At 63.7% G+C, this 228,271-nt stretch carries 204 protein-coding genes, 3 tRNA genes, 8 pseudogenes and 1 riboswitch (1 of these 216 only partly in view); of the genes and pseudogenes, 105 read left to right on the top strand and 110 right to left on the bottom strand.

Going from position 1 to position 228,271, the window contains the following annotated elements; translation table 11 throughout:
* Positions 1-1,446, bottom strand: the 5' portion of a protein-coding gene (locus tag EAG14_RS23640) for a methyl-accepting chemotaxis protein (RefSeq protein WP_305781926.1). The gene continues 159 nt to the left of window position 1, outside the view; only the first 1,446 of its 1,605 coding nucleotides appear in the window; its start codon is at positions 1,444-1,446; its stop codon lies off the left edge, out of view.
* A gap of 249 nt (positions 1,447-1,695) precedes the next feature.
* Entirely contained in the window at positions 1,696-2,670 is a 975-nt protein-coding gene (locus EAG14_RS12475) for a LysR family transcriptional regulator (protein WP_121729039.1), read from the bottom strand.
* A 285-nt stretch (positions 2,671-2,955) separates the two neighbouring features.
* On the opposite strand from EAG14_RS12475, the gene EAG14_RS12465 reads away from it, so the two are divergent.
* From EAG14_RS12465 to EAG14_RS12455, 3 genes are all read left to right on the top strand, one after another.
* Positions 2,956-3,972: an alpha/beta hydrolase gene (locus EAG14_RS12465; protein WP_233195200.1), complete on the top strand. Its 1,017-nt coding sequence runs from the start codon at positions 2,956-2,958 to the stop codon at positions 3,970-3,972.
* A gap of 10 nt (positions 3,973-3,982) precedes the next feature.
* Positions 3,983-4,999 carry an aldo/keto reductase gene (locus EAG14_RS12460; RefSeq protein ID WP_240456766.1) on the top strand — a complete coding sequence of 339 codons (1,017 nt, stop codon included), beginning with the start codon at positions 3,983-3,985 and terminating at the stop codon, positions 4,997-4,999.
* A gap of 84 nt (positions 5,000-5,083) precedes the next feature.
* Positions 5,084-5,905 carry a carboxymuconolactone decarboxylase family protein gene (locus EAG14_RS12455; protein WP_121729037.1) on the top strand — a complete coding sequence of 274 codons (822 nt, stop codon included), beginning with the start codon at positions 5,084-5,086 and terminating at the stop codon, positions 5,903-5,905.
* Between the two features lie 783 nt (positions 5,906-6,688).
* On the opposite strand, the gene EAG14_RS12450 is transcribed toward EAG14_RS12455, so the two are convergent.
* Positions 6,689-7,744 carry a sodium-dependent bicarbonate transport family permease gene (locus tag EAG14_RS12450; RefSeq protein WP_121729036.1) on the bottom strand — a complete coding sequence of 352 codons (1,056 nt, stop codon included), beginning with the start codon at positions 7,742-7,744 and terminating at the stop codon, positions 6,689-6,691.
* 96 nt (positions 7,745-7,840) lie between these two features.
* Here EAG14_RS12450 and EAG14_RS12445 point away from each other — a divergent pair, with 96 nt between their 5' ends.
* Positions 7,841-8,740 carry a LysR family transcriptional regulator gene (locus EAG14_RS12445; protein WP_121729035.1) on the top strand — a complete coding sequence of 300 codons (900 nt, stop codon included), beginning with the start codon at positions 7,841-7,843 and terminating at the stop codon, positions 8,738-8,740.
* A gap of 226 nt (positions 8,741-8,966) precedes the next feature.
* On the opposite strand, the gene EAG14_RS12440 is transcribed toward EAG14_RS12445, so the two are convergent.
* The 3 genes from EAG14_RS12440 to EAG14_RS12430 form a co-directional block, all read right to left on the bottom strand.
* Positions 8,967-10,046 carry a porin gene (locus EAG14_RS12440; protein WP_121729034.1) on the bottom strand — a complete coding sequence of 360 codons (1,080 nt, stop codon included), beginning with the start codon at positions 10,044-10,046 and terminating at the stop codon, positions 8,967-8,969.
* Between the two features lie 202 nt (positions 10,047-10,248).
* A complete protein-coding gene (locus EAG14_RS12435) occupies positions 10,249-11,082 on the bottom strand; it encodes a substrate-binding domain-containing protein (protein ID WP_121729033.1) in 834 nt (277 codons plus the stop codon).
* A gap of 68 nt (positions 11,083-11,150) precedes the next feature.
* A complete protein-coding gene (locus EAG14_RS12430) occupies positions 11,151-12,125 on the bottom strand; it encodes a tripartite tricarboxylate transporter substrate binding protein (protein WP_121730449.1) in 975 nt (324 codons plus the stop codon).
* Positions 12,126-12,228: 103 nt separating this feature from the next.
* Between EAG14_RS12430 and EAG14_RS12425 the strand changes: the two are divergent.
* Both EAG14_RS12425 and EAG14_RS12420 read left to right on the top strand, forming a co-directional pair.
* Positions 12,229-13,127, top strand: a pseudogene (locus EAG14_RS12425) (LysR family transcriptional regulator).
* Positions 13,128-13,338: 211 nt separating this feature from the next.
* A complete protein-coding gene (locus EAG14_RS12420) occupies positions 13,339-14,238 on the top strand; it encodes a hypothetical protein (RefSeq protein ID WP_162995989.1) in 900 nt (299 codons plus the stop codon).
* A gap of 145 nt (positions 14,239-14,383) precedes the next feature.
* Here the strand turns inward: EAG14_RS12420 and EAG14_RS12415 are convergent, their stop codons facing one another.
* The 7 genes from EAG14_RS12415 to EAG14_RS12385 form a co-directional block, all read right to left on the bottom strand.
* Positions 14,384-15,568 (bottom strand): FAD-binding oxidoreductase, encoded by a 1,185-nt coding sequence (locus tag EAG14_RS12415; protein WP_121729032.1) that lies wholly within the window; start codon positions 15,566-15,568, stop codon positions 14,384-14,386.
* Positions 15,565-16,953 carry an NAD(P)/FAD-dependent oxidoreductase gene (locus tag EAG14_RS12410; RefSeq protein WP_121729031.1) on the bottom strand — a complete coding sequence of 463 codons (1,389 nt, stop codon included), beginning with the start codon at positions 16,951-16,953 and terminating at the stop codon, positions 15,565-15,567. Before EAG14_RS12410 ends, EAG14_RS12415 begins: the two co-directional genes overlap by 4 nt.
* Positions 16,950-17,345: a (2Fe-2S)-binding protein gene (locus tag EAG14_RS12405; protein WP_099655144.1), complete on the bottom strand. Its 396-nt coding sequence runs from the start codon at positions 17,343-17,345 to the stop codon at positions 16,950-16,952. Before EAG14_RS12405 ends, EAG14_RS12410 begins: the two co-directional genes overlap by 4 nt.
* A gap of 124 nt (positions 17,346-17,469) precedes the next feature.
* Positions 17,470-17,964, bottom strand: coding sequence for an Lrp/AsnC family transcriptional regulator (locus EAG14_RS12400; RefSeq protein WP_099658574.1), 495 nt, complete (start codon positions 17,962-17,964; stop codon positions 17,470-17,472).
* Positions 17,965-18,060: 96 nt separating this feature from the next.
* Positions 18,061-19,464 (bottom strand): aspartate aminotransferase family protein, encoded by a 1,404-nt coding sequence (locus EAG14_RS12395; protein WP_099655145.1) that lies wholly within the window; start codon positions 19,462-19,464, stop codon positions 18,061-18,063.
* A 276-nt stretch (positions 19,465-19,740) separates the two neighbouring features.
* Positions 19,741-20,694, bottom strand: coding sequence for a glyoxylate/hydroxypyruvate reductase A (locus tag EAG14_RS12390; RefSeq protein WP_121729030.1), 954 nt, complete (start codon positions 20,692-20,694; stop codon positions 19,741-19,743).
* 36 nt (positions 20,695-20,730) lie between these two features.
* Positions 20,731-21,627 (bottom strand): GNAT family N-acetyltransferase, encoded by an 897-nt coding sequence (locus EAG14_RS12385; protein WP_121729029.1) that lies wholly within the window; start codon positions 21,625-21,627, stop codon positions 20,731-20,733.
* 300 nt (positions 21,628-21,927) lie between these two features.
* Here EAG14_RS12385 and EAG14_RS12380 point away from each other — a divergent pair, with 300 nt between their 5' ends.
* From EAG14_RS12380 to EAG14_RS12340, 9 genes are all read left to right on the top strand, one after another.
* Positions 21,928-23,409: an aldehyde dehydrogenase gene (locus EAG14_RS12380; protein ID WP_121730448.1), complete on the top strand. Its 1,482-nt coding sequence runs from the start codon at positions 21,928-21,930 to the stop codon at positions 23,407-23,409.
* 210 nt (positions 23,410-23,619) lie between these two features.
* A complete protein-coding gene (locus EAG14_RS12375) occupies positions 23,620-24,285 on the top strand; it encodes a haloacid dehalogenase type II (RefSeq protein ID WP_099655149.1) in 666 nt (221 codons plus the stop codon).
* A 50-nt stretch (positions 24,286-24,335) separates the two neighbouring features.
* Positions 24,336-25,637 carry an FAD-binding oxidoreductase gene (locus EAG14_RS12370; RefSeq protein WP_121729028.1) on the top strand — a complete coding sequence of 434 codons (1,302 nt, stop codon included), beginning with the start codon at positions 24,336-24,338 and terminating at the stop codon, positions 25,635-25,637.
* Between the two features lie 91 nt (positions 25,638-25,728).
* Positions 25,729-27,348: an ABC transporter substrate-binding protein gene (locus tag EAG14_RS12365; protein ID WP_121729027.1), complete on the top strand. Its 1,620-nt coding sequence runs from the start codon at positions 25,729-25,731 to the stop codon at positions 27,346-27,348.
* A gap of 37 nt (positions 27,349-27,385) precedes the next feature.
* A complete protein-coding gene (locus EAG14_RS12360) occupies positions 27,386-28,342 on the top strand; it encodes an ABC transporter permease (RefSeq protein WP_099655152.1) in 957 nt (318 codons plus the stop codon).
* Between the two features lie 80 nt (positions 28,343-28,422).
* Complete coding sequence (locus EAG14_RS12355; RefSeq protein WP_099655153.1) at positions 28,423-29,298, top strand: ABC transporter permease; 876 nt, start codon at positions 28,423-28,425, stop codon at positions 29,296-29,298.
* A 10-nt stretch (positions 29,299-29,308) separates the two neighbouring features.
* On the top strand, positions 29,309-30,955 hold the full coding sequence (locus EAG14_RS12350) for an ABC transporter ATP-binding protein (protein WP_121729026.1): 1,647 nt from the start codon (positions 29,309-29,311) through the stop codon (positions 30,953-30,955).
* 32 nt (positions 30,956-30,987) lie between these two features.
* Positions 30,988-32,076 (top strand): tartrate dehydrogenase, encoded by a 1,089-nt coding sequence (locus EAG14_RS12345; protein ID WP_121729025.1) that lies wholly within the window; start codon positions 30,988-30,990, stop codon positions 32,074-32,076.
* Between the two features lie 75 nt (positions 32,077-32,151).
* Positions 32,152-33,627, top strand: a complete 1,476-nt coding sequence (locus EAG14_RS12340; protein WP_121729024.1) for an NAD-dependent succinate-semialdehyde dehydrogenase — start codon at positions 32,152-32,154, stop codon at positions 33,625-33,627.
* 77 nt (positions 33,628-33,704) lie between these two features.
* Here the strand turns inward: EAG14_RS12340 and EAG14_RS12335 are convergent, their stop codons facing one another.
* Together EAG14_RS12335 and EAG14_RS12330 are read right to left on the bottom strand one after the other, a co-directional pair.
* Positions 33,705-34,040 (bottom strand): hypothetical protein, encoded by a 336-nt coding sequence (locus EAG14_RS12335; protein ID WP_162995988.1) that lies wholly within the window; start codon positions 34,038-34,040, stop codon positions 33,705-33,707.
* A 293-nt stretch (positions 34,041-34,333) separates the two neighbouring features.
* Entirely contained in the window at positions 34,334-36,091 is a 1,758-nt protein-coding gene (locus EAG14_RS12330) for a phosphoethanolamine transferase (RefSeq protein WP_121730447.1), read from the bottom strand.
* Positions 36,092-36,689: 598 nt separating this feature from the next.
* Between EAG14_RS12330 and EAG14_RS12325 the strand changes: the two genes are divergently transcribed.
* Complete coding sequence (locus tag EAG14_RS12325) at positions 36,690-38,618, top strand: PhoX family phosphatase (protein ID WP_121729022.1); 1,929 nt, start codon at positions 36,690-36,692, stop codon at positions 38,616-38,618.
* An 89-nt stretch (positions 38,619-38,707) separates the two neighbouring features.
* On the opposite strand, the pseudogene fghA reads toward EAG14_RS12325, so the two are convergent.
* The 10 genes and pseudogenes from fghA to EAG14_RS12275 form a co-directional block, all read right to left on the bottom strand.
* A pseudogene (gene fghA / locus EAG14_RS12320) lies at positions 38,708-39,569 on the bottom strand (S-formylglutathione hydrolase).
* A gap of 114 nt (positions 39,570-39,683) precedes the next feature.
* Positions 39,684-40,798, bottom strand: a pseudogene (locus EAG14_RS12315) (S-(hydroxymethyl)glutathione dehydrogenase/class III alcohol dehydrogenase).
* A 150-nt stretch (positions 40,799-40,948) separates the two neighbouring features.
* Positions 40,949-41,215 carry a metal/formaldehyde-sensitive transcriptional repressor gene (locus EAG14_RS12310; protein WP_099655160.1) on the bottom strand — a complete coding sequence of 89 codons (267 nt, stop codon included), beginning with the start codon at positions 41,213-41,215 and terminating at the stop codon, positions 40,949-40,951.
* A 249-nt stretch (positions 41,216-41,464) separates the two neighbouring features.
* Positions 41,465-42,775, bottom strand: coding sequence for a citrate synthase (locus tag EAG14_RS12305; RefSeq protein WP_121455252.1), 1,311 nt, complete (start codon positions 42,773-42,775; stop codon positions 41,465-41,467).
* Positions 42,776-42,831: 56 nt separating this feature from the next.
* Positions 42,832-43,152, bottom strand: coding sequence for a succinate dehydrogenase assembly factor 2 (locus EAG14_RS12300; protein ID WP_099655162.1), 321 nt, complete (start codon positions 43,150-43,152; stop codon positions 42,832-42,834).
* A 19-nt stretch (positions 43,153-43,171) separates the two neighbouring features.
* Complete coding sequence (locus EAG14_RS12295) at positions 43,172-43,876, bottom strand: succinate dehydrogenase iron-sulfur subunit (protein ID WP_099655163.1); 705 nt, start codon at positions 43,874-43,876, stop codon at positions 43,172-43,174.
* A gap of 25 nt (positions 43,877-43,901) precedes the next feature.
* Positions 43,902-45,709 (bottom strand): annotated as a pseudogene (gene sdhA / locus EAG14_RS12290) (succinate dehydrogenase flavoprotein subunit).
* 22 nt (positions 45,710-45,731) lie between these two features.
* A complete protein-coding gene (sdhD, locus tag EAG14_RS12285) occupies positions 45,732-46,097 on the bottom strand; it encodes a succinate dehydrogenase, hydrophobic membrane anchor protein (RefSeq protein ID WP_121729021.1) in 366 nt (121 codons plus the stop codon).
* Positions 46,098-46,160: 63 nt separating this feature from the next.
* Positions 46,161-46,595, bottom strand: coding sequence for a succinate dehydrogenase, cytochrome b556 subunit (sdhC, locus tag EAG14_RS12280; protein WP_099655166.1), 435 nt, complete (start codon positions 46,593-46,595; stop codon positions 46,161-46,163).
* A gap of 134 nt (positions 46,596-46,729) precedes the next feature.
* Entirely contained in the window at positions 46,730-47,518 is a 789-nt protein-coding gene (locus EAG14_RS12275; protein WP_099655167.1) for a GntR family transcriptional regulator, read from the bottom strand.
* A 203-nt stretch (positions 47,519-47,721) separates the two neighbouring features.
* Between EAG14_RS12275 and EAG14_RS12270 the strand changes: the two genes are divergently transcribed.
* The 5 genes from EAG14_RS12270 (at position 47,722) to EAG14_RS12250 (ending at position 55,884) form a co-directional block, all read left to right on the top strand.
* Complete coding sequence (locus EAG14_RS12270) at positions 47,722-48,708, top strand: malate dehydrogenase (RefSeq protein WP_099655168.1); 987 nt, start codon at positions 47,722-47,724, stop codon at positions 48,706-48,708.
* A 176-nt stretch (positions 48,709-48,884) separates the two neighbouring features.
* On the top strand, positions 48,885-49,796 hold the full coding sequence (locus EAG14_RS12265) for a CoA ester lyase (RefSeq protein ID WP_233194815.1): 912 nt from the start codon (positions 48,885-48,887) through the stop codon (positions 49,794-49,796).
* A gap of 28 nt (positions 49,797-49,824) precedes the next feature.
* On the top strand, positions 49,825-50,460 hold the full coding sequence (locus EAG14_RS12260) for a hypothetical protein (protein ID WP_121729020.1): 636 nt from the start codon (positions 49,825-49,827) through the stop codon (positions 50,458-50,460).
* A 128-nt stretch (positions 50,461-50,588) separates the two neighbouring features.
* Positions 50,589-53,180: a bifunctional aconitate hydratase 2/2-methylisocitrate dehydratase gene (gene acnB, locus EAG14_RS12255; protein WP_099655170.1), complete on the top strand. Its 2,592-nt coding sequence runs from the start codon at positions 50,589-50,591 to the stop codon at positions 53,178-53,180.
* A gap of 145 nt (positions 53,181-53,325) precedes the next feature.
* Positions 53,326-55,884: an ankyrin repeat domain-containing protein gene (locus EAG14_RS12250; protein WP_121729019.1), complete on the top strand. Its 2,559-nt coding sequence runs from the start codon at positions 53,326-53,328 to the stop codon at positions 55,882-55,884.
* 102 nt (positions 55,885-55,986) lie between these two features.
* Here EAG14_RS12250 and EAG14_RS12245 read toward each other — a convergent pair whose 3' ends face one another.
* Complete coding sequence (locus EAG14_RS12245) at positions 55,987-56,838, bottom strand: helix-turn-helix transcriptional regulator (RefSeq protein WP_205603386.1); 852 nt, start codon at positions 56,836-56,838, stop codon at positions 55,987-55,989.
* A 135-nt stretch (positions 56,839-56,973) separates the two neighbouring features.
* Between EAG14_RS12245 and EAG14_RS12240 the strand changes: the two genes are divergently transcribed.
* Positions 56,974-57,375, top strand: a complete 402-nt coding sequence (locus EAG14_RS12240; RefSeq protein WP_121729017.1) for a hypothetical protein — start codon at positions 56,974-56,976, stop codon at positions 57,373-57,375.
* Between the two features lie 95 nt (positions 57,376-57,470).
* Here EAG14_RS12240 and tolA read toward each other — a convergent pair whose 3' ends face one another.
* The 10 genes from tolA to EAG14_RS12190 form a co-directional block, all read right to left on the bottom strand.
* Positions 57,471-58,517 (bottom strand): cell envelope integrity protein TolA, encoded by a 1,047-nt coding sequence (tolA, locus tag EAG14_RS12235; RefSeq protein WP_121729016.1) that lies wholly within the window; start codon positions 58,515-58,517, stop codon positions 57,471-57,473.
* A gap of 23 nt (positions 58,518-58,540) precedes the next feature.
* Entirely contained in the window at positions 58,541-58,963 is a 423-nt protein-coding gene (locus EAG14_RS12230) for a biopolymer transporter ExbD (RefSeq protein WP_099655176.1), read from the bottom strand.
* Positions 58,964-58,972: 9 nt separating this feature from the next.
* On the bottom strand, positions 58,973-59,677 hold the full coding sequence (gene tolQ, locus EAG14_RS12225; protein WP_099655177.1) for a protein TolQ: 705 nt from the start codon (positions 59,675-59,677) through the stop codon (positions 58,973-58,975).
* The gene (ybgC, locus tag EAG14_RS12220; protein WP_099655178.1) at positions 59,674-60,090 is read right to left on the bottom strand and encodes a tol-pal system-associated acyl-CoA thioesterase; all 417 of its coding nucleotides are present in this window, start codon (positions 60,088-60,090) and stop codon (positions 59,674-59,676) included. Before ybgC ends, tolQ begins: the two co-directional genes overlap by 4 nt.
* A 20-nt stretch (positions 60,091-60,110) precedes the next feature.
* Positions 60,111-61,295 (bottom strand): pyridoxal phosphate-dependent aminotransferase, encoded by a 1,185-nt coding sequence (locus tag EAG14_RS12215; protein WP_121729015.1) that lies wholly within the window; start codon positions 61,293-61,295, stop codon positions 60,111-60,113.
* A 159-nt stretch (positions 61,296-61,454) separates the two neighbouring features.
* A complete protein-coding gene (gene nusB / locus EAG14_RS12210; protein ID WP_099655180.1) occupies positions 61,455-62,036 on the bottom strand; it encodes a transcription antitermination factor NusB in 582 nt (193 codons plus the stop codon).
* Positions 62,033-62,497 (bottom strand): 6,7-dimethyl-8-ribityllumazine synthase, encoded by a 465-nt coding sequence (gene ribH, locus EAG14_RS12205; protein ID WP_099655181.1) that lies wholly within the window; start codon positions 62,495-62,497, stop codon positions 62,033-62,035. The genes nusB and ribH overlap by 4 nt, the downstream gene beginning before the upstream one ends.
* 2 nt (positions 62,498-62,499) lie before the next feature.
* Entirely contained in the window at positions 62,500-63,621 is a 1,122-nt protein-coding gene (gene ribBA / locus EAG14_RS12200) for a bifunctional 3,4-dihydroxy-2-butanone-4-phosphate synthase/GTP cyclohydrolase II (protein ID WP_099655182.1), read from the bottom strand.
* A gap of 287 nt (positions 63,622-63,908) precedes the next feature.
* Positions 63,909-64,199 (bottom strand): 2Fe-2S iron-sulfur cluster binding domain-containing protein, encoded by a 291-nt coding sequence (locus EAG14_RS12195; RefSeq protein ID WP_099655183.1) that lies wholly within the window; start codon positions 64,197-64,199, stop codon positions 63,909-63,911.
* Between the two features lie 72 nt (positions 64,200-64,271).
* Positions 64,272-64,898 carry a DUF938 domain-containing protein gene (locus EAG14_RS12190; protein WP_121729014.1) on the bottom strand — a complete coding sequence of 209 codons (627 nt, stop codon included), beginning with the start codon at positions 64,896-64,898 and terminating at the stop codon, positions 64,272-64,274.
* Between the two features lie 638 nt (positions 64,899-65,536).
* Between EAG14_RS12190 and EAG14_RS12185 the strand changes: the two genes are divergently transcribed.
* On the top strand, positions 65,537-66,445 hold the full coding sequence (locus tag EAG14_RS12185) for an SDR family NAD(P)-dependent oxidoreductase (protein WP_121730446.1): 909 nt from the start codon (positions 65,537-65,539) through the stop codon (positions 66,443-66,445).
* A gap of 177 nt (positions 66,446-66,622) precedes the next feature.
* Positions 66,623-68,146, top strand: coding sequence for a glutamate--cysteine ligase (gene gshA, locus EAG14_RS12180; RefSeq protein ID WP_121729013.1), 1,524 nt, complete (start codon positions 66,623-66,625; stop codon positions 68,144-68,146).
* 86 nt (positions 68,147-68,232) lie between these two features.
* On the opposite strand, the gene EAG14_RS12175 is transcribed toward gshA, so the two are convergent.
* Together EAG14_RS12175 and EAG14_RS12170 are read right to left on the bottom strand one after the other, a co-directional pair.
* Positions 68,233-68,478: an oxidoreductase-like domain-containing protein gene (locus tag EAG14_RS12175; protein ID WP_371414348.1), complete on the bottom strand. Its 246-nt coding sequence runs from the start codon at positions 68,476-68,478 to the stop codon at positions 68,233-68,235.
* Positions 68,475-68,729: a hypothetical protein gene (locus tag EAG14_RS12170; RefSeq protein ID WP_099655187.1), complete on the bottom strand. Its 255-nt coding sequence runs from the start codon at positions 68,727-68,729 to the stop codon at positions 68,475-68,477. Before EAG14_RS12170 ends, EAG14_RS12175 begins: the two co-directional genes overlap by 4 nt.
* Positions 68,730-68,908: 179 nt before the next feature.
* Between EAG14_RS12170 and ylqF the strand changes: the two genes are divergently transcribed.
* The 3 genes from ylqF to EAG14_RS23360 all read left to right on the top strand — a co-directional run bounded on the left by ylqF (position 68,909) and on the right by EAG14_RS23360 (position 72,290).
* Positions 68,909-69,883, top strand: coding sequence for a ribosome biogenesis GTPase YlqF (ylqF, locus tag EAG14_RS12165; protein ID WP_121729012.1), 975 nt, complete (start codon positions 68,909-68,911; stop codon positions 69,881-69,883).
* 125 nt (positions 69,884-70,008) lie between these two features.
* Positions 70,009-71,718: a GGDEF domain-containing protein gene (locus tag EAG14_RS12160; protein WP_240456765.1), complete on the top strand. Its 1,710-nt coding sequence runs from the start codon at positions 70,009-70,011 to the stop codon at positions 71,716-71,718.
* The gene (locus EAG14_RS23360) at positions 71,643-72,290 is read left to right on the top strand and encodes an EAL domain-containing protein (RefSeq protein ID WP_240456764.1); all 648 of its coding nucleotides are present in this window, start codon (positions 71,643-71,645) and stop codon (positions 72,288-72,290) included. The genes EAG14_RS12160 and EAG14_RS23360 overlap by 76 nt, the downstream gene beginning before the upstream one ends.
* Positions 72,291-72,454: 164 nt before the next feature.
* Here EAG14_RS23360 and EAG14_RS22830 read toward each other — a convergent pair whose 3' ends face one another.
* From EAG14_RS22830 to EAG14_RS12150, 3 genes are all read right to left on the bottom strand, one after another.
* Entirely contained in the window at positions 72,455-72,598 is a 144-nt protein-coding gene (locus EAG14_RS22830; RefSeq protein ID WP_162995987.1) for a hypothetical protein, read from the bottom strand.
* Between the two features lie 108 nt (positions 72,599-72,706).
* The gene (locus tag EAG14_RS12155; RefSeq protein ID WP_121729011.1) at positions 72,707-76,000 is read right to left on the bottom strand and encodes a WD40 repeat domain-containing protein; all 3,294 of its coding nucleotides are present in this window, start codon (positions 75,998-76,000) and stop codon (positions 72,707-72,709) included.
* 62 nt (positions 76,001-76,062) lie between these two features.
* Positions 76,063-76,866: a pseudouridine synthase gene (locus EAG14_RS12150; RefSeq protein ID WP_121729010.1), complete on the bottom strand. Its 804-nt coding sequence runs from the start codon at positions 76,864-76,866 to the stop codon at positions 76,063-76,065.
* Positions 76,867-76,980: 114 nt separating this feature from the next.
* Between EAG14_RS12150 and EAG14_RS12145 the strand changes: the two genes are divergently transcribed.
* Both EAG14_RS12145 and EAG14_RS12140 read left to right on the top strand, forming a co-directional pair.
* Positions 76,981-77,316: an ankyrin repeat domain-containing protein gene (locus EAG14_RS12145; protein WP_121729009.1), complete on the top strand. Its 336-nt coding sequence runs from the start codon at positions 76,981-76,983 to the stop codon at positions 77,314-77,316.
* Positions 77,317-77,413: 97 nt separating this feature from the next.
* Complete coding sequence (locus tag EAG14_RS12140; protein WP_121729008.1) at positions 77,414-78,331, top strand: DHH family phosphoesterase; 918 nt, start codon at positions 77,414-77,416, stop codon at positions 78,329-78,331.
* Positions 78,332-78,448: 117 nt separating this feature from the next.
* Here the strand turns inward: EAG14_RS12140 and EAG14_RS12135 are convergent, their stop codons facing one another.
* The 6 genes from EAG14_RS12135 to EAG14_RS12115 all read right to left on the bottom strand — a co-directional run bounded on the left by EAG14_RS12135 (position 78,449) and on the right by EAG14_RS12115 (position 84,735).
* Positions 78,449-79,660 (bottom strand): DUF1501 domain-containing protein, encoded by a 1,212-nt coding sequence (locus EAG14_RS12135; protein WP_121729007.1) that lies wholly within the window; start codon positions 79,658-79,660, stop codon positions 78,449-78,451.
* A gap of 109 nt (positions 79,661-79,769) precedes the next feature.
* A complete protein-coding gene (locus EAG14_RS12130; protein ID WP_121729006.1) occupies positions 79,770-81,467 on the bottom strand; it encodes a DUF1800 domain-containing protein in 1,698 nt (565 codons plus the stop codon).
* Between the two features lie 229 nt (positions 81,468-81,696).
* Positions 81,697-82,998: an MFS transporter gene (locus EAG14_RS12125; RefSeq protein WP_240456763.1), complete on the bottom strand. Its 1,302-nt coding sequence runs from the start codon at positions 82,996-82,998 to the stop codon at positions 81,697-81,699.
* Positions 82,999-83,688: 690 nt separating this feature from the next.
* Complete coding sequence (locus EAG14_RS22825) at positions 83,689-83,955, bottom strand: hypothetical protein (RefSeq protein ID WP_162995986.1); 267 nt, start codon at positions 83,953-83,955, stop codon at positions 83,689-83,691.
* Positions 83,956-83,987: 32 nt separating this feature from the next.
* Positions 83,988-84,332 carry a hypothetical protein gene (locus EAG14_RS12120; RefSeq protein WP_121729004.1) on the bottom strand — a complete coding sequence of 115 codons (345 nt, stop codon included), beginning with the start codon at positions 84,330-84,332 and terminating at the stop codon, positions 83,988-83,990.
* 82 nt (positions 84,333-84,414) lie between these two features.
* On the bottom strand, positions 84,415-84,735 hold the full coding sequence (locus EAG14_RS12115; RefSeq protein WP_121729003.1) for a hypothetical protein: 321 nt from the start codon (positions 84,733-84,735) through the stop codon (positions 84,415-84,417).
* 710 nt (positions 84,736-85,445) lie between these two features.
* On the opposite strand from EAG14_RS12115, the gene EAG14_RS12110 reads away from it, so the two are divergent.
* A complete protein-coding gene (locus tag EAG14_RS12110) occupies positions 85,446-87,146 on the top strand; it encodes a flagellinolysin (RefSeq protein WP_121729002.1) in 1,701 nt (566 codons plus the stop codon).
* Between the two features lie 29 nt (positions 87,147-87,175).
* Here EAG14_RS12110 and EAG14_RS12105 read toward each other — a convergent pair whose 3' ends face one another.
* Positions 87,176-87,613 carry a thermonuclease family protein gene (locus tag EAG14_RS12105; protein ID WP_121730444.1) on the bottom strand — a complete coding sequence of 146 codons (438 nt, stop codon included), beginning with the start codon at positions 87,611-87,613 and terminating at the stop codon, positions 87,176-87,178.
* Positions 87,614-88,020: 407 nt separating this feature from the next.
* On the opposite strand from EAG14_RS12105, the gene EAG14_RS12100 reads away from it, so the two are divergent.
* From EAG14_RS12100 to EAG14_RS12085, 4 genes are all read left to right on the top strand, one after another.
* Positions 88,021-90,072: a DUF3857 and transglutaminase domain-containing protein gene (locus EAG14_RS12100; protein WP_162995985.1), complete on the top strand. Its 2,052-nt coding sequence runs from the start codon at positions 88,021-88,023 to the stop codon at positions 90,070-90,072.
* Positions 90,073-90,437: 365 nt separating this feature from the next.
* Complete coding sequence (locus EAG14_RS12095; RefSeq protein ID WP_371414347.1) at positions 90,438-91,010, top strand: DUF2242 domain-containing protein; 573 nt, start codon at positions 90,438-90,440, stop codon at positions 91,008-91,010.
* A 128-nt stretch (positions 91,011-91,138) separates the two neighbouring features.
* Complete coding sequence (locus EAG14_RS12090) at positions 91,139-91,546, top strand: hypothetical protein (protein WP_162995984.1); 408 nt, start codon at positions 91,139-91,141, stop codon at positions 91,544-91,546.
* A gap of 52 nt (positions 91,547-91,598) precedes the next feature.
* Positions 91,599-91,976, top strand: a complete 378-nt coding sequence (locus EAG14_RS12085) for a hypothetical protein (RefSeq protein ID WP_099655201.1) — start codon at positions 91,599-91,601, stop codon at positions 91,974-91,976.
* A 226-nt stretch (positions 91,977-92,202) separates the two neighbouring features.
* Here EAG14_RS12085 and EAG14_RS12080 read toward each other — a convergent pair whose 3' ends face one another.
* The 7 genes from EAG14_RS12080 to katG form a co-directional block, all read right to left on the bottom strand.
* Positions 92,203-92,889, bottom strand: a complete 687-nt coding sequence (locus EAG14_RS12080) for a pseudouridine synthase (RefSeq protein ID WP_121728998.1) — start codon at positions 92,887-92,889, stop codon at positions 92,203-92,205.
* A gap of 74 nt (positions 92,890-92,963) precedes the next feature.
* Entirely contained in the window at positions 92,964-93,329 is a 366-nt protein-coding gene (locus EAG14_RS23355) for a hypothetical protein (protein ID WP_240456762.1), read from the bottom strand.
* Positions 93,326-94,213 (bottom strand): M23 family metallopeptidase, encoded by an 888-nt coding sequence (locus tag EAG14_RS12070; RefSeq protein ID WP_121730443.1) that lies wholly within the window; start codon positions 94,211-94,213, stop codon positions 93,326-93,328. The genes EAG14_RS23355 and EAG14_RS12070 overlap by 4 nt, the downstream gene beginning before the upstream one ends.
* A gap of 169 nt (positions 94,214-94,382) precedes the next feature.
* A complete protein-coding gene (locus EAG14_RS12065; RefSeq protein ID WP_099655203.1) occupies positions 94,383-94,631 on the bottom strand; it encodes a hypothetical protein in 249 nt (82 codons plus the stop codon).
* Between the two features lie 158 nt (positions 94,632-94,789).
* Positions 94,790-95,257 (bottom strand): SRPBCC family protein, encoded by a 468-nt coding sequence (locus EAG14_RS12060; RefSeq protein WP_121728997.1) that lies wholly within the window; start codon positions 95,255-95,257, stop codon positions 94,790-94,792.
* 135 nt (positions 95,258-95,392) lie between these two features.
* A complete protein-coding gene (locus EAG14_RS12055; RefSeq protein ID WP_099655205.1) occupies positions 95,393-95,713 on the bottom strand; it encodes a DUF2322 family protein in 321 nt (106 codons plus the stop codon).
* A gap of 163 nt (positions 95,714-95,876) precedes the next feature.
* Positions 95,877-98,102: a catalase/peroxidase HPI gene (gene katG / locus EAG14_RS12050; protein WP_121728996.1), complete on the bottom strand. Its 2,226-nt coding sequence runs from the start codon at positions 98,100-98,102 to the stop codon at positions 95,877-95,879.
* Between the two features lie 229 nt (positions 98,103-98,331).
* On the opposite strand from katG, the gene EAG14_RS12045 reads away from it, so the two are divergent.
* From EAG14_RS12045 to EAG14_RS12035, 3 genes are all read left to right on the top strand, one after another.
* Positions 98,332-99,114, top strand: coding sequence for a transporter substrate-binding domain-containing protein (locus EAG14_RS12045; protein WP_121728995.1), 783 nt, complete (start codon positions 98,332-98,334; stop codon positions 99,112-99,114).
* Between the two features lie 113 nt (positions 99,115-99,227).
* The gene (locus EAG14_RS12040; protein ID WP_121728994.1) at positions 99,228-100,202 is read left to right on the top strand and encodes a M14 family metallocarboxypeptidase; all 975 of its coding nucleotides are present in this window, start codon (positions 99,228-99,230) and stop codon (positions 100,200-100,202) included.
* A 7-nt stretch (positions 100,203-100,209) separates the two neighbouring features.
* Complete coding sequence (locus EAG14_RS12035; protein ID WP_121728993.1) at positions 100,210-100,611, top strand: DUF6678 family protein; 402 nt, start codon at positions 100,210-100,212, stop codon at positions 100,609-100,611.
* Between the two features lie 82 nt (positions 100,612-100,693).
* Here EAG14_RS12035 and EAG14_RS12030 read toward each other — a convergent pair whose 3' ends face one another.
* Together EAG14_RS12030 and EAG14_RS12025 are read right to left on the bottom strand one after the other, a co-directional pair.
* Entirely contained in the window at positions 100,694-101,215 is a 522-nt protein-coding gene (locus EAG14_RS12030; protein ID WP_121728992.1) for a nucleoside deaminase, read from the bottom strand.
* Positions 101,212-102,231 (bottom strand): ABC transporter substrate-binding protein, encoded by a 1,020-nt coding sequence (locus EAG14_RS12025; protein WP_121728991.1) that lies wholly within the window; start codon positions 102,229-102,231, stop codon positions 101,212-101,214. Before EAG14_RS12025 ends, EAG14_RS12030 begins: the two co-directional genes overlap by 4 nt.
* Before the next feature lie 282 nt (positions 102,232-102,513).
* Here EAG14_RS12025 and EAG14_RS12020 point away from each other — a divergent pair, with 282 nt between their 5' ends.
* A complete protein-coding gene (locus tag EAG14_RS12020) occupies positions 102,514-102,750 on the top strand; it encodes a hypothetical protein (RefSeq protein ID WP_121728990.1) in 237 nt (78 codons plus the stop codon).
* 362 nt (positions 102,751-103,112) lie between these two features.
* Positions 103,113-104,054 carry an isopenicillin N synthase family oxygenase gene (locus tag EAG14_RS12015; protein ID WP_240457056.1) on the top strand — a complete coding sequence of 314 codons (942 nt, stop codon included), beginning with the start codon at positions 103,113-103,115 and terminating at the stop codon, positions 104,052-104,054.
* Positions 104,055-104,090: 36 nt separating this feature from the next.
* On the opposite strand, the gene EAG14_RS12010 is transcribed toward EAG14_RS12015, so the two are convergent.
* From EAG14_RS12010 to EAG14_RS11965, 11 genes are all read right to left on the bottom strand, one after another.
* Positions 104,091-105,812 carry a diguanylate cyclase gene (locus EAG14_RS12010; RefSeq protein WP_121728988.1) on the bottom strand — a complete coding sequence of 574 codons (1,722 nt, stop codon included), beginning with the start codon at positions 105,810-105,812 and terminating at the stop codon, positions 104,091-104,093.
* 298 nt (positions 105,813-106,110) lie between these two features.
* Complete coding sequence (locus EAG14_RS12005) at positions 106,111-106,437, bottom strand: hypothetical protein (RefSeq protein ID WP_121728987.1); 327 nt, start codon at positions 106,435-106,437, stop codon at positions 106,111-106,113.
* Between the two features lie 46 nt (positions 106,438-106,483).
* Complete coding sequence (locus EAG14_RS12000) at positions 106,484-107,197, bottom strand: nucleotidyl transferase AbiEii/AbiGii toxin family protein (protein WP_121728986.1); 714 nt, start codon at positions 107,195-107,197, stop codon at positions 106,484-106,486.
* A complete protein-coding gene (locus EAG14_RS11995; protein ID WP_121728985.1) occupies positions 107,187-107,690 on the bottom strand; it encodes a helix-turn-helix domain-containing protein in 504 nt (167 codons plus the stop codon). The genes EAG14_RS12000 and EAG14_RS11995 overlap by 11 nt, the downstream gene beginning before the upstream one ends.
* Positions 107,691-107,888: 198 nt before the next feature.
* Entirely contained in the window at positions 107,889-108,215 is a 327-nt protein-coding gene (locus EAG14_RS11990) for a hypothetical protein (protein ID WP_121728984.1), read from the bottom strand.
* 275 nt (positions 108,216-108,490) lie between these two features.
* Positions 108,491-109,291: a CPBP family intramembrane glutamic endopeptidase gene (locus EAG14_RS11985; RefSeq protein ID WP_121728983.1), complete on the bottom strand. Its 801-nt coding sequence runs from the start codon at positions 109,289-109,291 to the stop codon at positions 108,491-108,493.
* Between the two features lie 141 nt (positions 109,292-109,432).
* Positions 109,433-109,972, bottom strand: a complete 540-nt coding sequence (locus EAG14_RS11980; protein WP_121728982.1) for a DUF924 family protein — start codon at positions 109,970-109,972, stop codon at positions 109,433-109,435.
* Positions 109,973-109,974: 2 nt separating this feature from the next.
* A complete protein-coding gene (locus EAG14_RS11975; protein WP_121728981.1) occupies positions 109,975-110,688 on the bottom strand; it encodes a phospholipase D family protein in 714 nt (237 codons plus the stop codon).
* A 343-nt stretch (positions 110,689-111,031) separates the two neighbouring features.
* Positions 111,032-112,627: an NACHT domain-containing NTPase gene (locus EAG14_RS11970; protein WP_121728980.1), complete on the bottom strand. Its 1,596-nt coding sequence runs from the start codon at positions 112,625-112,627 to the stop codon at positions 111,032-111,034.
* A gap of 21 nt (positions 112,628-112,648) precedes the next feature.
* The gene (locus tag EAG14_RS22820; protein WP_162995982.1) at positions 112,649-113,134 is read right to left on the bottom strand and encodes a hypothetical protein; all 486 of its coding nucleotides are present in this window, start codon (positions 113,132-113,134) and stop codon (positions 112,649-112,651) included.
* A gap of 103 nt (positions 113,135-113,237) precedes the next feature.
* Positions 113,238-115,100, bottom strand: a complete 1,863-nt coding sequence (locus EAG14_RS11965; protein WP_121728979.1) for a glutamine--tRNA ligase/YqeY domain fusion protein — start codon at positions 115,098-115,100, stop codon at positions 113,238-113,240.
* A 208-nt stretch (positions 115,101-115,308) separates the two neighbouring features.
* On the opposite strand from EAG14_RS11965, the pseudogene EAG14_RS11960 reads away from it, so the two are divergent.
* The 5 genes and pseudogenes from EAG14_RS11960 (at position 115,309) to EAG14_RS11940 (ending at position 119,110) form a co-directional block, all read left to right on the top strand.
* A pseudogene (locus EAG14_RS11960) lies at positions 115,309-115,658 on the top strand (hypothetical protein).
* Between the two features lie 224 nt (positions 115,659-115,882).
* Positions 115,883-116,305: an alternative ribosome rescue aminoacyl-tRNA hydrolase ArfB gene (arfB, locus tag EAG14_RS11955; RefSeq protein WP_233195205.1), complete on the top strand. Its 423-nt coding sequence runs from the start codon at positions 115,883-115,885 to the stop codon at positions 116,303-116,305.
* Positions 116,306-116,442: 137 nt separating this feature from the next.
* On the top strand, positions 116,443-117,297 hold the full coding sequence (locus EAG14_RS11950) for a class III extradiol ring-cleavage dioxygenase (protein ID WP_121728978.1): 855 nt from the start codon (positions 116,443-116,445) through the stop codon (positions 117,295-117,297).
* Positions 117,298-117,359: 62 nt separating this feature from the next.
* Positions 117,360-118,034: an alpha/beta hydrolase gene (locus tag EAG14_RS11945; RefSeq protein WP_099740942.1), complete on the top strand. Its 675-nt coding sequence runs from the start codon at positions 117,360-117,362 to the stop codon at positions 118,032-118,034.
* 173 nt (positions 118,035-118,207) lie between these two features.
* Positions 118,208-119,110 (top strand): DUF3014 domain-containing protein, encoded by a 903-nt coding sequence (locus EAG14_RS11940; RefSeq protein WP_121730442.1) that lies wholly within the window; start codon positions 118,208-118,210, stop codon positions 119,108-119,110.
* 62 nt (positions 119,111-119,172) lie between these two features.
* On the opposite strand, the pseudogene EAG14_RS11935 reads toward EAG14_RS11940, so the two are convergent.
* A pseudogene (locus EAG14_RS11935) lies at positions 119,173-120,437 on the bottom strand (MFS transporter).
* 75 nt (positions 120,438-120,512) lie between these two features.
* On the opposite strand from EAG14_RS11935, the gene EAG14_RS11930 reads away from it, so the two are divergent.
* Positions 120,513-121,544: an AraC family transcriptional regulator gene (locus EAG14_RS11930; protein ID WP_121728977.1), complete on the top strand. Its 1,032-nt coding sequence runs from the start codon at positions 120,513-120,515 to the stop codon at positions 121,542-121,544.
* 26 nt (positions 121,545-121,570) lie between these two features.
* Here the strand turns inward: EAG14_RS11930 and EAG14_RS11925 are convergent, their stop codons facing one another.
* A complete protein-coding gene (locus EAG14_RS11925) occupies positions 121,571-122,041 on the bottom strand; it encodes an Lrp/AsnC family transcriptional regulator (protein ID WP_099740944.1) in 471 nt (156 codons plus the stop codon).
* A gap of 102 nt (positions 122,042-122,143) precedes the next feature.
* Here EAG14_RS11925 and mdeB point away from each other — a divergent pair, with 102 nt between their 5' ends.
* Positions 122,144-124,828 (top strand): alpha-ketoglutarate dehydrogenase, encoded by a 2,685-nt coding sequence (mdeB, locus tag EAG14_RS11920; protein WP_205603380.1) that lies wholly within the window; start codon positions 122,144-122,146, stop codon positions 124,826-124,828.
* 120 nt (positions 124,829-124,948) lie between these two features.
* Here mdeB and EAG14_RS11915 read toward each other — a convergent pair whose 3' ends face one another.
* The 6 genes from EAG14_RS11915 to EAG14_RS11890 all read right to left on the bottom strand — a co-directional run bounded on the left by EAG14_RS11915 (position 124,949) and on the right by EAG14_RS11890 (position 130,282).
* Positions 124,949-125,779 (bottom strand): zinc-dependent peptidase, encoded by an 831-nt coding sequence (locus EAG14_RS11915; RefSeq protein ID WP_121728976.1) that lies wholly within the window; start codon positions 125,777-125,779, stop codon positions 124,949-124,951.
* Positions 125,780-125,817: 38 nt separating this feature from the next.
* On the bottom strand, positions 125,818-126,609 hold the full coding sequence (locus EAG14_RS11910) for a UDP-2,3-diacylglucosamine diphosphatase (RefSeq protein ID WP_121728975.1): 792 nt from the start codon (positions 126,607-126,609) through the stop codon (positions 125,818-125,820).
* A 20-nt stretch (positions 126,610-126,629) separates the two neighbouring features.
* Positions 126,630-127,136 carry a peptidylprolyl isomerase gene (locus tag EAG14_RS11905; RefSeq protein ID WP_099655231.1) on the bottom strand — a complete coding sequence of 169 codons (507 nt, stop codon included), beginning with the start codon at positions 127,134-127,136 and terminating at the stop codon, positions 126,630-126,632.
* Between the two features lie 45 nt (positions 127,137-127,181).
* Positions 127,182-127,763 carry a peptidylprolyl isomerase gene (locus tag EAG14_RS11900; protein WP_121728974.1) on the bottom strand — a complete coding sequence of 194 codons (582 nt, stop codon included), beginning with the start codon at positions 127,761-127,763 and terminating at the stop codon, positions 127,182-127,184.
* Entirely contained in the window at positions 127,760-129,085 is a 1,326-nt protein-coding gene (locus tag EAG14_RS11895) for a L,D-transpeptidase family protein (RefSeq protein ID WP_371414346.1), read from the bottom strand. The genes EAG14_RS11900 and EAG14_RS11895 overlap by 4 nt, the downstream gene beginning before the upstream one ends.
* A 111-nt stretch (positions 129,086-129,196) precedes the next feature.
* Complete coding sequence (locus tag EAG14_RS11890; RefSeq protein WP_121728973.1) at positions 129,197-130,282, bottom strand: tetratricopeptide repeat protein; 1,086 nt, start codon at positions 130,280-130,282, stop codon at positions 129,197-129,199.
* Between the two features lie 214 nt (positions 130,283-130,496).
* Between EAG14_RS11890 and cysS the strand changes: the two genes are divergently transcribed.
* The 21 genes from cysS (at position 130,497) to EAG14_RS11785 (ending at position 151,744) form a co-directional block, all read left to right on the top strand.
* Positions 130,497-131,873 (top strand): cysteine--tRNA ligase, encoded by a 1,377-nt coding sequence (gene cysS / locus EAG14_RS11885; RefSeq protein WP_121728972.1) that lies wholly within the window; start codon positions 130,497-130,499, stop codon positions 131,871-131,873.
* Between the two features lie 45 nt (positions 131,874-131,918).
* Entirely contained in the window at positions 131,919-132,593 is a 675-nt protein-coding gene (locus tag EAG14_RS11880; protein ID WP_369803809.1) for a DNA-3-methyladenine glycosylase, read from the top strand.
* 87 nt (positions 132,594-132,680) lie between these two features.
* Positions 132,681-133,658, top strand: coding sequence for an acetyl-CoA carboxylase carboxyltransferase subunit alpha (locus EAG14_RS11875; RefSeq protein WP_099655235.1), 978 nt, complete (start codon positions 132,681-132,683; stop codon positions 133,656-133,658).
* Positions 133,659-133,794: 136 nt separating this feature from the next.
* Positions 133,795-134,745 (top strand): tRNA lysidine(34) synthetase TilS, encoded by a 951-nt coding sequence (gene tilS, locus EAG14_RS11870; protein ID WP_121728971.1) that lies wholly within the window; start codon positions 133,795-133,797, stop codon positions 134,743-134,745.
* Between the two features lie 227 nt (positions 134,746-134,972).
* Positions 134,973-135,065 (top strand) — tRNA-Ser (locus tag EAG14_RS11865).
* 276 nt (positions 135,066-135,341) lie between these two features.
* Entirely contained in the window at positions 135,342-136,541 is a 1,200-nt protein-coding gene (locus EAG14_RS11860; RefSeq protein ID WP_121728970.1) for an HD-GYP domain-containing protein, read from the top strand.
* A 174-nt stretch (positions 136,542-136,715) separates the two neighbouring features.
* Positions 136,716-137,186 carry a Spy/CpxP family protein refolding chaperone gene (locus tag EAG14_RS11855; RefSeq protein ID WP_121728969.1) on the top strand — a complete coding sequence of 157 codons (471 nt, stop codon included), beginning with the start codon at positions 136,716-136,718 and terminating at the stop codon, positions 137,184-137,186.
* A gap of 29 nt (positions 137,187-137,215) precedes the next feature.
* Positions 137,216-137,524: a hypothetical protein gene (locus tag EAG14_RS11850; RefSeq protein ID WP_099655239.1), complete on the top strand. Its 309-nt coding sequence runs from the start codon at positions 137,216-137,218 to the stop codon at positions 137,522-137,524.
* A 9-nt stretch (positions 137,525-137,533) separates the two neighbouring features.
* Positions 137,534-138,220 (top strand): response regulator transcription factor, encoded by a 687-nt coding sequence (locus EAG14_RS11845; protein WP_099655240.1) that lies wholly within the window; start codon positions 137,534-137,536, stop codon positions 138,218-138,220.
* Positions 138,217-139,713: a cell wall metabolism sensor histidine kinase WalK gene (locus EAG14_RS11840; protein WP_121728968.1), complete on the top strand. Its 1,497-nt coding sequence runs from the start codon at positions 138,217-138,219 to the stop codon at positions 139,711-139,713. Before EAG14_RS11845 ends, EAG14_RS11840 begins: the two co-directional genes overlap by 4 nt.
* 372 nt (positions 139,714-140,085) lie before the next feature.
* Entirely contained in the window at positions 140,086-141,051 is a 966-nt protein-coding gene (locus EAG14_RS11835; protein WP_121730439.1) for an ABC transporter substrate-binding protein, read from the top strand.
* Positions 141,052-141,072: 21 nt separating this feature from the next.
* Positions 141,073-141,909 (top strand): ABC transporter permease, encoded by an 837-nt coding sequence (locus tag EAG14_RS11830; RefSeq protein ID WP_099740971.1) that lies wholly within the window; start codon positions 141,073-141,075, stop codon positions 141,907-141,909.
* Positions 141,906-142,685, top strand: a complete 780-nt coding sequence (locus EAG14_RS11825; RefSeq protein ID WP_121728967.1) for an ABC transporter ATP-binding protein — start codon at positions 141,906-141,908, stop codon at positions 142,683-142,685. The genes EAG14_RS11830 and EAG14_RS11825 overlap by 4 nt, the downstream gene beginning before the upstream one ends.
* A 14-nt stretch (positions 142,686-142,699) precedes the next feature.
* Positions 142,700-143,581 (top strand): histidine utilization repressor, encoded by an 882-nt coding sequence (gene hutC, locus EAG14_RS11820; protein WP_121728966.1) that lies wholly within the window; start codon positions 142,700-142,702, stop codon positions 143,579-143,581.
* A gap of 89 nt (positions 143,582-143,670) precedes the next feature.
* Positions 143,671-145,233 (top strand): histidine ammonia-lyase, encoded by a 1,563-nt coding sequence (gene hutH, locus EAG14_RS11815; protein ID WP_121728965.1) that lies wholly within the window; start codon positions 143,671-143,673, stop codon positions 145,231-145,233.
* 49 nt (positions 145,234-145,282) lie between these two features.
* On the top strand, positions 145,283-147,037 hold the full coding sequence (gene hutU / locus EAG14_RS11810; protein WP_121728964.1) for a urocanate hydratase: 1,755 nt from the start codon (positions 145,283-145,285) through the stop codon (positions 147,035-147,037).
* A gap of 80 nt (positions 147,038-147,117) precedes the next feature.
* Positions 147,118-147,744, top strand: coding sequence for a HutD family protein (locus EAG14_RS11805; RefSeq protein WP_121730438.1), 627 nt, complete (start codon positions 147,118-147,120; stop codon positions 147,742-147,744).
* Positions 147,745-147,814: 70 nt separating this feature from the next.
* Positions 147,815-149,074 (top strand): imidazolonepropionase, encoded by a 1,260-nt coding sequence (gene hutI, locus EAG14_RS11800; RefSeq protein WP_121728963.1) that lies wholly within the window; start codon positions 147,815-147,817, stop codon positions 149,072-149,074.
* Complete coding sequence (locus tag EAG14_RS11795) at positions 149,071-150,465, top strand: formimidoylglutamate deiminase (RefSeq protein WP_121728962.1); 1,395 nt, start codon at positions 149,071-149,073, stop codon at positions 150,463-150,465. The genes hutI and EAG14_RS11795 overlap by 4 nt, the downstream gene beginning before the upstream one ends.
* A gap of 26 nt (positions 150,466-150,491) precedes the next feature.
* On the top strand, positions 150,492-151,295 hold the full coding sequence (hutG, locus tag EAG14_RS11790; RefSeq protein WP_121728961.1) for an N-formylglutamate deformylase: 804 nt from the start codon (positions 150,492-150,494) through the stop codon (positions 151,293-151,295).
* A 239-nt stretch (positions 151,296-151,534) separates the two neighbouring features.
* Complete coding sequence (locus tag EAG14_RS11785; protein ID WP_121730437.1) at positions 151,535-151,744, top strand: hypothetical protein; 210 nt, start codon at positions 151,535-151,537, stop codon at positions 151,742-151,744.
* Positions 151,745-151,823: 79 nt separating this feature from the next.
* Here EAG14_RS11785 and asd read toward each other — a convergent pair whose 3' ends face one another.
* Positions 151,824-152,669, bottom strand: coding sequence for an archaetidylserine decarboxylase (gene asd / locus EAG14_RS11780; RefSeq protein WP_121730436.1), 846 nt, complete (start codon positions 152,667-152,669; stop codon positions 151,824-151,826).
* Positions 152,670-152,806: 137 nt separating this feature from the next.
* A riboswitch (cyclic di-GMP riboswitch) is annotated at positions 152,807-152,894 on the top strand.
* 140 nt (positions 152,895-153,034) lie between these two features.
* Here asd and EAG14_RS11775 point away from each other — a divergent pair.
* From EAG14_RS11775 to EAG14_RS11760, 4 genes are all read left to right on the top strand, one after another.
* Positions 153,035-155,383: a S53 family peptidase gene (locus EAG14_RS11775; RefSeq protein WP_240456761.1), complete on the top strand. Its 2,349-nt coding sequence runs from the start codon at positions 153,035-153,037 to the stop codon at positions 155,381-155,383.
* Positions 155,384-155,764: 381 nt separating this feature from the next.
* A complete protein-coding gene (gene infA / locus EAG14_RS11770) occupies positions 155,765-156,019 on the top strand; it encodes a translation initiation factor IF-1 (protein ID WP_099655250.1) in 255 nt (84 codons plus the stop codon).
* A 179-nt stretch (positions 156,020-156,198) separates the two neighbouring features.
* A tRNA-Pro gene (locus tag EAG14_RS11765) sits at positions 156,199-156,275 on the top strand.
* A 155-nt stretch (positions 156,276-156,430) separates the two neighbouring features.
* A complete protein-coding gene (locus EAG14_RS11760; RefSeq protein ID WP_162995981.1) occupies positions 156,431-157,204 on the top strand; it encodes a heparan-alpha-glucosaminide N-acetyltransferase in 774 nt (257 codons plus the stop codon).
* 174 nt (positions 157,205-157,378) lie between these two features.
* Here EAG14_RS11760 and EAG14_RS11755 read toward each other — a convergent pair whose 3' ends face one another.
* The 5 genes from EAG14_RS11755 to EAG14_RS11735 form a co-directional block, all read right to left on the bottom strand.
* The gene (locus EAG14_RS11755) at positions 157,379-158,164 is read right to left on the bottom strand and encodes a peptidylprolyl isomerase (protein ID WP_121728958.1); all 786 of its coding nucleotides are present in this window, start codon (positions 158,162-158,164) and stop codon (positions 157,379-157,381) included.
* Positions 158,165-158,231: 67 nt separating this feature from the next.
* Complete coding sequence (locus tag EAG14_RS11750; RefSeq protein WP_121730435.1) at positions 158,232-158,489, bottom strand: BolA family transcriptional regulator; 258 nt, start codon at positions 158,487-158,489, stop codon at positions 158,232-158,234.
* A 43-nt stretch (positions 158,490-158,532) separates the two neighbouring features.
* Positions 158,533-159,072 carry a septation protein A gene (locus EAG14_RS11745; RefSeq protein ID WP_121728957.1) on the bottom strand — a complete coding sequence of 180 codons (540 nt, stop codon included), beginning with the start codon at positions 159,070-159,072 and terminating at the stop codon, positions 158,533-158,535.
* A 58-nt stretch (positions 159,073-159,130) separates the two neighbouring features.
* Positions 159,131-159,544 carry a peptide-methionine (R)-S-oxide reductase MsrB gene (gene msrB, locus EAG14_RS11740; RefSeq protein ID WP_099655255.1) on the bottom strand — a complete coding sequence of 138 codons (414 nt, stop codon included), beginning with the start codon at positions 159,542-159,544 and terminating at the stop codon, positions 159,131-159,133.
* Complete coding sequence (locus EAG14_RS11735; RefSeq protein ID WP_121728956.1) at positions 159,541-161,031, bottom strand: YdiU family protein; 1,491 nt, start codon at positions 161,029-161,031, stop codon at positions 159,541-159,543. The genes msrB and EAG14_RS11735 overlap by 4 nt, the downstream gene beginning before the upstream one ends.
* Positions 161,032-161,198: 167 nt before the next feature.
* On the opposite strand from EAG14_RS11735, the gene EAG14_RS11730 reads away from it, so the two are divergent.
* From EAG14_RS11730 to EAG14_RS11640, 18 genes and pseudogenes are all read left to right on the top strand, one after another.
* Positions 161,199-162,842: a 3-(methylthio)propionyl-CoA ligase gene (locus EAG14_RS11730; protein ID WP_099740986.1), complete on the top strand. Its 1,644-nt coding sequence runs from the start codon at positions 161,199-161,201 to the stop codon at positions 162,840-162,842.
* Between the two features lie 133 nt (positions 162,843-162,975).
* Positions 162,976-164,208 carry a branched-chain amino acid ABC transporter substrate-binding protein gene (locus EAG14_RS11725; protein WP_099740987.1) on the top strand — a complete coding sequence of 411 codons (1,233 nt, stop codon included), beginning with the start codon at positions 162,976-162,978 and terminating at the stop codon, positions 164,206-164,208.
* A 68-nt stretch (positions 164,209-164,276) separates the two neighbouring features.
* Positions 164,277-165,229, top strand: a pseudogene (locus tag EAG14_RS11720) (branched-chain amino acid ABC transporter permease).
* Positions 165,230-165,233: 4 nt separating this feature from the next.
* Positions 165,234-166,562, top strand: coding sequence for a branched-chain amino acid ABC transporter permease (locus tag EAG14_RS11715; RefSeq protein ID WP_121728955.1), 1,329 nt, complete (start codon positions 165,234-165,236; stop codon positions 166,560-166,562).
* A 2-nt stretch (positions 166,563-166,564) separates the two neighbouring features.
* Positions 166,565-167,350 carry an ABC transporter ATP-binding protein gene (locus tag EAG14_RS11710; protein WP_099655261.1) on the top strand — a complete coding sequence of 262 codons (786 nt, stop codon included), beginning with the start codon at positions 166,565-166,567 and terminating at the stop codon, positions 167,348-167,350.
* Positions 167,351-167,353: 3 nt separating this feature from the next.
* Positions 167,354-168,049: an ABC transporter ATP-binding protein gene (locus tag EAG14_RS11705; RefSeq protein WP_121728954.1), complete on the top strand. Its 696-nt coding sequence runs from the start codon at positions 167,354-167,356 to the stop codon at positions 168,047-168,049.
* A 304-nt stretch (positions 168,050-168,353) separates the two neighbouring features.
* Complete coding sequence (locus EAG14_RS11700) at positions 168,354-170,003, top strand: oleate hydratase (RefSeq protein WP_099655263.1); 1,650 nt, start codon at positions 168,354-168,356, stop codon at positions 170,001-170,003.
* Positions 170,004-170,201: 198 nt separating this feature from the next.
* The gene (locus tag EAG14_RS11695) at positions 170,202-172,301 is read left to right on the top strand and encodes a 3-hydroxyacyl-CoA dehydrogenase NAD-binding domain-containing protein (RefSeq protein ID WP_121728953.1); all 2,100 of its coding nucleotides are present in this window, start codon (positions 170,202-170,204) and stop codon (positions 172,299-172,301) included.
* A 39-nt stretch (positions 172,302-172,340) separates the two neighbouring features.
* The gene (locus EAG14_RS11690) at positions 172,341-173,516 is read left to right on the top strand and encodes an acetyl-CoA C-acyltransferase (RefSeq protein WP_099655265.1); all 1,176 of its coding nucleotides are present in this window, start codon (positions 172,341-172,343) and stop codon (positions 173,514-173,516) included.
* Positions 173,517-173,660: 144 nt separating this feature from the next.
* The gene (locus EAG14_RS11685) at positions 173,661-175,532 is read left to right on the top strand and encodes an acyl-CoA dehydrogenase (RefSeq protein WP_121728952.1); all 1,872 of its coding nucleotides are present in this window, start codon (positions 173,661-173,663) and stop codon (positions 175,530-175,532) included.
* 184 nt (positions 175,533-175,716) lie between these two features.
* Entirely contained in the window at positions 175,717-176,514 is a 798-nt protein-coding gene (locus EAG14_RS11680) for an SDR family oxidoreductase (protein WP_121728951.1), read from the top strand.
* 156 nt (positions 176,515-176,670) lie between these two features.
* Complete coding sequence (locus tag EAG14_RS11670) at positions 176,671-177,102, top strand: PaaI family thioesterase (RefSeq protein ID WP_099740993.1); 432 nt, start codon at positions 176,671-176,673, stop codon at positions 177,100-177,102.
* A gap of 82 nt (positions 177,103-177,184) precedes the next feature.
* Positions 177,185-178,201, top strand: a complete 1,017-nt coding sequence (locus tag EAG14_RS11665) for an NADP-dependent oxidoreductase (protein ID WP_121728949.1) — start codon at positions 177,185-177,187, stop codon at positions 178,199-178,201.
* Positions 178,202-178,343: 142 nt separating this feature from the next.
* On the top strand, positions 178,344-178,814 hold the full coding sequence (locus tag EAG14_RS11660; protein ID WP_121728948.1) for a GNAT family N-acetyltransferase: 471 nt from the start codon (positions 178,344-178,346) through the stop codon (positions 178,812-178,814).
* 60 nt (positions 178,815-178,874) lie between these two features.
* Positions 178,875-179,807, top strand: a complete 933-nt coding sequence (locus EAG14_RS11655; protein WP_121728947.1) for a glutathione S-transferase family protein — start codon at positions 178,875-178,877, stop codon at positions 179,805-179,807.
* Between the two features lie 173 nt (positions 179,808-179,980).
* Complete coding sequence (locus EAG14_RS11650; protein ID WP_121728946.1) at positions 179,981-180,889, top strand: SDR family oxidoreductase; 909 nt, start codon at positions 179,981-179,983, stop codon at positions 180,887-180,889.
* Positions 180,890-180,990: 101 nt separating this feature from the next.
* Positions 180,991-181,539, top strand: coding sequence for a methylated-DNA--[protein]-cysteine S-methyltransferase (locus EAG14_RS11645; RefSeq protein WP_240456760.1), 549 nt, complete (start codon positions 180,991-180,993; stop codon positions 181,537-181,539).
* A gap of 94 nt (positions 181,540-181,633) precedes the next feature.
* Complete coding sequence (locus EAG14_RS11640) at positions 181,634-181,828, top strand: hypothetical protein (protein ID WP_121728944.1); 195 nt, start codon at positions 181,634-181,636, stop codon at positions 181,826-181,828.
* A gap of 359 nt (positions 181,829-182,187) precedes the next feature.
* Here the strand turns inward: EAG14_RS11640 and EAG14_RS11635 are convergent.
* Positions 182,188-182,261, bottom strand: a tRNA-Gly gene (locus tag EAG14_RS11635).
* Positions 182,262-183,038: 777 nt separating this feature from the next.
* Here EAG14_RS11635 and EAG14_RS22815 point away from each other — a divergent pair.
* Together EAG14_RS22815 and EAG14_RS11625 are read left to right on the top strand one after the other, a co-directional pair.
* A complete protein-coding gene (locus EAG14_RS22815; protein WP_162995980.1) occupies positions 183,039-183,347 on the top strand; it encodes a hypothetical protein in 309 nt (102 codons plus the stop codon).
* Positions 183,348-183,530: 183 nt separating this feature from the next.
* Positions 183,531-183,821: a hypothetical protein gene (locus EAG14_RS11625; RefSeq protein WP_121728943.1), complete on the top strand. Its 291-nt coding sequence runs from the start codon at positions 183,531-183,533 to the stop codon at positions 183,819-183,821.
* Positions 183,822-183,823: 2 nt separating this feature from the next.
* Here the strand turns inward: EAG14_RS11625 and EAG14_RS11620 are convergent, their stop codons facing one another.
* Together EAG14_RS11620 and EAG14_RS11615 are read right to left on the bottom strand one after the other, a co-directional pair.
* On the bottom strand, positions 183,824-184,078 hold the full coding sequence (locus EAG14_RS11620) for a hypothetical protein (RefSeq protein WP_162995979.1): 255 nt from the start codon (positions 184,076-184,078) through the stop codon (positions 183,824-183,826).
* A 41-nt stretch (positions 184,079-184,119) separates the two neighbouring features.
* Positions 184,120-184,329, bottom strand: a complete 210-nt coding sequence (locus EAG14_RS11615; RefSeq protein WP_121728941.1) for a hypothetical protein — start codon at positions 184,327-184,329, stop codon at positions 184,120-184,122.
* A 258-nt stretch (positions 184,330-184,587) separates the two neighbouring features.
* Between EAG14_RS11615 and EAG14_RS22810 the strand changes: the two genes are divergently transcribed.
* Complete coding sequence (locus EAG14_RS22810) at positions 184,588-185,613, top strand: hypothetical protein (protein ID WP_162995978.1); 1,026 nt, start codon at positions 184,588-184,590, stop codon at positions 185,611-185,613.
* A 58-nt stretch (positions 185,614-185,671) separates the two neighbouring features.
* Here the strand turns inward: EAG14_RS22810 and EAG14_RS11610 are convergent, their stop codons facing one another.
* The 3 genes from EAG14_RS11610 to EAG14_RS11605 form a co-directional block, all read right to left on the bottom strand.
* On the bottom strand, positions 185,672-186,391 hold the full coding sequence (locus tag EAG14_RS11610; RefSeq protein WP_371414419.1) for a DNA/RNA non-specific endonuclease: 720 nt from the start codon (positions 186,389-186,391) through the stop codon (positions 185,672-185,674).
* A 179-nt stretch (positions 186,392-186,570) separates the two neighbouring features.
* Positions 186,571-187,191, bottom strand: coding sequence for a hypothetical protein (locus tag EAG14_RS22805; protein WP_162995977.1), 621 nt, complete (start codon positions 187,189-187,191; stop codon positions 186,571-186,573).
* 151 nt (positions 187,192-187,342) lie between these two features.
* Positions 187,343-187,546 carry a hypothetical protein gene (locus tag EAG14_RS11605; RefSeq protein WP_121728940.1) on the bottom strand — a complete coding sequence of 68 codons (204 nt, stop codon included), beginning with the start codon at positions 187,544-187,546 and terminating at the stop codon, positions 187,343-187,345.
* 381 nt (positions 187,547-187,927) lie between these two features.
* Between EAG14_RS11605 and EAG14_RS11595 the strand changes: the two genes are divergently transcribed.
* A complete protein-coding gene (locus EAG14_RS11595; RefSeq protein ID WP_121728938.1) occupies positions 187,928-188,593 on the top strand; it encodes an SOS response-associated peptidase in 666 nt (221 codons plus the stop codon).
* 156 nt (positions 188,594-188,749) lie between these two features.
* Here EAG14_RS11595 and EAG14_RS22800 read toward each other — a convergent pair whose 3' ends face one another.
* Positions 188,750-189,154 carry a hypothetical protein gene (locus tag EAG14_RS22800; protein ID WP_162995976.1) on the bottom strand — a complete coding sequence of 135 codons (405 nt, stop codon included), beginning with the start codon at positions 189,152-189,154 and terminating at the stop codon, positions 188,750-188,752.
* A 527-nt stretch (positions 189,155-189,681) separates the two neighbouring features.
* Between EAG14_RS22800 and EAG14_RS11590 the strand changes: the two genes are divergently transcribed.
* A complete protein-coding gene (locus EAG14_RS11590) occupies positions 189,682-190,137 on the top strand; it encodes a hypothetical protein (RefSeq protein WP_121728937.1) in 456 nt (151 codons plus the stop codon).
* Between the two features lie 375 nt (positions 190,138-190,512).
* On the opposite strand, the gene EAG14_RS11585 is transcribed toward EAG14_RS11590, so the two are convergent.
* The 6 genes and pseudogenes from EAG14_RS11585 to gabT form a co-directional block, all read right to left on the bottom strand.
* Positions 190,513-192,003: an NAD-dependent succinate-semialdehyde dehydrogenase gene (locus tag EAG14_RS11585; RefSeq protein WP_121728936.1), complete on the bottom strand. Its 1,491-nt coding sequence runs from the start codon at positions 192,001-192,003 to the stop codon at positions 190,513-190,515.
* A gap of 269 nt (positions 192,004-192,272) precedes the next feature.
* Positions 192,273-193,091: an ABC transporter permease gene (locus EAG14_RS11580; RefSeq protein WP_121728935.1), complete on the bottom strand. Its 819-nt coding sequence runs from the start codon at positions 193,089-193,091 to the stop codon at positions 192,273-192,275.
* A 42-nt stretch (positions 193,092-193,133) separates the two neighbouring features.
* On the bottom strand, positions 193,134-194,396 hold the full coding sequence (locus tag EAG14_RS11575; RefSeq protein ID WP_121728934.1) for an ABC transporter permease: 1,263 nt from the start codon (positions 194,394-194,396) through the stop codon (positions 193,134-193,136).
* Positions 194,397-194,502: 106 nt separating this feature from the next.
* Complete coding sequence (locus EAG14_RS11570; protein WP_121728933.1) at positions 194,503-195,534, bottom strand: ABC transporter substrate-binding protein; 1,032 nt, start codon at positions 195,532-195,534, stop codon at positions 194,503-194,505.
* 67 nt (positions 195,535-195,601) lie between these two features.
* Positions 195,602-196,699: an ABC transporter ATP-binding protein gene (locus tag EAG14_RS11565; protein WP_121728932.1), complete on the bottom strand. Its 1,098-nt coding sequence runs from the start codon at positions 196,697-196,699 to the stop codon at positions 195,602-195,604.
* Between the two features lie 32 nt (positions 196,700-196,731).
* Positions 196,732-198,023, bottom strand: a pseudogene (gene gabT, locus EAG14_RS11560) (4-aminobutyrate--2-oxoglutarate transaminase).
* 208 nt (positions 198,024-198,231) lie between these two features.
* On the opposite strand from gabT, the gene EAG14_RS11555 reads away from it, so the two are divergent.
* Positions 198,232-199,650 carry a PLP-dependent aminotransferase family protein gene (locus EAG14_RS11555; RefSeq protein ID WP_099655281.1) on the top strand — a complete coding sequence of 473 codons (1,419 nt, stop codon included), beginning with the start codon at positions 198,232-198,234 and terminating at the stop codon, positions 199,648-199,650.
* An 80-nt stretch (positions 199,651-199,730) separates the two neighbouring features.
* Here the strand turns inward: EAG14_RS11555 and EAG14_RS11550 are convergent, their stop codons facing one another.
* The gene (locus EAG14_RS11550; RefSeq protein WP_099655282.1) at positions 199,731-201,095 is read right to left on the bottom strand and encodes a CitMHS family transporter; all 1,365 of its coding nucleotides are present in this window, start codon (positions 201,093-201,095) and stop codon (positions 199,731-199,733) included.
* 324 nt (positions 201,096-201,419) lie between these two features.
* Here EAG14_RS11550 and EAG14_RS11545 point away from each other — a divergent pair, with 324 nt between their 5' ends.
* From EAG14_RS11545 to EAG14_RS11520, 6 genes are all read left to right on the top strand, one after another.
* On the top strand, positions 201,420-202,196 hold the full coding sequence (locus tag EAG14_RS11545) for a response regulator transcription factor (RefSeq protein ID WP_121728931.1): 777 nt from the start codon (positions 201,420-201,422) through the stop codon (positions 202,194-202,196).
* Positions 202,129-203,790, top strand: a complete 1,662-nt coding sequence (locus EAG14_RS11540; protein WP_205603376.1) for a sensor histidine kinase — start codon at positions 202,129-202,131, stop codon at positions 203,788-203,790. The genes EAG14_RS11545 and EAG14_RS11540 overlap by 68 nt, the downstream gene beginning before the upstream one ends.
* Before the next feature lie 373 nt (positions 203,791-204,163).
* On the top strand, positions 204,164-205,051 hold the full coding sequence (locus tag EAG14_RS11535; RefSeq protein ID WP_162995975.1) for an ABC transporter substrate-binding protein: 888 nt from the start codon (positions 204,164-204,166) through the stop codon (positions 205,049-205,051).
* 79 nt (positions 205,052-205,130) lie between these two features.
* On the top strand, positions 205,131-207,740 hold the full coding sequence (gene alaS, locus EAG14_RS11530) for an alanine--tRNA ligase (protein WP_099655285.1): 2,610 nt from the start codon (positions 205,131-205,133) through the stop codon (positions 207,738-207,740).
* A gap of 157 nt (positions 207,741-207,897) precedes the next feature.
* Positions 207,898-208,668, top strand: coding sequence for a 2OG-Fe dioxygenase family protein (locus EAG14_RS11525; RefSeq protein WP_121728928.1), 771 nt, complete (start codon positions 207,898-207,900; stop codon positions 208,666-208,668).
* Positions 208,669-208,797: 129 nt separating this feature from the next.
* Positions 208,798-209,235 carry a universal stress protein gene (locus EAG14_RS11520; protein WP_099655287.1) on the top strand — a complete coding sequence of 146 codons (438 nt, stop codon included), beginning with the start codon at positions 208,798-208,800 and terminating at the stop codon, positions 209,233-209,235.
* 207 nt (positions 209,236-209,442) lie between these two features.
* Here EAG14_RS11520 and EAG14_RS11515 read toward each other — a convergent pair whose 3' ends face one another.
* The 4 genes from EAG14_RS11515 to EAG14_RS11500 form a co-directional block, all read right to left on the bottom strand.
* Positions 209,443-210,432: a tripartite tricarboxylate transporter substrate binding protein gene (locus tag EAG14_RS11515; protein ID WP_121728927.1), complete on the bottom strand. Its 990-nt coding sequence runs from the start codon at positions 210,430-210,432 to the stop codon at positions 209,443-209,445.
* A 70-nt stretch (positions 210,433-210,502) separates the two neighbouring features.
* A complete protein-coding gene (bktB, locus tag EAG14_RS11510) occupies positions 210,503-211,687 on the bottom strand; it encodes a beta-ketothiolase BktB (protein ID WP_121730433.1) in 1,185 nt (394 codons plus the stop codon).
* A gap of 89 nt (positions 211,688-211,776) precedes the next feature.
* Positions 211,777-212,538 carry an SDR family NAD(P)-dependent oxidoreductase gene (locus EAG14_RS11505; RefSeq protein ID WP_121728926.1) on the bottom strand — a complete coding sequence of 254 codons (762 nt, stop codon included), beginning with the start codon at positions 212,536-212,538 and terminating at the stop codon, positions 211,777-211,779.
* A 94-nt stretch (positions 212,539-212,632) separates the two neighbouring features.
* Complete coding sequence (locus EAG14_RS11500) at positions 212,633-213,208, bottom strand: MarR family winged helix-turn-helix transcriptional regulator (protein ID WP_121728925.1); 576 nt, start codon at positions 213,206-213,208, stop codon at positions 212,633-212,635.
* Between the two features lie 102 nt (positions 213,209-213,310).
* On the opposite strand from EAG14_RS11500, the gene EAG14_RS11495 reads away from it, so the two are divergent.
* Positions 213,311-214,276: an EamA family transporter gene (locus EAG14_RS11495; RefSeq protein WP_121728924.1), complete on the top strand. Its 966-nt coding sequence runs from the start codon at positions 213,311-213,313 to the stop codon at positions 214,274-214,276.
* Between the two features lie 158 nt (positions 214,277-214,434).
* On the opposite strand, the gene EAG14_RS11490 is transcribed toward EAG14_RS11495, so the two are convergent.
* The 5 genes from EAG14_RS11490 to EAG14_RS11470 are packed head-to-tail and all read right to left on the bottom strand — an operon-like array spanning position 214,435 to position 219,503.
* A complete protein-coding gene (locus EAG14_RS11490; protein ID WP_121728923.1) occupies positions 214,435-216,087 on the bottom strand; it encodes a methyl-accepting chemotaxis protein in 1,653 nt (550 codons plus the stop codon).
* Between the two features lie 54 nt (positions 216,088-216,141).
* Entirely contained in the window at positions 216,142-217,221 is a 1,080-nt protein-coding gene (locus tag EAG14_RS11485; protein ID WP_121728922.1) for a sulfotransferase, read from the bottom strand.
* Entirely contained in the window at positions 217,218-218,249 is a 1,032-nt protein-coding gene (locus EAG14_RS11480) for a hypothetical protein (RefSeq protein WP_240456759.1), read from the bottom strand. Before EAG14_RS11480 ends, EAG14_RS11485 begins: the two co-directional genes overlap by 4 nt.
* Positions 218,246-218,920, bottom strand: a complete 675-nt coding sequence (gene cysC, locus EAG14_RS11475) for an adenylyl-sulfate kinase (RefSeq protein ID WP_121728921.1) — start codon at positions 218,918-218,920, stop codon at positions 218,246-218,248. Before cysC ends, EAG14_RS11480 begins: the two co-directional genes overlap by 4 nt.
* 28 nt (positions 218,921-218,948) lie before the next feature.
* On the bottom strand, positions 218,949-219,503 hold the full coding sequence (locus EAG14_RS11470; protein WP_099655296.1) for an acyl-homoserine-lactone synthase: 555 nt from the start codon (positions 219,501-219,503) through the stop codon (positions 218,949-218,951).
* Positions 219,504-219,735: 232 nt separating this feature from the next.
* Here EAG14_RS11470 and EAG14_RS11465 point away from each other — a divergent pair, with 232 nt between their 5' ends.
* Both EAG14_RS11465 and EAG14_RS11460 read left to right on the top strand, forming a co-directional pair.
* A complete protein-coding gene (locus tag EAG14_RS11465) occupies positions 219,736-220,449 on the top strand; it encodes an autoinducer binding domain-containing protein (RefSeq protein ID WP_099741011.1) in 714 nt (237 codons plus the stop codon).
* An 87-nt stretch (positions 220,450-220,536) separates the two neighbouring features.
* Positions 220,537-220,980, top strand: a complete 444-nt coding sequence (locus EAG14_RS11460) for a DUF4902 domain-containing protein (protein WP_162995974.1) — start codon at positions 220,537-220,539, stop codon at positions 220,978-220,980.
* A gap of 162 nt (positions 220,981-221,142) precedes the next feature.
* Here the strand turns inward: EAG14_RS11460 and EAG14_RS11455 are convergent, their stop codons facing one another.
* Positions 221,143-221,895 carry an RluA family pseudouridine synthase gene (locus tag EAG14_RS11455; protein WP_121728919.1) on the bottom strand — a complete coding sequence of 251 codons (753 nt, stop codon included), beginning with the start codon at positions 221,893-221,895 and terminating at the stop codon, positions 221,143-221,145.
* On the bottom strand, positions 221,879-224,098 hold the full coding sequence (locus tag EAG14_RS11450; RefSeq protein WP_121728918.1) for an ATP-binding protein: 2,220 nt from the start codon (positions 224,096-224,098) through the stop codon (positions 221,879-221,881). The genes EAG14_RS11455 and EAG14_RS11450 overlap by 17 nt, the downstream gene beginning before the upstream one ends.
* Positions 224,099-224,511: 413 nt before the next feature.
* Here EAG14_RS11450 and EAG14_RS11445 point away from each other — a divergent pair, with 413 nt between their 5' ends.
* The gene (locus EAG14_RS11445; RefSeq protein ID WP_099655300.1) at positions 224,512-225,171 is read left to right on the top strand and encodes an NAD(P)H-dependent oxidoreductase; all 660 of its coding nucleotides are present in this window, start codon (positions 224,512-224,514) and stop codon (positions 225,169-225,171) included.
* A gap of 106 nt (positions 225,172-225,277) precedes the next feature.
* Here the strand turns inward: EAG14_RS11445 and EAG14_RS11440 are convergent, their stop codons facing one another.
* From EAG14_RS11440 to EAG14_RS11430, 3 genes are all read right to left on the bottom strand, one after another.
* A complete protein-coding gene (locus EAG14_RS11440) occupies positions 225,278-226,624 on the bottom strand; it encodes an MFS transporter (RefSeq protein ID WP_371414345.1) in 1,347 nt (448 codons plus the stop codon).
* 72 nt (positions 226,625-226,696) lie between these two features.
* A complete protein-coding gene (locus tag EAG14_RS11435; RefSeq protein ID WP_121728917.1) occupies positions 226,697-227,743 on the bottom strand; it encodes a MerR family transcriptional regulator in 1,047 nt (348 codons plus the stop codon).
* An 8-nt stretch (positions 227,744-227,751) separates the two neighbouring features.
* Positions 227,752-228,153, bottom strand: coding sequence for an FKBP-type peptidyl-prolyl cis-trans isomerase (locus EAG14_RS11430; protein WP_121728916.1), 402 nt, complete (start codon positions 228,151-228,153; stop codon positions 227,752-227,754).
* Positions 228,154-228,271 lie beyond the last annotated feature (118 nt).

Raw genomic sequence — 228,271 nt, 5'->3', positions numbered from 1 at the left:
TTGCTGCGTTGTCAGGTCGAGTTGGTTGACTGCCTTACCGATTTGCGACACACCCGTGCTCTGCTCGCTACTGGCCGCGCTGATTTCGCCGACCACCTCCGACACGCGTTGAATTGCGCCCACCACCGCCGCCATGGTTTGGCCTGCCTGGTCCACCAGACTGGTCCCCGTGGCCACTTTTTCTACGCTTTCATGGATCAGTGATTTGATCTCCTTGGCTGCGCTGGCACTGCGCTGTGCCAAGTTGCGAACCTCAGAGGCCACCACCGCAAAACCCCGCCCTTGTTCGCCAGCACGCGCCGCCTCTACGGCCGCATTCAGCGCCAGGATGTTGGTCTGGAAGGCAATGCCATCGATCACGCCAATGATGTCGGAGATCTTGCGCGAGCTTTCGTTGATGCCTTTCATCGTTTCGACCACCTTGGTCACGGCCTCGCCCCCTTGGGTCGCTACCTTGGAGGCATCCAGTGCAAGGTGGTCTGCCATCTTGGAGTTCTCGGCATTGTTGCGAATGGTGGCCGTGAACTGCTCCATGGTGGCTGCTGTTTGCTGCAAGGCGCTGGCTTGTTCTTCCGTGCGCTGGCTCAGGTCTGAATTGCCTATCGAAATTTCGGTGGCTCCGGTGGATATGGAGTCAGATGCCCCACGCACCTTGACCACGATGTTGGACAGGTTCTTTTGCATCGTGCCCAAAGACTCCAGCACGCTGCCAGGGGAGGCGGTGTTGGCGCCAGGGATGTTGGTCAAATCACCTTCAGCCACTTTGTGCGCTGCATCGCTCAGGGCGCTGGGCTCTGCACCCAGCGCGCGCATCACGCTGCGAGTGATTGCCAGGCCGCACACCAAGGCCAGTGCCATAGCGATCAGGGCAAACCCGATCAATACGTTGCGATGGGCCTCGAAGTCTGTCTCTGACTCCGCAATCATCTGCTTGGTGGTGGCGTCCACCATGGCCTGGTAGCGACGGACGTCAGTGACCAGGGCTGCAAGCAAAGGGCGGCATTCGTCGTTGATCTTGGTGATCGCCTCGTCCCGTTGGTCACGCAACGCCAAGTCCACGATGCGCAAGGCCACGGGGCCATAGACCTTTTCTGTCTTTTCGATGGCCTCGAATTGCGCTTTCTCGTTGGATGGCACATTCGGTTTGCCCAACGCCGCCCGGAGCTGGTCCAGCCGCGACTGCACGTCTTCATGGGCCTTCGTTACCGCCAGTTTCTCCACATCGCGCTCGGCGGGCTTGGTTGCCAGCACCAGGTTGCGCGCGGCGATCGCCCGGCGGTCTACCGCAGTTTGAACCCCCCGCACCAACTCGGCGCGAGCACTGATGCCCGTGACAAAGTCGTGGAACTCCTGCTTCTCGTCACTCAAGTCTTTGATGGACAGACCCGATACGAACAGGATCAGCAGCACCATCAGGCCGAAGGCAAGGCCCAGTTTTGCCTTCATGGTCATGGATTGGAGGTTCATTTTTGCACCTGATTAAATTGATACAAACGATATTTTTTGCTTCTTTGCCCAGATGTGTCAAATTTTTTTGCAATATTTAGGCTGAAAACTCCATCTTTTTAAGATTCCCTTCAGATTGGAGGGTACGGCGTTGTGGTGATTTTTGCTAGATGGGCGCTAGGGCGGGTCGACATCTCCGTTGGGCTTTCGAAGGTGCTTGGCCGCGCACCAAGCTCGGCGTGTTGCTCGTTATCCCCTGCGTTGTGGCTTCCGTTTGGCGGTCAGCGCGGCTGTGGCGAGTTCTTTCGGGGACAGCACATAGTCCGGGCATTCAAGCAGCCGGGCGATGGCCAGGTCGATGAATGCCCGCACGCGCTTGGGCTGCGCCGTGCGGTTGCCGTAGTAGATGTGCATGCCAAGGTGCGCACTCAGGTGGGGAAGCAGCACGGGCACCAACCGACCAGCGCGGATGTGCTGGGCCGCATAGAAGTTCGCAAGCTGTCCGATGACCTGGCCGCTCAGCACGGCCAGCAGCTCCAATTCGGAATCGTTGGAGGCAAACGCCGGTGACATCTGCCGGTGCTCCACCTTCCCGTCGACGTTCAAATACCACGGCGAAACCCTTCCCGTCGTTGGGTGGCGATACACGCTGCACCGATGGGCAACCAGCTCATCCAGCGAGCCTGGGACCCCATGCGCCGCGAGGTAGCTGGGCGCCGCACAGACGATCATCTGGATGGGAAACAGGGAGCGTCCAATGACGCCCTCGTTGGGCGACACACCAATTCTGAAGCCCACGTCCACGCGGTCCTGCACCCAGTTTCCAATGCCATCGTCGAGCTGGATTTCAGGCTGGATGCCCGGATAGGCCGTGCAGAACTCGTCCAGCAGCGGCATCAACAGGGGCGCAAATGAAGACTTGGGGCCGACGATGCGCAAAGGCCCTGCAATGCTCTCCTGGCCTTGCCGGGCCGATGCGAGCGCCCTGTCCAGTGCTGCCAATGCGGGCTGCGTGTTTTCAAGCAGGTTCTTGCCTTCTTCCGTCAGGGCCAGGTTGCGTGTGGTGCGGTGCAGCAGTCGCACCCCAAGGTGCTGCTCCAGCTGTGCAATCGTCTGGCTGGCGGCCTGCGGCGTCACACCCTGGGCAAGGGCCGCCTGCCGAATGCTCCCCAGCTCTACCGCTTTGGCAAAGGTGGAGATGGCTTTGAATTCATTGATGGGCATGGTGCGTTGGACGGGGGTATTTTTTGGGGAGGATGGCTCGTATCAGTATCAACTTTTCATTGCGACTGGTGCAAGCTTTGTGTAGCTAGTAGCTTGCTGGTGATTTGCCTAAAGTGCGGGCCAAGGGCGATGGCCTGCGCCGCTAAAGCGCCGCAGCAGCGGCCTCTTTGAGCAGGTTCTTCGCCGCCGTGCCGCATCGCCCGGATCTCCATCACCTTCAGGACAATCTGGACACAAACCATGCCCATGAAACACAAGGCTTTGGCGACCACCTTGGTCGCCGCGATGGTCGGCATTGCGGGGGCGGATGCCGCTGCCGCCGACTACAAAAAGAACCCATTCACTTTGGTTTACGAGGGCGCGATTGCCCGCAATGAGCCCGGCAAGGTGCAGATCCACCCCGTGCGCTACCAGCTCAATGGCCTGGACATTGCCGCCAACGTCTACACGCCCGCGAACTACGACCCCACCAAGGCTTACCCCGCCTTGGTGGTTGCGCACCCCAATGGCGGTGTGAAAGAGCAGGTGGCCGGGCTGTATGCGCAGCGCATGGCAGAGCAGGGCTACATCACCATCGCCGCAGATGCCGCCTACCAAGGCGCCAGCGGCGGGATGCCGCGCAGCGTGGACAAACCGTCCAACCGCATCGAGGACATTCACGGTATGGCGGATTTCATCGGTCGCTACGCTGGCGTGGACGCGGCGCGCCTGGGCTTGCTGGGTTTGTGCGGTGGCGGTGGCTACTCACTGGCAGCGGCGCAGACCGACAAGCGATTCAAGTCGCTGGCGACGGTGAGCATGTTCAACAGCGGTCGGGTCCGCCGCAACGGCTATGTGGATTCGCAGCTCCACACGATAGGGGCGCGGCTGCAACAGGCCTCTGCGGCGCGGGCCCAAGAGGCCGCAGGAGGCGAGGTCTTGTACTCCGGCGATGCGAATCTGACGGACGAGCAGATCGCCCAGCTGCCGTTTGATCTTTACCGCCAAGGCTATGCGTATTACTGGAAGACGCACGCCCATCCCAACTCGACCTTTAAATACACCACCAGCAGCCTGATAGACCTGGTGCGCTTCGACGCCACGGACCACATCGAGCTGATCGAGCAGCCCCTGCTGATGATTGCCGGCAGCAAGGCCGACAGCCTGTACATGAGCCAGGACGCCATCGTCAAAGCCAAGGGCACCCGGGACAAAGAGCTGTTCACCATCGAGGGGGCCACCCACATCGAGACGTACTGGGTCCCCCGGTATGTGGACGCCGCCATTGGCAAGCTGGCCGCGTTCTACGCCCGCACACTTTAGGAGGATGCCCATGCACGAGAGCCACACGCGCCACATGCTCCACCAGCGCGAACTGGGCCGGTCTCGCCTGCAGGTCTCGGCCCTGGGCCTGGGCTGCATGGGGTTGAGCCACGGTTATGGCCCGCCCACGGACCGCAGCGAGGCCATTGCACTCATTCGTGCAGCGGTGGAGCGCGGGGTGACCTTCTTTGACACCGCTGAGGTCTATGGCCCATTCCTCAACGAGGACCTGCTCGGCGAGGCCTTGGCCCCCGTGCGCGACGAGGTCGTCATCGCGACCAAGTTCGGTTTCACCTTTGGCGACGACGGCAAGCAGCAAATCCTCAACAGCCGGCCGCAGCACATCCGCGAGGCGGTCGAGGGCTCGCTCCAACGCCTGCGCACCGATGTGATTGATCTGCTGTACCAGCACCGTGTGGACCCCGAGGTGCCCATCGAGGATGTGGCAGGCACCGTGAAGGACCTGATCGCTGAGGGCAAGGTGCTGCATTTCGGCCTGTCCGAGGCGGGTGCGCAGACCATCCGGCGGGCCCATGCCGTTCAGCCTGTGGCCGCATTGCAAAGCGAATACTCCCTGTGGTGGCGCGAACCTGAAGAGGCCATCCTGCCCACCCTGGAGGAGCTGGGCATCGGCTTTGTGCCGTTCAGCCCTTTGGGCAAGGGCTTTCTCACGGGAGCCATCGACCACAGCACGCACTTCGGCCAGGACGACTTCCGCAGTGTGGTTCCGCGTTTCAGCGCCCAGGCTCGGCAGGCGAACCAGGCGCTGGTAGATGCTTTGGGCGCCATCGCAAAGACCAAGGGGGCGACGCCCGCCCAGGTGGTCCTGGCGTGGTTGCTGGCGCAAAAGCCGTGGATCGTTCCGATTCCCGGCACCACCAAGCTGCACCGCCTGGACGAAAACCTGGGTGCGGTTGATATGGCATTGAGCGCTGCAGAGCGGGCCTCGATTGACCAAGTGTTGAACCAGGTGCCCATCCAGGGGGACCGCTACCCCGCTGCACTGCAGGCGCGCGTGGGACGCTGATGCGCTTTGGTTCATTCCCCACAAGCCATCCCGCGCGACCTTGGAACACGGCCATTCCACCCACCCCCAACAAGGAACTTCACAATGAAACCATTCACGGTCGCTGCGCTCGCACTTTCGATGCTGGACGTTGCTGGTGCAGCAGAGTCCGAGTTGCTCATCTCCCGCGCCGCATCGCGTCAGGTGCAGGTGGCGTCGGCGCAGAACTTCACCGGCAGCGTCCAAGTCGAGATGCTTCTCACGCCCACCGATGCCTCGCATCGCACGTCCGCTGGCAGCGTGACCTTTGCGCCGGGCGCACGCACCGCGTGGCACACCCATCCACTGGGGCAGACGCTGATCGTTACCTCGGGTGTGGGGCGGGTGCAGCGCCTGGATGGCCCGGTGCAGGAAATCCGGGTGGGTGATGTGGTGCACATTCCCGCGCACACGCGCCACTGGCATGGCGCAGCACCGGACAGCGCCATGGCGCACGTCGCCATTCAAGAGGCACTGGATGGCAAGACCGCAGACTGGTTTGAACAGGTCAGCGAAGCGGTCTATCAAGCTGCGCCCGCAGTGGCCGCGGCACCCCAAGCCGGTGCCGCTCAGCCATCGCGTGCCCAGCAACTACTGGGGGACATAGCGCCCAAGCTGGCCCAGTTGACCGATGACGTGCTCTTTGGGGACGTCTGGGCCCGGCCAGGCCTTTCGCCGCGAGACCGAAGCCTGGTCACCGTCAGCGCGCTCATTGCGATGAATCGCCCCGACCAGCTTCGCTCGCACATGGCCTTGGCGCGCCGCAACGGGGTGACCGAAGCAGAACTGGTCGAGGCCGTGACGCAGCTGGCGTTTTATGCCGGATGGCCCAACGCGGTGACGGCGGTGGGCGTGGCGCGGGACGTTTTCAAAAGCGATCCCCAATGATGGGAATGCGCTGTGCCTGTACGAAACCAATCTCCAGACCTGGCGTCACGATGCCCCGCGTTGGCAGCGGCTTTGATCAGGGTCTCAGCCCCAAGCCGCGATAGCGATGTGCTTTGGCTGCGGGCCAGGCGGCATACCGATGGCGCGATCGGCCCATTGAAGCGTGAAGCACCAGAGGAAAGCGCATGAACGAAACGAGTCAGCCTGGACGGCGCGGCTTTTTGTGGACAACCGGCTGTTTGGCCGCATTGCCGATAGCGGCGGGTACCAGTCAACCAGTGGCCGCCCACCCCTCCAACCTGATCTCGGCAGCAATGCCAGGACGGAGAAAGCTGGGCACACTTGATTGTTCAGAACATGAGCCGTAGATACCAAACGACCCTCAGGCGTTAGCGCGCCAGATGGTGCGCGTGGAGACTACGCTGGCGGTTTCTTGGCGCGTGACGCACATCGCTGCGCTGATTTGCACAGCCGCTGGGGTGCATGTCCGCAAGGCCCAGTGCATGCTGTTCTGCGTCGCAGGGGTGTGGACGGTACTCTAGGGAAAATATGCCTGATTGGCGACCTACCTCAGACGCCTTCTCGTCCCCACCCGTTCGGGCTGAGCCTGTCGAAGCCTTGCACGCACGCGGCACGCCCTGGCTTCGACGGGCTCAGCCCGAACGGATGGAGTGATATCTGAGGCAAGTAGCTAATCAGGAAAATATGCCGCTATCGCCTATGGATAAAGCGCTAGATGCTACGGAAGTAATAGCGTTTTGACTGCGCGCCATACCGCCTGTGCTATCCACCCCAGAGCCTCTGCACCGCCTGGGTATACGCCGGTATGCCCACCACGATGTTGAGCGGAAACGTCACCCCCAGTGAGAGGCTGACGTACAGCGAAGGGTCGGCCTCCGGGATCGCATAGCGCACCACGGCTGGCACGGCGATGTACGACGCGCTGGCCCCCAACACCATCAGCAGCACCGCATCGCCCGCCGGTACTGCGGCCAGCCATGCCAGTCCCAGGGCCAAGGTAGCGTGGGTGATGGGCGCCAGCACCGCGTACGCCAGCAGCCAGGGCGACTGTTTGCGCACCGCAGGCAAGTTGCGCGCGGTAGACAGTCCCATGTCCAGCAAGAACAGGCACAGCATGCCCTTGAACAAATCGCCCGAAAACGGTTGCATGGCCGCCTTGCCCGCATCGCCCGTCACCAGGCCAATCACCATGGCACCGAGCAGCAGCAGTTGCGTGCCGTCGGTGAACGACTCGTGCAGGATCTTGCCGACAGACAGGTTGTGGGGCCCCTTGTTGCCCAGATGAGCGCCACCGCTGCCCATGCCCGCAACGCCCAGGGTGGCCGCGCCGCTGGCGGTCATGCCCACCACTTGCGTGGTGGCCACTGCCTGCTGTTGCCGCAGCGCATTGGCCAGCAGCACCGCCAGGATGATGGCGGGTGATTCCATCAACGCCATCGCGGCGGCCATGTAGCCGCCGTAGGCGATGTGTTGTGCCTCCAGGTACTGCGTGGCGGTCACAAAAGTCACCGCGCTCACCGATCCATATGTCGCCGCCACGGCTGCGGCGTTAAAGCCCGACAACACGCGCCGCAGCAGTGCATAGCCCACCAGGGGCACAACCACCGCGAGCAGCACGGCCAGCCCCAGGCTGCTGGCCACGCTGGGTGTAAAGCCCGATGCCGCCAGCGCAAAGCCGCCTTTCAAACCCAGTGCCATGAGCAGGTAAATCGACAGAAATTTGGAAATGGCTGCGGGCATTTCCAGGTTGGATCGCACCAGGCCCGCAAACACCCCCAGGGCAAAGAACAAGATCGCGGGGTCCAGCAGGCTTTGCATTTTTCTTCTCCGAAACGATGGCAGAAACCCGATGCTAGGGACGTCTCAGTGCAAAGTAAAATCGATTTAAATGCAGTTATGTATAGATAAAAATCTATGAACATCACTTTTCGCCAACTGCGACTTTTCCTGGCTCTGGCTGAGACCGGCAGCGTCAGTGCCGCCGCCAAGGTCATGCATGTCACGCAGCCCACGGCGTCCATGCAGCTGCGCGAGGTGACGCAGGCCGTGGGCCTGCCCTTGTACGAGGTGGTGTCGCGCCGCGTGCACCTCACAGAGGCGGGGCAAGCCCTGGCGCGCACAGCGCGCGCCATTGCGGGCGAGTGGGATGCGTTTGAGCAGCGCGTTTCAGGCGCCAAGGGGTTGACCAGCGGGCGCCTGAAGGTGGCCGTGGTCAGCACCGCCAAATACTTTGTGCCGCGCTTGCTGGGCAGCTTTTGCAAGCTGCATCCGCACATCGACATCTCGCTTGAAGTGCTCAACCGCGACCACGTCATCACCCGTCTGCGTGCCAACCAGGACGATCTCTACGTGATGTCGATGCCGCCGGGCGATCTGCCGCTGGAAGACCATATCCTCATGCCCAACCCGCTGGTCCTCATCGCCCCCGCAGGCCATCGGCTGGCCGCCAAAAAGCGCGTCCACATTGATCAGTTGCAGGCCGAGCGCTTCATCTTGCGGGAGAAAGGCTCGGGCACGCGCATGGCCACCGATGCGCACTTGCGCCAGCTTGGCTTTGCGCCCAGCGCCGTGCTGGAGCTGGGCAGCAACGAGGCCATCAAAGAATCTGTGGAGGGCCAATTGGGCGTTTCCATCGTCTCGCGCCACGCCCTGGGGGCCCATCACGAGGGCCTGGCGGTGCTCAATGTGCAGGGCTTTCCCATCCAGTCGCAATGGCATCTGGTCTGGCCCAAGGGCAAGCAGTTGTCGCCGATTGCGCAGGTGTTCAAGGGCCACTTGATGGAGGAAGCTGCGGGGTGGATGGAGGGCCGCTGAATGTGTGGGCCTGAACTGGGGGCTGTCTCCGGTCGTGCGCTGCTTGGGCTCCATTTGGATCGCAGTTGCTGCGTGCGCCATCTGCACTTACGCGGGTGCCCCGGATCACAGAAATATATGAATGATTTTGGCTGCTAGCGCTTATTCTTTAAGCGCTAGTAGCTATTCTTTTGATAGTGATTCAGGGGCATCAGCCACCGTGGCCAGGATGCCCCTGAGCCCGAAGTCAAAACGTGTGCAGCACCCCGGCCGTGATGCCCGTGGCGCGGTCTGGGTTGGCCGCCCCTTGGTAGCCCGCGCGCCACTGGGTGCGGTCCAGTTCGGCATACAACTTGGTGCGGCGCGACAGCTTGTACTCGGCAAACACCATGGCGCGGGTGTAGCCGTCGGCTTGCAGGCCGGTGCGCTGGCGGTTCATTCGGTACACAGCGGCGGTGAGGTCCACCGCATCGGTCACCGACCAGGTGGCGCCAGCGGAGTGCACACGCTGCACCGTGCGGGCGGTGGCAGAGGTGTCGCCCTGGTGGCGTGCAGTGTTGACGGCCAGGCGCACGCTGCCCCACTGGTACGCCGCGCCCAGCGTGCTGGCTTGCAGCGGCAGCTCGCTGGCCGTCTTGAAGCGCTGGTGCGCCCCGGAGACGACCCAGCCTGCGTTGGTGTAGGAGAGGCCTGCACCGACGGAGGACTGGGCCGAAGCACGGCCGGTGTTTTCGCCAAAGCTGTACATCGCCCGGGCGGTGAGTGGGCCGAAGCGGCCGGTGTACTTGAGTGCGTTGTCCAGGCGGTAGGAGCCGCTGGTGGAGCCTGCCGCACCGTACTCCACGCCCAGGCCGTGGCTGCTCAAGGCGGCCGTGGCGATGTTGGGGTTGAACGAGGCGAAGCGCATGCCCACCGGGTCCACCGGGCTGATGGCATCGGCCAGCAGGTTGGTTTGGCGCCCAGCGGTGACTTGCCCCCAGCCGCCGCCCAGCCCCACGGTGGACGCGCGGTCGAAGAACTTGTTGGCATTGGCGGGGCTGCCTGTGTCCAGGTTCAGCCCAGTCTCCAGGTTGAAGAGCGCATGCAGGCCGCCCCCCAGGTCTTCTCGGCCGCGCAGGCCAAAGCGGCTGGTGTTGTTGACACCGCTGGCCACGCTGCTGACCGATGCGCTGCTGGGTGCGTTGGCTGCCGTCATGCCCGTGCTGTGGCGCACGCCGACATCGGCAATGCCATAAATGGTGAGACTGCTTTGGGCTAGCGCGACAACAGGTGTGGCGAGTGCGGGTGTGGCCAGGGCGGCGGCCAGGGCCAGGTGCTTGGGGGTCATAGGTCTCCTTGTTTTTGAATGTGGCTGCGGTCTGGGCGCAGCGCAGCGCCGCACCAGGCTTTGCTGGTGCGCTGTGGCTGATCGGCTTGGCAATGGGTGGCGCCAACAGCGCGCGCCGGGTGCGGCCGGTGCGCAGGACGTTGGCGCTGGGGATTGGGGGCCGGGCGCTTGGCGCAGGGCGCAATGGGGTCGCGCCCCAAGGTCAGCGGGCTGCCGCTGGCTCCATGCCGGTGCTGCGCACGATGGCGGCTGCTGCAGGCGCGGCCAGGAAGCGGATCAGGTGCCGGGCCGCCTCGGGGTTTTGCGCGCCCACGGCCACCCCGGCCGAGAAGAACACCCGTTGCTGGACTTCATCGGGCAAGGCACCCACGTAGTCCAGCTCCTTGAACGGCAGCAACTCGCTGACCTGCTGGAAGCCGATCTCTGCATCACCGCGCGCCACCACGGTGCCCACGCGCTCGCTGTAAATCTTGGTGGCCTTGTCCTTGATCTGCTCGGCCACACCCAGGCGCTGGAACAGCTCGGTCGAGAGGTAGGTGCCGCTGGCGCTGGCCGAGTAGGCGATGGACTTGGCGTTCAGCAGGGTTTGCTTGAGGGCTTCCACCGTGCTGATGTCGGGCTTGGGTGTGCCCTTGCGCACGCTCATGCCAATCATCGAGCGGGCCAGGTCCACACGGCTGCCGGGTTGCACCTTGCCCTGGGTGATGAGCGCTTCCAGCCCCGAGTCGGCCAGGATGACGATGTCGAACGCCTCGCCCCGGGCAAAGCGGCTAGGGATGGAATCGGGGGCGGTGCCCATGGAGGCGCCCCGCGCCGTGACCACCTTGTGGCCGGTGGCCTGCTCGTACAGCGGAATGAGCTGGTCGTAAGCGGCTGAGAAGCCGCCCGAGGTGATGACGCGGATCTCTGCTGCTTGCGCGCTGGAGGGGGTGGCCGCGCCCAGGGCCAGGCCCAGGCTCAAAGCAGCGCCCAGCAGGGCTCCGATGACCCGACGGCGGGGCTGGGTGTGTGCGGTGGTGGTTGGAAGGGTTTGCATGGTTTGTCTCCGGGTCGTTGTTGTTGTCTGCGGGTTGGAATGGGCGGCGGGCAGTCGCCGCTGGGGAATCAGTCGGCGGTGATCTTGCGCTCGCGGATGATGCGGCTCCACTTGGTGTTCTCTGCCGCGATGAACTGCCCCAGCTCCTCACGCGTGCCTGGGGCGGCCGTCTGGCCGTGCTTGAGCAGGTTCTCGCGCACATCCGGGCTGTTGAGCACTTTCACCAGCTCGGTGTTCCAGCGGTCCAGCAAAGGCTTGGGCGTCTTGGCGGAGGCCACGAACGCGTACCAGTTGGTGGCGTTGAAGCCCGGGAAGGTCTCTGCCACGGTGGGCACGTTAGGCAGGTAGGCCGGGCGGGTCAGCCCGGTGGTGGCCAGCGGGATGAGCTTGCCCGATTCGATATGGGGCAAAGCCGTGGGGGGCGCCGCGTAGAACGAGGCCAGACGGCCGCCCAGCACGTCCTGCAGTGCGGGGGCGCCGCCCTTGTAGGGCACATGCACGGTATCGATCTTGGCCACGTCATTGAGCAGCTCGCCCGCCAGGTGGGCGGCGGAGCCGGGGCCGGTGGAGGCAAAGTCCAGCTTGCCGGGCTCGCGCCGGGCCTTGGCCACAAACTCGCCCAGGGTCTTGATGCCCGTGCTGGCGGGCACCACCAGCACGTTGGGGAAGGTCACGCCCATGGTGATGGGGGCGAGGTCTTTGAGCGGGTCGTAGCGAACGCTCATGAAATGGGGGGCAATGCTCAGGGGACCGATGGAGCCAAACAGCAGCACCGTGCCATCTGCCGGGCCTGCTGCCACCTGGGCGTGGGCCAGGTTGCCCCCGGCGCCGGGCTTGTTGTCCACGATCACACTTTGGCCGATGTTCTCGCCCAGCTTCTTGGCGATCACGCGGGCAGCGATGTCTGCCGAGCCACCTGCCGCAAAGCCCACCACCAAGGTGATGGGCTTCTTGGGCGGAAAGTCTTGGGCTTGGGCGGCGGTGTGGGCCAGTGGGAGGCAGGCCGCAAGGGCAGCTGCCGCGATCAAGGGGCGTCGTTGCATGGTCAATTCCAGAAGGGGCCGAAACACGGTCGGCCGTGCGAAAGGCGCCAGTCTAGGTAGCGCGCAATAATCTGTGAATTGCAATTTATGAAGCGACTATTGCATGCAGCGCATTAAATTTGATCTGGGAGAACTGCAGGCCTTTGTGGTGACGGCAGAAAAAGAGAGCTTTCGGTTGGCGGCCGAGGCCTTGTGCCTGTCTGCCCCGGCCCTGAGCCGGCGTGTGGAGCGGCTGGAGCTGGCCCTGGGGGTGCGTTTGCTGGAGCGCACCACCCGCAGCGTGGCGCTGACGGCCGTGGGGCAAGAGTTCTTGCTGGAAGCGCGTGCGGCCCTGGTGGGGCTGGACGAGGCGGTGCAGCGCGTGAGCGACCAGGTGCAACTGCGCCGGGGGCGCGTGGCGGTGGCTTGCATTCCCTCGGTGGCCACCCATGTATTGCCCCGCGTGCTGCGCGCCTTTGCGGTAGCCCAGCCCGAAGTGCAGGTGCATGTCATCGACGAAAGCGCCAGCCAGGTGCTGGACGCGGTGCTGCGGGGGGGGCGGATTTTGGGCTGAGCTTTACCGGCAGCCAGGAGTCTGCGCTGCGCTTTGAAGCGCTGACCCGCGAACGCTATGTGCTCGCCATGCCGCGCAACCACCGCTGGGCTGGGCGCGAAGATGTGGCCTGGTCAGAGCTGGCAGGGCAACGCCTGGTGTCGGTATCGCGTGACAGTGCCAACCGGCTGCTGCTGGAGCAGGCCACCGCCGACTTGCCTGAGCGACCTGTGGCCTGGTACGAGTGCAACCATGTTGCCGGGGCCCTGGCGTTGGTGGAGGCGGGGTTGGGCCTGGCCGTGCTGCCGCAGCTGGCGTTGTCGTCCGATTCGCCACGGGTCTGCGGTGTGCCCATGACGGCACCTGACCTGTGGCGCACCTTGGGGCTGCTGCAGCGGCGCGACCGTGTGCTGGCCCCGGCGGCTGAAGCGCTGCGACAGCGGCTGCTTCAACTGCGTGCGGTGGATTGAGGGATGGGCACAGGGCGCCATGGGGAGGCAGGCCTGGCGTGCATCGGTTGACCCTGCGTTAACGCATTCTTTACAAAATAGCCAGCGAATTTCCTGCCGAAATGCTTTTTGGTAGCCTCCGCGATACGCCGGTGTAACGGAGTGCAATGGCATGAGAATTTTGCGGCGCCTCGCATAGGCTACGCCCCTCTTTACACACAGAGGGCTTTCCGTGAATCTTCCAGAAACCAAAAATCCATCCAACATCTCTGGTCTCTTCATGTTCTCCAAAACCACCACTGCAGCGCTCTGCGCTGCCGCACTGTGCGTGCTGTCGGCATGCGGTGGTGGAGGCGGGGGCGGCGATACCAGCCCGACCACACCGGTCACGCCTGGCAATCCAGCCACCCCAGGGGACACCACCCCCGTGACCCCGACCCCAGTGGCGGATACCGGCTGTAGCGAAGACGGCCATGTGATGACGGTGGCTGGCAACACCGCCCAGATCGATGCCAACGTGTACCACACGGACGGCACTACGGTCATTGCCACCCAGCAGCGCAAGTTCGCAACCTCCAATGGCGCGAGCTTTCGCGGCAGGACGGGGCTCTTCCTGGTGAACCAGGTCAATACCACCACCTACAGCAATGTGGCCATCAACGGATCGTTTGGCGGCGCCGTCATGACGACGACCGAGAACAATTATTCGAGCGTGGTTGGCGATGTGCGGCAGACCTATGGATTGACCGTATCGAATCTGTTCCAGGGCGCCACCACCACAGCCAGCAGCTATTTCACGCCGTATGCGTACACCGGCGGCCCGGTGAGCCCGGCCCTGAATACGCCTTATGTGGCCAGCTTCTCCACCACCACAGAAGTCGGCGGCACCGCACAGCCTGCGCTCGCACAGACCAGCACCACCACCTACTCGGTCGAGTCGGTGACGGTGTTGGCTGGCACCTTCCCTGCGTGCAAGATCAAGGTCGAAGTCACGGGCGGTGCGACCACCGGCAACGTCAGCTACGCGTGGCTGGTGGCCTCGGGCCGATACAAGGGCTTGTTCTTGCGCTCGGCCAATGCCAACGGCGTGAAGACCTCAGAAGCCACGCGTCTGCTGCTGAACGGCCAGTAAGCCGATCAGCCCCCGGCGTTGACCGGGCTTGCAGTGGTGCCTTGTTGGGGGCTGCTGTGCCCGCAATCCAAAGCAAAAAGCCCCGCATGCACAGGCATGCGGGGCTTTTTTTATGGAGGCTCTGATCTGTCACATCTAGCCGTACTCAGGCGGCTTTGGCGGCCTCTGCCCTTTGCGCCCCAGGTCGACCAATGAAGTAGGGCTCCAGCGGAATGTCGGTACGTCCCGTTGCCATCAGCTCTGCCATGGTCTCGCCCACACCGGGGCTGATGGCAAAGCCCTCGCCATTGAAGCCAAACGCGTAGTGCAACCCAGGCACCTTGGCGCTGGGACCCATGATGGGCTGCCAGTCGGGGGTGTAACCTTCAATGCCGCTCCATACGCGAATGAGTTGCACATGCTCAAAAGCAGGCACAAAGCGGCGCAGTTCGCGCAGCTGGCGCAGGATGTTGTCAGGCTTGGAGTAGGCGCGAATGTGGTCTGCATAGGCCGGGCCTTTGAGGCCGCCGCCAAACACAATGTTGCCGCGCGATATCTGGCGGAAGTACAGCCCCTCGTGCTCGATGGGCGACGACAGCCCGATGGACGGCCCGATGGCGTAGGGCAGGGGTTCGGTCACGCCCATCTGGGGGCCGCGCGGGTCCAGGGATACGCCTTCGCCAAACTGCTCGGCCATGCGGTTGGACCAGGCACCACAGGCCACCAGCATCTGCTGCGCACGGTAGCGGCGGCCGTCGGCCGTGTGGGCGGTGAACCCGTGGCCATCGTGCTCCACCTTCAGCACTTCGGCGTGCTCCACGATGTTCGCGCCTGCGCGCCGCGCAGCGCGGGCAAAGGCAGGGCCCGCCAGGCGGGGGTTGGCGTGGCCATCTTCGGGTGAGTACGAGCCCGCCACCACCCCCGGCGCAAAAATGCCCCAGCGCTTGCGCAGCTGCTCGGCCGTCTGCATCTCCAGCCGCAGCCCATAGGGCTTCACGTCGTGCGTGTGCTTTTCGATGATGGCGGCCTGCTTTTCGGTGTAGCACACGCGCAGGTGGCCGTAGGGCACAAACTCCGCGTCTTCGCCCAGCAGGTCCTTGATGCGGCCCCACACAGCGCGGGCGCGGTTGGCCAGGGGCAGCTGGTGCAGCTCGCGGCCCTGGCGGCGCACGTTGCCAAAGTTGGTTCCACTGGCCTGGCGGCCCACCAGCTCGCGCTCCAGCAGCGTGACGGACTTGCCATGCTGGCGCAGAAAGAACGCGGTGGTGGTGCCCATCAGGCCACCGCCCAGCACCAGCACGTCGCTCTCCTGCGTGGTGGATGGGGTCGTGTGAGGGTGTGCGCTGCTCATGGCTGCACCTCGCGGGTGTTCATCATCAGGGGTTTGACGGGGGCTTGCGAGCGCAGGCGGCCCACCTGTTCGATGGGGACGCTGCAGGTGTGTGCGATGACCTCGGCGGCTGCATGGCCGCAAAAGCGCCCCTGGCAGCGACCCATGCCGACGCGGCTGAAGGCCTTGGCTCGGTTGACTTCCTGGCTGTCCTGCTCGGTCGCGCAGCGGCGCAGCTCGCCCGCCGTCACGGCTTCGCAGCGGCAGACGATGGCGTCATCGGGCAACGCGGCGGCTTGCGCATGCGGCCAAGGAAAGGCATGCACCAGCCCTTGGCGGAAACGGTCCATGGTGGCCAGCGTGCCGCGCAGGCCAGGGGCCTGGTCGCGGTAGGCCGCTTGCCCTGTCGCGTGGCCTGCGTCACTCAGGGCGGCCAGTGCAGCCAGGCGGCCCGCCGCCTCGGCCCCATCGGCGCCCAGGATGCGCGTGCCGTCGCCCGCCAAGTAGACGCCTCTGGTGGTGCTACGGCCATCTTCGTCGATGCGCGGCAGCCACTGGCGGCTCAGGGGCTCGAACGCAAATTCGCACTGGACCAGATCGGCCAGTTGGGTTTCGGACCGCAGGTGCCAGCCCAGGCCCACAGCGTCGCATTCAAAGCGCTGAATGGCACCCTGCGCGGTGCGCACCGCCACGGCCTGTACGCCCAGGGCATCGTCACCGTCAATCTGCACGGGAGTGATCCCTTGCAGCACCGGCACGCCTGCAGCCCGCAGCCCACGTATCAGCCCCACACCACGCAAAGCCAGCGTGGGGCGGGCGAGCAGACCGGTGATGGCCTTCCAGGGTTTGCTGGCGGGCGCGGTGTCCAGCACGGCGACCACTTTGGCTCCGGCTTGCACGTACTGCGATGCCACCAGGTAAAGCAACGGCCCACTGCCCATGAAAATCACTTGCGAGCCAATGGCACAGGCTTGGGCCTTGAGGGCGATTTGTGAGGCGCCCAGGCTGTAGCAGCCCGCGCGGTGCCAGCCGGGCACAGGCATGAGCCGGTCGGTGGCGCCAGCGCACAGGATGAGTGCGTCATACGCCAGCGTAGCGGGCTCACCCTGGCTCACCACATGCAACTCGCCTGCTGTGTGGTTCCAGGCCAGGGTGTCAGGCCGGTAATCGATGTGCGGGCGCAGGGCTTCAAAGCTGCTGTGCAGGGCCTGGGCTTTGGCCGCTTCGGTGCCGTAGAGCTTGCTGTAGGGGCGTTTGAACCCTTCAGGCTGGCGGCGGTAAATCTGGCCACCGTCGCGGCGGCTTTCGTCTACCACGGAGGGGCGCAGGCCTGCCTCGACCACCGCTTGCGCGGCGCGCACGCCGGCGGGGCCGGTGCCTACGATGACGATGCGGGGGGCTGTCATGCGGTGCCCTCGCTTGCCGGTGTTGCCCGCACGGGCAGGGGTTGCCCATGGCGTTGCAGCGATTCGGCCAGGTCTTGCGTCACCGGCCAGTGCTGGGCCGGGGGCTGTGTCAGTACCGCCATGTTGGCGGCCACGGGGGTGGAGCAGGCACGCAACCGTTCGCCCTGCGGTGTCCACACCCAGCAGTCCTGGCACGCGCCCATGAGGCAAAAGCCCGCACGGGGGCCATCGCCAAATTCGCTGTCGCGGGCGCGGCGGCCGTTGCACATCAGGGCCACCAGCAAGGTGTCGCCCTCCAGTGCAGTGCAGGGCTTTGCATCGATGGTGAGAGGGACGGCGGGCCGGTTGGCCTCGGCCAGCCGCACAAAGCGCGGCGGTGGGGTGTATTCCATTTCTAAATCATCCGTGTCGTTGTTGCTTCGCCTTGCCGTGCTGCAGCACTGTCTGCGGCTTCGCGCCTAGACACAAATGATTTGGAAGTGGAATAGGCGGGTGCAGGCATGGGATATGGGCAAGTTAGCGCTGGTGCGGAAACAGGCGCTCGATAGGACAGTGCGTCTTGATGAAGGGTGACTTGATGACGATGTAGCTGAAGTACTTGGCAATGCCCAGGTTGCGCTCCAGCAGGTCTTCGATCACTTCCTGGTAGTGGTTGACGCCACGAGTCAGAAAACGCAGCAGGTAGTCATATCCACCGCTGACCAGGTGGCATTCCAGCACCTCGTCCACCTCGCGCAGCGCGGCCTCAAAGCGGGCAAAGTCTTCGCGGCGGTGGTCAGACAGGGTGACTTCGGTGAATACCGTGAGCGTGTCGCCCAGCTTTTCGAGCCGCAGGTGGGCACCGTAGCCTGCGATGTAGCCCGCCTGCTCCAGCCGCTTGACGCGGATGAGGCAGGGACTGGGCGACAGTCCTACTGCGTCGGCCAAATCCACATTGGTCATCCGGCCGTTCTTTTGCAACTGGCCCAGAATGCGCAGGTCCAGGCGGTCGATCTTGAAGGCTTCGTTCATCATGGTGTGCAGGGGCTTGAAGAAAAGAGTGCATCCATTCTGCGGCTGCGCAGGGGGCTGTAGCGATGTGGTTTACACGTGTTCTTTCGGTACGCTTCAGTCTTTCAAGGCGGCCCGCACATCGGGTGCGGCCAGCACATCGTCCAGGGTCTTCTTCAGGCGCTCAAACATCAGGCCGAAGTCCGACTCGGTGAACGTGAGCGCGGGCGCAAAGCCCAGGATGTTGTCGCCAAACGCACGGAACACAATGCCATTGCGGTAGGCCGTGGCGGCCATGCGGGTGGGAAGGTCCAGCGCGGCATCAAACCCCGTCTTGGTGGTTTTGCTGCTGACCAGCTCCAGTGCGCCCAGCAGGCCACGGTGGCGCGAATCGCCCACCAGCGGGTGGGCCAGCAAGTCGTCCAGCCCCTGGCCAAACGCGCGGGCCACGCGCTGGCCATTGGCCAGAACGCCGCCTTCTTCGTACAGGCGCAGCACCTCCAGTGCCACAGCGGCACTCACCGGGTGGGCGGAGTAGGTGGCGCCATGGCCAATGGGTGCACCCTTGGGGGCGCCATCGGCAATGGCTGCGTACACCTTGTCGCTCATCAGCGTGGCGCCCATGGGAACGTAGCCGGAGGTGAGGCCTTTGGCCACCGTCATCAGATCGGGTTCCACGCCTTCGGCATCGCAGGCAAACATGGGGCCTGTGCGGCCAAAGCCAGTGATGACTTCGTCCACCACAAACAAGATGTCGAGCGCACGCGCGGCCTCGCGCATGGCCTTGAGCCAGCCCTTGGGCGGCACGATGACGCCGCCTGAGCCCTGGATGGGCTCGCAAAAGAACGCGGCAACGTTCTCGGCACCCAGCTCGGCCACCTTGGCCTTCAGGGCTGCGACGGACGCATCGATGATGGCTTGCCCATCGGCCGGATTGGCGGCGCGGTAAGGGTTGGGCGAGGGGATGTAGTGCTGCGTGGGCAAGGGCAGGTCAAACCCACGGTGGAACACTGGCAGCGCCGTGAGGCCTGCGCCGGTAGACGACGAGCCGTGGTAGCCGCGCTCCAGCGCGATGAAATGCTTCTTGCCAGGCTTACCCAAGGCGTTGTAGTACTGCACGATGAAGCGCACGGCCGCATCCACCGATTCAGAGCCGCCCAGCGTGAGGTACACGTGCTGCAGCGACGCAGGCGATATCTGCACCAGCTTGTCGGCCAGGCGAATGGCGGGCTCGCTGCTGAAGTGGAAGTACCCTGTGGCATAGGGCAGCTTGCGCATCTGGTCGGCAGCAGCCTGCACCACGCTCTCTTGCCCGTAGCCCACGTTCACGCACCACAGGCCTGCGAACGCGTCCAGCAGTTGCTGGCCTTTGCCATCGGTCAGCCAAATGCCTTGTGCGGCGGTGAGGATGTTGGGGCCGCGCTCTTCGTGCGTGCGCCAGGGCGCCACCGGGTGGATCAGGTGGGCACGGTCCAGCGCGTCCAGCGCAGCGAGTTGGGGCAGGGCTTCAGAGTGGGTCATGGCATTGAAGGGTGGTGGGCAAGAGGCTTGCAAAGGTCTGAAATCAAGGGGCGCCGGGTGTTGCCAACGCGGCTTCATGAAGACAAAGGTTAGGCCGATTGCCCCTCAACTTGGTGCTGCAATGGGGGGCTTTGGCACAGCAGCCTGCGGTTGTTGCGGGCTCTACAGCAGATCGTTTGGTACGCCCAGGTGTGGTGCGCAGGCGCGTTGCATCGCCCCGAAATGCAGCAGCAGTGCACAAGGTTGAACGCCGATGGCTGCATGCCGTGGCCGCCTTCAGTAGCCGCGTGCGCGGTCCACCAGCCCTGTCATGGGCTGGCCTGCGTGAAAGCGGTGCAGGTTGTCGATCACCACCGCCGCTGCACTCAGTGGCTGGGTCATGCTCGCAATGTGAGGGGTGATTTGCACCTGGGGGTGGCGCCACAGTGGGTGCGCGGTGGGCAGGGGTTCGGGGTCGGTCACGTCGAGCACGGCTTCGCTGAGCTGCCCCGTGGCCAGGGCGGCCAGCAGGTCGGCGGTGACCAGCTGCGGCCCACGGCCCACATGCACCAGCGCAGCCCCCACAGGCAGACGGCTGAACAGGTCGGCGTTCAGAAAGCCGCGCGTGGCATCGGTCAGCGGCAGCAGGCACACCAGTACGTCGAGTTTTTCGAGAAACGCAGGCAATTCGTCGCTGCCTGCGTAGCAGCAAATACCATCCATCTGGTGTTGTGACCGGCTCCAGCCTGCGCAGGCAAAGCCCAGGCCTTGCAGTGCCTGCAGCACGGCTTGCCCCAGCGAGCCCAGGCCCAGCACGCCCACGCGGCGCTGGCTGGCAGGGCGCACGGGCAGGGCCTTCCATTCGCCGCGCTGTTGTTGGCGGCGGTACTGGGGCATGTCGCGGTGCAGGTCCAGCACGGCGCGGGTCACGTACTCGACCATGCCTTGCACGATGCCGGGCTCCACCATGCGCACCACGGGCAGTGCGGGCGGCAGGGCGGCAAAGTTGAACTGATCGACGCCCGCACCCGAAGAGAACAACACCTGGAGGTTGGGAAAGCACTCTGAAATGTTCTCTGGTGGCTCCCACGCAGCCAAAAAGCGCACCTTGGCCGGATCGCCCATGTCGGGCCAGATGCGAAAGTCGATCTCGGGCGCCTGGGCGCGGAAGACCTCGGCCCACTGCCGGCCTCGCACCGGGTCAGATTTGTAGACAAAGGTGGCGGCGGGCAGGGGGGCTTGGGGGCTCATGCGATGGTGTGCGGTAGCAAAGACAAAAAGGAGAAATCAGCCCACGGCCTGGGTGACGATGGCGAACAGCTTGGGTGCGTCTGTCGGGTGTCGCAAAGGCGTGCCACGCACCATGGTGGTAGGGGCGTCTACCCGCAGCAAGCCAATGCTTTCCAGCCATTCGGCCAGACCCGAATCAAAGTCGATGTCAATGCGGGTGAAGTGACCTGCATTCATGCCCGCCAGGTGGGCAATGAGGGCCTTGGCGCTCTCGGCATCGGGGGCCACCACCGGGCCAATGGCATGCCCTCGGCCAAAGCGGCGCAGCATGGCAAAGCCTTGTTGGGTGCCGTCATGGTCCAGCACCACGCAGGCATCGGCCTGGGCCAGCAGGTCTTCCATCAAGGCATGCCGGGGCATGCCGCGCGCGTCCATGTCCAGTTGCTGCAAGGCGGCGGCTTCGTTCTGGCCTGCAGGGCGCAGGCGCCAGCCTGCGGGCAGGGCAATCAGCGGGGTGGGCTGCGCCACGCCCTGGTGTTGGCGCACTTCGCCCGTGCGCACAAAGCCCAGCCGTTCATACAAGCCCCGGCCTTCGGCCGTGGCGTGCAGCAGCACCGTGCAGTCGTCCAGGCCACCCAACAGCGTGGTCATCAGCCGGTGGCCAATGCGGCGTCCCTGGCATGCGGGGGTGACGATCACGAGGCCAATGGTGGCGTGCGCGGGGCCCCAGCGCCAGCGCTGCGCGGTGGCCAGGATCTGGCCGTCGCGCTCGGCGACCAGCCCCTCGGAGTGGGCAAACACCTGCTCCCAGTCGGTGGGGCGGTGGGGCCAGCGCAGCTCCGCCGACAGGGCGTGGGCGCTGGGCAGATCGGCCTCGGTCATGGGGCGCAGCAGCACGCCGTCGTCGGCTGGAGCGGCGTTTTCCAGTGCCGAAAAAGGGGACTTCAAGTGCATGTACGGCAACCTCTTGTCAGTGAAATTGCTGCCTATCTTGGCCGACAACGCGCCAGCACACCAGCGCGAATAAGGGTTTGCCAGCAACTTGCAAGCTTCGTCTGTCCGGCCTGTGGCTTTTGCAATTCGCTGCGGCAGCAGGGTCGCTTACGGCGACAAATGCTGGGGCTTACTGCCTAGCATCAATGACGGATTCGGCCAGGGCTGAGGGGTGCGTTGCTGCAGCTCTTTTTGCCCCTGGCCTTGTGGTTGCCTTTCCTGCTATTTCGCTTTCTTTGCCTTCTCATTTTGGGTGCCCGTATGTCGTTATTTGATCCCCGCTCCATCGCTGTCAGTAGCGGCCACTTCATTGGTGGCCGCCTGGTGCAAGACACCCCGCGCCTTGGGGTGCTGCGCCCCTCTGACGGGCAAATGCATGCCGACTTGCCACTGGCTGATGCCAGCACTGTGGATGCGGCGGTGCAAAACGCCTGGCAGACCTGGCGCAGCAGCGACTGGGCGCGCCGCGCGCCGCGTGACCGTGCCCGCGTGTTGCGCCGCTGGGCTGATCTGATCGACGCCGATGTGGCCCTTTTGGCACCGTTGGAGGCCGTGTGCTCTACCCGCCCGGTGCGTGACGCCACGGTTTGGGACGTGCCTTTTACGGCGGAGGGGTTGCGCTTTTTTGCCGAGTACGCCGACAAGCTGGGCGGCGATGTGGCTGCCACGCGGCACGACCACCTGGGGATGGTGGTGGCCGAGCCCTATGGCGTGGTGGGTGCCATCACGCCTTGGAATTTTCCGCTGGTGATGATGTCCTGGAAGGTGGGCGCTGCGCTGGCTGCAGGCAATGCAGTGGTGCTCAAGCCTTCAGAGATGACGCCATTTTCTGCTGTGCGCCTGGCTGAGTTGGCGGTGCAGGCCGGCGTGCCTGCAGGCTTGTTCAACGTGGTGCAGGGCGATGGGCGCACCACGGGCGACGCACTCACGCGCCACCCGCTCATTGCCAAGATGACGTTCACTGGCTCTACGCGCACGGGTGCGGCCATCATGGCCAGCTGCGCGCTGCAAGGCCCCAAGCCTGTGACGCTGGAGCTGGGTGGCAAGAGCCCGCAACTGGTGTTTGACGATGCCCCGAACCTGGACCGCTTGGCGGGGATCATTGCCGGGGCCATCACTGGCAATGCCGGGCAGGTGTGCGTGGCGGGCTCGCGCCTGATCGTGCAGCGCGGCATTGCAGAGGCCTTGGTGGATCGCATTGCGGCCAGGTTTGCCGCATTGCGCCCCGGGGCTACCTGGGATGCCGATGCCACGTTGCCCCCCATCATCTCTGCGCCCCAGGCGGCGCGCATCCTGGACATTGTGGAGCGCGCACGCGATGCAGGCGCGCAAGTGCGCTGCGGTGGTGGCCTGTTTGATGGTGGGCCGGGCGGTGCGTACTTCCAGCCCACATTGATGGAAGGCGTGACGGCCTCCAACCCAGCGGTGCAAGAGGAAATCTTTGGCCCGGTGCTCACGGTTCAGACCTTTGACGCCGAAGAAGAGGGCCTGGCCCTGGCCGCGCACGAGCACTATGGCCTGGCCGCCGGGGTGCACACCGCAGACATCGGCCGGGCCCTGCGGGCCATGCGGGGCATCTCTGCGGGCACGGTGTGGATCAACCGCTATGGGCGCAGCGCCGACTTCGTCATCCCTACCGGGGGCTACCACCAGTCGGGCATTGGCAAGGACCTGGGGCGCCAGGCGGTCGAGGCCAATTTGCGCTTCAAAAGCGTGCTCATCGACTTTGCTGCAGCGCACTAATGGTGCGGGTCTGCACGCATGCAGTGCACACCGCACGGCATGCCGCAGCCCCCCACTCAAAGCGCAACTTTCTGGCGTGGACAGGGCCCATTTCCCAACATGTTCTGCGCCCTTGCATGCTCCAATGAATTTGTAATAACTCTGTCGCAAACGGTAATTAAGGGATGCGACCCGCTGCGGTCGGTGACCGTTCAAACTGGAATCGAGACCATGACTTTTCGCCCCAAGTACGTGACTTTTGACTGCTACGGAACGCTCACCCGCTTTCGCATGGGTGAGATGACACGTGAGTTGTTTGCAGACCGCATTCCTGCGCAGCACATGGAGCAATTCATCGCCGACTTCACGGCCTATCGCTTCGATGAAGTGCTGGGCGACTGGCAGCCCTATGAGGTGGTGTTGAAGAACGCCGTGCGCCGCCTGTGTAAGAAGTGGAAGATCCAGTACTTCGACGCGGACGGCCAAAAATACTACGACGCCGTGCCCACCTGGGACCCTCACGCGGACGTGCCTGCAGGCCTGGCCAAGGTGGCCAAGGAGATTCCCCTGGTGATCCTGTCCAACGCGGCAGACGACCAGATCCAGAAGAACGTGGCCATGTTGGGTGCCCCATTCCACCGGGTGTACACCGCGCAGCAGGCCCAGGCCTACAAGCCGCGCCTCAAGGCCTTTGAGTACATGCTCGACTCGCTGGGTTGCAACCCGGAAGATGTGCTGCACGTGTCCTCCAGCCTGCGCTACGACCTCATGTCGGCCGACGACATCGGCATCAAGAACAAGGTGTTTGTGAACCGTGGCCACGGCCCTGGTAACCCGGCCTACGGCTACACCGAGATCCAGGACATTGGCGGCCTGCCCGGTGTGGTGGGCCTCTGACGCCCGCGATGGCCCAGCCCCCTTCTTTGTATCGCTGACCTGCCCACACCATGAAGCTCGACTCGTACTGGAATGATGCCTTGCCCCTGTGGCCAGCAGGCGCTACGGGAGGCGCACGCAGCCTACCTGACAAGGTCGATGTGGCCATTGTGGGCGGTGGCTTTACCGGCCTGTCTGCCGCACTGGCCCTGGCCCGCAAGGGCGCCCGTGTGGTGGTGCTGGAGGCTGGCCCCACCGTAGCGCCCGAGGCATCGGGCCGCAATGGCGGGCATGTCAACAATGGCCTGGCGGTGGACTACGCCGATGTCGCTGCCAAGGTGGGGGTGGAGAAGGCCCGCGCCTGGTACCACGCTTACGACGATGCAGTGAACACCGTGGCGCGCCTGGTGCAGCAGGAGTCCATCGAATGCGACTTTCTGCGCCACGGCAAGCTCAAGCTGGCCACGCGCCCCTACCAGATGGACGCACTGCAACGCAGTGTGGAACGCCTGGTGGCGGACGGTGTGGACACCGATGTGGAAGTGCTGAGCGCTGAGCGTGTGCGCGCCGAGGTGCAAAGCGAGCGTTTTCACGGTGGTCTGCTGTACAAGCGCAGCGCGCAGATGCACATGGGCCGTTTTGCCCATGGGCTGGCCCAGGCGGCCGAGCGCCAAGGCGCCACCATTTGCACCAACACCTGTGTCAACCGACTGGAGCGCGTGCAAGGGCAGGTGCACCGCTTGCACACGGCGCAAGGTGTCGTCACGGCCCAGCAGGTGCTGCTGGCCACGGGTGCGTCGCGCCATGGCAGCTACGGCAGCTTTGGCTGGCTGCGCCGGCGCATCGTGCCCATTGGCAGTTTCATCGTGGTCACAGAGCCTTTGGGGGCGGAGCGTGCCCAGGCCTTGCTGCGCGAGCGCCGCACCTACACCACCATTGCCAACATCCACCATTACTTCCGCCTCACGGCAGACCACCGGCTGGTGTTTGGCGGGCGTGCACGCTTTGCCATCTCCAGCCCGCAGTCAGACGCCGCCAGCGGCGAGATCCTGCGCGCAGGCTTGGCCGAGACCTTCCCGCAACTGGGCCCCTTGCGGCTCGATTATTGCTGGGGTGGTCTGGTGGACATGACCCAGGACCGCTTGCCGCAAGCGGGTGAGCGCGATGGCCTGTTTTATTCGATGGGCTACAGCGGCCACGGCACGCAGATGTCGGTGCACATGGGCGAGCGCATGGCCGAAGTGATGGCAGGCAACGTGGCGGCCAACCCCTGGCAGGGGCGCCACTGGCCCGCCATTCCGGGCCACTTCGGCCCCCCTTGGTTTTTGCCTGCTGTGGGCCTGTACTTCAGGCTCAAAGACCGTCTGGCGTGATGCCGCGTTCGCTGACAACCGTATTTGCCCCGCGTGATTTTTCAATAACCACAACCCTGACCCCCACCCCTTTTCAACCAGGAGAGCGACCATGAGCGATAGCCACAAACAGTTCGAGAACCTTGTCGGTCCCAGCGAGAGCATGCGAGTGATGGAGTCGCTCAAACGCGGTGCGTCCCGCCGCGATGTGCTCACCATGCTCATGGCCTGCGGTATGCAGGCGGGCGCGGCGGGTGGCCTGGCAAGTTTGGCCACCTCTGCCCATGCGCAGACGCCCAAGCGTGGCGGGCGCATTCGCGTGGCCGGAGCCACGGCAGCCGCCACCGACACGCTGGACCCTGCCAAGCAGTCCAACCAGACCGATTACTCGCGCGGCAGCATGATCTACAACGGGTTGACTTCGCTGGACGGATCGCTCACTCCCCAGCCAGCGTTGGCTGAATCGTTCACCACGCAAGATGCCAAGACCTGGGTGTTCACCCTGCGCAAGGGCGTGGTGTTTCACGACGGCAAAGCCTTGTCACCGGCCGACGTGGTGTTCTCCATCCTGCGGCACAAAGACCCTGCCACGGCCTCCAAGGCCAAGGTTCTGGCCGACCAGATCGAGACGGTGCGTGCCAGCGGCCCCAATGAGGTCACCATGGTGCTGTCCGCCCCCAATGCCGACCTGCCCGTGATCCTGGGTACCTTCCACTTTTGCATCGTTAAGGACGGCACCACCGACTTCAATGCAGGCATTGGCACGGGTCCTTACAAACTCAAGGAGTTCAAGCCCGGCGTGCGTTCATTGATGGTGCGCAATGAAGCCTACTGGAAGCCCGGCAAACCTTACCTGGACGAGATTGAGTTCGTCGGCATCGGGGATGAGACTGCCCGTGTGAATGCGCTGCTGTCCGGTGGCATGGACCTGGTTGCCTCGGTCAACCCCCGCTCGGTGGCCCGCGTCAAGAGCACGCCCGGCTACGCCATCTTCACCACGCAGTCGGGCCAGTACTCTGACCTCATCATGCGCAAGGACATGGGCCCCGGCATGAGCCCCGATTTCGCCCAGGCCATGAAGTACCTGTTCGACCGCGAACAGATGAAAAAGACCATTGCGCTGGATTACGCCGTGCTGGGCAATGATCAGCCCATCGACCCGACCAACCGCTTTCACTTCAAGGACCTGCCACAACGCAGCTTTGACCTGGACAAGGCCAAGTTCCACCTGCAAAAGTCCGGCGTCACGGGCAAGATTCCCATGGTGGTCTCGCCAGCGGCCATGTATTCGGTGGAGATCGCACTGCTGCTGCAGCAAGCAGGCCAGCGCATCGGGCTCGACATTGACGTCAAGCGCATGCCTGCCGACGGCTACTGGTCCAACCACTGGCTCAACAGCCCCGTGGGCTTTGGCAACGTCAACCCCCGCCCCAGCGCCGACACCATCCTCACGCAGTTCTTCAAGTCCGATGCGGCCTGGAACGAATCGCGCTGGAAGAGTGCACAGTTCGACCAGTTGCTGCTGGCATCGCGTGCCGAGACCGATTTGCCCAAGCGCAAGCAGATGTATGCCGACATGCAGACGATGATCCACAACGAGGCAGGCATCGGTATCCCGCTGTTCCTGGCCAGCATCGACGGGCATTCGACCAAGCTCAAGGGTTTGTCGCCCATTCCGCTGGGCGGCCTGATGGGCTACTCGTTCGCCGAGCACGTCTGGCTGGACGCCTGACGCGCGGGCTCCGGCACACTGCAATGGAAGGCTTTGCATGAACCGCGTGATTCTCTCGCTGCTGGCCAAGCGCCTGCTCATTGCGCTGCTGTCGCTGCTGGCGGTGTCGGTGATCGTTTTTTCGATCACCGCCGTGCTGCCCGGCGATGCTGCGCAGGAACAGCTGGGCCAAGATGCGACCCCTGAAGCCTTGGCTGCCTTGCGCACCCAGATGGGGCTGAATGTGCCCGCCCCTGAGCGCTACCTGAAGTGGCTGGGGGGCGTGGTGCGCGGTGACCTGGGGCAGTCCGTAACCACGCAGATGCCGGTGGCCGAACTGGTCGGCAGCCGCCTGCCCAACTCATTGCTGTTGGCCGCAGTGACGGCGCTGTTCTCCGTGCCCATCGCCCTGGTGTTTGGCATTGCCTCGGCGGTGTGGCGCGGTTCGTGGCTGGACCGCATAGCGTCGAGTCTGTCGGTGGCCGTGGTCTCGGTGCCCGAGTTTCTGGTGGCCACGCTGGCGGTGCTGGTGTTTGCGGTGCAGCTGCGCTGGCTGCCTGCGCTGTCTTACGTGAGCGACATTGAATCGCTGGGCCAGATGCTGCGTGCGTTTGCCATGCCGGTGCTCAGCCTGTGCTGTGTGATCGTTGCGCAGATGATGCGCATGACCCGTGCTGCAGTGATCGACCAGCTGGAGGCCCCCTACATCGAGATGGTGCGGCTCAAGGGCGCATCGCCCATGCGCATGGTGCTGGCCCACGCACTGCCCAACGCGGTGGGGCCGATTGCCAATGCCGTGGCGCTGTCGCTGTCGTACCTGTTGGGCGGGGTGATTGTGATCGAAACCATCTTCAACTACCCCGGCATTGCCAAGCTGATGGTGGATGGCGTCACCCAGCGCGACATGCCGCTGGTGCAAACCTGCGCCATGATTTTCTGCACGGGCTACCTGCTGCTGGTCACGCTGGCCGATGTGTGTGGCATTGTGGCGAACCCCCGTTTGCGCCACCGCTGATGAGCCCAGGAGCGAACCATGCGCACACAGAAACACCGGCACATGCCGCGCAATACAGTTGAAACAACGGGGACCTTTTGATGGACACACTTCCTTCTTTGCCCACCCAGGCTGCCCCCGCTTCACGCCGCAGCGGGGTGGGGCGTTGGCTGGCAGGCTTTGGCTTTTCCGGGTTGGTCGGGCTGGCCATTCTGGTGTTCTGGCTCGCCACGGCGCTGGTGGGGCCCGCGCTGCTGCCCAGGTCGCTGGTGGACTTGCAGGCGTCTGTGGTCTATGCCCCCATCGACGCAACCCATTGGCTGGGCACTGACTACCTGGGGCGCGACATGCTGGTGCGCGTGGTGCAGGGTGCCCGCTACACCGTGGGCCTGGCGCTGGTGGCCACGATGTTGGCCAGTGGCACGGGCACGGTGCTGGCGCTGCTGGCCGCGTCCAGCGGGCCGGTGCTGGATGCGGTGCTCAGCCGCTTGCTCGACACCCTGACCTCCATCCCCAGCAAGATGTTTGCGCTCGTGCTGGTGGCAGGCTTTGGGTCTTCGGTGGGCATGCTGGTGTTTACGGCCGCGCTCATCTACGTGCCTGGGGCCTTTCGCATTGCCCGCTCGCTGGCCGTCAACATCAATGCGCTGGACTACGTGACGGTGGCCCGCACACGCGGTGAAGGCAAGCTCTACATCATGCTGCGCGAGATACTGCCCAACATCATTGGCCCCATGCTGGCCGACCTGGGGCTGCGCTTTGTGTACGTGGTGCTGCTGCTGGCCAGCCTGAGCTTTCTGGGCCTGGGCATTCAGCCCCCCGAGGCTGACTGGGGCTCTCTGGTGCGCGAGAACATCGGCTCGCTGTCTGACGCAGGCGCTTCGGTGATTGCCCCCGCGCTGGCCATTGCCAGCCTGACGATTGCCGTCAATCTGGTGATCGACAACCTGCCGGGCCGTGCAGCCCGCGAACGCTAAGGAGCTAAGAATGGGTGCTTCCGTCATCGTCGAAGGCCTGCACATCACCGCAGGCGACCAGACCCTGGTCGATCATTTGAGCTTTGCCATCCAGCCCGGCGAGGTGCTGGCACTGATTGGCGAGTCGGGCTCGGGCAAGACCACCACGGCCCTGGCCTTGATGGGCTATGCGCGCCGCGGCTGCGCTATCTCAGGGGGCAGCGTGCGCATTGGCGATACCGATGTGCTGAAGCTCTCGCCCGCAGGGCAGCGGGCCATGCGCGGGCGCACCGTGTCGTACATCGCGCAGAGTGCAGCGGCGTCGTTCAACCCCTCGCGCACCATCATGGACCAGGTGGTGGAGCCTGCGGGCATCCACGGCGCGCTGACGCGGCAAGAGGCCGAGCGCAAGGCCGTGGAACTGTTCCGCGAGCTGGCCTTGCCCAACCCCGACACCATTGGCCAGCGCTACCCGCACCAGGTATCGGGCGGGCAATTGCAGCGGCTGATGGCGGCCATGGCGCTCATCACCGACCCCGATGTGGTGATCCTGGACGAACCTACCACTGCGCTGGACGTGACCACGCAGATCGAGGTGCTGCGTGCCTTTCGGCGCGTGGTGCGCGAGCGGCAGGCCACGGCGGTGTATGTGAGCCATGACCTGGCCGTGGTGGCGCAGATGGCCGACCACATTCTGGTGCTGCGCGGCGGCAAGACGCAGGAGGTGAACACCACCGCCCGCATCCTGGCCGAGCCCGCGCACGACTACACCAAGAGCCTGCTGGCCGCAGCCCGCCCCGTGCCGCGTGCCACAGAGCATTGCAAAGGCGAGGGGGAGCTGCTGCTCGATGTGCGCGAGCTGTCTGCAGGCTACGGCGCTTTGGACGCCAAGGGCCAGCCCGCCACGCTCATTTTGGAAGACATCAACTTCAAGCTGTACCGGGGCCAGGCCATTGGGGTGATTGGCGAATCGGGCTCGGGCAAGACCACGCTGGCGCGGGCGATTGCGGGACTGATCGCGCCATGCAAGGGCTCCATGCTTTTCAACAACCGCGAGCTCAAACCTGACCTGGGGCAGCGCAGCAAGGAAGAGCTGCGGCAGATCCAGATCGTGTTCCAGATGGCCGACACGGCGCTGAACCCCTCGCAGACCATCGAGCGCATCCTGGCGCGCCCACTGCAGTTCTACAAAGGCCTGCAGGGGCCCGCTTTGCAGCGCCGTATCCATGAGCTGCTGGACCTGGTGCGCTTGCCACACAGCGTGGCCCAGCGACTGCCGGGCGGGCTCTCGGGCGGGCAAAAGCAGCGGGTGAACCTGGCGCGGGCCCTGGCGGCCGAGCCCGATTTGATCCTGTGCGACGAAGTCACATCGGCCCTGGACACCGTGGTGGGTGCTGCCGTGCTGGATTTGATGGCCGACCTGCGCCGCGAGCTGGGCGTGTCCTACCTCTTCATCAGCCACGACCTGCACACGGTGCGTGCGGTGTGCGATGAAATCATTGTCATGCAGCATGGCCGCAAGCTCGACCAGGTGGCGCGTGCCGACTTTGACAAGGGCCCGCACCACCCGTACTACGAGCTGCTGGCTGCCTCGGTGCCCGAGCTGCGCCAGGGCTGGCTGGAAGAGCGTGACCCGCAGCGCCTGGCTGCCGCGCCTGCGCTTGCAATGGCTGCCTGATCCGTTCACAGGTCTTCAAAGAGGAGTACTCCATGATTCCCGCATTCCGCATCGCCGTACTGCCCGGAGACGGCATCGGCAAAGAAGTGATGCCCGAAGGCCTGCGCGCTGTTCAGGCCGCCGCCGCCCGCTTTGGCTTTGAGCTGCAACTGCACACCTTCGAGTGGGCCAGCTGCGATTACTACGCCGCCCACGGAAAAATGATGCCCGACGACTGGAAGGCGCAACTGTCAGGCATGGACGCCATCTTCTTTGGCGCCGTCGGCTGGCCCGCCACCGTGCCCGACCATGTCTCGCTGTGGGGGTCCCTCCTCAAGTTCCGCCGCGAGTTCGACCAGTACATCAACCTGCGCCCCGTGCGTTTGTTTGAAGGCGTACCTTGCCCCCTGGCAGGCCGCAAGCCCGGAGACATCGACTACTACGTGGTGCGCGAGAACACCGAGGGCGAATACACGTCCCTGGGCGGCATCATGTACGAAGGCACCGACCGCGAAATCGTCATCCAGGAATCGGTCTACTCCCGCCACGGCGCCAACCGCCTCTTGAAGTTCGCCTTCGACCTGGCCCAAAGCCGCCCCAAAAAGCACGTCACCCTGGCCACCAAGAGCAACGGCATCGCCATCAGCATGCCCTGGTGGGATAAGAGGGCGGACGACGTCGCCAAAGACTACCCCGAGATCACGCTGGACAAGCAGCACATCGACATCCTCACCGCCCGCTTTGTGCTGCAGCCCGGGCGCTTTGACGTGGTGGCCGCCACCAACCTGTTCGGTGACATCCTCAGTGACCTAGGCCCGGCCACCACCGGCACCATCGGCCTGGCCCCTTCGGCCAACCTCAACCCCGAGCGCAACTTCCCCAGCCTGTTCGAGCCCGTGCACGGCTCCGCGCCTGACATCTACGGCAAGAACATTGCCAACCCGATTGCGATGATCTGGTCGGGGGCGCTGATGCTGGACTTCCTCACGCAAGGCCAGGGTGCGGGGCGCCAGGCGCACGATGCGATCGTGGGTGCGATTGAAGAGACGCTCAAGGGTGGGCCGCGCACGCCGGACCTGGGGGGCACGGCCAACACCACGCAGGTCGGTGAGGCCATTGCCGCTTTGATTGCCCAAGGTTGATAGTTAATTGCTCCTAAAACAATAGCTTCTAGCGCTTATTAGATAAGCGCCAGAGCCCCATTTCATTCAAACCCCATGTCTGCCACTCTTTCGCTCACCCGCCCCGACCTGATCCGCAGCGCCAACTTCATCGCCGGCCAATGGACAGCCTTCACTGGCCCCCGCCTGGATGTCACCAACCCCGCCACCGGCGCCGTCATCACCTCGGTGCCTGACTCGGGGGCTACCGAAGCCCTGGCCGCCCTGGATGCCGCCCATGCTGCTTTCGCCACTTGGCGCAAAGTCCCCGCCAAGCAGCGCGCAGCCATCATCAAGCGCTGGAACGATCTGGTGCTGGCCCACCAGGATGATCTGGGGGCGTTGATTTCGCTGGAGCAAGGTAAGCCTTTGGCCGAAGGCAAGGGCGAGGTGGCTTACGCCGCCAGCTACATCGAGTGGTTTGGTGAAGAGGCCACGCGCATGAATGGCGAGGTCATTCCCGCCCCGGTGCCCGGTCGCCGCATGTTTGCCTTGAAGGAGCCTGTGGGCGTGGTGGCTGCCATCACCCCCTGGAACTTCCCCGCTGCCATGATCGCCCGCAAGATCGCCCCGGCCCTGGCAGCAGGGTGCACGGTGGTGTGCAAGCCTGCCGAGGACACACCGCTGACGTCTTTGGCTTTGGTGCTGCTGGCCCATGAGGCAGGCGTGCCTGCGGGGGTGCTCAATATCGTCACTGCCTCACGCCAGAACACCCCTGCGGTGGTGGATGTGTGGCTGGATGACAGCCGGGTGCGCAAGATCACCTTCACCGGCTCCACCCCTGTGGGCAAGCACCTGGCCCGGCGCAGTGCCGACACGCTCAAGAAGCTGTCTCTGGAGTTGGGGGGCAATGCACCTTTCATCGTGTTTGACGATGCCGACCTGGATGCCGCGGTGGACGGCCTGATGGCCGCCAAGTTCAGAAACGGTGGCCAGACCTGTGTGTGCCCCAACCGGGTGTTTGTGCACCGCAGCGTGTTTGACACCTTTGCCGCCAAGCTGGCAGCCAAGGTGGCCGCCCTCAAGGTTGGCCCGGCCAGCGATCCGGCCTCGCAGATCGGCCCCATGATCAATGACCGGGCGGTGGAGAAGATCGAGCGGCATGTCAACGACGCTGTGGCCAAGGGGGCCAAGGTGCTCACCGGGGGCCAACGCCTGGCCCACCTGGGCCCCAACTACTACGCCCCCACGGTGCTCAGCGGGGCCGATGCCCGCATGGCCTGTGCGTGCGAGGAGACCTTTGGGCCGGTGGCGCCGCTCACGGTGTTTGACGATGAGGCCGAAGTGGTGGCCCAGGCCAATGACACACCGTTTGGGCTGGCGGGGTACTTCTACAGCCAGAACGTCAAGCGCATCTGGCGGGTGGCCGAAGCCCTGGAGACGGGCATTGTCGGCATCAACGAAGGGGCGATTGCGGCGGAGGCTGCGCCGTTTGGGGGGGTGAAGGAGTCCGGCTACGGCCGCGAGGGCTCGACCCATGGGCTCGACGATTACCTGCACACCAAGTATGTTTGCCAGGGGCTGCTGGACTGAGACAAAGAGGCTGAAAAAAGGGGCCTCGCTGGCCCTTTTTTTGTGGCTGCTGCGATCAAGTGATGAGCCAGCTTTGGCTAGTTTGCATAGCTGATCTTGACTTCGCCGACCCAGGACTCCTGCTTGAAAACTTTTGCGGAACCGGAGCCCTCAATCAAGAGGCTCGAATCCGATATCCAACGCATTTGCAGTGGGGCTGATCCCTCAATCACAAGAGCATTGCCTCCTTCATCGGGCAATTGCGCTGCCATAGGCAATACAGAAACCTGTGTGTTGAAGCCCGTTGTCGCTCCGCAGTTTCTGTGAAATTCCACGGCCTTGGTCCTGCCAGATGGGGATGCGGTGTTCCCTGCGATCTCGTTTTTGCAGGCCGATTCACAGCCAGCGACCAACATCGCCAATGCGGCGCTCAAGAATATGACTTGGAAGACCCGCATGTGTACGAGCTACTGAATTGTGTTGGTTGCGAAATGCGCTTGAGTTTGGTGGCTGAGCGCCACCTTGGCGAGCGCATCGTCACTAGGAAGAGACTCCCACCATCATAGAACTGGCGCTGGGATACGCGGCTTTGCCGATACGGATTTGGGGCCTAGGTGTGATGCAGCGGGTTTCATATCGCCCAACCATGGTGGTTGGCGATGTAATGGGTGCAAGCCGTCCTGGTAGGCCGCGTGTTATGAGTGCGCTTTTTCGAGCAGCCTGCTTGCTAGCTCCGATGCGATCCCACGCTCTTGTTTGATGCCCCTGCCAGCGCCGCGTTCTTCTTGCAGCCCGCAAACATGTCCAGCTCAGGCTTGTACGCGCCGGTTTGCACGTCCATCAGCCCCAGCACCGAGTGGAAGTAGTTGTCGTGCGTGATGCGTTGCTCTGCCAGTTCTTTTTGCAGGCAAGGCGTGGTGGTGCCGTTGCGGGACTGCATGGCGGGCGAGAGCCAGGTGATCCAGGGGACGTGCTTTTGCACGTCTGGGGCGATGGAGTAGGGCAGGCCGTGCAGGTAGATGTTGTTCTCGCCCAGCGATTCACCGTGGTCTGCTACATAAATCATAGCTGGTTGCGCTTTATTTTCATGCCCAGCAAGCCAATTCAATACTGAATTCAGAAAGTGGTCGGTCTCCACGATGCTGTTGTCGTAGGCATTGATGACGGCTTGCTGTCCGCACTCTTGCAGCGCGGTGGAGTTGCATTCGGGCTGGAAGGGCTTGCGCTCGGGGGCTGAGCGTTTGGAGTATGCGGGGCCGTGGCTGCCCATCTGGTGCAGCACCACCACCGTACCGCGCTGGCGTTGGTCGGCGGGCAAGTTGGCCAGGCGCTGGTCCAGGTCTTTGAGCATGATGCTGTCCAGGCAGTCGCTGCCGGTGGGGCACAGTTCGGGGTCTTTTTGGGCCGATGTGTCGGCGCTGGGAATGCGGTCGCAGGTGCCCTTGCAGCCCGATTGGTTGTCTACCCACAGCACCGCCAGGCCTGCGTGTTGCAGCACATCCATCAGGCCTTCAAAGTTGGCGCTGCGCGATTCGTAGCCGCTGCGCCCCAGGTGCGAAAACATGCAGGGCACCGAAGCCGCCGTGCTGGTGCCGCACGACCAGGCGTTGGGGGCGTTGACCAAGTCGTTGCGTGCCGACAGGTGGGGGGTGGTGGGGCGGGCGTAGCCGTTGATGGCGAAGTTGCCCGCGCGCCCGGTTTCGCCCAGCACCAGTACCAGCAGCGGTGGCTTGTCTTGTTGGGCATAGCTGGCGCCCAGGCGGGCATCGCGGCCCAGGGGCAGGATGGTGCGGGTGTCCATGCGCAGCGGGCGGGTGGCAATGTTGCCAAGCGCGTACACGCTGTTGAGCGGGTTCATCAGGTAGCGCAATTGGGTGTGGTTGCGCATGGTGGAGGCAAAGTCCTGGAACACCACCAGCACGCTGCACACCGCCACCAGCACGGCGGCCAGCAGCAGGACTGCGTTGTGCAGCACCTGGCGCAAAGGGGGCATGGCGCGCACAGGTTGGCGGGCCAGCCACACCAGCGGTGGCAGGGCCAAGGCGCCTACGGTCATTGGAAGGCGCCAGTTCAGCAGGTCGCCCGCTTCCTTCACATCGGTTTGCAGCACGTTGGTGAGCATGCTGGCGTCAATGGCAATGCCGTAGGCCAGCATGAAATAGGCGCCAAAGGCGGCCATCAGCACCAGCAGGGCCGCTGCGGGCTTGAGTGTCCAGCGCCAGGCCAGCAGGCTGAGCAGCGCAGCATTGCCCGCCGTGACCAGCACCATGAAGGCCAGCATGAAAGCCCAGGAGCGCAGGCTGCCGTGCCCAGGCAGGTTCGCCAATTCGCGCCACAGGGGCACGTTGCACACCGCAGACATCCACACACTGATCCACAGCACGACCCAACCCGGGTGCAATGCCTGTTGTGAAGCCTCTTGGGGGGGGCGCAGAAAACTAAAACGAGGGGCGTAGGGCAGCAGCCGTTGCAGGATCAGGGGCATGACGGGCATTGTTTTGCGTGTCACTTAAAGCAACATTAAGGTGCTTGACTTGCTTTGGCTGCGATGGGGAAGCCTGCGGGAATGGGCCCTAAATCCATTTGCGGAGCTTGGTCGGAGGTGTTTCCGTGGGTTCGCCGTGGCGCGGCCGCCAACAGGTGAGTCGATCCGTTCCCTTGTTTTGTGTCTGAATTTATCAAAATGTAAAGATTCTTGGCATGCCTGGATACCCGCATACGCAAGAACGCTTTACGTGAAGCGCCGCACCTTGGGCCTTGGCGATCTGGGGTGATCCGCCGCTTCGCCACAGTGCGCACGGGGGCTTCTGTGCCCCCTCGCAAGTACTGGGCTTTTTGGGGGCCTTCGGGCCACCGAATTCGTGCGCTGAGGCCATTCGCCTGATGACCTTTTAGTCCGTGCTGGTGCTTCGTTGGCTGGGGTGCTCGTCAAAGTCCGCTTTTTTGAGGCCTGAGCACCTGCGTGGAGGGCGCCGCCATGGCGCTGGTGCCGGGAGCTGTCACCGTGCCGTCACACGAAAAATCTACAAATGCGGCGCAGCTCTGCCATCCCTGGCAGCGCAGTTACAACCGAGAACAGCACGATGGCAAAAGACTTTTCCCTGATGGAAGACAGCAACACGTCTTCCAACCCCAGCATCCATGACGTGTCCGACCCCGCACGGCGTACCTTGTTGCGCGGTGGCCTGGGGGCCTTGGCTGGCAGCTTTTTGGCACCCTTGGGGGCCGTCGGTGGTGTTGCTGCGCTGGCAGGCTGCGCTACGGCGGGCGGCGCAGCGGGCGCGGCCCTGGGCTTCAAGAGCGTGGCCATTTCTACCGCAGACACGGTGACGGTGCCCGAGGGCTACACCGTGCAGGTGATTGCGCCCTGGGGCGACCCAGTGGGCATGTCGGGCGAGACGACGGCCTTCAAGGACGACGGCAGCAACACCACTGCACACCAGGAAACCCAGTTTGGCATGCACCACGATGGCATGCACTACTTTGCGCAAGAGGGCTCGAAGACCGGGCTGCTGGTGATGAACCACGAGTATGTGGACCATGGCCTGCTGTTCCCCGACGGCACGGCGAACTGGAGCCTGGAGAAAGTGCGCAAGTCGCAGGCGGCCCATGGCGTGTCGGTGTGCGAGGTGCAGGAAACCAATGGCAAGTGGGAAGTGGTCAAGCCATCGCCCTGGGCGCGCCGCATCACGGCCAACACGCCCATGCAGCTCAGCGGCCCTGCCGCTGGCCATGCCCTGCTGAAGACCGCTGCCGACCCGCAAGGCACCAAGGTGCTGGGTACCTTCAACAACTGCGCCAGCGGCATCACGCCTTGGGGCACTTACCTGACGTCGGAAGAGAACTTCATCAACTACTTCAGCGGTGGCGACACGCTGAGCGCCCACGAAAAGCGCTGGGGCCTGAAGAAGGGCGGCGCGGGCTACCGTTGGCACGAGTTCGATGCGCGCTTTGACGCCACCAAGAACCCCAACGAACCCAACCGCTTTGGCTGGATTGTGGAGATCGACCCCAACAACCCCAGCTCCACCCCCATCAAGCGCACCGCCATGGGCCGGGCCGCGCACGAAGGCGCCACCGTGGCCGTCACGCGCGACAACCGCGCGGTGGTGTACATGGGCGAGGACTCGCGCTTTGAGTACATCTACAAGTTTGTGAGCCGTGATGCCATCAAGCCCGGTGGCGCTGCCGCCAATGCCACGCTGCTGGACCACGGCACGCTGTACGTGGCCCAGTTCAATGCCGATGGCAAGGGCCGCTGGATTGCGCTGACCCACGGCCAGGGCCCGCTGACAGCCGCCAATGGCTTTGCCGACCAGGGCGAGGTGCTGATCAAGGCCCGTCAGGCCAGCGACCTGCTGGGTGCCACCAAGATGGACCGCCCCGAGTGGATTGCCGTGGACAAGCAGGGCTGGGTCTACACCACGCTGACCAACAACAGCAACCGTGGCGCCGCCAACCAGCCGGGTGTGGATGCCGCCAACCCCCGCGTCAACAACACGCAAGGCAACATCATCCGCTGGAAGGAAGATGGCGACTTCAGCGGCCAGACCTTTGGCTGGAACCATTTCGTCATGGCGGGCGACCCATCGCTGGCGCGCGCAGAGGCCAAGGGCAACATCAAGGGCGATATGTTCTCGTGCCCCGATGGCCTGTGGGTGGACGGCCGTGGCGTGCTCTGGATCCAGTGCGACATGTCCACCTCGGCCATGGGTAAGGGCGACTTGAAGAACTTCGGCAACAACATGATGCTGGCCGCCGATGTGCACACCGGCGAGGTACGCCGGTTTCTGGTGGGCCCTTCGGGTTGCGAAATCACGGGCCTTACGGCCACGCCGGATGGGCGCACCATGTTCCTCAACATCCAGCATCCTGGTGAGCCTGCCGACGAGATCAGCGACCCCAAGAATCCCCGTGCCGTGTCGAACTGGCCAGAGAAGAAGGCCAATGGCCGCCCACGCTCTGCCACGGTGGTGGTGCGCAAGGCCGATGGCGGTGTGATCGGCACCTGAGCCTGCGCCACTGGTTGATTGCGCAAGAAAAAAGGGCTGCCCTGTAGGGGGCAGCCCTTTTTCATGCCAAGGTCTTGCGGCGATGTCGATCAGGCAGCAATGCCCAAACGCCGTGCGTGGTGCCGCAGGTGGTCGTCCATGAAGGTCTGGATGAAGTAGTAGCCGTGGTCGTAGCCCGCGTGGCGGCGCAGCGTGAGCGGCTGGCCGATGTGCGCGCAGGCGGCTTCAAACAGGTGGGGGTGGAGTTGCTCGGCCAGAAACTTGTCGGCCAGCCCCTGGTCGATGAGGATGCCGCCGGCATAGGGCGCCATGGGCTGGTTTTCCATCAGCACAGTGGCGTCGTGCTCGCCCCAGCTGGTGCGGTCTGCACCCAGGTAGCCTGTGAAGGCCTTCTCGCCCCAGGGGCAGCGGGTGGGCGCGCAGATGGGCGCGAAGGCGGACAGTGACTGGAAGCGGCCCGGATGGCGCAAGGCCAGCGTGAGCGCACCGTGCCCCCCATCGAGTGGCCGAAGATGCCCAGGCGCTGGGCGTCGATGGGCAAGGCCGCTGTGCACAGGGGCAGCAGCTCGTCCATCAGGTAGCTCTCCATGCGCCAGTGGGTGGCCCAGGGGGCGGCCGTGGCGTCCAGGTAAAAGCCCGCGCCCACGCCAAAGTCCCAGCTGTCGGCCTCGCCCGGCACGTTGGCCCCGCGCGGGCTGGTGTCCGGGGCGATCAAGGCCAGGCCCAGCTCTGCGGCGCGGCGTTGGGCACCGGCCTTGATGATGAAAGTTTCTTCGGTGCAGGTCAGCCCGGCCAGGTACAGCACGGCGGGCACGGGGCCTTGGCTGGCCTGGGGGGCAGGTACACCGCAAACTTCATCGGCAGGCCGATGGTGCTGGACGCATGCTGGTAAAAGCGCTGCTCTCCGCCAAAACTGGCGTGGCTGCTGAGCAGTTCGATGGATGTGGACATGAGTGCGCTCACAAAGTGATAGCTGGTCGCGCTTGTTTTAAGAGGGTTTTGAGATGTTTTGCTTCTCAAGTGCCGCCAAACAAGCGCAAGGCGCTTCTGTTTTGATAGTGGATGTCAGGCCGCGTACTTGACAACGGACCGGATCGACTTGCCTTCGTGCATCAGGTCGAAGGCTTCGTTGATGTCCTTGAGGCCCATGGTGTGGGTCACAAAGGGCTCGAGCTGGATCTTGCCTGCCATGGCGTCTTCGACCATGCCGGGCAGCTCGCTGCGGCCCTTGACGCCGCCAAACGCGGTGCCCAGCCACTTGCGGCCGGTGACGAGCTGGAAGGGGCGGGTGCTGATCTCTTGGCCCGCACCGGCCACGCCGATGATCACGCTCTGGCCCCAGCCACGGTGTGCGCATTCCAGCGCGGCGCGCATCACGTTCACGTTGCCAATGCACTCAAAGCTGTGGTCCACGCCCCAGGTCGTCATCTCGACGATGACCTGCTGGATCGGCTTGTCGAAGTCCTTGGGGTTCACGCAGTCGGTAGCGCCGAAGGTGCGTGCCAGATCGAACTTGGAGGGGTTGGTGTCCACGGCGATGATGCGGCCCGCCTTGGCTAGCTTGGCGCCTTGAATGACTGCCAGACCAATGCCGCCCAGGCCGAACACGGCCACGGTGTCGCCCTCTTGCACCTTGGCGGTGTTCTTCACGGCGCCCAGGCCGGTGGTCACGCCGCAGCCCAGCAGGCAGACCTGCTCGGGGTTGGCGTTGGGGTTGACCTTGGCGAGCGACACCTCGGCCACCACGGTGTATTCGCTGAAGGTGCTGCAGCCCATGTAGTGGTAGATGGGCTGGCCGTTGTAGCTGAAGCGCGTGGTGCCGTCGGGCATGACGCCCTTGCCCTGTGTGGCGCGCACGGCGACGCACAGGTTGGTCTTGCCGCTCTTGCAGAACAGGCATTCGCCGCATTCGGCGGTGTACAGCGGGATGACGTGGTCGCCAGGCTTCACGCTGGTCACGCCTTCGCCCACTTCCACCACGATGCCTGCGCCTTCATGGCCCAGCACCACGGGGAACAGGCCCTCGGGGTCGTCACCGCTCAGGGTGAAGGCGTCGGTGTGGCACACACCGGTGTCGGTGATCTTGATGAGCACCTCGCCCTTTTTAGGGGGGCCACATCGATTTCGACGATCTGCAGGGGTTCTCCGGCTTTGAAGGCTACGGCGGCGCGGGATTTCATGGGGTGGCTCCTTGGCAAAAGGTGGGGTGGAAATAAAAAGGGCGTTGATCGGGGGGCTGGGCTTGCCTACTGCGGTGCTTCACCCCTGGCGCGGGTCAATGCAGTGACGCGGAGTGAGGGGCTCCCTGCACCCGAGGCGATGCACAGGGGTCATTTCAAATACGAACGCAGCAGGGCGAGGGTTTCGTCCACCGCTGGTTGGGAGGGGGCGGGCTTTTCAGACAGCACCTCGCGCACATGCCCGTCGAGCAGGTCGGCCATCAGGCCGTGCACCGCACCGCGCATGGCGGCCAGTTGCTGCAGGATGGGCGCGCAATCGCTGCCCGCCTCCACGGCACGCTCCAGCGCTTCGGCCTGGCCTTTGATGCGGCGCAGGCGGGTAATGGCGCGCTGTTTGTCTTCTGCGGAATGGGGCATGTGGGGCGGGGCTGTAAAGCCCTGCTGACGTTGTACTGGAGGGTAGTATAAAACGCTAGCGCAATGCTGGTAAGCGCTAGGGGTTTAAAAAATAGGCTACTAGGGGGGAGTATTGCTTGTCATGCGACTCCGGTGCGCGCTATGCGCAGGTTGCATGCGTTGTCCGTCCACAAAGCAAAAAAGCCCACAGGCTGGGCCTGTGGGCTTTGTGTGCTGCCTGCGGGCGGGGCCGCGCAGGGGATGTTCCGATCAACGCTTGCCGATAGGCTGCACGTCGCGGCGCTCGGAGCCGGTGAACAGCTGGCGTGGGCGGCCGATCTTGTACTCGGGGTCACCGATCATTTCGTTCAGTTGGGCAATCCAACCCACGGTGCGGGCCAGCGCGAAGATGGCGGTGAACAGCGAGACGGGGATGCCAATGGCGCGTTGCACGATGCCCGAGTAGAAGTCCACGTTGGGGTACAGCTTGCGCGAGACGAAGTAATCGTCTTCCAGGGCGATCTTTTCGAGTTCCTTGGCCAGCTTGAACAGGGGGTCGTTTTCCAGGCCCAGTTCCTGCAGCACTTCGTTGCAGGTTTCCTGCATCAGCTTGGCGCGGGGGTCGTAGTTCTTGTAGACGCGGTGGCCAAAACCCATCAGCTTCACGCCGGAGTTCTTGTCCTTGACCTTCTCCATGAACTCACCGACCTTGGCCACGCCACCGTTGCGCTGGATGTCTTCCAGCATGTTCAGGCAGGCTTCGTTGGCGCCACCGTGGGCAGGGCCCCACAGGCAGGCCACGCCCGCAGCGATGGCGGCGAAGGGGTTGGTGCCCGACGAGCCGCACAGGCGCACGGTGGAGGTCGATGCGTTTTGCTCGTGGTCAGCGTGCAGGATGAAGATGCGGTCCAGTGCGCGTTCGAGCACGGGGTTGACCTTGTACTCTTCGCAAGGCGTGGCAAACATCATGCGCATGAAGTTGCCAGCGTAGCTCAGGTCGTTGCGAGGGTAGATGTAAGGCTGGCCGACGCTGTACTTGTACGCCATGGACACCAGTGTGGGCATCTTGGCGATCAGGCGGATCGCGGCGATTTCGCGGTGCTCTGGGTTGTTGATGTCGGTGCTGTCGTGGTAGAAGGCCGACAGACCGCCCACCAGACCGGTCAACACAGCCATGGGGTGCGCGTCACGGCGGAAGCCACGCAGGAAAAACTGCATTTGCTCGTTGACCATGGTGTGGTTGGTCACGCGGCTGGTGAAGTCCTTCTTCTGGGCTTCGTTGGGCAGGTTTCCGTACAACAGCAGGTGGCAAGTTTCCAGAAAGTCGCAGTTCACGGCCAGCTGCTCAATGGGGTAGCCGCGGTACAGCAGTTCGCCCTTGTCGCCGTCGATGTACGTGATGGCGGATTGCGTGGCGGCTGTGGACAGGAAGCCCGGGTCATACGTGAACATGCCCGTTTGCGCATACAGCTTACGGATGTCGATGACGTCCGGACCGATGTTGCCCTGATAGACCGGCAGGTCCACGCTGGGGCTGCCGTTACTGAACGACAGGGTGGCTTTGTTGTCAGCTAGCTTCATTGTTACTTTCCTTAGGTTTGCCGATGTCAATCCGGTCTAGGGGCGCCCTGCGTTTGTCAGGCCCGCAGGGCAGGGGTGCCGCCGCTGGAGCGCAGCATGCTGAGTACTTCGTTCACTTCTGCGCTGGCCAGTGTCTCGTCTGGTTCGCGTCGGCAGAGCACCAGGTCCAGCAGATCGTTGTCTGCCAGCTCCATGAGTGCCGTCAGCCCTTGCGCGTGCCGCTGTGTCAGCTCGGGCTCAAAGCGTTTGAAGAACTGCTGAATGAACAGATCGTTCTCCAGCAAACCGCGCCGGCAGCGCCAGTGCAGCTTGCTCAGTTCGCGTTCGCTCAGCCGCTCGGAGGCAGCGGTGGGCGCAGTGATGACGGTGTCGCTCATGGTGTGTGCTCTGAAAAGATCAGACAGCGCGGCGCACCATCAGTTCCTTGATCTTGCCAATCGCCTTGGTAGGGTTCAGTCCCTTGGGGCAAACGTCCACGCAATTCATGATGGTGTGGCAACGGAACAGACGGTAGGGGTCTTCCAGGTTGTCCAGGCGCTGGCCCGTGGCTTCGTCACGGCTGTCGGCAATGAAGCGATAGGCTTGCAGCAGGCCTGCTGGGCCCACGAACTTGTCGGGGTTCCACCAGAAGCTGGGGCAGCTGGTGGAGCAGCTGGCACACAGAATGCACTCGTACAGGCCATTGAGCTCTTCGCGCTCTTCAGGGCTTTGCAGGCGCTCGCGGTCTGGTGCCGTCAGGCTGTCATTGATCAAGTAAGGCTTGATCGAGTTGTACTGCTTGAAGAACTGCGTCATGTCCACGATCAGGTCGCGGATCACTGGCAGGCCGGGCAGGGGCTTCAGAACAATCGTGCCCTTGAGGGTATTCATGTTCGTGAGGCAAGCCAAGCCGTTCTTGCCGTTGATGTTCATGGCGTCGGAGCCGCAAACACCTTCGCGGCAGGAGCGGCGGAACGACATCGTGGGGTCTTGCTCCTTGAGCTTGACCAGGGCATCCAGCAGCATGCGTTCGTGGCCGTCGAGTTCGATCTCGATGGTCTGCATGTAGGGCTTGGCGTCCTTGTCCGGATCGTAGCGATAGATTTGGAATGTGCGCTTCATGATTCTGCTCTCGTGGGGCTACTGTTTAGAACGTCCGGACCTTGGGTGGAATGCTGTCCACTGTCAGGGGCTTGAGGTTGACCGGCTTGTAATCCAGACGGTTGCCTTCGCTGTACCACAGGGTGTGCTTCATCCACTCCTTGTCGTTACGGCCCAGAGGGAACTCTGCGTGGTCGGCAGGGTGCTCATAGTCGTACACGGTGTGGGCGCCACGGCATTCCTTGCGGGCTGCGGCAGACACCATGGTGGCCTGGGCCACTTCGATCAGGTTGTCCACTTCGAGGGCTTCGATGCGGGCCGTGTTGAACACCTTGGACTTGTCTTGCAGCGTGACGCTGGACACGCGGGCACGCAGTTCGGCGATTTTTTGAACGCCTTCGTCCATGCTGGCCTGGGTGCGGAACACGCCAGCGTGCTGCTGCATCGTGGCGCGGATGTCGCCTGCCAGGGCTTGCGAGTAGGTGCCGCCCTTGGAGTCTTCGAGCTGGTTCAGGCGCTGCAGCGTGCGGTCGGCCGCATTGGCTGGCAGGGTCTTGTGCTCTTTGTTCTTGTTGTTGAACTCGACGATGTGGCGGCCTGCGGCCTTGCCAAACACCAGCAGATCCAGCAGCGAGTTGGTGCCCAGGCGGTTGGCGCCGTGCACGCTCACGCAAGCGCATTCACCCACCGCGTACAGGCCGTTGATCACGGAGTTGTTGATGCCGTCCTTTTGTTCCACGACCTGGCCATGGATGTTGGTGGGCACGCCACCCATCTGGTAGTGGATGGTGGGAACCACGGGGATGGGTTCCTTGGTGATGTCCACGTTGGCGAAGTTGACGCCGATTTCGTACACTGAAGGCAGGCGCTTGTGGATGGTTTCTGCACCCAGGTGATCCAGCTTGAGCAGGATGTAGTCCTTGTTGGGGCCACAGCCACGGCCTTCCTTGATTTCCTGGTCCATGCAGCGCGACACGAAGTCGCGGGGGCCAAGTCCTTCAGGGTGGGGGCGTAGCGCTCCATAAAGCGTTCACCGTTGCTGTTGAGCAAGATGGCGCCTTCGCCGCGGCAGCCTTCGGTCAGCAGCACGCCAGCACCGGCCACGCCGGTGGGGTGGAACTGCCAGAACTCCATGTCTTGCAAGGCGATGCCTGCGCGTGCCGCCATACCCAGGCCGTCACCGGTGTTGATGAAGGCGTTGGTGGAAGCGCCGAAGATGCGGCCCGCACCGCCGGTGGCCAGCAGCACCGTCTTGGCTTGCAGGATGTGCAGGTCGCCGGTTTCCATTTCCAGGGCAGTCACGCCGACCACGTCGCCGGACTCGTCGCGGATCAGGTCCAGGGCCATCCATTCCACGAAGAAGTTGGTCTTGGCCTTGACGTTTTGCTGGTACAGCGTGTGCAGCATGGCGTGGCCAGTGCGGTCGGCTGCAGCGCAGGCGCGTTGCACAGGCTTTTCGCCGTAGTTGGCGGTGTGGCCGCCGAAGGGGCGCTGGTAGATGGTGCCGTCGGGGTTGCGGTCGAACGGCATGCCGAAGTGTTCCAGCTCGTACACCACCTTGGGGGCTTCGCGGCACATGAACTCGATGGCATCCTGGTCGCCCAGCCAGTCAGAACCCTTGATGGTGTCGTAGAAGTGATAGTGCCAGTTGTCTTCACTCATGTTGCCCAGCGAGGCGGACACGCCGCCTTGGGCTGCCACGGTGTGCGAGCGGGTGGGGAAGACCTTGGACAGCGAGGCCACGTTCAGGCCTGCGCGAGACAGTTCCAGTGCGGCGCGCATGCCCGAGCCGCCTGCGCCGACGATGACTACGTCAAACTTGCGCGTGGTGATGTTGGCTTTTGTATAGCTCATTTTGTACCTTCAATCGCGGGAATCAGAGACGCCACAGAACCTGGATGCCCCAGCCAGCGCAGCTGACGAGCCAGACAATGGTGAAAACTTGCAGGGCCAGGCGCAGGCCCACGGGCTGGATGTAGTCCATGAAAATGTCGCGGACACCCACCCACACGTGCCATGCCATGGCCACGATCACGGAGAAGGTTAGAACCTTCATCCATTGGGCGGAAAAAATGCCAGCCCACAGGTCGTAGCCAATCGGGCCCTTGGAGGTCACGAGTTGAACCAGAACCACAATGGTGAACAAAGCCATGAGGGCGGCGGTGACGCGCTGGCTCAGCCAGTCGCGCAGGCCGTAGTGGGCACCGACGACGGTGCGCTTGGAGCCGTAATTGACGGACATATCAGTTTCCTCTTTGGGGGTGGGGCGGTGCTGCCAGGTGCTGCACTTGCCTTATTGTTTGAATCAGTACAGACCGAACAGCTTGGCGCCAAGCACCAACGCCAAACCAATGCTCACGGCCAAGGTGAAGACGGCGGATGACTTGCCGAATTCCTTGGTGACTGCTGCGTGGTTCACATCCATCAGCAAATGGCGCAGGCCTGCGATGAAGTGGTGCAGATAGGCCCAGATCAATGCCAAGGCCACCAGCTTGACGAACCAGCCGGGAACAAAATACAAACCGACATTGAAAGCCGCCTTGAATTTGGCGAAAGAGATTTCAGATGACAGAGACGTGTCAAACATCCAGAGGATGAAAGGCAGTAAAAGGAACATGATCACCCCGCTGGCGCGGTGCAGAATGGAAACCCATGCTGCTGGCGCCATGCGGTAGGTTGTCAGGTCCTTGAAGGCATTGATGTTGCGGAATTCAGGCCGTTTTTTGGCTAGTTCGGTCATGTCTGGTGCTTTCGTGGATGTAACTGCTCTGTAATTGGAAGATGCAAACAACACAAAATTCTATTGCAATGCAACAACCGGGGATTTGTGTTGGGTTGAATTTTTGACCTTTGCGCTCAGGTGCCAGCCTGCTGTCAGCTCAGTTCGTTACGGTAATGGTGTGTGTCTGTGAGGTACAAACCGCGGCGTAACTCCATCGGAACATCGTTGTAGGTGTAAGCGATGCGCTCTACGCTGAGCAAGGGGGTGCCGGTGGTGACTCGCAGCAAAGCGGCTTGGTCTGCGTCGGGCAAAACGGCCCGAATTTTCTCTTCGGCGCGCACCATGCGCACGCCAAAATCAATTTCAAACATAGCGTAAGTAGGGCCTTGGTAGTTCGCCATCTGTTCGCCCGTCAGGCCCTTGAAGGCATGGCCTGGCAGCCAGATGTCTTCCAAAATGGTAGGAACCCCGGCAAACGACAAAATGCGCTTGGCCTGTATCACGGCATCGCCGCTGCGCAGCGCCAAGGTCCGCGCAATTTCGGCAGAGGCGCGCACCCTGCGGCAGTCGATGATGTTGCGCTGGGCGGGGCCCTCCACGCTGGCATCGCCGGTGTCGGGCAGTAGCTTTAGAAATCGGTACTGCACATGCTGCTCGGCATGCGTTGCCACAAAAGTGCCTTTGCCTTGGCGGCGCATGACCAGATTTTCAGCGGCCAGCTCATCAATGGCCTTGCGGACGGTGCCTTGGCTTACGCGAAAGCGCGCCGCCAGTTCCATCTCGCTGGGGATGGCTTCGCCGGGCTTCCACTCGCCTTGCTGCAGGCTTTGCAGGATGAGCCCTTTGATTTGCTGGTACAGCGGGCTGAACGCAGGCGTGGACAGTCCGGTGGCGCTTTGCGGCGTGGCGGGATTGTCGGCGGCGAACGGGAGCGAAGACATGGCGCTGGTCGTGGGTGCTGTGGGGCAGGATGGCAATTTGAAGCTGCGCAATCATATCTTATATAAGACATAAGACAAATTGACCGAGGCCATGAAACAGGGGTAAACTCCAAGGCTGTTTGCGGGGCACGGGCTGCTGGTAACAGGCGCTGGTGCTTGCGTTGCACCTTTACCTGTTTTTGTCACTTCCTGGAGTTTTCACCATGAGCAAGAAGCCCGTCCGTGTTGCCGTTACAGGCGCCGCTGGTCAAATCGGTTACGCACTGCTGTTCCGCATCGCCTCTGGCGAAATGCTCGGCAAGGACCAGCCCGTCATCCTGCAACTGCTGGAAGTGCCTGCCGAAGGCCCCCAAAAGGCGCTCAAGGGCGTGATGATGGAATTGGACGATTGCGCATTCCCCCTGCTGGTGGGCATGACCGCCCACAGCGACCCCATGACTGCATTCAAGGACGCTGACTATGCTTTGCTGGTTGGCTCGCGTCCACGCGGCCCTGGCATGGAGCGTGCCGAACTGCTGGCCGTCAACGGTGCCATCTTCACCGCACAAGGCAAGGCCCTGAATGCCGTGGCTTCGCGCAACGTGAAGGTGCTCGTGGTAGGGAACCCCGCCAACACCAACGCATACATCGCCATGAAGTCGGCCCCTGATCTGCCACGCAAGAACTTCACCGCCATGCTGCGTCTGGACCACAACCGCGCTGCCAGCCAGATCGCTGCCAAGACCGGCAAGGCTGTGGCTGACATCGAAAAGCTGACCGTCTGGGGCAACCACTCGCCCACGATGTATGCCGACTACCGTTTTGCCACCATCAACGGCGAAAGCGTTGCCAAGACCATCAACGACCAAGAGTGGAACGCCAACACCTTCTTGCCTACCGTGGGCAAGCGTGGTGCTGCCATCATTGAAGCCCGCGGCCTGTCTTCGGCTGCTTCGGCTGCCAATGCGGCCATCGACCACATGCGCGACTGGGCCCTGGGCACCAATGGCAAGTGGGTCACCATGGGTATTCCTTCGGACGGCCAATACGGCATTCCCAAGGACACGATGTTCGGCTTCCCTGTGACTTGCGAAAACGGCGAGTACAAGGTCGTTGAAGGTCTGGAAATTGATGCCTTCTCGCAAGAGCGCATCAACATCACGCTGGCTGAGCTGCAAGGCGAGCAAGACGGCGTCAAGCACCTGCTGTAAATCTGCCTGTGGTACCCGTGCCTGCCCCTTCTGAGTCCTCGGGTCTTGCGACCTCCGCTGCCCCAGCGGGCGGGGCAGGGCGGGCACAGGTGCATCCTCGCACCCTGCTGTTGGGTGCGCAGGCGCAAACGGGCTTATTGCCCGTTTGCGACCACTACAGCGGGGTTGAAGCGCGTATGCGTAAAAGCCTGCAGATGCAGGCCGAACTGACCCAAGAATTTGGCACCTGCGTGGTGGACGTCACCCTCGATTGCGAGGATGGCGCGCCGGTAGGGCTTGAGGCCGAGCATGCCCGCCTGGTGGGCGGGTTGGCCGCGCAAGCCCCTGCGGGCGCCCGTGTTGCGGCCCGGGTGCATGCAGCCAGTCACCCCGCTTTTGCCAATGATGTGGCCACCATTGTGGATTTGGCGGGCGATCGCCTGTGCCATGTGATGTTGCCCAAGGTCGAGTCCATTGACGATGTGTTGGCGGTGGACCGGGCGCTGGAGCGCGCAGGCGCCGCAGGCCTGCCTTTGCACGCACTGATCGAATCCCCTTTGGCCGTAAAGCATGCTTTTGACATTGCGGCCCACCCCCGGGTACAGAGCCTCAGCTTTGGCTTGATGGACTTTGTGTCGGCCCACGGTGGCGCGATCCCTGCCCATGCCATGACGTCACGGGGGCAATTTGCCCATCCGTTGGTGGTGCGGGCCAAGCTTGAAATTGCCGCTGCTTGCCATGCCTATGGCAAAGTCCCTTCGCATTGCGTAGTGACCGAGTTCACAGACCCCGCCGCCATGCAGGCTGCCGCCACACAGGCATCGCAGGAGCTGGGCTACACCCGCATGTGGAGCATTCACCCGTCGCAGATTCGGCCCATCTTGCGTGCTTTCGCGCCCGCCATGGATGAGGTGCAGACGGCATCGCAGATTTTGTTGGCGGCTGAAACCGCGCAGTGGGCACCTATCAGCCATGGCGGGGTGTTGCATGACCGGGCCAGCTACCGTTTTTACTGGCAATTGCTGGAGCGCGCGCACCGCACAGGTGTGTCGCTGCCTCCCGCCGTCAGTCACTGGTTTGATGCTTGCGCATTGAACTCTTCTTTATAGCCTGACATTCCACAGGACCCACGACGCCATGAAAACTCTGATCGCTTCTGCAGTCATGCTGCTTGCTCCCGCATGGGTGATGGCGCAGGCCACTACGGCGGCCCAGCCCGCTTCCAAGACCACATCCGCCAAGCAGGATGCGCCGGCAAAGGCCAAGCCAGCCCCTGCCGCCAAGGCCAGTGGCAATGCCAGTGCGCCCGCCAACAAGACCACAGTAGCCAAGGCACAGCAAACCAGCAGCCGCACCCAGCTCAAGAGCGCTGCCAACCAGGTAGCGACCGGCATCATTGCCGCAGAGGCCGCCCTGTCACCTGAAGAACTGGCCATTGCCGAGCGCGTGCATGTGGGCCGTATCCCCTGCGAATTGGGTGCTGTGGTCAATATCTCTGCAGACGCCGCCACGCCGGGCTATTTCCATGTGGAAGGCAAAGGCTTCAAGTACCGCATGACGCCAGTGGCTACCAGCACGGGGGCCGTGCGTCTGGAAGACCAGAAGGCCGGTGCTGTGTGGCTGCAGATTGCCAACAAGTCCATGCTGATGAACCAGAAGCTGGGCCAGCGCATGGCTGACGAATGCATGAGCCCTGAGCAGGTCGTGGTGGCCGAAGCCATCAAGAAGACTCCGCCACCCAGCGTGTTCGACGCGCCCAAGGGTAGCAAGTAAATCATCCGGGCAGTGCCTCTTGCAGTCTGGTTTGCCAGCACAAGACACTGCCTTAAAAACGTCGGTGCCGATTGCCTGAAAGGGCAGGCGCGCCATCGCCCCACTTTAGAAAACAACCGGAGAAAACCATGTTGAAAGCCTACCGTGACCACGTAGCCGAGCGCGCCGCCCTGGGCATTCCCCCGCTGCCCCTGGAAGCCAAGCAGGTTGCTGAACTGATCGAGCTGATCAAGAACCCACCTGCCGGTGAAGATGCCTTTTTGCTCGATTTGCTGACCCACCGCGTACCGCCCGGTGTGGACGATGCAGCCAAAGTCAAGGCCAGCTTTTTGGCCGCTGTGGCTCATGGTGACATCAAGGTAGGCCTGATCTCCAAGGCCAAGGCCACAGAGTTGCTGGGCACCATGGTCGGCGGCTACAACGTGCACCCGCTGATTGAACTGCTGGACGACGCCGAAGTGGCGGGTGTGGCCGCAGAGGGCCTGAAGAAGACTCTGCTGATGTTCGACTTCTTCAACGATGTCGCGACCAAGGCCAAGGCTGGCAATGCCAAGGCGCAGGAAGTCATCAAGAGCTGGGCCGATGCCGAGTGGTTCACCACCCGCCCTGAAGTCGAAAAGAAGATCACCGTCACCGTGTTCAAGGTGCCCGGTGAAACCAACACCGACGACCTGTCGCCCGCGCCAGATGCCTGGAGCCGTCCCGACATTCCGCTGCATTACCTGGCCATGCTCAAGAACACCCGCGAAGGCGCGGCGTTCAAGCCTGAAGAAGATGGCAAGCGCGGTCCGATGCAGTTCATCGAAGACCTCAAGAAGAAGGGCCACCTGGTGGCCTATGTGGGCGACGTGGTGGGCACGGGCTCCAGCCGCAAGTCGGCTACCAACAGCGTGATCTGGGCCACGGGCCAAGACATTCCGTTTGTGCCCAACAAGCGCTTTGGTGGCGTGACGCTGGGTGGCAAGATCGCCCCCATCTTCTTCAACACGCAAGAAGACTCTGGCTCCCTGCCCATCGAAGTGGATGTGTCCAAGCTCGAAATGGGCGACGTGGTCGACATCCTCCCCTACGACGGCAAGATCGTGAAGAACGGCGAGACCGTGGTGGAGTTCAAGCTCAAGAGCGATGTGCTGTTTGACGAAGTGCGCGCTGGCGGCCGTATCAACCTGATCATCGGGCGTTCGCTGACTGCCAAGGCCCGCGAATTCCTGGGCCTGCCTGTTTCCGCACTGTTCCGCCTGCCAACCGCGCCTGTGGCCACAACCGCAGGCTTCACGCTGGCGCAGAAGATGGTGGGCCGTGCCGTGGGCTTGCCAGAAGGCCAAGGCGTGCGCCCCGGCACGTACTGCGAACCCAAGATGACCACCGTGGGCTCGCAAGACACCACCGGCCCCATGACCCGCGACGAGCTGAAGGACCTGGCCTGCCTGGGCTTCTCGGCCGATCTGGTCATGCAATCGTTCTGCCACACCGCGGCTTACCCCAAGCCTGTGGACGTGAAGACCCACCGCGAACTGCCCGCGTTCATCAGCAACCGTGGCGGCGTGGCCCTGCGTCCTGGTGATGGCGTGATCCACAGCTGGCTCAACCGCCTGCTGTTGCCTGACACGGTCGGCACTGGTGGCGACTCGCACACCCGCTTCCCCATCGGCATTTCGTTCCCCGCTGGCTCCGGTCTGGTGGCGTTTGGTGCTGCAACGGGCGTGATGCCCCTGGACATGCCCGAATCGGTGCTGGTGCGTTTCAAGGGCGAAATGCAGCCTGGCGTGACGCTGCGCGACCTCGTGCACGCCATTCCTCTGTACGCCATCAAGGCGGGTCTGCTCACGGTGGCCAAGGCTGGCAAGAAGAACGTCTTCTCCGGCCGCATCCTTGAAATCGAAGGCCTGCCAGACTTGAAGGTCGAGCAAGCGTTTGAACTGTCTGATGCATCCGCAGAGCGCTCTGCTGCCGGTTGCACCATCAAGCTCAACCCAGCGCCCGTCAAGGAATACCTCACCAGCAACGTCGTGCTGATGAAGAACATGATTGCCGACGGCTATGCCGATGCACGCACACTGCAGCGCCGTATCGAAAAGGTGGAAGCCTGGTTGGCCAACCCCAACCTGCTCGAAGCCGACAAGGATGCCGAATACGCAGCCGTCATCGAGATCGATCTGGCCGACATCAAGGAACCCATCCTGTGCTGCCCGAACGACCCTGATGATGCCAAGACCCTGTCGGATGTGGCTGGCACCAAGATCGACGAAGCCTTCATCGGTTCTTGCATGACCAATATCGGCCACTTCCGCGCTGCAGCCAAGCTACTGGGCGGCAGCCGTGACATCCCCGTCAAGCTGTGGGTGGCACCACCGACCAAGATGGACGAGAGCGAGCTGATCAAGGAAGGCCACTACGCCAACTTTGGCGCCGCCGGTGCCCGTACCGAAATGCCCGGCTGCTCGCTGTGCATGGGCAACCAGGCCCAGGTGCGCGAAGGCGCCACGGTGGTGTCTACCTCCACCCGCAACTTCCCCAACCGCCTGGGCAAGAACACCAACGTGTTCCTGGCCTCGGCTGAGCTGGCCGCCATCGCGTCCAAGCTGGGCAAGATCCCCACGGTGGCCGAGTACCACGACGCCATGGGCATCGTGAACAAGGATGGTGCTTCGATCTACAAGTACCTGAACTTCGACCAGATCGAAGAGTACGCAGAAACCGCCAAGGGCGTGACCGCCTGATCCTTGCGTTCGTTGCGCAACACAAGCGGCCCTTCGGGGCCGCTTTTTTTTGCCCTGCCTTGGTTGTCATGCAGCCGTCATGAATTCGTCACTATGCTGGAGCCCAAAACAAGACATCCATAACAACAACAAAAAGGAGGCAAGCATGGACAACGCAATGGGACGAGGGGTTTTGCTGGTTTTCTGCGCCATCTTTGCAGTGGCGTTTGGTGCCGGTGGGTACTGGGCAGGGCTGCGGCCTTTGGCAGAGACCGCGTCGGCGGCATGGACCGTGCGCCAATGGCAACCCGTGCCAGCCCAGGTGCTGGATGTGCAACTGAAGCAACACCCAGGCAGCGAAGGTGGCACCACCTACCAGGTGCAGGCCCGGTACCGCTACACGGTGGCTGGGCAAGCTTACGAAGGGCAACGCGTGGGGCTCGACCTGCGCCCAGGCGCAGACAACGTGGGTGACTGGCAGGCGCAATGGCACCGCACCCTGAGCCAAGCGCAGGAGCGGGGTGAACCCGTCACCGCCTGGGTCAACCCACAGGCCCCGGCCCAGGCACTGCTGGACCGAAGCATCCGCTGGCGGCTGCAAATTTTTCGACTTCCGTTTGCCCTGGTGTTCACCGGCGTTGGCGTGGCGGCCGCATGGATGTTCCTGCGCATCTTGTGGCGCCCCAAGGAAGATGCGCAGGACCTTGAGCCGCGCCATTCCTTGGCCAAGGGGCAGGGGGCGTTGTGGTTCTTCGCGATGTTCTGGTGTGGCATCGCTTTCCCCATGGCCGCTTTGTTCTGGTCGGATGGCAAGGCGCCGTGGTGGGGCAAGGGCTTCATGGGCATCTTTGTGGTGATCGGCGTGGGGCTGGTGGTGGCTGCTTGGCATCACAGCCGCAAGGCCTGGCGCTACCAAGGGATGGGCATGACGGCCTTGCCATCACGGCCCACGGCGGGGCGGCCGGTCGAAATCACCCTGGTGCTGCCTGTGCGGGCCGTCCAGCAGGCGGGGGCCGAAAGCCTGCGCATGCAACTGGCGCAATACCGAGTGGACGAGTCCAGCTCGGGATCGCCCGAGCGCCGGGTGGAGGTGCTGGAAGCCACGGCGCGGCGCCAGCCGACGGGTGACGGCGGTAGGCGTCTGGTCGCGCGTTTTGAGCTGCCTGAGGATGCCCCTACCCATGGTGCGCGGCGCGGTGGTGAGCGGGTGGACTGGCGGCTGGAGCTGGTGCGTGCTGAGGGAACGTTGGAACTGGCATATGACCTGCCGGTAGAGGCCGCTGCACCTTCGTGGTCTGAGCCCGCATCCGTGCCAGACCGCTTTGACCGGCGGGCGCAGTGGACGCAAGAAGTCCCCATCGAGCCACCAGCCTTTGGGCAAGATGTCGCCCCTCCGGCCTTGGGTTCATTGGGCATGCTGGAGCCCGATGAGCTTCCGCGCTTTCTTCCCCCGGACGTGCGTTTGACGGAGACAGCGGATGCCTGGTCGCTCGCGTTCGAGCAGACCGCGTGGCGCTGGTCCGCGGCTGTGGCGCTGGCTTTGCTGGCGCTGGAGTGGTGGGTGAACGACCGCATCCAGCCTGGCGCCTTGGTGCTGCCGAGCGGCTTTTGGGATTGGTTGGCTTTGTTGGTTTTGCCTGTCTGGGCGTTGCATGCCGCCACCCGGCGGTGGACGCTGCGGGTGCAAGACGATGGCCTGGTGGTGCATCGCGGCTCTTGGGTGTGGTCTCGCGTTGCGTCGTTGCCGGGCGAATCCAGCCAGGCGCTGGTGCACAAGCTGCAGTTCACGGCTGGGACTCAGGCCTACCATGCGGTGTTGGGCAAGGATGCGTCAGGGCATCTGCAAAAGCTGACCCCGGGGCTGAGCGGCACGGCTGCTGCACAAGCCGTGGGCCAGGCGGTGGCCCATGCCTGGCTGGACCGGCGGGGGCGCTTCACGCCGGGGGCGCAGCGGCCCCAGGTGGCTGCACATTCACGCCCAGCCTGGGGTGGCTGGGTTTGGCTCTTGGCCTTTGGGATGCTCGTGTGGTGGGCTTATGGCGGGCGCGCGGTGGTGGGCGCGGGGCGGCATGCTGTGTCGCAAGGCCCCACCACGGTGGCGTCCTCGCGCATTTGGGCGCCTGCGGATGCCCGCCTGATGGATGCCCAGAATGCGGGCGATGCCAGCGCGCTGGTGCAGGCATTGCGCGATGGCGCCAACCCCAATTTGCTCGCGGACACGGGTTCCTCTGTGTTGATGCTGGCCGCCCATCGGGGGCAACTGGCGCATGTCGAGGCGCTGCTGCAGGCTGGGGCCCAGCCCGATCTGCGGCAGACAGCCAAAGACAGTGAGCGCGGCGACACCGCCCTGCTGCGGGCTTTTTATGGTGGCCATCTGGCGGTGGCGCAACGCCTGGTGCAGGCGGGGGCCAGCCTGCAGGCACGCAACCGCTGGGATTGGGGCCCCGTGCACATGGCCGCGCAAAGCGGCTGCGTGCCTTGCCTCGATTGGTTGAAAGAACAAGGGCAATCCTTGACCGAACCAGCCCCCGCCAGCCGGGGCGAGACACCGGCCATGCTGGCGGCCGCCAAAGGCCGCATCCCCGTGCTGCAATGGCTGGATCAGCAGCGTGTAGACCTGTGGGGCCGCGACCCGCATGGCAAGAATGTGCTGGACTGGGCGCGGTTTCGGCAGCAGCAGGAGACGGAGCAGTGGTTGTTGAAACGCCAGCCTGCGGGAGCGTGAGCGTTGTTTCTTTCCGTGCCTCGTAGGCTTGCGGTTTGCTATTGAATTTATAGCTTTTTGCGCTTTGTCTGTAAGCGCTAGAGGCGATTTTTCATATGAATTTCAAACTTCGAGCGTGCTCTTTGCCGCCAGAGCGTGCAGGGTCTGCGCCGTGGCCTCGTCTCCAGGAAAAAACGTCTCCAGCGCCAGCTCTTGCAAGGTGATATCGGTGGGCGAGCCGAACACCGTGGTGGTGCTGATCAGGTTCAGCACACCCCAGGGGGACTGGATGAGAAAAGGCATCAACACCCCCAGATGCTCTCCCGCCAAGTGGTGGGCCTGCTCGTCTGGCTGGCCGGGGTAACTTTGCAACTCGGTGAGCAGGGCTTGCAGTGACGCGTCAAACGTGTTGTGCAGTTGCTGCTGTAGGCGTGCAAACAGGTGCTCGCGCCATTGGTTCAGGTTGACGATGCGCGGTGCCAACCCCTGGGGGTGCAGGCTCACCCGCAGCAGGTTGATGGGGGCTTGCAGCAGGGAAGGGTCCACCCCTTCGAGCAAGGGTTGCACCATGCGGTTGGCCAGCACCATGTTCCAGTGCCGGTCAAACGCCACGGCGGGCCAGGGGGCGTGGCGGTCGAGCAGGTGTTGCACGGCCTGGCGAGCGGCATGCATCGACGGGTCGTCGAGCGGCTGCTGGCGGTACATGGGGGCATAGCCCGCTGCGACCAGCCAAGCGTTGCGATCACGCAGGGGGACGGCCAAGCGCTCGCAAAGGCGCAGCACCAGCTCGCGGCTGGGGCTGGCCTTGCCGGTCTCTACGCAGCTCAGATGGCGTGGCGAAAGGGCTGCGTCATCGGCCAGCTCCTGCTGGCTCAGGCGCCTTCGCAGGCGCCACTGGCGCAGGTGGTCGCCCACGGCCATCCGCCGGGTCGGCGCGAATGGGGCGGCGTTGGAATGCTGTGTGTCGGATGCCATGGCCGTGATTGTGAGCAGGTTCGCTCCGCCAGACCACCCCAAATGCCTGCGGTCTCATGACCTCCCAGGTCATCGACGCCATGACCGATGCTGCGGAACATGGGGCTCCTACCACTTGGTTCACAGGAGTCTCTTATGTTCACGATTCGTTCTTCTACCCTGCGCCGCGTGTTGTGGCTGGATGCCGCCTCTGGCTTGGGTATGTGCCTGAGCCATGGGCTGGGCAGTGCGCTCATCGCTCCGTGGATGGGTATCCCGGCCTACGTGTTGCAACTGGCTGCGCTGATCGTGCTGGCGGCGGCTTCGCTGGCGGCCTGGTTGGCATCGCGCCCGCAGTTGCCATCCACGGGTGTGCGCTTTCTGGCGCTTGGCAACTTTGTCTGGGTGGGCGCCAGTGCCTGGCTCGTCTGGGGTTCTGGCATGGCCCTGACCCCACTGGGGCAGGGTTGGGTCGTGTTGCAGGGGCTGGTGGTGTTGGTGCTCGCCGAGCTGGAGTGGGCGGGTTCTAGCGTGTCCACGCCTCGCGCTGCGGTGTGATCTGTGTACAGGGGTGCTCTGCAATGGCTGAGGCCCTGCGCCCACCCGGTCACGTGGTGACCGGGTGGGCGCGGTTGGAGAGTACAGGCTGTTTCTCAGTCCTGTGGACGGAACCCGATTTCCAGCGACGAGGGGACGCGCCCATCTATGTCACGCGGCAGTGTTTCGGTCTTGTCCAGCGCACGCAGCACGGCGTCATCCCAGGCCTTGTTGCCGCTGGACTGGATCAGCTTCTTGCCGACGATGGTGCCATCGGGGGCCGCACGCACTTCCACCACCGCGCGCGGGTTGCCCGAAATGGCATCGGGGTACACGATGTTGGGCTTGACCTTGGCCGCGACCTTGCCACCGTAGCTGCCCGATGGGCCTGAGGACACCTTGTCGCTACCCTTCGCGTTCTCACCGCCAGTGGCACCGGCCAGGCCTTGCATACGGCGCAAGTTGGCTTCGCGCTGGGCCGCCATCTCTTTGGCCTGGGCATCGGCACGGCGCTTCGCATCGGCTTCTGATTTGCGCTTGGCATCCGACTCCGCATCGGCCTTGCGTTTGGCGTCTGCTTCTTCCGCCTTGCGTTTTTCGTCGGCCTGCTTTTTCAGCTCGGCACGCTTTTGCTCGGCCTGCTTTTCTTTCAGCTCGCGCTCTTTGTCTTTTTCCTTTTGCAGGCGCTCCTTGCGCTCTTGCTCCAGGCGTTCCTTCTTTTCCGTTTCCAGCTTTTCGCGGCGGTCGCGTTCACGTTTGTCGCGCTCTTGCTGCTCGGCACGCTCGCGCTTTTCCTGCTCCAGCCGCTTCTTCTCGCGTTCGATGGCGATGTCTGCTTCGTGCGTGTCAGGCTTGTCCTGCGCGCGGGGCGGTGGGGGCGGCGGTGAAGGAGGGGGCGCAGGCACCGGCCTTGGAGGGGGCTCTGGTGGCGATGGTGGCTCGGGGGGCGAAGGTGGTGTGTTGTCTGCCGGGGCCGCCTGCTGCGGAACGGCGGACCACAACTCGGCTTCCACCGCCGGCTGGTCCACTGTGGTCTTCCAGTTCACGCCCAGGGTCAGGGCACCCATCAGTGCGGCGTGCACCAGCACGGCCATGGCCACTGCGCGCAGGCGCCCTGGTGGCCGGGGGGGCGAAAACTGATCGCGGTCGTCTTGAGCGTGCATGGAGGATGGGGGCAGCAATGGGTTCAACCGCCTTGCTTGACGGACAGGCCAACACGTTGAACCCCCGCCTTTTGCAGGGCATCCATGGCCTTGACCACCGCTTCGTACTGAACGCCCTTGTCGGCGCTGATGATCACGGCGGTGTCCTTGCTCTGGTCTTTTTGCCAGCGCAGGGCCGCGTCGCCCACTTCGCGCTGGGTCACGGTGCGGGTGGCCTCGGGGGTTTTGAGCTGCAGCGATCCGTCCTTGTTCACGATGACCTGCGCCACCACCTTGGGCACGTTCTTGCCTTTGCCCACGCTGGGCACATCGATCATGCCGGGGGTGAGCATGGGGGCTGTCACCATGAAAATGATGAGCAGCACCAGCATCACGTCGATGAACGGCACCATGTTGATTTCATTGATGGTGCGACGGCCTTTGCCGCGAGACGCCATGGCGGGCATGCGGGCTCCTTAATGGCCAGAGGCCGATTGCGAAGGCTGTGCGCCCAGGTTGCGCTGCAGGATGTTGGAGAACTCTTCAATGAAGGTCTCCAGGTGTGTGGACACGCGGTCAATGTCGCGCGCAAAGCGGTTGTAGGCGATCACGGCCGGAATGGCAGAGAACAGGCCGATGGCGGTGGCCACCAGCGCCTCGGCAATGCCGGGGGCCACGGTGGCCAGGGTGACCTGCTCCATGCCCGCAAAGCCTGTGAAGGCGTGCATGATGCCCCACACCGTGCCAAACAGGCCCACATACGGCGACACAGAGCCGACCGACGCCAGGAAGGACAGGCTGGATTCGACCACATCCATCTCGCGCTGCATGCTGGCGCGCATGGCGCGGCGGGCGCCGTCCAGCAGGGTGCCTGCGTCGGTGATGCGGCGCTCACGCAGTTTTTGGTATTCGCGCATGCCGCTGGCAAAAATACGCTCCATGGGGCCAGCGTTCTTGGCGTTCTGTGCGGCGCTGGCAAATAGATCGTTCAGGCTGGTGCCCGACCAGAAGTCGCGCTCAAAGTCTTCGTTCAGCGACTTCACGCGCTTGAGCGCAATCAGCTTGCGAAAGATGGCGGCCCAGCTGGCGATCGATACGGTCAGCAGCAGCAACATCACCAGCTGCACCACCCAGCTGGCCTGCAGCACCAGGTTCAAGATGGACATGTTTTGATGGTTCATGAAAGTTGTTCCAGAAGGGGGCTCGGTATTCTTGCGGGGCGCATCGTTGCGGCGTCCACCCAGCCTATGCGGATGGTGCCTTCGCTCAGTAACGTGGGCTTGGCTTCGGTCATGTGCTCTGGTTTCAGGAGCGCTTGCTGCAATATTGTCAGCGATGCACGCCCCTTGTCCTGCAGGCTGGCGGTAACAATGAGTTCATCGTCCAGCCGCGCGGGCCGCAGGTAACGCAGCTGCGCGTCGGTTACGACAAACATGCCGCCGGTTTGTTCCCGCAATGTGTGCTGACCAATGCCCAATGAGCGCAGCCACTCGGTGCGGGCGCGCTCAAAAAACTTGAGGTAGTTGGCATAGAACACGATGCCACCGGCATCGGTGTCTTCCCAGTAGATGCGGATCGGAAACTCAAAGGCCATGCGTGTGCTTTCAAACCGCGCTAGGCCAGCAGGGTGCGCAGGCGCGCCACCGACTCTTGCAGCTGCGCCATGGAGTTGGCCGTGGAAAAGCGCACAAAGCGCTCGGGCTCGTGGCTGCCAAAGTCGCGCCCTGGGGTGATGGCAACGTGTGCGCGGCGCATCACCTCAAACGCGAAATCCCAGCTCCCCGTCACGCCCAGGCGCTGCGCCGCATCGGTGCAGTCGGCCCACGCATAGAAGGCGCCGTCGGGCATCACAGGCACTTGCAAGCCCAGCGATTGCAGTGCAGGGATGAAGTAGTCGCGGCGGGCCTTGAACTCGGCGCGGCGGCGCTCGTACTCGGCAATGCTTTCGGCCTCAAAGCAGGCCAGCGCCGCCATTTGCGAGACGGTGCTGGCGCAGATGAACAGGTTTTGCGCCAGCCGCTCCACCACGGGCACCATGGCCTCGGGCACCACCATCCAGCCCAGGCGCCAGCCGGTCATGTTGAAGTATTTGCTGAAGCTGTTGATACTGATGATGTTCTCGTCGATGGCGAGGGCCGTGTGGCCAAACTCTTCTTCATACGACAGGCCCAGGTAGATCTCATCGATCATCGTGATGCCGCCATGGCCCTGCACCACCTCGTGGATGCGCCGCAACTCGCCCGGCGCAATCGAGGTGCCGGTGGGGTTGGAGGGCGATGCCAGCAGGACACCACGGGTTTTTTCGGTCCAGGCTGTGCGCACCTTGTCGCTGCTGAGCTGGTAACGCTCTGCCGCCGTGGTGGGCAGCAGCACGGCCTTGCCCTCTGCCGCGCTCACAAAGTGGCGGTTGCAGGGGTAGCTGGGATCGGGCATGAGGATCTCGTCCCCTTTCTCGATCAGCGCCAGGCAGGCCAGGTGCAGCGCTGCCGATGCCCCGGCCGTCACCACGATGCGGCGGGCAGGCACCTGCACCCCAAAGCGGCTTTGGTACCAGCCGCTGATGCGCTCGCGCAGGGCGTCCAGGCCCAGGGCGTTGGTGTATTGCGTGGTGCCATCGCGCACGGCCTTGGCGGCTGCCTCTTGCACCAGGGGCGGCGCGGTGAAGTCGGGCTCGCCAATGTTCAGGAAGATCATGGGCTCGCGCGTGCCGGCCACTTCGCGGGCCAGGGCCTGTGCGGCCTTGGCCACTTCCATCACGTAAAACGGTTCGATCTGCTCTGCGCGGGAGGAAAACTTCATGGGGAGAGGTCCTGCGGCCCGCGCGGACGCGGGTGGGGCTCAAAAAAGGGCGGGGCGGTGGGCTGTCGCCAGCCCAGTGCAGCGTGTGTGGCCACGCTTGCTTGGGCGTAGCCCGTTGTGTGAGGGGTCCTGCGTCGCAGCAAGCTTCGCAGGAGGGGCTCACTGGCCTTCGGCCTGTTGCGCTGCGGCGCTGTCCGCCGCGGGCTTGCCGGGGGCTTTCTCGGCCGATTTGTCCGAGGCCACTTCGGCGGCGCGCAGGCGCGGGGCCAAGCCGTTGAGCACGGCGTTCACGTACTTGTGGCCGTCGGTGCCGCCAAACTCCTTGGCCAACTCGATGCACTCATTGAGCACCACGCGCCATGGCACGTCCATGCAATGCTGGAACTCATACACGCCAATCCACATGGAAGCGCGCTCGATGGGCGAGATCTCGCCCAGCTTGCGGTCCAGCAATGGGGTGATCAGCGCATCCAGGTCTTCGGCCGTGTTGATGCAGCCGTGCAGCACGGCGTTGTAGTGGGCGGCATCGGCCTTGTGAAAGCCTGCCAGGTCGCGCGTGAACGAGTCGATCGCTGCCGCATCGTTGCGGCCCACGATGTGCTGGTACAGCGCTTGCAGGGCAAATTCGCGGGCGCGGCTGCGGTTGGACTTGGACGCTGCCTTGCGCGTGCCGTTGGCCTTGAGCCCGGTGCGCGATTGCTTGGGGGGGCGGGTATTGGACGAGGGGGTGTTTTCAGTCATGACAGGTCGTCCAGCAGGTTGGCCATCTCTACCGCAACGCGGGCTGCATCGGTGCCTTTTTCGGATTGGCGGGCGATGGCTTGCTCCAGGTTTTCGGTGGTGATGATGGCGTTGGCAATCGGGATTTGGTAGTCCAGCGACAGGCGGGTCACGCCTGCGCCGGATTCGTTGGCCACCAGCTCAAAGTGGTAGGTTTCGCCACGGATGATGCAGCCCAGGGCGATCAAGGCGTCAAAGTTGTCGCTCTCGGCCATGGCTTGCAGTGCCACGGGCACTTCCAGGGCGCCGGGCACTTGCACATGGGTGATGTTTTTCTCGGGCACGCCCAGGGCCTTGAGCTCGGCCAGGCAGGCGGCTGCCAGGGTGTTGGTGATGCCCTCGTTGAAGCGGGCCTGCACGATGCCGATGTGCAGCTTCTTGCCGTCCAGGCGGTCCGAGGTTCCTTTTTCTGCGCCAAACATGTTTATTCCTTGGGGATGAAGCCTGTGATTTCGAGTCCGTAGCCGGTCATGCTGGGCATGCGGCGGGGCTGGCCCATGAGGGCCATTTTGTGCACGCCGCAGTCGCGCAGGATCTGCGCGCCGACACCGTAGGTGCGCAGGTCCATGCGGCCGCGCTCGGGCGCTTGGGAGGCACGGGCCGTGCCCTCAAACTGCGCCAGCAGTTGCGCGGCGGTTTCGCCGCAGTTCAGCAGCACGGCCACGCCTTTGCCTTGCTTGGCCAGGTATTGCAGGCTAGTGTCCAGGCCCCATGAGTGCATGGAGCGGTTGACTTCCAGCGCGTCAAACACCGACAGGGGCTCGTGCACACGCACGGGCACCACGTCGTCGGCCGTCCACTCACCCATCACCAGTGCCAGGTGCACGGCTTGGCTGGGTTTGTCGCGGAAGGCATGGGCGGTGAAGGTGCCGTAGGCCGTGTTCAGTGCGCGGCTACCCACCTTCTCGACCAGGGACTCGTTGCGGCTGCGGTATTCGATCAGGTCGGCAATGGTGCCGATTTTGAGGCCGTGTTCTGCGGCAAACAGCTGCAGGTCAGGCAGGCGGGCCATGGTGCCGTCGTCCTTCATGATCTCGCAGATGACCGAGGCGGGGCTGCAGCCTGCCATGGCGGCCAGGTCGCAGCCTGCCTCGGTGTGCCCAGCGCGCATCAGCACGCCGCCATCCACCGCCTGCAGCGGGAAGATGTGGCCGGGCTGGACCAGGTCGGTGGGCTGGCTCTTGCGGTCTACCGCCACTTGCACGGTGCGTGCGCGGTCGGCCGCCGAGATGCCGGTGGTGACGCCTTCGGCCGCTTCAATCGACACCGTGAACGCGGTGCTGTAGACGGTGCCGTTGCGAGCGGCCATGGGGGGCAGCTTCAGGAATTCGCAGCGCTCGCGGGTGAGCGTCAGGCAGATCAGGCCACGGCCAAAGCGGGCCATGAAGTTGATGGCTTCGGGCGTGACATGGTCGGCTGCCAGCACCAGGTCGCCTTCGTTTTCACGGTCTTCTTCGTCCACCAAGATGACGATGCGCCCGGCGCGCATGTCGGCCACGATGTCTTCCACCGGCGAGATGGGCACTGGGGTCAGGGGGGTGTTCATGGGAGAGGGCTTTCGTTAGGGCCGCAGCAGGGTTGTGCAGCGCAAACCGCATGCCCCTCACTGGCCGGGGCGTTGAACGCCCCCAAAACCACCCAAAGAACATGCGATGCGGCGCTGCCGCACGGGGGGAGGCCAAGCGTGCAGCCTCCCGCAAAGCTGGCTATTTTAGTTCAGCCAACGGGCGCGGGCCGTGTGTTGCGTCAATGGCCTGCATATCCATATTCAGAATGTGCCGTTGTCCGGGGCGGCTCGCTGCCGTTCTGTGTCTGCGGACGGTTTTGCTGCGATCAGATCGCAGAGCCTTGCAAAACGACGTCTGACTCGGGGTAGGCCACGCAGGGCAGCACGCAGCCTTCGGCCTTTTCCTCGGGTGAGAGGCCGGGCCATTCGATCTCGTAGCGCACTTGCCCTTGCACCAGTTGCCCGATGCAGGTGCGGCAGGTGCCGTTGCGGCACGAGCTGGGCCAGTCAATGCCGCCTTGCTCCATGGATTGCAGCAGGGGTTGCTGGGGCCAGGCATCGCACTGCATGCCGTCGGGCTCAATGTGGGCCGTGAAAAAGGGGGCGGCTTGGGTCATGTGAGGGGGGTTGTGGGAGGAAGGGCGGGCGCAGTGTAGCCAAAGGGGTGTTGTGCTTGAAGCGGTGGGGAATCACTGCGCGCGTTGCCACACCAGCAGCAAATTGTTGGCGGGCAGTGCGTGGCGCTGGGCCAGTTGCAGGCCTGCTGCCTGGGCCTCAGCCGCCACGTCTTCCACGGCGCGGATGCCCCAGCGCGGGTCTTGCGCACGCAGGCTGGCGTCAAAGGCGAGATTGCCCTGGGCCGTGGGCACGCCCTGTTCCAGGTACGGGCCGTAGGTGACGAGCATGCCCTGCGCGCCCAGGTGGCGGGCCGCGCCGCGCATGAGCCCGCCGCAGCACTCCCACGGGGCGATGTGCAGCATGTTGGCGCAATAGACCAGGTCAAACGGGGTGGTGAAAGCGGGGCCCTCGCTGGGCCATGGGCTCTGGGTCACATCCAGGCGCAGCGGCGCCTGCACATGGGTCGCACCCTGCTGCGCGCACCAGCCGGTGACGGAGGGGAACAGCGTGTCTTGCCAGTCAGTGGGCTGCCAGCGCCAGCCCGGCAGAGCGGCGCCGAAGCTGGCGGCATGCTGGCCGGTGCCACAGGCTATCTCCAGTGCAGAGCCGGTGGGGGCCAGCAGCGTACGAAGCACCGCGAGGATGGGCGCCTGATTGCGCTCTGCGGCAGGGCTGTGGGCCAGTGGGGGTTGGGGCATGTTTTATCAATAAAAATAGCCTCTAGCGCTGATTGGATAAGCGCTGGCAGCTATTGAAAGTGTAGCTAAATTGAAGCGCACTCACGAACAGAATGCTGCTTAAAAATTGGGCGTTATGTGCGAGTGCCTTGTAAATCAATCACTTACGCCGCCCATACAGCACTTGTCCAAGGTTATCCACAAGATTGTCCAGTGGCCTGCGGGATAAGTGGCACAAAAGCCGAGGGCTGCCGAGGTCTTGTGTTTTGCCTTTTATTTCAGCAGTGCGTTGAATGTTTATATAAATCAATGGGTTATGTGCTTCATACAGAACTTGTCAAAACTTATGCACAGGATTGTCCAGTGCCTTGCGGGATAAGTGCCGGTTTGTGAATAGATTCTGCTTAAAAATGAGGCGCCGGGTAGTCCTCCTTTGCAAATCAAGCACTTAGCAGTCCTATACAGGACTTCTCCACAGTTATCCACATGATTGTCCAGTGATGTCAGGGATAACCCTGGGCTCTCGCGTGGGTCTGTCTTGGTTGTCCCCCATGCAACCGGCGCGTCCCCAGCCTTGGCTTACAGTGCTGCGCGCAGAAGCATTTCAGTCCCTGGGCATTCCCGGGGGCGGCCACCAACCCATACAGGAGATCCATCGCATGACAGACATTGACTTCAAGGGCCGCGTGGCCATCGTGACCGGGGCTGGGGGCGGGCTGGGGCGCCAGCATGCGCTGGCCTTGGCGGCACGCGGTGCCAAGGTGCTGGTCAATGACCTGGGCGGGGCGGTGGACGGCAGTGGTGGCACGGTGGGCGCGGCCCAGAAGGTGGTGGACGAAATCCGCGCCGCAGGGGGCGAGGCACTGGCCAATGGCGCTTCGGTGACCGACTTTGCGGCCGTGCAGGCCATGGTGCAGCAGGCGGTGGACGCCTGGGGCCGTGTGGATGTGCTGGTGAACAACGCGGGCATCTTGCGCGACAAGTCGTTCGGCAAGATGGAGATGGACGACTTCAGGCTCGTGGTGGATGTGCACCTGATGGGCGCCGCCCACTGCTGCAAGGCCGTGTGGCCCCACATGGTGACGCAGCAATACGGGCGCATCGTCATGACGACCTCGTCCACCGGCCTTTACGGCAACTTTGGCCAGGCCAACTACGGTGCGGCCAAACTGGCCCAGGTGGGCTTGATGCAGACCCTGGCCATTGAAGGTGCCAAGCACAACATCCATGTGAACGCGCTGGCCCCCACGGCGGCCACGCGCATGACCGAGGGGCTCATGCCCCAAGAGGTGCTGGACGCCCTCAAGCCCGAAGCCGTGGTGCCCGCCATGCTGGTGCTGGCGCACGAATCGGCCCCGACGCGCACCATCCTGTGTGCGGGCGCAGGCACCTTTGAGGCGGCCCACATCACCCTGACCCAAGGCGTGCACCTGGGCATAGGCAGCAACATCCCAGAGCAACTGGCGGCGCGCCTGGCCGAGGTGGTGGACCGCACGGGCGAGCAAGTGCCGCAAAGCGGCGCGGCGCAGGGCACCAACGAAGTTGGCAAAGCCCTGGCGCGCCGCTGAGCGCGGGCCCCTGCAAAGGCCGATGGCGCCCGCTGTGCGGTAAAGCACAGCTGGCGCCATCGTGCGCCCCGCCGGGTTTTCAGCCGTTTGGGCTAAAGGACTTGCGCCCGGTCTGGGCGTGAGGCGCTGCGCCGTGCTAAGTTCCGGGCCAACGAGAAGATGGACCGGTATAACGATATGAGCAAATTGCAGGACAGACTGAGCGTATTCACCCCCGACGCCCTGCGCGGCATCCGCCGTGGGGTCGAGAAGGAAGGGCTGCGCGTGCAGCCCACGGGCGGGCTGGCACTCACCCCGCACCCCAAGGCCCTGGGGTCGGCACTCACGCACCCCCTCATCACCACCGACTACAGCGAATCGCAGCTGGAGCTGATCACCGGCGCGCACCGGGGCGTGCAGCAATGCCTGGATGAGCTGACCGAAGTGCACCAGTTTGTGCACCACACCTTGAAGGACAGCGGCGGCGAGTTGCTGTGGGCCTCCAGCATGCCTTGCGGCTTGCCCACCGATGAGACGATTCCGTTGGCGCGCTACGGCGGCTCTAACGTGGGGCGCGCCAAAAGCGTCTACCGCATGGGCCTGGGCCACCGCTATGGCCGCCGCATGCAGACCATCTCGGGCATTCACTACAACTGGTCGTTGCCGGGCGTGAGCAGCGAGCAGTATTTCTCGCTCATCCGCAACTTCCGCCGCCATGCCTTTGTGTTGCTGTACCTGTTTGGCGCATCGCCCGCGCTGTGCCCTTGCTTTGTGCAGGGGCGTGAGCACCGTTTGCAGCGCCTGAGCGACAGCGCCCTGTTCCTGCCGCACGCCACATCGCTGCGCATGGGGCGCCTGGGCTACCAAAGCGACGCGCAGGCCACGCTGGCTGTGAGCTACAACGGCCTGCAAGGCTATGCCAATTCGCTGCACGAAGCGCTGACCAAGCCTTACCCCGCGTATGAAACGGTGGGCGTGCGCAACCCTGGGGGCGACTACAACCAGCTGGGCACCAGCCTGTTGCAGATCGAAAACGAGTTCTACGGCACCATCCGCCCCAAGCGCACCGTGCGCACGGGCGAGCGCCCGTTGCACGCGCTGCGCGAGCGCGGCGTGGAATATGTCGAAGTGCGCCTGATGGACCTGGACCCGTTTGTGCCCGTGGGCATCACGGCGCCCACCATGCGGCTGCTGGATGTGTTTTTGCTGCACTGCCTGCTGTCGGACAGCCCGCCCGACACCCCTGCAGAAATCGCTGAACTGCAGCGCAACCAGCACCTGACGGCCGAGCGCGGCCGCGAGCCCGGCCTGCAACTGCAGCGCAATGGCCAGAACGTGGCGCTGACTACCTGGGGCGACGAAGTGCTGGCCGCGTGCGAGCCCTTGGCCGCCGCGCTGGACGCCACCCACGGCACCACCGACTACAGCGCCGCGCTGCGCGACGCCCGTGCGCTCATGCAGGCGCCAGAGCGCACCCCATCGGCCCGTGTGCTGGACACCATGGCCCAGCAGCACGCCAGCAGCTTCGAGGGGTTTGCCTTCCGCCAATCTGAGCACGCCCGCGACGCCTTGCTGGCCCTGCCCTGGAGCGCAGAGCAGCAGGCGCGTTACCTGGCCATGAGCGACGAATCCATCGCCGCCCAAAAAGCCATCGAAGCTGCCGACACCCTGCCGTTTGAAACCTGGCGCGAGCAGTACATGGCCGTGGAAGGCTTGGGCTGAGTCTGATGTAGGGCGTTTTGCTATCGAATAAATAGCTGCCAGCGCTTGTCAGTCAAACGCTAGAGCCATTTTTTTGCTTGAATCGGCTAGTCGTTCAGCGCCTGCAAAGCATCCTGCCGCCAGTATTCGGCAGCGCTGAGAAACCCCTCCCACACACAGCCATTGCAGCCCCGGCCGCAACAGGTGGTGGGCTCTGGCGGCGGCGGGCGCAGGGGCACGCCCTGGACCTGCGCCTGCGACTGCAGCACCGCAAACATTGCCAGGGCGCTGGGCCCGTCGGTGGCCTGGGCGGTGGTGCCAGCACCGGGGCCGCTGGCAGGCAACGTGCTCATTGCCGATGGGCGCCGGCACGTACACGGCGCACCACGTATTGCACGATGAACGCCGCGCCCAGCACCAGCGCAAACCAGCCTACCGCAGCCACTTGGCCCATCAACTCGCGCACGCTGCCAGAGCGGGCAACGTAGGGCGCCAGCACAATCACCAGCCCGATCAGTGCGCAGGTGACGCCTTTGAACAGCATCTCCTTGTCGGCTTTGCTGGGTGGCGTTGGGGTGGGGGCAGAGGGCGGGCGTGGTGACATGTCGAACCTGAAGTGGGCGTGGGGGTGAGCGGGGCGGGAATGAACGGTTTTTGCCTGGAACACGCCAGTGAATGGCCGGTGAACCCGGACCGCGATTATCCTTGCCCCCTTCTTCCAGGAGCCCGTTCAGTACCCTGAGCCGGCTTTTAGCCCCGAAAACACCAGAAAGTACCCCCCGCATGGCCATCCAGTGGTTCCCCGGTCACATGCACCTGACCAAAAAAGCCATCACCGAACGCATCAAGGACATTGACGTGGTGATTGAGGTGCTGGATGCGCGCCTGCCGGGCTCCAGCGCCAACCCGTTGCTGGCCGAAATCACCGACCACAAGCCCAAGCTCAAGGTGCTCAACAAGCAGGACGTGGCCGACCCCGAACGCACCGCGCTGTGGCTGGACTGGTACAACGCCCAGAGCGAAACGCGCGCGGTGCCGCTCGATGCCTCTGACCCCGCGCCCGCCCGCAAGCTCATTGACGCCTGCCACCTGCTGTCGCCCAACCGGGGCGGCATGGCCAAGCCCATGCGCGTGCTGATCTGCGGCGTGCCCAACGTGGGCAAATCCACGCTGATCAACACCCTGAGCAACAAACGCCAGGCCAAGACGGGCGATGAAGCGGGCATTACCAAGCTGGAGCAGCGCATCACGGTGGCCGACGACTTTTACCTGTGGGACACCCCCGGCATGCTGTGGCCCCGCATCATCGTGCCCGAGAGCGGCTACAACCTGGCCGCCAGCGGCGCTGTGGGCCGCAACGCCTACGACGAAGAGCTGGTGGCGCTGGAGTTGCTGCGCCGCCTGCAGCTGCACTACGCGCCCTTGCTGGAGGCGCGCTACAAGCTCAGTCTGCCTGCGGGCGCTGTGGGCGAGATGCCCGACGAAGAACTGCTCGAAGCCATCGGGCGCAAGCGGGGGGCCATGCTGGGTGGCGGCCGGGTCAACCTGCAAAAGACGGCCGAGATCGTGATGACGGACTTCCGCACCGCCACGCTGGGCCGCATTACCCTGGAAACCCCTGCAGAGTTTGAAGTCTGGCTGGCCGCCGGGCAGGCGCAAGACGCTGAACGCGCTGCCAAGAAGGAAGCCCGCACCAAAGCCCGGGGCAAGGGCACCGGCCGGCGCGACCCTCAATCGGGCGACGCTGCGACCGAGTAAGCCGCCCCTGCGTGGGCGGGCCAGCGGGTTGCTGCCGCGTTGCATCTCCACGTCACATCAGTGGATTCCCGGCTGCGGCCCTGGGGGGCGGCGTTAGGATGGAACGATTGTCCAAACCACGCACCATGGCAGACGTTTCACTCCTGAGCGCATCCGATCAGAGCGATCCCACCATCCGCAAACTGGTGCAGGTGACCGGGTGGGCGGTCACCCTGATTGGCTGTTTGGTCGCCTTGCTGCTGTTGCGAGACGATCCGGTGCAGTGGGGCAGGGTGGTCTTGAACCTGTGCGCCGGGCTTGTGGGGGTGGCGGCGCTGGCCCTGGTGCACCTGCGGCGCTGGCTGCTTGCCGCCCATGTGCTGGTGTGGGGCGTGTGGGTGTTTGTGTCGCTGGTGGCTGCGGGCAATGGGGGCGTCAAAGGCCCCAATTTGCTGAACTACCCCGTGCTCATCGTGCTGTCGGGTTGGCTGCTGGGTGGGCGGGCCACGATGTGCCTGCTGGCGTTGACGGGCGGGCTGTTTGGCTTCTTCCTCTGGGCCGATGCCCGGGGCGCACTGCCTGTGACGCCGCCCAACAACCACTACGCCTATGCCGCCTACCTGGCGGGCATTGTGGGGCTCACGGCCACGGCCACGCTGCTGTCGCGGCGCAGCTACCTGGGCCGTGTGGGTGAGGCCCAGGACATGGCGGCCGACTTGGCTGCGCGAGACACCGAGCTGCGCAAACTGCTGCGCGTGGTAGAGCAAAGCCCCGAGAGCACCGTCATCACCGACCTGCAAGGGCGCATCGAATTTGTGAACGACGCCTTTGTGGCCCGCACCGGCTATGCGCGCAGCGAGGTGATTGGCCAGTTGTCCTCGGCCTTCTCGGGCAACGGGCTGGCCCCGGCGCAGCTTGCGGGCCTGCAAGAGACCCTGGCCCGTGGCGAGAGCTGGGCGGGCGAGCAGGCCAACGTGCGCAAGGACGGGGTCACCATCTGGGAGAGCGTGGTGGTGGCGCCCATTCGGCAGCCCGATGGGCGCATCAGCCACCACGTAGAGCTCAAGCAGGACATGAGCGAGCGCAAGCGCGCGGCCGAAGAAATCCACCGCCTGGCCCACTTCGACCCGCTCACCAGCCTGCCCAACCGCTCCATGCTGATCGAGCGGCTGACCGGCCTGCAGGCGCGCCACCAGCGCGCCCCGGATGCCTTGAACGCCCTGCTGTTGCTGGACCTGGACCGCTTCACCACCTTCAATGATGCGCGCGGCAGCGAGATGGGCGACCGGCTGCTGTGTGCGGTGGCTCTGCGCCTGTCGGAATGCCTGGGCGGGCAGGACCTGCTGGTGCGCGTGGCGGCGGACGAGTTTGGCATCGTGCTGCATGGCCTGAGCGCCGATGCCGCCGCCGCAGGCCGCCGCGCCCTGGTGTTTGCCGAGCAGGTGGCGCAGGCCCTGGCCCAGCCATTGCCCCTGGGGCTGCAAGCCGGCGACGCGGCCGAAGAGGCACAGTTGCAGGCCAGCATTGGCATCACCCTGTACCCACAGGGGGTGGATGACCTGCCACTGAACGCCATGGGGCGGGCAGGAACGGCGCTGCACCGCGCCAAGCACGGGGGCGGTGCCCGCGCGGCGTTTTTTGAGCAAGGCATGGGCGAGGTGGCGGCCCAGCGTTTTCACCTGGAGCGCGATTTGCGCCACGCCATCGGCGCGCAGGAGCTGCGGCTGTACGTGCAGCCGCAGGTGGATGGACGTGGCGAGTTCACCGGGGGGAGGCGCTGGTGCGCTGGCAGCACCCGCGCGATGGCTTGGTGCCGCCCGGCGTGTTCATCCCGGTGGCGGAAGAGTCGGATTTGATTGTGGGCCTGGGCGACTGGGTGCTGGCGCAGGCCTGCGCGGTGCTGGCCATGCCTGCCTTCAGCCAGCGGCGCTTGCGCATGTCGGTCAACCTCAGTGCGCGGCAGTTTCGCCAGGCCAGTTTTGTGCCCAACCTGCGTGCCTTGCTGGCCACCACGGGGGCCGACCCGACGCTGCTCACGCTGGAAGTGACCGAGGGCCTGGTGATCGAAGACTTTGACGACGCGGTGGCCAAGATGCGCGAGCTGGTGGCCATGGGCCTGGAGTTTGCGCTGGACGACTTTGGCACGGGCTACTCGTCACTGGCTTACCTCAAGCGGCTGCCTATCCGGGAGCTGAAGATTGACCGCTCGTTCGTGACCGAGGCGCCCACCAATGCCGACGACGGTGCGCTGGTCGAAGCCATTTTGTCGGTGGCCAGCCACTTTGGCCTGCGCGTGGTGGCCGAAGGCGTAGAGACCCGCGAGCAGGTGCGCTTTCTGGAGCAGCGCCAGCCTGACATGGTGTACCAGGGCTACCTGTTCGGGCGCCCCGAGCCCGTGGCGCAGTGGGTGGAGCGGCTTGCCCTGTGATGCAGGGGGTGTGCGAGGCCTGAAGCAAAAATAGCTGCCAGCGCTTATTCAATAAGCGCTGGCAGCTATGTTTTTAGTAGCTATTTTCCGTTGCCTGGTGGCTGCTGACTGTTGGCAGAAGCTGGCTGCCTCTGCCGCTTTGTTTGGCAGCCACTCGCTGGGGGCTACTTGTTTTTGTCTTTGCCCTTGGGGAGCACCGTGGTGGTCGGTGGCATGGGGCGGTCGGAACCGCTGGATTCTTTGGGAAGGGAAGTGTCCTTTTTGGGTTTCTTCGCCATCTTGTTGCTGCGCTGTTCGCCTTTGGCCATGGGGCCTCCTGTAAAGGTCTCGGGATGGGACCGCCCCGGCATGGTAAGCCACAAATGCAGGCGCCCAGATGTGTTTTGCTCTCCCTTTTGGGGGGCAATGCAGGGCTGTTACCAGTGCAGTGGTGCGGCGTGGTCTTCCCAGAAAATCCAGCGGCCCACTTCGGCGTAGTCCGAGTTGCCGATGGCATAGGGGTCCGGGCCGGTTTCTACCCGCTGCAGCAGCACCAGATACCCGCTGTGGCTGGTGGCGATCAGGGTGCTGCCGTCCGGCGCCAGGTCGATGGCGGCCACCGCGCCACCAATGTGGTGGTGCCACAGGGGCCGCCCGGTGTCGTCCAGCCCGTGCAGCGTGCCGTTCGCATCGCCCAGCACCACCAGCCCGGCCGCTGCGGCCGATGCCTCGATTCGCCACTGCGTCTGGATGGCATGCAGGGCCAGATCGCCCCTTGCGGGCTGCATTGGCGTACCCAGGCTGTGGACCGGGGCCACGCCGGTACTGCCTGCGTACAGGTGGCATGCGCTGGCCAGCAGCGTGGCCGATTCATGCGGGAAGGTTGTGTGCGTGAAGGTGGCGTGGCAAGGGTAGGCAGACAAGGCGGCATAGCGCGCCCGCACCTGGCCCTCGGCCCGACTGAGGGGCTGGGCACTCAGAACGACGTGCGCGCTGTCCTGGTCGCCGACGGCGACGTGTTGCTCGTCGGCAGACAGGGCCATGTGCAGCATGTGCAGGCGCAGCATGTGGCCCTCTGGGCAGGCCTGTTGATTCTTGGCCCAGGTGTAGGGGCCGTCTTCGTCCCATTGCAGGGGGTGCAGGCGCTGCACTGCATCTGGCGTGAGCAGGTAAATGCCGGTGCTGTTGCGCAGCAGCACGCGCTGGCCGTTGTTGAAGGGGATGAGTTCGTCGCACGCCTGGCCTGCCGCACCAGCCGCCAAGCCCAGCGCAGGCGGTATGCCCTCGTTGCCCTGGGGCAATGCAAAGCGGGCGATCACCGGGCCGTCCCACCCCGCGTGGGTGGTGATGTGGGTGCCGTCGCAGCGGGCAAAGCACTGGTGGTTGGGCGAGCGGCCTGCGCCATGCAGGCCGGGTAGGGGCTCGGCCTGCAGGCCCTGCAGCAACCACCACTGGGGTTGGCCAGACTGCACTGTGCGCACCACCACGCGGCTGCCGTTGGGCCCGCTGCCCAGCAGCAGCGCGGGCCCGGTGGCCTGACCTGCGCGGTAGGCGTGCGCGGCAAACGCATCGGGCGCAAAGGCAAAGCGCTGGCGAAACCGGGCAGACAGCTCCCCGTCTGCGTGCTGGTGCACCGCACGCGCCAGCTGCAGCACGGCATCGGCCAGCGGGGTGCGGGGGTCTTCGGGCAGGGCGGGGGCATCGTCCGCCACGTGAAAGGGGGACGGGAGGCTGGCCTGCCCGGCCACAGGGGCATCGCCCCTGGGCAAGGTGGCGTCCACCGGGCTTTGTGGGGCCTGCAGGTGCGCGCGCACGGTGCGCACATAGTCTTGCCCACGGCTTTGCCACAGGCCCGAGCATTCCATGCCTTCGGGGCCAAACACGGCGGTGTCGGGCAGGTTGGGCGGCAGTGGGGGTGTGGCCAGCAGCGGAAGTGCGGGCGCGGTGGCGGCAGGGCCTGCGGCTTGCAGCGCGGCCGAGCGGCTTTCAATGTGCGCCTGGGCCTGGCGGACCAGGCGCAGCAGCCGTGCCAGGTGGTCTGCCGCGCAGGGGGGCAGGGGGCTGCGGTTTTCGCTTTGGCGCTGGGTGTACTGCACCAGCACCTGCGGTGGGCCTTCGCGTGCTTCGTCCAGGTCCAGCTGGTAGGCAGCGTGGGCATCGTCGGGCGGGTCGCCAGGGCCGTCCTCGCCGTTTTGCCAGCTCAGCTTGAAGGCGCGGCCCCAGGGCTCGCCTTCGTGCAGGCAAGGCTGGCGCGCCCCGATCCAGAGCTGCCCTGCCCAAAAGCCGTTTTTCTCAGCGTCCCACCAGTCGTTGTAGTGCTCGGTGAACAGGGGGCCAGAGGTCAATGCCTCCAGCCGCGCCGGGGTGATATCGGCCTGCAACTGCGCCCACAGCGGGTAGCGTGCGCGGGCCTGGGCCGTGCCTTTGCGCACATAGTCCAGCACGCCGCGCCAGGCCTGTTGGCAGGCTTGCCAAGCCTGTGCGTTTTCAGGTGCTTCGGCAGCATCGGGCGGCAGCAAGGCTTGCCAGTCGCCGGGCTCGCCTTGGTGGTAAGGGCGGTAGAGCAGGGTGAGCGGGCCGGCAGACGCCGCCTTGGTCAATGCCGTGGAAGGCACGCTGGGTGGAGCGCTGGGCGATGGTGGATGTTGCCTCCCCCGTTTCAGCACCCCTTGCAGCATGGCCAGGGCGGAGCCCAGCCAGCCCTGGTTGCGCTCCGGGTGGTCCACCGCCAGGTAAAAGTCCCACTGCTTCCACACCGTGATGAACACGCTGTCGTCCCGCGCATCGCCGTCGGCGTCCACATGCTGGCGGCACAGCGAAAAGTCGGTTTGCCCAAACCAGCCCGCTGCCGTGTGCTCTTTGTGCGCGATGACGGGCGAGCGCACGGCGGCCAGGAGGTTGGCGGCGCTGATGGTCTCGTCGGCGAACAAGCCAGGGGTGGGCAGTGGCGGTAGCAGTGCATGCACCAGCGCTGTGGGCTGGGTGAGGGGCTGTTGTGCCTTGGCGGCGCTCAGTACGGCGGCAGGGTCCAGCAGCTGGGCCAGGCTGCCGGTGCCCGTGTCGTCGGCGGCCAGGCAGTGTGGTGGCAGAAGCAGGCCCAGCGTTTCATGGTCTGCTGTTTCATGGTGCGCGTGCATGGGCTGTTCATGCTGGAGGTCCGGTGGGTTTTGCAGCGCAAATTCCAGATGGGGCGGCTTGTTCCAGTGCGGCGCGCTGCCCCGGGTGAACAGGCCCACCTGGGCGGTGCATTGCCCCAGCACCGTCAGCCCGCCTGGCGCGCCATCGCTCCACAGCAGCGTTTGCACGGCCAGGTCGCCCTGCACATGCAGATGCACGCCTTGCAGCACAGCGCTGGTCATGCGCGCATCGCCCATGACCAGCGCGTGCACGGGCAGCGGCGTGTGGGCAGGGGGGATGTCCGCCATGGCTGTGGTCAAGGCGCCTTGCAGGTGCAAATGCCCGTTCACCCACAGCAAGGCCCCCTCGGGGTGTGGCGGGGTGGCGGGCAAGGCCGCAGCAGGGATGGGCGCTTGCCACTCGCCAGGGGCGCTGGTGCTGGGCTGCGCGCACAGTTCCAGCGCGGCCAGGTCCAGGTCGCCGTCCACCCACCACACGGGCAAATCGGCCCAAGATGCTGCATCCCGCTGCAGAGCGGCAGCCAGCCAGCAGGTGGCGGGCAGGCGGTGGGCCAGTGCTGCCAGGTGGGTGAGGTGCACAGGGGGAAAGGGCATGGTGTGGAGCAAAGCGGGCTGGGCTGTGGGCTGGCGCGATGGTAGCCGTCCCGGGGGCCGCGTCAGGCCGGGCCCGTGGCTGCGGCTTGGCGCACAGGTGGCAACCATTCCCAAGGCCATTGGGTTTGCAAGTGCTGCCAGTCTGCCGTTGGCGTGGTGGCTGGCCCGCCAGGCTGGGGCGTGTCTTGCGCCATGGCAGGCAGTGCCAGCCCGCTGTGCAATTGCAGCCATTCGCTCGTTACCGGGTGCGGCAGGCTCAGCTGCCACGCATGCAGCCACAGCCGCTGCTGGCCCAGGCGCTCGGCCCACCAGCGGTTGAGGGGCCCTTTGCCGTGCGTGGCGTCGCCAATGATGGGGTGCGCCAGGTGCTTGAGGTGGCGGCGTATCTGGTGGCGGCGGCCGGTGGTGGGCACGGCCTCGACCAGCGCGGCGCGGGTGGTGGCAAAGCGCGGGTCGCTGGCTTGCGGCAGGGTCAGCTGGGCCAGGGTGCGAAAGCGGGTGTGGGCGTCCTGCACGGGGGCGTCGGGCGGGGCGTCGTCAGGGCGCAGGGGGTGGTCTACCTCGGCCTCGGCGGGGGCCCAGCCGCGCACCATGGCCAGGTAGCGCTTGTGGGTGGCGTGCTGCTCAAACGCCTGCGACAGCGCCCGCGCCGCATCGCTGTGCAGCGCCATCACCAGCACGCCGCAAGTGCCTTTGTCCAGCCGGTGCACGGGGTACACATGCTGCCCCAGTTGGTCGCGCAGGGTCTGCATCACAAAGCGCGTCTCGCCTGCATCCAGCCCCGTGCGGTGCACCAGCCAGCCCGCAGGTTTGTAGACGGCCACCAGGTGCTCGTCTTGCCAGAGGATGTGCAATGGTGTGTGCATGGGCGTTGAAAAGGCGACGAGCGTTGCGGGCAAGTTATCAGGGAAGGCGCGGATTGTGCCGCACGCGGCGCTCACTACACTGACCCGATCGCGTTGCAGAAAGGATGCCCAGGGATGTCTGCCGGAGATTGGAAAGACATGTATGCCGCCGCGGTGGCGGGCGATCTGGCATTGGTGCGCCACCACATCAGTGCGGGCGTGAACCCCAACTACCAGCACCCCGAGATTTTGTGCACACCACTGGTGGCCAGCCTCATCCATGGCCATCGCGAGATCGCGCACTATCTGCTGGCGCATGGCGCTGACCCCCAATTGCGCTCAGATTTTGACGACATGACCCCACTGGAAGCGGCACGCCGCTACCAGAGCTGCGAGTTCGTTGCGCTGCTGCAAGCGCGCGGCGCGAAGGAAGATCGCAAGCCCTTTTGGTGGCGCTGGCTGCCCGTGTAAGGCCTGGCTGCCTGGCATGCCCTGGCTTGCTGGCCTTGCCGCGCATAGTTTGCCCAAGGCGAAAACCAGGCAACGTGCAGGCGACAATCGCAGGGTCATGACGAAAAAAACCATTCTTCCCCTGCAACTGCTGGTTGCCCCCAGCCAAGACGACCCTTCTCCGCTGGTGCTCTACCATGGCCGCCGCTGCCCTGACGGCTTTGGCGCCGCGCTGGCCGCGTGGCTCTACTACGGCGACCGGGCCGAATATGTGGGGCTGGACCACGGCGACGTGCAGACCGTGGCCGACCTGCCTGCGCTGGCGGGGCGTGCGGTGTACATCCTCGACTTCTCTTTCTCCGCCGACATCCTCACGGCCATCGACGCGCAGGCGGCCAAGCTGGTGATGCTGGACCACCACAAGAGCGCGGCGGAAAAGCTCACCGGCTTTGCCTGCCGCTGCGGCGTGGTGCATTTCGACATGAGCAAGTCGGGCGCCCGCCTGGCCTGGGAGTTCTTTCACCCCGAGCAGCCCGTGCCCGCGCTGCTGCAGTACGTGGAAGACCGCGACATCTGGAAGTGGGAGTTTCCGCAAAGCGCGGCCTTCCTCTCGGCGCTTGATATGGAGGGCCAGGACTTCGCCCGCTGGAAGGAGATCGCCCATTTCACGCCCGAGCAGCTGGACGCCTTCATGGCCCGTGGCGGCGCCATGGACGAGAAGTACCGCAAGATGGCCCACGACATTGCCGAGGGCGCGCAGCCCCTGGTCTTCAACGGCATCACCGGGCTGATGGTGAATGCGCCAGGCATGTTCCACAGCCTGGTGGGCGACATTCTCTCGGCCAAGACGGGCACGTTTGCGCTGATGTGGAGCGCCAGCAACAAGGGCGTGAAGGCGGGCCTGCGTGCACAGCGCAACTTTGACTGCATCGCCCTGGCCGAGAGCATGGGCGGCGGCGGCCACGCGCAGGCGTGCGGCTTTCGGATGGGGGTGGAGCGGTTGCCTGAGTTGCTGTCGGGCACCTTCAACGCTTGAAGGTGGCGAGGTCTTTAAATGAAAATAGGCTCTAGCGCTTATCGAATAAGCGCTAGCAGCTATTGAAAATGTAGCAATGGGTGTTGCGCACCGCAGGGTGTGCAACCCCACGCCGCCCTAAATCAGCCGCAAATCTGCTCCCTTGGTTCCTGGAAACACCCGCGCCACCGCCGCCGCGTTGAGCCCGTACATCCGCGCAAACAGCCCGCCCAGAACGCTGCGGTAGTCGTTGAGCACGGGGTAGTCGCGGTTTTGGAACAAGGTGCTGGGCGTGAGGGCCTGCTGCTCGCCCGCGATGCGCCCGCCCTGCAAGGCGCCGCCCAGCACCCAGAACACTGTGCCGTGGCCGTGGTCGGTGCCCCGGTTGCCGTTTTCGCGGAAGGTGCGGCCAAACTCGCTGACGACCACCACCACGGTGGACTTCCAGGCCGCCCCCATTTCGTCGGCAAAGCCAGCCAGGCCCTGGCCCAGTTCTTCGAGCCGGTTGGCCAGCGCTCCGGTAGCGGCCCCCTGCGCCACATGGGTGTCCCAGCCGCCCACGTCCACAAAGCCAATCTGGTAGCGCGCCTGCATCAGCCGTGCCATGCGCCGGGCCGTGCCCTCAAAGCCCTTGGTGCTCAGTGCGTTGCGGCTGGCAGCCTCCATCTCGCCTTGCATGGTGCGGGCCACTTCGTCGCGCGTGGCAAAGCTCTCGGCCACCGGCGTGGCCAATGCGGTGCCTTGGTACATGGATGCGATGAGCTGGGCCTGCCGTGCATCCACGCCGCCCCGGCCAGCGCCTGCGCTGAGCAAGGTGTTGGGCACATCGACCGCGCCGCGCAGCACCAGGGGCAGGGTGCTGGTGAAGGCCATGGGTTGCAGCGGCGGGGCGCTGGCACCAGCGCGTGGGTTCAGCTCCGCCACCAGCCGGTTCAGAAAGCCGGAGCGGTAGTCGCGCCGCCCACCCACGGGCTGGCCCAGCTCCATGCTGTCTTGCGTGTCGAAGTGGCTGCGCGAGAGATCGTCGGTGCCCGCAAAGGGCACAAACGCCAGCTGGCCCTGCTGGTACAGCGGCAGCATCGAGCCCGCCAGCGCAGGGTGCAGGCCCCAGTCGGGCGTGAGGGGCAGGGTGCCGCCCTGCTGCCCTGGGCGGGCAATGGCGATGTTGGGCCGCGACTCGTAATAAAAGCTGCTGCCCGTGGGCACCAGCAGGCTGGCGCAGTCGTACCCACCACGCAAGAACACGAGCAGAAAGCGCACATCTTGTGCCTGTGGTGCGGCCAGCACGCCCGCGCTGCCAACGGCCAGCGTGCTGGCGCCCAGGGCTTGTAGAAGGTGCCTGCGAAGCATGGAACGGTCCTTTCAATAGCCGGGCGTATGGCTTCGATGGCGGCACATGGATTTGCACGCTCTGGCCCGGGGCGCTAAACGACTCAGGGGGATGTGCGCCATGGTGTCCTCACCCGTACATGAACTCAGGCGACGCGAGGAACAGCAGGTTCCATTCGCGCGGGGATGTGGCTTGCTCCAGCGCCTGGCGCGTGGCGGCCGATCGGCTGGGCAGCATGGCCTGCACGTAGGCGCTTTGCGCCAAGGGTGGGGGCGTGCGGGCAGCAGCCGGTGGTGCAGAAGACGCCGCAGGCGCGCGCGACGGGGCCATGCCCATGTCCGGTGATGCCGGGGCCGCTACGGCGGTGCCAGCACCTCCGGCGCCCCCAGCCCCAATGGCCCGGGCGATGTCAAAACGGCTGGCCATCTGCCCCGACCCGGACCACGCGGCAGTGTCCAGCGGATAACCGTCGGGCGTGGCGCGGCCATACAGGGGCTCGGCCAGGCGCTGCAGCCAGCCCAGTGCGGGCTCCACGCTGGGCAGCACCGCGTCGCCATGCGCCAGGCGCAAGCTGGCCAGCACGTAGTGCACCGGGTCGCGAAACCGCTGGCCCAGTGATGCGCGAAATTCTGCGGTGGCAAAGAGTGCTTGCAGCACGGCGGCAATGTCGCCATCGGTGCGCTCAAACGTGCGGGCCAGGGTCTGCAGCAGCGCGGGCGTAGGCTGGTCACCCACCATGAACAGTGCGATCTTGCGGGTGATGAAGCGTGCCGTGGCCGGGGCGCGTGCCAACCGGTCCAGCGCCTCGTCCACCTCGGCCAAGCCCTCGGATTTGAGGGGCTGGCCCAGCAGCGTCTTGGGGTCCCAGTCGTGGCGCTGGGGGTTGAACTCGAACAGGCCTTCGCGCACGTAGTGGCGGCGCAGTGCAGGCTTCATGCGCGGTGGCTCGTCGCCCAGCGGGCGCAGCGAGATGCCCACGCCGGTGAGCACGCGCGCCAGTTCTTGCACATCTTGCTGGCTGTAGCCGCCGTCCACGCCCAGGGTGTGCAGCTCCATCAGTTCACGGGCGTAGTTCTCGTTGATGCGGCCTGCGGCATTCTGGGCATTGTCCAGGTAGTGCAGCATGGCCGGGTGGCGCACGGTGGCGCCCAGCAGGTCGCGAAAGCGCCCCATCGCATGCGGGCGCACGGCGCGCTCTTCGTAGTCGCCCACCAGAGCGCGCAGGTTGCCCTTGCCTGCGAAGACGTTGAAGTGGTTCATCCAGAACCAGGTCATCTTCTCGCGCAAAGGGGTGGGGGAGTACAGCGCACGCAGCACATGGCGGGTGGCTGCCTCTTGCTGCAGGGCGCGCATGTCTTGCTGCCAGGCGTTCAGGGCGGCCTTGCGCTCGTCTTCGGTTGGGCGTGCCTTGGCCTCGCGCTGGCGGGCTTCCATATCGAGCGCCAGGGCTTCGATCGGCGTGCGCGAGATCACCATGGTGTCGATCTGCGCCTGGGCGGCAGCAGGCAGTGCCGCAGTGGTGCCCGCGCGCAGCTGCTGGGCCAGGTAGGCGCCGATGCCCCTGGTGCCCTGTGCGCCCAGGGCTTGCGCGCCCCGCGCCGTGCAACCCCAGGTGACACGGTCCAGCAGGCGCGTGGTGGTGCGCTCGTCGGCCACTCCCCAGGTGTCAGGGCCCGTGGTGCCGGCAGGCAGTGGTGCTGCGTGTGCGCTGCGGGCGGGGCGTGGCGCGCTAGATGTGCACGATGCGCCCGAAGCGGCCAAACCCAGCAGGCCCACCAGCAAAGTGCGGCGGGCAATGGCGGTGGGGGGCGCGGAAGAAGGGGTCATGGTGCCTCACACAGGACGTCTATGAACAGGTTCCAAGGGCTCTCAGCGCCTATGCTGCCGCACCTTGCCCGTGGCATGCAAGCCCGTGCCCACAGGCTTTACCTGCGCGACATGAAGGCCGCTGCAGCGGTTGCACTTTGATGCAGATGGGAGGGCTCAGGTCCCTGCTTGGGGCCTGCGTTGTGGGACCCGTTGTGCGCCTTCTTCTGGCGACGGCTCTTTGTGACGCCTACGGAGCGTTGCCAGCCGCGCCAGCCGTGCTACTGGCGCCAGTGGCCTCGGCCGCCTCTTCAAAGCGGTCCACTGTGCGCAGTTGCTTGAAGCCCAGCGTCCACCCGCCCACCACGCCCAGGGTGCACAAGCCACCCAGCACAGCAGCGGGCACCACGCCCAGCCACGCGGCGCTGGTGCCTGCGCGGAACTCGCCCAGCTCGTTGGATGAGCCGATGAACAGCATGTTGACCGCATTCACACGGCCGCGCATGTGGTCGGGGGTGGAGAACTGCACCAGCGCACCCCGGATGTAGACGCTGACCATGTCGGCCGCCCCCGCCACCAGCAGCGCGGCAAACGACAGCCAGAACCAGGTCGACACCGCAAACAGCAAGTTGGCCAGCCCGAACACCGCCACGGCCACAAACATGGTGCGGCCCACTCTGCGGTTGAAGGGGCGCATGCTCAGGTACAGCCCCGCGCCCACCTCGCCCACCGCCACGGCGCTGCGCAGCGCGCCCAGGCCCGCCGGGCCCACGTGCAGCACCTCACTGGCATAAATGGGCAGCAGGGCCACCACGCCGCCTAGCAGCACGGCAAACAGGTCCAGCGAGATGGTGCCCAGGATGATGGGGCGCGAGCGAATGAACTGGATGCCCGCGCCAAAGCGCTGCCACATGGTGCCCAGCGTGGGGCCCACGGGGCTGGCGTGGGCGGTGGCCACACGCATCAGCAGCGCAGTGCCGATGGCAAAACAGGCAAAGCACAGGGCAAAGGTCAGTTCACCGCCGCCCAGGGCATACAGCACGCCCCCCAGCAGCGGGCCGCCAATGCTGGCAGAGCGCATGAGCATGCTGTTGGCCGCAATGGCCTGTGCCAGCTGCTCGCGCGGCACCACCTGGGGCAGCAGGCTTTGCAGCGCGGGCCCTGAAAACGCCCGCGAGCAGCCAAACAGCACCAACACGGCGTACACGCCCGCCACCCCACTGGCGCCGTGGCCCGACAGCCACCACAGCCCGGCGCTGCACAAGGCCCCCACCGCCCAGCTGATGGCCAGGATGTTCTTGCGCGAGAAGCGGTCGATCAAATCGCCCGCAGGCAGCAACAGGCACAGCATGGGCAGGAACTGCGCCAGCCCCACGTAGGCCAGTGCCAGCGGGTCGCGCGTCAGGTCATACACCTGCCAGGCCACCACCACGGCTTGCACCTGGGTGGCAAACACCGCCATGAGGCGGGCGCTGATGAAGGAGAGAAAACCGGGGTGGCGGTAGATGCTGGCCGGGGCAGCCACGGGCGGGAGGGAGGTGGAAGACGTCACGTGAAGGGGCAGCACAAGCCGCGCATGAGATTGATTCGCATGCTAACGCTTTGTGGCGCAGCTTGCTGGGCGGGCCCTTGTGATGGGAATTGAGAAAGCCACCATCACGGTGGGCGCGATACATCGGGATTTTCCGGGCTGAAGGGGAATATGAAGAAATGGCCTACTGCAAAGGCGTTTCAATCCTTGCTAACCCATTGAGGCACCTTGCCTTGGATGCCAGTTCCTGTTGCCAGTGCCAGCAAGTCAATGCGAAGAGCTCTTTGTCTCTGTTTCCTGTGAGGCAGAATTCGGCCAGAACCGGCCACTCGACTCATGGAACCTTCTCTGCTCTTCACCGTTGAACAGGTATTCCAAACCTCAAACATTGGGTGCGTACTTGCGCCGGGCGTGACGCCAGGGCCAGGTGTCCCTGAGGTCCGGGTGGGAGACCCAATCCGACTGTTGAAGCCCAATGGCGAGATTGTCGACACGAGGATTCACTCGATTCCGCTCTTCAGCTATGGGTCAAGACCACGCCCCAAGGTCCTCACAATCCCATTCGTGTTACCGCCGCAGATAGCGAAAGAGGATGTTCCCCTGGGAACCCGCGTTTTCCATCTGGCGTGACCCACCTTCGATGTCCGCTTTGGGCAAAAGCGAACGGCAGCTTCGGGCCCAAAGCAGGCATAGTGCCCATCTGTTTCACGCTCAAAGCTGGCGAAGAATTCTCTGAAGTTCAGATAGAGAATTACGGCTAGGGAGCAAGCCGAGTCCCTCTGCTTCGTGTGGCAAAACATCTTCTGCGATAACCAAAACAGACAGCGCATGAAGCCTGTCCCGCACTTCTTTTGAGATGCCTTCAAGCGCCGACAGATGTAGCTCGAGACTTGCGGCAATTGCGCTCGCTGGAACTATGCCCGCAGCATACTTTTCGGCAATTTCAAGCACTCGCTCAGCTATTGAGGTATTCGACATATCGCGAATCTCCGCTTATGGCCGACTGCGGGTTACCCCATGCGCTCTCCAGCTTCGGCACGTGGGTAGATGATGGTGAAGTCTGCTGGTCGCTCCGACTGATCGAGCGGTGACGCCCCCACCTTGGCAGAATCGGTAAGCCGGTTGTCATAGATCATTTCGTTCTCCAAGACTTCGATCACGAAGGGGAGCGCTGCGTCCAAGTTTGCAGTGGAGAGGTAGATGAGCATTGCATTTGTGATTTCCTCATAGTCGCAGCCGCTGTCTGCCAGCAGGCCGTTCGAAACTTCAGCCAAGCGATCAGGCACGATGTACCGAAGATCAGTGTCTGGGTTCACCATGTGCCGGGGATCAAGACGGATCAGGACTGACGGCATATTTCTATCTCAATTTTTGGATGACCAGTTTGCGGAAACTCCTACCAGCAAACGAACGACTCGTTGTGGCCAGGTTGCGCCGTTACAGCTCAAAGGCTCCTTTGAACTGCTCAGGCCAAACAACAACGTACTTCTCGCTGGTCTTTAGGCGCTTTGCGACCACTGTATCGTTCAACACTCCCCTTAGCTTCAGGAATGCATAGACGCGCTCAAGAACCGGCGCCCACGTGCTCGTAGGGTAGATGAAGATGTTGAACTTGCTTTGCCCGATGTCATGGCCGTCGACCACGGCAAAACTATTCTGGGAGAACGCCTGAATCAGCGTCTCTTCGACATGCAGCAATGCATAGAGGCTGGTGGACTCAGTTATCGGAAGCTGAACGATGAGCTGATTTCTAAGCATGTTGTTTGCGTTGCGAGCGAGCTAGGCCCAGTGGTTGAATGACCGATAGTGGCCGTATTCTGCTGGCCGCTACTTGGTCGCCATGTCGCATCGAGCTTGGTTGTAGTCCCACGCGCCTCCACGGTCCAAACACCCGTCGATCGACATTTCGCGCGCAAACCAGATGCCGCCAGCAGCAAACGCTGCGGCGATGCAAAGGGTGATTACAACGCGAAGCCGTTTGGTCATGTGAATGTCTGCTCCTGGCCGGTTTCAGCCACTCGCAACCTGTAACCACCGGCGTGCGATCACGTCCTGCAGCTCCTACCGCCGCTCGTGACGCTTGAGTTTCGCCGCGCCGTCGTCATGTCGGGTACCTGCTTAGAAAAGTTGGTGCGGCGCGTTCCTCACATTTCCCAGAAGTTTTCGCCCCGGCGTCCGATAACCCTCATAGAGCTGATCAAAGAGGTGGATGCCACCGCCGCTGGCGCAGTGGCGCATGCGTCGTTGCGGGCCCCTGGCTAGGAGTCTGCGCGGCAGAAGGAGCATCGGCTGCAACGCACGATAAACCGGTCTCACGCGGTACTACCTCCGGCGCCCAGGGGCCCACCCTGGGCTTGTCGGTAGCACCACGCGATCCTCGGTTTTCGCGCGTTTCGCTTCGATGCCTTCTGCCGCGCAGACTCCTAGGGTCCGCGCTGCCTGTCTGGAGACAAACCAAGAGAACTGCCATGGGGCTGAGCGTCAATACCAATGTGATGTCGCAGAGCGCGCAGCGCAGTCTGGGCCGTGTGCAGGGCGAGCTGGCCTTGTCCATACAGCGCCTGTCGTCGGGCCTGCGCATCAACAGCGCCAAGGACGATGCCGCCGGGCTGGCCATATCCGAGCGCTTTACCAGCCAGATCCGGGGGCTGAACCAGGCTGCGCGCAATTCCAACGATGCTCTGTCCCTTTTGCAAACGGCCGAGGGTGCGCTGTCTGGCGTCAGCGGCAATCTGCAGCGCATCCGCGAGCTGGCCGTGCAGGCGGCCAACGGCACCTACAGCGCCTCAGACAAGCAGGCCATACAGGCCGAGGTGGCGCAGCTGGCGGCAGAGATTGACCGGTCTGCCCTGGCCACCCAGTTCAACGGCATGGCGGTGTTTGACTCCAGCCGGGCCAGTGCGGTGGGGGACGAGAACCAGCTGGCTGTGTTTGATGGCATGACCAGCGTGGGCAGCTGGCTGGAGAGCAGCGAGCAGTTGATCTCCCGCCTGTATGGCATCCAGGCCGATGGGGCGGCGCTGGACATTCGCTACACCGGCTTTACTGACAACGCCGGGGGTGTGGCGGCCTACGTGCAGGCCACGGGCTTTGATGCCCAAGGCCGGGGCACCAATCTTGTCTTGCAGGTGGACATGGCCGACTTTGTGCCGCCCAACCTGCCCAACGGCGGCTCTGCCCCGTACTACAACGACCGCATCATTGCCCACGAAATGGTGCACGCCGTGATGGCGCGCGCCACCAACTGGCAGGACTTGACGGGCAACCACCTGTGGTTTGTGGAGGGCACGGCCGAGTTCATTCAAGGGGCGGAGGAGCGCGTCAAAGCCGACGTGGCCAGCTCCAGTGCCGCCGCTGTGGCGGCGGCCATCAATGGGCCGTCCAACACCAGCGCTTTTTACTCGGCCAGCTACTCGGCGGCGCGCTACATGCACAGCCGCATCAAGGCGGCGGGGGGCGAGGGCATCAAGGACGTGCTCACCTACCTGAACAGCAACCCCGGCTCCACCCTGGACCAGGCGCTGGCCAACGCGTCCAGCGGGCAGTTTGCCAGCGCGGCCGATTTCAAAACCCAGTTTGCAGCGGCGGGTGCTGCGTTCATCGGCGCGTTTGACTTGAACAACGCAGACACCGGCGCCATCGGGGGGCTTGATGTGGATGGCGGGGATGTGAAGACCGCCACCAGCACGGTGCCCAACAGCGGCAGCAAATCGGGCATCAACGTGTTGGATGGGTTCACGGAGTCGTTTGAGGCGATTGCCACCTCGGGCGGCTCTACGACCAGCAAGGTGTTCCAGGTGGGGGCCAATGCCAACCAGACTTTGGAAACCCGGGTCGGCGCGGTCAACCTCAGTGCGCTGGGCTTGCGCAGCACGCTGGATGTGATGCTCTCGCCAGCCCAGGCCATCGTGGCAGTGGACCGGGCGCTGGACTACGTCAACGGCCAGCGCGCAGTGATCGGAGCCCAGTCTTCGCGGCTGGAGACCACCCTGTCCACGCTGCAGAACACCAGCCAGAACCTGTCGGCCAGCCGCGCGCGCATTGTGGATGCCGACTTTGCAGTCGAGGCCGCAGCCCTGGCGCGCCAGCAGATCCTGCAGCAGGCGGGCTCGGCCATGGTGGCGCAGGCCAACCAGTTGCCCCAGGGCGTGCTCGCGTTGCTGCGCTGAGGACAGCAGGGCAGGCCTGCAGGTCTGAGTTAACGCGGGTGTTGCCGATGGCGGTACGTCCACGGCGCCTGGGGCCGCTTTTGCGACCACAGCCCCACATGCTGGGCCTGGGCGCGCTGCTGCAGCGGCTGCAGTTGCGGGTGTTGCTTGGCATACGGCGTGTACACCCAGGCCAGGCCCGCGCGCACCTGCGCCGCGGCAACGTCCTGGCCGCTGCAGCGCACATTGGCCACGGTGCGGCCGTAGTCGTCTTTTTGCAGGGGCTGCAGCGTGGCCTGCTGCTTGAAGCACAGGCGCGCCAGGTTTTGCTTGGAGCGCAGGCCAAAGGCCTGCTTGCTCTCGGGCGCATCGATGGCAGCAATGCGTACTTTCAGGGGGCGGTAGGCCCCGGCTTGGCCGCAGCGGGCGGTGAGGGTGTCGCCATCGCTGATGGCAATGACGAGGCAAAGCAGGGTCGTTACAGGCACAAAAATCCAAGTCTGTGGTGCCGTGCGGCAGCGGCGGCCCACATGCCAGCGCCTGCACCACCTGTTCAATTCAAAGGGCAAAGGGGCGCCACTATACGGGCTTCTTTCGTGGTGCCGCCCGTGCGCGCGAGGCCATTGTTAACGCTGCTTGCCGTTGTGTTTCTGGATGTTTCTTTGCGGCGTTTTTCGGGGTGAACGGCCCACTTCGCCACTAAGATGCCACCGCTTGCTTGGGCCCTTGACGGGCCTTGGGCGGGCTTTTTTGCGCAGGCACAAGGCGCCCCGCTGGCGAATGGGTATACCCGCGACAGCAGGAGTGACACCAGAGGCGATGGCCCGATCCATCCCGATGGATGCGTTCAGCGCCCCGGGCTGCCTCCAACCAATCACAGGAAACCGATCCGACTATGTTCAATTACCTCCAATGGGGTCGCCGTTGCTCGGCCGGGGCTTTGTGGGCCCTGGCGGTTTGGGGTGTGGGGGCAGGCGCCCAGACCACGCCGCCCAAGGCCGCAGCCGCTGCAGCTGGGGCCGCCGCTGGCGTGCCCGTGGTGTCGCAACTGTGGCATGTGGACTATGACGTGGCGGCCGATGGCAAGTCTTCGGTGGCCTACGCCACGCAGCACCAGGTGGCCCACGCCAGCGCGCTGGAGCGCATGAAGTCGTTCTCCTTCTCCTACAGCGCAGGCATCCAGACCGCGCAGATCCTGGAGGCCTACACCCTCAAGGCCGATGGCCGCCGCATACCGGTGCCACCCACCAACTACCAGACCGTGGTGAGCGATGGCCGCGATGGCGCCAAGCCCCTGTTCTCTGACCGCACCCGCATCTCCGTGGTGTTCCCGGACCTGGCCGTGGGCGATTCGGTGGGCATGCGCTACCGCATTGATGACAAAGAACCCATCTTCCCGGGCGCCTTCTCGGTGGTGCAGGGCTTCTCGCCGTATGGTGTGCACGAAGACAGCCGCGTCACCATCCGCGCGCCCAAGGGCCTGAACCTGCGCTTTGAAGCCCACGGCCTGCAAGAGCAGCCCCCTGTGCAAGACGGCGACGCCACCGTGCGCCAGTGGCGCTACCAGAACACCACCCCCAAGGCCTGGGACGAGGCCGATGCCGGCATCTGGCGGCTGGACGAATCGCCCGTGCTGCTGGCGAGTACGTTTGCCGACTACGAAAGCATTGCCCGCGCCTACGGCGAGCGCGCCTTGCCCAAGGCCCGGCCCACACCGCGCATCGAGGCGCTGGCCCAGTCCATCGTGGGTGCACAGACCGACCCGCGCGAGCGCGCACGGCTGCTGTACGAATGGGTGTCCACGCAAATCACCTACGGCGGCAATTGCATTGGCGTGGGGGCCGTGGTGCCGCGCGATGTGGACGTTGTGCTCGACAACAAAATGGGCGATTGCAAAGACCACGCCACGCTGCTGCAGGCGCTGCTGACCGCGGTGGGCGTGCGCAGCGAGCAGGTGCTGATCAATGCGGGCGAGCTGTATGACCTGCCCACCACGCCGGTGGTCTCCACCGTCAACCACGTCATCAACTACCTGCCCGATTTCAAGATGTACCTGGACGCCACCGCCAAGCAGGTGCCCTTTGGCTACCTGCCCGGCAGCGCCTACGCCAAGCCGGTGATCCATGTGGGCGCGGACAAGGCGCTGGCCAGCATCCCGCCCGGCAGTGCCGACCTGACGGAGCAGCGTGCGCATACCAGCATCCAGATCGCGGCTGATGGCAGCGCCAAGGGCAGCCTGCAGGCCTCCTTCAAGGGGCTGGCTGCCGCCCAGATGCGCAGCTACATGGCCGATTTGCAGGGCGACGGCGAGCGCGACTTTGTGCGCAACATGCTGGCGAGCGGGGGCTTCAAGGGCCAGGGTGTGCTGGACCGGGGCGACCTGGCCCCCGCCAAGGAGCTGTCGGACAGCTACAGCTTTTCGATCACCTTCGAGATCGCCAAGTACCTGCAGGCAGGCAAGCGCGGCGCCTTTGTGCTGGCCCCAGTGCTGAACCTGCCCATGGGCATTGCGCGCCTGGCCGAGGCCGAAGAAAAGCACCTGCCGCGCCGGCGCACGGGCTGCTACGGCTACCACAGCTACGAAACCTACGATGTGGAATTGGGCGCGGGCGTGGCCTTCAACCGCGTGCCGCCCAACCTGCAAACCCGCAACCAGGCACTGAACTACAGCGCCACCTATCAGCGCACCGCCAATGGCTACAAGGTCAGCCGTGAGGTGCACGACACCACGCCGCAGGGCCTGTGCACGCCCGAGTACGCCGCGCAGTGGAACAACGAGGTCAAGCCCATCGCGCAAAACCTGCAAAGCCAGATTTTTTACCAGCGTGGCGAGCCCGCCAAAGAGCAGACCAAGGGCGCCCAAAAGGGCCAGATCAAAGGCCAGGCCAGGGGCGCCGCCAAGGGGCCAGCCAAAGCCCCGGGCAAGGTGCAACCCAAAAAGCGATGAAATGGGTTGAGGGTATTGAGGGTTTTTGGCCGCTAAGGCTTATAGGTAAAGCGCTGGCAGCTATTGAAGTGATAGCGTTTATGGGCTGCCAGCCCGTGGCGCAGCCAAGGCGGTGTGAACGGGTGCTGCGCAAAGAAGGGGAACTCCCGCCTCCCCAGGGGGCTCTGCCCTGGTGGGTTTCTTTGCTGTGCGGCTGGGGGCTTTTGGTGCGACGGCCCTGGGCTTCACGGGGCCGCCCCAAAAACAGGCTACCCTTTCACACCGGTGGGCCACACAAGCCATCGGCAGGGCGCGGCACACGGCACATGCCCAGTTTGGAGAAAACGGTTTTGAAGCATCTTTTACGCGCACACGTTGGTGGCGCCTTGTCGGCTTTGGCGGGGCGACTGACGCCCTGGGCCGCCTTTGGTGTGGCGGCCCTGTTGGCAGGCTGCGCTGCCACCGGCCCTGCGCCCAAGTTCTATGGCCCGCAGGAGAAGTTTGGCTCGGTCGCCACCTATTCACGCCTGTTTGATGCCACGCCTGCGCAGACTTGCGAAGCCTCGCGCCGCGCCTTGCTCAGCCAGGGCTACCTCATCAACACCACCACGGCCGAGATGGTGGAGGGCAAAAAGAGCTTCCAGCCCAGCGCCGAGACCCATTTGCAAATGGTCATTCGGGTGGTGTGCGTGCCCGACTCTCCCAGCGGCAAGGTCAGCCTGGGCTTTGTGACGGCCCTGCAAGACAGCTACACCCTGCGCAAAACCAATAACTCGGCCAGCCTGGGGGTGGGGGCGCTGGGGTCGGTGTCCTTGCCCATTGCGGCCAGCAGCGACTCGCTGGTCAAGGTGGGCAGCGAGACCATTGCGGCCGACAGCTTCTACGACAGCTTTTTTGACCTGATCAAGCGCTACCTGGTGGCCGACGATGTGCCTGCCGAGGTTTCGGCAGGCAGTTAAACGGATATTTGACCTCCCAGGGGCTCATCAACCCTGAACCCAGGCCAGGCGCGTTCACCGCCCTGGCCTTTACTTTTGGGGCCGATTGCGGGACGATTTGGTTTTCTGCACTGCAACAGGAGACTGCCATGGATTCCGTTCAGCCCCGCATCGACCCTGTGAGCCGCTACGGCGCGGTGAACCCCACCGACGGGGTGCAGCCTGCGGGCCGTGCCACGGTGGGCAACCGCAACGCATCGCAGGCGGCAGACACCACCGCCACCCCGGCCAGCACAACCACTGTGACCCTGAGCCGCCGAGCGCAAGAGCTGTCGGCCCAGCAGACCCGGGAAGAGTCCCGTGAAAACGTCCAGCAAGCCAGCGATGCCGCGCAGGCCCGCCAGGACGCTGATGACGCGGTGGCAGCCAGTGCGGTGGCCTCGCAGGGCAATGCCAGCGGCGCCAACAATGCCGACCGTGCCAGCGGCACCAGCCCGCGCGATGCCCAAGTGCGCCGCGCCTACCAAGCCAGCGAGGGCGCGGCCTCTGTGGCCTGACCCATCCTGCCCCAGCCCCCACCGCACGCCACCCGCGCGTTAGGAGTTCACCATGGTCACCGCCGTCAGCAGCGCCGCAGCCGCGCCCAGCAACTCGTATGCCGTGCAGACCGCCCGGCGCGAAGCCCTGCAGGCTGAGCAAACGGCGCAAACCCTGCAAACCCAGGCCGAGGCCGCCCAGCGCAGCGCCGACCAAGAGCAGGCCCGGGCCGATGATTTGAGCGGCCAGTCGGCCGATGCGAGCCAGCGGTCGGTCAGTGCACGGCGCAATCTGGCGGCGGCCAACGACCCAGCCTCTCGCACGGCCAGCCAATCCCAGACCCAGGCCGTGGCGCCTGCGGCACCTCCTGAAAATACCCGCTTGCTCAGTGCTTCCGGCCGCGTGGCCGGTGGCGTCAGTGCCGGGATGTTTGTGAACGTGTACGCCTGAGCGGGTTGCTACGGTCTTGCTGTGATGGATTCGGCACGGACCTTCTTAAGGCGTTCACGCTGAGCCCTTCGACGGGCTCAGGACAGGCTTGCCTAAGCGCTGCGCAAGGTTTCGACAAGCTCAACCCGAACGGATATTTCAAGTTCAAAGAAGCTCGCTCGATAGCACTACAACACGCCCAAGGTCTTGTGGGGCCGTGGTCACTTTCGCTCCGGGGCCGTGCCCCTCACTCCATTCGCTGCACCGCCACCTGTTTCCATGCCCCCGGCGCCAGCCCTTCCAGCGTGTAGGGGCCCACGGCGGCGCGCACCAGCCGCAGGGTGGGGTGGCCCACGGCGGCGGTCATGCGCCGCACCTGGCGGTTGCGGCCTTCGCGTATCACCAGCTCCAGCCACGCCGTCGGGATTGACTTGCGCTCGCGGATGGGCGGTACCCGGGGCGCCAAGGCGGGGGCAGGGTCCAGCAAGCGGGCCTGGGCGGGCAGGGTGGGGCCATCGTTGAGCTGTACGCCCTGGCGCAGTGCGGCCAGGGCGACCTCATCGGGCACCCCCTCCACCTGCACCCAATAGGTCTTGGCCATCTTGAAGCGCGGGTCGGCAATGTGGGCCTGCAGCTTGCCATCGTTGGTCAGCAGCAAAAGCCCTTCGCTGTCGGCGTCCAGCCGCCCGGCCACGTACACGCCGGGCAGGTCGATGTAGTCCTTGAGGCCCTGCCACTGCCCCTCGGGGGTGAACTGGCTGAGCACGCCGTAGGGCTTGTTAAAGCAGATGAGCTGTACCGCCTCGGGGGCGATGCGCTCGGTCACGGGCCTGCGCGTGGGCGCTGGGGATGGGCGCGTGGCTTTGGCCGGGCCTGTGCGCGGGGCGGCAGCAGGGCGCGAGAGTGTGGGGCGGCGTGGGGGCTGCGTCGTCATGCCGTTGCAAACGTGGGGAGGGCGGTGAGAGGCGTGTATTCCGAGCGAGGGGTGGCGCGGCAGGGTCGTAGCCCTCAGTCCTCGCCCTTGCCCACCACGGCCCGTACGCCTGCGGCGCCCACATCAACGGTCGTGCCCACCACCGTGGCACCCACCTTCACGGTGGTGCTGACCACTGTCACGGCGGCATCGGCCACGGCCACCACGGCGCAGCCGGTGCCCAGCAGGGGCGCGGCACATGCCGCGGCCCACAGCGCTGCACGGGGCCAGGGCCTGGCGGCGGGGGTTAGGGCTTGTGGTGTGCCTTTGGGGGCAGGGCGGGTGCTGGGCATGGTGGTGGCGGGTGAAGGGGCCGGAGCGGCAGGGGGCGAAACGTTGAAGGGCGTGAAAGGCGTGAAGGATGCACAGAGCTGGCCCGAGGGCTGCTGTTGCATTGTCATTCAATGAACAGGGCCGGGTCCACCATGGTGCGGTTGAGCATCACGCCCCAGTGCAGGTGGGGGCCGGTGACGCGGCCGGTGGCGCCCACCTTGCAAAAGGCTTCGCCCGTCTGGACGGTGTCGCCCACGCGGACCTGAATGCTGCTCAGGTGGCAGTACATGGTGAGCAGGCCGTGGCCATGGTCCATCCACACGGTGCCGCCGTTGAAGAAGTAGTCGCCCGTGTCAATGACGGTGCCAGGCAGCGGGGCCACGATGGGGGTGCCCGTGGGGGCCGCAATGTCCATGCCGCTGTGCGGGTTGCGCGACTGCCCGTTGAATACCCGCCGCAGCCCGAACGAGCTGGAGCGGCGCCCCGGCACGGGCTGCTGCATGCGCAGCGATGGCAGGGCACCGCCTGTGGGCTCGCTCCAGGTGGCCATCACGCGGGCCTGGTGGTCGCGCTCGCGTTCGTAGCGGGCCTGGTCTTCGGGCGCCAAATCCACTGTGCGGGGCGATACCTTGAGTTGCTGCTCGGCGTAGCGCTTGGGCGCCACGGTGTAGGGCAGTTGCCGGGCCTGCGCCAGCTGGGTGTCTGCTCCGCTGGCCAGCAGCGTGGCGTGGGCGCTGCCCACGGCGGCGGCCAATGGGATGCCCAGCACCGCTGTCCACTCGATGGCATCGCCCACCACCAGCACCGGCACGTCGGCATCACCCTGGCGCACCTGCACCCGGGGGCGCTGTGGTGCAGGCCCCAGCGACAGGCGTGCCACGCCGCCCGGCACCTGCAGCGCGTGCGGCCACACCACGGGCGCGGCGGGCTGCGGCTTGGCCGCCCAGCTGGCGCCCGGCAAAGACAAAAGACCCAGGGTGGTGAGCAGGGTGCGGCGGTGGGGGTAGTGCATGGAGTGCGAAGCGGTGAGGGTGCGGGAGAGCAGAGGTGGCTTCAAAGAAAAATAGCCGCCAGGGCGCATTTTATAAGCGCTGGCAGCTATCAATATTGATGTGGTGGGAAGGCGCAGACGCGGTGCACCGCATGGCATGCGGCACACCGCCAGCCCCGTCACAAGGCCATCAGTGGGTGACGAACTCGTAGGTCACCGATTCGCTGTCCACCATGTCCAGCACGTCGTTGAGCACGTCGTCATCGTCGGTGCTGCTCCAGGTTTCTTCGGGGTTGGTGGCAAACAGGGGCTCGATGGCGACGTCCATGAAGGTGCCGTTGGGCAGCTTGAGCACAGGGGTGCCTTCCGAGGTGCCCACCAGCTCCCAGTCGTCGGGCACGGACATTTCAAGCTGGATGGTGACGTTGAGTTTTTTCATGGTGCATTCCTGAGGGTAAGGCGGCGAGGGTAACCGAATTTTGAATAAAAAGTGCCGCTAGCGCTCAAGGGATAAGCGCTGGCAGCTATAAAAAAAGGAGCTAATTAACCCCGGCTGCTTTGGGTGGGCTTGCTGCCTTGCCTTTGGTGCAGGCCGCTCTAGCCCGCAATGTTGGCCTCTACCAGCTGCGCCAGCAACTGCAGCGACTCTTGCCAGCCCAGGTAGCATGCCTCGGTCGGGATCATGGCCGGAATGCCTTCTTGCACCGCCACCAGCTCGGTGCCCACCGATACGGCCTTGAAGGTGACGGTGGTGCGCATTTCGCCAGGCAGGTGTGTGTCGTCAAAGCGGTCGGTGTTGACGATGCGCTCGCCCGGCACCAGCTCCAGATAGCGCCCGCCAAACGCGTGGGTGTGGCCCGTGGCCAGGTTGGTGAACTGCATGCGGTACACGCCGCCCACGCGGGCATCCATCTCCAGCACCCGGCCCGTAAAGCCGTGGGGAGGCAGCCACTTGGCCATGGCGTCGGGGTCCAGAAAGGCGCGGTACACCCGCTCTGGCGGGGCGCGCAACACGCGGTGCAGGGTGACGGTGCCGGTGGATGCGGGGGCGTTGCTCTGGGTCATGTCGGGCCTTGGGTGGGGGAGTGGTGGGGCGCCCATCATCCCCCAGCCCTGTGGCGCTGTAAACGCCTGCGCTTGCGGCTTTACAGGGTGTTTCCGATGGGCTGGGCTGGCCGCACAGCCATCGGGTCAATGCACTCAGGCCAGTGCCTGCACACGCACCGCGTAGCTCGTGCTGCCCTGGGCCCATTGCACCAGGCGGTCGATGTTGGGGTGCTTGCCAGGGTGGGCGTGGGCATCGGCGGTGTGCTCGGCATACCACTCCAGGCCCAGGCTGGCAGCGGCGGGCGTGATGTGGCCGCCGTACAGCGCGGCCAGTGCGGCATACAGCGCCAGCGAACCGGCTTGGCCGGGCTTGTTCTCCAGGGTGGCAAGCACAGCGCCGTCAGCGCCCAGCACTTGCAAGGAGGTGAGGTGGGCGGCAGAGGGCAGTTGCTTGAGGCGGTCAGCGAAGTTCATGGGTTCAGTTCCAGACGAAGAAAGGGCTGGCACATTGCTGCGCCAGCCCGGGTGATCCATTGGACTGCCTTTTCAGGGGCAGTCCAAAGCGCAGGGGCGTGAAGTTAACCCAATTTCGCGCCCTGCGCCGCATCCGTCACGGATGCCCGCTCACTTCTCCAAATCACTTCTTCAAGTCGAAGCGGTCCAGGTTCATCACCTTGGTCCAGGCGGCCACAAAGTCGCGCACAAACTTGGGCTGTGCATCGGCCTGCGCATACACCTCGGCCAAGGCGCGCAGTTGCGAGTTGGAGCCAAACACGAGGTCCACCCGCGTGCCTGTCCACTTCACGGCGCCGGTCTTGCGGTCGCGGGCTTCAAACACATCGTTGGCGGGCGATGTGGGGGCCCAGGCGGCGCCCATGTCCAGCAGGTTCACAAAGAAGTCGTTGGTGAGCTGCCCGGCGCGCTGGGTGAAAACGCCGTGCTGTGCACCCCCCACGTTGGCGCCCAGCACCCGCAGGCCACCCACCAGCACCGTCAACTCGGGCGCGCTCAGGGTCAGCAGCTGCGCCTTGTCGATCAGCAGGGCTTCGGCGGGCACGCTGAACGTTTTCTTCTGGTAGTTGCGGAAGCCATCGGCCACGGGCTCCAGCACGGCGAACGATTCCACATCGGTCTGCGCCTGGCTGGCATCGGTGCGGCCGGGGGCAAAGGGCACTTCCACCGCCTGGCCTGCAGCCTTGGCCGCAGCTTCCACACCGGCATTGCCTGCCAACACGATCAGGTCGGCCAGCGATACCTTTTTGCCGCCGCTTTGCGCCGAGTTGAACGCGGCCTGAACGCCTTCAAGCACCACCAGCACCTTGGCCAGCTGCTCGGGCTGGTTGGCTTCCCAGTCCTTTTGCGGGGCCAGGCGGATGCGTGCGCCGTTGGCACCGCCGCGCTTGTCCGATCCACGGAAGGTCGATGCCGAGGCCCATGCGGTGGACACCAGCTCCGCCACCGACAGGCCCGTTGCCAGCACCTTGGCCTTGAGTGCGGCCACGTCCTGCGCGTCGATCAGTGCATGGTCTACGGCAGGCACGGGGTCTTGCCAGATGAGGTTTTCTGCTGGCACTTCAGGGCCCTTGTACAGGGCCTTGGGGCCCATGTCGCGGTGGGTCAGCTTAAACCAGGCGCGGGCAAAGGCGTCGGCAAACTCGGCCGGGTTCTGGTGGAAGCGGCGGGCAATTTTTTCGTAGGCCGGGTCCATGCGCAGCGAAAGGTCGGCGGTGGTCATCATGGGCGCGTGCTTTTGGCTGGGGTCGTGCGCGTCGGGGATCATGTGCTCGGGCTTCACGTCCTTGGCCACCCACTGGTGCGCGCCTGCGGGGCTCTTGGTCAGCTCCCACTCGTAGCCGAACAGCATGTCGAAGTAGCCGTTGTCCCAGGTGGTGGGGTTGGGCTTCCAGGCGCCTTCAATGCCGCTGGTGGTGGTGTGCCCCCCCTTGCCGCTGCCCAGCTGGTTGATCCAGCCCAGGCCTTGCACTTCAATGGCGGCGGCTTCGGGCTCGGCGCCGACCAGGGTCGGGTCACCCGCGCCGTGGGCCTTGCCAAAGGTGTGGCCGCCAGCCACCAGGGCCACGGTCTCTTCGTCGTTCATGGCCATGCGGGCAAAGGTTTCGCGCACATCGCGGCCGCTGGCCACGGGGTCGGGCTTGCCGTCCGGGCCTTCGGGGTTCACGTAGATCAGGCCCATCTGCACGGCGGCCAGCGGGTTCTCCAGGTCGCGCTCGCCGCTGTAGCGGCTGTTCGGTTTGTCGCTGGTGGCCAGCCACTGGGCTTCGGCACCCCAGTAGATGTCTTCTTCAGGCTGCCAGATGTCGGCACGGCCCCCGGCAAAGCCAAAGGTCTTGAAGCCCATGGATTCGAGCGCCACGTTGCCCGCCAGAATCATCAGGTCGGCCCACGAGATGGCGTTGCCGTACTTTTGCTTGATGGGCCACAGCAGGCGGCGGGCCTTGTCCAGGTTGCCGTTGTCGGGCCAGCTGTTCAGCGGTGCAAAGCGCTGGTTGCCCGTGCCCGCACCGCCACGGCCGTCGCCAGTGCGGTAGGTGCCTGCGCTGTGCCAGGCCATGCGGATGAACAGGCCGCCGTAGTGGCCCCAGTCGGCAGGCCACCAGTCTTGCGAATCGGTCATCAGTGCTGTCAGGTCGGCCTTGAGCGCTGCGTAGTCCAGTTTTTCAAAAGCAGCGGCGTAGTCAAAGTCTTCGCCCAGCGGGTTGGAGGCCGGAGCATGCTGGTGCAGGATGCCCAGGTTCAGTTGGTTGGGCCACCAGTCGCGGTTGGACTGGCGGGCCACTGCCGTCTTGGCGCCTTGCGCGCTGGTGGCGCTGTGGAAGGGGCATTTGGATTCGCTGCTGCTCATGGGTCTCTCCTTGGTAGTTGGCTTAAACAAGTGAGTAAAGGATATTTCAATCAACTATCTATATCCATTGATTAAAACTAATCACAGGCATGCACTGGCGCTATGCCATCTGGCCACTGGCGAAGGGCTTCCGTGGTAACCCCGCATTGGCATCCATCGTGCTTTGGCATACGGTGCTTTTGCTATCGCGTTTTCCCTCCACCCTCGTCCTCTTCGGAGCCTTTTTGAAATGACCCCCAAGAAATTCATCGCCATCGCCGCTGCCGCCGTCATCACCTGCTTGTCCTTCACCCAGGCAGCGCAGGCAGGCCCCCGGCTCGACAAGATCATGGAAACCAAAACCATCCGCGTGGGCACGCCGGGCGACTACCGCCCCTTCGCCATCAAGACCGATGCGGGCTTTTCGGGCCACGACATTGATGTGATCGAAACCATGGCCAAAGAGCTGGGCGTGAAGATCGAATACGTGCAGACCTCCTGGCCCAACCTGGTCAAAGACCTGCAGGCCGACAAGTTTGATGTGGCCGTGGGCGGCATCACCCGCAACGTCAACCGCATGCGCCTGTTTGACATGCTGCCCGGCTACGCCCCGTTTGGCAAAGTGGCCCTGGTGCGCAGCGCCGACAAGGCCAAATACACCAGCGTGGACGCCTTGAACCAGCCCACCGTGCGCGTCATCAAGAACCCCGGCGGCACCAACGAAACCTTTGTGCTGGCCAACCTCAAGGCCGCCCAGGTCAGCACACACGACAAGAACGCAGAGATCCCTGCGCTGATCGCCGAAGGCAAGGGCGATGTGATGATCACCGAAACCTACGAAGCCCTGCACTACGCCAAGGCCGACCCGCGCCTTTACGCCGCGTTTGTGGACGCACCGCTGACGCCCAAGAACTACCTGGGCTTCATGGTGCCCACCGACGACGCCGACTACACCCGCGTGATGGGTTTTGTGTGGGGCCTGATCGAAAGCCGTGGCGCCATCCAGCAGGCCGCCACCAAGTGGCTGAAGTAACCTGCCCAGCGGGTGAGCTGCCGGCTTGATGGATCCCCGCCATCCCCCGGCAAAATAAAGGCCCCGGCCACACGCCGCACACCCCTTCCGGCGTTGCCGCCGGGGCTTTTTTCATGACCGTATCCAGCACTGCGCCCACTACTGCACCCGCCACGGCATTCCCTCCCGCTTCGTATCCCATTGGCACCCCCGGCCAGCTCTGGGGCCCTGCCGAGCTGGCCCAGTGGCGCGCGCGCCAAGTGCGCCAGCGCAGCTATGCCGATGACGTGCTGGCCGCCGTGGATACGCTGCGCACCCGCTTTGATGTGACGAGCTACGGCGAAGTGGTCTATGGTGATGAGCGCTATGCGCTGCAGGCCATTCGCCCCCGCGCCTGGGTGGCGGGCCTGCCCACCGTGCTGGTCACCGGCGGTGTGCACGGCTACGAAACCAGTGGCGTGATGGGCGCGCTGCGGTTTGTGGACCAGCACGGCGAGCGCTACGCAGGCCGCGTGAACTGGCTGGTGGCCCCCTGCATCAGCCCCTGGGGTTGGGAGCGCATCCAGCGCTGGAACCAAGACGCCATCGACCCCAACCGCAGCTTTCGCACCGGCAGCACGGTGCAAGAGTCTGCCGCACTCATGGCGCTGGTGGCCCAGGTGGCATCCCTGCAAGGCGCATTTGCGGCGCACATTGACCTGCACGAAACCACCGACACCGACGAATCCGAATACCGCCCCGCAGTGGCCGCGCGCGACGGCAAGGCGTTTGAGCCCGGCAGCATCCCCGACGGTTTTTACCTGGTGGACGACACCGAGAACCCCCAGCCCGCCTTCCAGCAGGCCGTGCTGCAGGCGGTGGCCCGCGTCACCCACATTGCCCCGCCGGACGAGCGCAACGAAATCATCGGCTCGCCCATGACCGAGCCCGGCGTCATTCGCTACGAGCTGGCCGCCTGGGGCCTGTGCGCCAGCGTGACGGGCGCGCGCTACACCACCACCACCGAGGTCTACCCCGACAGCCCCCGCACCACACCCGAGGCCTGCACCGCCGCACAAGTGGCTGCGGTGTGTGCTGCGCTGGACTTTGTGCTGGCCAGCAGCCGCTGACCTGCGCATGGACGACGTTGTTGCAAAGCACAAGCGCCAGGTGAGGGAAGCGCTGGCGCAGCGTGGCCTGGGTGCGTGGATGAACGACACCAAGTGGTGCGAGTTGCTGGGCGCTATCAGCGCGCTGCCTTTCTCACCGCCATACCAGCGCAAAGACGTGCTGCACGCTGAACCGGAGCCCAGCACCTTTGATGCAGACGTTTGGTACCTGGGCGACTGGACGGAGGGGATTCACCCTTTGTATTCCATCGAATGGCTGCGCATCCGACCCAGATACCTGGAGCCTGTCGGTCAATTGCTGCCGCCCACAGTGGTCGACTGTGAGGCCGCGCTGGGGCAGGCATTGCAGTCCGTGGGTGTGCCATACGAGAAGGCTGATGGCTCGATCTGGATCTACGGCTATCGGTAGTGAGTATCTGAATAAAAACGGCCGCTAGCGCTTGTGGATAAAGCGCTGGCAGCTATTGAAAGCGTAGCAATCTGCGCCGCAATCAAGCCTTCCACGCCCCCTGGTGCGATGCCGATGCCTCATCCACCAGCGCGGGCCCAATGCACTCGATGGCGTGGCCTGAGGTGTTGAACACATCGCGGCAAGACAGCTCGGCATCGCGCTGGTCCAGCCGCTCGCCGCGGAACACGCGCAGCCGCTCGGCGTCAATGCCGTACACCACGCGGCCAATGGCCGACCAGAAGATGGCGCCCGCGCACATCACGCACGGCTCGCCCGACGAGTAGAGCGTGGCCTGGGCCAGGGCCTCGCGGCTGTGGCGCGGGCTGGCCAGGCGGATGGCTGAGGTCTCGGCGTGCGCCGTGCAGTCGCCCGTCTCGCCGTTGGCGTTCCAGGCCTCGGCCAGCACGGTGTCGTCCGGGGCCACGATCAACGCGCCAAAAGGGCGGTTGCCGCGAGCACGGGCCGTGTCGGCCAGCGCAATGGCGTGGCGCAGGTGGCGGCCATCGCGCTCGTGCAGCGGCACCTCGGCGGGCAGCGGGGGCTGTGCAGGCACTGCCGTCATGCCGCCACCTTGCGGTCTGCCGCAGCGGGCAAAAAGGCGGGGTTGAACACGCGCTCTGCCGCAGGCTTGCGCGCCAAGCCATACACGGCGGCCACCTCGTCCACCTGCTGGGCCAGCACGCTGGCCTGCACACCGCCCAGGCCCACGCTTTGCACCTCGGGTGCAGCCAGGTACTGGCGGGTGATGGCCCAGCGCTCGCGCTCCACGTCCATGTTCAAAATCGGCTCACGCGCCTTGATGGCGGCCAGCGCGGCATCGGGGTTTTGCAGTGTCTCGCGCAGGGCGCGGTTGCTGGCGCGCAAAAAGGCTCTGGCCAGCTCGGGCTTGTCTTGCAGCAGCTTGCCCGCCAGGATGGCGTTGCCATACAGCTGCAGGCCCGCCTTGCTGTATTCGAGCACGGCCAGGTCTTTGGCGGGCATGCGTGCAAACAGCGAAACGGCCGAGTCGTGAAAGTACGTGGCGGCGTCCACATCGCCGCGCACCATCACGTTGTCGCGTGCGCTGAAATCGGTGGTCACCCATTCAAACAGGTCGGGCGTGGTCTTGAGGCTGCGCGCCACCATGGGCCAGCTGCGGCGGGTGGATTCCACTGCAGCCGCCGCCACGCGCTTACCTTTGAGCGAGGCAAAGTCGCTGGTCACGCCCCGGTCCTTGCGGCCAATGATGACGAAGGGCGCGCGGTTGTAGTACTGGTACACAGCCTGCACCGGCGTGTCAGGGTTTTGCGCGTGGAACTCGGTCAGCGAGCTGATGTCGCCCAGCCCCAGGTCATACGCCCCGCTGGCCACGCGGGTGATGGAGGCCACCGAGCCCGCGCCCACATCAATGCTCACGTCCAGGCCCTCGTCCTTGTAGTAGCCCCTGGCCTGCGCCAGAAAGAAGGGCGATGTCTGGCTCGTCACCCGAAAGTCCAGCGTGAACTTGAGCGGTGTGAGCGGCCCCTGGGCGTGCACCCAAGGCGCCGCAAGGCTGATGGAAGAGGCGACAGAGGTGGAGAGAAACAGGCGTCTTTGCATGGCGGTGCCCCATTGAACAAGTGCTGCAGACCACCGACCGCACTCGCTATGGCGGGGCAGGGCGCGCGCCCCTGCACAAGGCAAACGGGCACCCGCACCAGCCTCCGGCACATGCCAGGCAGGTCGGCACGAAACTGAGCAATTTCCGGGCAACACAGGCGCGGGGCCTGTGTGCTGAACGCTTCTACTCAAGGGCATGCCAATGCATGAAGCGTGCCCGGCGCGCGGCATCGCAGTGATGTTGCGGTGGTGATTCAGGCTGCTCTTGCTGCAGCGCAAAGGGTGCACGCTGCTTTTGTGGTGGCGGCTGCGCGGCCTGCTGGGCGCTTGCGTTGGCCTGAGCACACGGCGCTGCACCAGCTTGCGCACGCCGTTGTGGTGCAGGGCATCACCGAAGCGGGGCAGAGTGTGGTGCTGCGCACCCTTGCATGGCACTTAAGCGTTGTCTTTGCGGTGTTTTTGAGTGCGGTGAGTCGCTGGGAAGCCACCGCACTGCTGGCCCCTGAATTGCTTGGGTGAGGGCAAGAGTAGAAGCGTTCAGCGCTGCAGTGTCCGCCCACCAGGGGGCGGAGACTGTAGGCGGGTCATTGCTCTTGAAGAGGGAAGCGGCCTGGCCCCGGCAGGGCCGTTGCCCCTGTCCACTTCAAGGGCGCCCAGGCGCAAGCATGGGCCAGTGAACGTGTCTGCTGTGCGCCGCACGCAGATGACAACGCTGGCCCGTGCAGGCCCAGCCCTTGTTGATTTTGTACTTTGGTACTTTGACAAGGAACACTGCCATGACCACCTCTACCGCTGCTACCCAGCCCCACAGCCTCTCCAACACGCCGTATTCCCCCTCCGTCGCGCCCGACGTGCTGGGCGAGCTGGCCAAGGAAGCCCGCATGGGCGACATGGGCCACGAGACCCACACCCGCGAGGTGCGCTGCATTGACCTGAGCGACTTTGAACACCGCAAGCGCGAGATTGCCGACGAACTGTGGAGCGCGGCGGTAGACATTGGGTTCTTCCAGGTCAGCCACCACGGCATAGCGCTGCAAGACATCCGCGATGCCTTTGCGCGGGCCGAGGCTTTGTTTGCGCTGCCAGCCGACACCAAAGCCCAGTGGCCCCTGTCCCGCAACGCGGGGTGGGAGCACAAGAGTCAGATCCGCCCCTCCACCCGCACACCCGATCAAAAAGAGTCCTACCAAATCACCCGCCCCCGCATGCAGGGCCTGTGGCCCAGCGATGCCGAATTGCCCGGCTTTCAAGCAGCCAGCCTGGCCTTTGAGCGCCAGTGCTGGGAGGTCGCCATGCGCCTGCTGTCGTGCTTTGCGTACAAGCTGGGGTTTGACGAAGGTTTCTTCACCCGCGCCCACAACCCTGACGTGCCCAGCTACCAAAGCACGCTGCGCATGCTGCATTACTTTGCGATGGACCCGGCCCTCAAAGACGAGCTGGGCCTGTGGCGCGCCGGTGCACACACCGACTTTGACTGCCTCACGCTGCTGTTCCAGCGCCCAGGGCAGGGCGGGCTGCAGGTGCTGCCCGGCAAAGAGATGGAAGGCCGCCAGTGGACGCCGGTGGAGCCCGCCGAAGGCGTCATCACCTGCAACATCGGCGACATGCTCACCCGCTGGAGCGACGACGCGCTGCCCAGCAACTTCCACCGCGTGCGCAACCCGCTGCCGCACGAATACCAGGGCGCCCGCTACAGCCTGGCCTTTTTTGCGCAGGCCAATGAAGACGCCGTGATCGAAGGCCCTGGCAAAAAGTACCCGCCCATCACCGGGGCGGAGTACCTGCGCCAGCGCATCAGTGCCAATTTTTCCAATCGGTATTGAGGCTGGCTGTGGCAGGGTGTTGTGCCCTGCGCCGCATCACACCCCGGCGGTGTAGCGCACCACGCGGTTGCGTCCATCGCGTTTGGCGCGGTACAGCGCTGCGTCGGCGTTCTGCACCAGCGCATTGGCATCCTGCCCATCCTCGGGCATGCACGCCATGCCCACGGAAATCGTGATGGGCGGATGCACGTTGCCACCGTCAGCCACCGGGGGCATTTTCATCACCGCATCGCACAAGGCCTGGGCGCGCTCCAGCGCCACCTGCGGCGTGGTGTTGGGCAGCACCACAGTGAACTCCTCGCCGCCATAGCGCGCTACCAGGTCGCTCGCGCGCACCGTGTCGGTCAGGGTCTGCGCCACGCCGCGCAGCACCCGGTCGCCCAGCTCGTGGCCAAACTTGTCGTTGAACTGCTTGAAGTGGTCCACGTCAATCATCAGCACCGCCAGCGGAGCATCGGGCTGCTGGGGGCCGCGCCGCTCGGCCCGCAAAATCTCGCGCGCCAAGGATTCGTCCAGAAAGCGGCGGTTGTACAGCCCCGTCAGTGCATCGCGAATGGACTGCTGGCGCAGCGACTCGCGCAGGCGCAGGTTGCCTAGCGACAGGGACACCTGCTCCAGCGCCGTCTGCCGCAACTGTGCCACCAGCGCTTCGGGCAAGTCCACCCCTTGGCTTTGCGGGTCTAGCACCAGCATGCCGTTCAGGTCGCCGTGCGATGCCACGGGAAAGCACAGCGTGCCCGGTGGCGAGGGCACCTCGCACGCTTGCAAATGGCGGCAGGTGCTGGCGCTGCCTGCACCGGGCTGCGCGAAGGGCTGCCCCTTGCGAAGCGACCAGCACTCGTGCGGTTCAAAAAACTCTACAAAAGGCCGCTCACCCCAGGCCACGCAGCGGCGCAACTGGTTGCGCGAGGCCGCCATCAGGTACATCGCCCCAGACGTTGACCGCAGCAGCGCGGGCAGGCGCTCGGCCAGCAGGCCCTGGGCCTCTTCCATGTCTTCGCAGGTCTGCAAAAAGCGCCCCAGCTCAGACAGCCGCTGCATGTGCGCGTTGTGCTCGTTGGTGCGGGCCGCCTGTGCCAGCAGCTCGGTGTTGCGGTTCATCAGGTCGCATTCGTTGGCAGCAGTTTTGCGCGCAAACGCTATGCTGCGCGCCAGCACAAACACCAGCAGACCAATGCTGGTGAGCAGCGCCAGCCCCAGCGTGAGGTAGGCGTGGGTGATGGCCTGAGCATGCTCGGCCCGCAGGACGTTGATGTGCTCCTCTTGCCCCGCAGAAAACTGCTGCGCCTTGGCGCGAATGTCTTCCATCAGATTGCGGCCATGGCCGCTGCGCACAATGGCTGCCGCCTGCTCGCCTTTGCCGCTGGTGTGCAGCGCCACGGTCTCGGCCAGCTCTGCCAGCTTTTGGTCCACCTGCTCCATCAGCGCCTCGAGCTGCAGGGCGTCTTGCGCGTCGGGGCTCATGCGCTCTAGCTGGCGCCGCGTCTGTTTGATCTCTGCCACCGCCACGTGGTAGGGCGCCAGGTACTCCGAGCTGCCCGCAATCAGATAGCCCCGCTGGCTGGTCTCCGCGTCCAGCATCTGGCGGATGAGCAGGTCCTTCACGTGCACCGCGCGGTGCGCCTCGTCCAGCGCACGCTGTGCGCGCACCAGCTCCAGCAAGCTCTGCGCCGCAAGCCAGCCTGCCACCAAAATGGCTGCGAACACAGCGGCCAGCACTGCGCGTTGCACTCGCGACATTCCCGGCGTTGTTGGCATGGTTTTTTGTCTCCGTGGGGCGCGCGGCAAAAGTGCCGTCAGTCCGCTTCATTCTAGAAAGACCGCGCCGCGCCACAAGGCCGCTCATCCAAACCGCAGGCCCACCCAAGGTCTTTGGCCCCGCGCTGGTGCAACGGCTGCTGCGTGATTCGTGCATTTAAATAAAAATGCCTGTAGCGCTTTCTGGGTAAGCGCTGGAAGCTATCAATGTAATAGCTTAACTTCTTTGCAGACCCAGGCTACTCTCGTTGTGCAGCATGGCCGTAAGCCCTCAACCCTGCTGCCACGCAGCGCACCCTCAGGCCTGCCACACCCCAAACCCGGCCGACCGCAGGTCGATGCCGATTTCAATCTCGCGGTCTACCGCCTCTTCGTAAGGCATGGGGTTAAAGCCCTCGTACAGGTCTGGCAGCAACCACAGGCCGTACTGCTGCACATACCGGTTGGCCTGAATGCCCGCCTTGTGCTTGTCAAACCGCACATCCGGGTCCAGCCCCGTCATGCCCACATACACGCACGGCTTGCCGTCGATATAGCCAGGGTTGCAGCGGCGAAAGCGCGGCTCCCGCAGCACGTCTTTCGATAGTTCGATGACGTAGACGTGGTGGTGCGGGCGGCGGGACATGGTGGCGCAGGTGGTGTATTGCCGTTGGGTACTGCGTAGTGTTGCCTCAGGCCTCGGGCACGATGCGCCGCAGGGCGCGCACCTTTTGCCACAGCGCCGCTTTGGGCATGAGCATGCCCATCGCTTGCATGCAGCGCTCCAGCCAGCCGGTGCGGGTTTGCAGCCGGTCTATGGCCTTGCCCAGGTCACGCGCCACCGAAGGGCCATAGGCTTCTGCGGCCTTGGCCAGCGCGGCGCGCAAGGCGGGCAGGGGTAGCTCCATCATGGCAAGGTCGATCACGTCGCGGCTGAACACGCCATCGTCGGCCTGCCGGTCTGAGTTGACCAACAGCTTGGATGCAGCCAGGTCTAGCCGTGTCAGCGTGCTGACCCCGCACACCGTGTCGCCCGCCACCGGTGGCTCCAGTGCAATGCGCGCCTCGCGCACGATCTCCAGCTTGATGGCCTGCCCATCCATCTGCACCTGCGTGCGAATGCCGTACTGGTCGGCCCTAATCTCGCGCAGGGCCACCAGCGGCTGGGCATGCGGGTGGGTGATGGCGGCCAAGCCATCAGGGCCGGTGAGCAGGTGCCGAAGCTCCCGGTAACCGCCCGCGTCCGACACCAAAAAGTCAATGTCTACCGACTCGCGGTACTCGCCGTAGCGCAACGCAATGCAGGTGCCGCCCCCAAACAGGCAGCCTTGCTGCCGCAGCGTGTCCCCATTCATCGCCGCCAGCACATGCGCAATGCGCTGGTGGTGCGGGCGCTCAAACTGCATCGCTGGCCCCCGCGTTAGCGGCGGGCTGCAGTGCCAGCCGCAATGCCTCTAGCAACGCCTGCTCGTGGGCAGGCATGGCAGCCATGTCCAGGTGACGGGCATTGCGTTCGTAAATGCCCAGCGCCTCGGCAGGGGTGAGGGTGTCCGTGCCATGCACCTGCCACGCCAATGCGCGCAGCTGCGGGTAGTCCGCCAGCGCCACCCGCGCCGGAATCCAGCCCGTGTGATCTGCCTCTGCGGCGGGCGGTGCCTGCGTGCCCGTCTGGGCCAGCAGCCCCATGCCCAGCGCCGCCATGGCGTTGCACCACGCGCCCATGGTCACCGAGGGCTCGCCCTTCTCAATGCGGTGCAGCGTCACCCGCGACAGCCCTGCCGCCTCTGCCGTCACCGTGGCGCTCAGACGCAGCGCCTTGCGCTGTGCGCGAATCTGCGCGCCCAGGGTTTGCAACTGGGCGGCGCAATGTTCAGGTGTAATCGGTGCGGGTGATGGCATGATGTTTCTCATTATTTGCAAAAATGCTTTTTTGTCAAATATGAGAAACACTTTTTGAATTTTTGGGGCTGAAGCTACCGTTCACAATGCCTTTGACGCTATTTTTATGAATCAAATCCGACCCCAGCGCTTGCAGTACCAGCGCAAGCAGCTATCAAAATAGTAGTAAATTGGGTGCAAAGAGATTCAGGCCTACGCCTACGACCCACTCGCCAGCGCCCCCAACAGCCGCGCGCTCACCTCGGCCGCATCGGGCGCGGCAAATGCCATGTTGTGCTGGTCCGTCAGCGGGCCGTGGCCGGGCTCCATGTGGCCTGCCGCGTCGTACCCCATGGCCTTGAACTTCCACAATCCGCCTATCTTTTTGAGCGAACCCACATGCGCGCCCGTGGCGGAGTGCACTGCCACCACCTCGGCGTTGACGGGCAGCAACTGCAGCGGCCCCGCCAGCGGGCCGGGCGGCACGGGGCCATAGGTGGGGGTGAATGGAGGCAACGGGGACGGCGTGGGTGGCGTAGAGAGCATGGCGGTGTTTGTATCGCAAATTGCGCAGCACCTGCCGCACCGGGGGGCTTTGGTGCTGCGCAGGCTTATCGCTGGTCATTGGTATGCCGGTATGCCCGCCGCCACGGTAGCTAGTCTGCACACCGGGGGCGTCATTGGCCTCATGCGGCACAGGTCAAATCAGCTTGTAGCGCTTGCAATGCAAGCGCAGGCAGCTATGAAAAGTGTAGCTGTAGAGCAGTGGATGGTGCAGCGAAGCCCCCATGACGGACCCATGGCCTGGCTTGAAAGCCCGCCTAAACCCCTGCTGGCGTCCACAACAGCGCACCCCCACTCAGCAAACCCATTCCAAACAGCGTCCAGTCGTTGATGATGTGCGCGCCCGTAGAAACCCAGAGGTTCTTGGTCATGATCCACGGCAGCGTCAGCACCAGCCTGGCGGTGCCGATGATGGCCAGGCACTGGATCACATTCCACCCATACGTAGGCAGATGCATCAGGCCAAACAGGGCCGCAGACAGGAGCCACGCTGCCACCACAGCGGTTTTGCGGCGGGCCCCCAAACGTTGGGTGAACAGCGCCATCAGCGCCAAAAAGGGCAGGATGGTGATCAGCTCCTCCCCCAGAAGCTGCGGCGCCATGTTGGCAAAGATGATGACGCGCTCCCACGGGCCGCTGGCCTGCAACATCGTCGCGCCAGGGTTGGTCGCCTGGGGCATCACCGATGTCAGCATCAACCCCACGGCCACCGTCACCACAATGTTGAGCAGCGCAAAGAAAAACATCCACAGCACATCGCGCACAGACACCCTGGCAAACAAACTTTGCCAATGCCCCGGAGCCACCCAGCGCAGGCAAGCCAAGGGAATCAGCGCAAGCAGTACCGACGGAATCAGCCTGCCCGCAGGGGGCCAAGGCCAAGCAATTGGCAAAGTCACCACCAGCAACCCGGCAGCCGCCGCAGCCATCAGCAGCAGCCACTGCGGCCCGGAGATGCGGGCAGGCTGGTTGTTGAAGAAAGGAAACTCGCGCCCCGGCCGCTCAATCCAGCCAAAACGCTCCATCGCCACCGATGCTTGCCCGGTCGGTTTGTGCATTGCCACCCCCTCGTGAAAGCCAGCGAGCGCGCCCTCTGGCGGTTGAATGCCCAAATTATGAGAGATATCTGGCTGCAGCGCATATAGATAAAGCGCAGGCAGCTATCAAAAGCGTAGCGATCAGGCTGATGAGGGGGGAGTTTAGAACGAAGACCCAGGCTCGTTCAAAAACGCCAGTTCTTCAGGCGTAGAGCTGCGGCCCAGCACGGCATTGCGGTGCGGGTAACGCCCAAAGCGGTCAATGATGGCCTTATGGCGGCGCTCAAAGTCCAGGTTGTTTTCCATGCCCGGCTGCGCAAACAGCTTGAGGGCTTGCTCGTGGATCACGGCAGATTCGCTGTGCATGTACGGCATGTAGACGAACACGCGTTGCGCTGTGGGCAGGCTGCGGTCTTGCCCGCTGGCCACCAGCTCTTGCGCCAGGGCAAGGGCCAGCGCGTCTTGGGCAAAGGCGCGGACGGTGTCGCGGTGCACGTTGCGCGAGAACTGGTCCAGCACCAGGATTTCTGCCAGCCGACCCTCGGGCGTGGCGCGCCAGGGGAACAGTTCACAGCGGGCTGCGGCCTCTAGCGTGGGGGCGAAGCGGGTGCGGATGTTTTCGTCTAACGCTGCGTCTTTGGCGAAGTGCTGCTGAGGGGTTAGCTCGGTGAACCAGAAGTGGATGATGGACTGCGGCGCCATATTCAGACCAGATGGAAGTCTTGCGGCCACAAGAAGTACGGGCCGAACCGCGATTTGGCAACGAACTCCACGCCCACTTTTTCGCCTTTAGGTGTGATGGTGTGTTTGTCGCCATCGGCGACCAGATAACCCAGCTCCGTTGCGCGATCCAAGAACTGTGCTGTTTTTAACCCCAGCTTTTGCCCAATCTTGGATGACGTGAGCTTGTCTGTTGGCGCATCCGTCGCACCTTTATCGTCGTCCTTGCCACTCACATCGCCGTCGCTGGTAACTCGCTCCAAAGAAATGCGGACTTCATCGCTGATGCGAATGATGCGCTGCGCCTCTTCATAAGCGTCTTTGTAGAGCTGCCCGTCGTCGCTGCGCTGAATCAGGATGCCCATCTCGTTGTTATTCACCTGGCTGAATTCGTACAGATTCAGGCTGGTGATGATGCACATCTCTTCATTCATGTAGCACTTGGCATGCAAGTTCTTGCAGAAGCTGGTGCGGATGTAGGTCAGGCCGCGCAGCCATTCAATTTCTTGTGGCTGCAACTCGCTTTTGCCATAGACGATACGGACGTCGATTTTCAGACGGTTTTTATCGGCCAGAAGCTCCTTCATCCGGTCGTTGAGTTTGAGGAAAGGGCTGATCAGAATCAGGCGATCTGACGCACTCTTGATGAGTTCTTCAAGGTGATAGTTGGTGCCGGTTGTCGAAAGAAACTTTGCCATCTATGTTTATCTCCCTTGGAATAGAACGCTTATGGCCATTGACTGCAGCCGGCCTCGATCATCAATAAAGGCAAAAGACAAGACCTGACCCCGTTGCCCGCTACTGTGCTCATGGTGAAGATCTTTGTGTCAGTAATATTTTTGGTAATGTAGTTTATATTAGTGCGTCGCACTTTAACAACTAACGGTGTGGCACAGTTAATCCAGGGCTGCCAGTTTTTTCTGTGGGAAATTATTGAATACTGAAGTGTATTTACGAATTGTTCGTTACAGATTTTGTATTTCGGCGTGCGGAAATTTTGGTATTTCAAATAAGTATAGTCAATAATTTTGGAAGGTTGATTTATTTTCGCATAAGGCCAACATCTTTTTCGATTAGTTCAATACTTTGCTTGAGTACATTGGATGACCATTGGCCTTCGGATTTCAAGGTATTTAGTGAGGCAATCGTCAGGCTTGGTGAAATTCGTGCAAGTGGAGTGACTAAATTTGCTATTAATGAATTTCTTAGGTATTGTTTTTTGGCTCTCTCCAAGCGCAAATCTTTTTCTTTATCGGTGTCTGTGGTCGGAACTATTTTCTTTGTGTCTGTAAGCGAGATTGAGTTTAAGCGTTGATCAATATTTTCAACTCGTCGAAAAACTGCATCTGCATAGCCATCTAATGGAGTATTTAAAATTTCATTGGATAGAAGTCGGTATGGTGCCAGTGCCTCTGTGAGGCTTTGTCGACGATTTGTCCATAAAAATGGATGCCGAATTCCACCATTGATGTATTGTGCGATTGGGAAGACGCCACCCATGCCGTAGATCCGAGCAATTTCTATTTGAGACTCAATGAGGTGCTCAATTGCTCTTGTGCGAACAGTAGGATTAACATATGGTTTGGTTGCTAAGCATCTATATAAAAGATACAGCCAAGTAGTTCGTTTGGCCATCGGAGGATAGTTCGTCAGACCTGCAATAGAAGATTTTTCGATTAAAAAATTAATTATTTCCGTGGGGTCATCCATTAATGCTACGACAAACTCTATAATTGGATACCAGTCTTGATTGTCGTATTTTGCTTGTACGATTTTTCTCTCAAGCCGCTTGGATATGAGATGCTTTGCCGCAAAGTATTCTTGAAATGACGTGTGGCTAAATCCATAGTCATCCTGCGAGAACTGCTCAAGAATTCCATGATGCTGGTCTATTTCTAAAAGTATTCCTTCTGCATCCTCTTCGGCAAGATCAACACGCTGACTAAAAGCACGCATCTGCTTTAATAGCTCTGTTCTTGGAAATGTAAAAGCAAACTCTGTAACTGTGAAATTTCCAGCGATTTCTTCGAATAATTTTTCTTTATTGAAATCGGTCAATCCTTCGAATGCAGAGTCTCGTCGAAAACCTCGCGTAGCATCCCAATCGCGGAGTAGGGTTTCTGTGCATCGTCTGAAAAGTTCAGCCTTCCGCTTCGGAAGTGAAAGATCGTGACGAAATTGAACGCACAAGAGGCTTAGAAGCAGTGGTGTTTCCGTTAAATCTGCAATTCCCCTGTCTTGCTTAATGAGTCGGCAGAGCGCTTCTGCCTTTGGTTTATCTGTATTGAACCAAGCTTTAACAATTTTTTCAACTGAGACGGGCTCTAGTTTTGCGACTTCAACTTCACAAAATTTTTCTAAAACCTCGCGATAGTCGGCGGTACGACAGGAAACAACTACTTTGACGCTCGAAAAAATTTTGCAAAAATCATTTATTTCCTCAATGATTTTTGGACGAATATCTCGCGGCACTTCATCTAGGGAGTCAAGTAATATAATCGCATGGCCATTATTTAGTACGCGCGTAAGGAAACTCTTTGCGTGGTTGTCTGTTTTTGCTTGGATTGGGTTTAGCAAATGCTCAAAAATGGACGTTTGATTCTTTGCCAAAAGAGGGAGTGGCACAAAGAATGGAATTTTGGACGTCTTTAGTCTTGATTATTCAAATACTTTTTCATCCGAAAAAGCTAAAGCTAAGAATTTCAAGAATGTGGTTTTTCCAGCACCTGGGCCGCCCAGGACGGCAATACGACTATTCCCTTCAACGTATTCGTCGCCGAAAACTAGCTCGCCTTTTTGTATTTTTCCTCTACTACCGCCCTTTTTGTGAACACCATTGATTGAATCAGCTTTATGCCACTCGGCTGAATACAAGCGTCTTGCTATGGTGAGGGATACTTTTGCTGGAGAATAAAGCGAAAGTAGTTTTTCAGGTTGAGCCATCCCCAGCAATTTTATTGTAGATACCTCATCTCTTAACATTTTTATATGATGAGAGTAATATCTGTTGAATAGATCTAATGACTCAACTTTTGCGTTTATACCGGTGAATACGGAATTTATAGACTGCTTGGCGGGTCCCTCGAACCAGCTTAGCATTGGAATGCCACCTTTTTCTGTTTCATTTCCCTTGCCCTCCTTCATATTATTCTCCATTTTTATTGATAATTTCTGATCGATAAGTTACGCATGCGCTACATTATTTTTATAATGTCGGCTGGATTCAATGTTAAATGTGATAATGAGTTTATTTCCCCCAACTATCCTTCAGCCCCACCGCCAAGTTAAACACCGGCTTCCCCGCCCGGTGATCCACCCGGTCCGCCACAAAGTACCCGTGCCGTTCAAACTGGAACTTGTCGTCTGGCTTGGCATTCGCCAATGACGGCTCCACGATGGCCGTCACTACCTTCAGGCTGTTCGGGTTCAGGCTTTCAATGAAGTCTTTGCCACCCGCGTCGGGGTGGGCGTCCAGGAACAGGCGGTCGTACATGCGCACTTCGGCGTTCACGCCGTCGGCCACGCCCACCCAGGTGATGGCGGCTTTCACCTTGACGGTGTCGGCGCCGGGGGTGCCGCTCTTGGTGTCGGGCACCACGGTGGCCAGCACTTCGGTGATGACGCCGTTGGCGTCTTTGGTGCAGCCGGTGCACTCAATCACATAGCCGCCCTTCAGGCGCACCTTGTTGCCGGGGAAGAGTCGCTTGTAGCCCTTGGGCGGCACTTCTTCAAAGTCTTCGCGTTCGATCCAAACTTCTTTGCCGATGGTGAAGTGGCGCACGGGGCTTTCCACGCCTTCGGGCGGGTGGGGCAGGGCGGGCAGGGTGCAGGGCTCCAGGTGGCCTGCGCCCATCACTTCGTCCCAGTTGGTCAGCACCAGCTTGACGGGGTTGAGCACGGCCATGCCGCGGTGGGCCTTCAGCTCCAGGTCTTCGCGCAGGCAGCCTTCCAGGGTGCTGTAGTCGATCCAGCTGTCGGACTTGGTCACGCCAATGCGGTCGGCAAAGGTCTGGATGGCGGCGGGGGTGTAGCCACGGCGGCGCAGGCCCACGATGGTGGGCATGCGGGGGTCGTCCCAGCCGCTCACTTTATGGTCGTACACCAGCTGGGCGAGCTTGCGCTTGCTGGTGATGACGTAGGTGAGGTTCAGGCGTGCAAATTCGTACTGCTTAGGTGGGGGCGATGCGAGCAGGCCGCCCACAACGCGACCATCGGGAAGTGTTACCACTTCCGTCAAGCGCTCCAGTAGCCAGTCGTAGAAGGGGCGTTGGTCTTCAAACTCCAGCGTGCACAGGCTGTGGGTGATTTGCTCTAGCGCATCTTCAATGGGGTGCGCAAAGGTGTACATGGGGTAAATGCACCATGTGTCGCCCGTGTTGTGGTGGGTGGCGCGGCGAATGCGGTAGATGGCCGGGTCGCGCATGTTGATGTTGGGGCTGGCCATGTCGATCTTGGCGCGCAGCACCATCGATCCATCTTCGTGCTGGCCGTCGCGCATTTCGCGGAACTTGGCCAAGTTCTCGGCCGGGGTGCGGCTGCGGAAGGGGCTGTCTACGCCGGGCTTGCTGAAGTCGCCCCGGTTCACGCGCATTTGTTCGGCGGTTTGTTCGTCCACGTAGGCGTGGCCAGCTTCGATCAAATATTCCGCCGCGCGGTACATGAAGCCAAAGTAGTCGCTGGCCTGGTAAGGGGCGGCGCTGTAGTCGCCCTGGCTGCCGTTCCAGTCAAAGCCCAGCCATTTCACCGCGTCGATGATGCTGTTGACGTATTCGGTGTCTTCTTTTTCGGGGTTGGTGTCGTCAAAGCGCAGGTGGCACACGCCGCCGTAGTCGCGCGCCAGGCCAAAGTTGATGCAGATGCTTTTGGCGTGGCCGACGTGCAGGTAGCCGTTGGGCTCGGGCGGGAAGCGGGTGCGGATTTTGGCCGGGTCGGGCTCGCCTGCGGTGTGGTGGGCGGCGTCGCCGGGGGTGCCAGCCCAGCGGCGGCTGGCGTAGGTGCCTTTGTCCAGATCGGCTTCAATGATCTGGCGCAGGAAGTTGCTGGGCTTGACGGATTCAGGGGCTGAGGCGGTGCCTGCAGGTAGGGTGTTGGCGGGGGTGGGGGTGCTCATTCGCCCATTTTAGGCGGCGGTTACAGGTTGGCGGGCCTGTGGGCGAACTTGGGCTTTGTGTGACGTATTTCTCTGGGCGCTTGTCAGTGTGTACTTCCAGAAACAATATTGCGGTGTTTTCATGACATCCTTTTGGTCACTTGGTGCGTTATGCACTGCAGAGGCCAACCCCACCCGTGGGCCGCCTCCCTTCAAAAAGGAGATTTCCATGACGAAAACCCGTTCTATCCAAGCCATGGCCGCTGCGGCTGGTGTGGCACTGGCGCTGCTGGCTGGCGCAGGCTCTGCCCAGGCGCGCGATGTCAATTGGTCGATTGGCGTGAATTCGCCCGGAGTGTCGGTGGGTGTGAGCAATGGTTATGGCTACGGCTACCCTGCTTATGTGGCCCCTGCCCCCGTGTATGTGGCCCCACGCCCCATTTACTACGCCCCCCCACCGCCACCCCAGCGGTGTACTACGCGCCACCCGCACCGGTGTATTACGCACCGCCCCCCGGTTATTACTACCGTGAAGGGCACCGCCACCACCGGCACCACGGATACCGTGACTGGCGCTGATTGAGCGCTGGCGGTGGGCAGGCCCTGGCGGGCCGTGCCGCCACTTTCTGGTTCCCCTCGGCGCTTGTTTGCCCTGTTTCAGGGCTTCAGGCGCCTTCTCAACGCCCTGTGCATCGCGTATGCCAGGGCGTTTTTTTGCGCCTGCCTATGATGTGCCCCTTTGAACAGGTTCTTAAACAGGTGGTGGCGGAACACGGGGTGGGTATGAACAGAGTGGGTTGCGAATGATGCTGGCGGTGGCGCCTTTGCTGTGCGTGGATGAGCAGGAGGTGGAGTTTTCTGCCATGCGCGCCCAGGGGGCGGGTGGGCAGAACGTTAACAAGGTGTCGAGCGCGGTGCACCTGCGCTTTGATGTGCCCGCCTCTTCACTGCCTGAGCCGGTGAAAGAGCGCCTGCTGGCCTTGCGTGACACGCGCATCACCCAAGAGGGGGTGGTGGTGATCAAGGCGCAGCAGTTTCGCAGCCAGGAACAAAACCGTGCCGATGCGCTGGCGCGGCTGAATGCGCTGGTGCAGTCTGTGGCCGTGGCGCCCCGCACACGCCGCGCCACCAAGCCCACCTATGGCTCCCAGCAGCGCCGCCTGGCGGGCAAAAGCCAGCGGGGTGAGACCAAGGCGCTGCGGGGCAGGGTGCGGGGCGGGGATTGAGGCTGTGGCACCGCATGCAGGCTGCAGCGTCTGCACTGCAGGATTGGCCCTGAAATTAGAACAATCCGTTGTGGGCGGGCTACTTTTTCGCCTTGGTGATCTCTTTTACAGTGGCTATTAGTTACCAAAGGTTCACCATGTCTACGTTGCCCTCCGCACTGTCTGCCCCTCAAGCCATTTCTGCCAACGCCCCTGCCTTGGCTTTACCTGCGCTGTTTGTCTCGCACGGTGCACCGCTGTTTGCGGTGGATGCGGGCGAGACCGGGCCAGCATTGGGGCGCTGGGGGCAGGATTTGAAGGCGCAGTTTCCGGGCCTGCGGGGCGTGGTCATCATGTCGCCGCACTGGATGGCGCGCTCGCCCCTGGTCATGGCGGGCCCGCAGCCTGCCACTTGGCATGACTTTGGCGGGTTTCCGCCCGCGCTGTACCAGTTGCAATACCCTGCACCGGGCTCGCCAGCGCTGGCGGCCGAGGTGGTGGCGCTGCTCGGCGCAGCGGGCATGCCTGCGCAGGGCGATGCCTCCCGCCCGTTTGATCACGGTGCCTGGGTGCCGCTGATGCACCTGTTTCCGCAGGCCGATGTGCCGGTGGTGCAGGTGGCCTTGCCCGCAGCGGCTGGCCCGGCAGAGGTGTATGCCATGGGCGCTGCGTTGCGCAGCCTGCGCAGCCAGGGCGTGCTGGTGATGGGCTCGGGCAGCATGACGCACAACCTGTCGGAGTTTTTTGGTGGGGCCCGCGAGCCCGCGCCGTATGTGGTCGAGTTCAGCCGCTGGATTGAAGACGCCGTGGTGCGCGGCGACATGAAGGCGCTGCTCAACTACCGCAGCCAGGCACCCCACGCTGCGCGCGCCCACCCCACGGAAGACCACTTTTTGCCGCTGTTTTTTGCCCTGGGGGCAGCGGGCGACGATTTGCGCGCAAACTACCTGAGCCGCGAGGTGATGTACAGCATGCTGGCCATGGATGCGTTTGCCTTGCACCCAATTCAGTGAGTGGAGCACGTCTTTTGCACACACTTTTTTGATCGATCCAAAATTGCCTCTGGCGCCTGAACATGCTTGATTTGCCGCTCACCTTTTTGCAGCGCCCCGCTGCCGCTTCCACCCCCCACCCCTGGCTGCTGGTGCTGATGCACGGCGTGGGCAGCAACGAGCAAGATTTGTTTGGCCTGGCGTCGCACATTCCAGACCACTTCCATGTGGTGAGCTTGCGCGCACCGTTTCGCATGGGGCCGGGTTCGTTTGCCTGGTTTGATTTTTCGATTGAGCCCAATGGCGAGCGCACCATCAACGAAGCCCAAGAATCGCAAAGCCGGGCCCTGGTGGCACAGGCTGTGGCCGCTGCGTCTGCCCAGCTCCACGTTGCCCCTGAGCGGGTGGTGGTGGGCGGCTTCAGCCAGGGCGGCATCATGGCGCTGTCGCTGCTGTTGACCCAGCCCGGCCTGTTGCATGCCGCCATGGTGTGGCACAGCCGCCTGCTGGCGCAGGTGGTGCCCCTGACGGCCCCGGCCGAGGCGCTGCACGGCCGCCAACTGTGGCTGAGCCACGGCACGCACGATAACGTCATCCCCATCGCCCATGCCCATGCTATTGCGCACCACATGGCGCAACTGCCGGTGTCGGTCACGTTCAAAGAGTTTCCGGGCGCGCACGAGATTCGCCCCGCAGAGCTGGCTGCCACGGTGGCCTGGCTGCAGGGACTGGGCAGCACGCCATCGGCCGTGCTGTAAAGCGGCGCATTCACCATGCCCCTTGCTGGTGGGCATGGGCCTGCCTGTGATTGGGCAACACGCTGTTACACCCCTGGGCAGGCTGTGCCCACCAACGTGTGTTCAGGCCGCTACATTGTTCGGATGCAAAAGGGCGCGTTGATGCTGCTCTTTTGAACCGATGAGGAATGCACATGCCTGACAAAGAAGACACCCGATTTCGTCCACCTCAGCGGCAAGCATCGCCCATGGTGCTGGCGCTGGGGGCTGGCGCCTTGGTATTGGCTGCGCTCGCGGGCGCCTGGGTGTGGTTCAAACCCGCACCGGCAGATGCCGTGCAGGCCGCAGCCCCTGCGCAAAGCTCTGCGCCTGCGGCGCCCAGTACAGCGCCGATCCCCGCAGGGGTGCAAAACCCCGTGGGCGTGCTGGGCCCGCCCGACACGGCCTTGCCCCCGCTGGCCGAATCGGACGTGATGGTGACAGAGTTGCTGTCTGAAGTGCTGGGTGCAGGCCAGGTGTCGTCGCTCTTGCAGACAGAATCGTTTGCGCGCCGCGTGGTGGCCACGGTAGACAGCCTTACCCAGGCCCACGCCCCCGTGCGTGTGTGGCCGGTGCACCCCACGCCCCAGCGCTTTTTGGTGGATGGTGAAGGGGCCGAGCTGGTGGCCGCCAAGCCCAATGCTGCACGCTACGCGGCCATGCTGGTGTTTGCCGAGTCAGTGCCCATGGACAACGCGGTGGCACTGTATGCGCGGCTGTACCCGCTGTTTCAGCAGGCGTATGAAGAGCTGGGGTACCCCAATCGCTACTTCAACGACCGGCTGGTGGCCGTGCTGGACCACCTGATCAAAGCCCCCGAGCCGCAGGGCCCGCTGCAGCTCAAGCTGACCAAGGTGCAAACCGAGTTGCCCGACCCGCGCCCCTGGCTGCGCTACGAGTTTGCCGACCCGGCGCTGGAGGCGCTGTCGAGCGGCCAGAAAATCATGGTGCGCATGGGCCCCGCCAACGAGGCCCGTGCCAAGGCCGTGCTGCGCGAGCTGCGCCGCCGCGTGGCGACGAGTGAGGTGGCTCGCAAGCCGGCCAAGTCAGCCCCCTGACTGCGGGGTGATGGGGCAGGGCGTGCCCCGCCCCTGGCTTGGATCATTGGATCAGGCCTGTTTCAAGCGGCCACGGCGCGCGGCCCGCGCTGCCAGGTCAGCACCGTACCCAGCACCATGGCCCCCAGGGCAAATGCAGGACCACCCAAGGCGCCCAGATGGTCCACCATCAGGCCACCAAAGATGGCGCCGCTGGCAATCGCAATCTGAAACGCCGCCACCAGCAGCCCGCCCGCGCCCTCGGCCTGGTCTGGGGCGGCGCGCACCATCCAGGTCTGAAACCCCACCGGAAACGCGCCAAACGCAAAGCCCCACAGCGTGATGGCCACCGCCGTGATGGCCGCTGAATGGCCCGCAATGAGCAAGGTGGCCGCCAGCACGGCAATCACGGCGCCACCGGCCACGATGGCTTGGCGCTCGCTGCGCCCGGCAATCCAGCCGCCCACAAAGTTGCCGAAGAACCCGCCTACGCCATAGCCCAACAGCACGGCCGTGATGCTGGTCACCGACAGGTGCGTGACTTGCTCCATCAGCGGGCGGATGTAGGTAAAGCCCGCGAAGTGACCGGAGATGACCAGCAGCACCGCCAGCAGGGCCATGCGCACGGGGGGCGGCGCAGCAGCTCGCCCAGCACCCGCAGGTTGGGGTTGTCACGCGGCGGCAAGGCGGGCAGGGCCAGCAACTGCACGGCCAAGGTGATCAGGCTGATGCCCCCGGCTGCAATGAAGGCGCTGCGCCAGCCCCACAGGTCGCCCATCCAGGCACCAATGGGTGCCGCACACACGGTGGCAACCGACACCCCGGTCAGGATGAAGGACATGGCCCGCGCAAACAGCGATGCAGGCACCAGCCGCATCGCCAGCGCTGCCGACATGGACCAAAAGCCGCCCAGTGCCACCCCCAGCAGCACGCGCGCCACCAGCAGCATGGGCAGGCTGCTGGCCAGGGCAGACAGCGCGTTGGACAGCACCAGCAGCAGCGTGAAGGCGATCATCACGGCGCGCCGGTCCAGCTGGCGGGTGAGCAGCGGCAGCGAGGGCGCCGCCACGGCCGCCACCAGGGCCGTGACGGTGACGGCCTGGCCTGCCGCGCCGTCGCTCACCCCCAGGTCGGCGGCCATGGCCGTGAGCAGGCTGGCGGGCAGGAACTCTGCCGTCACCAGGCCAAACACCCCCAGCGCCATGGAGGCAACTGCCGCCCAGCGCGCCTGGATGGGCTCGTGGCTGGCGGGTTGCAGCGTGGTGTTTTCAGGGGCAGGGTGGGCGCCTGCCGCTGGGGCGCCTGTGGTGGCATCCAGGGAAACGGAGCAAGAAGATGGGGAAGACACAGGTAAAGGCCTTGGGATGAACGGACAGGCATCGTAGGGATAAGATGCAGGCGTTTCCATGCCATAAAAGCCTGAATGCTTGACTTTTTATCCAGCCCTGCCGAGGGGGCAGACCCGCAGCCTGTGGCCGTGGGCCCAGAGCCACCAGACTTGCTGACCCAGATACTGCTCGGCCTGCGCCTGGACGGCGTGGAGTATGGCCGCTGTGTGATGCATGCGCCCTGGGCGGTGGCGTTCCCGGCGTTGCCGTCAGCGCGGTTCCACTTTGTGGGCAGCGGTGGCGCGTGGCTGCGCACCCGCAGCGCCGACTGGCAGCGGCTGCACCCTGGCGATGCGGTGCTGCTGCCCCATGGCAGCTTTCATGTGCTGGCCAGCGCACCCGATGTGACGCCGGTGGACATTGACTTGCTGGCACGCAGGCCGGTGTCTGAAAACATCTACCTGCTGGATGGGCGAGACCCTGTGCACAGCGGCCATTTCGCAGGACAGGCGGGGGTGCCGCAGACACCCGGCCAGAGCCCGGACGTGGTGTTTTGCGGGGCCCTGCGCTTTAACCTGGACCCTCTGCACCCGCTCAGGGCCATGATGCCCGAGGTGATGCTGGCCGGTGACCTGGCCCGTCGCGACACTACCGTGCCCGTGCTGCTGGACGCCATGGAGCGCGAGGTGGCCCAGGACCGCATGGGCGCTTGCGCCATCCTGGCGCGCTTGGCCGATGCTCTGGCCGCCAGCATCATCCGTGCGTGGGTGGAGTGCAGCTGCAACAACCCCACGGGCTGGATTGCCGCCGTGCGCTGCCCGCGCATCGGCAAGGTGATTGCTGCCATCCACGCAGACCCGGAGCGCGACTGGAATGTGCCGCTGCTGGCCGACCTGATGGGCGCCTCGCGTTCACGCTTTGCCGAATCGTTCACGCGCACCATGGGCGAGAGCCCGGCGCGCTATGTGGCCAAGGTGAAGATGTCGCAGGCCCGCAGCTGGATTGCCCGCGATGGTATGCGCGTGGCCGTGGCGGCCCACAGGCTGGGGTATGAGTCTGAAGCATCCTTCAGCCGCGCCTACAAGCGTGTGATTGGGCAGCCGCCCAGCACGGCCAGGGCGCAGTGAGCTTGGCGCAGGTTCTTCCTGCGAACCTAGCTTGCTTTGGGCAGTGGCAGCGCCGTCTTGTAGCGCACCTGCTTGAGCGCAAAGCTGGAGCGGATCTTTTCCACCCCCGGAATGGGTGAGAGCTGCTCCAGGATAAAGCGCTCGAGCGCCGCCATGTCGGCCAGGGCGACGCGGATCAGGTAGTCGCTGTCGCCGGTCATCAGGTAGCACTCCATCACCTCATCGTGCTCGGCAATGCGTCGCTCAAAGTCGGCCAGGGCTTCCTTACTTTGGGTTTTGAGGCTGATGCTGATGAACACATTCAAGCCCAGCCCCAGCGCGGCGCTGCTGGCCAGCGCCACATAGCGGCTGATGACGCCCGCAGCCTCCAGCGCCTTGACCCGCGCCAGGCACGGCGAGGGCGACAGGTGCACGCGCCGCGCCAGCTCCACGTTGGAGAGCGAGCCGTCGGCCTGCAGCTCGGCCAGAATGCGCAAATCGATGGCGTCCAGTTTCATGTGCTGCAGTTTATGGTTTTCGCAGCATGCTGTGCTGGTGCGTTCTGAATATAGAGCGATATCAGCAACTTATTTGGCGATGCCCTCACTACAGTGAACGGCATGAACGCCCCTACACCCCACACCCTGCTGCAAGCCGCTGATCCCGCCGCCCTCGATTGCACCCTGGGTGCGCCGGATGCAGACCCCCAAGAAACTGCCGAATGGCGCGACGCCTTTGTGGCCTTGGTGGCCACCGAGGGGCCAGAGCGGGCGCGCCACATCCTGGCCGAGCTGGTGCACCTGGCCCGCACCCAGCAGATTGGCTGGCAGCCCCAGCTCAACACGCCCTACGTGAACACCGTGTCGGCGCAGAACCAGCCTGCGTTTGCGGGGGATCTGGCGGTGGAAGAGCGGCTGGCATCCATCATGCGCTGGAACGCGCTGGCCATGGTGGTGCGGGCCAACCAGGCCTATGGTGAACTGGGCGGGCACATTGCCAGCTATGCCAGCGCGGCCGATTTGTTTGAGAGCGGCTTCAACCACTTCTTCCGCGCCCGCGAGGGCCTGGGCGAAGGGCAGCACCGGGGCGACTTGGTGTTCTTTCAGCCGCACAGCGCGCCGGGCGTGTACGCACGGGCTTTTCTGGAAGGGCGCTTGTCTGAACAAGACCTGATGCACTACCGCCAGGAAATCACGGCGCCCGCCGCTGGGGCGCAGGGCCTGTGCAGCTATCCGCACCCTTGGCTGATGCCGGACTTCTGGCAGTTCCCCACCGGCTCGATGGGCATCGGGCCCATCAGCAGCATTTACCACGCGCGCTTCATGCGCTACCTCACGCACCGCAATTTGCTCAACTGCCAAGGTCGAAAAGTGTGGGGCGTGTTTGGCGACGGAGAGATGGACGAGCCCGAGAGCATGAGCGCGCTGACCCTGGCCGCGCGCGAGGGGCTCGACAACCTGGTCTGGGTGGTCAACTGCAACCTGCAGCGCCTGGACGGCCCGGTGCGTGGCAACGGCCGCATCATCGACGAGCTCGAGCGCCTGTTCGCTGGTGCGGGCTGGAACGTGGTCAAGCTGGTGTGGGGCAGCGACTGGGACGGCTTGTTTGCCCGCGACCTGACAGGCGCGCTGGTGCGCACGCTGCAAGGCACGGTGGACGGGCAAATGCAGACCTTTGCCGCCAAGGATGGGCGCTTTAACCGCGACAACTTCTTCGGCCAAAGCCCCGAGCTGGCCGCGCTGGCCCAGGGCATGACAGACGAGCAGATTGACCGCCTCAAGCGCGGCGGGCACGACCTGGTGAAGATTCATGCGGCCTATGCCGCAGCCAGCGCCCACAAGGGCCAGCCCACCGTCATCCTGGCCCACACCAAGAAGGGCTACGGCATGGGCACAGCCGGGCAGGGCAAGATGACCACGCACAGTCAGAAGAAGTTCGACGATACGGATCTCATCGAATTCCGCAACCGCTTCAACCTGCCGCTCACCGACGCGCAGGCCACGGGCCTGGCCTTCTACAAGCCCGCTGAAGACAGCCCCGAGATGCAGTACCTGCGCCGCCACCGCCAGCAATTGGGCGGCTACCTGCCCCGGCGCGAGACGGTGTGCGATGCGCTGCCCGTGCCGCCCCTGGTCAGCTACGCGCAGTTTGCGCTGCAGGCCGATGGCAAGGAGATGAGCACCACCATGGCCTTTGTGCGCATGCTGGGCACGCTGCTGAAGGACGCCCAGCTCGGCCCGCGCATCGTGCCCATCGTGGCCGACGAGGCGCGCACCTTTGGCATGGCCAACCTGTTCAAGCAGGTGGGCATCTACAGCAGCGTGGGCCAGCGCTATGCGCCCGAAGACATCGGCTCGGTGCTGAGCTACCGCGAGGCGCTGGATGGGCAGATTCTGGAAGAGGGCATCAGCGAGGCGGGTGCGATTGCGAGCTGGACAGCGGCAGCCACCAGCTACAGCGTGCACGGCCTGGCCATGCTGCCGTTCTACATCTACTACTCCATGTTCGGCTTCCAGCGCGTGGGCGACGCCATCTGGGCCGCTGCCGACCAGCGCGCGCGGGGCTTTTTGCTGGGCGCGACCTCGGGCCGCACCACGCTGGGCGGCGAGGGGCTGCAGCACCAGGACGGCACCAGCCACCTGGTGGCCGCCACCATCCCCAACTGCAAGGCCTACGACCCGGCCTACGCGGGCGAGATGGCCGTCATCATCGACGCTGGCATGCGCGAGATGGTGACCGAGCAGCGCGACGTCTTCTACTACGTCACGCTGATGAACGAGAACTACGCCCAGCCCGACCTGCCCGCCAATGCGGCCGAGGGGGTGCTGCGCGGTTGCTATGTTTTTAAGAGCTTCCAGCGCTTGCAGGACGGGCGTGAGCAGCCAATTTCGTCTAAATCGGTCACCCTGATGGGCTCTGGCGCCATCCTGACCGAGGTGGCCAAGGCTGCAGAGCTGCTGGCCGCTGAAGGCGTGGAGGTGACTGTGCTGAGCGTGACCAGCTGGAGCGAGCTGGCCCGCGACGGCATTGCCTGCGAGCAGCGCGCCATGGACGGCGGTGCGGCCCCCGAGACCCCGTGGCTGGCGCAGCAACTGGCCGGCACCCAGGGCCCGGTGATTGCGGCCACCGACTACGTGCGCGCCGTGCCTGAGACCGTGCGCGCCTTCGTGCCCGAAGGCCGCCGCTACATCACCCTGGGCACGGATGGCTTTGGCCGCAGCGACACGCGTGCGGCGCTGCGCCAGTTCTTTGGGGTGGATGCGCAGGCAGTGGCCAAGGCGGCGCGCTTCGCGTTGGGTTTGTAGTCAAAATGGCTGCTAGCGCTTGAAATATAAGCGCTGGCAGCTATTGAAAATATAGCAATCGGAGCTTCGCCAGAAGGTGTGCTGGCCACCGTGGGCCCGCAGTCTTGCGGCGGGTGGGCCTCAGCCCGCCATCGCTTCGCGCCGGAAGAACGCATCCAGCACCGGCACCAGGCTGGCAAACTCTTGCGCAAACCGGGTGCGGTTCACAAAGTACGCCTCGCAGGCCACGGCAAAAAACTCGGACTGCGAGGTGGCGCCGTACGCATCCAGCCAAGGCCGTTCGGCGCCAAAGCGCTCGGCCAGGATGACGCGTTCGCGGAACTCCTGGTAGGCGGGCTCCCACGCATTCCACCAGGCTTCATACGCCCCACGGCCCGTGCGGGCGCCCATGAAGCCTGCGGGCAGGGGCGGGCAGCCGTTGGCGGTGCCCGTGCGCATGTCCAGCTTGTGCACAAACTCGTGCACCACTACGTTGTGGCCGCGCGCGGTGTTCTCGTGGGCGTTGGCAATGTGCTGCCAGCTCAGCATCACGGGGCCGCGCTCCATGGCCTCGCCCAGCAGCACCTGGGTGTGTTCGTGCACCACACCGGCCTCGTCCACCGTCTGGCGGCGCGCCACGGCCTCGCCGGGGTGCACCACGATGGTCACGAAATCGTCGTACCAGCCCAGCGCCTTGGCGGCATCGCCCAGGTGCAGCAGTGGCAGGCAGGCCTGCGCCGCAATGTCGATGGCCATGGCATCGGTCACGGTGAGGCCGTGTGCGCCGTGGAACTGCTTTTGGTCCAGAAACAGCGCGCTCAGTGCGCGCAGCTTGCTTTGCTCGTGCAGCGACAGCGCGGCCAAAAACGGGTAGCGCTGCAGCGTCTGCAGCCACAGGTCTGCCGAGATGTCGGGCACGGGCGCTACGGTGGCGCGCACATGGCGCCAAAGCCGGTTGAGGATGGGGGGCATGGCAGTGATCGGGCGGGGACGCGATCACGGCCCCTGAGTCAGGATGGCTGGTACATGGGGGCCAGGGCCACCCGTTCCAAGCCCGCGGCGGACAAACGCAGTGTTTCCAGCCGCGGGGGTAATGCGGCGGCGTCCCAGTCGCTCAGCACCACGCGCTGCAGGCCCGGGGCCAGGGTGTGGTCGGCAGGCCGGTGGGTGTGGCCGTGGATGAGTGTGTGGGCGCCTGCCGCCTGCAGCCAGGCGATGGCGCTCGCGTGGTCCACATCGGCATAGATGGCGCCGGACTGCTTGCGCGCCTCGCTCTCTTGCCGAATGCCGCGTGCCTGCGCGCGCCGCACGGCCAGGGGCTGGGACAAAAACTGCTGCTGCCAGGCGCTGCTGCGCGCCTGTACGCGAAAGCGCTGGTAGTCCGTGTCGTCAATGCACAGCAGGTCGCCATGGCTGAGCAGGTAGCGCTGGCCTGCAAAGGTCAGCACGGTGGGGTCTGGCAGGCCGGTGATGCCGCAGTGCTGCAAAAAGGCATTGCCCGCCAGAAAGTCGCGGTTGCCGTGCATGAAGTACAGCGCGCAGCGTTGTGCCGCGGCTTGCAGCTGGGCGCAGACCTGGGCCTCGAAGCTGCCAGGGTCTTGGAGGGCATCGTCGCCCACCCAGACTTCAAAAATGTCGCCGAGCAGAAAGATTGCATCGGCGGGAGTGGCCTGCAGGTAGTGCAGGCATGCGGCCACGGTGGCGGGCTCGCTGGCCTGCAGGTGTAGGTCCGAAATGAAATCGACCGTGCGCCAGTGCGCAGGAGCAGCAAGCTCCGCGAACGGGGGCACGGTCGGGGTCACGTGGTGATAGCGCGGCCTGCTTACAGGGCCACAGCCTTTTCGATGATCACGTCTTCCTTTGGCACGTCGTCATGGAAGCCCTTGCGGCCCGTCTTCACGGCCTTGATCTTGTCCACCACGTCGGTGCCCGAGACCACCTTGCCGAACACGGCGTAGCCCCAGCCTTGGGGGGTGGGGGAGGTATGGTTCAGGAAGCCGTTGTCGGCCACGTTGATGAAGAACTGCGCGGTGGCCGAGTGGGGGTCGCTGGTGCGGGCCATGGCCACGGTGTAGTTGGCGTTCTTCAGGCCGTTCTTGGCTTCGTTCTCGATGGGGGCATCGGAGTTCTTCTGGTTCATGCCGGGCTCAAAGCCGCCGCCTTGCACCATGAAGCCGGGGATCACACGGTGAAAGATCGTGTTGTTGTAGTGGCCCTTGTTCACGTAGGCCAGGAAGTTCTCGGTGGACTTGGGCGCGTTGGCAGCGTCGAGTTCGAGGGTGATGACGCCGTAGCCAGCGATGTGCAGTTCGACTTGTGGGTTGCTCATGGCAATGCTTCTTTCAGAAAAAAGGTCTGGGGTAGGAATGCGAAATCACTTCACCACGGTGGCCGAAGTGATGGTGATGGGGGTGTTGGGCACGTTTTGGTGGCCGCCCTTGTTGCCGGTGGCCACGGCCTTGATCTTGTCGACCACGGCAGTGCCTTCCACCACCTTGCCGAACACGGCATAGCCGTGGCCGTCGGGGTTGGGGGCATTGAGCATGGCGTTGTCCTTCACGTTGATGAAGAACTGCGAGGTGGCCGAGTTGGGGTTGCCCGTGCGCGCCATGGCGATGGTGTAGGTGTCGTTCTTGAGGCCGTTGCTGGCTTCCAGAGGGATCGGCGGCTTGGTGGGCTTTTGCACCATGTCGGCGGTGAAGCCGCCGCCCTGGATCATGAAGCCGTCGATCACGCGGTGGAACACCGTGCCGTCGTAGTGCTTGTCGTTCACGTAGGCGAGGAAGTTCTCAACCGACTTGGGGGCCTTGGCAGGGTCGAGCTGCACCACGATGTCGCCCATGGAGGTGGCGAGCTTGACCTTGGGGGCGGTCTGCGCGTGGGCGGGTGCTACTGAAACCATAGCTGCCAGCGTAATTCCTGCAAGCGTTAGCATCGATTTTCTTTTGGAAATCATCCAATCACTCCTTCAAAAAAGATTTGCCACTGCTGGCCGCGCCGCGTCCAGTACTGGCGTTTGATGGGGCCGGTGCGTGCGCCCTCGGCCACTTCGCCGAACGTTACCACCATGGTGTCGGCCGAGTCGGTCCAGCGCAGGTAGGCCTTGTCTTTGAGGTGGACGGTGCGGCCCTTGAGCGCCTGGGCCTCGGCTTGCAGCACGGCGGCCCATTCGCCCAGGGGCTTTTTCTTGTAGCTCTGAAAGTCGGGGGCGTAAAAGCCCAGCAGGCGGTTCATATCGCCGTTGGACTTGGCGGTGCGCCAGGCATTGAGCACCGTCTCAAACGACTGGCGCTCGGCCTGCATGCTCTGGGCCTGCACCCACTGCAGCTTCTGCGCGATGACCACGGGGGTGGAGCGTGGCTCCACCGTGCGCAGGATGCGTTCCAGATCGGGGTTGGCCAGGGCTACGCAGCCATCGGTGGCCAGGGGCGCGCGCGAGAACTGGTCGGGCGGCGTGCCGTGCAGCCAGATGCCGCTGCCGGTCTTGCCCCGGCTCTGGTCCAGTGGGTTGGGGTAGTTGATGGGCAGGGCGCCCGCTCCGTAAAAGTCCTTGAGCGTGGCGGGGTCCAGGCGGCTGGTGATGAAGTACACGCCCAGGGGGGTGCGTTGGTCGCCTTCGGTGGCCTTTTCAATGCCCGACTTGCCCACCGAGGCGTAGTAGTCGGCCACCAGCTTCAGGCCCTTGTCCGTGTTCTCAAACAGGTACAGCCGCGAGCGTGAGGCGTCGATGGCAATGGCGTGCTTGTAGCGCGGGGCCAGCTCAACAAACTGTGCCGGGATGTGGGTGGAGGCCGGGCGGGCGCGCTGGGCCTGCACGCGCTGGCGCGACTCGGTGCGCAGCTCATCGAGCGTGGCGGTCACTTCGGGCGGGTAGGGCAGGGCTGGCTCTGGCACATCACCCAGCTGCTTGATGGGGCGCACGCGCGCGGCCAGCAAGTCGCCCACGGCCAGTTGTGCGAGCTGAAAGTTGGGGTATTCGCGTGCCAGGCTTTCGGCCTGGGCCAGTGCCTCGCGGCCGCGCCCCTCGCTGGCCAGTTGGTATACCTTGAGCAGGCGCGTTTCTGCCTGACCGTCTTGCAGCGCCTTGGGGGCCACAGGGGTTGGGGCGGCGCGCTGCGCAGCGGCGGTGGGGCGCTTGCTTTTGGCTGCTGGCTGCGATGTTTGCGCATGCACCGGGGGGGCCGCTGCAGACTGCGCCGCCAAGGCGAACAGGGTCACGGCCGTGGCCGCGTGGCGAATCCAGAAGGGGGCTTGCACGCTGCAGTAAGGGGCTGGCACGCTGTGGCGCTGTATCAAGGGGCTGTCAGAAAAAACCGAAGAGCCAACGGCTTGCGCTGTCGGCCCTGTCAAAGGTGAGAGGTCTGGGTTGGAGTCAGGCGGCCTGTGGCATCAACCGCCTGTGGCTTCGCGCACGATGAGCCAGCGGCCGTTGGTCTCCACCAGGTCCAGCGTCTTGCGGCTGGTCACGTTGAGCGAGTCGGCGCTGTAGGCCTGGCGAAAGCGGGCCGTGGCTTTGCTGCCGTTCATCGAAACGTTCAGGTCAGACACCTGCACGGTGATCTTGGACTTGCCCACGATGCGGGCTTCGCGTTCTTTTTCCCAGGCGGCGCGGGTTTGCTTGCCGGGTGGGTTGAATTCCTTGCCGTAGGCCGACAGATAGCTCTTCATGTCCTTGGCAGCCCAGGCGGCAGCCCAGGCTTGCACAGCGGCAGAGACTTCCTTGGTGTCTTTGGCGGCCTCTTTCTTGGCCGTGTCGGCGGCGGGCGCTGCCGCAGGGGCCGCTGCAGGTGCGGGGCTGGCGGCAGGGGCAGCCGCTGTGGGCGCAGGGGCCGCCGTGGGGGCTGCTGCTGGGGCTGGCGCAGGTGTTGCCGCAGGTGCAGGGGCGGGGCGCTGCGTGGCAATCACGGCAGGGGCTGGTGCGGCTGCGGCAGGCTTGGCGCCCTTGGCCGCGTCGGCGGAGAACAGTTCACGGATCAGCGCCAGCTTGGGCTTGAGCGATGTGGCGTTGGCCGCGTCCAGCTGCAGCGCCTTGTTGTAGGCCTGGCTGGCCAGCTTGGCATAGATGTCGCCCAAGTTTTCGTGCGCCGTGGCGTAGCTGGGGTTGGTGCGGATGGCCATTTCCAGCGCGGTGCGGGCCTTGTCCAACTGGTTCTGGTTGGCGTACAGCACGGCCAGGTTGTTGTAGGGCTCGGGCAGCTCTGGGTATTCCTCGGTGAGCTTGGTGAACGTGGCCACTGCGTCAGCGGGCTTGCCGGAGTCGGCTTGCGCCACGCCTTTGAGGAAGCGCAATTGCGGGTCGCGGGGGGTGGCGGACAATCGCTGGTCTGCCTTGGCAAGTGCTTCTGCGGCCTTGCCCGCCTTGAGCAACTGGGTGATGTCGGCGTAGTCGTTGGCCTGGGCTGCGCCGGTGCCGACAAGCGCCGTCAGTGCCAACAGGCGCAGGAGTCGGGGAAGGGTGCGGCGGACTTGCTTCATGGGGGTTCTGGAGGGGTTGAACGGCGTGAAACCCGGGCCGGGCTTATACTTCGGCGGATTGTAGCTGAGGGGGGTTGTCATGACGGTGCGCTGTTGCCGCTGGTGATTTCATAGGGTGTCCGGTGCCGGGCACCATCCCCCGCGTGGGGCTGTGCCTCCGCGCTGCAGGGCGATCCGCATCGCCCATCCTCCCCATTCCCGACACTGATACCCCATGAGTTTGCGCATCTACAACACGCTTTCGCGTGCATTGGAAGACTTTTCCCCGCTCGAACCTGGCCACGTCCGCATGTATGTGTGCGGCATGACCATTTACGACCTGTGCCACATCGGCCACGCCCGCATGATGATGGCCTTTGATGTGGTACAACGCTGGCTCAAAGCCAGCGGCTTGCGCGTGACCTACGTGCGCAACATCACCGACATTGACGACAAGATCATCAAGCGTGCGCTGGAGCGGGGCATCACCATCCGCCAGCTCACCGACGAGATGATTGCGGCCATGCACCAGGACATTGGCCTTTTGGGCATCGAGCCGCCATCGGTCGAGCCTCGGGCCACTGAATATGTGCCGCAGATGCTCTCGCTCATCAGCCAGCTGGAAGGCAAGGGCTTGGCCTACCGCGCTGGCAATGGTGACGTGAACTACTCCGTGCGCAAGTTCGACGGCTACGGCAAGCTGTCGGGCAAGTCGCTCGATGAGCTGCGTGCGGGCGAGCGCGTGGCCGTGCAAGACGGCAAGGAAGACCCGCTCGACTTCGTGCTGTGGAAATCCGCCAAGGCCGATGAGCCGGAAGACGCCAAGTGGGCCAGCGAATTCGGTACTGGTCGCCCGGGCTGGCACATCGAGTGCTCGGCCATGAGCTGCGCCACGCTGGGTGAAACCTTTGACATCCACGGCGGCGGGGCCGACCTGCAGTTCCCCCACCACGAAAACGAAATCGCCCAGAGCGAAGGCGCCACGGGCAAGCCGCTGGCCCATTTCTGGGTGCACAACGGCTTTGTGCGCGTGGACAACGAGAAGATGTCCAAGAGCCTGGGCAACTTCTTCACCATCCGCGATGTGCTCAAGCAGTACGACGCCGAGACGGTGCGCTTCTTCATCGTGCGTGCCCATTACCGCAGCGCCCTCAACTACAGCGACGCTCACCTGGACGATGCACGCCAGGCGCTCAAGCGCCTGTACACCGCGCTGAGCCTGGTGGAGCCCGTTGCCGTGACGGTGGACTGGAGCAATCCCTACGCTGCACGCTTTAAGGCCGCCATGGACGAAGACTTTGGCACGCCCGAAGCGGTGGCGGTGCTGTTTGACTTGGCTGGCGAGGTCAACAAGACCCGCTCTACCGAACTGGCGGGCCTGCTCAAGGGCTTGGGCCAGTGCCTGGGCCTGCTGCAAGGCGACCCCAAGGCCTTCTTGCAGGCCGGTGCCGGGCTGGATGAGTCTGCCATTCAGGCCCAAATTGCCGCCCGCACTGCGGCGAAGGCCGCCAAGGACTTTGCCGAGGCAGACCGCATCCGCCAGGCGCTGCTGGCGCAAGGCATCGTGCTCAAGGATTCAGCCGCTGGGACGACCTGGGAAGCTGCGCAGTGAACGTTTGTGTGAATAAAACCGCCATCAAGGCAGACTGGATGAGCGGTGGCAGCTACTAAAAAAATAGCATCAATCGATGCCCCTGAGGCTTCGCCCGTGCTGACGACGCCAGCTTACTGGGCCGAGGCGTGCAAGCACCTGGTCAAAAAAGACCGGGTGATGAAGCGCCTGATCCCCCAATTTGGCGATGCAGCGCTGCAAACCCGCCGCGATGCCTTCACCACGCTGGCGCGCAGCATCGTGGGGCAGCAGGCTTCGGTCAAGGCCGCACAGGCCGTGTGGGAACGGTTTGCCGCGCTGTCGCGCCAACTGAGCCCGGCCAATGTGCTCAAGCTCAAGGTGGACGACATGCGCGCGGCAGGCCTGTCGGCCCGCAAGATCGACTACCTCGTGGATTTGGCACTGCACTTTGACAATGGCAAGTTGCACGTCAAGGACTGGGAGTCCATGGACGACGAGGCGATCATTGCCGAGCTGGTGGACATCCGTGGCATTGGCCGCTGGACGGCCGAGATGTTCCTGATCTTCTATCTGCAGCGCCCCAATGTGCTGCCGCTGGACGACCCAGGCTTGATCACGGGCATCAGCCAGAATTACTTTTCTGGCGAATTGGTCAGCCGCAGTGACGCCCGTGAAGTGGCCGAGGCCTGGAAGCCTTGGTGCAGTGTGGCAACTTGGTATATTTGGCGGTCGCTGGACCCCGCACCCGTCGCCGATTGATGGCGGACAACCGACCGTTGCCCGGCATCGGTTACATTGCGTGCCATTTGTGGCCGCCCCGCAGTGCGCGACCTAAGGAGAAAAACGTTGGCGAAAAAAACCTTTCTGGATTTCGAGCAGCCGATTGCCGAACTCGAGTCCAAAATCGAAGAACTGCGCTACGTGCAGACCGAAAGCGCTGTCGATATTTCTGAAGAAATCGACCAGCTGAGCAAGAAGAGCCAGCAGCTCACCAAGGACATCTACAGTGAGCTGAGTCCCTGGCAGATCACCAAGATTGCGCGCCACCCCGAGCGTCCCTACACGCTGGACTATGTGCGCGATATCTTCACGGACTTTGTCGAGCTGCATGGCGATCGCCATTACTCGGACGACCTCTCCATCGTGGGCGGCCTGGCCCGTTTCAACGGCCACGCCTGCATGGTGATGGGCCACCAAAAAGGCCGCGACACCAAAGAGCGCGCCATGCGCAACTTTGGCATGAGCAAGCCCGAGGGCTACCGCAAGGCGCTGCGCCTGATGAAGACGGCCGAGAAATTCAAGCTGCCTGTGTTCACCTTTGTGGACACGCCCGGCGCCTACCCGGGCATTGATGCCGAAGAGCGCGGCCAGTCCGAGGCCATTGGCCGCAACATCTTCGAGATGGCGCAGCTGGAAGTGCCCATCATCACCACCATCATTGGCGAAGGTGGCTCGGGCGGCGCGCTGGCCATCAGCGTGGCCGATCAGGTCGTCATGCTGCAGTACGCCATCTACTCCGTCATCAGCCCCGAAGGCTGCGCTTCCATCCTCTGGAAGACCAGCGACAAGGCGCAGGAGGCGGCCGATGCCCTGGGCATCACCGCCCACCGCCTCAAGGCCTTGGGTTTGGTGGACAAAATCGTGAGCGAGCCCGTGGGTGGCGCGCACCGTGACCACAAGCAAATGGCGGCCTTCCTGAAGCGCGCGCTGGGCGATGCCTTCCGCCAAGTGGCAGACCTCAAGACCAAGGACTTGCTTGACCGTCGCTACGAGCGCCTGCAAAGCTACGGCCGCTTCAGCGATACCAAGGCCGACAGCCGCTGAGCGCACGCACATGACTGCGATGGGCTGCTTTCATCGCCCCCATGCCAAGGCCCCGCAAGGGCCTTTGTATTTGTGCCGGCCTTTGTGGCTGGGGGGGGCGCCCCTCGCTGGGCATGTCGGGAAGGGTGGGTTTGGCATGACGCTGTCTGTCGATGCGGCAATGGCCGCCTTCAACCCGGAGTTGCCCTTGGCCGTGGGACTGAGTGGCGGTGCGGACTCCACAGCATTGCTGGTGGCGGCGGCCCAGAAGTGGCCGGGCCAAGTGCGGGCAATCCATGTCAACCACGGCTTGCAGGCGGCGGCTGCGGCGTTTGAAGCGCATTGCCTGCAGTTGTGCAGCGCACTGCAGGTGCCCCTGGTGGTGCAGCGGGTGGATGCCCGCCACGCCAGCGGGCAGAGCCCTGAAGACGCTGCGCGCCAGGCGCGCTACCAAGCCTTTGACGCTGCATTGGCCGAGGATTCAGCGCTGGGTGCTGTTAAATCGGTAGCGCTGGCGCAGCATGCCGATGACCAGGTGGAGACGATGCTGCTGGCGCTCTCCCGAGGCGCAGGCGTCGCGGGCCTGGCCGCCATGCCCGCCCAGTGGCAGCGCGCAGGTCGACCGTGGTACCGACCCTGGCTGCAGGTGCCAGGCAGCGCAGTGCGCGACTGGCTGCGCCAGAGTGGGCAGACCTGGGTGGAAGACCCCAGCAACAGCGACGAACGCTTTACCCGCAATCGAATCCGCGCACGCCTTTTGCCTGCGCTGGAGGCCGCCTTCCCCGCATTCCGCGACACCTTTGGCCGCGCCGCATCCCACGCCGCCCAGGCCGATGCGTTGCTACAAGAAGTCGCCCGGCAAGACTTGCTACTGATTGGCGCACCGCCACAGATCAAGGCCTTGCAAGCGCTGAGCCGGGCTCGGCAAGCCAATGTGCTTCGCCATTGGCTGCGTGTGCACCATCACACCACACCCTCCGCCGCCCAACTGGCCGAGCTGCTGGACCAAGTGGCCGCCTGCACCACCCGAGGGCATCGATTGCGGCTCAAGGTAGGGCGGGGCTTCGTTGTCCGTCAAGGGTCGGTTCTGGATTGGTGTTGCACCTAGGCTTTGTAGGAGCGCCCGCAGGGGAGTGTGCTCATGGCCTGTGAGTGCGGGGTCAACGGCTGCAGAGGCTCTCGCTTTGGAAACTGCATCGCCAAAAACGATCAATGAAACACAGTCCGAGCAGATCGGATACGGGCTGCGCAACGCATTCGATCCAACTTCCGTCCGTTTGCCTGGCGTTCGACTTTCGCTGAGAGGCGCTAAAAATGAGGCATAATAGCTGGATTGGAAACGTGACCGAGTGGCCGAAGGTGCTCCCCTGCTAAGGGAGTATGGGGTGTAGAGCCTCATCGAGGGTTCGAATCCCTCCGTTTCCGCCAAGATAAAGCCCAAGTGATTCGTCACTTGGGCTTTTTTCTTTGCGCCTCCATTTTCTAGCATGGCCGCTCGTTGCTGTATCCGGGTTTGCGCTGGTTGGGGCAAACCGTTGTTGTGCGGCAAGGTGTGTGAGTGATTTGCGCGGCTTGGCTGATGCAATCGCGGTGCTCGGGCAGATAATCAGCGCACCAAGCTTTGGGGAGACTCTCCATGACGTCATCGACGACTGCAAGCCGTAGCGCATTTGGCACTGCCAACCCCATGCGCTGGCCACGATTTTGGAAGCTGGCGAAACCCGCCGCATCATCTCGGCCACCGATATCTACGACATTTCCGGCGTGAAGCTGTGGGCGGGCAACCAGCCGGTGTCTGCTTCGTTGCAGCGCAGGTTGTTGGACCGCGAATTGCGCCAGCCACTGGAGACCAGCCTGATTGCCGAGGACGGCGTGTCGGTGGCGGGCTTGGTGCAAGCGGTGCAGGATGTGCTGCAGAGTGCGTCGCCGCTGGTGCCTGTGTTGCAGCCCCACGCCCCGCGTTTGCTGGCCTTGGTTGGTGGGCTCACGCTGCACCCTGTGGCCCAGTTGCTGCTGACGGCGGCCCAAACGGCGCGGCCTGCGCACTACGCGCATGCCGTGGCGGCCATGGCGCTCAACGGGGCGTTGATGGCGGCCGATGGTGGTGACGACGCGGCCGTGCGCTTGGCCTTGCTCAGTGGCTTGTTGCACGATGTGGGCGAGATGTACATCGATCCACTGCATGGCGAGGCCGAAGCGGACCGCGATTTGGACTTTGCCAGCTACCAGCAATTGGTCGTGCACCCCCATGTGGGCTATTTGTTGGTGGCGCAACTCACCAATTACCCGGCAGAGGTGGCGCGGGCGATTGCCGAACACCATGAGCGCCTGGACCAGTCCGGCTATCCCAACGCACTGGGGGGCGGGAAGATGTCTCCGCAAGGGCGTTTGCTGGCAGTGACCGAGGCCACGCTCAATGCGCTGCGCAGTCCGTACAGCCACTTGCTGCATGCCAGTGTGGCGCTGCGTGCGGTGCCTGGCGAGTTTGATTTGCATTGGGTGGGCAAGATCACCAAAGCGGCGGGCGCTCAGCCGCCGCAGTCTGCCGTGCTACAGGCCAGCGAGATTGAACAACGGCTGGCGGCGTTGGGTGATGTGCTGGCGGGCGCAGAGCAGCGGGTGCTGGCACTGGCCCAAGTGGCCCAGTTGCCTGCCATGCAGACCGCGCTGGCCTTGGCGCAGTTCTTGTTGGGCCGCTTGCGCACGGGCTGGAACGAGAGTGGCTTGTGGAACCCGGCAGCCCTTCTCAGCGCAGACGCTGCCGAGGTCGAGGCCCTGGAGGACGAGTTGTACTTCCGTCTGCGTGGCGTGCAGCGTGCGACCTTGCTGCGCGCAGGCCAGTTGCCGGAGCCCGAGGCCGGGCAGCTGCTGGCGCTGTGTGACTCCTTGGCGATGGGGGCGTAACGCCGGACCCGGGTGGGAGTGGCGGACAAGCCTTGAGGCAACGCCCGTACGCCACCTGGGCAACCGGGCGCTGAAACAAAACGCAATAAACCGAAACTGCCCAGAGACGACGGTTGCCAGCGCGGGCGGCACCATGGCGTTCATGTTCAACGCTGTGTTGTGAGGAGTCCTGTCATGAAGTCCTGGATCAAGAAATCCCTGTTCACTGTGTTTGGCGCCAGCATTGCCCTGGGTGGGCTCACGGCCTGCTCTAGCGCAAGGCCTTGGCACCACGATGCCAGCCCCGAGCAGATGGCCCAGATGCAGGGCAAGATGGTCGAGCGCATCGGCAGCAAGCTGGATTTGAATGCCGAGCAAAAGCAAAAGCTGAAGACACTGACCGATGTGCTGCTGGCCCAGCGCAAGGCCATGGCCGGTGCATCCGGTGACCCCCGTGCGCAGGTGCAGGCCCTGGTCGCGGGCGAGCGGTTTGACCGATTGGCTGCGCAGTCCTTGCTCGACGAAAAGACCCGTGCCGTGCAGGCCGGTGGCCCCGCCGTGATTGCTGCGCTGGGCGATTTTTATGACAGCTTGCAACCCGCCCAGCAGCAGAAAGTGCGCGACATGATGCAGCGCCGCCGTGGCTGGATGGCATCGCACGGCTGACAGTTTGAACAGCTTCTCAGGAGCGCACCATGCACCTTGCAATGCAACCGGTTCACCAATTGGCCATAGGCCTGCGCGCCCATGGCCCGCAGCTGCTGGCGGGGCTGGAGGAGCCACACGATGAGTTGATGTCCCTGGTGTGGGGGCCCCGGTTTGATCGGGGCCATGCCATGGGCCTGGTGGCCCGCAGGCCCGATGTGGCGGCCAGCCTGCTGCCCGCTTTGCTGGACGCGGCCGACCACTTTGATCAACTCCATGGCCCTGCGCAAGCCCGGCTGCGCCGGATGATTTTGCGGCACCGTGCGCTGGCAGGCGTTGCGGACATTGCCGCAGTGTGAAAATTCGGTATGTACCGCATTTTGCTCATTGACGATGATGAACAGCTGGGCCCCCCGCTGACCACTTACTTCCAGCGGTTTGAGATGGCGCTGACCCATGCCCTGCGCCCCAGTGACGGGCTGGCCCGGTTGGGGCAAGGCGGCTTTGATGCGGCCATCCTGGACGTCATGCTGCCGGAGATGGATGGCTTTGAGCTGTGCCGCACCATCCGCAAGCAAAGCGATTTGCCCATCGTCATGCTCACGGCGCGGGGCGATGTGATGGACCGTGTGGTGGGCCTGGAACTGGGCGCGGACGACTACCTGCCCAAGCCCTTTGAGCCGCGCGAGCTGGTGGCACGCATGCAAACCGTGCTGCGCAGGCGGCGTGGCAACGGTGTGAGCGAGGCGGGGGACGTGATCCGGTTTGACGGCTTGAGCATCGATGCGGCCCGGCGCAGCGTGGTGCGCCAAGGCCAGGCCTTGGAGTTGACGGGCACCGAGTTTGATTTGCTGCACCTGCTGGCGCGCGAGCCAGGCCGCGTCTTCAGCCGCGACGACATTCTGAACCAGCTGCGCGGGCACGACGCCGAGCTGTACACCCGCGCCGTGGACATCGTGGTGAGCCGTTTGCGCAAAAAGCTGGAGCCGCTGGACTGCATCAAAACCCTGCGCAATGCGGGCTACTCGCTGGCCCTGCGCAGGGTGGCTGCATGAGCGACCAGCGAACTGCGCGGACCAGGCCCCCCCGTTGGCGCAGAGGACGGCACGCGGCGGACCACCCCGGCGGTGAAGAAAATGCCTGCGGCCCCGCACCCTTTTGCCCCTGGCACCGCCGCGCACGCGATGCCGTAGGGTATTCGCTGCGATTGCGGCTGGTGCTGGTGTTTTTGCTGCTGGCCTTGGCCATGGCCGTCACCTTCATGGGAGGCGTTCAAAAAGCCATTGCCATCGGCTGGCGCGAGGCCGCTCGCCCGTTGCTCATGGACTATGTGGACCGGCTGGTGGAAGAGGTGGGCACCCCGCCCAGCATTGAGCGCGCCCAGGCCATCGTGGGGCGTTTGCCCATCCACATGCACATCGAGGGGCCGGTGGTGAAATGGGACTCGCACCCCGACCAGCCCCGGCCCGAATGGATGCGCAGGCAAAGCGCGTCCGACAAGCGCTGGCTGTCCGAGGCCGATGGACACAAGCTGCTGCAACGCGTGACGGCCGACGGCCACACCATCGTGTTCGGCCTGAACGCCATGACCTGGGACCAAAAGCCCCGCATCGCCTGGCTGACACTGACGGTGCTGCTGCTGCTGACGGCGCTGGCCTATGCCTACGTGCGCTACCTGCTGCGCCCGCTGGACGACATCCGCCGGGGCGCACAGCGCTTTGGCGCGGGCGATTTTGCGCAGCCGATTCCACTGCGCAGCACCCGCCGCCCCGATGAGCTGGGGCAACTGGCCGCCACCATCAACACCATGGGGGAAGACATCCACCAGATGCTGGAGGCCAAGCGTGCACTGCTGCTGGCCATGAGCCATGAACTGCGCAGCCCCTTGACCCGGGCGCGCCTGAACACCGAGCTGCTGCCTGAAGGCGCAGACACCCAGGCGCAGCGCGACGCCTTGTTGCGCGACCTGGGCGAAATGGCCCGATTGATCTCTGACCTGCTGGAAAGCGAACGCCTGGCCGGCCGCCACGCGGCGCTGCACCGCGAGCCTACCGACCTGGCTGCATTGGCCCGTGAGGTGGTGGAGGAGCTGAGCGTGCGCCACGCCGCTGCCGCCCATATTCGGGTGGTGATGGACTGCGGTGGTCTGGCTGGCAAGCCCACCGAGGGGGACGCGCCCCAGCACCCAGCCCTGTTGATGGCGCTGGACCGCTCGCGCGTGCGTCTGCTGCTGCGCAATCTACTGGACAACAGCTTGCGCCACAGCGACCCTGCCGCGCCGCCGCCCGAGTTGCATTGCACGCTGGACGCGTCTGGCGGCGTGGTGCTGCGGGTGCGCGATTTTGGCCCCGGCGTGGCAGACGAGCACCTGGGCCGCCTGGCAGAGCCCTTCTTTCGGCCCGACACGGCGCGCCAGCGCGCCACCGGGGGCGTGGGCTTGGGCTTGTACCTGTGCCGCTTGGTGGCCCAGGCCCACGGCGGTTGGCTGCACATTGCCAATGCCAAGCCGGGCCTGGAGGTGCAGGTGGCGCTGCCACGGGTGGGGTAGGGCGCTTGTATGTGCCTCCTGGCCGGGGATGCAGCGTGGTGCGCCCTGGGCATGCACCTGCACGGTGCGCCGTGTCCGGGCTGGGTGGCAGTGCCGTGTCCTCAGTTTTTTAATAAAAATGCCATGTAGCGCAATCAGAGTAAGCGCTGGTAGCTATTAAAAACGTAGCGTTTTTTCGTTGGTGATCCCATGGCCGCCTGCGCGCGTTGGGCTGGCCCTGTTCTTGCTGAATGTGTTCACCCTTGATGGCAGGACATTGTCGGTACTTACCCTGTATAGACAGGTATGGCTGCAATGCCATCATGGCACCCTGGTGCTGCGGCAATGCCGGGCGGGGTAGGCGATGGACTTTTATTCAGACAGGAGCAGATGATGACTCGATTGGTTGTGAAGATGGCAACGCTGGCTGCGGCCGCTGCTTGTGTCCTGACTGCGGCCCTGCCCGCACAGGCGCAAGACACCAAAATCGTGCTGGGCATGTCCGGTTGGACGGGCTTTGCACCGCTCACCCTGGCCGATAAGGCCGGCATCTTCAAGAAGAACGGCCTGGATGTGGAGATCAAGATGATCCCGCAGAAGGACCGCCACCTGGCCCTCGCGTCCAAGTCCATCCAGTGCGCGGCCACCACCGTGGAGACGCACGTGGCATGGAATGCCAACGGCGTGCCCATCGTGCAGATCTTCCAGATGGACAAGTCCTACGGCGCCGACGGCATTGCGGTGCGCGGCGACATCAAGGGCTTTGCGGACTTGAAGGGCAAGACCATCGGCGTGGACGCACCCGGCACCGCACCGTACTTTGGCCTGGCCTGGATGCTCAGCAAGAACGGCATGAGCCTTAAGGACGTGAAGACCACCACGCTGTCGCCCCAGGCTGCGGCGCAGGCGTTCGTGGCGGGGCAGAACGACGCTGCCATGACGTACGAGCCTTACCTCTCTACCGTGCGTGACAACCCTGCCGCGGGCAAGATCTTGGCCACCACGCTCGACTACCCGATGGTGATGGACACCGTGGGCTGCGACCCCGCCTGGCTCAAGGCCAACGGCAAGGCCGCACAGGCACTGGCCAACTCGTACTTCCAGGCGCTGGACATGATCAAGGCCGACCCCACCAAGTCCAACGAGATCATGGGCGCGGCGGTCAAGCAGACGGGCGAGCAGTTCGCCAAGTCGTCGTCCTTCCTGCGCTGGCAGGACAAGGCCGCCAACCAGAAGTTCTTTGCGGGCGAGCTGCAGACCTTCATGAAGGACGCCACGGCGATCCTGCTGGAGGCGGGCATCATCCGCAAGGCGCCTGAGGATCTGGCCGTCACGTTCGACGCGAGCTTCATCAAATAAGAGCAGGAAGAAGAGCGCGCCATGTCTGCTGTGCAACCCCTGTCTGTGACCACGCCAAAGGCCCCCGCGCGCCGACGCTCACTGGCCCCTCTGGAGCCCGTGAGCGCCCGTGCCCGCTGGCTGCTGGGCTTCGGTTTTTTTGTGTTGTTCGTGCTGGTGTGGGCGTTCTTCACGCTGGGCGGCTTCGTGTCGCCCACGTTCCTGGCCAGCCCTGTCACCATGGCCAAGGAAGGCTGGCTGCTGTTCAGCGAATACGGCTTTCACAAGGACATCGGCATGACGGTGTGGCGCGTGTTCGGCGGCTTCATCCTGGCCGCCGTCATCGCCGTGCCGCTGGGCATTGCGATGGGCGCGTACAAGGGCATTGAAGCCTTCTTCGAGCCCTTCGTCTCGTTCTGCCGCTACCTGCCCGCGTCGGCCTTCATTCCGCTGCTCATCCTGTGGGCGGGCATTGGCGAGGCACAGAAGATTCTGGTCATCTTCATCGGCTCGGTCTTTCAGATCACGCTCATGGTAGCCGTCACCGTGGGCGGTGCTCGGCGCGACCTGGTGGAGGCTGCGTACACGCTGGGCGCCGGCCACAAGGGCATCGTCACGCGCGTGCTCATCCCGGGCGCCGCCCCTGAGATTGCTGAGACCCTGCGCCTGGTGCTGGGCTGGGCCTGGACCTATGTGATCGTGGCCGAGCTGATCGGCTCGTCGAGCGGCATCGGCCACATGATCACCGACAGCCAGTCGCTGCTCAACACCGGCCAGATCATCTTCGGCATCATCATCATCGGCCTCATCGGGCTGGTGTCCGACTTCGCCTTCAAGGCGCTCAACCACCGTCTGTTTGCCTGGAGTTTTGTGCGATGAGCCGCGTATCTATTCAAGCCGTCTCGCGCGTTTTCGAGACTGCCAAGGGCCAGCGCACACAGGCGTTGCAGCCGGTCGATTTTGAAGTGCGCGACAACGATTTCGTCACCATCCTCGGCCCCTCGGGCTGCGGCAAGTCCACGCTGCTGCGCATCGTCGCGGGGCTGGACCACGCCACCAGCGGCCGTGTGCTGCTCGACGGCATGCCGGTCGAAGGCCCCGGGCCCGAGCGCGGCATGGTGTTCCAGAGCTACACGTTGTTCCCCTGGCTCACCATCGAGCAGAACATCCGCTTTGGCCTGCGCGAACGCGGCATGCCCGAGGCGCAGCAGAAAGAGCGCGCCGCGTACTTCGTCGCCAAGGTGGGGCTGCGCGGCTTCGAGCAGCACTTTCCCAAGCAGCTGTCGGGTGGCATGCAGCAGCGCACCGCCATTGCGCGCGCGCTGGCCAACGACCCCAAGATCCTGCTGATGGACGAGCCCTTCGGCGCGCTCGACAACCAGACCCGCGTGCTCATGCAAGAGCTGCTCCTGGGCATCTGGGAGGCCGAGCGCAAGACCGTGCTGTTTGTCACCCACGACATCGACGAAGCCATCTTCATGGCCAACCGCGTGGCCGTGTTCAGCGCCCGGCCCGGTCGCATCAAGACCGAGCTGGCGGTGGACTTGCCGCACCCGCGCCATTACACGATCAAGACCAGCCCCGAGTTCATGGACCTCAAGGCCCGGTTGACCGAAGAGATTCGCGCAGAATCCATGGCTGCCGATTTGCACTGACCCCTGACCTGCCCATGCCTGCCCGTTCTCCTCGCCGCCTCGCTGTTTCTGCCAAAGCCCGCTCTACCGCTGCGCCTGCTGCGCGGGCCCCGGTTGCATCGCCTGCGCGTGCGCCTGCCACATCTTCGCGGGCGGACAAGCCCCGGGCTGCGGCGCCTGCGCCCGCAGCCACCCAGGCCATGGCCTTGTACGAGCAGGTCAAAGATTTCATCGCCCGCAAGATCCAGGAGGGCGCCTGGCGCGCGGGGGACCGGCTGCCGTCCGAGAGCGAGCTGGTCACCCAGTTCGGCATCTCGCGCATGACGGTAAACCGCGCGCTGCGCGAGCTGGTGGAGCAGGGCCGCATCGTGCGCGTGGCCGGGGTGGGCAGCTTTGTGGCCGAAGACAAGCCCCAGTCCACGCTGCTGCAGATTGCCAACCTGGCCAGCGAGATTCGCCAGCGTGGGCACGACTACCGCTGCGATGTGCTGGCCGTGGAGCGGGTGTCTGCATCACTCGAAGTGGCGGCCGCGCTGGATTTGCGCACCGGCGAATCGGTGTTCCATTCGCTGTGCGTGCACCGTGAAGACGGTTTGCCGGTGCAGCTGGAAGACCGCCACGTCAACCCCCGCCAGGTGCCGCAATTTGCGGTGCAAGACTTTACGCAACTGCAGCCGTCGGAATACCTGGTGCGCAACGTGCCCTTTGACCAGGTCGAACATGTGGTCGATGCCGTCATGCCCACCGCAGAGCAGGCTGCGCTGCTGGAGATGCCTTCCACCGAGCCCTGCCTGCTTCTCACGCGGCGCACCTGGTCGCGCGGCGTGCCCATCACGGTGGTGCGCTGCCTGCACCCGGCGTCGCGCTACCGGTTGGGCAGTCGCTTTCGGGCCGACGGAAACCCGGCGGCTGGCTGAACCCGCACTGCTGCCACCACCACAGGTTTCACCCCTTTTCAAATGCCATTTTTTCGCTGATACTAACCTGTATATACAGGATGAGACTTATGACCACTTCTACACCTTTGGCCTCCCATTCCCCCGCCGCCATCACCCTGGTGCCGGGCTCCGTCACCCTGGCCGCGCTGCGCCGCATCCATGCAGGCGGCGTGGCCTTGCGGCTGGACGGGGGCGCCCTCGCAGGCATGCAGGCCGCCCAGGCCGTGGTGCAGCGCATCGTGGACGAGGACCAGGTGGTCTACGGCATCAACACCGGCTTTGGCAAGCTGGCCAGCACCAAGATTGCCCACGACCGCTTGGCCGAACTGCAGCGCAACCTAGTGCTGTCGCACAGTGTGGGCACGGGCGATGCGCTGCCCGACGGCGTGGTGCGCCTTATCCTGGCCACCAAGGCGGTGAGTCTGGCACGCGGCCACTCGGGTATTCGCCCCGCCATCGTGGATGCACTGCTGGCCTTGGCCAATGCAAATGTGCTGCCGGTGATTCCGGCCAAGGGTTCGGTGGGGGCGTCAGGCGACCTGGCGCCGCTGGCGCACCTGTCGTGTGTGTTGATTGGCGAAGGGCAGGCCAAGGTGAACGGCCAGGTCGTGTCGGGGGCAGAAGCCATGCGCTCCATCGGTTTGCAGCCCTTTGTGCTGGGCCCCAAGGAAGGGTTGGCTTTGCTCAACGGCACCCAGGTGTCTACCGCACTGGCACTGGCCGGGCTGTTTGGGGCTGAGAACGTGCTGGCCGCAGGCCTGGTGGCGGGCTGTCTGTCGCTCGAAGCCATCAAGGGCTCGGTCAAGCCGTTCGATGCCCGCATCCACGAGGCACGGGGCCAACTGGGCCAGATCGCCGTGGCGGCTGCCGTGCGCGGGCTGCTGGAGGGCAGCGAGATCGACCCATCGCACCCCAATTGCGGCAGGGTGCAAGACCCGTATTCCATCCGCTGCGTGCCGCAGGTGATGGGCGCGTGCCTCGATAACCTGCAGCATGCTGCACGCGTGCTGCGCATCGAGGCCAATGCCGCATCGGACAACCCGCTGGTGTTCACGGACACGGGTGAAGTCATCTCTGGCGGCAACTTCCACGCCGAGCCCGTGGCCTTTGCAGCCGACATCATTGCGCTGGCCGTGGCCGAGATCGGCGCCATCTCCGAGCGCCGCATGGCCCTGCTGCTCGATACGGGCCTGTCGGGCCTACCTGCCTTCCTGATCCGCGACAGTGGCGTGAACTCCGGCTTCATGATTGCCCAGGTCACCGCTGCCGCACTGGCCGCTGAGAACCAGTGCCTGGCCAACCCCAGCAGCGTGACCAGCCTGCCCACCTCCGCCAACCAGGAGGACCATGTCTCCATGGCCACCTACGGCGCCCGCCGTCTGGCCGACATGGTGAACAACGCCGCGGTGGTGGTGGGCGTCGAAGCCATGGCCGCCGCGCAGGGCATGGAGTTCGATAGATCTCTGAAATCCTCGCCCCTGATCGAAGCGCAATTCGCCGCCATCCGCCAGCGCGTGTCCTTTTTAGAGCAAGACCGCTACCTGGCCCCGGACATCGACGCCATGCGCGAGTGGGCTCTGCAGGCCGATTGGCCCGCACCGCTGCGCGCCTGCCAGCCCAGCCACGCTTGATTGACTCGCCCGTTTCACGCCACTGAACCAGACACCCCAGGAGCCCACCATGAACGCCAACGACGCCATCATTGCTGCCGCAGCTTCCTCCGCCATCAGCACCGACCCGCGCCACGACGCCAGCCGCGTGATCCGCGCGCCGCGCGGCAACCAGCTCACCTGCAAGAGCTGGCTCACCGAGGCGGCCTACCGCATGATCCAGAACAACCTCGACCCCGAGGTGGCCGAGCGCCCGCAGGACCTGGTGGTGTACGGCGGCATTGGCCGTGCCGCGCGCAACTGGGAGTGTTTTGACCAGATCCTGGCTTCGCTCAAGGACCTTCATGAGGACGAAACCCTGCTCATCCAGTCCGGCAAGCCCGTGGGCGTGTTCAAGACCCACGCCAACGCACCGCGCGTGCTGCTGGCCAACTCCAACCTGGTCCCCAAGTGGGCCAACTGGGAGCACTTCAGCGAGCTGGACCAAAAGGGCTTGTTCATGTACGGCCAGATGACGGCGGGCAGCTGGATCTACATCGGCACGCAAGGCATCGTGCAAGGCACCTACGAGACCTTTGCCGAGGCCGGCCGCAAGCACTATGGTGGCTCGCTCGAAGGCAAGTGGATATTGACCGCAGGCCTGGGCGGCATGGGCGGCGCGCAGCCGCTGGCCGCCACCTTTGCGGGCGCGGTGTCGCTCAACATTGAATGCCAGCAAAGCAGCATCGACTTCCGCCTGCGCACGCGCTACGTGGACAAGCAGGCGCGTGACATCGACCATGCGTTCGAGCTCATCCAGCAGCACACGGCTGCCAAAGAGGCGGTGTCCATTGCGCTGCTGGGCAACGCCGCCGAAATCCTGCCCGAGCTGGTGCGCCGCGCCAAAGCCGGTGGCTTGAAGCCCGACCTGGTCACCGACCAAACCTCGGCCCACGACCTCGTCAACGGCTACCTGCCCAGCGGTTGGACGGTGGCGCAGTGGCGCGCCGCGCAGCAGGACGTGACGCAGCACGAGGTGTTGAAGAAGGCTGCCGCCAAATCCTGCGCCGTGCATGTGCAGGCCATGCTCGACTTCCAATCGATGGGCATCCCCACGGTGGACTACGGCAACAACATCCGCCAAGTGGCGTTTGACGAAGGCGTGAAGAACGCCTTCGACTTCCCCGGCTTCGTGCCTGCCTACATCCGCCCCCTGTTCTGCGAAGGCAAGGGTCCGTTCCGCTGGGTGGCCCTGTCGGGTGACCCGGAAGACATCCGCAAGACCGACGCCAAGATCAAGGAGCTGTTCCCCGAGAACAAACACGTGCACCGCTGGCTCGACATGGCGGGCGAGCGCATCGCCTTCCAGGGCCTGCCCGCACGCATCTGCTGGCTGGGCCTGGGCGAGCGCCACATCGCGGGCCTGGCCTTCAATGAGATGGTGAAGAGCGGCGAGCTGAAGGCCCCCATCGTCATCGGCCGCGACCACCTGGACACCGGCAGCGTGGCCAGCCCCAACCGTGAGACCGAGGGCATGCGCGACGGCACCGACGCCGTGAGCGACTGGCCGCTGCTCAACGCGCTGCTCAACACCTCGGGCGGCGCCACCTGGGTCAGCCTGCACCACGGCGGGGGCGTGGGCATGGGCTACTCGCAGCACTCGGGCATGGTCATTGTGGCCGATGGCACTGACGCAGCGGCTGCACGGCTGGCCAATGTGCTGGTCAACGACTGCGGCAGTGGCGTGATGCGCCATGCCGACGCGGGCTACGAACTGGCTGTGGAAACGGCGAAGAAGCAGGGCCTGAAGCTGCCCATGGTCCCAGGTGCTTCAGGAGCGCGGTGATGCCCGCCGCCGCTGTTGTGGAGGCCACGCCGCAGCCTGCGCCTGCTGAACCCGGTACGGCTGCAGCGCAGGGCGAGGCCGTGCACTGGTTTGATCTGCGCACGGTGCCTGCCACCCCGTGGAAGAACGGCGGCGGCAGCACCCGCGAGCTGGTGTGCTGGCCGCCTGGCGCGGGCACCGATGCCTTTGGCTGGCGCGTGAGTGTGGCCCGCATTGCGGCCGCTGGGCCGTTTTCGGCGTTCGCGGGGGTCGATCGGCAGATCATGCTGCTCGACGGCGATGGCGTGACGCTGCATGGCGAGCAGGCCGAGCTGTGCCACACGCTGCAGCAGCGCTGGCAGCCCTGGAGCTTTGCGGGTGAGCAGCCGCTTAACAGCCGCCTGATTGGTGGGCCATCGACCGACTTCAACCTGATGCTGCGCCGGGGCCAGTGGCAAGGCCGCATGCAGGTGCTGCACGACACGGGCACCGTAGGCGCCACAGGGGCCGGGCTGTGCATGGTGCTGCAGGGCCAGTGGGCGGTGTTGGGCGGCGATGCGGCGCGCGTGCTGCAACCTGGACAGGGCCTGTGGTGGCCCGAGGCCATGGGCGCACGGGTGTTGCAGCCCTTGCAGCCGCTGTCGCCCGAAGTGGCCAACCCCCATCCGTTTGCGCCCGATGTGCGGCCCGCACTGGTGTGGGTCGATGTGGTGCCAGTGCATTTGTAGTCAAATTGGCCTCTAGAGCTTATCTAATAAGCGCTAGCAGCTATCAATAATGTAGTAAAGGGCTGAGCGCATGCGTGATTGCATTCCTTCTTCATTCGGCCCCAGCGCCGATGGCATCTGGCACGGCCTGCTGCCGGTGCCGGGCCTGGTGCAGCCCGATGTGCCTGTGCCACCCGGTGCGTGCGCCAGCATCGTGGTGCAGCAGGGGCAGATCCAGTGGGTGGGGCCCGATGCCGCAGTGCCCCCCGCTTGGCGGCACCTGGCGCGCAGGCAAGGCGCGGGTGCGTTGGTCACGCCGGGCTTGGTCGATTGCCACACCCACCTGGTCTACGGCGGCCAGCGCGCCAACGAGTTCGCCATGCGCCTGGCAGGCGCCACGTACGAAGAGGTGGCCAAGGCGGGCGGCGGCATTGTCTCGTCCGTCAAGGCCACGCGCGAGGCCACGGAAGATGAACTCTTCACCCAGGCCGTCCCACGCCTGCAAGCCCTGCTGGCTGAGGGCGTGTGCGCTATCGAGATCAAATCCGGCTACGGCCTGGCACTAGAACATGAGCGCAAGCAACTGCGTGTGGCGCGCCGCCTGGGCGAGGCCTTTGGCGTGACGGTGCGCACCACCTTTTTGGGCGCACACGCCTTGCCGCCCGAATACGCAGGGCGTAGCCAGGACTACATCGATGTGGTTTGCCAAGAGATGCTGCCTGCGCTGGCTGCTGAAGGCCTGGTGGATGCGGTGGATGTGTTCTGCGAACGCATCGCCTTCACGCTGGCAGAGACCGAGCAGGTCTTCCTGGCCGCGCAAAGGCTGGGCATCCCCGTCAAGCTGCATGCCGAGCAACTGTCGGATATGGGCGGCGCGGCGCTGGCGGCACGCTATGGTGCCCTGTCGTGCGACCACATTGAGCACTTGTCGCAAGCAGGCATCGCTGCCATGCAAGCCGCAGGCACCGTGGCCGTGCTGCTGCCCGGCGCTTACTACACGCTGCGCGACACGCACCTGCCGCCCATCCAGGCGCTGCGCGATGCGGGGGTGCCGATGGCCGTATCGACCGATCACAACCCCGGCACCTCGCCCGCCCTCAGCCTGCTGCTCATGGCCAACATGGCCTGCACGCTGTTTCGGCTGACGGTGCCTGAGGCGTTGGCGGGCATCACCACCCACGCAGCCAAGGCGCTGGGTTTGCAGACAACGCATGGCTTGATCGCCTCCGGGCGGCCGGCCAATTTTGTACTGTGGCCGCTGGCCGACGCGGCCGAGCTGGCCTACTGGTTTGGCCACCAGCCCGCCTGCACCATCGTGCGGCAAGGGCGCATTCACGGAGCCCAGGCATGAACCAGATCTTTGCTGCCGACGCGCTGCTGCCCACCGGCTGGGCGCGCGACGTGCTCATCGCGTGGGACGGGGCAGGGCGCATCACCGCCGTCACGCCCAACATGCAGCGCCCTGAAGGGGCTGCCATGGCATTGGGCCCGGTGATCCCCGGCATGCCGAACCTGCACTCGCACGCCTTCCAGCGCGCCTTTGCGGGGTTGACCGAATACCGGGGCCAGGCGCAAGACAGCTTCTGGAGCTGGCGCAACCTCATGTACCGCTTTGCCCAGCGCATCACGCCACAGGCGCTGGAGGCCATTGCCACCTGGCTCTACATCGAGATGCTGGAGGCGGGCTACACCTCGGTGTGTGAGTTCCATTACGTGCACCACGACACCGACGGCCGCCCTTACGCGGACGACGCCACGCTGTCGCTGGCCCTGCTGCGCGCCGCGCACACGGCGGGCATCGCCATCACGCTGCTGCCCGTGCTGTACCAGAGCAGCGGCTTTGGCGCCAAGCCGCCCCGGGCGGACCAGGCCCGGTTCATTCGCAGCACCGACAACATGCTCTCATTATTGGAGCGCCTTGCGCCCGCTGCACAAGCGCAAGGGGCTGTTTTGGGCCTGGCCCCGCATTCGCTGCGCGCCGTGCCGCCAGACAGCCTGACAGCTGCCGTGCAGGGCCTCACGGCGCTGAACCCCCAGGCGCCCATTCACATCCACATTGCCGAGCAGACGCAGGAAGTGGAGGACTGCATCGCCTGGAGCGGCCAGCGCCCCGTGCAGTGGCTGCTGGAGCACGCGCCGGTGGACGAGCGCTGGTGCCTGGTGCACGCCACGCACATGACGCCCGCTGAGTACGCTGGCGCCGCCGTAACGGGCGCCGTGGCAGGCATTTGCCCCACCACCGAAGCCAACCTGGGCGATGGCATTTTCGACATGCCCTTGTGGCTGCAGCACGGCGGGCGCTGGGGCGTGGGCTCGGACAGCCACGCCTGCGTGAACGCGGCCGAAGAACTGCTGATGCTGGAATATGGCCAGCGCCTGTCGCGCCGCCAGCGCAACGTGTTGGCCCACAGCAGCCAGCCGGAGGTGGCCACCGCCATGACCTTGCAGGCCGTGCAGGGCGGGGCGCAGGCATCGGGCCGCTGGGTGTCTGGTGCAGCAGCGGGCATTGCTGTGGGGCAGTCGGCCGACTGGGTCGTGCTCGATGCCCAGCATGTGGCCCTGCGCGGCCTGCCCGCGCCCGCCATGCTGTCGGCCCATGTGTTTGCCAGCCACCGCACTTCGGCCATTGACAGTGTGTGGGTGGGCGGAGCACGCCGCGTGGCCCAGGGCCGCCATGCGCTGCATGACCGAGCCGCCAGCGCTTTTGCCTCCGCACGCGCCAGCACCATTGCACCCGACTGACCCTGAACCTTTCTGATCCGATCTCCATGACCTCTATCGCCCCTCCACCGTTCGTTTTTCACCAGGGCACGCAGCCCTTACTGGTGTCCATGCCGCACGCTGGCACCTATGTGCCGCCCGAACTGGCCGCGCGTTTTACCGACGAGGCCCGCCAGGTGCCAGACACCGACTGGCACATGGAGCGCCTGTATGCCTTCGCCAAAGACATGGGTGCGTCTATCCTCGTGGCCACGCATTCGCGCTACGTGGTGGACCTGAACCGCCCGCCCGATGGCGCGAGCCTCTACCCAGGCCAAAGCGTTACGGGCCTGTGCCCGGTCGATACGTTTGACGACACCCCCATCTATGCCGCAGGCGATGTGCCGCAAGAGGCAGAGATCGCTGCCCGCCGCGATGCCGTCTGGACGCCCTACCATGCGCAATTGCGCGCCGAGCTGGACCGCATCCGCGCCCAGCATGGCGTGGCCGTGCTGTGGGATGCGCACTCCATCCGCTCGGTGTTGCCGCGCTTTTTTGAGGGCAAGTTGCCCGACCTGAACCTGGGCACGGCCAATGGTGAAAGCTGCGACCCGGCGCTGGCACAAGAGCTGCTGCAGATTGCTGAGGCCGCCCCGGGCTACACCGCCGTGCTCAATGGCCGCTTCAAAGGGGGGCACATCACCCGCCACTACGGCCAGCCAGGGCAGGGCGTGCATGCCGTGCAACTGGAGATGACGCAGTGCAGCTACATGCAGGAATGCCTGCCGTTTGACTACCTGCCAGAGCGTGCTGTGCAGGTGCAGCCGCATCTGCAGCGCATGCTGGCTGCTGCCTTGGATTTTGTGCGGTGAGGCGTCGGGGCTTTGAACAGGTTCTTAGGGGCTGTGCCAGGCGGGTTTCATTGCACGGCACTTTGAACCGGTTCTGCACCGCAGCGGGCGACTGGGAAGACCGGGGTGCTTGATCTTGGGCAAGTTTCGCCCCTGGATTCGGGCTTTTACTGGGTGGGTGGTGCTACGATGCTCCCACACAGCCCTCTGCACTGGAGGGCGGGGTGGTTACACCACCCATGCGGAAGGAGCCGCACACCATGCGCGATGCGGCTTATTACTACATGCCTTTGTTCAGGCCGGGTGCGCCTGTCATGCTCGGGTCGCGCCACGAAACCGTGAGCCACGTGGTGGTGCGGCGCTACGCGATGATGGTCTATCTGGAGGGCCATGAAAACCCGGTGCACCCCGAATCTCTCAAGCTGGAACCCACGGCTTTTCAGCTCACCCGCAGGCTAGACAAATACTGACGCGGGGATGCAAGGCAGTGAACAGGCGCTATTGCGCCTAGTTTGCTTTGTGGCGTGATCCGTGTCGGGTTACCCGCGGTTACCCGCGTTGTGCCATGGTTTCGCCCAGCCGGATGGGACGTGCAGGCGCCCATTGTGGGTTGAACTGCATGGCCCCTTTGGGGAACAGCATCACCACGGTGGAGCCCAGCAAAAAGCGCCCCATTTCCTGCCCTTGCTGCAGGCTCACCTGGCCAGGGGCATAGTCCCACTGGCGCAATTGGCCCGTGCGAGGCGGGTTCACCAAGCCATGCCACACGGTGGCCATGCTGCCCACAATGGTGGCGCCCACCAACACCATCACAAACGGCCCCAGATCGGACTCAAAAAAGCACACCACGCGCTCGTTGCGCGCAAACAGCCCAGGCACGCCCCGGGCCGTCGTGGGGTTGACCGAGAAGAGGTCACCAGGGGCGTGCACCATGTGTGTGAGCTGGCCCGCACAGGGCATGTGAATGCGGTGGTAGTCGCGTGGGCTGAGGTACAGCGTGGCGAAGTGGCCATCGTCAAACACCGCTGCGCGGGCCGCATCGCCCCCCACCAACGCGGTGGTGGAGTACGAATGCCCCTTGGCCTGGAAAACCTGGTCGCGCTCGATACGACCAAATTGGCTGATGGCCCCGTCCACGGGGCAAATCCAGGTGGCACTGGCTTGCGGCCTGGCACCCGGCTTCAGCGCGCGGGTGAAGAAATCGTTGAACGTGGCGTACGCGGCCGGGTCCGGGTTCTCTGCCTCGGCCATGTTCACGTTGTAGCGCGCGATGAAGCGCTCAATGGCCATCGTCGTCCAGCGGCCCGCCCGGGCCCGGGCCAAGCGCCCAGCGGTGGAGGTCAAGGCTTGCTTGGGCAAGAGGTATTGGGGCAGAACGGCGAGGCGATCGGACAAGAGCACTTCCTTCACAGCAGGTGGTGCGGCGCATTCTAGGGCCTGTTCACCGGGCGGTGCGCTAAATGGCATTCATTTACATTTGATTGAAATGATGCAAATGCTATTGACGCAATTGAAACAACTAATTACATTTAAATCATTCAAGGCACACCCGTTCGAAAGACGGGGTCGCAAAGCCACCGGTCTAAACCCAGCGATGGGCACGATAGCGGGGTTGCTAATACAGCAAGTGCGCTCGGAATGGGGCCTGTGCCGTGTTGTATCGCCTGCTTTGCGGCGGGCTGCGGTGCCTTGTATCCACACTGTCCTTTGAGGGGTGATACATGCGCTCAGTTTTGATTTCGAGTGACCGCCGGTCTTCCATGCGCAAAACGCAATGGGCTGTTTCTGGCGTTTTGTTGGCTGCATTGGGTGCCTGCGGTGGCGGCAGTGAAGACCAGGCCTCGCAAGCCCTGGCCCAAGCCGAAGTGGCCACAGCCACGACCACCCTGGCGCTGCAGGCCGATGAACTGTCCAGCGATGCTGGCGTGCTCATCGCCCAGCCCACGTTCCACGTCGCCCCTGTGGTGTTGACGCCGCCGGATGACGCGGACGTCCTCAACGCCAATGCGTCTGCTACGCAAACCCCCAAATCGCAAGCGGTGCCCTCGGGCCTTGCGGCGCTCTCGACCAAACGCCTGACGCTGGACACGCTGGAGGCTGTTCGTACCAAAGGGATGCAGGCCGCGCCTTCGTCTGCCGACGGTGAGCAGGCCACGCCACTGGCGGGCTCTGCGGTCACCACCTACACGGTGGCCCAGGTGCGTGCCGCCTATGGTTTCCCGGCATTGCCTGCGGTAGGAACCCAGCCCACGGCCGCCCAGGCTGCGCAACTGGGGGCGGGGCAAACCATCTACATCGTGGCTGCCAAGCACAACCCCAATGCGGCAGCCGAGTTGGCCGCTTTCAATCAAAAATTTGGCCTGCCCACCTGCACCACCCGCACCTTGGCCGCCAGCACGGCATTGCCACTGCCTGCAGCCTCCAAGACGGGTTGTGAGCTGGTGGTGGCCTACAGTAGCGCCACGGGCACGCTCTCCGCCACGGCGCCTGCCTACGATTCGGGTTGGGCCACGGAAATTGCGCTGGACGTGCAGTGGTCGCACGCCATTGCCCCCTTCGCCCGCATCGTTCTGGTCGAGGCGCCGGATGCGTCCGTGAACAACCTGACATCTGCGATCCGCTTGGCCAATGCGATGGGGCCAGGGGTGGTGTCGATGAGCTTCGGTGCGGCGGAGGGCGCCTGGACTTCGACATTGGACTCTGCGTTCTCTACCGCCAACATGACGTACCTGGCCGCCACGGGGGATTGGGGTGCGGGTGTGATGTGGCCTTCCGCATCGGCCAACGTTCTGGGTGTGGGCGGTACCACGCTGACCTACAGCGGCACAGGCTCTCGGTCTGAAGTGAGCTGGTCGGGCACCGGCGGTGGGATCAGCGCCTATGTGGCCACGCCCACCTACCAAAAATCGGGTTTGCCAGGCGTAGGCTCGGCGGTGCGCCGCACCGTGGCCGATGTGGCCATGAACGCGGACCCTGCCACGGGTCACTACTTGGCGGTGTTGTCTCCTGGCAGCTCGACCGTGCAGTGGCTGAGCGCTGGCGGCACCAGCCTCTCCTCGCCCATGTGGGCTGGGCTGGTGGCGGTGGCCAATGCCGCGCGCGTGCAGGCAGCCAAGCCTGTGCTGGGTGCTGCGCACACCACTTTGTACGGACAAGTCGGCGCGGTGCCGGGCAACTATGCCAGTGGCTTTGCAGACATCACGCTGGGGTCGCATGGCACTTGCGGTACTTGCTCGGCTCGGGTGGGCTATGACCAGCTGACCGGCCTGGGTACACCCAATGCCGCCAACCTCGTCAACTTGCTGTCCGGTGCGTCAGCCCCGGCCATGCCGCCCTCGGTGACATCCGCCACCATCAATGGCCAGGCGAATACAGCGCTGTCGTTCACCGTGTCGGTCACCGCACCGAACCCCGTGACCTATGCCCTGACAGGTGCGCCCTCCGGCATGGCCATCGGTTCTACCGGTGTGGTGACCTGGGCCGCGCCAGTGGCTGGCTCCTATGCCGTTACCGTCACAGCCCGTGACACCAAGACCGGGCTGAGCGGGCAGGGCGTGTACACCGTCGTGGTTGCCGCGCCTCCCAGCGCGCCTGTGGTCGCCGGTGGTACGGTGGCAGGCAAGGTCGGCGTCGCCCTGTCCTTCAATGCGACGGTGCCTTCGTCCAGTCCCATGGCTTACACCCTGGCTGGGGCGCCTTCTGGCATGGCAATCAACGCCACTACGGGCGTTGTGACGTGGGGCTCGCCTGTGCTGGGTAACTACTCCGTGGTCGTAACGGCCAAGGACACCAAGACCGGGCTGTCCGGCAAGGGAACCTACACCGTGCAAATCACCTCTGGTGGCCTGACCATTACGGCGCCGGCCATGGTTGGGGTGGTGGGCAAGCCGTTGACAGGCACCATCGCCATTTCGGCACCCGCAGGCACCTCGTTCTCCGTGTCCATCTCGGGTGTTCCTTGGGGCATGGGTTTCTCGATCAGCGGCACCACCATCACGGCCCTGTGGGCCGCACCTGTGGCTGGAAGCTACCAGCTCACGGTGGTGGCCAAGGATTCCGCAGGCCGCACCACGCAGGCCTTGGTGCCGATCACGGTCAGCGCCAAATGAGTTGATCAGGGTTGGCACGGGAGGGCTGGAACTGGCGCGGCACAGTGGCGTTGAACACGCTCTGTGACGCTTTGCTTTGGCGCAGTTTGTTCGGTGTGGGCGACAGGGCCGGGTGCATGCGGCAACGTCCATAGGCAAGATACTCACATCGCGCTACAATTGACAGGCTCATGCACAGCGCCTCGCCTGTTCATTGAAGCCGTCTCATCCAGGCCTCTTTTCTTTCTGATCTGCGCCCCGGGTGCAGCGACTCCCCCGCCCGCAAAGCACCGTGCCCAGAGATCCTTGAAGATCTGTCTTCAGGGGCCGCGTTGGCAGATGCCCGCATGTGCAGCGCGCAAACCACAGAATTTTGTTTTTAAGATCACGAGATAGAAAAACATGGCCAAAGAAGAACTCATTGAAATGCAAGGCTCCGTCACCGAAGTCCTGCCTGACTCGCGCTTTCGCGTCACCCTGGACAACGGTCACCAACTGATCGCCTACACCGGCGGCAAGATGCGCAAGCACCACATCCGCATTCTGGCGGGTGACAAGGTGTCGTTGGAAATGTCGCCCTACGACCTGAGCAAGGGCCGTATCACTTTCCGCCACCTGGCTGGACGTGGCCCAGGCCCTTCTGGTGGCAATCGTTAAATTTTTCAATGGGCTGGGGAAATCGGCCCATTTTTCAAAGTTATAATTTTTAGCTCTTCAGATTGTTGCCTTGGTGGCAATCTGGCTGACCTCTCGTAGGCACAGCAGGTTTTTAAAGTTTTTAAAAATTTGCTTGTTTGGTCAGAAGCCCGGAAAAACCGGGTTAGAATACGAGCTGTCGGAGCGTAGCGCAGCCTGGTAGCGCATCTGCTTTGGGAGCAGAGGGTCGCGAGTTCGAATCCCGCCGCTCCGACCATTGTTTTAAGGGTCTGCAACAATCGTTGCAGACCCTTTTTGCATTCTGGCCGGCTTTGCGGTGTGTATCCGCTTTGCCTCATGGGGCTGCGGCTTTTGGGCTCGCTGATCTGGCACTATCGTGTGTTCTGCTTCTGCGCCTCTTCCCGTGCTGTCATGCCCTTGAGTTCTGCCGATTCACCCCCTCCCACACCGCGTTATGCGTTGGTCGATGCCCTTCGGGGCTGTGCCATGGTGTGGATGACGCTGTTTCACTTCTGCTTCGACTTGGCGCACTTTGGTTTGTGGGCGCAGAACTTTCGCATCGACCCGGTGTGGACGACGCAGCGCACAGCCATCGTGAGTTTGTTTTTGTTTTGCGCTGGGCTTTCGCAGTCCATTGCTGTGCAGCAGGGGCAGAGTTGGACCCGGTTTGGGTGGCGTTGGCTGCAGATTGCGGGGGGTGCTGCGCTGGTGAGCTTGGCTTCGTACGCCATGTTTCCCCAAAGCTTCATTTACTTTGGCGTGTTGCATGGCATGGCGGTCATGTTGTGCGTTGTGCGCTGGAGCGCCGGCTGGGGTCGTTGGCTGTGGTGGGCGGGCGGCGCGGCGCTGTGCCTGCCGCCTCTGGCTGCCTATGTGTTTACCCACGGTGCTGAGGCCTTGGCGCCCTGGTTCAATGCCCCTGCGTTGAATTGGCTGGGCTGGGTGAGCCGCAAGCCCTCCACGCAAGACTATGTGCCCGTGTTTCCGTGGCTGGGTGTCATGTGGTGGGGCATGGCTGCGGGCCAGTGGTTGCTGTTCAACAGGCCTCACTGGTTGCAACGGCCCTTGCCTTGCCTTTTAAAAGGCCCCGCAGTGCTGGGGCGTTGGAGCCTCAGCTACTACCTGCTGCACCAGCCTGTGCTGATGGGTGGTTTGATGGCTTTCTTGTGGCTGGCCAAACGCTGAGGTGAATGCGGCTATGCAGTGGGCGCGATGAGCGCAGCGAGGCCGCCCAAGAGTTGATTGCAGTGCATCACGTTGGCCTGCAGGTGGTGACTTGTAGGCGGGGCCCAGGCATAAAAAAACGCGGCCTGGGCCGCGTTTGATGCTGAAGCGCCCAAGCAGGACGCTTTCGGGTGCTTACTCGACCTTGGCCTTGGCGCGCAGGTCTTCCTGGAACTTCACCAGCTTTTGCTGCTGCAGTTGCTGGGCCACTTGAGGCTTCACTTCTTCCAGCTTGGGGAGTTCGGCTTGGCGAACATCCACCAGGCGGATCACGTGCCAGCCGAATTGGCTCTTCACGGGGGCGTCTGTGGTCTTGCCCTTTTCGAGCTTCAGCAGCGCTTCAGTGAATTCGTTCACGTAGCTGGAAGGGTTGGCCCAGTCCAGATCGCCGCCCTTGGCTGCAGAGCCGGGGTCCTTGGATTGCTTCTTGGCCAGGTCTTCAAACTTGGCACCCTTCTTCAGGGCGGCAATGATGGCCTTGGCGTCGGCTTCTTTTTCCACCAGGATGTGGCTGGCCTTGTATTCCTTGCCGCTGTTGGCTGCCACGAACTTGTCGTACTCGGCCTGGATTTCAGCGTCGGTCACAGGGTTGGTCTTTTGGTAATCGGCGAACAGTTCGCGGATCAGGATGGTCTGGCGGGCCAGTTCCATCTGGGCCTTGAAGTCTCCGGAGCCGTCCAGGCCGCGCTTTTGGGCTTCTTGCAAGAAGATTTCGCGAGCGATCACTTCTTCATTGATTTGGCCTTCCACTTCAGGCGTCACAGGACGGCCTGAACGCTCCACTTGCTGGCGCAGCACTTCTGCACGCTCTTTGGGCACGGCCTTGCCGTTGACGATGGCAATGTTCTGGGCGGAAACGGGCAGGGCCATCGTGCCCAGCACGGCAGCGGCCACGAGGCCGGACAGGAGCTGTTTCTTCATGCGAGATCCAAAAAATGAGAAGGTGTTTGCTGGCTGAAAACCGGCAAGTGAGGAAACTGGGGCCGGCTCAGAGAATTTCAATGGCGAGTGCGTGAACGCCCCGGTCAATAAATTCTTGCAGCGCATCATACACAAGGCGGTGCTGTGCCACCCGTGACTTGCCTGTAAACAAAGGTGACGCTATGCGCACTCGAAAGTGGGTGCCAAAGTCGGTGCCGTTGGAGCCCGAATGCCCTGCGTGGGCGGCACTTTCGTCCAGCACCTCCAGGGCGGTGGTGCTCAGTTGTTGCGCCAACTGGTGGTGCATTTGGTCTGCAAAGGTCATGGTCTGCAAAAGGATGGGCGCCTGACAAAAGGGATTGACGGGGTTACTGCGTGGGCTCATCGCCCTTGATGTGGGGGGCGATGTAAAGGCCCTGACCCACCAGGAAGACCAGAGGGAAGGCGTAGCCCCAGAGCTTGAAGTCCACCCAGAACTCGGTGCTGAAGTTCATCACCACGTAGGCGTTCACCGCCGACATGAAGGCGCAATACACGATCCAGGCCTGGTTCAGTCGCATCCATACCGTATCGGGCAGGCTCAACTGGCCGCCCAGCAGCATGTGCAAGATGTTCTTCTTCATCACCCACACGGCAACTGCCAGCGCCACGGCCATCGCGCCGTACAGCACCGTTGGCTTCCATTTGATGAAGCGGTCGTCCTGCAGCACCAGGGTGAGCGTGCCGAACACCACGATCAGCACCAGCGTGATCTTGTGCATGGTCTGCAGCCTGCGGTCGATGGCGTAGATCAGGCCCATCTGCGCCACGGTGGCGGCCATCAGCACCCCGGTGGCCACATAAATGTTGAAGAACTTGTAGGCGCCGAAGAACAGCAGGATGGGGAAGAAATCAATCAATATTTTCATAAGGCGAGGCCAGCGTGCTGGCACGGCGGTTCAAGCAGCAGTTCAGCGGTTGAGCGGTTCAAGGGGCGTCGGGTTCAAAGTCGAGTGACGCAGAGTTCATGCAGTAGCGCAGCCCGGTGGGCGCGGGGCCGTCTTCAAAGACATGGCCCAGGTGGGCCCCGCATTGTGCACACACTGTCTCGGTGCGCACCATGCCGTGGCTGCGGTCCACGATTTCGTGGATGGTGCCGGGGATGGCCTCTGAGAAGCTGGGCCAGCCGCAGCCTGCATCGAATTTGGTGAGCGATTCAAACAGTTTGGCCCCGCAGCAAATGCAGTGGTAGCTGCCGTCGGCCCAGTGGGCTTCGTATTTGCCGGTGAAAGGGCGCTCGGTGGCCGCGTGGCGGGTGACTTGCAGGGCGACGGGTTCAGCACCTTTGTCGCGCAGGATCTCTTGCCATTCGGCGTCGGTCTTCTGGATGGGAAAGGTCATGATGAGCAACTGATGGAAATGGAAGAAGCCCAGTCGGGCGGGAAGTCGGCATAGGCCTCGTGGCCCGGGTGTTCTTCAAAGGGCTGCTCCAGCAGGCGCTGCAACGTGGCCAGTTCTGAAAAGTCCCCCGCCTTGGCGGCGCGGATGGCTTGTTCGCCCAGGTGGTTGCGCAGCACGTACTTGGGGTTGGATTTGAGCATCAAATCACCCGCTGGCGCTTGATTATCAAGCGCTAGAAGCTCTGAATATGATAGCAACCAGGCATCCCACGCGGGCCGGTCGGCAAACAGGTCGCGCACGGGTTCGTACTGGCCATTCGCCACTGCGTGCGACAAGCGCCGCCAAAAGATGGTGTAGTCCACCGCATTGCGTGCCAGCAGTTGCAGCAGGCTTTCCACCAGGGCTTCATCCTCCGCACGGGTTTGCGTCAGCCCCAGCTTTTTGCGCATTTGCCCCATGAAGGCGTTGGGGAACACCGTCTTGTACGACTCCAGCGCGGCCAGCGCCGTGTCTTGCTCTTCGATGAGCGGCAGCAGCGCCTGGGCCAGGCAAAACAGGTTCCAGTACGCGATGTTGGGCTGGCGGTTGTAGGCGTAGCGGCCGTGGTGGTCGCTGTGGTTGCAGATGTGGCCCGGCACGAAGGCATCGAGAAACTGAAACGGCCCATAGTCCAGCGTCAGGCCCAGGATGCTCATGTTGTCGGTGTTCATCACCCCGTGGCAAAAGCCCACGGCCTGCCACTGCGCCATCAAGTGGGCCGTGCGCTCGCTCACGCTGTGCAGCAGTGCGGCATAGGCATTGCCACCCCATGGGCCCGTGGCTTCCGTGCTTCGGCATTCGGGGTAGTAGCGGTCGATGACGTAGTCGGCCAGGGCGCGCAGCTGTGGCTCCAGGTCGTTGGCCGCAAAGTGCTCGAAGTGGCCAAAGCGCACAAAGCTGGGTGCCACCCGGGTGACAACGGCGGCGGTTTCGATTTCCTCGCGCCGTACCGACGCAGGCGAGCCGGTGATGCACAGTGCGCGGGACGTGGGGATGCCCAGGCCGTGCATGGCCTCGCTGCACAAAAATTCGCGGATGCTGGAGCGCAGCACGGCCCGCCCGTCGCCCATGCGGGAATAGGACGTGCGGCCTGCGCCTTTGAGCTGTATTTCGGACCCGGCAGCGGTTTCGCCCAGCAAGATGGCCCTGCCGTCACCCAGTTGCCCAGCCCACACACCAAACTGGTGCCCGCTGTAAACGCTGGCCAATGGTTGCGAGCCTGCAAGCAATTGGTTGCCGGTGAAGGCCTGCAGTGCTTCGTCGGTTTGTGCCCAGTGGGCTGGTAGACCTAGCAGCTGCGCCACATCGGCGCTGGTGCCCACCCAGTGGGGGCTGGGCAAGGGGGTGGGGCGCAGCTCGGTAAAAAAGTCGCTGCCCAGGGCGCTAAAGCCACTTTGCCAGCGCAAGTTCAAGGGCTGCGCAAGGGGGTTTAGGGTGGGCTGATTCATGGCACCATTGTCTCGCAGCACGCTAATTCCTTCAGCTTCCGGGGCCTTGCTGGTGCCGTGGACTTTGCGTGCTCCATGAGGGATTTCACGAGCCCTTTGCGACACCGACAGCCTGCCCGGCGCAGTACGATGACCGTTTCGTTCACAACAACATCCAAGGAGTCAACATGCTGGGCCTGATGCAGAGCCAACCGCTGCTCATTTCGTCATTGATCGAGTTTGCAGAGCGCCACCACGGTGACGCGGAAATCGTCTCCCGCCGGGTCGAAGGCGATATCCACCGCTACACCTACCGTGATTTGGCGGCACGCTCGCGCCGCCTGGCCAATGCGCTGGATGCCATGAAGCTGCAGTTCAGTGACCGGGTGGCCACCCTGGCCTGGAACGGCTACCGCCACATGGAGATGTACTTTGGCGTGAGTGGCTCGGGCCGCGTGCTGCACACCATCAACCCCCGCCTGCACCCCGACCAGATCGCCTGGATCGTGAACCACGCCGAAGACCAGGTGCTGTGCTTTGACATGAGCTTTTTGCCCCTGGTGCAGGCCGTGCACGCGCGCTGCCCCACCGTCAAGCAATGGGTGGCACTGTGTGATGCCGACAAGTTGCCCGCCGACACCGGCGTGCCCGGCCTGGTGAGCTACGAGGCCTGGATTGGCCAGCACAGCACCGACTACGCCTGGCCCGAGTTCGATGAAAACTCGGCATCGAGCATGTGCTACACCAGCGGCACCACGGGCAACCCCAAGGCAGCGCTGTACAGCCATCGCTCTACTACCCTGCATGCCTATGCGGCAGCGCTGCCCGATGTGATGTGCATGTCGGCCCGTGATTCGGTGTTGCCCGTGGTGCCCATGTTCCACGTCAATGCCTGGGGCATCCCGTATTCGGCGGCGCTCACGGGTTGCAAGCTGGTGTTCCCCGGGCCTGCACTCGACGGCAAATCGGTGTACGAGCTGATCGAAGCCGAGCAGGTGACCTACGCCGCTGGCGTGCCCACCGTGTGGCAGATGCTGCTGGGCCACATGAAGCCCGAAGGGCTCAGGTTCTCCTCGCTCAAGCGCACGGTGATTGGGGGCTCGGCCTGCCCGCCCGCCATGATCACGGCCTTCCAGGAGGTGTATGGCGTCACGGTGCTGCATGCCTGGGGCATGACCGAGATGAGCCCGCTGGGCACCTTGTGCACCTTGAAGAACAAGCACCTCTCGCTGCCCAAGGATGAGCAGATGAAGATCGTGCAAAAGCAGGGCCGCGCGATCTATGGTGTGGACATGAAGATCGTGGGTGGCGATGGCGAAGAGCTGCCTTGGGATGGCAAGACCTACGGCGACCTGCTGGTCAAAGGCCCGTGGATCGTGGGCAGCTACTTCAAGGGCGAGGGCGGCAACCCACTCGTCAAAGATGCGCAGGGCCGGGGCTGGTTCCCCACGGGCGATGTGGCCACCATCGATGCCGATGGTTTCATGCAGATCACTGACCGCAGCAAGGACGTGATCAAGTCGGGCGGCGAATGGATCAGTTCCATCGACATTGAAAACATCGCCATGGCGCACCCATCCATCCAGATGGCGGCGTGCGTGGGCATGCCCCACCCCAAGTGGGATGAGCGCCCCATCGTGGCCGTGGTCAAGCGCCCTGGCACCGAAGTCAGTCGTGAAGAGTTGCTGGCTTTCTATGAAGGCAAGACCGCCAAGTGGCAGATCCCGGACGACGTGGTGTTTGTCGATGCCATCCCGATTGGGGCCACCGGCAAGATGCTCAAGACCAAACTGCGCGAGCAACTCAAGGACTACAAGCTGCCGGGCCTTTGAGTTTTTGAGGGGAGCCGCACGTTGCGTCTGAGTCGCCAGTCGCGTGCGCGATAGCTGCTAGGGGCAATCCCTGAGCGTTCAGGGATTGCAACGCGGTACTCTGCGTCGTGTCGATTTACAAGGAGACAAGACCATGAGATTTGCTATCAAGGCTGTAGCGGCTTCCGTCCTTCTGGTGAGCGCTGGCGCGGTTTTTGCCCAAAAGGGTGAGACGGTCAAAATCGCTTGGCTCGACCCCCTTTCGGGCTTGATGGCAGCGGTGGGAACCAACCAACTCAAGAGCTTCCAGTTCCTGGCCGAAGAGTTCAACAAAAAGAACCCTGCTGGCGTCAAATTTGAAATCATTGGAATCGACAACAAACTCAGCCCCCAGGAAACCACCAGCGCCTTGCGCTCGGCCATGGATCAGGGCGCACGCTATGTCGTGCAAGGCAACGGCTCGGGCCCAGCCCTGGCCATCATGGACGCGCTGGAAAAGCACAACGCCCGCAACCCTGGCAAGGAAGTGCTGTTCCTGAACTACGCGGCCGTGGACCCTGACCTCACCAACAGCAAGTGCAGCTACTGGCACTTCCGCCTGGATGCAGACACCTCCATGAAGATGGAGGCGCTGACCACCTACATGAAAGACCTGCCCGAGGTCAAAAAGGTCTACCTGATCAACCAGAACTATTCGCACGGCCAGCAGGTGTCGAAGTTCGCCAAGGAGATGATGGCGCGCAAGCGCCCCGATGTGCAGTTTGTGGGGGACGACTTGCACCCTCTGGCGCAGGTGCGTGACTTTGCGCCCTACATTGCCAAGATCAAACAGTCGGGTGCCGACAGTGTCATCACCGGCAACTGGGGCTCTGACCTGGCGCTGCTCATCAAGGCCGCCAACGATGCGGGCCTGAACAACGTCAACTTCTACACCTACTATGGCTCGGTCACCGGCAGCCCCACCGCCATGGGATCGGCTGCGGCAGGCCGTGTGTACATGGTGGCCTATGCCCACATGAACCTGCCGGGCGAGCTCAACAAGATCGTGGTGGACTACAAGAAGAAGTTCAACGACGACATGTACACCGGCTCGGTCTACCATGCTTTCACCATGCTGTCGGAAGGCTTCGTCAAAGCCAAGTCCACCGATCCGGTAAAGGTGGCTGCGGTGTTTGAGGGAATGAAGTTCAAGAGCTTCAATGGTGAGGTCGAGATGCGCAAGACCGACCACCAGTTGCAGCAAGGCCTGTTCATCTCCAAGTGGGAAAAGGCCAATGACAAATTCCCGATCGACTCGGAAAACACCGGCTACACCTTTGTGCCGGTGAAGTATTACGAGCCCTACGTGGCCAGCACGCCCACCTCGTGCCAGATGAAGCGCCCTTGAGTTTGGCGGCTTAGCTTCGAGGCCCGACATACTCGGGCCTTTTTTTTACCCAGCAATGAAAAATTCCCATGAATCTTGAGTTTTTCGTGATCTCTTTGCTCAACGGCGTCAGCTACGGGCTGCTGCTGTTCATGCTGAGTTCAGGCCTCACGCTGATCTTCAGCATGATGGGAGTGCTCAACTTTGCGCACACCAGCTTCTACATGCTGGGGGCCTATTTCGCATTCACCATCTCCAGCGTGGTGGGCTTTTGGCCTGCGCTGGTGCTGGCGCCCCTAGTGGTGTTTGCGCTGGGTGCGGCCTTTGAGCGCTACTGCCTGCGCAGGGTGCACAAGTTCGGCCATGTGCCAGAGCTGCTGGTGACGTTTGGGCTGTCGTACCTGATCCTGGAGCTGGTGCAGCTGGTGTGGGGCCGCTCCACCGTGCCCTACGGCCTGCCAGAGCAACTGCAAGGGCCGTTGTTCACGCTGTATGGCACGCAGTTCCCCAAGTCCCGCTCGTTTGTGATGCTGGTGGCTTTGCTGATGTTGGTGTCGGTGTGGTTGCTGCTCACCCGCACACGCATTGGTCTGGTGATTCAGGCGGCGCTGAAGTACCCCGAAATGGTGGAGGCGCTGGGCCACAACGTGCCGCGCGTGTTCATGCTGGTGTTTGGTGGTGGCGCTGCGCTGGCCGGGCTGGCGGGCGTGATTGGTGGCAACACCTACGTGACTGAGCCCGCCATGGCGGCCTCGGTGGGCTCCATCATTTTTGTGGTGGTGGTGGTGGGGGCATGGGCTCACTGGCCGGGGCGTTTTTGGCGTCGCTGCTCATTGGCCTGGTGCAGACCTTTGCTGTGGCGCTCGACTATTCGTTGATCCACGCCTTCAAGCTGGTGGGCGTTGCGGTGACCGAGCAAACTTTTGGCTACCCGGTGCTCAAGCTCACTATTTCGCAGGTGGCGCCCATCCTGCCGTACCTGTTTTTGGTGCTGATTTTGATCTTCCGTCCCAAGGGCCTGCTGGGCACCCGCGAGGACTGACCCCATGAATAACTCCAAACCCACAACGGCCGCTGCTGGCCCCGTGTCCTACTACCGCTTCAAGCCCTTGAACGTGGGACGCTTCGTGATCTGGGCCCTGTTTGCCGTGGCACTCATCGTTGCGCCCATGCTGTTTCGCAGCAGCCTGGCGCTGACCATGCTCTCGCAGATCGGCTACCTCATCATCATCTGCCTGTCCTACAACATGCTGCTGGGGCAGGGCGGCATGCTCAGCTTTGGGCATGCGGTGTACACGGGGCTGGGCTCGTTCATTGCCATCCACGCCATGAACATGGCCACCAAAGGCTCGGGGGGGATTCCGCTGGTGTTGATCCCCGTGGTGGGGGGCTTGGCGGGGGCGTTCTTTGCCACCTTGCTCGGCTTTGTCACCACCAAAAAGTCGGGCACCACCTTTGCCATGATCACCTTGGGTGTGGGCGAGCTGGTGGCGTCCATGGCGCTGATGTTCCCGGAGTTCTTTGGAGGCGAGGGCGGTATCACCACCGACCGGGTGTACGGCCAGTCGTTCTTTGGCATCAGCTTCGGGCCTGCCATTCAGGTGTACTACCTCATCGCCGCCTACTGCTTTGTGTGCACGGCGGCCATGTTTGCCTTCACCGGCACGCCGCTGGGGCGCATTCTGAACGCTGTGCGCGACAACCCCGAGCGTGTCGAATTCATCGGCTACAACACGCAGCGCGTGCGCTACTTCGCCTTCATCATTGCGGGCTTCTTTGCCGGCATTGGCGGCGGTTTGGCCACCATCAACTTTGAAATCATCACAGGCGCCGACAGCCTGAGCGTGATCCGCTCGGGCGGCTACCTGCTGTTCACCTTCCTGGGTGGGGCCACATTCTTCTTCGGCCCCATCATCGGTGCGGTGCTGCTGGTGCTGGCCTCGGTGCTGTTGTCCGAGCTGTCCAAGGCTTGGCTCTTGTACCTGGGGCTGGTGTTCCTGTTCATGGTGATGTACGCCCCCGGCGGCATTGCCAGCCTGATCATGATGAACCTGCGCCTGGCCAAGTACGGCAAGCTGCGCCCGCTGTGGTCGTCCTACCTGGGCCTGGCGGGCACGGGCCTGGTGGCGGTGATGGGCGCGGCCTGCATGGTGGAGATGACCTACCACCTGCAGCTCAATGCGGCCCTGGGGCCAGAGATGAGCTTTCTGGGCGCCACCATCAACGCCAAGGGCCTGACCAGCTGGTTTGGCGCGGGCTTTGTGATGCTCACAGGTGGCGGGCTGTTTGAGCTGTGCCGTCGGCAGTTTGCCAAGCAGTGGGGTTCCATTCAGGAAGAGATTGAACATGAAATCAAACGCGGGGAGGCTTTGTGACCATGGCGGCTGACAACGCAACCTACGCGCTGGAACTGCGCGACCTGCGCAAGAGTTTTGGCAAGACCGAGATCATTCGAGGGGCGAACCTGGCGGTGGCGCCGGGCGAACGGGTGGCCATCATCGGCCCTAACGGCGCAGGCAAGTCCACGCTGTTCAACCTCATCAGCGGGCGCTTTGCACCCACCAGCGGCGATGTGATCTTGAACGGCCAGCGCATCAATGGCCTGGCCCCGTATGAGATCAACCGCAAGGGCCTGTCGCGTAGTTTCCAGATCACCAACATCTTCCCCAAGCTGTCGGTGTTTGAAAACCTGCGCTGCGGGGTGCTGTGGAGCATGGGCTACAAGTACACCTTCTTGCGCTTTCTCTCCAATCTTGACGACGCCAATGAGCGCGCCAAAGAGTTGATGGAGATGATCAAGCTCGACAAGAAACGCGACACGCTGGCGATGAACCTGACCTACGCAGAGCAGCGTGCGCTGGAGATCGGCATCACCATCGCAGGCGGTGCCAACGTCATCTTGCTCGACGAGCCCACCGCAGGCATGAGCAAGAGCGAAACCACGCGCTTCATTCGCCTCATCAAGGAAGTGACCGTGGGCCGCACCCTGCTGACGGTAGAGCACGACATGGGCGTGGTGTTTGGTCTGGCCGACAAGATCGCTGTGGTGGTCTATGGCGAGGTGATTGCGTTTGATACCCCCGAGAAGGTGCGGGCCAACCAGCGCGTGCAAGAGGCCTACCTCGGCTCGGCCGTGGCAGACGCACAGGGAGCGGGACACTGACTTATGCTGAAAATCGATAACCTTCACGCCTACTACGGCAAAAGCCATGTGCTGCATGGCGTCAGCTTTGAAGTGCAACCCGGCGAGATTGTGGCGCTGCTGGGGCGCAACGGCTCGGGCCGCTCCACCACCGCCAAGGCCATCATGGGGCTGGTGGACTGGGAGGGTACGCTGCAATGGAAGGGGCAGAACCTCAACGGCAAAAAGGCCTACGAGATTGCCCACCTGGGCCTGGGCTATGTGCCCGAGAGCCGCGACGTGTTCCCCAACCTCACGGTGCACCAGAACCTGCTGCTGGGGCAAAAGGGCAGTGGCAAAGGCAGCCGCTGGTCGTTTGACGACATGTACGACATGTTCCCCCGCCTCAAAGAGCGCCAGCACACCGAGGCTGGCGTGATGTCTGGCGGCGAGCAGCAAATGCTGACGCTGTGCCGCACCCTCATGGGCGACCCCGACCTCATCATCATCGACGAGCCCACCGAAGGCCTGGCGCCCAAGATCGTGGAGCTGGTGGGACAGTACCTGCAGACGCTGAAGGCCAGGGGCATCTCGGTGCTGCTCATTGAGCAAAAGCTCACCATCGCCATGACCATCTCTGACCGCGCGCTGGTCATGGGCCATGGCTCCATCGTGTTCCAGGGCACGCCCGACAGCCTGCGGGCGGACAACTACATCCGCAAGGAGTGGCTGGAGGTTTGATTACCCCATCGGTTTGTCAGTGCGAGTGACTTCAAGCCTCGGCATCGCTGCTGGGGCTTTTTTTTGCCCTGCGCGCCTTTGTCTTGATCTGTGTCGGGAACTTGTTTTTTGAGCGCTGTGATGTCACGGCAATGACCGCGCGCAGGCGTATAAATCCTCTATCGCCAGCGTTTGGCTCTTTGCCAACGGGCGACCTGGGCACCCGCAGGCCGCACAGCCACAGGGCATGGCCACCCGCCTGATTGCCTTGAAGCCCCCCGGCGCTTCGCGGATGTCCAACCTACCCAAGGGACGTCAGAAGCACATGAAAAAGCACACCAAAAACCCATCTCCCGCCAATCCCCAAACCGCCCAGCTGTGGATCGTGGGGGGCGGCATCGCAGGCATGTCTGTGGCTGCCTTTGCCATCCGCGATGGCAAGGTGCCCGCCAGCCACATCCACATTCTGGAAGAAACGGGTATGCCCGGCGGCTCGCTCGATGGCGGTGCCGCACCCAATGCACCCGCGCCCCAGACCTGGGTGACGCGCGGTGGCCGCATGCTGACCGACGAAACCTACCTGTGCCTGTGGGACTTGTTTGAGGGCATTCCCTCGCTGGAAGACCCCACCGTGTCGGTGCGCGAAGAGTGCCGCCAGTTCAATGCCCGCGTGCACACCCATGCCCAGGCCCGCCTGATCGATGCCCAGCATGTGATTGCCGATGCCCAGAAGCTGGGCCTGTCGATGGGGCACCGCGTGCAGATGCTGCGCCTGTTGGCCCTGACCGAGGCCCACATCGGCAGCCGCCGCATCGACGAGTTCTTTGACGAAGCGTTTTTCCAGACCCATTTTTGGCGCATGTGGCGCACCACCTTTGCCTTCCAGAAGTGGCACAGCGCCATTGAGCTGCGCCGCTACTTCCTGCGATTTGTGCAAGAGTTCTCGCGCATCCACACCCTGGCGGGCGTTAAGCGCACCAAGTACAACCAGTACGACTCGATGGTTGTGCCGCTGCAGCGCTGGCTGATGGAGCAGGGCGTGGACGTGCGCTTTGGCCATCGGGTGACTGACGCCAGCTTTGCCACCCAGAGCGACGGCACACGCCGAGCCACGGCGCTGCAAGTGCAAACGGTGCAGGGCGGTGTCGGTGGTGTGGCCACAGACACCACGCTGGACCTGGGTGCAGACGACCTGGCTTTCTTTACCCTGGGTTCCATCACCTCGGACGCACGCTACGGCGGCAACGACGACGTTCCGGCCCTGGTGCGTGGCCGCGAGGACCACGGCTGGGCGCTGTGGGAAAAGATCGCGCAGAAGGCCCCTGACTTTGGCCGCCCTGCGGCGTTCTGCGGCAATGTGGACGAGCACAAGTGGGAGTCGTTCACCCTCACCATGCGCGACGACCGGCTGCTGCAGCGCATCACCGAATACTCGGGCAACAAGCCTGGCACGGGCGCCCTGATGACCTGGTACGAGTCGGGCTGGCACCTGTCGGTGGTGGTGCCGCACCAGCCGCATTTTCATGGCCAGGCCGATGGCACTTACACCCTGTGGGGCTATGGCTTTCAAGTGGACAACGAGGGCGACTACGTGCGCAAGCCCATGTCGCAGGCCACAGGCCGTGAAATCCTGACCGAGCTGATTCACCAGATGGGCTTTGACGACCTGCTGGAGCATGTGCTGGCCACCACCGATGTGACCACGGTGATGATGCCCTATGCCTCGGCCCTGTTTGCCTGCCGCGCACCGGGCGACCGGCCCCTGGTGCTGCCCGAGGGCTCGCAGAACTTTGCCTTCCTCGGCCAGTTTGTTGAGATGGAAGAGGATGTGGTGTTCACAGTGGAATATTCGGTGCGCTGCGCGATGGTGGCCACCTACCACCTGCTGGGCATTGAGCGGGAGATCCCCGCCATTTACAACGGCATGCTGGACCCCAAGGTGGGGCTGCATGCGCTGGAGGCGGCCTTCCGCTGAAACGACGCCCCTGAATGCACTGCAAAAGCCCCTTGCGAGGGGCTTTTTGCATGGGGACGCGGGTTCAATTCCCGCCGTCGCACTCAATCTTGTCCCGGGCGGGACAAACAGATACCCCCTGTCACTGGCAAAGTCACAGAGAGCCTCTACAATAAAATCGCACGACCGTTCTTTTTCATTCTTCCAAGGGACAACAGCATGACCGCTGAATACAAAGTCCACGGCTCTGTTGCCGTGATCACCCTGTCAAACCCTCCCGTCAACGGGCTCGGTCTGGCCACCCGCCAAGGCATTGTGGACGGGCTTGCGCGCGCCAATGCCGATGCGGCCGTGAAGTCCATCGTCATCACGGGCGCTGGCGGCGCCTTCTCAGGCGGTGCGGACATCAAGGAGTTCGGCACCGACAAATCGCTGCAAGAACCCAATCTGCTGTCGGTGATCCTGGCGGTTGAAAATTCGGACAAGCCCGTCGTAGCGGCCATGCACACCGTGGCCATGGGCGGCGGCCTGGAGCTGGCCCTGGGCTGCCACTACCGCATTGCGGCGCCTGGCTGCTCCATTGCGCTGCCTGAGGTGAAGCTGGGCTTGATCCCAGGTGCAGGCGGCACACAGCGCTTGCCCCGCGTGATTGGCGTGGAAGCTGCGCTCAACCTGATCGTGAGTGGCGAGCCCGTCAAGAGCGAAATGATCGCTGGTGTGCCCGGCCAAAAGCTGTTCGACAAACTGGCAGCCTCGCCAGAATCCTTGGCCGAAGAGGCCCTGGCATTTGCCCAAAGCGTGCAAGACGCCCGCCCTCTGCCGCTGGTCCGCAACTTCCCCTGCAAGCACCCCGAAGGCGATGCGTACTTCCAGTTCGCACGCAACATGGTCAAGGGCATGGCCAAAAATTACCCCGCGCCTGCCAAGTGCGTGGACGCCGTGGAAGCCGCCACCAAGAAGAAGTTTGCCGAGGGCATGCTGGTCGAGCGCGAGATCTTCATCAACCTGATGTGGACCCCCGAGTGCCGTGCACTGCGCCACCTCTTCGTGGCCGAGCGCGCTGCCTCGAAGATTCCGGATGTGCCGTCTGACACCCCCAAGCGCGCAATCTCCGCCGTGGCCGTGATTGGTGCGGGCACCATGGGTGGTGGCATTGCCATGAACTTCCTGAATGCAGGCCTGCCCGTCAAGATTCTGGAGACCAAGCAGGAAGCCCTGGACCGTGGCATCGCCACGATCCAAAAGAACTACGAAGCCCAGGTCAAGAAGGGCAAGCTCAAGCAAGACAAGTACGAGCAACGCATGGCGCTGCTGAGCACCACGCTGAGCTACGACGACCTCAAGGACGCAGACCTGGTCATCGAAGCGGTGTTTGAAGAAATCGGTGTGAAGGAAGCCGTCTTCAAGCAGCTCGACGCGGTGATGAAGCCCGGCGCGATCCTGGCCTCCAACACCTCCACGCTGGACGTGGACAAGATCGCATCGTTCACCCAGCGTCCGCAGGACGTGGTGGGCATGCACTTCTTCAGCCCTGCCAACGTGATGAAGCTGCTGGAAGTGGTGCGCGGCAAGGCTACGGCCAAGGATGTGCTGGCCACCGTGATGGCAATCGCCAAGAAGATCAAGAAGACCGCCGTGGTTTCGGGCGTGTGCGATGGCTTCATTGGTAACCGCATGATCGAGCGCTACAGCCAGCAAGCTGGCTTTTTGCTGGACGAAGGCTGCACCCCCCAGCAGGTGGACAAGGCCGTCGAGAAGTTTGGCTTTGCCATGGGCCCCTTCCGCATGGGCGACCTGGCGGGCAACGACATTGGCTGGGCCATTCGCAAGCGCCGCTACACCGAAAAGCCCGACATGAAGTACAGCAAGACGGCAGACCTGCTGTGCGAGAAGGGCCGCTTTGGCCAGAAGACGGGCGCGGGCTGGTACGACTACGTGCCCGGCAAGCGCGACGCCATCCCCAATGCCGAGGTGGTGCAGATGATTGAAGACCACCGCAAGGCACAAGGCATCACGCCGCGCAAGATTTCGGACGACGAAATCGTGCAGCGCCTGGTGTTCGCCCTGGTCAACGAAGGTGCGCACATCCTGGAAGACGGCATTGCCAGCAAGTCCGGCGACATCGACATGGTGTACCTCACCGGCTATGGCTTCCCCATCTACCGTGGCGGCCCCATGCACTACGCCAGCGAGGTGGGCCTGTTCAACGTGGTGCAAGCCATGAACCGCTTCGCCAAGAACCCGCTGGACGATGCCGCGTTCTGGACGCCTGCTCCGCTGCTGGCCAAGCTGGCCGCCGAAGGCAAGGCCTTCCAGTAAGCCGCACGCGCACCCTTCCAAAGAATCAAAGGAATTCACATGACATCCGCAGTGATTGTTTCCACCGCCCGCACCCCGCTTGCCAAAAGCTGGAAGGGTTCCTTCAACATGACGCACGGCGCCACCTTGGGCGGCCATGCCGTGCAGCACGCCGTGCAGCGCGCCGGCATTGACGGCGCCGATGTGGACGACGTCATCATGGGCTGCGCCACACCCGAAGGGGCTACGGGCAGCAACATCGCGCGCCAGATTGCGCTCAAAGCGGGCTTGCCCATCACGGCTTCGGGCGTCACCGTCAACCGCTTTTGCTCGTCGGGTTTGCAGACCATCGCCATGGCCGCCCAGCGCATCATCGCGGGCGAGGCCGATGTGTTCGTGGCCGGTGGTGTGGAGAGCATCTCTTGCGTGCAGCAAGAGATGAACCTGCACATGATCCAGGACCTGGCCCTGGCCAAGCAAAAGCCCGAGATCTACTGGAGCATGCTGCAGACCGCCGAGCAAGTCGCCAAGCGCTACAACATCGGTCGCGAAGCCATGGACGAATATGGTGCGGGCAGCCAGCAAAAGGCCTGTGCTGCGCAGGCCAACGGCCTGTTTGATGCAGAAATCGCGCCCATCACCGTCACCGCAGGCATTGCCGACAAGACGCTGGGCCTGATCACCAAGCAAGTCACCGTGAGCCGCGACGAAGGCACGCGCGAAGGCACTACGGTGGAGGCCATCAGTGGCCTGCGCTCTGCGCTGCCAGGCGGCCTGATTTCCGCCGGCAATGCCAGTCAGTTCAGTGACGGTGCCGGTGCCTGCGTGCTGACCAGCGAAGACTATGCGAGCAAGAAGGGCCTCAAGCCCCTGGGCCGTTTCCTCGGCTTTGCGGTGGCTGGATGCGAGCCCGACGAAATGGGCATTGGCCCTGTGTTTGCGGTGCCCAAGGTGCTCAAGAAGCTGGGGCTCAAGGTGGAGGACATCGACCTGTGGGAGCTGAACGAAGCCTTTGCCGTGCAGGTGCTGTACTGCCGTGACAAGCTCGGCATCCCAGCCGACCGCCTTAACGTGAATGGCGGCGCCATCGCCCTGGGTCACCCCTACGGTGTGTCGGGCCAGCGCCTCACGGGCCACGCCCTCATTGAAGGCAAGCGCCGTGGCGCCAAGCGCGTGTGCGTGACCATGTGCATTGGCGGCGGTATGGGCGCTGCGGGGATCTTCGAAGTGTTCTGACCCCATGGTCGTAGAGACCCCGTGCACGGTCTGCTGTTTGCAGTGGCGCCGTGACGGGGTTTTTTATGGATTTGTTTGCTCCTGTTTTTATAGCTGCTTGCGCTTGATGGATAAGCGCTAGAGGCCATTTTTAATGTAAATGCCATGAGCCTGCGCCCCACCGTTGACTTCCTGCTGTACCAGTGGCTCGATGCCGAGAAGCTGCAAGCGCGCGAGCGTTTTGCAGACCACTCCCGCGAAACCTTCGACGCGGTGCTGGACACCTCCGAGCGCATCGCCCGCGAGAAGTACGCGCCGTTCAACCGGCTGGTCGATCTGGAAGAGCCGCGCACCGAGACCGAGCCCGATGGCACGCTGCGCGTGGTGCTGCCGCAGGCCACGCACGAGGCGCGCCGGGCCTACGCCGAGTCTGGCCTGCTGAGCGCCGCGCAGGACTACGACATTGGCGGCATGCAACTGCCCTACACAGTGGACGCTGCAGCCAACAGCTTCTTTGCCGTGGCGTCGATCAGCATTGGCTCCAACCTGCTCACAGCAGGCAATGCCAACCTGCTGATGGTGCACGGCACCGATCTGCAAAAGCAGGTGTTTGCGCTCAATGAATTCAATGGCCGCTGGGCGGGCACCATGTGCCTGTCGGAGCCGCAGGCAGGCTCGTCGCTGTCGGACGTGGCCACGCGCGCCGTGCCGGATGGGGCAGACTTTGAGGCCGACCCGCTGGGCCCGCGCTACCGCCTCAAGGGCAACAAGATGTGGATCAGCTCGGGCGACCATGAGCTGACGGAAAACATCGTGCACCTGGTGCTGGCCAAGATTCCGGGGCCAGACGGCAAGCTGGTGCCGGGTGTCAAAGGCATCTCGTTGTTCATCGTGCCCAAGAAGCTGGTGGACACCGAAGGCAACCTGACTGGCGAGCGCAACGACGTGGCGCTGGCAGGCCTGAACCACAAGCTGGGCTGGCGCGGCACCACCAACACGCTGCTGAACTTTGGCGAAGGCAAGTACCCCGTGCGCGGCGGTGCAGGAGCGGTGGGTTACCTGGTCGGCAAGCCGGGCGATGGCCTCAAATGCATGTTCCACATGATGAATGAGGCACGCATTGGCATTGGCATGGCGGCGTCCATGCTGGGCCTGGCGGGCTACTACGCCAGCCTGGACTATGCCAAGAACCGGCCCCAGGGCCGCCCCATCCAGTCAAGCAGCGCCAGCGCTGCGGGCAAGGGCGGCAAGGACGCCAGCGCCCCCCAGGTGCGCTTGATTGAGCACGCAGACATCAAGCGCATGCTGCTGGCGCAAAAGGCCTATGGCGAGGGCGCCCTGGCGCTGAACCTGTACTGCGCGCTGCTGGTGGACGAGCAGCACACGGGCACGCCCGAGTCGGCCGACGAGGCCCGCCTGTTGCTGGAGGTGCTCACCCCCATCGCCAAGAGCTGGCCCAGCGAATGGTGCCTGGAGGCCAACAGCCTGGCCATTCAGATCCACGGCGGCTATGGCTACACGCGCGACTTTCCGGTGGAGCAGTACTGGCGCGACAACCGCCTGAACATGATCCACGAAGGCACGCACGGCATCCAGGCCATGGACCTGCTGGGCCGCAAGGTGCTGATGGAGGGCGGGCGTGGCCTGCAGCTGGTGGCGGGGCGCATCAACGCCACCATCGAGCGCGCCATCCAGGTGCCTGCACTGGCTGTGCATGCCAACGCCCTGGGGGCCGCGCTGGCCCAGGTGGGCGCCGCCACCAAGGCGGCCTGGGCCACGGGCGAGCCTAACGATGCGCTGGCCAATGCCGTGCCCTACATGCAGGCCTTTGGGCACACCGTGCTGGCCTGGGTGTGGCTGGACTTGGCCCTGGCCACGCTGGCGCATGACGCCGCCCTGGCGCAGCCCGCCAGCGTGGGTCGCATGGGCGCCATGCAGTTTTTCTTCCGCTACGAGCTGCCCAAGATTGGGGCCTGGCTGCAGGTGGTGAGCATGCGCGATGCCACCTGCGCGCAGATGCCGGAAGACGCGTTCTGATGCGTGGATAGCAGCGCTGCGGGGCCGCCCCGCACGCCACAGGATCGCGCAGGCGACATGGCTGCGCGGCCCGCTTCACCACAATGTGCGGCAACCGCCAAAAAGGTGGCACCACCATCGGCGCCCATTCCCTGTTTGCCGTGCCTGTTTGCCCGATTCGTTTGCATACCCAAGGAGACACACCATGACCCATCGCACCATCCAGCAACTTTTTGACCTCAAGGGCAAGACCGCTCTGGTCACCGGCGGCTCGCGCGGCCTGGGCCTGCAACTGGCCCACGCGCTGGGCGAAGCGGGCGCCAAGGTGCTGCTCAGCTCGCGCAAGGCGTCCGACCTGGAAGAGGCCGCTGCCGAGCTCAAAGCCGCGGGCATTGACGCGCAATGGATTGCCGCCGACTGCGCCAATGAGGCCGACATCCGCAGCCTGGCCGACGAAGCCATCCGCCGCCTGGGCGGCCATGTGGACATCCTCGTGAACAACGCGGGCGCTGCCTGGGGCTCGCCCGCTGAAGACCACCCTGTCGAAGCCTGGGACAAGGTGATGAACCTGAATGTGCGCGGCTATTTCATCCTGAGCCAGCACATCGCCAAGCACAGCATGATTGCCCGCAAGCAGGGCAGCATCATCAACGTGGCGTCCATTGCGGGCCTGGGTGGCAACCCCAGCGGCATGAACACCATTGCCTACAACACCTCCAAGGGCGCGGTCATCAACTTTACCCGCGCGCTGGCGGCCGAATGGGGCAAGTACAACATCCGCGTCAATGCCATCTGCCCCGGCTTCTTCCCCAGCAAGATGACGGTGGGCACGCTCAAAGCCTTGGGCGAAGAAGCCCTGAAGGCGGGCGCCCCCCTGGGCCGCCTGGGTGACGATGAAGACCTCAAGGGCCTGTGCGTGCTGTATGCGTCGGACGCTGCCAAGCACATCACCGGCCAGTGGCTGGCGGTGGACGGCGGCGTGAGCGTGGTGACGGGCGGCTAGAGATAAAGTACAACCCCCTGAGGCGCTTTGCGCCTTCCCCCTTCTCTCGGCTGCGCCGGGAAGGGGGACACCGCCAGCGCGGCGGGGCGGCCCTTGCGCGGCGGTCGCAGGCTTGGGCCGCGCCGGTTTTATCCGCTTCACCCTTGAGGAAATACTTTGCTGAAATTCGGCGTTGAAATCCCCTTTGTCAGCCACCTCGGCTTTACGTTGCACCGCATGGAAGGCGGCGAGTCTGAGCTGCACTACGAGGCCAAGCCCGAGCACCTGAACTCGTTTGACGTGACGCACGGCGGTGCCTCGATGACGCTGCTGGACGTGACCATGGCCACGGCCGCGCGCAGCGAGACACCGGAGATGGGCGTGGTCACCATCGAGATGAAGACCAGCTTCATGCAGCCCGCACGGGGCCCGCTGGTGGCCAAGGGGCGGTTGATCCACCGCACCGCCACCATGGCCTTCACCGAGGGCACCGTGTACGACGGGCAAGGCCGGGTGTGCAGCCATGCCACGGGTACCTTCAAGTACGTCAAGCGCCTGCCGGTGGATGGGCGCAGCGTCAACGGCCTCAAGGTCATCTCTACGGATTGACGTTTTGAGTCAAATAGGCTTCTAGCGCAATCAATATAAGCGCTAGCAGCTATCTTTTTAATAGTGTTTGAGGAGTGTTTCCATGCCACGCAACCAGCAGATCGTTTTGGACAACCGCCCCCAGGGCGAGGCCGTTGCCAGCAACTTCAAGCTTGTCGCCACCGACACCCCCGCGCTGCAGCCCGGCCATGTGCTGGTGCGCCACCACTACCTGAGCCTGGACCCCTACATGCGCGGGCGCATGAACGAGAGCAAGAGCTACGCCGCATCGCAGGCGCTGGGCGAAGTGATGATTGGCGGCACGGTGGGCGAAGTGGTGGATAGCCAGAACCCCAAGTACGCCGTGGGCGACAAGGTGGTGGGCATGGGCGGCTGGCAAGAGTACAGCGTGGTCAATGCCGAGCAGCCTGGCGCGCTGCGCAAGGTCGATACGACCCATGTGCCGCTGTCGCACCACCTGGGCGCGGTGGGCATGCCTGGCGTGACGGCCTGGTACGGCCTGGTCAAGATCATTGCGCCCAAGGAGGGCGACACCGTGGTGGTGAGCGCCGCCACCGGCGCCGTGGGCAGCGCCTTTGCCGCGCTGGCCAAGGCCCGTGGCTGCCGCGTGGTCGGCATTGCCGGGGGCGTGGACAAATGCCAGTATGCGGTGAGCGAGCTGGGCTTTGACGCCTGCATTGACTACAAGGTGCATGGCGACGTGAAAGCCATGTCCAAGGCGCTGAAAGAAGCATGCCCCAACGGCATCGATGGCTACTTTGAAAACGTGGGCGGCTGGATCATGGACGCCGTCATGCTGCGCATGAACGCCTTCAGCCGCATCGCTCTGTGCGGCATGATCGCGGGCTACGACGGCGCACCGCTGCCCATGGCCAACCCCGCGCTCATGCTGATTAACCGCATGAAGGTCGAAGGCTTTATCGTGAGCGAACACATGGAAGTGTGGCCCGAGGCGTTGAAGGAGCTGGGCACGCTGGTGGGCACCGGCAAGCTGCGCCCGCGTGAGACGGTTGCCCAGGGCATTGCCGCTGCGCCCGAGGCGTTCTTGGGCCTGCTCAAAGGCAAGAACTTTGGCAAGCAACTGGTCAAGCTGGTATGAGGCACCCCCTGAGCCGCTTTGCGTCTTCCCCCTCCAGGGGGACGCCGCCCCTGCGGCGGGGCGGCCCTTGCACGGCGGCACTGGCCTGGGCCGCGCCAGTTGCGCAGTGCGTGCCCCATGAAGAGCACGGGGGAGCGCCGCAATGAAGTTGAGCTGGACCTGGGCCCGCTTTGACGACCTGGGCGTGCACGCGCTGCACGATGCGCTGGCCCTGCGCTGCAAGGTGTTCATCCTGGAGCAGGGCCCCTATCAGGACCCTGATGGGGCCGACAAGCAGTCGTGGCACCTGTTGGGCTACGACGCCGCCGGTGCGCTGCAGGCTTGCCTGCGTGTGGCAGACCCGGGCGTGAACTACGCCGAGCCCTCGATTGGCCGCGTGGTGACTGCGAAGGAAGCCCGTGGCAATGGAACAGGCCGTGCGCTGGTGGCCGAGGGACTGGCCCGCTGCCTGCAGGTCTGGCCGGGCAGGGCGGTGCGCATCAGCGCCCAGGCGCACTTGCAGCGCTTTTACGGCAGCCTGGGTTTTGTTGCCGTGTCGGATGAGTACCTGGAAGATGACATCCCGCACATTGAGATGCTGTACAGCCCGCCCGCGGTGCACGCAGACATCTAAGCCCCGCATCAGCGGGCACTGCGGTGGTTTTGTTGCGTTTGTTGCCAAGGAGCGTTCACCATGTCTGCCCTGATCCTTCACCACTACCCCACATCGCCCTTCGCGCAGAAGATCCGTTCGGTGCTGGGCTTCAAGCAACTGGCCTGGAAGTCCGTCATCATCCCCAGCGTCAGCCCCAAGCCGGATCTGGTGGCGCTGACGGGCGGGTATCGCAAAACGCCGGTGCTGCAGGTGGGGGCCGACATTTACTGCGACACCGCCCTGATCTGTGACGTGCTGGAGCACACCCAGCCCGAGCCCGTGCTGTACCCGCCGCACCTCAAGGGCGTGGCGCGTGTGTTTGCGCAGTGGGCCGATACCACGCTGTTTTGGGCGTCCATGGCCTACAACCTGCAGCCCAAGGGCGCGGCCATGCTGTTTGCCAACCTGCCACCAGCGGCTGCCCAGGCCTTTACCGAAGACCGCAAGGCCATGGGTGCGGGCATGCAGCGCCACCGCCCGCAGGACGCCGCCGGGGCCTATCGTTCGTACCTGCGCCGCATTGCCCACATGGCCGAGGAGCACGACTTTTTGTTTGGCGCTGAGCCTTGCGTGGCCGACTTTGCCGCCTACCACCCGCTGTGGTTCACGCGCCGCGTGGTGCCGCTGATGGACGACATCTTCAACGCCACGCCCGCCGTGCTCGAATGGATGGACCGCATCGAAGCCCTGGGCCAGGGCCGCATGGAGAAGTTCAGTGCGGCGGATGCGATCACCGTGGCCGCCGGGGCCGAGCCCTTGCCGCTGCTGGACGATGTGTTTCAGGACGAGCACGGCATTGCCCTGGGCTCCCAGGTGCACATCGCCGCCGAGAGTTTTGGCACCGAAGTGACCGAGGGCGAGCTGATCGCCGCCACCCGCACCCGCTACACCCTGCGCCGCACCGACCCGCGCGCGGGCACAGTGCATGTGCACTTTCCGCGCATTGGTTATGTTTTAAGAGCATCCCCCTGAGCGGCTGCGCCGCTTCCCCCTTCTCTCGAATTGTTGGCGCAATTCGGGAAGGGGGACGACGCCCTCGCTGCGGGGGCGGCGCGGCCGGCCAGGCCCTTGCTCGGCGTCTCTGGCCCAGGCCCCGCCAGTTTCGACCGACGCTGTAGATACCAACGATTTCAAGGAGACAAAACATGATCGACAACTTTGCAGGCAAGACCGCCGTCCTCACCGGCGCAGGCTCGGGCTTTGGGTTGGAGTGCGCCCGCATTGGCGCCCGCCTGGGCATGAACCTGGTGCTGGTTGATGTGCAGCAAGACGCGCTGGACGCTGCCGCGGCCGAGATGCAGGCCGCAGGCGCCCAGGTGCTGGCCCGCAAGGTCGATGTGTCCAACGCCGCGCAGATGGAACAACTGGCCGCAGACGTGCAGCAGCGCTTTGGCGCGCCGCACTTGGTCTTCAACAACGCGGGCGTGGGAGCGGGTGGGCTGGTGTGGGAGAACTCCGTCAAGGACTGGGAGTGGGTGCTGGGCGTGAACCTGTGGGGCGTGGTGCATGGCGTGCGCCTGTTCACGCCCATGATGCTGGCCGCTGCGCAGGCCGACCCGGCCTGGCGTGGCCACATCGTCAACACCGCCAGCATGGCGGGATTGCTCGACGCCCCCAACATGGGCATCTACAACGTCAGCAAGCACGCCGTGGTGGCGCTGTCAGAGACGCTGTACCAGGATTTGTCGCTGGTCACCGACCAGGTCAGCGCCAGTGTGCTGTGCCCGTTTTTTGTGCCCACGGGCATTAACCAGAGCCACCGCAACCGCCCCGGCGAGCTGGCGGCCGACAAGCCCACCCAGAGCCAGCTCATCGGCCAGGCCATGAGCGACAAGGCCGTGGGCAGTGGCAAGGTGACGGCGGCCGAGGTGGCGCAAAAGGTGTTTGACGCCGCCGCCCAGGGCCAGTTCTACATCTACAGCCACCCCAAGGCCCTGGCCTCGGTACAGACGCGCATGGAAGACATCGTGCTGGGCCGCAACCCCACCGACCCCTTTGCGGCCAAGCCCGAGGTGGGCGCCCAGCTGCGCGCAGCCCTGCGCAGCGCTGGTTGATCCAGTGGCCAGGTGCTTTGTGCATTCAATGTGCCGCTAGCGCTTGATATGAAAGCGCTGGCAGCTATAAATGCAATAGCAATGCAATGGAGTGCAATGCGGTGAATCCTGCCCTGGGTTACGCCTTGTTTGACACTGCTTTAGGCCGCTGCGGGTTGGCCTGGGGCGCTGCGGGCTTGCGTGCCGTGCAACTGCCCGAGGTGGACGATGCCGCCACCGTGGCCCGGCTGCTGCGCGCCAGCGGCCCGTGCGATGCGGCGGCGCCCACGGCAGAAGCGGTGGCGGCCATCCAAGGCATCCAGGCGTTGCTGCAAGGCCAGCCGCTGGATTTGTGCGAGGTGCGGCTGGACATGGCGCACCTGTCGGAGTTCCATCAGCGCGTCTACGCCCTCACGCGGGCCATTGCACCGGGGCAGGTGCGCACCTATGGCGACATGGCACAGGCGCTGGGCGGCAAAGGCCTGGCCCGCGCCGTGGGGCAAGCCCTGGGGCTGAATCCCTTTGCGCCCGTGGTGCCTTGCCACCGGGTGCTGGCTGCGGGGTTCCATGCCGGGGGCTTTTCCGCCAACGGCGGAGCCCAGACCAAGCTGCGCATGCTGCAGATCGAAGGCGCGCACTGGGGCGAAACGCAGTCGTTGCCAGGGTTTTGAGGGGCCCGGTTGGGGTGTTGCAAAACACCGTCACCGCACCGATGCCGGGCGCCTGGCTGCGCCATACTGGTGGTCCATTTGACGGAGAGACACCATGAGCCAAGACCCGAACATCACCCTGGCGCGCGGCCTGTACAACGCGTGCACCCTGGCCACCGCGCAAATCCGCGAGGCGCAGAGCCTGGCCAAGGAAATCTTTCCGGGAGTCGAGGCTTCGCGGGCCGAGGTGCTGGGCATCGCACAAATCATTGCCACCAACTACGCAGCCCAGTTGGGCAACAAGTCTTGAGCGGCATTGCCTCAGGTCTGGGCTGATCCACACGAAACCCCACACGCCCACCCACGCAAAAAAACAGCCCGCACGAAGCGGGCTGCAAAGTTTTACCCCCTACCAAAAGCACATGGGTTGTGGCCAGCTGCTGCGTGAGCAGCGCAGTGGCTTGCCGCCGTCCATGTGTTTCCAATGTAAGTCGCAGCCCCGGCATCGCCAAGGAACAAGATGGGCTATGCATAGACGGTTTGTGCATACCTGCATGGGCATGCCAAAGCGTGGTCTGGGCAGAGGGTTTTGGCGTTGATGGACGCGCCAACAAAAAAGCCTGATGGCGCGGGGCACATCAGGCTTCATCGGAATTTTGGGGAATCTGTTGGAGCGGGTGAAGGGAATCGAACCCTCGTATGAAGCTTGGGAAGCTGCCGTTCTACCATTGAACTACACCCGCATTTTGTAACTCGTTGATTTCAAACGAGTTATCTTCCTAAGTGCTTGATTATACAGCGCTTTTTGGCAATCTGTAGGCTTTGCGTTTTGCACATCTGCCTATCGTTCCATACGGCTGCATATACTTCCGGTGTAGCTTTAGTGTAGTTTTCTCGGGTGAGGTACTACACCAGCTCTGCACACTGCGCATTTAGCAAGTTCGGGGAGTATATGGTTTTTGACGCGAGGGCTGCCAAAGCACTGCAGCCAGGGGGCGCTATAGCGATTGATGGCTGCCCTGGGCTGCGTCTCTTGGCCACGAAGCACGGCAAGACTTGGACCCATCAGCATCACAGGCGGCGTGATCGCGGCTGATCCCGCGGTTGTCGCCCGCAAGTACAGCGCTACCGTTGGTGACGGTACCCGTGAAGCGCTTTTGCGCACTGAAGTGGACCATCTGCGCCTTGTGTCTGACGGCCTGCGGGACCAGTCCGCCGAAGGCGCCCGCCGACTCGCTGCAGCTCCCCCCGCCGCCGTCCTTGAGTACGCCACTGCCCTCCGAGACGTATTCGACGACTGCCGCGCCGCGTATGCAGGGATGGTCGAAAAAGCTGATGGGCACGCAAGTGATGTCCGCACCCATCGGGAAGCCTGGCCAGTAATTCCGCATTGAGACGCGGTTGTGGTATCGATTTGATGTGTCTATTCGCGAGGTGGCGTCGACTGCTATGCGCGGAATTCATCTTGCGTTTTAGTAGAGCTTCCTACAACATCTGAAGCTCCACAAGGAGGGACCAAGATGTCAACTGTTTCGTCTGTGATTTCCGTGACCTGGATCTTGAACAAGAGTTTCCCCGCGCAGCTTCAAGTAACTGCGCATGGAATGGCGAGTAGCCCGAACTGGAGCAAACTGCGATTGGAGTCTCGCGTCTACGTTGCTCCTCCATCCGATGGTATTCAAGACTTTGATTTCATCGGAGAGCCTCCTACCGGCAATGCCTTAACAGTGATGACAGGTGTGAGCGCTTCTGGTGACATTGAGCATCAGCCTTGGATGAAGGGAGTGCGCGTGCATGCGAGCACAAACTCAGAGACTGTTGTTTTTTGAATTGCTTTGAATCGTTCTGAGAGGCCCGCAATATGCGGGCCTTTTTTGTATTTGAGGAGTGGAAGCTTGTGCTTTTGCCGGGGGATAGCTCCTCGCGTGAACGTGAGCGATGGCGCCTAGGTTCCATGTTTGAAGCGGCACAAAAGTGGTTTTAACTGGTTAAAAACACAGTATTATTTGCATATGGACTTCAACCAGATCACGCAGACCGCAATCGCTCTCCTGGGCGCCGGGGCTGTTTGGCTGTCCCAATCTCGCAACCAGCAAGCCCAGCGGTGGGCTTGCATCGTGGGCCTGTTGAGCCAGCCCTTCTGGTTCTGGGCGGCCTGGTCCTCAGGGCAGTGGGGCGTGTTCTTCGTCAGTGTGGTGTGTGCGCTGGCCTGGGCCAAAGGCCTGTGGGTGCACTGGATCGCACCGCGCCCAAGTTCGGGCGTGGGCATCGTGACACTGCCGCCAGAGAGCCGCCTGCGCTGAACCTACTGCAGCGGCGTTTCTGTGCCGTCTGCGCCAACCATTACGTTCGTGGGCCCGGTCGCCAACGTCACCCCCATGAACTTGCTCTCCCACCCGGGAGCAGGTTGGGTCACAAGCGTGTCATTCACAAGTTTGCGTACTTGGTTCAGCGTTGCCAGCGCTGCATCAGTGAGCACAAATTTCTGGGGGTAGGCGTTTGCGTTGGCTTTCCAGTGCGCTTGCAGCGCCTGGAGCATGGGTGTGTAGAGATTCGACATGCATGGATTGTGTCGCAGGCGCCTTGCTGCTGCTTCAAGTTTCAAAGCCCCCAGAGCTTGACCAGTGCAGGGTGAGGTCCACCTTTGGTCTTGTCATGGATCCAGTTCAGCAGAAGGCGCAGGCCAAAAAATAGCGAGCCTAGTACGGCAATCACAGCAAGCTTCAAGGCGAAAACGCTTGCAAATGTGGACATCTCTGCTTGTGGTGTTGCCAAGTACCCCAGAGACGGAAGTAAGACGAACAATTGCATGGCAAATGCAAGACCGACAAGTCCCCGCAGGAGTCGAATGGGGCCGAATACAAGAAACAAACTTCTACTCCTTTTTATTTGTGAGTCGATGTTACTTCTTGTCGCTTGCATTGACATTGAAGTGGTTGGCGCAAGACAGCGTCTGCCGCCCGTTCTCTTTGCATGTGTGTACGCGCGCCAACAATTTGTTCTCCACTGAATATTGGCGTAAAGAGCGTCGCGTATAGTTCTAGTCTCTAATAACTTAAGGGAGTCGCTGTGAAGAAATTGGTAATTTTGTCATTTGCGTTTTTTTCATCTTTTGCATTTGCGGATTGCTCGTCCGATGTCGCCAGCATGGGTGACAGCATTTACGATGAAAAGGTTTTTGATTGGAAATTTTATGCTCACAACAACACTGACTTGATTGGTGCTTTGGGCGGTAATGAGGCTGCGATTAAGCAGCATTGGAGAACCAACGGGATATGTGAGGGTAGGCAAGCTAGTAATGGATTTTCATCTACAGAATATCTTGCCCGTTACGGTGACCTGAGAGGTGCTTTTGGAAATAACTATGGCGCTGCCATGAAGCACTATTTGTATAATGGATTCGCCGAGCGGCGGCTAGCCAGAGTTTGTGAGGCTATTCCCGCGAGTATTAAATTCTCTATTGTGGACGGGCGTCGTGCGGCGGTAGCTACTTACGCAGATGGATCGACGAAAAAAAATTACGGCGATTCCTTCCCAATTTATTGTACGGATAAGCCTACTAACAAGTCAACGCAAAGAGTTAAATTTGATGTTAAGCCTCTTAAATTCCAAGGGGCTGGTGATCATTTTGGCGTTATTCTTGAGATGAGTGCATCCAAGAACAATAGTTCTGGGTACTATTTGGGACGTGGATTTATATTTTTCAGCAATCTAGGAGTTTTTAGAGAGTATTTCTCAAAAACAACTGTGGGCACAGATGGATTGGGTCAGCTTTTTGAGACGTCAAATTATGGAGTGTCTAACCAGTTGCCCTCGCAAGCCGTATATCCAAGCACCACCATGCAGGGCGATATTGCCTACTCGGCTGATTTTGCCTCCTCTGGCGTATCGATCCCTGGAGTGGGTGGGGCCAGAGGTAATGTGAGCTATAACGGGCTCAAAACCTACTTCCCGTACTGGGATGACGGTAAGACGGCTCATCCGTATGGTGCGAGCGGTGTGAACTTCTTTGCTATATGCCCGACAAGTGTTCCTGCGTGCCTCAATGACGTGTCAGTTGAGTTTCGGAATATTAGCGTTGTGTGGGAAGACTGATGAAACACCTATTCGCATAAATTGATTGCTGGGCTTGCTATGTGGAGCTTTTCACTAGCTACGGAAGAAAGTTGATTCCTGTGCGTTTGACAAGCTCTGCATAGCTGATCGGGGCAGATACACGCTCCCCTTCACGGTTTTCCTGCCAGTAGGCCCAGCTGCGGCCCGTGCTGGCGTCATAGACAAGCTTGAACAGATAGCGGGGCACCCGCACTCTGCCGTCGCCCACTGTCGGCGCGCCAGGTTCAAACACGGGGCCGGTGATCACGTAGACATCGCCCTTGGCGCGCAGCGCGTACTTGCGTGTGTCGTCCTCGATTTTTGCCCATGAGCCACTGTTGTGCGATTGATCTTGGGGGACCATGTTGGCAAGGCTGAATGACTGGGCCATGGCCGTGGGGGTCGTCATATTTCCTGCTGGGGCCATGTGCCCCTTGCTGAGCCCTGAGTTTTTGTAGTCTTCAAGCTCAGCACGCTCATCACTGGGCAGTCGTGCATCAGCAAAAAAACGGTCCTTTCGCTTCACCCGCGCGTTTTCGAAGGTCTTGCGATTCAGACGCTCCGCGACATAGATGGGGGTCTTGGTTTCGCCGCTGTGCAGCACTGCAAACGCTTCATAGCAAAGCTCGCGTAGGGTGGGGCGCCGGGGCACCACGGGCGGGCGGCCGTCAGCAAAGAACTGGCGGCACTGGGCAAAACTGGTGGGGTGGGGAACGGTGAGAGGCGCCGTGTCGAAGTGGCCACGGGCCTGGGCCGCAGGGGCCAGGAGAAGCGCCAGCGCTGTGAGAAGCGCTGGGCGAAAACGCAAGAAGGTCACGGTTGATAATCTGCAAGTATGCTGGCAGTATTTTTAAAATGCTATTTTACTTGAATTAATAAGACCCCCGTGACTCCCCTGGAAATGACAATTGCAATGCCCCTTGGCTAAGATTCTATGGGGCGATTGCAATTGGTTTATTAGGGAACGTATCTAATTGTCCAGCGCCCAGCACCATAGCATCCCGCCACCGTGCTGACTACAACCCATTTTGGAGGTAGTTGCGCCACAGCGCACACACTCATTTCAATAAATCCGGGATTTGCAGGGGAAATAGTCCAACGACCATACCCGACAAGATTGCACCCCTGGGCAATATCCTTAACGACCCACCCTGCAGGCACTTGCGCAGATGGCACGTTGCACATTTGCATTTCAAGAAAATTGGGGTTCACCGGGCGAATTACATACTGCGGAATCCCTTGGCAAGTCCCCTGTACGGCAGAGACGATCCAACCCACAGGGATGGGTTGCACCGCGCACATTGTCATCTCAAGATAGGAGGTGTCGAGCTGACGTATTGTGTACTTACCAAGCCCACTACAACCAGTGGCAATGAAAGAAACGATCCAGCCAGAGGGTATTGGCGTATTCGCGCAAATACTCATTTCTGAGCTTTGTAATGCAGCTTTAGCTAGATTTTCATAAAAAACTGAGGAATCGTAATAGATTTCCGTTTCATCAGCGGCAGGCTGTGCCGCTTGAGCAGAAAAAACACCCAATGCTAAAAATGCGCTAAATATCCATTTTACGTATTTCATAGATGCCCTCAGTAGTGTTAAAAATGTCAGATTTATTTGTAAAAATGACTTGCTAAAAGCAGTCAATGTGACTGCCTCAACTTTTTAACACAGTGGATATATTGTTTCCCAATTGTTACTTGATTGTTTCGTATTTGATCGTTGTGGTTGATTAGAACGGCGCTCTCGACGTGACGATCTGCACAGGGCCGATGCCGTGGTAGACCCGCTCCCCTGATTCGATGGCAATGACCTGCCACCAACCGCGCTCGGCGCTCAGTCCGGTTTCGTATGCGTCGGCAGGCAGAGGCAGGATGTGCTCATCCGGTGGGCCGCCGTACCAGGTGGGGACGCGGAGCAGGGTGGGGTGGTTCATGGGGATTCCTGAGGGGTGGGTGCAGCCTTGGGGACAACCCACCAAGCCTGACGGGTGGATCGGCCAACGCTGTAGTCATGCTCCAGGCCCGCGAGCATCATCCCGCCGCGCTCCACCTTCTCGACACGGGCATGGCGCAACTCTGGGATCAGGTCTGGCCCCTTGGGATACTTGACGCACGGCTGGGCCTTGAGCCATGCGTATGTCTCAGGCGGTGCGCCTGGAAACGCGCGGCCAACAAAAAGCCACCCATCCACGGCGGTTTCGTGGATGTGGTCAGGGTGGATTCTGTGCCCCTGGGTGCGGAGCCTGTAGATCGTGCAAAACACTGTTTAAATATACAGCTTTTGCTTTGTGGGTGCTGAAAGGTAGAGTGGCCGAATGTGCAATCGCTACACACCGCCGCACGTTGCCGATATCGAGCGTGAATGGGCCATTGGCCGCCAGAACCCCGTGCGCTGGTGGGACGATGTGCTGTACCCGCGAGGGCTGGGGCCGTTTCTGCGCCGGGCACAAGACGACACCGGCTACAGCAAGGAGTTGGTGGTGGGGCAGTGGGGGCTGATCCCTTGGTTCGCCAAGGAGCCCAGGCTGAAGTACCCCACGAACAATGCCCGGTCGGAAGAGATGGCCGACAAGGCAAGTTACAAGCTGCCCTGGGCGCGTGGGCAGCGCTGCATCATCCCGGCCGCCGACTTCGACGAGCCAAACTGGGAGACGGGCAAAAACGTGTGGTGGCGGTTCCGGCGCGCCGACGGCAGGCCCTGGGGCCTGGCCGGGCTGTGGAACACATGGGTGGATAAGACCACGGGCGAAGTGCACGAGAGCTACACGATGCTCACGATCAATGCAGACGCACACCCGCTCATGAGTAGGATGCACAAGCCTGATCCGAAGCTGGCCGCCGATCAGCAGGACAAGCGCAGCGTGATTCCCGTGGCTGCTGAAGACTGCGATTTGTGGCTTGCGGGAACAGTGAACGACGCGAGAGGGCTCCTGAAGCTCAGCCCGGTTGAAGTGTTTGATGCCGACCCAGTGTCGCTATAGGGCGCGAAGTCCAGTGATGGTGACAGGTCAGCCAGCCGCAATGCCCCCAGCGGTTATCCTAAGCCAGGGGCCGTAAGCGGCCAGAAGCAGTCGGTCTCCGTAAATGAAAGCGGGCGCTCAATGTTTAAGTCAGGCGGACGACGGAGCGAATGATGCCTACCAGAAAGACTTTTCTTGCGGGACATAAACTGCTGCATTTACTTCTTGTATTAGCCAATCAGAGATAAAAAGAATTTCATTGGTGTATGTTTTTGAGGGGTCTTCCCCAAATAAAACGCGCATACGCTTACCACAGCTCTTTGCCCAGCTTGGCGCCCCTGCTGTACTTTCGGCAATGTGGGCTGAATCGGAAAGCACATCTTCATCATGCTCAATGAAAAATCTAACCCACCACCCAGGAACCTTCACAAGAAGATTTATTTCACCCCCAAATGGCGGCTCTTCAAACTCAAAGCTTGGCTTTGCGTGAGTGCTCAATAGACGGGTTACCGCTTCTTGAATTTGTTCCAGGGAGAGTGCCTTTTGGCTAGGTGGAAGCAGCGCATAGAAGCTTATAGACATACGATTCCTCAAAGCCTAACGCTCAACTTCAGGGCGTTCTCGCCGAAGGCGACGGCATTTCTTTAGATGGCTTGCATAGCTTGGGAGTTGGTTTGACTCCAACCACTGTCGAAGCACTGGTGAAAATATCAGCGGGCCCTACATATAACGTAATTTAGACCGCAAAATCCGCGGAGTAAACTGGAGGCACGGGCTATTCGGGACACTGATTTCTCCTGTGGGCAGCTTGCAGAATAACTTGCTAGGAATGGCCTATTCAGATATTCGGGTATGAAAATTCCATGAATCCCCGCGAGCGTTGAGCCAGCAAACTGCGGCTTGTCGTAGGTATACACCGAGATTTCCAACGGCCGCTGCAACAAATCAAAGGCAGCTTCCGGGTGGCGCTTCTGAACGACGGCTCAGGGCCCTTAGCAGCCGGTGGGCGCTATTCCCCAATAGCTGCCATAGATTCAAAACGAAACATGATCACATGCTTGGAATCTGCCCTTGCAGGACTTCAACTTTTCTTGCTGGTAAAGCTATAGATGACTGTCTCAGAACTCGAAGACGGACTACGATCAGCTCAGCTGTTCTCGATGTGTGGCCAATTCCGCAGTGAGCCGGGCGCCATACGGCTCCAGTTGGCGATTGACTGGGATTGGCTACCAACCAGTCGCGACCAGCCGGACCCTATTCACGGCCTTAAGCAGCTAGAGCAACTAGAAGCAGCCGGTCTCGGACCCAAGCGCCGGGCTGTCGAGCTGTCTCTTGCAAAAGCAGTACTGGCGGGGCAGCGATCGGTCGAAAGATATCCGGTGCTTATCGAGGGCCCGGATGACTACGCGCAAGCGGCGCTTGCCGGCGCTCAATTCGCCGCCCGTATGGCAGGCCGCGAGCTACTGCTTGAGCAGCCCGGCTTCTGGGTCAAGGCGGTGACGCTTTACATCGCCGGGTTTTGGCCATGCGGCACTCTTCCAAATCAAGATCTGGTTGTTTACTAGGCCAGGTCTAACAATTCATTCAAGCCGAAGCCGCTTCGCGGCTCGGCTTAATTCAGGCGTTGAGCGCCCGCTTTCATTTGAGTTGACCGGCTGCTCCTGGCCGAATTCTGCCCCACAGGAGCGTCGGTACCGGATTTCAGTGACCAGAAGTCGCTGCTGGCAGAGTGGTCAGATCGAAGTGGCGTGACCGTGCAGGATTGAGCGGAATAAGCAGCTGGATAGGTGGTGTAGTTTTTGGTGTAGCTTTTCGCAGTTTCATTTGGCTTTTATTGATAGCTGCGTTACTACCATTGAACTACACCCGCACAGCCCGCCATTATAGGCATGTCTGCGGCGCCTACCGATCAGGCACCGCAGGCGCTGCGCGCCCCGGCTTTATTTCTGGATGTCGCCCAGGCACAGGTACTTGATCTCCACGTAGTCGTCCATGCCGTAGTGCGAGCCCTCGCGGCCCAGGCCGGATTGCTTGACGCCGCCAAACGGCACATGCTCCGTGGCCAGAATGCCCACGTTGATGCCGACCATGCCGTATTCCAGCGCTTCGCCCACACGGAAGATGCGGCCCACGTCGCGGCTGTAGAAGTAGCTGGCCAGGCCAAACTCGGTGGCGTTGGCGGCGTCGATGGCTTCTTGCTCGGTCTTGAATTGGAAGACAGGGGCGAAGGGGCCAAAGGTTTCCTCGCGGGCGCACAGCATGTCGGCCGTGGCGTTGGCCACCACGGTGGGCTCAAAGAACTGGCCCGAGCCCATCTGGGTCAAGCGCTGGCCACCGGCCACCACCTGGCCGCCCTTGGCCAATGCGTCGTCCACATGGCGCTGCACCTTAGCCAGCGCCGCTTCTTCGATCAATGGGCCCTGGTTCACGCCGTCCTCAAAGCCGTTGCCCACCTTGGCAGTTTTGACCTTGGCGGCGAACTTGGCCACGAACTGGTCGTACACGCCTTCTTGCACGTAGAAGCGGTTGGTGCACACGCAGGTCTGGCCTGCATTGCGGTATTTGCTGGCAAAGGCGCCTTCCACGGCGCTGTCGATGTCTGCATCGTCAAACACGATGAAGGGCGCATTGCCGCCCAGCTCCAGCGACATTTTCTTGACGGTGGGGGCCGACTGCGCCATCAGGATGCGGCCCACTTCGGTTGAGCCTGTGAAGCTGATGTGGCGCACCACGTCGCTGGCGCAGAGCACCTTGCCGATGGCAATCGAGTTGGCACTGTCGGCGCTCAGGATGTTGAGTACCCCCGCCGGGATGCCTGCACGAATCGCCAGCTCGGCCGCTGCCAGCGCCGTAAGGGGCGTCAGCTCGGCGGGCTTGATAACCACGGGGCAGCCTGCGGCCAGCGCGGGCGCGACTTTGCGGGTGATCATGGCCAGCGGGAAGTTCCACGGTGTGATGGCTGCGCACACGCCAATGGGCTGCTTGAGGACCAGCAGGCGCCGGTTGTTGTCAAACTGCGGCAGCGTCTCGCCGTTGACGCGCTTGGCTTCTTCGGCAAACCACTCCACAAAGCTGGCGCCGTAGGCCACTTCACCCTTGGCTTCGGCAAAGGGCTTGCCTTGCTCGGCGGTCATGATGCGGGCCAGGTCGTCCTGATGGGCCATGAGCAGGTCAAACCATTTGCGCAGGATGGCGCTGCGCTCCTTGGCGGTCTTGGTCTTCCAGGGGCCCCAGGCAGCGTTGGCGGCGGTAATGGCGGCCTCGGCGTCTTGCGGGCCCAGGTTGGCCACATCGGCCAGCTTCAGGCCGGTGGCGGGGTCGTTCACATCAAAGCGGCTGCTGCCTGCCAGCCACTGGCCGTTGATCAAAGCGTCGGTCTTGAACAGGCTGGGGTCGTTGAGCAGCGAAAGGGGGGATGTCTTCATGTCCATGGGATGCGTCCGAGTGAAGAAAAAATGGGAGGGGGTTGGGGAAAAGGCTAGCGCGCGTTGCCGCCGAGCCTCTTTGCAATGTGGCGTTGGTGGCGTGGTTTCAGGTCAGTTTCAAGAGTGCGGCGTTCGTTCATGGCGCATGCAACTGGCGAGGCCCAGGCGAGGGCAGCCGCGCAAGGGCCGCCCCGCCGCGCTGGCTGCGTCCCCCTGCCCGCATTGCGCAGCAATGCGAGAGCGGGGGGAAGGCGCGAAGCGACTCAGGGGGGCCATCATGCCCTTCGCCCACGCAGCCACTCCAGCGCCAGCAGCAGGCCGGTGGTGAACAGGATCAGTAGCGTGGCCACGGCCGCAATGGTGGGCGAGATGTTTTCGCGGATGCCATTGAACATTTGCCGCGGCAGGGTGGATTGGTCGGCACCTGCCAGGAACAGGGTCACCACCACTTCGTCGAACGAGGTGGCAAACGCGAACAGCGCCCCAGAGATCACGCCCGGTGCAATCACCGGCAGCGTGATGCGAAAGAAGGTGTTGAACGGCGTCTCGCCCAGGCTCAGGGAGGCACGCACCAGGTTGTGGTTGAAGCCCGCCAGCGTGGCCAGCACGGTGGTCAGCACAAAAGGGGCCCCCAGGGCAGCGTGCACCACGATGAGACCAAAGTAGCTGTCGGCCAGGCCCAGAGGCGCAAAGTACAGGTAGGTGGCCACGCCCACCACGATGATGGGTACCACCATCGGCGCAATCAGGATGCCCATGATCAGGCCCTTGAAGCGGAAGTCCGACCGCGATAGGCCTACGGCCGCCAGCGTGCCCAGCACTGTGGCAATCAGCGTAGCGGCCGGGGCCACGATAAAGCTGTTGCGCGTGGCGCGGGCCCATTCGGGCGATTCGAACAGGTGCTGGTACCACTTGAGCGACCAGCCGTGGATGGGGTAGGCCAGGAACGAACTCTCGGAGAACGACAGCGGCACCATTACCAGGATAGGGGCCAGCAGATAGGCCAGCACTGCCACACACAGCGCGCGCACGGCCCACCAGCCGAGCTTGTCGAGCCAGGTAGCGTAGAGGGGAAATTGGGGGAGGCGAAACATGGTCAGGGCCTTTATTCAGCGCGGGTATTGCTCAGGTCTCGTTCAGCCTAGGCTTAGCTCGGCCTTGCCGATGCGGCGGTACACGCCATACAGCACCAACGTGGCGGTGAGCAGCAGCGCGCCCAGTGCGCAGGCCATGCCCCAGTTGATTTCCACATTCGTGTAGCGGGCGATGTAGTAGCTCAGCATCTGGTCGTCAGCACCGCCGAGCAGGGCCGGGGTGACGTAGTAGCCAATCGACAAAATGAAAACCAGCAGCGCACCGGCACCCACGCCGGGGTAGGTTTGCGGCACATACACGCGAAAGAACGCGGCGATGGGCGAGCTGCCCAGCGAAACGGCCGCACGCAGGTAGGTGGGCGGCACGCTTTTCATCACGCTGTACAGCGGCAAAATCATGAAGGGCAGCAGGATGTGCACCATGGCAATGACCACGCCCGTGCGGTTGAACAGCAGTGCCAGGGGCTCGTTGATGACGCCCAGGCCCATCAGTCCCCGGTTGACCAGGCCTTCAGACTGCAGCAGCACGATCCAGGCGGCCACCCGCACGAGGATGGACGTCCAGAACGGCACCAGCACCAAAATCATCAGCACATTGGCCGAGCGCGCAGGCAGCGTGGCCAGCCACCAGGCCAGCGGGTAGGCCAGTAGCAGGCAAATCACGGTGACCACCAGGCTGATGTGGAAGGTGCGCAGCAAGATGCCGCCAAAGGCACGTTGCTCTTCGGGCATGCGCTCGACTTGGCCTTGCGCGTCGCGCTGCAGGTCGACAGAGGCGAGCAGGTAGTCGGGCGTCCAGCGGGCGCCGTTTTTGGCAATGGCTTGCCACAGCGGGGCTTCTGCCCAGCGGGCGTCTTTTTCAATCAACTGGGCACGGATGGCGTCGGGGCTGCCTTCCATCGGCAAGGCACGGTAGGCCCCCATGATGAGCGAGCGTGCGCCGGGCAGATCGGTGTTGAGCCTGCGGGCCAGGGCCCCGGCGTCCGAGCTGTCGGGCAGGTGGCCCAGGTCTGCCATCAGTGCGGCATAGGCACTGGCTGCGGGGGCTTCCTTGCGGTCCCAGCCGTCCAGGGCGCGCACGGTGGCGGGCAGGGCGTTGGCTACCTCGGGGTTTTCCACGGCGCGTTGCAGCAGGGCCACGATGGGCACCAGCAGCGTGAGCAGCAGGAACACCAACAGCGGCAGTGTCAGCGCAAAGGCGCGCCATTTGCGCCGAGCTTCTGCACGGGCCAAGGCCTGGCGCAAGGCGCCCGGGGCTTCACCAGAAGGTGCACTGAGGGGAGGGGAGGCCAGGGTGGCTTGCATGGTGTCTTGCTCTCTGCGTTCCGATAACAGGGCCTGCGCCTGCTGCGCTGGTTCAACGGCCCGTGGTGGCCGAAGACTTCATCTCAGCAGGCGCAGGCTGGGTGCCTTACTGCGTGGCCCAAGCAGCAAAGCGCTTTTCCAGCGCCTCGCCTTGGTCCGCCCAGAAGCCCACGCTGAACTGCAGGGCTTCTTTGGCGTTGGCGGTCGATGTGGGCAGGTCGTCCAGCACCTTCTTGTCCAGCGTGGCCAGGGCCTTGGTGTTGGCTGGGCCGTAGGCGATGTTCTGTGCGTAGGCGCCCTGTTGTGGGGTCTGCAGCGTGAAGGCGATGAACTTCACTGCGGCATCCTTGTTGGGCGTGCCCTTGGGGATGGCCCAGTAGTCCAGGTCATAGATGCCGCCGGGCCAGTAGATCTTGAGGTTGCGGCCTTCGCGGTTGGCTGCATCGATGCGGCCGTTGAACACGGTGGTCAGCGCCACATCGCCTGCGACCAGGAACTGGGGCGCCTGGGCGCCGGCCTCCCACCACTGGATGTTGGGCTTGAGTTCGGTCAGCTTCTTGAAGGCGCGGTCGGCACCTTCCTTGGTGGCCAGCACCTTGTACACGTCGGCGGGCTTCACGCCGTCGGCCAGCAGGGCAAATTCGAGGTTGTAGCGGGCGCCCTTGCGCATGCCGCGCTTGCCTGGGATCTTCTTGGTGTCCCAAAAGTCAGCCCAGCTGGTGGGCGGGGTCTTGAGCTTGTCGCCGTTGTAGGCCATCACGGTGGACCAAACGAAGATGCCCACGGCACATTCGTTCACCGCAGCGGGCAGCAGGTCGGCCTTGGGCACGATTTTGCTGTAGTCCAGCTTTTCATACAGGCCTTCGTCGCAGCCGCGTGCGGCGTCGGGCGATTCGACTTCCACCACGTCCCAGGTCACCTTCTTGGTCTCGACCATGGCCTTGACCTTGGCTTGCTCGCCGTTGTATTCCACGGCCACGATCTTGTTGCCCTGCTTTTCGTAGGGCTCGTAGAACGCCTTTTTCTGTGCGTTGGCGTTGGCGCCACCAAAGTTCACGACGGTGATCTGCTGCTGCGCCAGGCTGGGCAGGGCGAAGCAGGCGGCCAGTGCGGCACAGGCAATCAGGCTCTTTTTCATGGTGCGTTTTCCTTGAGATAGAAGGAGGTGGACAGGGAACGGGAGACGGGGAAAAACCATGCGCTCGTCAGAGTGCATAGATGCGGGTGGAGACCGGGGGGAACTCCAGCTGCACCTGCTCGCCGGGCTGGGGATGCGGGTTGGCATCGGCACGGGTCAGGGGCAGCTTGACGGTGGCTTGGGCCTGCCCGGGGCCGATGTCGCACATCAGCCGCAGGTGGTCGCCGTAGTAGATGGCGCGTGCCACGGTGGCGGGCACGGTGTTGGGGCCCGTGCTGGCGCCGGGTGGATGCAGCACGATGCGCTCGGGGCGGATGCTGGCTTCCACCGCTGCGCCTTGCGGGGCCTGGTTCACGTTCACGCCTTGCAGCCACTGGCCGCTGGGCAGCTGCAGCCCGGCTTGTGCGCCCTGGCTTTGCAGCGTGCCGGTGAGCACGGTGCTGTCGCCCACAAAGCCGGCCACAAAGCGGTTGCTGGGGGTCTCGTACAGGCTCTCGACATCGGCCAGTTGCTGGATGATGCCCTCGTTGAACACGGCCACGCGGTCGCTCATGGTCAGGGCTTCACCCTGGTCGTGCGTCACGTACACAAAGGTCACGCCCAGCTGGCGGTGCAGCTCTTTGAGCTCAATCTGCATGTGCTCACGCAGTTGCTTGTCGAGCGCGCCCAGGGGCTCGTCCATCAGCACCAGCTGGGGGTTGAAGACCAGGGCGCGGGCCAGGGCCACGCGCTGCTGCTGGCCGCCCGACAAGCGGGTGGGCAGCCGGTCGGCCATGCCCGACAGGCGCACCATGTCCAGTGCCTTCTTCACGCGCTCGGCCTGCTCTGCCTTGGGCACCTTGCGCACCGTCAGCGGGTAGGCCACGTTCTCGCCCACCGTCAGGTGGGGGAACAGCGCGTAGTTTTGGAACACCATGCCAAAGTTGCGCTTGTGCGGCGGCGTGCCGGTGATCTGCTTGCCGCCGAGCAGGATGTCGCCCGAGGTGGGCGATTCAAACCCCGCCAGCATCATCAGCGTGGTGGTCTTGCCAGAGCCCGAAGGCCCCAGCAGGCTCAGGAACTCGCCGCGCTGGATGTCCAGGTTCAGCGCGCGCACCACCAGCTGTTCGCCGTCGTAGGTTTTTTGCACGCCGCTGAAGCGGACGAGGGGTTCTGCGTGGGTCATGGTGAGGGGGATGCGTTCAAACGGGGGATGGGTCAGCCCACAGCGGCAAAGCTGTCGGCCAGGATGGCCAGGCCTTCGGCGAGCAGTTCGTCAGAGGCCGTCAGAGGCACGAGGATACGGATCACGTTGCCGTAGGTGCCGCACGACAGCAGGATGAGGCCACGCTTGGCGGCTTCGGTCACGACCTTCTTGGTCAGGGCTGCGTCGGGGCGGTGCGGGTCTCCGTTTTCAAACAGTTCAATGGCCACCATGGCGCCCAGGCCGCGCACGTCGCCAATGGCAGGCACCTTGGCGGCCATGTCCTTGAGGCTGCGCACCAGCAGGGCGCCCATGTCCTGGCTGCGGGCCAGCAGGTGTTCCTTTTCAAAGGCTTCGATCACCGCCAGGGCTGCAGCGCAGGCCACGGGGCTGCCGGCGTAGGTGCCGCCCAGGCCGCCAGCTGCAGGTGCGTCGATCACGTCGGCGCGGCCCACCACGCCCGAGAGCGGGAAGCCGCCTGCCAGCGATTTGGCGGTGGTGATCAGGTCCGGGGCCACAGGCCATTGCTCACAAGCAAACCACGTGCCCGTGCGGCCTGCGCCGGTTTGCACTTCGTCAGCAATCAGCAAGATGCCGTAACGGTCTGCAAGCGCCTTGAGGCCGGTGATGAACTCGGGGGGGCCACATAGAAGCCACCTTCGCCCTGCACGGGCTCGACGATGAAGGCCGCCACGCGTTCGGGCTCGATGTCGTTCTTGAAGATCAGCTCCACCGAGTGCAGCGCCTGCTCCACGCTCACGCCGTGCAGCGCGTTGGGGAACAGTGCGTGGTACACCTCGCCCGGGAAGGGGCCAAAGCCCAGCTTGTAGGGCGCGACCTTGCCGGTCAGGCCCAGCGTGAAGTTGGTGCGGCCGTGGTAGCCGCCTGTGAAGGCGATGACGCCGGGGCGGCCGGTGTGCGAGCGGGCGATCTTGATGGCGTTTTCCACGGCCTCGGCGCCCGTGGTGAGCAGCAGGCTCTTCTTGGCAAACGCGCCAGGGGCCAGCGTGTTCAGGCGCTCGCACACTTCCACATAGGGCTCATAGGCCACCACCTGGAAGCAGGTGTGGGTGTACAGCTCCAGCTGGGCTTTCACCGCATCGATCACGCCAGTGTGCAGGTGCCCGGTGTTGAGCACGGCAATCCCGCCCGCAAAGTCGATGAAGCGGCGACCCTCCACGTCCCACAGCTCGGCGTTGCGGGCCTTGTGCACAAAGATCTCGTGGGCCTGGCCTACGCCCCGGGCCACAGCGGCATGGCGGCGTGCGAGGAGGGCGGCGTTGGTGAAGTGGCGGTCTTGTTGCATGGTGTCAGCGGCTTGGTGAAAAGTGGGTGATGAGGGAATGGGGTGAATTCTGAAAGCCGCGCCACCCACCGTCCATGTACACCGCAGCGTAAATTGGCGCGGACTGTGCAGGTCTAAAATGCTGTACAGGCAATCCCTGATTTGGTGTGCGCCAACACGGTGCACAATTCGCCCCCTTTTTTCGTCGGCTCTTCTCTTTGATCGCTTGATGCTCACTCTCAGCCCAGACCTCCAGACACCTCTGGTCAGCCAGATCGTCGATGGGCTGCGTGGCCTTATCGTGGGCCAGGTGCTCAAGCCGGGCAGCAAACTTCCCTCCATCCGCGCGTTTGCGGCGTCGCACGGCGTCAGTGTGTTCACGGTGGTGGAGGCTTACGACCGGCTGGTGGCCCAGGGCTGGCTGGTGTCGCGGGCCAATGCGGGGTTTTTCGTCAAGCGGCGTGGGGACGAGGGGGCTGCACCGGCTGGTGGCGGGCTGGAGCGCCCGGTGCCCCGTTTTGATGCGCGCTGGTACCTCAAACAAATTTTTGAAAACCGCAATCTGCCGCTCAAACCCGGCTGCGGCTGGCTGCCGCACGACTGGTTGTTTGGCGACGCGGTGCGGCGCAGCATGCGCCAGTTGTCCTCCGACGGCCCTGAGCTGGACGGCTACGGCCTGCCCCACGGCCACATGGCCCTGCGCATGGTGGTGGCCGAATCGCTGGCAGAGCACCACCTGTCGGTGGACGCAGACCAGGTGATGCTGACCCAGGGCTCCAGCCAGGCGCTGGACCTGGTGGCGCGCAAGCTGGTCAAGCCTGGTGATGTGGTGCTGGTGGACGACCCCGGCTACCCCAACCTGACCTTCATGCTGCGCTTTGCTGGCGCGCACACGCTGGGCGTGCCGCGCACGGCTTCGGGCTACGACCTGGTGGCGCTGGAGGCCTTGCTGGCCGAGCACAAGCCCAAGGCTTTCTTCACGCAGCCGCGCCTGCAAAGCCCCACCTGCTCGGTGGCGTCGATGGCGCACCTGCACCGCCTGCTGCAGTTGGCAGAGCAGCACGACTTCATGCTGGTAGAGAACGACATCTACGCCGACATGGACCCGACCTCGCGCCCCTCGCTGGCCAGCCTGGACCAACTCAACCGTGTGGTGTACGTGGGCAGCTATTCCAAGACCATTTCGCCCAATTTGCGCACGGGCTTTTTGTTGGCCCGGCGCGATTTGCTGGACGAGTTGGTGCAGCTGAAGATGGTGTCGGGCCTGACTTCGTCAGAAATCACCGAGCGCCTGACCTTTGGTGTGGTGACCGATGGGCGCTGGCGCAAGCACCTCAAGTCGCTGCGCGAGCGGCTGGCCGAGGCGCACCAGCAAGTGGGCCGCAAGCTCGACGGGCTGGGCTTTGAGCTGTTCCATGAACCCGAAGCGGGCATGTACCTGTGGGCACGCCACCCCGATTTGCCCGACAGTGCCGAGCTGTCGAAGGAGGCCACGGGCGCGGGCATCATGCTCGGGCCGGGCCAGCTCTTCCTGACCGAATCGCGCCCCACGGGCTGGTTGCGCTTTAACGTGGCCTTCAGCCTGGACGAGCGGCTGTGGAGCTTTCTGGACCAGAGCATGGTGCGCGCGCGCCAGGCTGCGCAGTAGGCTGGCGCAGCGGGTGCTGGGTGTGGTCCACATGGCCCTGCGCCTGGGCCATGTCCTTCCTCTTTTGACTGCTCAGCGCGTCAAGGGGTTGCAGTAAGTTGCCCCATGAGCGGGAACAGCCCCAGCAGCAGGCACGCCCCCATGAGCGCCAGGCTTACCACCGTGGCCCATTTGAGGCTGAAGCGCTGGTGGTCGCCAAAGTCCACACCGGCCAGAGACACCAGCAGGTAGGTCGATGGCACCAGTGGGCTGAGCAAGTGCACGGGCTGGCCGATCAGCGATGCGCGGGCCATTTCCACGGGGCTGATGCCGTAGGCCTGTGCGGCTTCGTTCAGGATGGGAAGCACGCCAAAGTAGAACGCATCGTTGGACATGAAGAACGTGAGCGGCATGCTCAAGAGCGCCGTGATGGTGGGCATGTAGGGCCCCATGCTCTTGGGAATGGCCGCCAGCAGCCCGCGCGACATGGCCTCGACCATGCCGGTGCCCGACAGGATGCCGGTGAAGATGCCCGCTGCAAAAATCAGCGCCACCACGGCCAGTGCGTTGGTCGCGTATTCGCTCACCACCTTGCGCTGGTCGGCCACGTCGGGGTAGTTGATGACGATGGCCACGGCAAAGCCCATCATGAACAGTACGGGCAGGGGCAGCAGGCCCATGACCAGCGTCACCATCAGCGCGGTGGTCAGGCCCAGGTTCACCCACAGCAGGCGGGGGCGGCGCATGTCGGCGTTCTCCGGGCCGGTGATCGTGGGCAGGTGCTCGCCGGTGGCTTCTTCATCGGCCTCCATGGCGGCGCGGGTGTCGCTTTGCAGCGGCAGGCTGACGGTGCCCAGCCGCTGGCGCTCGCGCAGGCCCAGGTAAACGGAGACAGCCAGCAGCGCCACGATGGCCAGCCCCATGGCCGGAACCATGGGCACGAAGACATCGGCCGGGTCCACATGCAGTGCGCTGGCGGCGCGGGCGGTGGGGCCGCCCCAGGGCGTGAGGTTCATGATGCCGCTGGCCACCACGGCCACGCAGGTGAGGCTCAGCGGGTTCATCTTGAGCCGCTTGTACAGCGGCAGCATCGAGGCCACGGTGATCATGTACGTGGTCGAGCCATCGCCGTCCAGCGAGATCAGCAGTGCCAGCACCGCTGTGCCCACCACGATCTTGAGCGGATCGCCCTTGACCAGCTTGAGGATGACGCCCACCACCGGGTCGAACAGGCCCGCGTGGATCATCACGCCGAAGTACAGGATGGCGAACATCAGCATCACGCCCGTGGGGGCGATCTTGCGGATGCCGTCGAGCATCATGGCCCCCATGGTGGGGGCAAAGCCGCCGATGATGGCAAACACGATGGGGATGCTGATCAAGGCCACCAGGGGCGAAAGCCGCCGGGTCATGATCAGAATCATGAAGGTCAGCACCATGCCGAATCCAAGCAAGGTCAGCAGCATGGCAGGGGTCTCCGAGTGGGTGTCATGGGGTTCCGTTCAAAACGAGAAGAGGGCTGTGGCTGGTTTTCCGCCCTTTTTTGGTGCTGTGGCCGGGCATGCATGCACGGGGCATGAACGGTGCTCGCCACAGGGGGTGAACCTTAGATTTCCACTCTGTCGTGCGCCTGTCGTGGTGCAGGGGTTTCGTGTATTTACTAATAGGGTAAACCCTTGCATCGCATCGGTGCGTGGAACAATACGGGGCTTTGACCCGGTGGTTTGTCGACTGCCGGTCGCTGGTTTTTGGTGATGGCAACCGCATCTGCGTGCGGAAAAAGGTTTGAAATGCGCATCCTGCTGGTAGAAGACGACCCCGATCTGGCCGAGGCCGTGGTGCGCCGTTTGCGGCGCCAGGGCCATGCGGTGGACTGGCAGGGCGATGGGCGCAAGGCCTATGAGGTGCTGGGCTACACGCCGTTTGATCTGGTGCTGCTGGACATCGGCCTGCCGGGCATGGACGGGCTGAGCCTGCTGGCCCAGCTGCGCAGGCAGGGCAATAAGACCCCGGTGCTGATGCTCACCGCGCGCTCGGACATCGAAGACCGGGTGAATGCGCTGGACGAGGGCGCGGACGACTATCTGGACAAGCCCTTTGATTTCAGGGAGCTGGACGCCCGCTGCCGCGCCTTGCTGCGCCGCCCGCAGGGCCAGGTGGCGGGGCGCTGGGAGGTGGGTGGCCTGGTCATCGACAGCGCAGCGCGCCGGGTGAGCCTGCTGGGGGCCGAGCTGGAGCTGCCGCACCGCGAATACAGCCTGCTCGAAATCCTGGTGGGGCGCCTGGGCCGCGTGGTCAGCAAGGACGACATTGCCAGCCGCTTGTTCAACTTTGACGAAGACGTGGGGCTGAACGCCATCGAGGTGTACGTGGGCCGCCTGCGCAAAAAGCTGGTCGCCAGCGGCCTGCGCATTGCCACCGTGCGCAGCGTGGGCTACCGGGCCGATGTGGTGCCCCAAGAGGCTGTGGCCGATGCAGCGGCCCCTTCCGTTGCTGCCGATGATGCGGCTCATAACGCTGCGGCCGATGGCGCAGTGGCGCCTCAACAGCCCCCGCATCGTGCCTGAGGCTTTGCAACCCGCTGCTGTGCGCACGCTGCCCGCCGTGCGGCACACCCTGCTGCGCGCCATTTGCGCGCTGTTTGTGGTGGCCACGGTGGTGTTGTTTGGCGCGGCGCGCAGCTATGGCCAGCGGGCGGCCGATGGGTCTTACGACCATTTGCTCAAGGCGTCCGCCTTGTCGATGGCCGACAGCGTGGCGTTTGCCCAGGGTCAGTGGCAGGTGGATTTGCCCTATGCCGCCCTTGACTTGCTGGCCATGGCGCCGGAAGACCGGGCCTTCTATCGCATTGCCGGGCCCGATGGCAGCACCCTGACGGGCTATGCCGATTTGCCCGCGCCCCCGGCAGGCTTGCCCCGGGAGGCAGGCCCCGCGCAAGCCCAGTTTTTTGACCAGGCCTACCGGGGCGAATCGGTGCGATTTGCCGTGGTGCCCCGTTACATCGCCGGTGGTGCGGGCTCTGGCCTGGTGTGGGTGCAGGTGGGCCAAACGCGCCTGGCGCGCGATGCGCTGGCGGCAGACATCGCCTGGCGTGCCACGGCGGCCATCGTGGCGCTGATGGCGGGCGTGTTTTGCCTGCTGTGGCTGGGCGTGCGGCGGGCGCTGCGCCCCCTGGCGCTGCTGGAGCAAGAGCTGCTGGCGCGCCCGGCATCGGCCCTGCACCCCATGGCCAGCCCCGTGCCGCAAGAGCTGGCCCAGACGGTGCGGGCCCTCAACGGCTTCATGCAGCGCTTGGCGGTCAACCTGGACGCTTTGCGCACCTTCATTGCCGAAGCCGCGCACCAGATGCGCACGCCGCTGGCCGCGCTCATCGCCCAGGCGCAAGAAGGCCTGGACGACGATGACCCCGCCGCCCAGCGCCAAAGCCTGCAAGCGGTGGAGCGCAATGCGCTGCGCCTGCGGCGCTTGCTCAACCAGTTGCTCTCAGACGCCAGCGTGACCCACCAGGGCCACCTGCAGCGGTTTGAGGCCGTGGACCTGCTGGTGCTGCTGCAAGAGGCTCTGCACGACGTGGTGCCGCGTGCCGAACCCCGGCCTGTGGTGCGGCTGTGGTGGCGCTCCAGCGCGTCGCAGGAGAAAGTTTTGCTATCAAATAATGAGCTTCCAGCGCTTATAGATAGGGCGCTAGATGCCGAAATGATCATGGAAATGTCTCTGGCAAGCCACCCCGCTGCTGTGCTGCAGGGCGATGCACTCATGCTGCGCGAGGCCTTCAAGAACGTGGTGGACAACGCCCTCAAGCACGGCCAGCCCGAGCGCGGCCCGGTGGATGTGACTGTGCAAGGCCAGACCGACCCCGCTAGCGGCCAGCCCCAGTGGTGCGTGGTGGTGGAAGACTGCGGCCCCGGCGTGCCCGAGGCTGAGCAGGCCCGCCTGTTTGAGCGTTTTGCCCGGGGCGCAGGGGCTGCCCCCGGTGGTGCTGGGCTGGGGCTGGCGATTGTGCAGCGGGTGGTGCAAGGCCATGGTGGGCGCTTGGATGTAGGCCATCGCGCCGAGGGCGGCTGGCGTGTGGCCATGGCCTTGCCGGTGGATTTGGCGACGGGCAAGGCTCTGGGCTTGGCGCCAGAGCCTGCGGCGATGGATGCGCGGGGGGCGGAATGACCTTGAAAGACTTGTCGCCATTGACCCAGGCGCATGCATGGCCCACATTGCCCGCATCGCCCACCCGCCGGCAGGCTCTGCGGGCGGCCGCCGCTGCCGCGCTGGCAGCGGCCTGGGGGCCGGGCAGGGCGCAGACTGCCGGGCCATCCATCAGCCCACCGGCCGTTATGACCCGCTTTGCCGCCACGGCCCGCGAGGCATCGGTGCTGCGCATCGACAGCTCCACCGACACGGCCTTGTTTGCCCCCGCCATCCGCGATTTTCAGCGCCTGTATCCCAGCGTCACGGTGCAATACACCGACCGGCAAAGCCTGGACATCCACGCCCGCGCCCTGGCGCTGGCCGGGGCCAGGGGGCGGCCCCGGCGGTGGATGTGGCCGAGGCGCCCGACCTGCTCATCAGCAGCAGCCCCGACCTGCAGACCCAGCTGGCCAACGACGGGTATGCCTTGTCGCACCAGTCGCCCCAAACCCGCGAGTTGCCCGAGGGCGCCCACTGGCGGCGTGAAGCATTCACGCTGGGGGCCGACGCCGTGGTCATGGCCTACAACCCGCGCCTGTTGAACCCCGCACTGGCCCCGCGCACCCGGGGGCAGTTGCTGGCTTTGCTGCGCCAGCCCGGCAGCCCGCTGCAGGGGCGCATCGGCACCTACGACGCGCTGCGCAGCGGCTTGGGCTACCTGCTGGCTACGCAAGACTCGCGTTTTGACAGCACCGCCAGCGTGTTGCTGGCGGCCATGGGGGCCGCCAGAGCGCGGCTGGGCGACCACATCGAGCCGCTGCTGGACCGGCTGGAGCAGGGCGAGCTGGCGCTGGTCTACAACGTGCCTGCGTCCTATGCCCTGGCGCGCATGGCAGGCGGGTCCAGCCTGCGGGTGATCGTGCCCGAGGACTACACCTTGCTCACCACCCGCGTGGCGCTCATTCCTGCATCGGCCCGGCACCCCGAGCTGGCCCGCCCGTTTCTGGACTACCTGCTGTCACCCCAAGGGCAGGCCGTGCTGGCACGCGACACGCGGCTGTTGCCCGTGCGCCAGGCCGTGGCCGCTGCGCGCGATGGCCGTGCCCTGGCCTTGCCGGGCCAGCCCGGCCCCTTGCCTGCAGCGGAAGGGGCTGCGCCCAGTGGCAGCGCCTGGCGGCTTTTGTCCCCCGGACTGGGTTTGCTGGTCTATCTGGACCCCCTCAAGCGGCAGCGGTTTTTGCAGGCCTGGGCGACCAGTCTGGGGGTGCCTGGCGCAGGCCATGGGGCGGGCGAACGGTGAGATAATCGAGGGTTTCGACCCCTCTTCCAACCTAGACGCAACCGCTCCCGGCATGCCGAGGCAGCGTAGAAAGACCCGGATGAAAGTATCTGAAATCCGCGCCAAGTTTCTCGACTTCTTCGCCGAGCGCGGCCACACCGTGGTGGCATCGTCGTCGCTGGTGCCTGGCAACGACCCCACGCTGATGTTCACCAACTCCGGCATGGTGCAGTTCAAGGACGTGTTTTTGGGCTCCGACAAGCGCCCGTACAACCGCGCTGTGTCGGTGCAAGCCTGCCTGCGTGCGGGTGGCAAGCACAACGACCTGGAAAACGTGGGCTACACCGCCCGCCACCACACCTTCTTTGAGATGCTGGGCAACTGGTCGTTTGGCGACTACTTCAAGCGCGAATCGCTGAAGTGGGCCTGGGAGCTGCTGACCGAGGTCTACAAGCTGCCGCCCGAGCGCCTGCTGGCCACGGTGTACCTTGAAGACGACGAGGCCTACGACATCTGGACCAAGGAAATCGGCCTGCCGCCCGAGCGCGTGATCCGCATTGGCGACAACAAGGGCGGCCGCTACAAGTCCGACAACTTCTGGATGATGGCCGACACCGGCCCTTGCGGCCCTTGCTCCGAAATCTTCTACGACCACGGTGACCACATCCCCGGCGGCCCTCCGGGCAGCCCTGACGAAGACGGCGACCGCTTCATCGAGATCTGGAACAACGTGTTCATGCAGTTCGACATGAAGGAAGACGGCTCGGTCACGCCGCTGCCCGCACCCTGCGTGGACACCGGCATGGGCCTGGAGCGCCTGGCTGCCATCTTGCAGCACGTGCACAGCAACTACGAAATCGACATCTTCGACCAGCTCATCAAGGCCGCTGGCCGTGAGACCGGTGTGACCGACCTGGACAACAAGAGCCTGCGCGTGATTGCCGACCACATCCGCGCCACCGCCTTCCTGGTGAGCGACGGCGTGATCCCCAGCAACGAAGGCCGTGGCTACGTGCAGCGCCGCATCGTGCGCCGCGCCATCCGCCACGGCTACAAGCTGGGCAAGAAGACCCCGTTCTTCCACAAGCTGGTGGCCGACCTGGCCCGCCTGATGGGCGATGCCTACCCCGCCCTGCGTGAGCAAGAGCAGCGCATCACCGATGTGCTCAAAACCGAAGAAGAGCGCTTCTTCGAGACCTTGGCCAACGGCATGGAAATCCTGGACGCCGCGCTGGACGGTGGCGCCAAGGTGCTGCCTGGCGAAGTGGCCTTCAAGCTGCACGACACCTACGGCTTCCCGCTCGATTTGACCAATGACGTGTGCCGCGAGCGCGACGTGGAAGTGGACGAAGCGGGCTTCAAGACCGCCATGGAAAAGCAAAAGGCCCAGGCCCGCGCTGCCGGCAAGTTCAAGATGGACAAGGCGCTGGAGTACACCGGCGATGCCAACCGCTTCACTGGCTACGAGCACCTGGCCGAGACGGCCAAGATCGTGGCCATCTACGTGGACGGCACCAGCACGGCTGCGCTGAAGGCGGGCCAGAACGGTGTGGTAGTGCTCGACGCGACGCCTTTCTACGCCGAAAGCGGCGGTCAGGTGGGTGACGAGGGCGTCATCACCAGCGGCTCGGCGCGCTTTGCGGTGGGCGACACGCTCAAAGTGAAGGCCGATGTGTTTGGCCACCATGGCACGCTGGAAGAGGGCACGCTGAATGTGGGCGACACGGTGCAGGCCCAGGTCAACACCGCAGTGCGCGCCGCCACCATGCGCAACCACTCGGTCACCCACATCATGCACAAGGCCCTGCGCGAAGTGCTGGGCAGCCATGTGCAGCAAAAGGGCAGCCTGGTCAATGCCGACCGCACACGTTTTGACTTTGCACACAACGCCGCCGTGAGCGATGCCGAGATCCGCGAGATCGAGCGCCGCGTGAACGAGGAAATCCTGGCCAACACGGCCACCGATGCCCGCGTGATGGACATCGAGTCGGCCCAGAAGACCGGCGCCATGATGCTGTTTGGCGAGAAGTACGGCGAGACCGTGCGCGTGCTCGACATTGGCACCAGCCGCGAGCTGTGCGGCGGCACGCACGTGCAGCGCACGGGCGATATTGGCCTGTTCAAGGTGGTGGCCGAAGGTGGTGTGGCCGCAGGCGTGCGCCGCATCGAAGCCGTGACCGGCGCCAATGCGCTGGCCTACCTGCAAACCCTGGAAGACACGGTGAACCAAGCCGCTGGCGCCCTCAAGTCGCCTGTTGCCGAGCTGAACGCCCGCATTGCCCAGGCGCTGGAAAACGCCCGCACGCTGGAAAAAGAAGTGGCCGCCCTCAAGGGCAAGCTGGCTTCTGCCCAGGGCGATGAGCTGCTGACCCAGGCTGTGGACATCAAGGGTCTGAAGGTCTTGGCGGCCGTGCTGCCCGGCGCAGACGCGAAGACCCTGCGCGACACCATGGACAAGCTCAAGGACAAGCTCAAGACTGCCGCCATCGTGCTGGCCGCCGTGGACGGCGACAAGGTGCAACTGGCTGCAGGTGTGACCGCCGACAGCATTGGCAAAGTGAAGGCCGGTGAGCTGGTGAACTTTGTGGCCCAACAAGTGGGCGGCAAGGGCGGCGGCAAGCCTGACATGGCCATGGCGGGCGGTACAGACGCCAGCAAGGTGCCTGCTGCCTTGGCATCGGTGCAGGGCTGGGTGGCTGAGCGCGTCTAAGCGTTCTGCGCTCGCCCAAGGGCTTCTTCAAGGGCTCTCCAAAGCCGCATCCGGTGCACCGGGTGCGGCTTTTTTCTTTGATCTACCTCGTCGGCAGTGCGTCTTCTGCGACGCAACCTCGCAGCGGCGTGGCGCTGCAGTTAAGCTCTTGCGCTCTATGACCCAAGTCACCTTCCCCCCGCCGTTCACCCGCCCTTCACAGGTTTCAGAACAATTGCGCAGCGCCGGTTATGCGGTGCTGGCCCCGGCCGATGTGGCGGCGTGGGTGGGGTGCGATATGCACGAGCTGCTGGCACTCAACCCCGACTGGCAGGGTCTGCCCCCAGACGACTTTTTGAAAGACGGTGGGCGCTATCGCCGCCGCCGCCACGCCTGTTTTGTGGTGGAGCACGGTGCGGTGCAGCAAGCCCCCCATCGCCCGCACTGGCAGCCGGTGGAATACAACGCGCTGCATGGCGGCATGCAGCGGCTGTTTGCCCCCATGCTGCCCCCCACCGTGGCTGCCCCGGTGTGGAACAAGCTGCTGCAGGCCCTGGCTGGCGTATCGGACACCGTGTTTGCCGCCACGCCCGCCGCCGAGCCCTGGTTTCTGGAGGCGCACCAGTTCCGCATCGACACCACCGACGGCATTGGCCGTCCCACGCCCGAGGGCGCGCACCGCGACGGCGTGGACCTGGTGGCGGTTTTTCTGGTGGACCGGCATGCCGTCAAAGGCGGTGAGACCCGCGTGTTTGAGGCTACGGGCCCGAGCGGTGTGCGCTTTACATTGACCCAGCCCTGGTCGCTGATGTTGCTGGACGATGCCCGCATGATCCACGAGAGCACGCCCATCCAGCCCCTGGCCGATGGTGCCTACCGCGACACCTTGGTCATCACCTGCCGCCGTGGCAACTTCCAGGGCGCGGATGTGGTGGACGCACCGCAATGAATGGATGTGGTGTGCACAGCCATTCGCTGCGAAATTTGATGCGAATCAAGATGCAGGGTATGGTGCCAGTTCACACTGTGGCTTGTATTCGGGCCACCGCCTGATTTCTATCACCCTAGGAGCAATACCATGTTCAAGCACATTCTGGTTCCCATCGACGGCTCGGCTACTTCCCTGCTGGCTGTGTCCAAGGCCACGGCTTTGGCCAAGACCTTTGGCAGCGTGGTGACGGCGTTGTATGTGGTGGACCCCTATCCCTTCACCGGCGTGGGGGCTGATTTTGCTTACGGGCAAGCGCAGTACCTGAGTGCTGCCACGGCCGAGGCCAACACCGCACTGGACGCCGCCCGCAAGGCCATGACCGAAGCGGGCGTGAACGTGACCACCGTGGTGGGCGAGGGCCATGCCGTGCACGAAGGCATCGTGCGTGCGCTGGAAAGCACCGGCGCCGACCTGATCGTGATGGGCTCGCATGGCCGCCGTGGGCTGGAAAAGCTGGTGCTGGGCAGCGTGACCCAGCGCGTGCTGGGCCTGGTGCATGTGCCTGTGCTGGTAGTGCGCGACTGACCCGTCAATCCGCCCCTTGCCGCGCATGCTCAACATGCGCTGAAAAACAAAATGGCTCCTGAGTGGAGCCATTTTTCATTTCATATCTTGCGCATCCCACAGATCGTAGAGCACGCACTCTCCCAGCCAGTGCACCCGTGGAACTGGCTCTGCCAGGCCACCGGGTGCGTCCCCCTTCAGGGGGAAGGTGCGAAGCACCTCAGGGGGTTATTCGATTTTTGCGCCAGAGGCCTCCACGATGCCCTTCCACTTGGTGTAGTCGTTCTTGAGCAAGGTGCTCAGCTGGGTAGGGCTCATGGCCTGGGCCTCAGCGCCCTGGGCCTGGATGGCGGCCTTCATGTCAGGCGTGGCCAGCAGCTTGTTGATTTCGGTATTGAGCGTGGTGACCACGGCGGCTGGGGTGCCTGCGGGTGCAAACACACCGTACCACGTGCTCACATCAAAGTCCTTGAAGCCAGACTCGGCCACCGTGGGCACGTCGGGCAGCGAAGAGCTGCGCTTGGCCGACGTTACGGCCAGGGGGCGCAGCTTGCCCGATTTGATCTGGCCCATGGCCGAGGGCAGGGACGACACCAGCAGGTCCACATTGCCCGCCAGCGCATCCATCAAAGCTGGGTTGGAGCCCTTGTAGGGGATGTGGCTCAGCTTGATGCCTGCCGCCTTTTCAAACAGGTCGCCTGCCAGGTGGATGGAGGTGCCGTTGCCGGGTGATCCGTAAGTCACGGTGCCTGGCGAGGCCTTGGCGGCGGCCACCACATCGGCCAGCGTCTTGAATTTGGAGTTGGCATTGGTCACGATGATGACCGGGGTGTAGGCCACATGGGCCACAGCCGTCAGGTCTTTGGTGGGGTCCCATGGCAGGTTTTTGTACAGCCAGGGGCCGATCACCAGGTTGTCCTTCTGGCCCATGACCAGGTCGTAGCCGGTGGGTGCGGCCTTCACGGCTTCGGTGATGCCGATGGTGCCGCCTGCGCCCGCCTTGTTGTCCGCCACCACGGTCCACTTGGCCTGCTCGGTGAGCTTGGTGGCCATCAGGCGCGAGAGGATGTCGGTGCCCCCGCCGGGTGGGAAGGGCACGATCAAGCGCACGGGCTTGCTGGGGTATGCGCCCGCCGGGGCCGAGGCGGCTGTCTGGGCCTGCGCGGTGCTGCCCAGGGCCAAGGCCAGGGCGGTGAAGGAAATCAGTGCGCGAATCATGTGAGGGTGTCTCCGTCGGTTCAATGGTCAGTGTTCAATGGTCAGCCATCAGCGCTGATGCAGGTGCGCATTACAGGCGCTCAAAAATGGCGGCAATGCCCTGGCCGCCACCAATGCACATGGTCACCAGTGCGTAGCGGCCCTGAATGCGTTGCAGCTCATGGATGGCCTTGACGGTGATGAGTGCACCGGTGGCGCCGATGGGGTGGCCCAGCGAAATGCCCGAGCCATTGGGGTTGACCTTGGCCGGGTCCAGGCCCAGGTCCTTGGTCACGGCGCAGGCCTGGGCCGCAAAGGCTTCGTTGGCTTCGATCACGTCCAGGTCGTTGACGGTGAGGCCCGCTTTTTTCAGCGCCAGTTGCGTGGCAGGCACGGGGCCAATGCCCATGTATTTGGGGTCCACGCCCGCATGGGCGTAGGCCACCAAGCGGGCCAGGGGCTTGGCACCGCGCGCCTTGGCGGCACTGGCTTCCATCAGCACCACGGCGGCGGCGGCGTCGTTGATGCCCGATGCGTTGCCTGCGGTCACCGAGCCGTTTTCCTTGATGAAGACTGGCTTGAGCTTGGCCATGTCTTCCAGCGTGGCGCCGGGGCGGAAGTGCTCGTCGGTGGCGTACTGCACGTCGCCCTTCTTGCTCTTCAAGGTGACGGGGACGATCTGGTCCTTGAACACGCCAGCCTGCGTGGCGCGCTCGGCGCGGTTGTGGCTTTCTACGGCCAGCTTGTCCTGGTCTTCGCGGGTGATGCCCCACTTGGCGGCAATGTTCTCCGCCGTCACACCCATGTGGATGTTGTGGAAGGGGTCGTGCAGCGCGCCGATCATCATGTCCACCATCTTGGTGTCGCCCATGCGGGCGCCCCAGCGCATGTTCAGGCTGGCAAAGGGCACGCGGCTCATGTTCTCGGCACCGGCACCAATCGCTACGTCGGCGTCGCCCAGCAAGATGGACTGGCTGGCGTTGACGATGGCCTGCAGGCCCGAGCCGCACAGGCGGTTGACGTTGTAGGCGGGCGTGCCTTCGCCGCAGCCGCCTTGGATAGCGGCCACGCGCGAGAGGTACATGTCCTTGGGCTCGGTGTTGACCACGTGGCCAAACACCACGTGGCCCACGTCCTTGCCTTCCACGTTGGCGCGGGCCAGGGATTCACGCACCACCAGGGCTCCCAGCTCGGTGGGGGCCACATCTTTGAGGCTGCCGCCAAACGTACCAATGGCGGTGCGCACTGCGCTCACGACGACGACTTCACGGCTCATGATCAAGTCCTTTCAAATGAAATGGGCCGCTAGCGCTTTATCTATAAGCGCTAGCAGCTATAAAAAATGGAGCAAAAGATCGGGCTGGCTCAGCCCTCGCGCACATCGGCCACGGGTTGGGTGCCAAAGTCTGCGCGGTCCAGCCAGGCGAGCACGCGGGTGGCGGCATCGGCGGGCGAGGTCAGCAGCCCACCACTCTTGAGGTGGGCAAAGTTGGGTGCATCAGGGAAGTCTGCGGTGGGTGCGCCGCGCAGTTGCACCTGCATGTCGGTGTCGATCACACCAGGAGCCAGCGAGCATACCTTGGCGCCATGGGGCTTGGCCGCTTCGTCCAGTGCCAGGCAGCGGGTGAAGTGGTCCATGCCCGCCTTGGCCGCGCAGTAGGCCGCCTGCGAGGCCATGGCCCGACGGCCCAGCCCAGACGAAATATTGAGCACCTTGCGCGGCACGGCCCAGTCTGCGGTGGCGTGCAGGAAAGCCGCCGTGAGCTGCATGGGCGCCTCCAGCCCCACGCGCAGGGCATTGGCCAGGTCGGCGGGGTCGCTGTCAGACAAGGGGGTAATGCGGGGGATGACGCCTGCGTTGTTGATCAGCGTGGCGCTGGTGAAGGCGTCGGGCGCCTGCTTCTTCAGCCAGGTCCGCAAATGCTCGGCAGCGGCCTGGCCGCGCGACAGGTCTTGCTGCCACTGTTCCAGCGCCACGTCAGAGGCCATGGCAGCGGCCGTCAGGTCTGGGTTGCTGTGGCGCGCGATGCAGACCACGGTGTGGTGTGGTTTGAGCAATTGCTGCGCCATGGCCAAGCCCATGCCGCGCGATGCGCCGGTGAGGATAAAAAGCTGTGTTGGAGGCATGCGAGCATCGTACCGTCATGTGCCGCATTTGCTGCATGGGGATTGCCCCCGCATGATGGCGCGCAAAGCCTTGCGCCCCTTGCCTTGGCTGCCTCTACTTCGTGCCAGCCGCCTCGGTCGGGCTGAGTCGGTTGTCTTGGCTTTGCGCTGGTTCATGGTCTGGCTCCAGCGTGTGCAGCAGCAAAGACAGGCGGTGCTCCAGGGCCGCAAGATCGGCCGCCTTCAGCGGTGCCAGCAGACGGTGTTCGTTGGCAACGTGGGCCTCCACAGCCCGGTCGATCAAGTCCAGCCCCGCACTGGTGAGTTGCACCAGCGAGCTGCGCGCATCGCTGGGGTTGGGCAACCGTGCGACCAAGCCTCGGCCCTCCAGCCGCTGCATGCGGTGTGTCATGGTGCCTGAGGTGACCATGAGCGTGGAAAACAACGTGGTGGGCGCCAAGCTGTAGGGCGCACCTGAGCGGCGCAGGGCTGCCAGCATGTCGAACTCCCAGGCGCTCAGATCGAACTGGGCAAAGACCTCTTCCACCTTGCGCATCAGCAAGGCGGTGCAGCGGTTGAGGCGGCCAATGATGCCCATGGGACTCACGTCCAGGTCGGGCCTTTCTCGCTGCCACTGGGCCAGGATGTCATCGACCGCATCGGTGGGGCGGGCAGGGCGGGTGGGGGGCATGGTGATTGGATATTGTCTTGATTTCAAGATTTTATGGTATCGTTTTATCTTGAATTCAAGGTAATTAATACCTTTGTCCATTTGCTTTTGAAACATCGACCCATGCACTCTCGGCCTTCCACCCTTACGCCCTCGCAAGCACCGTGGTCCCACGGGGTGGGGGCGGCTTCTGTACAGGCTTCGGCCACCGTGCGCGCCCCTGCTCACCCAGCAGCTGGCCCGCTGGATGTGCTGTTGACGGCACTGGCGCCACTCATCTGGGGATCGACCTACATCGTCACCACCGAGCTGTTGCCGCCTGACCGGCCCTTCACCGCGGCCGTGCTGCGTGCACTGCCTGCGGGCCTGTTGCTGGTGCTGTGGTGCCGGCGCTGGCCCGCAGCGCACAGCTGGCTGCGCTTGCTGGTGCTGGCGGCGCTGAACATCGGGTTCTTTCAAGCCATGTTGTTTGTGGCGGCCTACCGTTTGCCGGGTGGCGTGGCGGCCGTGGTGGGTGCGGTGCAGCCGCTGCTGGTGATGGGCTTTGCCTGGGGCGTAGACAAGCTGCGCCCCGCACGCACGGTGCTGCTGGCGGGCGCTGTGGGGGTGGTTGGCATGGCCCTGCTGCTGGTGGCCCCCGGCACGGTGTGGGACCCGCTGGGCGTGGCCGCCGCGCTGGCTGGCACGCTGAGCATGGCAGCAGGCACCTTTTGGTCACGCAAGTGGCAAACGCAATTGCCCGTGCTGGCCTTTACCGGCTGGCAACTGCTGCTGGGCGGGGCCATGCTGCTGCCCGTGGCTTGGTGGGCCGACCCGCCTTTGCCCGCGCTCACCGGCATGAACGTGCTGGGCTACGCCTACCTTTGCATTGCCGGTGCGCTAGTGGCTTATGCGCTGTGGTTCCGGGGCATTGCCCGCTTGCCCTCGGTGGCGGTGGCATCGCTGGGCCTGCTCAGCCCCGTGGCGGCCGTGGTGCTGGGCTGGGCCTTGCTGGGGCAAGCATTGGCCGGTTGGTCGCTGGTGGGGATGTGCACCGTGCTGGTCTGTATTGGCGTGGTGCAGTGGTCTGTATCGCGGCCCAAGCGATAGAGAACCTCTGCACGAATCACCGCGCCGTGTGCCTCTGCGGTCTCTGGCGGCTGCACATTCCCACAACCTGTTCAAAGTTGCCCGGCGCGGTGCCAACGGTGGTGTTGGTGCCGCGCCCCTGAGCTGTTGGACGGCAGGGGCTTCTTGGGGGCAGGGCGTCAGCTCGCCGCAATCGCGCGTGGCCTGACCGAGGGGGCTGGCCGCAGCTGGGCTGTGGCCAGCGCGGGCGCGCTGGCGTGGTGGGGTGTGCGCGATGCCAAGGCGGCGCTGCTCTGCTCCAGCCGGAACACCGCCACCGCATCCACCAGCTCTTGTGCCTGGGTTTTCATGCTGCTGGCGGCGGCTGCCATCTCTTCCACCAGGGCCGCGTTTTGCTGCGTGGCCTGGTCCATTTGCATCACGGCCTCGCCCACCTGTCCCACGCCGTCACTTTGCTCGGCACTGGCCGCGCTGATTTCACGAACGATGTCCGTCACGCGCCGGATCGAGGTGACCACCTCGGTCATCGTCAGGCCCGCCTTGTCGACCAGCGCCGTGCCTTGCTCCACGCGGGTCACGCTGGCAGAAATGAGTTGTTTGATCTCTTTGGCGGCCTCGGCCGAACGGCCAGCCAGGCCGCGCACCTCGCTGGCCACCACGGCAAAGCCCCGGCCCTGCTCGCCCGCGCGCGCCGCTTCCACGGCGGCGTTCAGCGCCAGGATGTTGGTCTGAAAGGCGATGCCATCGATCACGCTGATGATGTCTGCGATTTTTCGCGAGCTGTCGTTGATGCCTTTCATGGTCTCAACCACCTGCGCCACCACTTCACCCCCTTGCACGGCCACGGTGTTGGCGTTTGTGGCCAGCTTGTTGGCGGCCTGCGCGCTGTCTGAGTTTTGGCGCACGGTAGAGCCCAGCTCTTCCATGGAGGCAGCGGTTTCCTCCAGCGCACTGGCCTGGCGTTCTGTGCGGGCAGACAGATCGTGGTTGCCCTGTGAGATTTCGGCACTGGCGGTGGAGACGCTCTCTGCGCTCTGGCGCACGTTGGACACAATCTCAGCGAGCTTGTTGCGCATGATGGCCAGCTCGGTCAGCAACTGGCCGGGTTCGTCCTTGGCCCCTTGCGGAATGGGGGTGGCCAGGTCGCCCGCGGCGATGGCGGTGGTGGCATTCACAGCCTGCTGCACCGGCAAGGTGATGGAGTGGGTGGTCCAGTACGCGAGGAACAAGCCCACCACAATCGCCAGCACAGTGCTGCTGCCCACCCACAACATGCTGTTTTGCGCTTGGCCGGTGGTTTCTTTCAGCGTTGCATTCACGCCTTCGTCCAGGGTCTGGGTGAGCTGCTGCAGCACGCCGGAGTATTGGTTGAACACCGGTGCGAGGTTGGTATCGGTTTGTGCTGCCACGTCCTGCCCGGCTTCCTTGGCTTTCACCAGCTCGGTGCGCTTGACCCGGTAAGCATCGCGCGCTGCAATGGCCTGGTCGTACAGGTCCTTCTCTTTGCCGGGCAGCAGGTAGTTGCGCACCTCGTCCATCCGCTTGCTCTGCACCTCCACCACGCCCGACATGTCTTTCTTGAGCTTGGCGGTGTACTGCGCGTCGTTGGCCTTGAGCAAGGCCTCGGTGCGCAGCCAGTTCATCTGGATGTCGGTCTGCCACTGCTGGACCAGGTCCTGGCGTTTGAGCTCTGAGGTTGCGATGTGTTCATTGCTCTTTTGCAATGCCGAGATGTTGGCGATGCCCATCGCTGCAATGCCGATGGTGATGAGCAGCAGCAGCCCAAAGGCTACTCCGAGGCGAATGCCCAGTTTCAGGTCTTTGATGCGCATGGTGTCTCCAGGGGGTACTCAGAAAGCAGAAGGGGCGGGCAGGTGGGTGGTGCGTCAGGCTGCGGGTTCCAGGCTGGTCTGGTCGGGGCTGTGGGCCAGCAGGCGTTGGTGCACCCGCTCCAGATACTCGGCCCGGACACGGCGGGCGGCATAGTCGCTGGGGGCGTTGAGCCGCAACTGCTCCCACGCCAGATGGCGCAGCCGTGCCGATTGCGCGCGGCATTGTTCGAGGACGGCGGCGTCAGGCAGCGGGGCTTGGGCAGGTGTCATGGGTTCGTAGCCGTAGTGCTGCATGTGTTCGCGCGCCAGGGTTTCGATGGTTTCGATCTCGTGCAGCGTCAGCTGCGACTTGAACTTGTCCTTGTTGGCCGCAATGGGGGCGAAACAGTTGGACTCCCACAGGGCCGACATGCTGGACAGCTCCCGGGCCTCTTGCGATGCGCCAATGTCCAGCATGGCGGGCAGAAATTCGAGGCCGATGAATTGGCAGACCCGCCGCAGGGTGCTCTCCTGGTCGCTCAGAAAGTCTTCGTAGCGGATGGTGAGCACGCGGTCTGGGTGGCTGGCGGCCAATGCGCGCCCGGCGCTGTGGGCCTTGACCCAGGCCTGTGCATTGAGCGTGGTGTCGAAGTCATGGATGATGGCGCGGTTCATGGACGCCACCTGCGCCCTGGGGTCGCGCACCACGTTCAAAAAGCGCATCTGCGGGTACAGCGCCATCAACTCGGACGCGTAGTGGATGCTGTCCAGGGACTTGTCCATGACCACGCTCGCGCCATGCTGCTCACCGCTGCGCAGCAGCAGCTCCCACACGATGCGGTGCACGCTGCGTGGCGCGTGGCGCAGTGCCTCAAAAATCTCGTCGGCGTCGAAGTGAACGCCCGGCCACTTCACCATGATGGCGGCTTGCAGGCCCACCACGTCTTTCACCAGCTGTCGGTAGGCGCCGTCATCGGCCAGGTCGCCGTACAGCGGTACCAGGGGCATGAAGTCCACGATGTGCAGTGGGTAGGGCGAGTGGAACGCGGGGCTCACGTTCAGCCGCAGGCGCAGTGCATGGCTGCCGCAGCGCCGCAGCGGCACCATCAGCAGCGGAAGTGGCCTGGAGGGTGTGGCATCCGTGGTGTGGCTCATGCGGCGTGCTCCTGTAGGTGTTGAAAAAGGTCTTGGATGAAGTGCTCCACATCGCCAGGAGGCAGCCGGTCGATGCCCCCCGCCGCGTGGCGCCCGCCGCCAGCGGGGTAGCGGCTGCAAAACAGATCGGCGCGGCGGGTGCTGGCCGAGCCCATGCGCAGGTTCACCAGAAAATGCCCGTCCGAGCGGGGCGTGAGCACGGCCACCGACTGTCCGCCATGGCCCGCCACCAGCTGGTTGGCCAACGACCCGCACAGGCGCCGGGCCCAAGGTTTGTCGGGCAGCACGTACACGCAGGCACGGGGGTGGCTGGCGTAGGGCTGCAGGTCGTGCACGGCACGCTGGTCGTCGGCGTGGCCTTCCAGCAGGCGCCGGTATTCATAGGCTTTTGCGATGAAGTCCAGCGGGCTTTCGAAGCGGTGCAGCGAGCGGTACAGCTGCGTGGGGTGAAAGTGCAGGTCTTCCGTGCTCTCGCCATAGGCGTTGTAGTTCAGCAGGTAGCCCAGCTGCGCCAGGGCACCCCGTGTGCCTGCGGTGCAGCCGTGCGCGCGGGCCATCTGGTCGGCCACGGCTTCCAGGTTGTCGCCATAGGCCGCCACGATGGCCCACTGGTGCATGGCACCCTTCAAATGCCGGTCTACCAGCATGCTGGTGCAGACCTGGGCAGACGTATCGATGTGGCTTTGCAGCCGTGGGTGGCGCACCAGTGTTTGCGCGGCGTGGTGGTCAAAATAGGTCACGCTGCCGCCGGCCTCCAGCACCTGGACTGCGCTGTGGGCATTGCGATCCCACGAAATATCCAGCGCCGTCACTTCCAGTGGGCACCCCTGGGGCAGCAGGTCAAACAGCGCAATGTCGCGCTTGGTGCCAGACAGGAGCACCGCGTCACGTGGCTGCAGCGTGCGCAACTGGTGCAGCGCGCACAGTCCATCGGCATCCCCGTTGAACAGGTCGTACGCCGTGGGCGCGGCCTGTGCTTGGGGCGGCGGCGTCGCGCCCTCGGGGCTGGTGTGGTCGGGTGTGGTCATGGCACGGGCATGAAGCCACGTTGGACGAGCAGGTTCAGCACCTGCTGGGTGGCGGACTCCAGGCTGATGCCTGCGGTGTTGAGCGTGAGGTCGGGGGCTGCGGGCGCCTCATAAGGCGCCGAGACCCCTGTGAAATGGGGAATGACACCTGCGCGGGCTTTGTCGTACAGGCCTTTGGGGTCGCGCTCCTCACACACCTCCAGGGGCGTGCTGACGTGCACCTCCATGAACCGATCTGCACCCACGATGGCGCGGGCCATGGCGCGGTCCTCCTGCTGGGGCGATATGAGTGCGGTGAACACCATCAGGCCAGCCTCGTTCATCAGGGCTGCCACTTCGGCCACGCGGCGGATGTTCTCGGTGCGCTCGCGGGCGCTGAAGCCCAGGTCTTTGTTCAGGCGGTGCCGCAGGTTGTCGCCATCGAGCACAAAGCTGGCGTAGCCGCTGTGGTGCAGGCGCTCCTCCAGCGCGTAGGCCAGGGTCGATTTTCCTGCACCGCTGAGCCCGGTGAACCACACCGTGACCGGGCGCTGCTGCAGCAAGTGCTGGCGCAGGTGCGCCGTGATGTGCCCAGCGTGTGGCACGATCATCCGCACCGGCGCAGCGCTGGCGGGCGCTGGGTCCGCAGCCGCGTCTATGGCCGAGCGTAAGGTGTGGGGCAGGGCATTCATGGGGGCGATGGGTGATGGGCTATTTGGGCTATTGGCATTGAATGGAGCAGGCAAACAAAGGCTGCTGATTGACGACCATGGGCGGGCCCAGCCGGTGTGACTGAAAGCCCGTGCGGCGCAGCAGGCGCTCCACCCCCAGGGGTGACACCGTCACCATGCGCTGCGCGCCCTGGGCCATGGCGCAGCGGCTGGCGGCATGCAGCAGGCCGGTGGTGATGGGGGAGGAGAACTGGTCCAGGGCTGAGCCCGTGGTGCCCCCAAAGTCCACCGCCGCAAAGCGGGACAGCTCCCACACGGTGGGCGATTGGGGTGGGTCTGCGCCGTTGAGCAGCACCGGAAACACTTCAGACAGCAGGTAGGGGCGCGTGGTGGGAAGCAGGCGTGCCGTGCCGATCACGTCGCCCGCTGCGTTCTGGGCAATCACATACAGGGTGTCGTCGCGGTCAAACTGGTCCCACTCCAGTGCATCGCGGCATTGCAGCTGCCAGCCCAGTGTTTCTACAAACACGCGGTGCCGGTAGCGGGCCAGGCGGGTCATGAGCGGAGGGCGCAGTTCTGCAGAACAACCCGAAGTGATGCGCATGTCAATTCCCTCTCAGATGTTTGAGTCATTAGAGAATTGCGCAAAGAGATTTGTAACTACCAACTTTGGTAGGTGGTGCTGGGCGGCCTGGGCTGCAAAAATCCACTCGCCAAAATGCATTGCAAGCGCCAAAATGCTCTAAACGTAACAATTTGATAACGTTTTGCCCCGGCTGGTCATTGGTTTGCATGGCCCCGGCGTGCTGTGGTTTTGGCCCGTGGGTGGAGTCCCTATGACAAGCTGGCAAGAGGATTTGTTGGATGTGCTCGACCAGGCGCAGTCGGAGCATGAGGTGTTCCGCAGGATCGAGTCTGCTGCGCGGTCGTTGGGCTTTGACTACTGCGCCTACGGGCTGCGTGTGCCATTGCCCTTGTCCAACCCTCGCACCATCCTGCTCAACAACTACCCCGTTGAATGGCAGGAGCGCTATGCGCGGCAAGGCTATGTGCAGATCGACCCCACGGTGCAGCACGGCTGCCGCAAAAACACGCCACTGGTGTGGACGGATGAGGTGTTTGCACAGGCGCAGGATTTTTGGGAGGATGCGCGTTCGTTTGGTTTGCGCTTTGGGTGGGCCAAGGCCTGCATTGATGGGGGCGGGGTGCGGGGGATGCTGACTCTGGCCCGGTCTGGCGAGGCCTTGACTGCGCAAGAGGTGGACCACAACGAGATGAAGATGCGGTGGCTGGCGCACATGGCGCATGTGGTGCTGTCGCGGATTTTCACCACACGGCAAGCTGAGCAGATGCAGCCCAACTTGACCGCCAGAGAAATCGAGGTGCTCAAATGGACTGCCGATGGCAAGACGTCTGCCGATATTTCTTCGCTGCTGGATGTGTCGGAAAACACGGTCAACTTTCACGTGAAAAACGCGGTGTTCAAGCTGCAGACCACCAACAAGACGGCGGCCACCGTGCGCGCGGCCATGCTGGGTTTGCTGGGCTGATGGCCCTTGCTCGAAACCCGCGCAGCCCACGCGCCTTGCGTGGTGCAGGCGGCGTGCAGCGACCTCATTCACCACAGGCAGCGGGCCATGCAGCTGTCGTCTGACGGTCTGCTGCGCTTGTCGATTGACGAGCTGCTGTCTTTGCCTATCGCACACTTGGTGTCTGGGGTGGACACCGAATTGGCGGGCGCCTGCCCCGTTGCGCTGCGAGAGTGCGGGCGCGAGACCGTGATCAGCGGCTACACCGAGTGGGTCAGTGCCTCGTCACCTGCCGTCTCGATCGGCTGGGACTGGCAACTGCAGTTGTCGCAGGCGCAACAGACGTTCCAGTGGGCCCGATTGGGGCAGCCGCGCACCAATGTCATGCTGGTTTATGCCGCAGGGGGCGACACGGGGTGGATCAAAAATCTGGAGTTGCTGGCCACGGTGGTGGATGCCCTGCCTTGGCAGGACCATTTGGTGCGGGCGGTGGGGCTATCGCCTGGGCTTGGGGTGGTGGATGCACCTGTGGGTCATTGCGCCTTGCCGTAAGGGACGCTGTGATTGCGCTGCCACGCTCTCGGCGTCTCTTGGCTGCAGAGCACCAGCGGGGGCAGGATCTCTGGGCTGATGCTTGACCCCACCTGCTTGTCAATTTGCTATTGAAATAATAGCTTCTAGCGCTTGTATTTAAAGCGGTAGGGGCATAAAACACTAAAACTCTTCTGCCACCACCACGTGGCACCAGGCAGCGTGGACCGGGTGGGCAAAGCCCAGTTCGCGCGCATGCAGCAGCAGGCGCTGGCCGGGGTGGTGCGGCGGTGGTGCATACAGCGTGTCGCCCACAATAGGGTGGCCCAGGGCGCTCAGGTGCACGCGCAGTTGGTGGGTGCGCCCGGTCAGGGGCTCCAGCTCCACGCGGGTGGTGTGCTGTGCGCTGTCGTAGCCCACGGCCCGCCAGTGGGTCTGACTGGGTTTGCCGGTGGTGGCGTCCACCACGCGCAGGGGGCGGCGCTCCCAGTCTGCGGCAATGGGCAGGTCAATCAGTTGCCAGGGGCCTTCGGGTGGGCACTGGGGCTGGCCCAGGGCACCCTGCACCACGGCGACGTAGCGCTTTTGCACTTGCCGCGTGGCAAACGCCTCGCTCAACTGGCGTTGCACCGCCAGGCTGCGGGCCATCAGCACCAGCCCGGATGTGGCTTGGTCCAGCCGGTGCACGATGAGGGCACCGGGCCAGCGCATGTGCGCCCGGGCGCTCAGGCAGTCCTGCTTGTCCTCGCCACGGCCGGGCACGCACAGCAGGCCTGCGGGCTTGTGCAGCACCAGCAGGTGCTCGTCTTCGTACACCGCCTGCACCCCGGCAGGGACTGCCAGTGCCGGGGGGGCTGGGGGTATGGCAAAGGGCGCAGCAGTGGCGGGTTGCGCGGTGGCCTGTGCGCCACCGTGCTCTTCAGCGAGGGGGCGCATTGTCGCCATGCACCAGCTGGTGCACGGTGGCACACAGCTCTTCCACATCATTGGGCTTGTGGATGAGTGCGCGTGCACCTTCAGCCAATGCCGCCTGTTCAATCTCTGCCGTCACATAGCCCGAGGCCAGGGCCACGGGCAGGTCAGGCCGAATCAGCCTGGCTTCGCGCACCAGGTCCACGCCGCAGAAGCCCGGCATGTTGTAGTCGGTCACCAGCAGGTCATAGTCCTGCGGCTGGGCCCGCAGCGCTGCCGTGGCTTCGTGGGGGTCTGTAAACCCGCTGACGCGGTAGCCCCGCCTGCGCAGCAGCCGCTGCACCAGAAACACCAGGGCCTCGTCGTCGTCCACATACATGACGTGGTGGGCCCGGGGAGCCTGTACGTTGGCAGGGGTTGTGGCTGGTGTCTCCGTGGCGGGCTCGGGGGCCGGGTTTGGTGCCTCTGGGCCGGGCAGGGCGGCGGCGGGTGGTGCTGGCTCTGCCGCCTGCTCAGGCCGGGCCACCGGAAAGTACAGCGTGAAGCGGCTGCCTTCGCCTGGCGTGCTTTGCACATCCACCGCGCCTTCGTGCGTGCGCATTACGCCGTGCACCACAGCCAGGCCCAGGCCCGTGCCCTGGCCTACGGGCTTGGTGGTGAAGAAGGGCTCAAAAATGCGCTGCAGCGTGGCGGCATCCATGCCGGGGCCGGTGTCGCGCACGCTCAGTGCCACATAGTCGGCGGTGGCCAAGCCCAGGCGCTCGCTCAGGCGCTGGTCTGGTTGGATGGCCACCGCTTCGACGTGGATGCTGCCTCTGGCGCTGCCCATCGATTGGATGGCGTTCGTGCACAGGTTCAGCAGGGCTTGCTCCACCTGCGTGGCATCTGCCAGCACCGGGGGCAGGCCGGTGGGCAGGTGCATGTGCAGCTCAATGGCCGGGGGCAGGGTCACGCGCAGCAGGCGCTCGGTGTCGTGCGCCACTTCTGCCAGCGCCACGGCGGTGCGCCGGGGGGGCTCGTTGCGGCTGAAGGTCAGAATCTGACGCACTAGGTCGCGCGCCCGTCGCCCGGCTTTTTCAATCTCCAGCAGGCTCTCCAGCGCGGAAGAACCTGGGCCGCAGTCGGCTTTGGCCAACTCCACGTTCCCCAAAATCGCGCTCAGGATGTTGTTGAAGTCGTGCGCGATACCGCCCGCCATGGTGCCCACCGCCTGCATCTTGTGGGATTCGCGCAGCTGCGCCTCCAGCTCGTTGCGGTGCGCCTCGGTCTTTTTGCGGCCCGTCAGGTCGCGCGCAAACACGGTGGTGGTCTCGCCCTCGGCATGGCGCTCAAACGACACGCTCACCTCCACCGCCAGTTCTTTGGCGCTGGCCGTGCAGGCCATCATCTCGCCCAGCATGGCCTGGGTGGTGAGCTGGGCAAATGCCATGGCTTGCCCGGCCGCGGGCAAAAATCGCTCCAGCGGGCTGCCCAGTGCGTCTTGTGCGCTGCACTGGAACAGGGCCGCCGCTGTGGGGTTGAAGACGGTAATCAGCCCGTGCTGGTCTACGCAAATGATGGCGTCCAGCGCCGAGTTGATCACGGCCTCCAGCCGCTTTTCGCTGGCGTGGAGCTGTTCATTGCGTTGCTGCACGGCCAATGCGCTTTGCTGCAGCGCATGGCGCTCGGCCAGCAGCGGGCCTTGGTCAATCACGGCGCACAAAAACTGCAGCTGCACAGTACCGTCGTCCTGTGCCGCCTCGATGCGCGCAATGTGCAGGTCGCCGGTGATGTGCACCTGGGGGCCGATGGGGAAGACCACCTCGGTCACCTCACTGTGCCCCTCGGCCTGCGCTTGCTCGAACGCGGCGCGCACACGCGGTGCATCGGCTTCCGAGACAAAAGGCATCAGCGCGGTGAGGGGGCGGTCGCGCTCGGTGGGCTGAAACGACCGGTGCGCCATTGAATTGGCCTGCACCACCATGTCGTATTCGTCCACCACCATCAGCGCCAGCGGCACGCTGGAGAACAGGGTCTCGAACCGCTCCGACGCACTCTCGGCCACTGTCTGGCTGTAGCGCAGCACCTTGTTCTGGCCTTCCAGCTCTGCCTGGGAGGCGCGCAGCTCGGCAATCAGAGCCGCCACCGAGCCCTTGGGGCGGTCGGCCTTGCGGCGCTCGGCAGGCACAGGTGGCTGGGCATTGCCTGGCTCAGCGTTCAGCAAAAAGGAGAGGTCCGGTTGGCTCATGGGGCTTGGCGCGATAAATCCCTGCGGTTGGGGCCCTGCAAAGGGTCTCGGCGATGCCACCGCAACCACTGCGCGGCCCGGGATGGCGGTTGGCACGCCGGACCACCCGGGGGCTCGCAGGGGGCCGAGAGAATTGCCAGTGTACGTGCTTCACAGGTGTGCAGTGCCTTGGCCGAAGGGGCTCTGGTGCCGCAGCCATCGGTCGATGGATGGGCCGATAGGTTTGAATCGATGCGTCTGTGCGCGGATTGGGCCCGAATTGGCCACCGTGCAGGGTGATTGTTGCCAGATCGCGAACAATATTTTTCCTGTTGCGGGCTATCTGCCTGGGCCGATGAAAACTACATTCCTCACCGTACCCCTTTGATACCCACTCGGTATCTCTCCTCATTCTTTCGGAAAGCCGCTTTCACATGACCACCACCCATACCGCCGCTGACAACGCCCTCATCGACAAACTGCAGTGGCGCTACGCCACCAAGAAGATGAACCCCACCAAGGTGGTGGCGCAAGACAAGGTGGAGCGCATCATCGAAGCAGCCCGCCTCGCGCCCACCTCGAGCGGCCTGCAGCCCTACGAGATTTTTGTGGTGACCGATGCCGCCGTGCGCGAGCGCATCAAGCCCATCGCCTGGAATCAGGCCCAAATCACCGATGGCTCGCACCTGCTGGTATTTGCCGCCTGGGACGACTACACCGCCGAGCGCATCAACGCCATGTTTGACTACACCAACGACGTGCGTGGCTTTAAGAACGAAGGCTGGGAAAACTACCGCAACATGCTGCTGAGCAGCTACCCCCAGCGCGGTGCCGAAGTGAACTTCCAGCACGCAGCGCGCCAAGCCTACATCGGCATGAGCGCCGCCATCATTGCCGCTGCCTTCGAGCAAGTGGACAGCACCCCCATGGAAGGCTTTGACCCCGCTGCCCTCGACGACATCCTGGGCCTGCGCGCCAAGGGCCTGCGCAGCGTCGCCATCCTGCCCCTGGGCTACCGTGCCGACGAAGGTGACTGGCTGGTGAACCTGAAGAAGGTGCGCCGTCCGCTGGAGCAATTTGTGACGGCCGTCTGAGTCCCGATCTGCCCCACCTGCCAAAAAGGCCGGGCGCATGCGCCCGGCCTTTTTGCTTTCCACCACAGCTTTCGTCCGGGCCTTGGCCGAGGCGTTCAGGGCATTTTCAGCGTGCAGCGGGGGCCGTGTCCGTCACGCGGCGCATCGGCGTGAGCAGCAAGGCCAGTGCGGTCAGCACCACCAGCGTACCGCCGCTGGTCGCAAACAGCTGGGCCAGCGTGATGCCCTTCATTACCCAGCCTGTCACTGCCGCAGAGATCGGCGCCAGGCCCATGAAGATGAACATGAACAGGCTCATCGCTCGGCCCAGCAACGCAGGCGGCACACGCTGCTGTATCCAGGTAAACACGCTCACTTGCATGAACCCGCCCAGCAGGCCGATGGCCAGCATCAGCCCCGCGCCCTGCCACACGGCCGTGATCAGCCCCAGTGGCATGAACAGCACCCCAATGACTGCGTCGAAGGCCAGGATCGTCAGGCCCAGGCTGCCGATGCGCAGCCGAGGCACCATGCCCGACACCACCATGCCCAGCAACGTGCCCGCGCCGTGCGCGCCGACCATGGTGCCAAACGCTGCCGCACCGAGTTGCGGCGTGCTGCTGGCCAGCACCGGAATGGCGATGTGGATGGGGCCCATGATGAACAGGGCGATGGCGCTCCAATACAGAAAGCAGGTGCGCAGCTCGTGGTCGCGCCAAAAGTGCGCCAGTCCTTGCGCTACAGATGCCAGCACCGCCTGCGGCGCTGCGGCGGGAGTGGCCGGCGCAGCATGGGTTTGCACTTGCGACAGCGTCCAGGCCGACACCGCAAAACTCAGCGCATCTATCGCAAAGGCAAGGCCAATGCCCGTGGCGTTTGCGCGCGTGGCTTCACTGGCGGCAGTGTCCCCGGCGCCGAACAACGCAATCAACAGTCCGGCGAGCAAAGGCCCCAGAAACATGGTGAGCTGGCGCAGGCCCAGGCTGATGCCATTGGCTGCCTGCAACTGCGGGCGTGCCACCACGTGGGGCATCATGGCCGTGCCGGCTGGGATGCTGAAGGCAGTGGCCAGGCCAATGCCCAGTGACAGGGCATACACCATCCACAGCGTCAGGGTGCCTGCAAGCACCAGCCCCGCCAGTGCGGCCAGCAGCACCAGGTTGACGTATTTGGTGACCATCAACACCTGCTTGGGCGAATGGCGGTCTACCAGTGCTCCGCCCACCAGGATGAACAGCGCACGCGGGATGCTGATGAGGGCCAGCACGGTGCCCAGCACCAGGGTGTCCCCCGTCATCTGCAGTACCAGCCAGGGCAGCGCGATCAGGGTGAACTGATCGCCCAGCATGGACAGGAAAGAGCCAGCCGTCATCCAGCGAAAGTTGGGGTCTTTGAACAGCGCGGCGCGCGGGTCTTTGGGAGAGGCAGGGCTGGGGCTCTGCGGCTTGTGGGGGGATGCTGTGTCAATAGTCATAGGTCGATCCATTCATGGGGACCCACTATGAACCCTCACGTTGCGTGAGGGTCAAGCACTCTTGGGCATTTTTTACCCCTGTGCGGATGGCCGCGCTTCAGTCGATCCGTTGGCTGTGGCAGCGTGTGCCAGCGCCGCTTGCAGATACGAGCGCACGGGTGCGCTCAGGGGCGAACCCGCCTGTAGCAGCGGTTCGCTGGCAGACGCTGTGAGCAGCTTTTGGCGCAATTCGGGGCTGCTGCGCGTCAGTGTGTCGAACAGCGCGCCCCAGCGCAGCGCGGCGGCTGCAGCGTCAGGATGCTGGTGTGGTACGGCACGGGCCAGAAGCTGTTGCACATCGGCCTCCAATGCTGCCCAGTCGGTGTGCGGCACATGGCCCAGCGTGCGCAGGTCGTCGTGTGTCAGGTACTTCTCCAGGAGTGCCATGCGCAGCTTGATGGCCGTTTCGATGTATTCAATCATCTCGCCTGCGGGCGCATGGTTGCGCCCTTGCGTGCTGGGCTCGGTGCGGAACATGTGACCCCAACGCTCCAGCAGGTCCAAGTCGCCCCCCATCCAGTGCAGCATCAACCCCATCCAGCGGTAGGCCAGCGCCTGGACTTCGGGGGTGTCAGGTGGCAACTGGCGGTCCATGGCGCTTTGCACCAGGTCCTTCACAATAAGCCAATCCGCCTCAATCAGGTTCCAGCTGCTGAAGATCTGCTTGAGTTCGGCCGAGCTGAAATACTTGCCATAGGTGGTCATGAGCGCCAGCGCTTCGAGCCAGTTACCCATGTCAGGCTCGGCCCCCGCCATCAGGCCGTCGTGCAGCATGGTCAGGCGCCCGCGCAGTTCCGTGGCTTGCGCTATTTGCTGGTCCAGCGCGCGGATCTGCTGGCCGATGATGCGCTCGGGCGCAACGCTGTCGCCCTCCAGCAGGTGGGTGATGTCATTGAGCGCCAGACCCATCTGGCGCATCGTCTGGATCGCGTGCAGCCGCTGCACATCGGCCTGGCCGTAAAGGCGGTAACCCGACTCTGACCTGCCCGAAGGCGTGAGCAGGCCAATGGCATCGTAATGGTGCAGCGTGCGAACCGTCAGGCCCGCGCGCTGCGCCAGCTCTCCCACCTTCAACAGCATCTGGAAGCTCAGCGCTTCACGGAAATCAGCTCGATCTCAAAGTTCAACGTGGCGTTGGGCGGAATCACGCCACCAGCCCCGTTGGCGCCGTAGGCAATGCCGGGCGGGCAAGTCAGCTTGGCCTTGCCGCCGGGCTTCATGCGCTGCACGCCTTCCGTCCAGCAGGGGATCACTCGGTTCAGCGGAAACTCTGTGGATTCGCCGCGCTTGTAAGAGCTGTCGAACTCCTTGCCATCAGGGAACGTGCCTTTGTAGTGCACCTTCACCGTATCTGTCGCCTTGGGCGATTCGCCCGAGCCTTCCTTGATCACTTCATACACCAAGCCACTGGCCGTGGTGACGGGTTTGGTTTGTGCCATGGCAACAGGGGCCAGGGCCAGAGAAGCGAGCAAGGCGAAAAGAACGCGCATGAAGAAAACTCCAGGAAAAAATGGAGGCCTGATGTTAGGGCCTTTCGCTTGTAACGCATTGCGCAGTAATGCAGCAGATTGCGCAGTGGCACGACGCACCATTGAGCCTGCCGCACCT

The sequence above is a fragment of the Acidovorax sp. 1608163 genome, from assembly GCF_003669015.1.
Taxonomy (GTDB): Bacteria; Pseudomonadota; Gammaproteobacteria; order Burkholderiales; family Burkholderiaceae_C; genus Acidovorax.
This window is presented reverse-complemented; position numbering and strand designations above follow the sequence as displayed.

Coding starts and splice junctions, on each gene's coding strand:
- EAG14_RS11990 (WP_121728984.1), bottom strand. CDS start 108,215: ATGCTCTCTACGCCACCCACGCCGTCCCCGTTGCCTCCATTCACCCCC.
- EAG14_RS11995 (WP_121728985.1), bottom strand. CDS start 107,690: ATGCCATCACCCGCACCGATTACACCTGAACATTGCGCCGCCCAGTTG.
- EAG14_RS11940 (WP_121730442.1), top strand. CDS start 118,208: ATGCCTGACAAAGAAGACACCCGATTTCGTCCACCTCAGCGGCAAGCA.
- EAG14_RS12150 (WP_121729010.1), bottom strand. CDS start 76,866: ATGCACACACCATTGCACATCCTCTGGCAAGACGAGCACCTGGTGGCC.
- EAG14_RS12455 (WP_121729037.1), top strand. CDS start 5,084: ATGAAACCATTCACGGTCGCTGCGCTCGCACTTTCGATGCTGGACGTT.
- EAG14_RS11555 (WP_099655281.1), top strand. CDS start 198,232: ATGCTCACTCTCAGCCCAGACCTCCAGACACCTCTGGTCAGCCAGATC.
- EAG14_RS12345 (WP_121729025.1), top strand. CDS start 30,988: ATGATTCCCGCATTCCGCATCGCCGTACTGCCCGGAGACGGCATCGGC.
- EAG14_RS12245 (WP_205603386.1), bottom strand. CDS start 56,838: ATGGCATCCGACACACAGCATTCCAACGCCGCCCCATTCGCGCCGACC.
- EAG14_RS12475 (WP_121729039.1), bottom strand. CDS start 2,670: ATGCCCATCAATGAATTCAAAGCCATCTCCACCTTTGCCAAAGCGGTA.
- EAG14_RS22830 (WP_162995987.1), bottom strand. CDS start 72,598: ATGGCCAAAGGCGAACAGCGCAGCAACAAGATGGCGAAGAAACCCAAA.
- EAG14_RS11760 (WP_162995981.1), top strand. CDS start 156,431: ATGCCCTTGAGTTCTGCCGATTCACCCCCTCCCACACCGCGTTATGCG.
- EAG14_RS12040 (WP_121728994.1), top strand. CDS start 99,228: ATGACCGTATCCAGCACTGCGCCCACTACTGCACCCGCCACGGCATTC.
- EAG14_RS12175 (WP_371414348.1), bottom strand. CDS start 68,478: ATGAGCACGTTGCCTGCCAGCGGCCCCGGTGCTGGCACCACCGCCCAG.
- EAG14_RS11625 (WP_121728943.1), top strand. CDS start 183,531: ATGGACTTCAACCAGATCACGCAGACCGCAATCGCTCTCCTGGGCGCC.
- EAG14_RS11965 (WP_121728979.1), bottom strand. CDS start 115,100: ATGAGCACCCCCACCCCCGCCAACACCCTACCTGCAGGCACCGCCTCA.
- EAG14_RS12155 (WP_121729011.1), bottom strand. CDS start 76,000: ATGCCCTTTCCCCCTGTGCACCTCACCCACCTGGCAGCACTGGCCCAC.
- EAG14_RS12350 (WP_121729026.1), top strand. CDS start 29,309: ATGGGTGCTTCCGTCATCGTCGAAGGCCTGCACATCACCGCAGGCGAC.
- EAG14_RS12370 (WP_121729028.1), top strand. CDS start 24,336: ATGAAGCTCGACTCGTACTGGAATGATGCCTTGCCCCTGTGGCCAGCA.
- EAG14_RS11470 (WP_099655296.1), bottom strand. CDS start 219,503: ATGCGCATCACTTCGGGTTGTTCTGCAGAACTGCGCCCTCCGCTCATG.
- EAG14_RS12120 (WP_121729004.1), bottom strand. CDS start 84,332: ATGCCGTCAGTCCTGATCCGTCTTGATCCCCGGCACATGGTGAACCCA.
- EAG14_RS12460 (WP_240456766.1), top strand. CDS start 3,983: ATGCACGAGAGCCACACGCGCCACATGCTCCACCAGCGCGAACTGGGC.
- EAG14_RS11905 (WP_099655231.1), bottom strand. CDS start 127,136: ATGAGCAACCCACAAGTCGAACTGCACATCGCTGGCTACGGCGTCATC.
- EAG14_RS11545 (WP_121728931.1), top strand. CDS start 201,420: ATGCGCATCCTGCTGGTAGAAGACGACCCCGATCTGGCCGAGGCCGTG.
- EAG14_RS11735 (WP_121728956.1), bottom strand. CDS start 161,031: ATGAATCAGCCCACCCTAAACCCCCTTGCGCAGCCCTTGAACTTGCGC.
- hutC (WP_121728966.1), top strand. CDS start 142,700: ATGCCTGCCCGTTCTCCTCGCCGCCTCGCTGTTTCTGCCAAAGCCCGC.
- EAG14_RS12430 (WP_121730449.1), bottom strand. CDS start 12,125: ATGCAACGACGCCCCTTGATCGCGGCAGCTGCCCTTGCGGCCTGCCTC.
- EAG14_RS11950 (WP_121728978.1), top strand. CDS start 116,443: ATGTCTACGTTGCCCTCCGCACTGTCTGCCCCTCAAGCCATTTCTGCC.
- EAG14_RS11500 (WP_121728925.1), bottom strand. CDS start 213,208: ATGCCCCCCACCCGCCCTGCCCGCCCCACCGATGCGGTCGATGACATC.
- EAG14_RS22800 (WP_162995976.1), bottom strand. CDS start 189,154: ATGTCTATAAGCTTCTATGCGCTGCTTCCACCTAGCCAAAAGGCACTC.
- EAG14_RS11665 (WP_121728949.1), top strand. CDS start 177,185: ATGCCACGCAACCAGCAGATCGTTTTGGACAACCGCCCCCAGGGCGAG.
- EAG14_RS12100 (WP_162995985.1), top strand. CDS start 88,021: ATGTTCAATTACCTCCAATGGGGTCGCCGTTGCTCGGCCGGGGCTTTG.
- EAG14_RS11570 (WP_121728933.1), bottom strand. CDS start 195,534: ATGAAAAAGAGCCTGATTGCCTGTGCCGCACTGGCCGCCTGCTTCGCC.
- EAG14_RS11855 (WP_121728969.1), top strand. CDS start 136,716: ATGAAGTCCTGGATCAAGAAATCCCTGTTCACTGTGTTTGGCGCCAGC.
- ybgC (WP_099655178.1), bottom strand. CDS start 60,090: ATGGCCTTTGAGTTTCCGATCCGCATCTACTGGGAAGACACCGATGCC.
- EAG14_RS12295 (WP_099655163.1), bottom strand. CDS start 43,876: ATGAAGCGCACATTCCAAATCTATCGCTACGATCCGGACAAGGACGCC.
- EAG14_RS12415 (WP_121729032.1), bottom strand. CDS start 15,568: ATGAGCAGCGCACACCCTCACACGACCCCATCCACCACGCAGGAGAGC.
- EAG14_RS12140 (WP_121729008.1), top strand. CDS start 77,414: ATGACGAAAAAAACCATTCTTCCCCTGCAACTGCTGGTTGCCCCCAGC.
- EAG14_RS12275 (WP_099655167.1), bottom strand. CDS start 47,518: ATGTCTTCGCTCCCGTTCGCCGCCGACAATCCCGCCACGCCGCAAAGC.
- acnB (WP_099655170.1), top strand. CDS start 50,589: ATGTTGAAAGCCTACCGTGACCACGTAGCCGAGCGCGCCGCCCTGGGC.
- EAG14_RS12260 (WP_121729020.1), top strand. CDS start 49,825: ATGAAAACTCTGATCGCTTCTGCAGTCATGCTGCTTGCTCCCGCATGG.
- EAG14_RS11620 (WP_162995979.1), bottom strand. CDS start 184,078: ATGTCGAATCTCTACACACCCATGCTCCAGGCGCTGCAAGCGCACTGG.
- EAG14_RS12465 (WP_233195200.1), top strand. CDS start 2,956: ATGGTCGGCATTGCGGGGGCGGATGCCGCTGCCGCCGACTACAAAAAG.
- tolA (WP_121729016.1), bottom strand. CDS start 58,517: ATGCACGCTCAAGACGACCGCGATCAGTTTTCGCCCCCCCGGCCACCA.
- EAG14_RS11695 (WP_121728953.1), top strand. CDS start 170,202: ATGACCGCTGAATACAAAGTCCACGGCTCTGTTGCCGTGATCACCCTG.
- EAG14_RS11795 (WP_121728962.1), top strand. CDS start 149,071: ATGAACCAGATCTTTGCTGCCGACGCGCTGCTGCCCACCGGCTGGGCG.
- EAG14_RS11785 (WP_121730437.1), top strand. CDS start 151,535: ATGCGCGATGCGGCTTATTACTACATGCCTTTGTTCAGGCCGGGTGCG.
- EAG14_RS22825 (WP_162995986.1), bottom strand. CDS start 83,955: ATGTCGAATACCTCAATAGCTGAGCGAGTGCTTGAAATTGCCGAAAAG.
- EAG14_RS12440 (WP_121729034.1), bottom strand. CDS start 10,046: ATGACCCCCAAGCACCTGGCCCTGGCCGCCGCCCTGGCCACACCCGCA.
- EAG14_RS12070 (WP_121730443.1), bottom strand. CDS start 94,213: ATGCACTACCCCCACCGCCGCACCCTGCTCACCACCCTGGGTCTTTTG.
- EAG14_RS22805 (WP_162995977.1), bottom strand. CDS start 187,191: ATGAAATACGTAAAATGGATATTTAGCGCATTTTTAGCATTGGGTGTT.
- EAG14_RS12190 (WP_121729014.1), bottom strand. CDS start 64,898: ATGCCCCAACCCCCACTGGCCCACAGCCCTGCCGCAGAGCGCAATCAG.
- EAG14_RS11705 (WP_121728954.1), top strand. CDS start 167,354: ATGCTGAAAATCGATAACCTTCACGCCTACTACGGCAAAAGCCATGTG.
- katG (WP_121728996.1), bottom strand. CDS start 98,102: ATGAGCAGCAGCGAATCCAAATGCCCCTTCCACAGCGCCACCAGCGCG.
- EAG14_RS12265 (WP_233194815.1), top strand. CDS start 48,885: ATGCGTAAAAGCCTGCAGATGCAGGCCGAACTGACCCAAGAATTTGGC.
- EAG14_RS12015 (WP_240457056.1), top strand. CDS start 103,113: ATGGGCGACATGGGCCACGAGACCCACACCCGCGAGGTGCGCTGCATT.
- EAG14_RS12230 (WP_099655176.1), bottom strand. CDS start 58,963: ATGCCCGCCATGGCGTCTCGCGGCAAAGGCCGTCGCACCATCAATGAA.
- EAG14_RS11485 (WP_121728922.1), bottom strand. CDS start 217,221: ATGAGCCACACCACGGATGCCACACCCTCCAGGCCACTTCCGCTGCTG.
- EAG14_RS12250 (WP_121729019.1), top strand. CDS start 53,326: ATGGACAACGCAATGGGACGAGGGGTTTTGCTGGTTTTCTGCGCCATC.
- EAG14_RS12390 (WP_121729030.1), bottom strand. CDS start 20,694: ATGAGCCCCCAAGCCCCCCTGCCCGCCGCCACCTTTGTCTACAAATCT.
- EAG14_RS12010 (WP_121728988.1), bottom strand. CDS start 105,812: ATGCCAACAACGCCGGGAATGTCGCGAGTGCAACGCGCAGTGCTGGCC.
- EAG14_RS23355 (WP_240456762.1), bottom strand. CDS start 93,329: ATGACAATGCAACAGCAGCCCTCGGGCCAGCTCTGTGCATCCTTCACG.
- EAG14_RS12405 (WP_099655144.1), bottom strand. CDS start 17,345: ATGGAATACACCCCACCGCCGCGCTTTGTGCGGCTGGCCGAGGCCAAC.
- EAG14_RS11890 (WP_121728973.1), bottom strand. CDS start 130,282: ATGAAGCAAGTCCGCCGCACCCTTCCCCGACTCCTGCGCCTGTTGGCA.
- EAG14_RS22820 (WP_162995982.1), bottom strand. CDS start 113,134: ATGAAGGAGGGCAAGGGAAATGAAACAGAAAAAGGTGGCATTCCAATG.
- EAG14_RS11465 (WP_099741011.1), top strand. CDS start 219,736: ATGACAAGCTGGCAAGAGGATTTGTTGGATGTGCTCGACCAGGCGCAG.
- EAG14_RS11575 (WP_121728934.1), bottom strand. CDS start 194,396: ATGCAAGCCACCCTGGCCTCCCCTCCCCTCAGTGCACCTTCTGGTGAA.
- EAG14_RS11690 (WP_099655265.1), top strand. CDS start 172,341: ATGACATCCGCAGTGATTGTTTCCACCGCCCGCACCCCGCTTGCCAAA.
- mdeB (WP_205603380.1), top strand. CDS start 122,144: ATGAACGCCCCTACACCCCACACCCTGCTGCAAGCCGCTGATCCCGCC.
- EAG14_RS11945 (WP_099740942.1), top strand. CDS start 117,360: ATGCTTGATTTGCCGCTCACCTTTTTGCAGCGCCCCGCTGCCGCTTCC.
- EAG14_RS12395 (WP_099655145.1), bottom strand. CDS start 19,464: ATGACCCACTCTGAAGCCCTGCCCCAACTCGCTGCGCTGGACGCGCTG.
- EAG14_RS11590 (WP_121728937.1), top strand. CDS start 189,682: ATGACTGTCTCAGAACTCGAAGACGGACTACGATCAGCTCAGCTGTTC.
- EAG14_RS11640 (WP_121728944.1), top strand. CDS start 181,634: ATGAGCCAAGACCCGAACATCACCCTGGCGCGCGGCCTGTACAACGCG.
- EAG14_RS12185 (WP_121730446.1), top strand. CDS start 65,537: ATGACAGACATTGACTTCAAGGGCCGCGTGGCCATCGTGACCGGGGCT.
- EAG14_RS12000 (WP_121728986.1), bottom strand. CDS start 107,197: ATGCAGTTTGAGCGCCCGCACCACCAGCGCATTGCGCATGTGCTGGCG.
- EAG14_RS11835 (WP_121730439.1), top strand. CDS start 140,086: ATGACTCGATTGGTTGTGAAGATGGCAACGCTGGCTGCGGCCGCTGCT.
- EAG14_RS11850 (WP_099655239.1), top strand. CDS start 137,216: ATGCACCTTGCAATGCAACCGGTTCACCAATTGGCCATAGGCCTGCGC.
- msrB (WP_099655255.1), bottom strand. CDS start 159,544: ATGACCTTTCCCATCCAGAAGACCGACGCCGAATGGCAAGAGATCCTG.
- EAG14_RS12270 (WP_099655168.1), top strand. CDS start 47,722: ATGAGCAAGAAGCCCGTCCGTGTTGCCGTTACAGGCGCCGCTGGTCAA.
- EAG14_RS12110 (WP_121729002.1), top strand. CDS start 85,446: ATGGGGCTGAGCGTCAATACCAATGTGATGTCGCAGAGCGCGCAGCGC.
- EAG14_RS11565 (WP_121728932.1), bottom strand. CDS start 196,699: ATGACCCACGCAGAACCCCTCGTCCGCTTCAGCGGCGTGCAAAAAACC.
- EAG14_RS11750 (WP_121730435.1), bottom strand. CDS start 158,489: ATGACCTTTGCAGACCAAATGCACCACCAGTTGGCGCAACAACTGAGC.
- EAG14_RS11930 (WP_121728977.1), top strand. CDS start 120,513: ATGCTTGACTTTTTATCCAGCCCTGCCGAGGGGGCAGACCCGCAGCCT.
- EAG14_RS12065 (WP_099655203.1), bottom strand. CDS start 94,631: ATGAAAAAACTCAACGTCACCATCCAGCTTGAAATGTCCGTGCCCGAC.
- EAG14_RS12385 (WP_121729029.1), bottom strand. CDS start 21,627: ATGCACTTGAAGTCCCCTTTTTCGGCACTGGAAAACGCCGCTCCAGCC.
- EAG14_RS12380 (WP_121730448.1), top strand. CDS start 21,928: ATGTCGTTATTTGATCCCCGCTCCATCGCTGTCAGTAGCGGCCACTTC.
- tilS (WP_121728971.1), top strand. CDS start 133,795: ATGACGCTGTCTGTCGATGCGGCAATGGCCGCCTTCAACCCGGAGTTG.
- EAG14_RS11605 (WP_121728940.1), bottom strand. CDS start 187,546: ATGAACCACCCCACCCTGCTCCGCGTCCCCACCTGGTACGGCGGCCCA.
- tolQ (WP_099655177.1), bottom strand. CDS start 59,677: ATGAACCATCAAAACATGTCCATCTTGAACCTGGTGCTGCAGGCCAGC.
- EAG14_RS11515 (WP_121728927.1), bottom strand. CDS start 210,432: ATGATTCGCGCACTGATTTCCTTCACCGCCCTGGCCTTGGCCCTGGGC.
- EAG14_RS12240 (WP_121729017.1), top strand. CDS start 56,974: ATGTTCACGATTCGTTCTTCTACCCTGCGCCGCGTGTTGTGGCTGGAT.
- EAG14_RS12160 (WP_240456765.1), top strand. CDS start 70,009: ATGGCAGACGTTTCACTCCTGAGCGCATCCGATCAGAGCGATCCCACC.
- EAG14_RS11825 (WP_121728967.1), top strand. CDS start 141,906: ATGAGCCGCGTATCTATTCAAGCCGTCTCGCGCGTTTTCGAGACTGCC.
- EAG14_RS11585 (WP_121728936.1), bottom strand. CDS start 192,003: ATGGACATGAAGACATCCCCCCTTTCGCTGCTCAACGACCCCAGCCTG.
- EAG14_RS11715 (WP_121728955.1), top strand. CDS start 165,234: ATGAATAACTCCAAACCCACAACGGCCGCTGCTGGCCCCGTGTCCTAC.
- EAG14_RS11915 (WP_121728976.1), bottom strand. CDS start 125,779: ATGCCCCCCATCCTCAACCGGCTTTGGCGCCATGTGCGCGCCACCGTA.
- EAG14_RS12170 (WP_099655187.1), bottom strand. CDS start 68,729: ATGTCACCACGCCCGCCCTCTGCCCCCACCCCAACGCCACCCAGCAAA.
- EAG14_RS11900 (WP_121728974.1), bottom strand. CDS start 127,763: ATGATTTCCAAAAGAAAATCGATGCTAACGCTTGCAGGAATTACGCTG.
- EAG14_RS11775 (WP_240456761.1), top strand. CDS start 153,035: ATGCGCAAAACGCAATGGGCTGTTTCTGGCGTTTTGTTGGCTGCATTG.
- nusB (WP_099655180.1), bottom strand. CDS start 62,036: ATGACTGAAAACACCCCCTCGTCCAATACCCGCCCCCCCAAGCAATCG.
- EAG14_RS11710 (WP_099655261.1), top strand. CDS start 166,565: ATGGCGGCTGACAACGCAACCTACGCGCTGGAACTGCGCGACCTGCGC.
- EAG14_RS12365 (WP_121729027.1), top strand. CDS start 25,729: ATGAGCGATAGCCACAAACAGTTCGAGAACCTTGTCGGTCCCAGCGAG.
- EAG14_RS12305 (WP_121455252.1), bottom strand. CDS start 42,775: ATGAAGCTAGCTGACAACAAAGCCACCCTGTCGTTCAGTAACGGCAGC.
- EAG14_RS12445 (WP_121729035.1), top strand. CDS start 7,841: ATGAACATCACTTTTCGCCAACTGCGACTTTTCCTGGCTCTGGCTGAG.
- EAG14_RS11730 (WP_099740986.1), top strand. CDS start 161,199: ATGCTGGGCCTGATGCAGAGCCAACCGCTGCTCATTTCGTCATTGATC.
- EAG14_RS12400 (WP_099658574.1), bottom strand. CDS start 17,964: ATGAACGAAGCCTTCAAGATCGACCGCCTGGACCTGCGCATTCTGGGC.
- EAG14_RS12325 (WP_121729022.1), top strand. CDS start 36,690: ATGGCAAAAGACTTTTCCCTGATGGAAGACAGCAACACGTCTTCCAAC.
- EAG14_RS11580 (WP_121728935.1), bottom strand. CDS start 193,091: ATGTTTCGCCTCCCCCAATTTCCCCTCTACGCTACCTGGCTCGACAAG.
- EAG14_RS11745 (WP_121728957.1), bottom strand. CDS start 159,072: ATGAAAATATTGATTGATTTCTTCCCCATCCTGCTGTTCTTCGGCGCC.
- EAG14_RS11430 (WP_121728916.1), bottom strand. CDS start 228,153: ATGCGCGTTCTTTTCGCCTTGCTCGCTTCTCTGGCCCTGGCCCCTGTT.
- EAG14_RS12145 (WP_121729009.1), top strand. CDS start 76,981: ATGTCTGCCGGAGATTGGAAAGACATGTATGCCGCCGCGGTGGCGGGC.
- EAG14_RS12090 (WP_162995984.1), top strand. CDS start 91,139: ATGGATTCCGTTCAGCCCCGCATCGACCCTGTGAGCCGCTACGGCGCG.
- ribBA (WP_099655182.1), bottom strand. CDS start 63,621: ATGAACACCCCCCTGACCCCAGTGCCCATCTCGCCGGTGGAAGACATC.
- ribH (WP_099655181.1), bottom strand. CDS start 62,497: ATGTTTGGCGCAGAAAAAGGAACCTCGGACCGCCTGGACGGCAAGAAG.
- EAG14_RS12025 (WP_121728991.1), bottom strand. CDS start 102,231: ATGCAAAGACGCCTGTTTCTCTCCACCTCTGTCGCCTCTTCCATCAGC.
- EAG14_RS12435 (WP_121729033.1), bottom strand. CDS start 11,082: ATGCAAACCCTTCCAACCACCACCGCACACACCCAGCCCCGCCGTCGG.
- EAG14_RS12130 (WP_121729006.1), bottom strand. CDS start 81,467: ATGACCCCTTCTTCCGCGCCCCCCACCGCCATTGCCCGCCGCACTTTG.
- EAG14_RS12450 (WP_121729036.1), bottom strand. CDS start 7,744: ATGCAAAGCCTGCTGGACCCCGCGATCTTGTTCTTTGCCCTGGGGGTG.
- EAG14_RS12330 (WP_121730447.1), bottom strand. CDS start 36,091: ATGCCCCTGATCCTGCAACGGCTGCTGCCCTACGCCCCTCGTTTTAGT.
- EAG14_RS11725 (WP_099740987.1), top strand. CDS start 162,976: ATGAGATTTGCTATCAAGGCTGTAGCGGCTTCCGTCCTTCTGGTGAGC.
- EAG14_RS11615 (WP_121728941.1), bottom strand. CDS start 184,329: ATGCAATTGTTCGTCTTACTTCCGTCTCTGGGGTACTTGGCAACACCA.
- hutH (WP_121728965.1), top strand. CDS start 143,671: ATGACCACTTCTACACCTTTGGCCTCCCATTCCCCCGCCGCCATCACC.
- EAG14_RS11435 (WP_121728917.1), bottom strand. CDS start 227,743: ATGCTGTTGAAGGTGGGAGAGCTGGCGCAGCGCGCGGGCCTGACGGTT.
- EAG14_RS11980 (WP_121728982.1), bottom strand. CDS start 109,972: ATGGCGCCGCAGTCCATCATCCACTTCTGGTTCACCGAGCTAACCCCT.
- sdhD (WP_121729021.1), bottom strand. CDS start 46,097: ATGTCCGTCAATTACGGCTCCAAGCGCACCGTCGTCGGTGCCCACTAC.
- EAG14_RS11700 (WP_099655263.1), top strand. CDS start 168,354: ATGAAAAAGCACACCAAAAACCCATCTCCCGCCAATCCCCAAACCGCC.
- EAG14_RS12135 (WP_121729007.1), bottom strand. CDS start 79,660: ATGCTTCGCAGGCACCTTCTACAAGCCCTGGGCGCCAGCACGCTGGCC.
- cysC (WP_121728921.1), bottom strand. CDS start 218,920: ATGAATGCCCTGCCCCACACCTTACGCTCGGCCATAGACGCGGCTGCG.
- EAG14_RS11540 (WP_205603376.1), top strand. CDS start 202,129: ATGATGCGGCTCATAACGCTGCGGCCGATGGCGCAGTGGCGCCTCAAC.
- EAG14_RS12055 (WP_099655205.1), bottom strand. CDS start 95,713: ATGAACTTCGCTGACCGCCTCAAGCAACTGCCCTCTGCCGCCCACCTC.
- EAG14_RS22815 (WP_162995980.1), top strand. CDS start 183,039: ATGTCAACTGTTTCGTCTGTGATTTCCGTGACCTGGATCTTGAACAAG.
- EAG14_RS11845 (WP_099655240.1), top strand. CDS start 137,534: ATGTACCGCATTTTGCTCATTGACGATGATGAACAGCTGGGCCCCCCG.
- EAG14_RS11440 (WP_371414345.1), bottom strand. CDS start 226,624: ATGACTATTGACACAGCATCCCCCCACAAGCCGCAGAGCCCCAGCCCT.
- EAG14_RS11680 (WP_121728951.1), top strand. CDS start 175,717: ATGACCCATCGCACCATCCAGCAACTTTTTGACCTCAAGGGCAAGACC.
- ylqF (WP_121729012.1), top strand. CDS start 68,909: ATGGCCATCCAGTGGTTCCCCGGTCACATGCACCTGACCAAAAAAGCC.
- EAG14_RS12045 (WP_121728995.1), top strand. CDS start 98,332: ATGACCCCCAAGAAATTCATCGCCATCGCCGCTGCCGCCGTCATCACC.
- sdhC (WP_099655166.1), bottom strand. CDS start 46,595: ATGACCGAACTAGCCAAAAAACGGCCTGAATTCCGCAACATCAATGCC.
- EAG14_RS11480 (WP_240456759.1), bottom strand. CDS start 218,249: ATGACCACACCCGACCACACCAGCCCCGAGGGCGCGACGCCGCCGCCC.
- EAG14_RS11975 (WP_121728981.1), bottom strand. CDS start 110,688: ATGGCAAAGTTTCTTTCGACAACCGGCACCAACTATCACCTTGAAGAA.
- EAG14_RS11525 (WP_121728928.1), top strand. CDS start 207,898: ATGACCCAAGTCACCTTCCCCCCGCCGTTCACCCGCCCTTCACAGGTT.
- EAG14_RS11455 (WP_121728919.1), bottom strand. CDS start 221,895: ATGCGCCCCCTCGCTGAAGAGCACGGTGGCGCACAGGCCACCGCGCAA.
- EAG14_RS11985 (WP_121728983.1), bottom strand. CDS start 109,291: ATGCACAAACCGACCGGGCAAGCATCGGTGGCGATGGAGCGTTTTGGC.
- EAG14_RS12340 (WP_121729024.1), top strand. CDS start 32,152: ATGTCTGCCACTCTTTCGCTCACCCGCCCCGACCTGATCCGCAGCGCC.
- EAG14_RS11505 (WP_121728926.1), bottom strand. CDS start 212,538: ATGCCTCCAACACAGCTTTTTATCCTCACCGGCGCATCGCGCGGCATG.
- EAG14_RS11445 (WP_099655300.1), top strand. CDS start 224,512: ATGACCACCACCCATACCGCCGCTGACAACGCCCTCATCGACAAACTG.
- alaS (WP_099655285.1), top strand. CDS start 205,131: ATGAAAGTATCTGAAATCCGCGCCAAGTTTCTCGACTTCTTCGCCGAG.
- EAG14_RS12085 (WP_099655201.1), top strand. CDS start 91,599: ATGGTCACCGCCGTCAGCAGCGCCGCAGCCGCGCCCAGCAACTCGTAT.
- EAG14_RS12060 (WP_121728997.1), bottom strand. CDS start 95,257: ATGACCCAGAGCAACGCCCCCGCATCCACCGGCACCGTCACCCTGCAC.
- EAG14_RS12030 (WP_121728992.1), bottom strand. CDS start 101,215: ATGACGGCAGTGCCTGCACAGCCCCCGCTGCCCGCCGAGGTGCCGCTG.
- EAG14_RS11520 (WP_099655287.1), top strand. CDS start 208,798: ATGTTCAAGCACATTCTGGTTCCCATCGACGGCTCGGCTACTTCCCTG.
- hutG (WP_121728961.1), top strand. CDS start 150,492: ATGACCTCTATCGCCCCTCCACCGTTCGTTTTTCACCAGGGCACGCAG.
- EAG14_RS11660 (WP_121728948.1), top strand. CDS start 178,344: ATGAAGTTGAGCTGGACCTGGGCCCGCTTTGACGACCTGGGCGTGCAC.
- EAG14_RS12310 (WP_099655160.1), bottom strand. CDS start 41,215: ATGCCCCATTCCGCAGAAGACAAACAGCGCGCCATTACCCGCCTGCGC.
- EAG14_RS11755 (WP_121728958.1), bottom strand. CDS start 158,164: ATGAAGAAACAGCTCCTGTCCGGCCTCGTGGCCGCTGCCGTGCTGGGC.
- EAG14_RS11830 (WP_099740971.1), top strand. CDS start 141,073: ATGTCTGCTGTGCAACCCCTGTCTGTGACCACGCCAAAGGCCCCCGCG.
- EAG14_RS11450 (WP_121728918.1), bottom strand. CDS start 224,098: ATGAGCCAACCGGACCTCTCCTTTTTGCTGAACGCTGAGCCAGGCAAT.
- EAG14_RS12115 (WP_121729003.1), bottom strand. CDS start 84,735: ATGCTTAGAAATCAGCTCATCGTTCAGCTTCCGATAACTGAGTCCACC.
- hutU (WP_121728964.1), top strand. CDS start 145,283: ATGAACGCCAACGACGCCATCATTGCTGCCGCAGCTTCCTCCGCCATC.
- arfB (WP_233195205.1), top strand. CDS start 115,883: ATGATGCTGGCGGTGGCGCCTTTGCTGTGCGTGGATGAGCAGGAGGTG.
- EAG14_RS12035 (WP_121728993.1), top strand. CDS start 100,210: ATGGACGACGTTGTTGCAAAGCACAAGCGCCAGGTGAGGGAAGCGCTG.
- EAG14_RS11655 (WP_121728947.1), top strand. CDS start 178,875: ATGTCTGCCCTGATCCTTCACCACTACCCCACATCGCCCTTCGCGCAG.
- bktB (WP_121730433.1), bottom strand. CDS start 211,687: ATGAGCCGTGAAGTCGTCGTCGTGAGCGCAGTGCGCACCGCCATTGGT.
- EAG14_RS12360 (WP_099655152.1), top strand. CDS start 27,386: ATGAACCGCGTGATTCTCTCGCTGCTGGCCAAGCGCCTGCTCATTGCG.
- EAG14_RS12080 (WP_121728998.1), bottom strand. CDS start 92,889: ATGACGACGCAGCCCCCACGCCGCCCCACACTCTCGCGCCCTGCTGCC.
- EAG14_RS12355 (WP_099655153.1), top strand. CDS start 28,423: ATGGACACACTTCCTTCTTTGCCCACCCAGGCTGCCCCCGCTTCACGC.
- EAG14_RS12005 (WP_121728987.1), bottom strand. CDS start 106,437: ATGTCCCGCCGCCCGCACCACCACGTCTACGTCATCGAACTATCGAAA.
- EAG14_RS11685 (WP_121728952.1), top strand. CDS start 173,661: ATGAGCCTGCGCCCCACCGTTGACTTCCTGCTGTACCAGTGGCTCGAT.
- EAG14_RS11550 (WP_099655282.1), bottom strand. CDS start 201,095: ATGCTGCTGACCTTGCTTGGATTCGGCATGGTGCTGACCTTCATGATT.
- EAG14_RS12215 (WP_121729015.1), bottom strand. CDS start 61,295: ATGAAGTTTTCCTCCCGCGCAGAGCAGATCGAACCGTTTTACGTGATG.
- EAG14_RS11650 (WP_121728946.1), top strand. CDS start 179,981: ATGATCGACAACTTTGCAGGCAAGACCGCCGTCCTCACCGGCGCAGGC.
- EAG14_RS11840 (WP_121728968.1), top strand. CDS start 138,217: ATGAGCGACCAGCGAACTGCGCGGACCAGGCCCCCCCGTTGGCGCAGA.
- cysS (WP_121728972.1), top strand. CDS start 130,497: ATGAGTTTGCGCATCTACAACACGCTTTCGCGTGCATTGGAAGACTTT.
- EAG14_RS11495 (WP_121728924.1), top strand. CDS start 213,311: ATGCACTCTCGGCCTTCCACCCTTACGCCCTCGCAAGCACCGTGGTCC.
- EAG14_RS12375 (WP_099655149.1), top strand. CDS start 23,620: ATGACTTTTCGCCCCAAGTACGTGACTTTTGACTGCTACGGAACGCTC.
- EAG14_RS12410 (WP_121729031.1), bottom strand. CDS start 16,953: ATGACAGCCCCCCGCATCGTCATCGTAGGCACCGGCCCCGCCGGCGTG.
- hutI (WP_121728963.1), top strand. CDS start 147,815: ATGCGTGATTGCATTCCTTCTTCATTCGGCCCCAGCGCCGATGGCATC.
- EAG14_RS11595 (WP_121728938.1), top strand. CDS start 187,928: ATGTGCAATCGCTACACACCGCCGCACGTTGCCGATATCGAGCGTGAA.
- EAG14_RS12195 (WP_099655183.1), bottom strand. CDS start 64,199: ATGACCCAAGCCGCCCCCTTTTTCACGGCCCACATTGAGCCCGACGGC.
- EAG14_RS11490 (WP_121728923.1), bottom strand. CDS start 216,087: ATGCGCATCAAAGACCTGAAACTGGGCATTCGCCTCGGAGTAGCCTTT.
- gshA (WP_121729013.1), top strand. CDS start 66,623: ATGAGCAAATTGCAGGACAGACTGAGCGTATTCACCCCCGACGCCCTG.
- infA (WP_099655250.1), top strand. CDS start 155,765: ATGGCCAAAGAAGAACTCATTGAAATGCAAGGCTCCGTCACCGAAGTC.
- EAG14_RS12300 (WP_099655162.1), bottom strand. CDS start 43,152: ATGAGCGACACCGTCATCACTGCGCCCACCGCTGCCTCCGAGCGGCTG.
- EAG14_RS11925 (WP_099740944.1), bottom strand. CDS start 122,041: ATGAAACTGGACGCCATCGATTTGCGCATTCTGGCCGAGCTGCAGGCC.
- EAG14_RS11460 (WP_162995974.1), top strand. CDS start 220,537: ATGCAGCTGTCGTCTGACGGTCTGCTGCGCTTGTCGATTGACGAGCTG.